Source organism: Rania fehmarnensis (assembly GCF_056494185.1).
Genome location: NZ_CM151398.1, coordinates 3,651,103 through 3,881,788, shown reverse-complemented (window position 1 = coordinate 3,881,788; position 230,686 = coordinate 3,651,103). Strand labels below are relative to the sequence as shown.

General features: G+C 54.1%; 142 protein-coding genes, 2 tRNA genes and 2 pseudogenes (1 of these 146 cut by a window edge). 87 read left to right on the top strand and 59 right to left on the bottom strand.

Features of this window, described 5'->3' with window-relative positions; all coding sequences use genetic code 11:
- Window positions 1-32 precede the first annotated feature (32 nt).
- Window positions 33-1,145, bottom strand: coding sequence for a zinc-binding dehydrogenase (locus tag SH573x_RS12990; protein ID WP_479355655.1), 1,113 nt, complete (start codon window positions 1,143-1,145; stop codon window positions 33-35).
- Between the two features lie 256 nt (window positions 1,146-1,401).
- On the opposite strand from SH573x_RS12990, the gene SH573x_RS12985 reads away from it, so the two are divergent.
- Complete coding sequence (locus tag SH573x_RS12985) at window positions 1,402-2,313, top strand: alpha/beta hydrolase fold domain-containing protein (protein ID WP_479355653.1); 912 nt, start codon at window positions 1,402-1,404, stop codon at window positions 2,311-2,313.
- Entirely contained in the window at window positions 2,310-2,780 is a 471-nt protein-coding gene (locus SH573x_RS12980) for a hypothetical protein (RefSeq protein WP_479355651.1), read from the top strand. The genes SH573x_RS12985 and SH573x_RS12980 overlap by 4 nt, the downstream gene beginning before the upstream one ends.
- On the opposite strand, the gene SH573x_RS12975 is transcribed toward SH573x_RS12980, so the two are convergent.
- Together SH573x_RS12975 and SH573x_RS12970 are read right to left on the bottom strand one after the other, a co-directional pair.
- Window positions 2,777-4,393 carry a calcineurin-like phosphoesterase C-terminal domain-containing protein gene (locus SH573x_RS12975; RefSeq protein ID WP_479355650.1) on the bottom strand — a complete coding sequence of 539 codons (1,617 nt, stop codon included), beginning with the start codon at window positions 4,391-4,393 and terminating at the stop codon, window positions 2,777-2,779. The genes SH573x_RS12980 and SH573x_RS12975 overlap by 4 nt on opposite strands.
- A 255-nt stretch (window positions 4,394-4,648) precedes the next feature.
- Window positions 4,649-6,085, bottom strand: a complete 1,437-nt coding sequence (locus SH573x_RS12970; protein ID WP_479355648.1) for a purple acid phosphatase family protein — start codon at window positions 6,083-6,085, stop codon at window positions 4,649-4,651.
- A 345-nt stretch (window positions 6,086-6,430) separates the two neighbouring features.
- Here SH573x_RS12970 and SH573x_RS12965 point away from each other — a divergent pair, with 345 nt between their 5' ends.
- The 11 genes from SH573x_RS12965 (at window position 6,431) to SH573x_RS12915 (ending at window position 21,089) form a co-directional block, all read left to right on the top strand.
- The gene (locus SH573x_RS12965) at window positions 6,431-7,450 is read left to right on the top strand and encodes a DUF1559 family PulG-like putative transporter (RefSeq protein ID WP_479355646.1); all 1,020 of its coding nucleotides are present in this window, start codon (window positions 6,431-6,433) and stop codon (window positions 7,448-7,450) included.
- A gap of 23 nt (window positions 7,451-7,473) precedes the next feature.
- Window positions 7,474-7,941 carry a hypothetical protein gene (locus SH573x_RS12960; RefSeq protein ID WP_479355644.1) on the top strand — a complete coding sequence of 156 codons (468 nt, stop codon included), beginning with the start codon at window positions 7,474-7,476 and terminating at the stop codon, window positions 7,939-7,941.
- Between the two features lie 78 nt (window positions 7,942-8,019).
- A complete protein-coding gene (locus SH573x_RS12955; protein WP_479355642.1) occupies window positions 8,020-9,513 on the top strand; it encodes an HTTM domain-containing protein in 1,494 nt (497 codons plus the stop codon).
- 174 nt (window positions 9,514-9,687) lie between these two features.
- Complete coding sequence (locus SH573x_RS12950) at window positions 9,688-10,140, top strand: hypothetical protein (protein ID WP_479355641.1); 453 nt, start codon at window positions 9,688-9,690, stop codon at window positions 10,138-10,140.
- 132 nt (window positions 10,141-10,272) lie between these two features.
- On the top strand, window positions 10,273-11,505 hold the full coding sequence (locus SH573x_RS12945; RefSeq protein WP_479355640.1) for an outer membrane protein assembly factor BamB family protein: 1,233 nt from the start codon (window positions 10,273-10,275) through the stop codon (window positions 11,503-11,505).
- A gap of 118 nt (window positions 11,506-11,623) precedes the next feature.
- The gene (locus tag SH573x_RS12940) at window positions 11,624-12,319 is read left to right on the top strand and encodes a DNRLRE domain-containing protein (protein ID WP_479355638.1); all 696 of its coding nucleotides are present in this window, start codon (window positions 11,624-11,626) and stop codon (window positions 12,317-12,319) included.
- Window positions 12,320-12,391: 72 nt separating this feature from the next.
- Complete coding sequence (locus SH573x_RS12935; RefSeq protein ID WP_479355636.1) at window positions 12,392-13,720, top strand: DUF1501 domain-containing protein; 1,329 nt, start codon at window positions 12,392-12,394, stop codon at window positions 13,718-13,720.
- Between the two features lie 122 nt (window positions 13,721-13,842).
- Window positions 13,843-16,296: a PPC domain-containing protein gene (locus SH573x_RS12930; RefSeq protein ID WP_479355634.1), complete on the top strand. Its 2,454-nt coding sequence runs from the start codon at window positions 13,843-13,845 to the stop codon at window positions 16,294-16,296.
- On the top strand, window positions 16,286-18,730 hold the full coding sequence (locus tag SH573x_RS12925; protein ID WP_479355633.1) for a DUF1549 and DUF1553 domain-containing protein: 2,445 nt from the start codon (window positions 16,286-16,288) through the stop codon (window positions 18,728-18,730). The genes SH573x_RS12930 and SH573x_RS12925 overlap by 11 nt, the downstream gene beginning before the upstream one ends.
- Before the next feature lie 133 nt (window positions 18,731-18,863).
- Window positions 18,864-20,426 carry a WD40 repeat domain-containing protein gene (locus tag SH573x_RS12920; protein WP_479355631.1) on the top strand — a complete coding sequence of 521 codons (1,563 nt, stop codon included), beginning with the start codon at window positions 18,864-18,866 and terminating at the stop codon, window positions 20,424-20,426.
- A gap of 321 nt (window positions 20,427-20,747) precedes the next feature.
- Window positions 20,748-21,089: a hypothetical protein gene (locus SH573x_RS12915; RefSeq protein ID WP_479355629.1), complete on the top strand. Its 342-nt coding sequence runs from the start codon at window positions 20,748-20,750 to the stop codon at window positions 21,087-21,089.
- 103 nt (window positions 21,090-21,192) lie between these two features.
- Here SH573x_RS12915 and SH573x_RS12910 read toward each other — a convergent pair whose 3' ends face one another.
- The 3 genes from SH573x_RS12910 to SH573x_RS12900 all read right to left on the bottom strand — a co-directional run bounded on the left by SH573x_RS12910 (window position 21,193) and on the right by SH573x_RS12900 (window position 22,108).
- On the bottom strand, window positions 21,193-21,357 hold the full coding sequence (locus tag SH573x_RS12910) for a lmo0937 family membrane protein (protein ID WP_479355628.1): 165 nt from the start codon (window positions 21,355-21,357) through the stop codon (window positions 21,193-21,195).
- Between the two features lie 257 nt (window positions 21,358-21,614).
- Window positions 21,615-21,815 (bottom strand): hypothetical protein, encoded by a 201-nt coding sequence (locus SH573x_RS12905; protein ID WP_479355626.1) that lies wholly within the window; start codon window positions 21,813-21,815, stop codon window positions 21,615-21,617.
- 26 nt (window positions 21,816-21,841) lie between these two features.
- On the bottom strand, window positions 21,842-22,108 hold the full coding sequence (locus SH573x_RS12900) for a hypothetical protein (protein WP_479355625.1): 267 nt from the start codon (window positions 22,106-22,108) through the stop codon (window positions 21,842-21,844).
- A gap of 951 nt (window positions 22,109-23,059) precedes the next feature.
- Here SH573x_RS12900 and SH573x_RS12895 point away from each other — a divergent pair.
- From SH573x_RS12895 to SH573x_RS12880, 4 genes are all read left to right on the top strand, one after another.
- Window positions 23,060-23,482: a DUF1877 family protein gene (locus SH573x_RS12895; RefSeq protein ID WP_479355623.1), complete on the top strand. Its 423-nt coding sequence runs from the start codon at window positions 23,060-23,062 to the stop codon at window positions 23,480-23,482.
- Between the two features lie 334 nt (window positions 23,483-23,816).
- A complete protein-coding gene (locus SH573x_RS12890; RefSeq protein WP_479355621.1) occupies window positions 23,817-27,689 on the top strand; it encodes a DUF7133 domain-containing protein in 3,873 nt (1,290 codons plus the stop codon).
- A 105-nt stretch (window positions 27,690-27,794) separates the two neighbouring features.
- Complete coding sequence (locus tag SH573x_RS12885) at window positions 27,795-28,358, top strand: RNA polymerase sigma factor (protein WP_479355619.1); 564 nt, start codon at window positions 27,795-27,797, stop codon at window positions 28,356-28,358.
- A gap of 248 nt (window positions 28,359-28,606) precedes the next feature.
- Entirely contained in the window at window positions 28,607-30,058 is a 1,452-nt protein-coding gene (locus SH573x_RS12880) for a hypothetical protein (protein ID WP_479355617.1), read from the top strand.
- Window positions 30,059-30,228: 170 nt separating this feature from the next.
- On the opposite strand, the gene SH573x_RS12875 is transcribed toward SH573x_RS12880, so the two are convergent.
- Window positions 30,229-30,681: a transthyretin-like family protein gene (locus tag SH573x_RS12875; protein ID WP_479355615.1), complete on the bottom strand. Its 453-nt coding sequence runs from the start codon at window positions 30,679-30,681 to the stop codon at window positions 30,229-30,231.
- Between the two features lie 39 nt (window positions 30,682-30,720).
- Window positions 30,721-31,689, bottom strand: a complete 969-nt coding sequence (locus SH573x_RS12870) for a DUF1559 family PulG-like putative transporter (protein WP_479355614.1) — start codon at window positions 31,687-31,689, stop codon at window positions 30,721-30,723.
- Between the two features lie 347 nt (window positions 31,690-32,036).
- Between SH573x_RS12870 and SH573x_RS12865 the strand changes: the two genes are divergently transcribed.
- The 3 genes from SH573x_RS12865 to SH573x_RS12855 all read left to right on the top strand — a co-directional run bounded on the left by SH573x_RS12865 (window position 32,037) and on the right by SH573x_RS12855 (window position 34,892).
- On the top strand, window positions 32,037-33,959 hold the full coding sequence (locus SH573x_RS12865; protein WP_479355612.1) for a metallophosphoesterase: 1,923 nt from the start codon (window positions 32,037-32,039) through the stop codon (window positions 33,957-33,959).
- A gap of 96 nt (window positions 33,960-34,055) precedes the next feature.
- Complete coding sequence (locus SH573x_RS12860; protein ID WP_479355610.1) at window positions 34,056-34,364, top strand: hypothetical protein; 309 nt, start codon at window positions 34,056-34,058, stop codon at window positions 34,362-34,364.
- A gap of 162 nt (window positions 34,365-34,526) precedes the next feature.
- On the top strand, window positions 34,527-34,892 hold the full coding sequence (locus SH573x_RS12855; protein WP_479355608.1) for an ArsR/SmtB family transcription factor: 366 nt from the start codon (window positions 34,527-34,529) through the stop codon (window positions 34,890-34,892).
- A 104-nt stretch (window positions 34,893-34,996) separates the two neighbouring features.
- Here the strand turns inward: SH573x_RS12855 and SH573x_RS12850 are convergent, their stop codons facing one another.
- Window positions 34,997-35,365 (bottom strand): VOC family protein, encoded by a 369-nt coding sequence (locus tag SH573x_RS12850; RefSeq protein WP_479355606.1) that lies wholly within the window; start codon window positions 35,363-35,365, stop codon window positions 34,997-34,999.
- Between the two features lie 11 nt (window positions 35,366-35,376).
- A complete protein-coding gene (locus SH573x_RS12845; protein WP_479355604.1) occupies window positions 35,377-37,680 on the bottom strand; it encodes a hybrid sensor histidine kinase/response regulator in 2,304 nt (767 codons plus the stop codon).
- A 476-nt stretch (window positions 37,681-38,156) separates the two neighbouring features.
- Between SH573x_RS12845 and SH573x_RS12840 the strand changes: the two genes are divergently transcribed.
- Window positions 38,157-39,779, top strand: a complete 1,623-nt coding sequence (locus tag SH573x_RS12840) for a SpoIIE family protein phosphatase (protein WP_479355602.1) — start codon at window positions 38,157-38,159, stop codon at window positions 39,777-39,779.
- A 178-nt stretch (window positions 39,780-39,957) separates the two neighbouring features.
- On the opposite strand, the gene SH573x_RS12835 is transcribed toward SH573x_RS12840, so the two are convergent.
- Window positions 39,958-42,252 (bottom strand): CRTAC1 family protein, encoded by a 2,295-nt coding sequence (locus SH573x_RS12835; RefSeq protein WP_479355600.1) that lies wholly within the window; start codon window positions 42,250-42,252, stop codon window positions 39,958-39,960.
- Window positions 42,253-42,432: 180 nt separating this feature from the next.
- Between SH573x_RS12835 and SH573x_RS12830 the strand changes: the two genes are divergently transcribed.
- Window positions 42,433-44,022 (top strand): phytoene desaturase family protein, encoded by a 1,590-nt coding sequence (locus SH573x_RS12830; RefSeq protein WP_479355598.1) that lies wholly within the window; start codon window positions 42,433-42,435, stop codon window positions 44,020-44,022.
- A gap of 89 nt (window positions 44,023-44,111) precedes the next feature.
- Here the strand turns inward: SH573x_RS12830 and SH573x_RS12825 are convergent, their stop codons facing one another.
- The gene (locus SH573x_RS12825; protein ID WP_479355596.1) at window positions 44,112-44,558 is read right to left on the bottom strand and encodes a hypothetical protein; all 447 of its coding nucleotides are present in this window, start codon (window positions 44,556-44,558) and stop codon (window positions 44,112-44,114) included.
- A 240-nt stretch (window positions 44,559-44,798) separates the two neighbouring features.
- Here SH573x_RS12825 and SH573x_RS12820 point away from each other — a divergent pair, with 240 nt between their 5' ends.
- The 3 genes from SH573x_RS12820 (at window position 44,799) to SH573x_RS12810 (ending at window position 47,599) form a co-directional block, all read left to right on the top strand.
- Window positions 44,799-45,329 (top strand): hypothetical protein, encoded by a 531-nt coding sequence (locus tag SH573x_RS12820; protein ID WP_479355595.1) that lies wholly within the window; start codon window positions 44,799-44,801, stop codon window positions 45,327-45,329.
- Window positions 45,330-45,472: 143 nt separating this feature from the next.
- On the top strand, window positions 45,473-45,865 hold the full coding sequence (locus SH573x_RS12815) for a hypothetical protein (protein WP_479355593.1): 393 nt from the start codon (window positions 45,473-45,475) through the stop codon (window positions 45,863-45,865).
- Between the two features lie 201 nt (window positions 45,866-46,066).
- Window positions 46,067-47,599, top strand: a complete 1,533-nt coding sequence (locus tag SH573x_RS12810; RefSeq protein ID WP_479355592.1) for a serpin family protein — start codon at window positions 46,067-46,069, stop codon at window positions 47,597-47,599.
- Window positions 47,600-47,714: 115 nt separating this feature from the next.
- On the opposite strand, the gene SH573x_RS12805 is transcribed toward SH573x_RS12810, so the two are convergent.
- From SH573x_RS12805 to SH573x_RS12790, 4 genes are all read right to left on the bottom strand, one after another.
- Window positions 47,715-48,611: an EamA family transporter gene (locus SH573x_RS12805; RefSeq protein WP_479355591.1), complete on the bottom strand. Its 897-nt coding sequence runs from the start codon at window positions 48,609-48,611 to the stop codon at window positions 47,715-47,717.
- Between the two features lie 63 nt (window positions 48,612-48,674).
- Window positions 48,675-49,457, bottom strand: coding sequence for an SDR family NAD(P)-dependent oxidoreductase (locus tag SH573x_RS12800; protein ID WP_479355589.1), 783 nt, complete (start codon window positions 49,455-49,457; stop codon window positions 48,675-48,677).
- Window positions 49,458-50,585: 1,128 nt separating this feature from the next.
- Window positions 50,586-51,161, bottom strand: a complete 576-nt coding sequence (locus SH573x_RS12795; protein WP_479355587.1) for a Maf family protein — start codon at window positions 51,159-51,161, stop codon at window positions 50,586-50,588.
- 120 nt (window positions 51,162-51,281) lie between these two features.
- A complete protein-coding gene (locus tag SH573x_RS12790; RefSeq protein ID WP_479355585.1) occupies window positions 51,282-52,067 on the bottom strand; it encodes an RsmE family RNA methyltransferase in 786 nt (261 codons plus the stop codon).
- 154 nt (window positions 52,068-52,221) lie between these two features.
- Here SH573x_RS12790 and SH573x_RS12785 point away from each other — a divergent pair, with 154 nt between their 5' ends.
- From SH573x_RS12785 to SH573x_RS12770, 4 genes are all read left to right on the top strand, one after another.
- Window positions 52,222-53,031: an ExeA family protein gene (locus SH573x_RS12785; RefSeq protein ID WP_479355583.1), complete on the top strand. Its 810-nt coding sequence runs from the start codon at window positions 52,222-52,224 to the stop codon at window positions 53,029-53,031.
- A gap of 221 nt (window positions 53,032-53,252) precedes the next feature.
- Window positions 53,253-53,612 (top strand): hypothetical protein, encoded by a 360-nt coding sequence (locus tag SH573x_RS12780; RefSeq protein ID WP_479355582.1) that lies wholly within the window; start codon window positions 53,253-53,255, stop codon window positions 53,610-53,612.
- Between the two features lie 168 nt (window positions 53,613-53,780).
- Complete coding sequence (locus tag SH573x_RS12775) at window positions 53,781-55,934, top strand: glycoside hydrolase family 32 protein (RefSeq protein ID WP_479355580.1); 2,154 nt, start codon at window positions 53,781-53,783, stop codon at window positions 55,932-55,934.
- A 73-nt stretch (window positions 55,935-56,007) separates the two neighbouring features.
- Window positions 56,008-57,534, top strand: a complete 1,527-nt coding sequence (locus tag SH573x_RS12770; protein WP_479355578.1) for an FAD-dependent oxidoreductase — start codon at window positions 56,008-56,010, stop codon at window positions 57,532-57,534.
- A 20-nt stretch (window positions 57,535-57,554) separates the two neighbouring features.
- Here SH573x_RS12770 and SH573x_RS12765 read toward each other — a convergent pair whose 3' ends face one another.
- Window positions 57,555-58,295: a carboxylesterase family protein gene (locus SH573x_RS12765; protein ID WP_479355576.1), complete on the bottom strand. Its 741-nt coding sequence runs from the start codon at window positions 58,293-58,295 to the stop codon at window positions 57,555-57,557.
- Window positions 58,296-58,504: 209 nt separating this feature from the next.
- Between SH573x_RS12765 and SH573x_RS12760 the strand changes: the two genes are divergently transcribed.
- Window positions 58,505-59,278, top strand: coding sequence for a rhomboid family intramembrane serine protease (locus tag SH573x_RS12760; protein WP_479355575.1), 774 nt, complete (start codon window positions 58,505-58,507; stop codon window positions 59,276-59,278).
- A gap of 173 nt (window positions 59,279-59,451) precedes the next feature.
- Here the strand turns inward: SH573x_RS12760 and SH573x_RS12755 are convergent, their stop codons facing one another.
- Entirely contained in the window at window positions 59,452-61,518 is a 2,067-nt protein-coding gene (locus SH573x_RS12755; protein ID WP_479355573.1) for a glycosyl hydrolase family 65 domain-containing protein, read from the bottom strand.
- 130 nt (window positions 61,519-61,648) lie between these two features.
- Window positions 61,649-62,527, bottom strand: a complete 879-nt coding sequence (locus SH573x_RS12750; RefSeq protein ID WP_479355571.1) for a DMT family transporter — start codon at window positions 62,525-62,527, stop codon at window positions 61,649-61,651.
- Window positions 62,528-62,787: 260 nt separating this feature from the next.
- Here SH573x_RS12750 and SH573x_RS12745 point away from each other — a divergent pair, with 260 nt between their 5' ends.
- On the top strand, window positions 62,788-63,546 hold the full coding sequence (locus tag SH573x_RS12745; protein WP_479355569.1) for an SDR family NAD(P)-dependent oxidoreductase: 759 nt from the start codon (window positions 62,788-62,790) through the stop codon (window positions 63,544-63,546).
- 9 nt (window positions 63,547-63,555) lie between these two features.
- Here the strand turns inward: SH573x_RS12745 and SH573x_RS12740 are convergent, their stop codons facing one another.
- Window positions 63,556-64,320, bottom strand: coding sequence for a hypothetical protein (locus tag SH573x_RS12740; RefSeq protein WP_479355568.1), 765 nt, complete (start codon window positions 64,318-64,320; stop codon window positions 63,556-63,558).
- A 100-nt stretch (window positions 64,321-64,420) separates the two neighbouring features.
- Between SH573x_RS12740 and SH573x_RS12735 the strand changes: the two genes are divergently transcribed.
- Window positions 64,421-64,804 (top strand): DoxX family protein, encoded by a 384-nt coding sequence (locus SH573x_RS12735; RefSeq protein WP_479355566.1) that lies wholly within the window; start codon window positions 64,421-64,423, stop codon window positions 64,802-64,804.
- A 257-nt stretch (window positions 64,805-65,061) separates the two neighbouring features.
- Here the strand turns inward: SH573x_RS12735 and SH573x_RS12730 are convergent, their stop codons facing one another.
- A complete protein-coding gene (locus SH573x_RS12730) occupies window positions 65,062-66,051 on the bottom strand; it encodes a Kelch repeat-containing protein (protein WP_479355564.1) in 990 nt (329 codons plus the stop codon).
- 664 nt (window positions 66,052-66,715) lie between these two features.
- On the opposite strand from SH573x_RS12730, the gene SH573x_RS12725 reads away from it, so the two are divergent.
- A complete protein-coding gene (locus SH573x_RS12725; protein ID WP_479355562.1) occupies window positions 66,716-67,912 on the top strand; it encodes a PepSY domain-containing protein in 1,197 nt (398 codons plus the stop codon).
- Between the two features lie 33 nt (window positions 67,913-67,945).
- Complete coding sequence (gene hemP / locus SH573x_RS12720) at window positions 67,946-68,161, top strand: hemin uptake protein HemP (RefSeq protein ID WP_479355560.1); 216 nt, start codon at window positions 67,946-67,948, stop codon at window positions 68,159-68,161.
- A 57-nt stretch (window positions 68,162-68,218) separates the two neighbouring features.
- Here the strand turns inward: hemP and SH573x_RS12715 are convergent, their stop codons facing one another.
- A complete protein-coding gene (locus SH573x_RS12715; RefSeq protein ID WP_479355559.1) occupies window positions 68,219-68,920 on the bottom strand; it encodes a glycosyltransferase family protein in 702 nt (233 codons plus the stop codon).
- 58 nt (window positions 68,921-68,978) lie between these two features.
- Here SH573x_RS12715 and SH573x_RS12710 point away from each other — a divergent pair, with 58 nt between their 5' ends.
- The 5 genes from SH573x_RS12710 (at window position 68,979) to SH573x_RS12690 (ending at window position 77,768) form a co-directional block, all read left to right on the top strand.
- Complete coding sequence (locus tag SH573x_RS12710) at window positions 68,979-74,396, top strand: protein kinase domain-containing protein (protein WP_479355557.1); 5,418 nt, start codon at window positions 68,979-68,981, stop codon at window positions 74,394-74,396.
- 102 nt (window positions 74,397-74,498) lie between these two features.
- A complete protein-coding gene (locus SH573x_RS12705; RefSeq protein ID WP_479355556.1) occupies window positions 74,499-75,170 on the top strand; it encodes a hypothetical protein in 672 nt (223 codons plus the stop codon).
- Window positions 75,167-76,501, top strand: coding sequence for a glycosyltransferase family 2 protein (locus tag SH573x_RS12700; protein ID WP_479355554.1), 1,335 nt, complete (start codon window positions 75,167-75,169; stop codon window positions 76,499-76,501). Before SH573x_RS12705 ends, SH573x_RS12700 begins: the two co-directional genes overlap by 4 nt.
- A gap of 17 nt (window positions 76,502-76,518) precedes the next feature.
- Entirely contained in the window at window positions 76,519-77,124 is a 606-nt protein-coding gene (locus SH573x_RS12695; protein WP_479355552.1) for a glycosyltransferase family 25 protein, read from the top strand.
- Window positions 77,121-77,768 carry a hypothetical protein gene (locus tag SH573x_RS12690; RefSeq protein ID WP_479355550.1) on the top strand — a complete coding sequence of 216 codons (648 nt, stop codon included), beginning with the start codon at window positions 77,121-77,123 and terminating at the stop codon, window positions 77,766-77,768. The genes SH573x_RS12695 and SH573x_RS12690 overlap by 4 nt, the downstream gene beginning before the upstream one ends.
- Window positions 77,769-77,986: 218 nt before the next feature.
- Here SH573x_RS12690 and SH573x_RS12685 read toward each other — a convergent pair whose 3' ends face one another.
- Both SH573x_RS12685 and SH573x_RS12680 read right to left on the bottom strand, forming a co-directional pair.
- Window positions 77,987-78,157: a hypothetical protein gene (locus tag SH573x_RS12685; protein ID WP_479355548.1), complete on the bottom strand. Its 171-nt coding sequence runs from the start codon at window positions 78,155-78,157 to the stop codon at window positions 77,987-77,989.
- A 39-nt stretch (window positions 78,158-78,196) separates the two neighbouring features.
- The gene (locus SH573x_RS12680; RefSeq protein WP_479355546.1) at window positions 78,197-79,234 is read right to left on the bottom strand and encodes a DUF1559 domain-containing protein; all 1,038 of its coding nucleotides are present in this window, start codon (window positions 79,232-79,234) and stop codon (window positions 78,197-78,199) included.
- 685 nt (window positions 79,235-79,919) lie between these two features.
- On the opposite strand from SH573x_RS12680, the gene SH573x_RS12675 reads away from it, so the two are divergent.
- From SH573x_RS12675 to SH573x_RS12650, 6 genes are all read left to right on the top strand, one after another.
- Window positions 79,920-81,032: a type IV pilus twitching motility protein PilT gene (locus SH573x_RS12675; RefSeq protein ID WP_479355544.1), complete on the top strand. Its 1,113-nt coding sequence runs from the start codon at window positions 79,920-79,922 to the stop codon at window positions 81,030-81,032.
- Between the two features lie 101 nt (window positions 81,033-81,133).
- Window positions 81,134-81,655 carry a hypothetical protein gene (locus SH573x_RS12670; protein ID WP_479355543.1) on the top strand — a complete coding sequence of 174 codons (522 nt, stop codon included), beginning with the start codon at window positions 81,134-81,136 and terminating at the stop codon, window positions 81,653-81,655.
- Window positions 81,656-81,942: 287 nt separating this feature from the next.
- Window positions 81,943-82,977 (top strand): BON domain-containing protein, encoded by a 1,035-nt coding sequence (locus tag SH573x_RS12665; protein ID WP_479355541.1) that lies wholly within the window; start codon window positions 81,943-81,945, stop codon window positions 82,975-82,977.
- A gap of 100 nt (window positions 82,978-83,077) precedes the next feature.
- On the top strand, window positions 83,078-83,755 hold the full coding sequence (locus SH573x_RS12660; RefSeq protein ID WP_479355539.1) for a class I SAM-dependent methyltransferase: 678 nt from the start codon (window positions 83,078-83,080) through the stop codon (window positions 83,753-83,755).
- A gap of 318 nt (window positions 83,756-84,073) precedes the next feature.
- Window positions 84,074-87,901 (top strand): hypothetical protein, encoded by a 3,828-nt coding sequence (locus SH573x_RS12655; protein ID WP_479355538.1) that lies wholly within the window; start codon window positions 84,074-84,076, stop codon window positions 87,899-87,901.
- A gap of 241 nt (window positions 87,902-88,142) precedes the next feature.
- Window positions 88,143-89,456, top strand: a complete 1,314-nt coding sequence (locus SH573x_RS12650) for an SHD1 domain-containing protein (RefSeq protein ID WP_479355536.1) — start codon at window positions 88,143-88,145, stop codon at window positions 89,454-89,456.
- A gap of 165 nt (window positions 89,457-89,621) precedes the next feature.
- Here the strand turns inward: SH573x_RS12650 and SH573x_RS12645 are convergent, their stop codons facing one another.
- From SH573x_RS12645 to SH573x_RS12620, 6 genes are all read right to left on the bottom strand, one after another.
- Complete coding sequence (locus SH573x_RS12645) at window positions 89,622-90,551, bottom strand: SGNH/GDSL hydrolase family protein (RefSeq protein ID WP_479355534.1); 930 nt, start codon at window positions 90,549-90,551, stop codon at window positions 89,622-89,624.
- Between the two features lie 191 nt (window positions 90,552-90,742).
- Window positions 90,743-91,783, bottom strand: coding sequence for a WD40/YVTN/BNR-like repeat-containing protein (locus SH573x_RS12640; RefSeq protein WP_479355532.1), 1,041 nt, complete (start codon window positions 91,781-91,783; stop codon window positions 90,743-90,745).
- A gap of 52 nt (window positions 91,784-91,835) precedes the next feature.
- A complete protein-coding gene (bioA, locus tag SH573x_RS12635; protein ID WP_479355530.1) occupies window positions 91,836-93,248 on the bottom strand; it encodes an adenosylmethionine--8-amino-7-oxononanoate transaminase in 1,413 nt (470 codons plus the stop codon).
- Complete coding sequence (locus SH573x_RS12630) at window positions 93,245-93,535, bottom strand: SAM hydroxide adenosyltransferase (protein ID WP_479355528.1); 291 nt, start codon at window positions 93,533-93,535, stop codon at window positions 93,245-93,247. The genes bioA and SH573x_RS12630 overlap by 4 nt, the downstream gene beginning before the upstream one ends.
- A 342-nt stretch (window positions 93,536-93,877) precedes the next feature.
- Window positions 93,878-95,506, bottom strand: coding sequence for a hypothetical protein (locus SH573x_RS12625; protein WP_479355526.1), 1,629 nt, complete (start codon window positions 95,504-95,506; stop codon window positions 93,878-93,880).
- 5 nt (window positions 95,507-95,511) lie between these two features.
- Entirely contained in the window at window positions 95,512-96,684 is a 1,173-nt protein-coding gene (locus tag SH573x_RS12620; protein ID WP_479355524.1) for an aldose 1-epimerase family protein, read from the bottom strand.
- A 302-nt stretch (window positions 96,685-96,986) separates the two neighbouring features.
- Here SH573x_RS12620 and SH573x_RS12615 point away from each other — a divergent pair, with 302 nt between their 5' ends.
- The 4 genes from SH573x_RS12615 to SH573x_RS12600 all read left to right on the top strand — a co-directional run bounded on the left by SH573x_RS12615 (window position 96,987) and on the right by SH573x_RS12600 (window position 101,672).
- Window positions 96,987-98,249, top strand: a complete 1,263-nt coding sequence (locus tag SH573x_RS12615; RefSeq protein WP_479355522.1) for a hypothetical protein — start codon at window positions 96,987-96,989, stop codon at window positions 98,247-98,249.
- 200 nt (window positions 98,250-98,449) lie between these two features.
- Window positions 98,450-99,481: a sugar phosphate isomerase/epimerase family protein gene (locus tag SH573x_RS12610; RefSeq protein WP_479355521.1), complete on the top strand. Its 1,032-nt coding sequence runs from the start codon at window positions 98,450-98,452 to the stop codon at window positions 99,479-99,481.
- A gap of 215 nt (window positions 99,482-99,696) precedes the next feature.
- Window positions 99,697-100,827 (top strand): Gfo/Idh/MocA family protein, encoded by a 1,131-nt coding sequence (locus SH573x_RS12605; RefSeq protein ID WP_479355519.1) that lies wholly within the window; start codon window positions 99,697-99,699, stop codon window positions 100,825-100,827.
- Between the two features lie 8 nt (window positions 100,828-100,835).
- Window positions 100,836-101,672, top strand: coding sequence for a class I SAM-dependent methyltransferase (locus SH573x_RS12600; RefSeq protein WP_479355517.1), 837 nt, complete (start codon window positions 100,836-100,838; stop codon window positions 101,670-101,672).
- Between the two features lie 464 nt (window positions 101,673-102,136).
- Here SH573x_RS12600 and SH573x_RS12595 read toward each other — a convergent pair whose 3' ends face one another.
- The 4 genes from SH573x_RS12595 to SH573x_RS12580 all read right to left on the bottom strand — a co-directional run bounded on the left by SH573x_RS12595 (window position 102,137) and on the right by SH573x_RS12580 (window position 107,969).
- Window positions 102,137-102,877 (bottom strand): hypothetical protein, encoded by a 741-nt coding sequence (locus SH573x_RS12595; RefSeq protein ID WP_479355516.1) that lies wholly within the window; start codon window positions 102,875-102,877, stop codon window positions 102,137-102,139.
- The gene (locus SH573x_RS12590; protein WP_479355514.1) at window positions 102,861-103,091 is read right to left on the bottom strand and encodes a helix-turn-helix transcriptional regulator; all 231 of its coding nucleotides are present in this window, start codon (window positions 103,089-103,091) and stop codon (window positions 102,861-102,863) included. Before SH573x_RS12590 ends, SH573x_RS12595 begins: the two co-directional genes overlap by 17 nt.
- Before the next feature lie 307 nt (window positions 103,092-103,398).
- Complete coding sequence (locus SH573x_RS12585; protein WP_479355513.1) at window positions 103,399-106,878, bottom strand: WD40 repeat domain-containing serine/threonine protein kinase; 3,480 nt, start codon at window positions 106,876-106,878, stop codon at window positions 103,399-103,401.
- Window positions 106,879-106,904: 26 nt separating this feature from the next.
- The gene (locus tag SH573x_RS12580) at window positions 106,905-107,969 is read right to left on the bottom strand and encodes an alpha/beta hydrolase (RefSeq protein WP_479355511.1); all 1,065 of its coding nucleotides are present in this window, start codon (window positions 107,967-107,969) and stop codon (window positions 106,905-106,907) included.
- A gap of 235 nt (window positions 107,970-108,204) precedes the next feature.
- Here SH573x_RS12580 and SH573x_RS12575 point away from each other — a divergent pair, with 235 nt between their 5' ends.
- A complete protein-coding gene (locus SH573x_RS12575) occupies window positions 108,205-109,746 on the top strand; it encodes an AAA family ATPase (protein WP_479355509.1) in 1,542 nt (513 codons plus the stop codon).
- A 193-nt stretch (window positions 109,747-109,939) separates the two neighbouring features.
- Here SH573x_RS12575 and SH573x_RS12570 read toward each other — a convergent pair whose 3' ends face one another.
- Entirely contained in the window at window positions 109,940-111,577 is a 1,638-nt protein-coding gene (locus tag SH573x_RS12570; protein ID WP_479355507.1) for a serine hydrolase, read from the bottom strand.
- A gap of 197 nt (window positions 111,578-111,774) precedes the next feature.
- Between SH573x_RS12570 and SH573x_RS12565 the strand changes: the two genes are divergently transcribed.
- Together SH573x_RS12565 and SH573x_RS12560 are read left to right on the top strand one after the other, a co-directional pair.
- A complete protein-coding gene (locus SH573x_RS12565) occupies window positions 111,775-112,713 on the top strand; it encodes a sulfurtransferase (RefSeq protein WP_479355506.1) in 939 nt (312 codons plus the stop codon).
- A gap of 2 nt (window positions 112,714-112,715) precedes the next feature.
- Window positions 112,716-113,666, top strand: a complete 951-nt coding sequence (locus tag SH573x_RS12560) for an inorganic phosphate transporter (protein WP_479355504.1) — start codon at window positions 112,716-112,718, stop codon at window positions 113,664-113,666.
- 441 nt (window positions 113,667-114,107) lie between these two features.
- Here SH573x_RS12560 and SH573x_RS12555 read toward each other — a convergent pair whose 3' ends face one another.
- The 3 genes from SH573x_RS12555 to SH573x_RS12545 all read right to left on the bottom strand — a co-directional run bounded on the left by SH573x_RS12555 (window position 114,108) and on the right by SH573x_RS12545 (window position 115,543).
- A complete protein-coding gene (locus SH573x_RS12555) occupies window positions 114,108-114,560 on the bottom strand; it encodes a hypothetical protein (protein WP_479355502.1) in 453 nt (150 codons plus the stop codon).
- A gap of 151 nt (window positions 114,561-114,711) precedes the next feature.
- Window positions 114,712-114,784: transfer RNA gene (locus SH573x_RS12550), tRNA-Lys, on the bottom strand.
- Between the two features lie 201 nt (window positions 114,785-114,985).
- Complete coding sequence (locus tag SH573x_RS12545; RefSeq protein WP_479355500.1) at window positions 114,986-115,543, bottom strand: hypothetical protein; 558 nt, start codon at window positions 115,541-115,543, stop codon at window positions 114,986-114,988.
- Window positions 115,544-116,032: 489 nt separating this feature from the next.
- Here SH573x_RS12545 and SH573x_RS12540 point away from each other — a divergent pair, with 489 nt between their 5' ends.
- Window positions 116,033-116,515, top strand: a complete 483-nt coding sequence (locus SH573x_RS12540) for a hypothetical protein (protein ID WP_479355499.1) — start codon at window positions 116,033-116,035, stop codon at window positions 116,513-116,515.
- 648 nt (window positions 116,516-117,163) lie between these two features.
- Entirely contained in the window at window positions 117,164-118,276 is a 1,113-nt protein-coding gene (locus SH573x_RS12535; protein ID WP_479355497.1) for a GNAT family N-acetyltransferase, read from the top strand.
- On the opposite strand, the gene SH573x_RS12530 is transcribed toward SH573x_RS12535, so the two are convergent.
- From SH573x_RS12530 to SH573x_RS12510, 5 genes are all read right to left on the bottom strand, one after another.
- Complete coding sequence (locus SH573x_RS12530; RefSeq protein WP_479355495.1) at window positions 118,254-119,369, bottom strand: aldose epimerase family protein; 1,116 nt, start codon at window positions 119,367-119,369, stop codon at window positions 118,254-118,256. The genes SH573x_RS12535 and SH573x_RS12530 overlap by 23 nt on opposite strands.
- A gap of 513 nt (window positions 119,370-119,882) precedes the next feature.
- Entirely contained in the window at window positions 119,883-120,191 is a 309-nt protein-coding gene (locus tag SH573x_RS12525; RefSeq protein WP_479355494.1) for a polyhydroxyalkanoic acid system family protein, read from the bottom strand.
- 85 nt (window positions 120,192-120,276) lie between these two features.
- Window positions 120,277-121,152 carry a DUF1571 domain-containing protein gene (locus SH573x_RS12520; protein WP_479355492.1) on the bottom strand — a complete coding sequence of 292 codons (876 nt, stop codon included), beginning with the start codon at window positions 121,150-121,152 and terminating at the stop codon, window positions 120,277-120,279.
- 309 nt (window positions 121,153-121,461) lie between these two features.
- A complete protein-coding gene (locus SH573x_RS12515) occupies window positions 121,462-121,938 on the bottom strand; it encodes a carboxypeptidase-like regulatory domain-containing protein (RefSeq protein ID WP_479355490.1) in 477 nt (158 codons plus the stop codon).
- The gene (locus SH573x_RS12510) at window positions 121,910-122,959 is read right to left on the bottom strand and encodes a DUF1559 domain-containing protein (RefSeq protein WP_479355488.1); all 1,050 of its coding nucleotides are present in this window, start codon (window positions 122,957-122,959) and stop codon (window positions 121,910-121,912) included. Before SH573x_RS12510 ends, SH573x_RS12515 begins: the two co-directional genes overlap by 29 nt.
- A 286-nt stretch (window positions 122,960-123,245) precedes the next feature.
- Between SH573x_RS12510 and SH573x_RS12505 the strand changes: the two genes are divergently transcribed.
- A tRNA-Pro gene (locus SH573x_RS12505) sits at window positions 123,246-123,320 on the top strand.
- A gap of 187 nt (window positions 123,321-123,507) precedes the next feature.
- Window positions 123,508-123,870, top strand: a pseudogene (locus SH573x_RS12500) (four helix bundle protein).
- Between the two features lie 88 nt (window positions 123,871-123,958).
- On the opposite strand, the gene SH573x_RS12495 reads toward SH573x_RS12500, so the two are convergent.
- The 4 genes from SH573x_RS12495 to SH573x_RS12480 all read right to left on the bottom strand — a co-directional run bounded on the left by SH573x_RS12495 (window position 123,959) and on the right by SH573x_RS12480 (window position 128,574).
- Window positions 123,959-125,323 (bottom strand): hypothetical protein, encoded by a 1,365-nt coding sequence (locus SH573x_RS12495; RefSeq protein WP_479355486.1) that lies wholly within the window; start codon window positions 125,321-125,323, stop codon window positions 123,959-123,961.
- Window positions 125,324-125,742: 419 nt separating this feature from the next.
- A complete protein-coding gene (locus SH573x_RS12490) occupies window positions 125,743-125,982 on the bottom strand; it encodes a hypothetical protein (protein ID WP_479355484.1) in 240 nt (79 codons plus the stop codon).
- Window positions 125,983-126,068: 86 nt separating this feature from the next.
- The gene (locus SH573x_RS12485) at window positions 126,069-126,749 is read right to left on the bottom strand and encodes a hypothetical protein (protein WP_479355482.1); all 681 of its coding nucleotides are present in this window, start codon (window positions 126,747-126,749) and stop codon (window positions 126,069-126,071) included.
- A 1,120-nt stretch (window positions 126,750-127,869) separates the two neighbouring features.
- Window positions 127,870-128,574, bottom strand: a complete 705-nt coding sequence (locus tag SH573x_RS12480; protein ID WP_479355480.1) for a PEP-CTERM sorting domain-containing protein — start codon at window positions 128,572-128,574, stop codon at window positions 127,870-127,872.
- Window positions 128,575-128,986: 412 nt separating this feature from the next.
- Between SH573x_RS12480 and SH573x_RS12475 the strand changes: the two genes are divergently transcribed.
- A complete protein-coding gene (locus SH573x_RS12475) occupies window positions 128,987-130,114 on the top strand; it encodes a hypothetical protein (protein WP_479355478.1) in 1,128 nt (375 codons plus the stop codon).
- Between the two features lie 357 nt (window positions 130,115-130,471).
- On the opposite strand, the gene SH573x_RS12470 is transcribed toward SH573x_RS12475, so the two are convergent.
- Together SH573x_RS12470 and SH573x_RS12465 are read right to left on the bottom strand one after the other, a co-directional pair.
- Window positions 130,472-132,727 carry a heavy metal translocating P-type ATPase gene (locus SH573x_RS12470; RefSeq protein WP_479355476.1) on the bottom strand — a complete coding sequence of 752 codons (2,256 nt, stop codon included), beginning with the start codon at window positions 132,725-132,727 and terminating at the stop codon, window positions 130,472-130,474.
- A 46-nt stretch (window positions 132,728-132,773) separates the two neighbouring features.
- Window positions 132,774-132,992, bottom strand: a complete 219-nt coding sequence (locus SH573x_RS12465; RefSeq protein ID WP_479355474.1) for a heavy-metal-associated domain-containing protein — start codon at window positions 132,990-132,992, stop codon at window positions 132,774-132,776.
- Between the two features lie 1,060 nt (window positions 132,993-134,052).
- Between SH573x_RS12465 and SH573x_RS12460 the strand changes: the two genes are divergently transcribed.
- From SH573x_RS12460 to SH573x_RS12435, 6 genes are read left to right on the top strand one after another with little or no spacing between them, the layout of a single operon-like run.
- The gene (locus tag SH573x_RS12460) at window positions 134,053-134,661 is read left to right on the top strand and encodes an RNA polymerase sigma factor (protein ID WP_479355472.1); all 609 of its coding nucleotides are present in this window, start codon (window positions 134,053-134,055) and stop codon (window positions 134,659-134,661) included.
- A gap of 2 nt (window positions 134,662-134,663) precedes the next feature.
- Window positions 134,664-135,503: an anti-sigma factor family protein gene (locus SH573x_RS12455; RefSeq protein WP_479355470.1), complete on the top strand. Its 840-nt coding sequence runs from the start codon at window positions 134,664-134,666 to the stop codon at window positions 135,501-135,503.
- A gap of 60 nt (window positions 135,504-135,563) precedes the next feature.
- On the top strand, window positions 135,564-135,791 hold the full coding sequence (locus tag SH573x_RS12450; RefSeq protein ID WP_479355468.1) for a hypothetical protein: 228 nt from the start codon (window positions 135,564-135,566) through the stop codon (window positions 135,789-135,791).
- Between the two features lie 38 nt (window positions 135,792-135,829).
- The gene (locus SH573x_RS12445; protein WP_479355466.1) at window positions 135,830-136,735 is read left to right on the top strand and encodes a hypothetical protein; all 906 of its coding nucleotides are present in this window, start codon (window positions 135,830-135,832) and stop codon (window positions 136,733-136,735) included.
- Window positions 136,736-136,777: 42 nt separating this feature from the next.
- A complete protein-coding gene (locus SH573x_RS12440; RefSeq protein ID WP_479356721.1) occupies window positions 136,778-138,958 on the top strand; it encodes an efflux RND transporter periplasmic adaptor subunit in 2,181 nt (726 codons plus the stop codon).
- Between the two features lie 5 nt (window positions 138,959-138,963).
- Window positions 138,964-142,398 carry an efflux RND transporter permease subunit gene (locus tag SH573x_RS12435; RefSeq protein ID WP_479355464.1) on the top strand — a complete coding sequence of 1,145 codons (3,435 nt, stop codon included), beginning with the start codon at window positions 138,964-138,966 and terminating at the stop codon, window positions 142,396-142,398.
- 215 nt (window positions 142,399-142,613) lie between these two features.
- Here the strand turns inward: SH573x_RS12435 and SH573x_RS12430 are convergent, their stop codons facing one another.
- Entirely contained in the window at window positions 142,614-146,996 is a 4,383-nt protein-coding gene (locus tag SH573x_RS12430; protein ID WP_479355462.1) for a WD40 domain-containing protein, read from the bottom strand.
- Window positions 146,997-147,205: 209 nt separating this feature from the next.
- On the opposite strand from SH573x_RS12430, the gene SH573x_RS12425 reads away from it, so the two are divergent.
- From SH573x_RS12425 to SH573x_RS12415, 3 genes are all read left to right on the top strand, one after another.
- A complete protein-coding gene (locus tag SH573x_RS12425; protein ID WP_479355460.1) occupies window positions 147,206-147,943 on the top strand; it encodes an RNA polymerase sigma factor in 738 nt (245 codons plus the stop codon).
- 435 nt (window positions 147,944-148,378) lie between these two features.
- Entirely contained in the window at window positions 148,379-155,236 is a 6,858-nt protein-coding gene (locus SH573x_RS12420; RefSeq protein ID WP_479355458.1) for a cadherin domain-containing protein, read from the top strand.
- A 138-nt stretch (window positions 155,237-155,374) separates the two neighbouring features.
- Window positions 155,375-155,980, top strand: a complete 606-nt coding sequence (locus SH573x_RS12415; protein ID WP_479355457.1) for an AAA family ATPase — start codon at window positions 155,375-155,377, stop codon at window positions 155,978-155,980.
- 26 nt (window positions 155,981-156,006) lie between these two features.
- On the opposite strand, the gene SH573x_RS12410 is transcribed toward SH573x_RS12415, so the two are convergent.
- From SH573x_RS12410 to SH573x_RS12390, 5 genes are all read right to left on the bottom strand, one after another.
- Window positions 156,007-156,309 carry a DUF1583 domain-containing protein gene (locus tag SH573x_RS12410; protein ID WP_479356719.1) on the bottom strand — a complete coding sequence of 101 codons (303 nt, stop codon included), beginning with the start codon at window positions 156,307-156,309 and terminating at the stop codon, window positions 156,007-156,009.
- A gap of 496 nt (window positions 156,310-156,805) precedes the next feature.
- Window positions 156,806-159,364: a DUF1583 domain-containing protein gene (locus SH573x_RS12405; RefSeq protein ID WP_479355455.1), complete on the bottom strand. Its 2,559-nt coding sequence runs from the start codon at window positions 159,362-159,364 to the stop codon at window positions 156,806-156,808.
- A 114-nt stretch (window positions 159,365-159,478) separates the two neighbouring features.
- Window positions 159,479-161,533, bottom strand: coding sequence for a DUF1583 domain-containing protein (locus SH573x_RS12400; RefSeq protein ID WP_479355453.1), 2,055 nt, complete (start codon window positions 161,531-161,533; stop codon window positions 159,479-159,481).
- A 306-nt stretch (window positions 161,534-161,839) separates the two neighbouring features.
- On the bottom strand, window positions 161,840-165,442 hold the full coding sequence (locus tag SH573x_RS12395; RefSeq protein WP_479355451.1) for a DUF1583 domain-containing protein: 3,603 nt from the start codon (window positions 165,440-165,442) through the stop codon (window positions 161,840-161,842).
- Between the two features lie 353 nt (window positions 165,443-165,795).
- Window positions 165,796-169,113, bottom strand: coding sequence for a DUF1583 domain-containing protein (locus SH573x_RS12390; RefSeq protein WP_479355450.1), 3,318 nt, complete (start codon window positions 169,111-169,113; stop codon window positions 165,796-165,798).
- A gap of 836 nt (window positions 169,114-169,949) precedes the next feature.
- Between SH573x_RS12390 and SH573x_RS12385 the strand changes: the two genes are divergently transcribed.
- From SH573x_RS12385 to SH573x_RS12330, 12 genes are all read left to right on the top strand, one after another.
- Window positions 169,950-170,591, top strand: coding sequence for an RNA polymerase sigma factor (locus tag SH573x_RS12385; RefSeq protein WP_479355448.1), 642 nt, complete (start codon window positions 169,950-169,952; stop codon window positions 170,589-170,591).
- Window positions 170,592-170,731: 140 nt separating this feature from the next.
- On the top strand, window positions 170,732-173,269 hold the full coding sequence (locus SH573x_RS12380) for a DUF1549 and DUF1553 domain-containing protein (RefSeq protein WP_479355446.1): 2,538 nt from the start codon (window positions 170,732-170,734) through the stop codon (window positions 173,267-173,269).
- A gap of 129 nt (window positions 173,270-173,398) precedes the next feature.
- Window positions 173,399-174,733: a DUF1501 domain-containing protein gene (locus SH573x_RS12375; RefSeq protein WP_479355444.1), complete on the top strand. Its 1,335-nt coding sequence runs from the start codon at window positions 173,399-173,401 to the stop codon at window positions 174,731-174,733.
- 152 nt (window positions 174,734-174,885) lie between these two features.
- Window positions 174,886-176,586 (top strand): EF-hand domain-containing protein, encoded by a 1,701-nt coding sequence (locus SH573x_RS12370; RefSeq protein ID WP_479355442.1) that lies wholly within the window; start codon window positions 174,886-174,888, stop codon window positions 176,584-176,586.
- Window positions 176,587-176,870: 284 nt separating this feature from the next.
- The gene (locus SH573x_RS12365; RefSeq protein WP_479355440.1) at window positions 176,871-177,956 is read left to right on the top strand and encodes an AAA family ATPase; all 1,086 of its coding nucleotides are present in this window, start codon (window positions 176,871-176,873) and stop codon (window positions 177,954-177,956) included.
- 101 nt (window positions 177,957-178,057) lie between these two features.
- Entirely contained in the window at window positions 178,058-178,936 is an 879-nt protein-coding gene (locus SH573x_RS12360; RefSeq protein WP_479355438.1) for a DUF58 domain-containing protein, read from the top strand.
- 15 nt (window positions 178,937-178,951) lie between these two features.
- Window positions 178,952-181,231: a BatA domain-containing protein gene (locus tag SH573x_RS12355; protein WP_479355436.1), complete on the top strand. Its 2,280-nt coding sequence runs from the start codon at window positions 178,952-178,954 to the stop codon at window positions 181,229-181,231.
- A 17-nt stretch (window positions 181,232-181,248) separates the two neighbouring features.
- A complete protein-coding gene (locus tag SH573x_RS12350; protein ID WP_479355434.1) occupies window positions 181,249-184,107 on the top strand; it encodes a hypothetical protein in 2,859 nt (952 codons plus the stop codon).
- Between the two features lie 62 nt (window positions 184,108-184,169).
- Window positions 184,170-188,861: a coiled-coil domain-containing protein gene (locus SH573x_RS12345; protein WP_479355432.1), complete on the top strand. Its 4,692-nt coding sequence runs from the start codon at window positions 184,170-184,172 to the stop codon at window positions 188,859-188,861.
- A 30-nt stretch (window positions 188,862-188,891) separates the two neighbouring features.
- Window positions 188,892-189,272: a hypothetical protein gene (locus SH573x_RS12340; RefSeq protein ID WP_479355430.1), complete on the top strand. Its 381-nt coding sequence runs from the start codon at window positions 188,892-188,894 to the stop codon at window positions 189,270-189,272.
- Between the two features lie 50 nt (window positions 189,273-189,322).
- On the top strand, window positions 189,323-190,402 hold the full coding sequence (locus SH573x_RS12335) for a WD40 repeat domain-containing protein (RefSeq protein ID WP_479355428.1): 1,080 nt from the start codon (window positions 189,323-189,325) through the stop codon (window positions 190,400-190,402).
- Between the two features lie 279 nt (window positions 190,403-190,681).
- The gene (locus SH573x_RS12330; RefSeq protein WP_479355426.1) at window positions 190,682-191,800 is read left to right on the top strand and encodes a prenyltransferase/squalene oxidase repeat-containing protein; all 1,119 of its coding nucleotides are present in this window, start codon (window positions 190,682-190,684) and stop codon (window positions 191,798-191,800) included.
- Between the two features lie 42 nt (window positions 191,801-191,842).
- Here the strand turns inward: SH573x_RS12330 and SH573x_RS12325 are convergent, their stop codons facing one another.
- Entirely contained in the window at window positions 191,843-192,535 is a 693-nt protein-coding gene (locus SH573x_RS12325) for a toxin-antitoxin system YwqK family antitoxin (protein ID WP_479355424.1), read from the bottom strand.
- A gap of 659 nt (window positions 192,536-193,194) precedes the next feature.
- Window positions 193,195-194,556: an outer membrane protein assembly factor BamB family protein gene (locus SH573x_RS12320; RefSeq protein ID WP_479355422.1), complete on the bottom strand. Its 1,362-nt coding sequence runs from the start codon at window positions 194,554-194,556 to the stop codon at window positions 193,195-193,197.
- A 433-nt stretch (window positions 194,557-194,989) separates the two neighbouring features.
- Between SH573x_RS12320 and SH573x_RS12315 the strand changes: the two genes are divergently transcribed.
- From SH573x_RS12315 to SH573x_RS12295, 5 genes are all read left to right on the top strand, one after another.
- The gene (locus SH573x_RS12315; protein WP_479355420.1) at window positions 194,990-196,495 is read left to right on the top strand and encodes an alpha/beta hydrolase family protein; all 1,506 of its coding nucleotides are present in this window, start codon (window positions 194,990-194,992) and stop codon (window positions 196,493-196,495) included.
- A gap of 385 nt (window positions 196,496-196,880) precedes the next feature.
- Window positions 196,881-198,143 carry a metallophosphoesterase family protein gene (locus tag SH573x_RS12310; protein WP_479355418.1) on the top strand — a complete coding sequence of 421 codons (1,263 nt, stop codon included), beginning with the start codon at window positions 196,881-196,883 and terminating at the stop codon, window positions 198,141-198,143.
- A gap of 102 nt (window positions 198,144-198,245) precedes the next feature.
- Window positions 198,246-199,205 carry a hypothetical protein gene (locus tag SH573x_RS12305; protein ID WP_479355417.1) on the top strand — a complete coding sequence of 320 codons (960 nt, stop codon included), beginning with the start codon at window positions 198,246-198,248 and terminating at the stop codon, window positions 199,203-199,205.
- A 272-nt stretch (window positions 199,206-199,477) separates the two neighbouring features.
- Window positions 199,478-200,236 (top strand): leucine-rich repeat domain-containing protein, encoded by a 759-nt coding sequence (locus SH573x_RS12300; RefSeq protein WP_479355415.1) that lies wholly within the window; start codon window positions 199,478-199,480, stop codon window positions 200,234-200,236.
- A gap of 660 nt (window positions 200,237-200,896) precedes the next feature.
- Window positions 200,897-201,736: an alpha/beta hydrolase gene (locus SH573x_RS12295; RefSeq protein ID WP_479355414.1), complete on the top strand. Its 840-nt coding sequence runs from the start codon at window positions 200,897-200,899 to the stop codon at window positions 201,734-201,736.
- Window positions 201,737-201,777: 41 nt separating this feature from the next.
- Here the strand turns inward: SH573x_RS12295 and SH573x_RS12290 are convergent, their stop codons facing one another.
- The gene (locus tag SH573x_RS12290; RefSeq protein WP_479355412.1) at window positions 201,778-202,170 is read right to left on the bottom strand and encodes a VOC family protein; all 393 of its coding nucleotides are present in this window, start codon (window positions 202,168-202,170) and stop codon (window positions 201,778-201,780) included.
- A 495-nt stretch (window positions 202,171-202,665) separates the two neighbouring features.
- Between SH573x_RS12290 and SH573x_RS12285 the strand changes: the two genes are divergently transcribed.
- Both SH573x_RS12285 and SH573x_RS12280 read left to right on the top strand, forming a co-directional pair.
- On the top strand, window positions 202,666-227,223 hold the full coding sequence (locus SH573x_RS12285; RefSeq protein WP_479355410.1) for a fibronectin type III domain-containing protein: 24,558 nt from the start codon (window positions 202,666-202,668) through the stop codon (window positions 227,221-227,223).
- A complete protein-coding gene (locus SH573x_RS12280; RefSeq protein ID WP_479355409.1) occupies window positions 227,223-228,281 on the top strand; it encodes a hypothetical protein in 1,059 nt (352 codons plus the stop codon). Before SH573x_RS12285 ends, SH573x_RS12280 begins: the two co-directional genes overlap by 1 nt.
- A gap of 85 nt (window positions 228,282-228,366) precedes the next feature.
- On the opposite strand, the gene SH573x_RS12275 is transcribed toward SH573x_RS12280, so the two are convergent.
- Entirely contained in the window at window positions 228,367-228,918 is a 552-nt protein-coding gene (locus tag SH573x_RS12275) for a hypothetical protein (RefSeq protein ID WP_479355407.1), read from the bottom strand.
- 678 nt (window positions 228,919-229,596) lie between these two features.
- Between SH573x_RS12275 and SH573x_RS12270 the strand changes: the two are divergent.
- Window positions 229,597-229,989 (top strand): annotated as a pseudogene (locus tag SH573x_RS12270) (zinc-binding dehydrogenase); the annotation flags it as partial.
- Window positions 229,990-230,416: 427 nt separating this feature from the next.
- Window positions 230,417-230,686 carry the beginning of a LamG-like jellyroll fold domain-containing protein gene (locus SH573x_RS12265; RefSeq protein ID WP_479355405.1) on the top strand. Its footprint extends 30,411 nt past the window's final position, so 270 of the gene's 30,681 nt are visible here — the first part of the coding sequence; it begins with the start codon at window positions 230,417-230,419; the stop codon falls past the right edge of the window.

Here is a 230,686-nt window from a genome sequence, read left to right as displayed (position 1 = left end):
CGAGACGAGCTCGGTGGTGTCGTAGATGATTGCTATGGTTCAATCGCAACACGGCCAGCGGGATTGGTCTGGGCAAATAGTAGCGCATCGTTGATTTGGTCGAGTCTGAAGGTGCGCGAGACGAACTGCTCGTAGGGAAACAGATCGAGCGATTGAGAAACAAGCGTCACCGCTTGCCGCAAATGGCGGAAGTCATAGTTATGCACACCACGGATTGTCAGTAAGTTCCATAAGACCAACGACAGGTCGATGTTCACATTGGCCTCGGGGAATGAGCAACCTATTTCGATGTAACGTCCGCCCTTGCGCAGCGCTGCCAGCCCTGAGGGCACTGCGGCCGGTACGCCAGCTAGTTCCAGAGCACAATCGACTCCGAATCCATCGGTCAGTTGCTGGATACGCTGCTGAACTTCACTCGGCGATAACTGCGACAGGTCGAGACAGTCGGTGGCGCCGAAACTGCGTATCATCTCCAGTCGTTGACTTTGCATATCGGTGACGATGATGCGACTAGCTCCGAAGAGTTTGGCAAAGGCCGCCGCATAACAACCTAGTCCGCCCGCGCCTTGGATCAGTACACTCTCGCCGGGTTTCAAATGAGCCGCATCTAGACCTGCGGCCACGGTCGCCGCCGCACAGTTCAGCGGTGCGGCACAGCGATACGTCACGTTATCAGGCAGCTTGAGCACCGCTGTGCCAGCATCAATCAGACAGTACTCCGCAAAACCACCTCGCAGATGCGGAGGCTGCTGACAGCTATCGTGTCCATATTTCCGCAGGCTCAAACACTTCATCGATAAATGATGTTGGCGACAGTAAATGCACCGGCCGCAACAACTGTGCAGTGTCCATGTTACGCGATCGCCTGGCGACAATTTGTGATTGGCAGCATCATGCGTCAAGTCCGACCCCAAGGCAACGACTTCGCCCACAATCTCATGTCCCAGGATGGCAGGCAGCGGTCCCGCGCGCTTACCTTCCCAAGTGTGCAAGTCCGACCGACAAATCGTACAGCAATGCACGCGAACAAGCGTTTCTTGCGCACCAGGGCTCGGCACCGGATATTCGCGCAACTCCAGTTCCTGTCCGGCGTGGGTCATCACCGCAGCCTGGCACGTGGTCGGTAGGTTGAAATTCATTGGCATTTAGTCAATCCGCATCTTTATCACGTAGCCACCGCTGCCAAGCGGTGGATAGTCAAACGTAAACCGTCCACCGTCTGGCGACGGTGGCTACGGCGCGAAAATTTCGACGCCGCACCAAATGATAGCGAGTATGCATGCCCCTGGAAATCGCTCTACAATAACTCCACTTCGGCAAACGGGCACTGTCCAACTACTTTATATATAAACTATTGCTGTCGCGGATAACAAATCACTTTTATTTCAAGCTCGTCAAACTATGAACCTACTCAGAACCCTGGCCATCTGTTTACTCTCAACTGCTGGCGGTGCAGCTCTGGCAGAGGATCCTCCAGCAGATCCTAAGCCGACGCATGCCAATGTCGCGTATGGACCTGACGAGAGAAACGTGCTCGATTTCTGGGTGGCGGACGGTGATCAGCCCCGGCCGCTGCTGATCTACATCCACGGCGGCGGGTGGTTGAATGGGGACAAAAGCAAGAAAGGTCCCGCCATTCAACCGTTTCTCGATCGGGGGATCTCGTTTGCGGCCATCAATTATCGCTTGACGCCACATCATCCTTTGCCGGCGCCGGTCCATGATGCAGCCCGGGCCATCCAGTTTCTGCGCACGCAGTCTAAATCATGGAACATTGATACGTCCCACATGGCTTTGACAGGTGCAAGTGCTGGTGCCTGCACATCGATGTGGTTGCTGCTGCACGATGATCTGGCCGATCCCAACGCGGCGGACCCCGTATTAAGAGAATCCACCAGAGTCTGCGGTGCGTCCGTCTCAGTCGGCCAGACTTCCATCGATCCGCGCGTCATCGAAGAGTGGCTGGGGCCCAACGTTTTGAAACATCCGATGATCGCCAATGCTGTAGGCGAAGCGAGCATCGAGGCTGCCCTGGACAAGTATGACCAACACCACGATCTTTATGTTGAGTTCTCGCCCATCAATCACGTGGATGCCAACGACCCTCCGTTGTTCATGACCTGCAGCGCTGAGATGGACCTGCCCTCGCGAAGCGCTGGTCACGGCATCCATCATCCTGTTTATGGAGTTAAACTCAAAGAGAAATCCGACGCCGCGGGACACGAATGCCATTTGGTAGTCCCTGGCTATTCAAAGTCGGACAAGTACTCGGACGGCAATGAGTTTCTATTTCGAATCCTCTTGGGTAAATGATGCGCACACCGGAAGATGAAAATCCTTACGCGCCTCCGCTGACCGACGGCCCGAGCTCACTTCCTGGTCCACCGCGCGTGTCAAATCGATCGCCGACACTGCTGGTGATCTCTATAATTTTCTTGATTGCTTTTGTCAGCTTCACGATTGTCCTGCTACGGTCTGTGCCTGCGGATCGCAAGGGCGGACTGCTATTCCTGTGTAACATCCCCGTCTTGTTAGGACTGGTTATTGTCTGCACCAGGTCAACGCATCTCGGCATTTATTTCAGCCTGGCCGCGGCCGGCGTTCAGGGAATGATTACGGCTGCCATGCTCTGGATGGATATTGGCGACATCCCTGCAGTACTCACCATCAACGCTGCGATCATCTTGACCCTGCTGAGTCTAGCCCTGGGGGCTTGGCGAATAGAAAAGAGGTCAGGTTTCTTTTCCAAACCCCAAGAAAATAGAGCTGGCCCCTTTTAACGTGGCGGAGCCGGTTTTGGTAGATCGACCACGCGGAGCGTTTCCCGATCGACATACACCTTGCCGTTGACATCGGTCGTTTCGACTTCGAATTGATGGGTACCGATGGTCAAGCCGGCCGGTAACAACGCACGCCACAAGTGATCAGTTTTGGATGGTGAAGGGAGTGGTGTGCCATTGGGTGGTGTTTCGCTCGCTTCGGCCGTCTTCATTTCAGCAAAATACGGATCGATGCCTTCGACGCGTTCCATCGGCATCCACTCGCCCTCTGGCAGTAGGCGAAAGCGGACCTTCGACTTCTGTGAGCCATTGAACACGTTGACCATCATAGCCGTTGAGAGCGCCTCGGATGGGTTTACTTCTTCGGGCATGTATATGTTCATCTGGTATTCAACCGGTCGGCGAGCAGCTCGAAATTCGAGATCGTACTTGCTGCCATCGAACGATATGATCGAGTAACCATTGGGTCCACCGTCGCTCATCGTGGCATGCGGAATTCCAAGTTCATCAGTAGCCCCACGCCACCAACTCCCGCAGACCGTGACGTTGACAAAGTGATGATGAGGCGCTGGACCATTAAAGCCATCTTCCTTGCCAATAAAGTGATGTTTCAAAAAGTGTGTATGCGCAGAAATCGACAACGCAAACGGACGCTGCTCGATCAAGCGATACAGGGCCTGGCGATCTTCGACATTGATCAGCGGAATATGCATCATCAGCACAACCAGTTGATCCTCGGGAATCATACTCAAGTCCTTCTTGATGAACATCATCTGCTCAGGACCCAAACCGCCGGTATAGTGTCCACGCTCGGAACCTGCTGCACCGTGCCAAGTTACATCATCCAGCACCAGGAAATGAACCGCGCCGTAATCAAACGAATAGTAGTTTGGCCCGTAGTAGCTCTCAAAGGTTTCGTCGGACAGCTTGTCATTGGGCGCGTCCAAGTTCATGTCGTGATTACCGATCACGTTGTACCAAGGAATGCCGACCAGCGCAATCGCCTGGTTATGGGGTTCGAACACGCTCAAGTCGTCGAAGACCACGTCACCCAGCGTCACACCCAACGAAGCTCCGTGCGCTTTGTCCGCTACAACCTGGTCGATGATGTCGTGAGTCATATACTCAACTTCGCGCACATTGCGTGGCTGCGTATCGCCAAACAGCAGCGCCTTGAACTGTTCAGGTTCTTCTTGACGAGTCAGCGGAAAATCAACTGACTCGGGCAGCGGTCCGGTAGGAGCGACCCCTGGGAACTTGGAGTCGGGTGAACCCGCGGGTTTGTGGATGTAATAAAACTGCGGTAGCTTGTGAGCATTGACCGGCGTCATCCAACCGCGTGGCTTGATCACAAAGATGACGGAGTCGTCCGAAACCGGCAGTGAATAGCGACCTTGCTCGTCGGTCGCGACAATATCCACTCCGTTGGACACCTTCACATCCTTGAGCCCCTTTTCATCACTGTCGAGTTTCCGATTCCCGTTCAGGTCCTCGAAAACAACTCCCCGCGCCTGCTGACCGGGTGGCGTGGAAGTCTGCGGTGGCTCTTGGGCATCACACAGATCAAGACAACTCAGGGCCATCAGCGACGCGACGCCAAACTTTCGAATCATCGATTCTATCCTTGCTCAAAATTCTCGCAGCCAGAAACTTGCGACACCACCGGGAGTCTATTGTGATTAGATTCAGCCGCGGTTTAAACTCGAACTTGCCAAAACTTCGCTGAAGAGTTGGCGGTCTATCGTAGCGGAACGCGTCAAGCGTTTCGTGCGTTCGATAACACCACCAACCACGAAAGCCTTGACGGCTTCCGCTACGAGTCCACGAAAGCCTTGACGGCTTCCGCTACCATGGATTGAAGGCTTACGTTACGGCTTGGCGCCAGACCCTACTGTACTAGCCTTCTCTTCGGCAATTTCGCTCTTTCGCAATCGAGCAGGTGTGTCCGGGATCCGCTCTTCGATTTTGTTGATGCGACCAGGTTGCTTCTTGAAAGCGAAGGCGTCGTATAGTTCGCCGATGGCGGTGCGAGCTTCGTATCGGAGGGTATCCCCGTCGACGTGAATGATTTGATAGAGCTGAGTATCTTCGGCTAGACGTTGCATGAACGAGTAGCGGGTATTGTTGTACATCTTGGGACCACTGACCGAGACGACATAGATTGTGCCGGTTTCCGGATCAACCGCTTGTACACCGGTGGCCACGTTGCCCACAGTCGCGGATTCTGTAGCAGCTTCCGTCGAGTTTGGATCGGACGGCACGCGCAAGCCAGTACGTCCGTAGGTGTGATCATGACCTTGCAGGACTAAATCTACTCGATACTTGTCAAAGAGTGGTTTCCAAGCTGCGCGCAGTTCTGGGTTGTCGCGATCTTTGCCAGTGGAGAAGATCGGGTGATGGAAGGTGCAAACGACCCACTGAGACTTGTTCTTGGACAGGATACCGTCCAGCCACTTCGTTTGGGCATCGATCTGTTCATTGCTGTTCATACCGATAAAGCGCACGTTTTGGTATTCAAAGGTATAACAAGATTCGTCTAAGCCTTCAGGCCCATGGGAGGGCAGCGCGAATTGGGGACGCCAGTGATGGCTGAGTCGACGTCCACCTTCGGTCAGTTTGGCCATTTCATGATTGCCGGGAACGGGTACGCTGGGCAGCATTGCATTTAGCCAGCTGCCTGCGCCGAACCATTCACCCCACTCGGCATCGGACTCGGCGTTGTTGATTAAATCGCCAGCGTGAATCATGAATTTGGCTTTGGGGGCATCGCTATACGCTTCGCGAATCACCCGCGACCACAGCGAGCGAATATTGTTTTGAGCATCGCCGAAGTAAATGAATGAAAAGGCTTCGGGTTTGTCTGAGGCCGTTGAAAAGTGAAACCATTCACTCCAGTTGGTACCATCGCCCACGCGGTAAGCATATTTGGTGGCCGGCTTCAGATCTTGCCACTCGACAGTATGGAAATGTGCTTCGTTGATATCGGTAGTGAGGGGCTGAGATTTAGCGGTGTACGGCGTTACTTTGCGCTCGAGATAAGGTCCTGCATCGGCTACCGCAAGTTCAGCTAGACCAACTTTCACTTCCGTGCTCGTTCGCCAGGTGACAGCTTGGGTTGTGCGAGGATCGCCAGTCCAGGTCAAGACAATTCGATCGGGCATGGCGGTGGGGCGATACGTATCTGCGGCCTTGACCGCGATCACTTGATGCTGCTCGTCATCGTGGCCAAAAAGCGGAGAACCACCGACGGCCACGCCCCACAACATCACGGACAAATAACGCTTCCATCGCTTGCCTGAAATCATCGAATAACCTCCAACTCTGATCATCCAAAAATTAAACTGATGCCCGATGACCGACAAGGTACCGATTTAGTTGAGTCGCTGGTTAAGAGACCAAGAACTTTTCGAATTTTCAGCGAGTAATTCAGCCGCTCCGCCCGCGCTGTCGCTTTCTCTGCGCAGATGTGAGCACTCTTCGCCTTTCAAACATCCAGGCTTAATACGTTCTTCATGAGAGTGCGATACAGTTCTCGCTCTGGCATTGATCATCACACGAGGAATAGATGGATTTTCTTTCGACTCGCAGTTGTCGTGGGTCGAGTCTTTGTAATTTTCTTATTGAGCCTGCCCTGGGCGGCTGAGGGAAGCATGCGAACAAGTAGTCGATCGACTGGTTTCACGTTGGTGGAACTGTTAGTGGTCATTGCGATCATTGGAATTCTGGTAGGACTGTTGCTACCAGCAGTGCAGGCGGCACGCGAAGCGGCCCGACGCATGCAGTGTTCGAACAATCTGAAACAAATGGGCCTGGCCATTCATAACTATGAAAGCGCCTACAAGGCTTTGCCCATTGGTGCGATGACTTCCAATCCTCGTAAAGGTGAACCGAGTTCGTACGACGATGACGGATACGGTTGGGGCACGGCTCTGCTGCCATTCATGGAGCAAACTGCACTCTACAACCAACTCTCCTCTGGTCCCATGCCGTTGGGTACTCCTGGTGCGCTCGAACTCTACTGGCGTGCCAATGGTGCGCCAGCGACTGGTTTCCCGATTCCGGGCGGAGCGACTCCTCTGCCCGTCTACAAGTGCCCATCGTCAGCTATACCAGCTATCGTCCCGCCAGTTTTCACTATTCCTGGCGCTCGTGCCGCAACGCCGGTTTCCACGACTTGGACGATTGGCTATGCCACCAACGATTACAAGTGTGCGGGAGGTTCTCAGCGCGGTGACTTTGGGATTATGCACAAACTCTGGGAAACACCATCCGGACGAAAATTTGGCGATGTAACTGACGGACTTAGCAACACTCTGGCGATCTGTGAAGCCACCATTGTGCAAGGTAACACTTCGACGAAATGGGGCGGCTCAGCAACTCCAGACAACCCAGGCAACGTTCAAGACTGGGGAATTTGGATCGGTCCACCTGGCAGCGACGAATGTATTCGCGTCAACGGCCGCTACAGCGCCCCGATCAATGCTGCCACCAATCCCAACAACTGGTTTGACGCCATCAATGACGATAGCGCTGCCAGCTACCACACGGGCGGCGCGCAGTTCGTCTTCGCCGACGGCTCCGTGCACTTCATCGCGCAGAGCATTGAAAACACTACCTACAGCAATCTGCACGACATTTCCGATGGCCAAGTCCTGGGCACCTGGCAGTGATCCTCAGCAGTAAGAAAGTCTGGATGGCCATGTTTAAGAACGTGTTTACGCTGAGAATTTATTTATGTACTTTGCCACTGGCAGGCGTGCTGCTTGGCTGTGACGGGGTCGAACAATTCCCAAGGGGCGAGGTCACGGGACTGGTTACCTGCGATGGCAAACCGGTGCCCAAGGCCATTGTTTACTTCGAGCCCATCAAGTCGGACAAGAATGCACTAATTGGCCAACAAGGCTTCGGCCTGACTGATCAAGAAGGGCGATATGTCATTTCGACTTATGGTGAAAAAGATGGTGCAGTACTCGGCAAGCACTTGGTACGCGTTGGCAAATCAGAAACCAGTCCACCATGCGACTGCGCTTTGATCGCCGACGTCGTCTTGAAAGAAGTTTCGGTAGTCGAAGGCAAAAACGACATACCCATTGAACTGAAGAAGGCCAACGCTGCGGATCGCCAACGCGAGAAACAGTTGCAGAAACAGCAAGAAGATTAGGGTTACCTCCCCCCAGCTAAGACAGCCAGCAGTCACTCCCGTTGGCTGCCTTAGCTTTTTTCGTATTCTATGGTGCGCATGCAGTCTTCGTCTCAGCCATCCGCTCGTGATAAACTCTGGAGCTTCAATAGCCCGGTTGACGCCTCCAGTTGCGTCTTCTTCCGCATCGCCTTTGGTGCCATGCTGGCCAGTTGGGCGTGGGACTACCTGAGCACCGATCGCGTGGGACACATGTACGTCGTCCCTCAATTTCACTTTACCTATTATCTGTTGGATTGGGTGCAGCCATGGGAAGGCAATGGCATGTACCTCCATTTCATGGGGCTGTGCGTGCTGGCATGCGCGATCTGCGCGGGGTGCTTCTACCGCATATCCGCCACGCTTTTTGCCATTGGTTTCATCTACGTTTTGCTGCTTGATCGCACCAACTATCAGAATCACTACTACCTCATCGCGCTAGTGAGCGTGTGGCTGCCCGTCATGCCGCTGCATCGCTATTTGTCAGTCGATGCCTGGCGGGCTGGTTGGCAGCAGAACTGGGTCATGCCGCAATGGGTTCTTTATGTGTTGCGCTTCCATATCGCTTTGCCATATTTCTTTGGCGGCATCGCCAAGCTCGACGGTGATTGGCTGCTGGGCGTGCCCATGCAGCAAATGCTCGAATCCAAACAGAGCATGCCAATCCTGGGAACGATCATCTCAGCACCTAACATGGGCATGGCCTTCGCCTGGGCTGGATTGCTGCTTGATTTGTTGGTCGTGCCATTGTTGCTGTGGAAGCCAACCCGCGCGTGGGCCTATGTCGCAGCAGTGGGATTTCATCTCATGAACTCCGCTCTGTTTGACATTCACGTCTTCCCATGGTTCATGATCGTCGCGTCCACCATTTTCTTCGCGCCAGATTGGCCGAGACGCCTGCTATCGCCACCGCACACTTCGAAAATCGAAGAGGTAGCAACAACAGTCGCTAGCACTAAACTCAATCCCACCTCCGCCTACGGCGGGCCGGTTTGGTATCGCCCCCTCTCGCATTTTACGTGCGGTTTAATCGTGACATATTGCCTGTTCCATTGTGTCTGGCCCCTACGGCATCTAGTTTATTCGCCGAATCCTAGTTGGACCGAACAGGGGCATCACTTTGCCTGGCGCATGATGCTGCGTGGCAAGAAGGTGGTTTTGGGCTACGCAATTCGCGATCAGGTCAGTGGCCAAGTTATCAACGGTGATGCCAAGAAGTTTCTCAATGCCGAGCAGGCTGAAAAATTTGGCAAAGACCCGGAGATGATCCTGCACATGGCGCATTACCTGGCGGCAGACTACAAACGCACGACCGGACATGCAGTCTCGGTTTACGCGTTGGTTTTTACATCGCTCAATGGGCGAAAGCCAGAGCTAATGATGGATCCCAACGTCGATCTTGTTCGCGAACCGCGCGGTTGGCATACGCGCACCTGGCTCATGCCCCAGAAAGAGCCGCTTCAAAGTCCAGCTTGGGACGTTCTGCCGGAGCGCTGGCGAGAATACATCGAGATGCCCAAACTTGAGTTCCTCAATCCAGAAGCGACCAAATGACTGCAGGCGAAACGTTTTAGTATCGGAGCGACTTCACACGCTTTTCACGTTCTTCGTAGCCAAAGCTGAAAGGTTTAGGAATACAAACAGTTTGGTCAGTTGGCCATTGCAGGCTTAGAGGATTCACAACCGTCACTGGAATATCGGATCGTGGTTGACTTTGCGAGAGAATTGATGATGGACCTGCTTGCCATGAACCGCGAGACCAGTGAGCCAGTGGAGCGTCCGACAATCACCCAACTCATGGATCTGCTGACAGAAGTCTACGATGGCTCCAACATCCAGCGCTGCATTGAGTGCGTGGTGACCTTGCCGGGCAATATCGAAGGCGAACTGAACTTCATTCGAGTCAACACGCCGCGTCTGGGTGAATTTCGTGGTTGGCTGGTCCAGATGACTACCGCTGACGAATACAACTCGTTCTTACTTGCAATCATGAATGGTGCTGGCCAAGCGCTGCGCATCCCGGTCACTGAAATCGAGCTGTTGGGCTGTTTGGATCACGTGGATTCGCGTTGTTTGTTATCCCATCAAGACCTGCTGAACTGGATACCGCTGGAGTTCTCTGCGGCCGCCTCGCCGACGCGATATCGCTGGATCGACTTCTCCATTGCGCTCAAAGGGTAGCCACCGCCGCCAGGCGGTGGATTTGGCCTCCAACTGATTTCCACCGTCTGGCGACGATGGCTACCGATTCCACCGTCTGGCGACGGTGGCTACCTGAGCCTTATTTTTCGTTAACCGCCTTCGAGTACTTGCATGCAATACAAAACCCCAACCATCCTCTGGCTGGTCGCTTTCTTCTACGTACAGTTCCTGCCCTGGGTCGCAGGCGAGGACTGGCCAATGTGGCGTGGGCCGCGCGGGGATGGAGTTAGTTCCGAAACGGCCGTCCCGTTGAAATGGAGCGACACCGAAAACGTCCGCTGGAAATGTCCGATTCCCGGGCGTGGCTTGTCTTCGCCAATCGTTGCGGGCGAAGCAACTTATGTCACCACGTTTATGTCGGAACATAATTCTCGTCGATTAATAAAGGTAAATCGAGATTCGGGCAAAATCGAATGGGACGTTGAAATTCATCAAGGGCCCATCGAAAAACAGCATCGCTTCAACTCGTGCGCGTCGAGTACTCCAGCGGCCGACTCGCAGTCGGTGTATTGCCTGGCGGTCGATGATGAGAAGATGTGGGTCGTGGCGGTAGGAATCGATGGCCAGGTGCGCTGGAAGGTGTCACCAGGAGGCTTTGGATCCCAACATGGATTCGCAGCTTCGCCGATTCTGGTAGATGACAAGCTGATTGTTAACGGCCAGCAAGATGGCGAAGCATTCATCGTCGCCCTGGACTGTCGAACTGGCGAAACGTGCTGGCAACACAAACCTGCGATTAACCTACGCTCGTTCTCGACTCCCGTACTCACGAGCTTCGAGGGTCACCCGCAGTTGATTGTCACCGGTGCCAACCAAACCATTGGTCTGAGCCCGACGACGGGCAAGTTGATTTGGTTCGTTGAAGGACCCAATCAGAAGGCAGTTTGTACGCCTTCAGTCGCCGACGGAATCGTATTCAGCTTCGCTGGTTCACCTGCGGAGAAAGCCATGGCCATACGCTTGGGTGGTCATGGCGACGTTACCGCTTCACACGTGCTGTGGCGAAATGAAAAGGCCATGCCCTATGTCCCTTCGCCAGTGTTAGCCGGCGGCCTGCTGCATGTGATCAATGATGCAGGTATCTATAACTGCATCGAACCAGCCACTGGGAAAGTCCTAAACACGGTGCGTCGCGGTGGCAACACATATAGCTCACCGGTCGCTGCAGCCGGTCGCGTCTACCTATTTGAAGACAGCGGTCGATGCACAGTCATCGCCAACGATGCAAATTATTCCGTTCAAGCTATCAATGAGTTGGGTGAGGAGACGCAGTGTACCCCTGCGATCTCCGACGGGAATATCTTTGTGCGAACCACCGGACACCTGTGGTGTATCGGTCAGTGAGCGGCCGGTTGTTTTCGTGGTCAAATCCCGAAACTTCAATTGATCCTCATCAGTCCTTAATACAGCTTTGCTAACCTACTGCCTTAAACGGTGCCTTGAACTCGAGGGGTCATTCAGGATGAAATCTTCCGTTGTGCTGTTTTGTGCAAGTTTGTCGATCGCCTTTACTCAGTTGCAGCAGATTGATGCCCAAGAGAAGCCGCAGCCTGACACACTCAGCCAATCATTTCAGCAAGGTGTGGCCGGGTATACAAAAGCGATCGATACAGAAATTTGGGCACTGGCGCCCACTACCATCCTCGAGAGCAATACCAACGCAAGTTCAGACGCCAACAACGACGGGGGTGAGAGCCAAGTCTTGCTGCGATACGATGGGATCTTTGGTACGGCGTCTGACCAAATACCGCCCGGTTCACGAATCGTGGCAGCCAGGCTAGAGGTTAGCGCTTTCGATCAAGGCAGTACGGTCCACTTGCATCGCATGCTGGTGCCCTTTCCCCAATCGGTGACTTGGAATTCACTGGTGGCCGGTGTTTCAGCCGATGGCGTCGAAGCCTCGCGCCACAAGGATAGCCTCACCTTTGGCAAGATTGCGGCCAATACATCGACCGTCTATTTCGATGTTACCGATACCGTGCAACGGTGGAGTGGCGGTAAACCGAATTATGGCTGGGTCTTTATCAACACCGGTGGCAATGGTTGGGACTTTTATACGTCCGATCACGAAGATCCGAAACAACGTCCGAAGTTGGTGATCGAGTTTCGCCCAAAGCCAGCTGAATCGGGCGATGACAAACAAGCACTTTTGCGCTGATCACCTGGCCGAGCCAAAGATCGCCTTTGGACGTTTTCTATTTCTGCACAACACTTTCAATTGGATTCTGAAATGGCACGAGCAGCACATCGACTTAATCGCCGCGAAATGGTCTACGTGGGTTGGTTGGCGGGGGCAGGTTTGACGTTGGGCGATGTCTTGAAGAGCAGTGCAAGGGAACGATCTGCGACACACGATTTGAACTTCGGCAAGGCCAAGTCGGTGATTCATATCTATTTGCAGGGCGGCTTTGCTCAAACCGACAGTTTTGACCCCAAGCCGGATGCGCCTGCCGAGTATCGAGGCATCTTATCGCCCGTTGAGACTGCTATCTCAGGTGTTCAGTTCAGCTCGCATATGGCCTCCACAGCCAAAGTGGCTGACAAACTGACCGTCGTGCGCAGCATGACACACACAGAAGTGGATCATAGCCGTGGCGAACATAGTATGTTCACCGGCTATCGTCCCAGCCCCGCTTTGGTGTATCCCAGCGTTGGTAGCGTCGTAGCGCACGAACTGGGCGCGCAGAAGTCGTTACCACCCTACGTGTGTGTGCCCAATCAAGGCAGTCAGTACCTTGGTAGCGGCTACTTGAGCAATGCTTATGGACCATTTGCCTTGGGGGCCGATCCATCGCGTTCTAATTTCACTGTTCGTGACCTATCGCTACCCCAGGGAATTGATGAAAAGCGATTTGCTCAGCGAAAAGGATTTAAAAAGCTGGTCGATGACCATTTTGGAGCCATCAGTCGCGATGATTCGATCGCCACGATGGACTCGTTCTATCAGCGAGCCTACGATCTGCTCTCTTCCCCACAAGCTCGCGATGCCTTTAGCTTCAAAGGCGAAACGGATGCGACCAAAGAACTTTATGGGATGAAAGCGTGGGGTCCCGTAATTCGTCCTTCAGCGGGCTCGCGTTTGTTGTTGGCTCGACGGTTGGTTGAGGCGGGTGTCCGATTCGTTACAGTCACCTACGGTGCCTGGGATACACACGCGTTTCATTACCGTGGCATTGAGGTTCAAATGCCCGACTTCGATCGCGCGTTTGCTGGCTTGATTCAAGATCTAGACAGTCGCGGGCTTTTGGATGAAACATTGGTGCTTGTGACAAGCGAGTTTGGTCGAACACCCAAGATCAATGCGGGCGGAGGGCGCGATCACTGGCCCCGAGTCTTCAGTATCCTGATGGCTGGTGGCGGAACCAAACGCGGCTACGTTCACGGTGCTTCAGATTCACTGGCTGCTGAACCAGCAGATAGTCCGCTTTCGGTTGAGGACTATGTCTCCACTGTTTATCACCTAGTTGGTATAGACCCTCGCAAAGATTTGATGTCGCCTGGCGCCCGACCCCAACCCATTGTCATGAATGGAAAGGTTGAGCAGCGTCTGCTGGGCTAAGTGAAAAGCGCCAGCGATTTTTCGGTAGCCAACGCTGCCAAGCAGCGGATTTCGTCGCCCGCCTAATCCACCGTCTGGCGACGGTGGCTACCCACCTTATCCCGGGAAAGCGTTTGAACGCCATGCGGTTAGCATTATTGTTTCTTTGCCTCGGCTGTTGTGGTTCCGTCACTACGGCGGCCGATGCGCCCTCGATTGAATCGGTCGATTCTCCAGCCATTCAGCGCGGAACTTCGAGTTCGCTTACCGTGACGGGCGCAAACCTGGCTGGCACGCGAGAAGTATTGTTCTACCAGCCTGGTATCGCGTGTCGATCCATTGAGGCTAAAAGCGACGAAGAGTTACAGCTGCATTTGTTTGTAGACAGTGACTGCCGTGCAGGTATGCAAGCATTTCGATTGAGAACAGATGCGGGTTATTCGGAGCTTTGGACGCTGGCTGTGACTGCTTTACCAGTCGTTCATGATTTGCCAACTGATGCCAAGCTGAGGATCGGTAGCAGTGTTATGGGAGACTTGAGCGATGGCCAGAAGGATCGATTTCAAATAACACTTCAGTCAGGTCAATATCTGTCAATCGACGTGGAAGCGATCCGTTTGGGCATCGACATGGTCGATACTGCCCTCGTAGTTCGCGACCCCAACGGGCAAGCCATCCAGCAGGTGGATGATTCCTATCTCTATCATCAGGATCCGATCTGTTCGTTCATAGCCACGCAAGCGGGTGACCACACGATCGAAGTGAGTGATGCCGGACGTAACGCGGGTGAACGCGCGGTTTACTTGCTGCATATCAGCGATGGTCCTCGCCCACTATCTGTTTTTCCGCTGGGTGGCCAGCCGGGCAGTTCTATCGAACTAACTTTTTTCGGGGACGCTCCAGGCCCATGGGCTTCGCAACATGTGTTGCCCGATCACGAAACAAGCGCCGCACCCTTTCAATTGTGGGCCCAGCGCGATGGCAAGATTTCTGCTACACCACTACCGTTCCGGCTCTCGCAGTTACCCAACGTAGTTGAAACCACTGGCAACGATGACTGGGCTTATGGGACCAATGTACACACGATAGAAGTACCAGCCGCCCTCAATGGCATTATCGAGACGGCACTTGATCGTGACTGTTTTTGGGCTCACGGAATTGCGGGCCAAAAGTTGGATGTCGAGGTGTTTGCATTTCGACTGGGATCAGCGGCCGATACCTTGCTGACGGTTGTCGATGCGCAGATGGAAGTGCTGGCCGCGAGCGATGACGTGGATTCGCTGGACAGTCGGGTCGAATTCGTAGTTCCCAGCGACGGCCGTTTTGGTGTTGCCATCGAAGAGAAACGTGGGAAAGGTGGGCCAGAGTTTACCTACCGCGTTGAAATCAGTTCGGTTAAAAACACAGCCGAAGTATTTTTGCCACGTCGCGATCGTGCCAGTCAGGACTTGCAGACGATTGCCGTCCCACAAGGCAATCGAGTGTTAGCGCTGATGGCTGTTCGCAAAGACGACGCCAGTGGTGAAACCCATGTTCGCTTTCCACAGCTTCCGCCGGGCATGAAGACCTATTACCAGCAGCCTCGCGCCGACCAGGCGATCATCCCGGTTGTCTTCGAAGCAGCCGAAGATGCAGAACTGGCAGGACAACTAGTGCCCGTCGAAGTCAGCGTCCTATCGCCTACTGGTACCGCCACTGGACAGTTTCATCAAGTGACCGACTTGGTTCGCGGCCCGGCCGATGCAATCTACACCGAACACCATGCCGATCGTCTGGCAGTCTGTGCCAAGGAAACTTCCCCGATCGCAATCAAGGTCGCGCAGCCCACAGCTGCACTTGTCCAAGATGGTACGCTTGATCTGACAGTTGATATCCAGCGAGAGCCGGGATTCAACGGTGAAGTGATTCTCTCCCTTCCCTGGTTGCCCGCGTGGATCGATGGCGAGCCTCGTGTAACAGTCCCTGCCGACAAGTCGCAAACAACGATTCGACTGCGGGCGTGGAAACAAGCCGAAGCTGCTACATGGCCCATCGTCTTAGAAGCTGTTGCCGGTGGGGCCGCTGGACGTCGGCGAAGTCGAAACGTTGGAGGCGGTGGCGCAGGTGGAGAACCTCCACCCTCCGGTGCCACAGGTCCGACGGTCGCTTCGTTACCGATCGAGCTGGCAGTGACCAGCCCACCGGCGGCTGGAAATTTTGTCCCGGCCGCCGCAGAGCAGGGCCAAGAGATCGAAGTCGTGTGTTCTTTGAAGGCGAATGAACAACTTCGTTCAGTTACCCAACTTGTAGCCACTCTGGAAGGCCTGCCCAATCGCGTCGATTTCCAACCCGTGCAGCTCGATGCCCCTTCGGCTGAGATTCGATTCAAAGTTCAATTGGAGTCCACCGCTCCCATCGGCCATTACGTCGGCCTGGCATGCAGGCTGACTGGAAAGATCGCTGAGGAGTCCGTTTCCTTCGTAGTGGCGCGCGATGGTGAACTGACCATTGACGAGCCCGGGCGAATCCTGCGTGATGAATCTGGCCGGCCACTAAATCGTATTGAAGCGCTTCGTAAAAGAACAGAGCAAGGAAAAGTCGAAACCAATGCACGCTGAAAAACAACTCTCGATGCGGCATGTCTATACCTGGATACTTGTGCTATTGGGTTGGCCTTGCGCAGCGCTGGCAGCAGAGCCACTTCAGGGAAAACTGCAAGTCTTCCCCGAACGCATATCGATCGCTTCGCCGCGTGATTCGCTGTCTATCGTGGCCATTTGGGTGTCACCTGATGGCAGCACTCGAGACGTCACTTCCGAAGCCCAAGTGAAATGCGATGACAAGATCGTGGCCTATTCCAACGAAGTGTTTGCGCCAATTGGCAATGGGAAGAGCGTCGCCACGCTCAGCTACGCCGATCACACGCTCGAATTGCCTGTCGATGTTCAGAGTCTGGACAAAGAAGACAAGTTGGGTTTCCGCAAACATATTCTGCCGATCTTTACCAAGGCAGGCTGCAACACGGGCAAGTGCCATGGAGCCGCTTCGGGCAAAGACGGATTTCGCCTGAGCCTATTTGGCTACGATCCGGCGGGCGATCATTTTCGCTTGACCAGAGAAATCGTGGGTCGACGTATCAACCTTGCCGATCCAGAAAATTGTTTGTTGATCAATAAAGCACTTGGCGTGGTGCCACACACCGGCGGTGGCTTAATCGACCAGGGCGATGAGAATTACGCCAAACTGATGGAGTGGATGCAAAGCGGCGCACCTGCCGATGATGAGCAGGCAGCAGTGCCAACCTCCATTTCCGTTTATCCACACCAGGCGATTTTTGCCAAACCATCTGAGTTGCAAAAGCTGATAGTAGTTGCAAGCTACAGCGATGGCACAATGCGCGACGTCAGTTCGCAAGCGGTCTACTTCTCCAACAACGAGGGAACCGCTATCGTCAACGATCAAGGCATGATTCAATCCACCGGTCCGGGTTCTGCGTTTGTAATGGCTCGCTTTGATCAGTTCACGGAAGGTGCATCTTTGATCGTGCGACCCGGGAATCCCTTTGAGTTTCCACAAATCGCTGAGCATAACTATATCGATACGCTGGTATACGAACGTCTGAAGAATTTGAACATCGTTCCTTCCGACCTGACCACGGACGAAGAATTTTTACGTCGCGCGTACTTGGATTTGACCGGTAAGCTGCCCGAACTCGATGCGCTCGATCAGTTTTTGAGCGATCCACAGACTGGCAAACGCGAGCGGCTGATCGAACAATTAATCCAGCAGCCTGACTTCCAGAAACTGTGGGTCATGCACTGGGCTGAACTCTTGCAGATTCGTACCAATAATGGCATGAGCCCCAAAGCGCTTAGTTTGTACGATCAATGGCTACGTGATCGGGTGTATTCCGGTTTGACCATCGACAAAATCGTGCGCGAACTCTTGCCCTCCAGCGGCGGCACTTTCTCGAATCCACCCACTAACTATTTTCAAACTGAAACTTCACCGCAGCTAATGGCCGAGAGTGTAGCTCAAGTGTTTTTGGGTACACGTATTCAATGTGCTCAGTGTCACAATCATCCCTTCGATCGCTGGACGATGGATGACTACTATGGGTTTGCAAACTTCTTTAGCCAGGTGGGTTATAAACCGGCAAGTGATCCGCGCGAGCTAACGATCTACAACTTGGGAGAGGGAGAGGTCAAGCACCCAATCGCCGGACGCCAGGTAGTTAGCAAATTCCTGGGTGGCGATTTTCCCCTACTCAATCCCGGCGAGGATTTCCGCCAGCCGTTGGCAACCTGGTTGACCAGCAAACAAAACCCGGCCTTTGCGCGGAACATTGCCAACGTTGTATGGTCGCACTTCTTCGGTATGGGCATTATCGATCCGATCGACGACTTCCGAGTCAGCAATCCGGCCAGCAATCCAGAACTACTGGATGCTCTCGCCAAGCGCTTGGTCGAATACAACTATGATGTGGGCAAGTTAGCGGCGGATATCTGCAAGTCGCGCACCTATCAATTGTCCGTCGCCACCAACCCTACCAACGAACTCGATCAGCGACATTTTTCGCATGGCAAGGTGCGCCGAATGCGTGCCGAAGTTCTGTTGGATTGTATTGTTCAAGTTACTGGTTCGCCCGAGCGATTGCCGGGGCTACCAGCCGACGGACGCGCGATTGAGCTTGCCGACGGCCCTAGCTCCAACTACTTCCTGACAACCTTTGGTCGCTCGACACGCGCGACACCTTGTTCCTGTGAAGTGAAGACAAGTCCCACTCTTTCACAAGCTCTCCATTTGCTAAATGGCGAATCAACCAATGGCAAGATACGCCAAGGAGGTCTGGTTCAGCGAACACTGGAACGCCTGCCTGATACGCAAGGCGTGGCGAAAGAACTTTATCGCGTGTGTTACTCGCGCTGTCCGTCGCCGGAGGAAGAGGTTGCCATCCAGCGGCAATTGGCCGAATATTCTACACCCCAGGAAGGCTTGGAAGATCTCTTCTGGGCCTTGTTGAATTCGAACGAGTTTGTTTTCAATCACTAATTTTTAGCCAATCATCTGAAGTGGATGCATCGACGTGCATTGTATTAAGAAACTTAAGTCAATATGTCCCATTCGGTTCAGGCAGAGCCGCACCTGGCAGCTGTGTCTCGTGGCGTTGGCGGGCTGCACTGGGATGTACTCTGGTCCAATTGCAAACGCTGAAGACAAAGTCCCACTAGCCGAACAAGCGAAAGCTGTGTTCAAGAAACGCTGTGTGAGTTGTCACAGTCAGTCACAAGCCCGTGGTGGCTTGGACATGACGACGCTGGAGGGCATTGGCGCTGGCTCCAATTCAGGAGCCGTCATTGAGCCGGGCAATCCACAAGAGAGTTTGCTGTTCACGTTGGCTGCACATCAAGATTCACCTAAAATGCCCCCCAACGCGCCGCGCATTCCGCAGCGCGAACTCAATTCCATTTCCGCCTGGATATCGAGTCTGGCAGAACAAACTTCAGGTGCGCCGGTTCCCGCGATGATGTCTGCTGACTCTGAATCGGACGCGTCGACAATTAACGCAGCAACTTTGTTAGACGGTCTGGTGGATGTCCAGCCCTTGCCGGGTCCGATGGCCATCACTGCTCTCGCCAGTTCTGGATCGCTAATAGCGATCTCGGGCTATCGTCAAGTATTGCTGTTCGATGCGGCTCAACAACAATGGCGCGGTGCATTGAATTTTCCTGAAGGAGACGTGCTGGCGCTCAAGTTTTCCAAAGACGGTCAGAAACTAGTGGCTGCCGGTGGCGTGGGTGGGCTCTCGGGCAGCATCGTTTGTTGGGATGTACGGTCGCTAAACCGCCTCGCGCATATACAACTCGAAGATGACGTCGTCCTGGCATTGGACATCTCACCAGAGGGCTCGGAGGTCGCTGTGGGTGGCCCCAAACGCGTCATTGAATTGATTGACCTGGCGACCGGCACTCGGCGACACGTCTTGCGAAAGCACGCCGACTGGGTGACGCAGTTGGCCTACAGCCACGATGGCGTTCTGCTGGCCAGCGGCGATCGTTTCGGCAGTGTCTATTTGTGGGAAGCCCAAGCAGGCGTACAGTTTGATACCGTGGGCAGTCATTTAAGCGCCGTAACTGGTTTGCAATGGAGTACCGACTCCAATCAGCTATGGTCATCGAGCAAAGATGGATTCTTGCAACTGTGGGATGTACAAAAAAACAGTATCGCACATCGCTGGCCTGTATCTGACAAAGGTGTGGCTGCGTTGAGCGCGGGGGCTGATCAACTCTATACGATCGACAATGACCAGCGACTGCTGCAGTACAGTTCAAACGGCCAACAGCAGCTGCTGGCTCGCTTCGAACAGCAGCCAACGGCTTTGGCGATAGTTCATTCGTCAACGGCGGAGGTTGCGGTGGGCAATTTCGTGGCTGAGGTTCATCGCGTAAGCCTCGTCTCGCCAGACATTCAGAGTATCGTTACTTTGCCGCAAGAACCTCGGAAGGTTGTGGCTAGTCGATTTCCACCGCGACCGGTCGATCGTCAAATCCAAGCGATGAAAGCTGCCGAAACTCATGATTCGGTTACTTTAAGAGAATCGGACCAAGACAAGCTGCAGCTGACCCGACAAGCCATCGCGACTTCTCGCGCTTTGCTGGAGCAAACACAGAAGAGCCTGGTCGAACTTGAGCTGAAGATTTCGGAGCTACAACACCTAATTGAGCGACTCGAAGAACCGTCGAAATGAGTAGACTCGACTGTGCGCTCGTAGCCACCGCTGCCACGCTGCCACGCGGTGGACGACTAGATACAGCGCATCCACCGTCTGGCGACGGTGGCTACGAGCGGCATATTCACGCATTCTTAAAAACCCTCAGAGGAGCGAGTTCTTCCTACAACAAATTGTGAATCTGAATTGACCCATTCGAGCGGCTAGGTTTTCGGTAGCAATTCGATTCTAATCGGGCCTGACTTGTGACTGCATGCACACTGGTATCCCACCACGTACTCATGGTATCGCCCGATGCCTTTCGACTATCGATTTGATCGTGAGCTTGAGATAATTGTTATGGTATCCTCTTGCACGTCTACGCTGGAGGATTGCGCGGCATGTGTGCATGCTCTGATTCTGGACGTCGAGATGCCGTCGGCAGCGCCGATTCTGATTGATTCGAGCCAGTCCTCGACAAATCTGTCCGTGTCGGACGTCTCCCAGAAAGCGCGCTTGACTCGCGAATTGGCTCAACGTTTCAAATGTCGTATCGCCTACTTCGTTACTGGTGTTGGTCTGGTGACACCCTACGCAATGGTATCATTTATGGCCAATCAGGAAGGTGCCGATGTGCACACCTTCACCAGTCGAGACGATGCAATTGCCTGGCTTAGTGAAGCCAAAACATCGAGAGCATAGATCCTCGGCCATACAAAGCGCACCCGGTGTCCAAGTGCAATTCGCTCGCCGAGCACTCTGCATTACTTTACATGTAAAGTACTTATGCAACCTTCAAACGCGGCTAGACCAACGGCCTGCGCCCCTGCAGGAGTCGCACAACGATTATGACAAGCACGATGACCAGCAGCAGGTGAATTAAACTGCCCGCCACGGGTATCACCAACCAGCCGAGTAACCAGAGAATAATCAAGAAGACAACGAGCGTTTCCAGAGTGTAACGAGACATTTGAATTGCGGCTTTCTTGGTGAGTTCCGAGTCATGGACTCCGAGAAAGCAACGGCCATCGTTTCTCGATCACCCCTTTATACCATGTCCCGCAACTTACGTCATTGCGTAGCTCAGACGTTGTACTGAACATAACTCTGTCCGTGGTCAACGGTTTGCCGTGACCTTCGACGGGCCGTGGTCCTGGAGCGGCACCGGATTCACCAGGACCGCGTGGCCCGCCGAGCCCATTTCGGCCCGGCGTAGGACCGGAACCATCAGGGACGATCTGACCCTCCAGGTCGCGAACTCATTTTCTTGAGCGACTCTAGTTGATCGTTCGTTAAAACGGCTGCCAGTCGCTCTTCGAACATGGCTTGCAGTTTAAGAAGCTCATCGTGTTGCGATTCGCTGAGTTTCAATTCATCTAACATGAACTTGGACAAGACTATGCCTGGTTTGTCCGATGGAAGACCCATCTCGTGGTGTTGGCGACCACCAAATCCTAGTCCATCGTGTCTCGGTCCATCATGTCTTGGTCCATCATGTCTTGGTCCATCATGTCTTGGTCCATCATGTCTTGGTCCATCGTGTCTTGGTCCATCGTGTCTTGGTCCATCGTGTCTTGGTCCATCGTGTCTTGGTCCATCGTGTCTTGGTCCATCGTGCCTTGGTCCATCGTGCCTTGGTCCATCGTGCCTTGGTCCATCGTGCCTTGGTCCATCATGCCTTGGTCCATCATGCCTTGGTCCATCATGCCTTGGACCCTCATGCATTGGACCCTCATGCATTGGACCCTCATGCATTGGTCCATCATGTCTTTGTCCATCGTGTCTCGGTCCAACGTGTCTCGGTCCATCGTGCCGTGGACCAGCGTTTCCCGGTGCAGCGTGATCCGAACCACCTCTGTTGGGGCCATGTCCATGGCGGTTGCGATGTTGAAAACCACCTGGACCGCGTCCTCCGGGCGGTGGTCCCATGCCCGGTCCACGTGGCGGTTGATTGCTGGTCGATTCATCTTCTAGTATCTGGGACAATTCATCTTTCGTGGTGACATTATCAGGTGGCTGGGCGGCCACCGTTGACCCAGTGGTCAGAATCAAAATTGTGAAAGCCAAGTATTTCATCGTGTTACCCCCAAGAGACGCTGACAGAGAGATTGTGTGTGAAGAAACGCGATTGCGAGCCCAACCAATCGCGAACTCGAATCGCTGGGCGACACTTCAGCATCGCCCGCTACTCTGACACCGCAATAACGAAACGCGATTCCACACGCGCCAGAAATTTCTTGTCCGGTTTATTTGGTCAACAATTTGCGATCTCGCATCGACAAGTCGTTGGTCAAAAATTGCAATGCGTGCAAGTTGATCGTCAATAAGGTTTGATACTATGTCTGGAGGGTCTGTTGGGAATTATCGGCAGTCCACAGTCGGTCTGAAATTCCTGGACGGCGCGGAAATGGGTCCACACTGCTTCCAACCAATGTCCATTAACCATAACGCTAGCCATGACCGAAACCAGGAGTTGGCCAGCAGGAAACGCTTGGCGATCATTCGTCAAGTCATGCGCGATAGAACCTATGCGATTGCGTTGCAGATGATGCCTGGTTACCAGGCTCCGCCTGGTAACCCACCGCCTTGCAGGTTCCGTCTGCGAAATAGAATAATGGAGGCAAAGCCACTTGAACACGGAACCGAGGTGAATGAGAGGAGAGTCTGTTTTCATGAGCATGCTGTGCAGCTTTTACCGAATTACCGCATCGCAAACCCAGAATCTACTGGCGTGCCCCGATTTGGTGAACGATCTAATGTCCGGCTGTGAAGCTGAAGGAGAATGGCCCGCGGCTTTCATCATTTCCGGTGGCCAGGACGTTGGGCCAGACTTGGGCTATGGACCGGCACGCTTACTGAGTTCTGCATTAACGCAGGAAGTCGCTGACTTCCTGACAACGCAGTCATACCAGAAGTTCGATGCGGCTTACGTCGAACACGACATTCTGCACCGCAAAATCTACTGGACCGTCTCGTCAGAACCGACTGCAAGGCAGCGCGAGCTCGATGAGTTGTGGAGCAGGGTCCAAGACATGCGAAGCTACTTCGAACAGACCATCCAGGCGCGTGGTTCCATTCTCGTCCAAATCTACTAAACCGCAGTTCTTTTCTGAATACCGTAGTGCGATCTGCCCCTGGCCTTTCTGCCGGGGCTGTCTATCGATTCTCATCGCCAACTTGCGCCCCCGTACGAAAGCTCAAAAAAACTGAAGATTCCGCGAAGGATTTGCCTTGACCACGCAAATAGCTGTGTAGTGTCTGCTTAGGCTGCACCGAATTTAAACATTGGCCCGGCGAAGGAGAGGGATCTTGAGAGTAAGTAGTGTTGAGCAAGTCGTTTGTGTAGCCTGCATTAGCTTGTGCTTAGTTGCCGCGAATCACTCGATTGCAGTGGGCGCCGAGCCGTTCAAATCGCAGAACGTGTGGTCCATGCAACTTGAATTTAGCGACGCGGAGCGAGCAGCGCTCGAGCCCGCCGCTCCTCAAGCTCTAGCACCAGGTGGCCCGGTACCAGCGCAGCCATTGCGATTGCCGAACGAGGCAGCGCCGACCCGCGAATCGGTAACCAATATGTTTGGTACCAAGTTCAACTGGGTTAAAGCCACTTTGCAATTCGCCGAGTCGACGGATCCGGCCGCTGCTACACGAGACATCCCTTGTCGCGTGCGTTACGACGGCGACTTCACCTATATGCTGGCTGGCCCGAGCCCCAAGCGACCGATGTTTATCGAGCTGCTGGAGGGCCAGGAAATACAGGGGGCAACTGCCTTTCGCTTGCACACCATGCAATTCGATACAACTATGTTGCGCGAGAGAGTGGCCGAGCATGTCTTCAGATCGCTGGAATTGCCCGTCACTAGATCCATGCACGCGGAACTCAGTTTCGCCACCGGCCAACAAGCGGCTGAGGCAATTGGGCTTTACACAGCCATAGAAGCAGTCGACAGTGCCTTCAAAAATTCGCATGGCATACCCGAGTCGGCCTGGACAGCCCAGACCAACGGATTCAACACATTACAGTTCATGGGCGATCAGTGGTCGGGTTATGCGATGCTGTTCCGATCTGCGGCTTTGCCAAGTAAAGCGCATCAAGATCGCCTGCTCGCATTTGCCAAGATCTTGACGCCTGAATCTAAAACTGACTTTCCACAGCAACTTGGTCAGTTTATGCAGGTCGACGAACTGCTGCGATACCTGGCGGCCCACTCGCTGACTGCCAACGTGTCCGGATTTTCGGCTATCGGCGTCAATGACCATCTGTGTGTTGATGCACAGACTGGTCAACTGCGAATCGTGGCAAGCGAATTCGAAACGGCCCTGGGAGGAGCCGCACTGTCGGGTTCGCCCGAGCAGTTAGCCAACTTAAGTCTGCTCCATCCGTATGCCGGACAAAGTCCACTGATCGATCCACTGCTGAAAAGTGAAGTCACGCGCGAGCAGTACTTCTCGATTCTTCGCCAGGCTACCAACACCTTCTTTGCATCGGAAGCCATGGCTGAGGTGATTCAGGCCCTCGAGGCGTCGTCAGCCGTCGCGCGAGCTGCCGAAACGACTCGCGCGCAAGAGCGATTGAAACAAATGGCCGGTCCCTTTGGTGGAGCGGGGTTCGGTGGTCAACCTCCCGCGCCACCCACGCTTCGTCCAATGGATTTCATCGATCGACGAATCGCTTCGATCAAACGACAACTTACACCCAACGAGGAAGGCTATATCCCACCTATACCAAACTTCGGTGGAATGGGCGGTGCGCCGGCGGGGCCCAACTTGGGCGGTGGCCGAGGCTTTAACACTTCCAACGAACCGATCACTGCGCAAGGATTTCGCGAGGCTGTGCAAGTTCCCAGCGGCTTTGAAGCCACTCTGTTCGCCAAAGCCCCACAGCTCAATTACCCGGTGGCGATCGCATGTGAACCAACTGGCGCCATCTATGTTGCCAGTGACCAACAAGGTTCATTAGGAACTGACAAAGGCGGTGGCAGAGTGCTGCGCTGTGTCGACGATAACGGCGACGGACAAATGGACAGGGTCACCACGTTCTGCAAAGTCGACCACGTGCGCGGCGTAACTTATCGAGCTGGTTCGGTTTGGGTGTGCCATCCTCCGTACCTATCCGTCTTTCACGATGATGATGGCGATGGAGTAGCAGATCGCCAACAGCAACTCGTCAGCGGACTTACTTCTGACCTGGTCAATACTCGTGGTGGCGATCACACAACCAATGCTGTTCGTTTGGGCATTGATGGTTGGCTATACATTTGCGATGGCGACTACGGTATTCCGGCGGCCGAAGGTGTGGACGGTTCGAAAGTTGTGCTGCGCGGCGGCGGAATCTTGCGCGTGCGTCCCGATGGCACCGAACTCGAACTGTTTGCATCTGGCTTGAGGAACCCTTTCGATATTGCCATCGATTCGCAGTTGAACATGTTCACGCGCGACAACACCAACGATGGTGGCGGTTGGGATACACGCGTGAGCCAGTTGTACTCTTCAGCCGAGTATGGTTACCCGCGATTGTTCGCTAACTTCTCGGATGAAATCATGCCCGCGCTGGGCAGCTATGGCAACGGCGGCGGCACAGGCAGCTTGTTCATCGAAGACGAAGCGTGGCCGCCGGCACTGAACAATTCATTGTTTACGGGCGACTGGGGACGCAGCGGTGTGTTTCATCACGCGATGCGGGCCGTGGACGCTACGTTCGACATCACTCAGGCCGATTGGGCCACGGTATCACGGGCTACCGGCATGGATCTGGATGCAAATGGCCACTTGTACGTGGCGAGTTGGTGGAGCGGCGAAGCTTCGGTTTATGTTGGTCCGCATGTAGGATTCGTTACCCGCATAACTCCGAGCGGACTTAAGGCGCGTAAGCTGCCCGAGCTCTCCAGCGCCACGCTAGCCGAACTAAACGCTCTGTTGCGATCGCCAAACGCGGTGGTCCGCTTTCACGCGCAAGGCGCGCTCATTAGACGTGGTCAAGAGCCTGACACGGCAGAGCTGCTGTCGGCCACTGCCAGTGATAGCACGTGTCCAATTGCTGGTCGCGTGGCGGCAATTTTCGCGCTCAAACAAGTACAAGGAACTGCGTGCCATGACTTGCTGCTGGTGTTGCTGCAGGACTCAGCAGTACGCGAATTCGCTCTCCGCGCCTTGGCGGATCGCAAGTCAGAACTGCAGGGACTGAGTTCAGATATCTTTGCAGCTTATCTGGATGATCCATCGCCGCGCGTCCAAGCCCAGGCGCTAATTGCTCTGGGGAGATTAGGAGCTACTGACGCTTCGACTAAGGTGATTGAACTCGCCGATGCGCCCAGCACAGTACATCCCGATCCCAGTCAACCTCATCCTGAAATGGTGATTCCGCATCTGGCCCTCCGCACGTTGATTCAAACCCAGGCCGTGGAGCCTTGCGTGGCGGCGCTTGACACAGTCCACTGGCGCGGCGCCTTGCGCGCCCTACGATCGATGGTTGACGTTCGCGCGGTAGACGGGTTAATTGCGGCGCTGGCTAAGCAGCGGGATACGGATAGACGCCAAGCGATCCTGGTTACCCTCATTCGTCTGTATCAACACGAGCGCGACTACGATGGTTCATGGTGGGGAATTCGCCCTGATACAACTGGTCCCTATTATGATCCGGTCACTTGGGATCAGAGCTCGCGTATCGAGAGCGTGATACGCACGGCGATCGCTGAAGCGGATGTTGAACTGTCGCAAGTTCTGCGGGCCGAGTTGGCCAGGCATCAAGTTAGTCTGTCCGGATTACCCAACTCGAATAGTCCTATGGCTGAGCCAGCGACGATGACCATCAAGATTGAGCCTGTTGATCCCTCCAATGAAAATCAAATTGGCAACCTGTCATACGAACGCGCACTATCGCGCACGCTAGCGGCCACGGGTAATGCGGCATCGGGAGCGCAATTATTCAAAGCCCATGCCTGTGCTGCGTGCCACACCTCGGCTGCTGGACAGAAACCGGTTGGCCCGCATTTGGTGGACATTGGCAAGCGTTACAAGGCGAACGAACTGGTGGAGTCCATCTTGAAACCGAGCGAGAAAATCGCACAAGGTTTTGAGACCCAGGCCTTTTTACTGAGCGGAGGCAAGATTGTCACGGGCTTTGTTGTCAGCGAGAATGGTCGAGCGATCACGGTCCGCGACAGCCAAGGAAATTCGACGGTCGTGCCACGCGATGAAATTGAGGAACGCTCCCGCAAGTCCACCTCGGCTATGCCTGAGCAACTAGTCGGTAGCCTGGTTCCCGAGCAACTGGCAGATTTGATCGCCTACCTGCAGTCACTGTAAACTGTAGCGGAATGCGTCACGCATTTCGGAATGATCACTTCGAAACCGAAAGCCTTGACGGCTTCCGCTACGAAGCAAAAGCGTGAGCTCTTTTAGAGAATCGGGATGCTGTCCGAGCCAAACCATATTGAACTCTTGCGGTTGCGAGATACCAAGGCCTGGGACGCTTTGTATTCAGCCATGTGTCAGCGAACTTATCGCTTGATCTATTGCGTCACCAAAGCCGATTCGCATGTGGTTGAAGAGCTCAATCAAGATGTTTGGTTGTCAGCTATTGCCAAGGTTGAGCAACTGGATGACCAGCGTGGTAGTCCGATCGATTGGATACTGGGTATTGCACGTTACCAGGCCTTGGGATACCTCCGGCGTGAGTATGCGCGATGCCTCGCGTACGTGGGTGATGCAACCGATTTTCCTGATCCGGTCAGTAGCAGTGACTCGGCGGCTGCCATCCAGGCCGGCGAGCGTTTGGCTTTGCTCCAAGCTGCCATTGCCTCGCTGCCCGATCATTGGCAATTTGTGTTGCGACAGAAGTATGAAGTGGGAATGAGTGTTTCACAACTCGCGCAGTTGACTCACTTGACACCCAAAGCCATCGAATCGACGCTTTCAAGAGCCAGGCAACGGCTAAGGCGACTGATGCGCATTACTAACGATCGTGATTACTAGTGATGAACAAGCCAACTGACTTTACCGACAACGATTTAGCTGACGCATTTCGGTCGTATGACTCGGCCGTAGAGCCCTCTGACGAACATGTAGCTAGTTTGCGGAGTAAACTACTGTCCCGCACATCCCCCGTCGTAGTAGAGAGTGCGCCAACGGCAGCGTCGTCTAAAGTTGACGGTGTTCATTCCGTACAAATTGCAAGAAAGCAACCGAGGCGTATTCGCTCCTGGCTAGGTGTGACAGTGGCCATGGTCGCAGCCACGGTACTCATCGCCTTGGTTCCACCATGGGGCACTGCCACCTCGGGTTTAGCATCCGCGATCGAGGCGACGCGTCACTCGTCCTGGATTCATGGCCGAACAACTGTCGAGCAAGATGGGCAAGTCATCGAGTCTGAATCTTGGTGTTCGCCACTGCAGCGGATCGCGGCTTTCCGGACCAAGGATTCGCGACATTTTACCGACTATGCGGCCGGAATTCAGTCAAGTGTCGCGTTCGTCGGAGCCAATATCTATAAGTGGCGCGTCGATGGTAGATTCGAAAACAGCGGCGGTGCCTTTGTGCGCGCGTTGCTGAGCGACGGCGATCTATCAACGGTACTGCCCACATGCGTGGTAAGTTCGACCACCAAATCTTCAGTCGTACAAGATGGCCAGAATTACATCCAGTACTCTTTTCAGTCGCGCATGAAGAGCAACGCTGACATCCAATGGGACACCACTATTCTGTGCGACCAGCGAAGTCGACGCATTGAGGCATGGGAGGAACGTCATGCTAGTGGACTTCATATCAATACTCGTTTTGACTATCCAGATAGTGGTCCCAAAGACATTTACGATCTGGGAGTGGATCGCTCGATTCCCGTTGTCGATCGAGTAGCTAGTAGTGACCTGGTCGCTCTGTCCGAACGGTTCCAGCGTGACGTGCTGAACTTCGACAACTATGAGGCGTTAGTGATCGATCGCAGCTGGCCGATGGAAGCGGGCTTGAATGCGGCCGCAGGCTTGGCTGAAACTCGGCCAGCGATGCTGATTAGACTTGTGCGCTCAGGTGTCAAATACGAAGTCGATGTGCTCAGAGTCCGCGATGGTGAGTTGGCGATTCCCGATCATCCAGACCTAGCTTGGTGGAGTGCGCACGCACAGCGATTTGATGCCTGGCCGCTGGCTCGTTGCGACGGTGAGGCCTATCAGTTTTATCCAATTGATGAGTCCATGATGGACACTGCCGCAGAGCTATTTCCACCCGTACGTGAAGGACTTTCCGTACCCGCGATCAAGACGACTCAGGGCAGTCAACAGTTTGTCTTGCCGCCCTGGCCACAGCTGTGGCCCGAATGTGCATGCAGACCATTTCTCCTAAGCCATAGCCCTGAGTATCGCTACGAGATTGACCCGGCTGGCCGAGGTGGCCCAGAGAGGACGATGAAGCTGACTGCAATCGCTCCCGATAATCCACTGAATAAGCAGCGGGCACAATACTGGTTGCAACTCGACACTGGCCATTGCTTGGCCAGATCGCTGGTCAAGAAAATTGGACTGGCGCCAGGAGCAGTGCACCCGATCGAGAAAGATATCCAGTCCGACTTCACTGGCTACAATCGTTCGCCGCTTGGCTACTACTTTGCTTCCGAACGCACCACACTCGACTCAGCAACTTCGCACCGACGTCGCACAAGTTATTTGGTCAAGTTCAACTAACCCTGGTTACCAGCACGAGCCCTGGTTACCAGGCTCTGCCTGGTAACCCACTGCCCCGCAGGCTCCGCCTGCGCATCTCCGTTTTTCTAGTCCACAAGGCAAGGCCAGCAGAAACATAATACTCACACAGGCTGGAAGCCTATGCCACACAGAGCCTGGGAACGAGAGACTCAACTACCCTTGAGATCGAAGTCAAATGAGCGGCTGTCGTGGCTGACGTCTGCAGTCAACTCGGACTTCTTGTTGTAGCGTTCGGGTACCAGTTCACCACGGCTGCGTTGATCAGGGTCGGCGCCTTCCTCGCGGCCTGGTTTGCTGTTAAGTCCCAAGATCTTCTTGGTGGTGCTAATACGGACAACTTTCTTGCCAGTCTTCACACCTTTCATCTCGGAGTCGAACTGCAAGGAGTAATTCCCTTGATCGTCTGTCAAGGCATAAGAGAAGGTATCATCGGTTGGATCTTCGAAGGTTACGACGGCGCCTGCCAATGGCTGGTCGTCCAATGTAATTTTGCCAGAGCCTTTAACAAGGTCGACTTTGCTATAGTCGGCCACAGCTCCACCGCATCCGATCGCAAACGCCAGCACACCGAGCAGGCCAACAGCCCATATGTTTCTATTCATGACTCGTAATCTTTTAGAATGAAGTTTTGGTCCGTGGCCTTAGTCGAGACTGTTGACCACTTCACCACCAGCGCGGGTTGCCATGGCTTGATACGTGGCCATATCCATCGACTCTGACATGAAGCGTACCGAACCATCGCAGAGTGAGAACATCGCACCACCGGTGTGGTAACTGCCGAAGCTCATTTCCATCAACACGCCGTGTATGGTTGGATTTTTACGAGCGTTTATTTGCACCACTGCCGATCCTAGCCCCTCGGTATGTTCTGTGCCGGTCAACCGCCCTGGTTTCCAAGTCGACATTTGAGGACTGAAGAAGGCGAAGTAGTCCATGCCTTGATTGTCTTTGACAAAGTCACAGTCCGTATACGATTCGCCGACCAACAGCGTGTTGGTTGTTCCATCGATGATTTCGCGAAAACCAATGCGGCTAGCACCGAACAGCACACCGTCCAGATTGATTTGCTCGAGAGCCGTGAATTCAGCTGTCTTATAACCAGCTGGTCGAGTGCTCGCATCGTCGGATGCTACTTTGGCACCTGCCACGCCTCGATAGCTCACCGGTACGCGCCGACCGATGGTGTTGTAGTCCAGGTGTTCGGCTTGCGCCATGCTGGGGCAGCGAAATACAGGCACGACTGTTTCACAAGCTCTCTTATTTGGCGAATCGTAGTTGGTCCAATCGGTGGCGTAGGCCGAATTAACTAATGCCGAATTGGTCCACACTAAATTCTGGTGCAAGTTCGTCTGCTCAAGCTGCGGCAGAATGAGTGCACTCCAGAACTCCTGGTTCACCCCAAAGCCGTTGGGAAAGACTTTATGTGTATCGTGATAGTTGTGCATGGCCAAACCAATCTGCTTCAGATTGTTGCTGCAGCTCATGCGTCTGGCTGCTTCACGGGCTGCTTGTACCGCGGGCAAGAGTAACCCAACCAATATTCCAATGATCGCTATCACGACCAACAGCTCAACTAGAGTAAATGCTGAACGACGACGAACCAAATTCATGACTGCTCCAAACCGAAAGTTACACCATGGGCGTTTCCACCCATGGTTACCGCAACTCCATTTTTCCGCAATCGTTCTAAACACAATCTTAACACTAGCCCTGGTTACCAGGCTCTGCCTGGTAACCCACTGCTCCGCAGGCTCCGCCTGCGCATCTCATGTACACAAGCCCACGGAGGCGGAGCCTCCAAGGCAGCGCGTGCCCAGGCAGAGCCTGGGCACGAGAGCACGCACACAGGCTGGAAGCCTATGCCACATAGTTTCAGGCTCTGCCTGCTAACGAGAGATCATGGTAAATTTGCGCCCACACTTTCCCGTGGCCACCTTTATCATCGATGTGTAACACAATGCGTCTGACTCACTTGCTACTGCTGATCTCTCTCACGCTATCTTGGACGTTCAATGCAAATCGATCTCTTGAGGCCCATGACGGTCCCGATCCGATGTGCAGCTGGTCATTCGACTCGAAGTCACTAAAGGACAAATCGGTGATCGCGATTCAAGGTCCGGACCTGCGCGTGTCGGGCAAGCCACTCCCCGAAATGATAGGCAGCGAAACGCTGCTGCGTTTGGATGGCCGAGAAGATTACCTATACGCAGCCCAGCCGTGGTCAGAAATTCGTGGCCAGCTACCTCAAACGGCTTTTACCATTTCGCTGTGGGCAGCTGTCGATAAAACACTCTCCAATGGCGGCTTGGTCGGCGCGTTTCAAGATAACGGTGGCTTCGAGAAGGGCTGGGTCGTCGGTTACAACAAGAAGCACTTTTCGTTTGCGCTTTCCACAGCTGGAGCCGACGATGGCGATGGGCTGATGACCTACCTGACAGGCAAGTCGCTCATCGAACCCGGCAAACTCTATCACTTGGTAGCTGCTTACGATGGACAGAAAATGCAACTGTTCGTCAATGGACAACTGGATGCCGAATCCACCGAGCAATCGGGCGCGGTCCTCTATCCGGATGAAGCCAAGTTGGCGCTAGGCGCGTACCTGGACAACAACGAGTCCTTTCCTCATCACGGCCGCATCGGGGCGGTGTCGATTTACGATGTGGCTGCCAAAGAGAAATGGGTCGCACACGATTTCGAACACCAGGCAGCCTGGGCGAGTTTACCCTCGGCCAAAGATCCCTCGCTGGATTTCCAGTTTGTCGTCAAGCCCTATCTGCAATATGGAACCACCGATAGCATGCGGGTCATGTGTGAACTGACCAAGCCCGGGGATGTTCGAGTAGAGTACGGTGAGACGAGCAAATTCGATCTGTCTCGTACATCAACCAGCGATGACCAGCTATTGCACGCTACGTTGCTGGACCAGCTCAAGCCAGAAACCGGTTACTACTACCAGGTGGTCGTCAAACAAACTGATAGTGACCAGGAGTTTCGTAGCGAAGTGTTTTCGTTTCAAACAGCCACTATGCCAGGCAATCCGTACGCGTTCATCGTCATGGGTGACACTCAGGGCAATCCGCAGGTCAATGGAAAACTGGCGCAAATGGCTTGGGCCCTTCGTCCTAACTTCTTGTTATTGCCCGGCGATTTAGTCGACGACGGCACCCAGAAACATCAATGGGTACACGAATTCTTCGCGAGCATGAATCCGCTCATTTCACGAGTACCGCTCTACCCGGTGTTGGGTAACCATGAACGCAACGCTGATCACTACTATCGGTATATGAACGTACCGGATCCTGAGTACTACTATCAGTTCCGATATGGAAATGCCGTGTTCTTCGTATTGGACTCAAACAAAAAAGTTGGCGAAGGCACTGAACAATACACGTGGCTGGAAGGCCAATTGAAGGAAATCAAGCAACGCGAAACCGAGGGCAAGTCAGATATCGAGTGGAAGTTTGTCAGCTTTCATCATCCAGTCTATTCGTCCGACGAGAACGACTATGGGGACTTATGGAATGGCAAGAGCACGTGGGGAGACATGAGATTGCGACCTTTGACCAAGCTGTTTGACGAGCATGGTATCGATATCGTGTGGAACGGCCACATCCACTCTTATGAACGCACCTGGCCCATGCGCGAAGGGCAGACCAAGACGGAAGGTGGTACAACCTACATGGTCACCGGCGGAGGCGGTGGTGGGCTAGAGCAAGCCGGCCCGATTCGTCCATGGTTTCAGAATAACGTCCGACGCGGTCACCATTTCATGTTTGTGGCGATCAACGGCCCTGTGCTCGAGATGAAGGCTTTTGATCTCGAAGGGCGTTTGTTCGATTCTATTGAGATTCGCAAAACCAAGGCACTAAAGGCGTTTTGACACTCCCGTCGCCAAAGGCCAAGGCGCGATCAATGTCGTTCAAAACACCACCTAACCCGCCCGATCAAACTAGAAAACATCGCTGCCAATTGGGTCGTGCTAGAGTTTGACTCGAGTTTCCGTCATGAGAATAGTCAAGTTGGTTTGTTGGAAGTCAGGTTTGACAATGGTGACTTGGAGCAACTGCTAAGACTCGATCCAACCAACACAAGCAACCAGGATCCACTCGAAGCAGTTGTCATCAGTGTAAACGTCAACGAGCATTTAGTGGCGGGTACCAACACTGGTGTCAGCTCCAATGGACCTGGCAGCGCACCGTTTCGCTCGGTGAACAACCCGGCTGGCGCTACTTCCATGCAGTTTCGCTGGAATTTGTCCGGCGACAACACGACTTGGAAGCTCTGAGATCTGACCGTTGCGGCAAAGTCCGATTGAAGAAGCTACTTACAAACATCGCGAGCAATTCCATTACTCTTCATCACATCTTTACAATTCGCAGCTTCGCACTTGGGCGAGAGCGTGGTACAGATACGGTTGTCCAGCTTCGTTCACTATTGACCCGCCTACATGTCCAACCGTCGAGACGATCCGCGTGCTTCCTTGTGTCGTGCATTTTCAGATCCGCTGCGCGTCCGTATTTTGAACTTGTTGCGTCATAAAGGCGAACTGTGCAAGAACGATATCGCCCAGTTCTTTGAGATGCCACGTGGCGAGCTCAGTTGGCAAATGAACCTGCTGGAACGGGCTCACCTGGTCCACTCGCGACTCGACCGGCATTTCCGCTTCTATAAGCTAGCCGAGGCCATCTCACCGTTTCATCTCAAGCTGCTTGAGAGCTTGGATGGTTTCGAAGAGCTGACCGAACTAGAAGAGGATGTCCGTCGTCAATCGGACTGGACACCACATGGTGACTCCCAGGATTCGAGCAACTGATCAACCTTAACTGGTCTCTCCCATTTAGGTCTGGCCAATAATTGCACGTCATGGATGAACATTGAGATACGCTGGCCCGAACGAGGATAGCCTGCGAACGCTAGTTATGCCTGGTCGGACCAGACCCCCAGTTCGTTACCGCTAGGGTCAGTAAAGTGAAATCGTCGTCCACCGGGAAACGAGAAGATAGGCTTGGTTATCTTGCCACCCGCAGCCACCACCCGCTCTGCAGAATCTTCAAGTGAATCTGAGTACAACACTACCAACGGGCCGCCCGTACTAACCTGATCTGCCTGCCAGAAGCCGCCACACTCACCTTCGCCGCTCAGCCTCCGGATACCGGCATAGGCAGGGCCGTAGTCGTTGAATGTCCACCCGAACGCGGCCGCGTAGAAATGCTTGGTCGCCACCAGGTCGAGTGCTGCGATTTCTATATAGTTGATCTCGTGGTGCACTGGATTGTGATTTGACAAAATTGGAACCTTTACTGTTTATTGGGCAGCTTCGACAACAACGAAATCAAGTTTGTATGCTCGATGGGTTTCACCAAGTGGATGTCAAATCCAGCTTCGCTGGACTTCCTCCGATCTTCATCTTGGCCCCAGCCTGTCAAGGCGACCATCTTGATGTCCTTTCCCCAAGGGCGATGGCGGATTTCGCGGCAGACTTCGTAACCGTTCTTCTTGGGCAAACCGATGTCCAGTACGACTATATCGGGACAGAAAGCTTCGGCCTTTTCAAGGGCCTCAACTCCGTCGTGGGCGATCATGGTGTCGTTGCCGGTCAAGCTGAGGAGCAGCGCCAGGGTTTTCGCTGCATCTTTATTATCGTCCACTATCAGAAAGCGGTGTAGCACCAACGACGTCTGCACAGACGACGCTGTCAAGACGGTTTGACCTGCTGACACCGGTTCGTCCAACACGACAGGCAGTCGGATAACAAATTCGCTGCCCCTTTCCAAGCCATCGCTGTGGGCCGAGACCGTGCCGTTGTGCATCTCAACTAGCCGCTTCACCAATGATAAACCGATACCCAGACCGCCTTCGGATCTCTCAAGTGAACGATCGACCTGCGAGAAGAGGTTGAAAACCTTAGTCAACATCTCCGGAGGAATGCCCATACCATTGTCTTTGACGCGAATGACAACCTGTCGCTCCTCACGATGAACAGTTAAAGCGACTTCACCACCAGGTTTGGTATATTTGCACGAGTTATTAAGCAGATTTCCCAAGACTTGGGTCAGGCGCGTAGGATCGGCTTGGAGATAGACTGGTTCAGGCGGCAGAGATATTTTCAGCTGGTGCCCCTCGCGCTGGTACTGAGGATGACAGGCTTCGACAGCATGCTCAACTATGCTCGCCAGATCAACTTGACTCATCTTCAGTTCGAGTTTGTTACTCGTAATTCGACTGACGTCCAACAAGTCGTCGATTAAGCGGACCATCTGGACTACTTGCCGTTCCATGGTGGAGCGTGCTTGTTGGATCAGCTTTGAATTGTTATCGGCTTGCTTCATCAGCTCGATGGAGTTCCGGATCGGAGCAAGTGGATTGCGAAGTTCATGAGCCAGAGTTGCCAAGAATTCGTCTTTGCGACGATCGGAATCGATCAGCTGCTCCTCTGCCTCCTTGCGGGCAGTAATGTCTTGCATCGTGCCGATTACGCGCAACGGCAAGCTCGAGTCGGCTCGTATAGGCTTGCCAGTGAATTCAAGCCAGATCCACTTGCCATCGGTTCGGCGAGCTCTGCCTTCGAAATAAAAAGGCTGCAAGTCATTGACCGTGCGACTCATGGCTTGCTGGAAAGCCGCTAGATCGTCGCGATGCACATACTCGGCCGCAAACCGGGCTGCTGCAATCGGTGCCTCATCGAGCGGCAACTTCATGATCGTGTAAGGACGCTCGTTCTCCCAAGCGACAATATCCTCGTCAGGCTGCCAGGACCAGATCCCCAGCCCTGCAGCTTCCGTAGCTAATCGCAGCCGCTCTTCGCTTTCGCGTAGAGCCGCGCCCCATCGTTGACGCTCGGTTAAGTCGTAGAAGTAACACACCACGCCAAATCGTCCGTCGGGGAGACTAATGCGTTCAATCCGCCAATCGTAAGCTTCGATCATGTCGATATCGGCGCGTCGTTCAACTGTACTTGCAGCAACATACGGCTCACCAGTTGCCAGCGTGCGTCGAAACTTTTCAATCGCTTCTTCGGCAAAAGGCTCGCACCAGATCGCACGCAGCACATCGGCAAAGTCTCGCCCCAGTGCCGGAGGATCAACAGTGGAGAAAACCTTCTGGGCTCCTGCGCTAACTTCAGTTAGCACAAAGTCCGCATTGACTACGTACACACCGAACGGATTGTTTTTAATCAAATGATAAAAGGTATCGTGGTTGCGTCGCAGGTGATCATCGATTGTCTTGCGAGCAGCAATGCCTGCGGCCAACGAAGGAATTTTACGGAGGGTTTCGATAATGGCGATACTAGCTAGACTCAATGCGCAGAACAACAGCAGCCCCGCTTGGTGCTCTCTCCGGGCGACCGCCATACTGAAGCTAGGTTCCAACAAAAAATAGCAGACGCCAATCGCCCCGACGACCAAAGCACAAACGGCGGAAACTCGACCAGCGGTCATGGCAGAAAATAGAACTGCGACAAACACCGCGATAAAGGGCAAGTCGATAACGGGCTGGGTGATGATACTAGCAATCAGCGCTGCCGCCACCGCACCAAGAGCCATGCCGTTGGTTAGCAGCCATCGCACTCTACCGCCGTTATCGGTTGCTTTTTGATCCACTAAACTCAGCTCCACCTAGCCGGAAGAAATTGACTAATGGATTATTCCATGCCGCGTATTTTCGTGGTTTAGCCAGGTCTGGTCAACTTATTAAGTTACCGGCAGGCAATAATATGAACCTGCCATATTCGTAGCAGCGGGCACGCACAGGCCGTGGGGGACTCCCCCTTCAATTCGCTCAATCCCCTCAAGCCGACGCGAGCCGCACAGGATGTTGGTCTAAGGCATCCTCAGTAGACTTTAAAACCAATTGGACGAACACAATATGGCAAACACCATGCCAACGACGCGGTCGCCATTATCTCATATTGACTCACTTTGGCGACAAACGGTCGCAGCGAGCCCGCACACTATTGATTAACTCGGGTGCAAGCGTGTTTTGCCCATTCGCCAAAATCCCATGTTGGAGGTGAGGTTGCGGAGGTATAACTAGTGAGACATGGAAATTGTTGCTCTGGACAGATGAGCTTTGCACTATGCTTCTACGGTCGGCTCAAGTTGGTCACGACATCAGCCTATACAACGGTCGCGTGCTACTAGGCCGTCGTAAAGATTGCGACATTGTCCTGGAATCGAAGATGGCGTCTGTGTCTCGACAGCATGCCGAATTACGGGTCCAAGACAACCTGGTTGAGCTGCGGGATTTGGACAGCCACAACGGAACGCTACTGGCCGGTCAGCGGCTGGAGCCATTTCGTTGGTATCGATTGGAAACGGGCGCTAAATTCCAGATCTGCGACTTTCATTTTCAGCTGATCAATTCAGCCGATCAGAGTAGCATCAACGATTCCAAGCTACTCACCTCAACTCGCGACAAAAACGAATCGCTCAAGCTTTCGGCAACGCGTGCCGTCTCAACGTTTTCGCCCGATAAACTAACGAGCGTCATGGGGCAACTGCGCGGAGTCTTTGAGATCGCTAAATCGCTGCGCAACGTACTGGAGATCGATCACATTCTGGCCAAGACAGCTGAATCGCTGCTACTCATTTTTCCTCACGCCCAACTGGTTGCAATTGGATTGTTGTCTCCCGAAGGCAAGTTCCAACAAGAACAAGTCAGGGGGCGAAGCAAGTCCACATCCGGTGACGTTGTTTTGAGTCACACGATTGTTTCCCACGTGCTCAAGAGTGGCGAAGCTGTATTGTTTGCGGACGCACCCAATGATTTGGACGACCCCAAGAGCGTGCTTCGCGCGAACACTCGCGCAGTGCTGGCAGCACCGTTTGTGAACAGCGAAGGCGCGATCGTGGGGCTGATCTATGTCGACTCGCCACTGCCCAATGATTTTGGCGAAACAGATCTCGAGCTGTTGGTCTCGGTTTCGTCGATGATCACCATGGCCTATAACTTCTCGGTTGTACACAAAGCCGCCATGCGTGATGCAGTCGTGCGTCGCGATGTCGAAAACGCGCGGATTGTCCAGCAGTCGTATTTGCCCGAGTGCACACCGACGATCGACAACTACCAGTTAGCCGCATTCTACCGTGCCGCGCGGCATATCGGCGGCGACTACTACGACTTCATACAACTTCCCGGCGGCAAGCTAGCGATCGTGCTGGGCGACGTAGCCGGCAAGGGAGTCCCAGCAGCTCTCACCATGGTGCGGCTGGCCACGGAAACCCGCGTGTGCTTTGAGACACTTCTTTCTCCAGGCGCTGTTATCCAACGCCTCAATCAACGCTTGGGCAGTGCCTACATCACGATTCTCATCGCGATCCTCGATCCCATCGATCACACAGTAACGATTGCTAATGCGGGACATGAATATCCCATGTTAATTGACCAGTCAGGCCAGTTGAGCGAAATAGGTGATGATTTCAGTGGACTGCCGCTGAGCGTTTCAGATAGTGAAGAATACATCGACGTGACGATCTCTATTTTGCCGGGCACCAGTCTCACCATCTTCAGCGACGGCTTCCCCGATGCCGAGTCAGCCAGTGGCCAGCGATTTGGCAAGCAGCGTATTGGCCCGTTGCTGATCAAATCTTCGCGTCAACCGCAGCCGCTGATCGAGCAAGTGGTTGCCGAAGTCGATCAGTTCATCGGCGACCATCCCCAATTCGACGACATGTGCCTGGTCCACCTCCGCCGCAGCTGACTCTTTGAAGTGCTGTACCTTTGGAGTGCTGTGACGGAGCCACAGCTTTGATGTGATAACCCAACTGTACCGCAGCCTGTCCGAACCACTCGCCATGAACGTCCAACGTGCGTTCAGGCTGCGGTACAGTTAACGCTGACATCAATGCAGAAGCAAAGGCTTCCGCATTCCAAGGAGATCAGGGTTCGGTAATGATCATGGATTGGCGGATAGGCACGTCGTCTAGGACTTGCGTTTGACCGCTAACCGGCCAGTCGATCTCGACGCGCTGGATGGCTGTGGCATGGCCAAGGCCGATTGTTTGTTGCAGTGGGTTGGCACCGAAGCTACTTCCGGAGCTCACCGAGCGATAGATCGTGCGAGGCTGTGGCTCGTCGATAACCACTTTAATGCGAGCACCAATGGCGGCACGATTCGTCTGGGTACCGATCAGCTTCAGCGTTACCCACGCATTATCATGACCAGGGTTTTGAAAAAGTAAGTTGTGATACTTGTCGCCGTTAACAGCGCCACCCATCTGAATAAACAGGTCCACGTTGCCATCACCGTCCCAGTCGCCGCACGCAGTGCCATGCCCCTTTTGCAAGTTTCCGGTACCCGAGGAAGCTGTGATGTCTACGAACTTCTGACCGGCCATATTGCGGAACATGCGATTGGGCACCAACAGCGAATAGTTGGGGTCGCCCGTTCCCAAATACATGTCCAAGAATCCATCGTTATCGAAGTCTCCGAAGTTCGCTCCCATGGTGGCGAAACACAGATCCAAACCAGCTTCTGTAGTTACATTGGTGAACCCTTGCCCCGAATCGTTATGGAATAAGCGATTGGATTTTGAACCATTAGGCAGCCCGGTGAAACTGGCGACCGCATCGGCCAATGTTCGATCGTAGGTGGTAGCGAAGATATCCAACCAACCATCGTTATCGTAATCCCACGACCAACATGTGAAACCTTGTTGAGGTCCATCGATACCCAAATACTCGCCTTCGCGCGAAAATGTACCATCGCGTTTGTTGCGGTACAGTTGGGCAGACTCGAAACCCATGTAGGTCAGAAACAGATCTTGGTAGCCGTCGTTATCGAAATCCAGCCAAGCGACGCCTTTACAGGGACTCGTTCCAGATCCAGCCACGTCGGCTGCATCAGCGACATCCTTAAACGTGCCATCGTGTTGGTTGTGGTACAACCGGTTGTGGCCATACTCACTGGCCACAAAAACGTCTAACCAGCCATCATTGTCAAAGTCTGCCCAGCTCGCGGCGATCGAATTCAGTGGCTCGCCCAACCCCGCATCGCGAGTTACATCGGTAAAGGTTTGGTCTCCGTTATTTCGCAACAGACTGAGCGGCATAGCTTGCTGCGGTAATAGCCACGAACCGCGCACAACCAATACATCCATATCACCGTCGTTATCAAAATCGGTTTGCATGCAGTTAATGCCCCCTTTTTGATCATCCAGCCCAGCTGACTTGGTCAGATCCTCGAACTTGCCTTTGCCTGTGTGGCGGTAGAAGGCCATGCTCGCAGTCGGATCAAACGAGGAGATCATAATGTCCAGTAGGCCATCGTTATCGAAATCCTCCATGATTCCGCCCCCGCCCAAGTTCAAACGATTAACTCCGACTTGATGTCCTATATCTCGAAAGCGACCAATAGAAAACTCCGCATCGTCCTTGAAGTGTTCAAGACTGACGAGATACTGCGGATCGACCTTATGCGGATGTTCGCCCAACGTCATATGAGCCACATTCAGTAGCCAGCGCACTCCCTGATCATCAGGGAATTGGCTCAGGTACTCAGTGAAGTGCTTTATCGCTAGTCGCGATCCAGTTTCATTTTGGTGAATGGCTGCGGGGGAGATCGGCAATATGCAGGAGCTTTCGCCGCGACACATGACGCAATTTTCAGTTTCGCCTTGGCGAAGCCCCACCAGTCCCTGCAAATAAACAATCGTGTACAAGTTGTCTCGGGCTAACTCAGGCTTCGCCTCCAACAGCCGACGACATTCAGTCAGTACTTGGTAGGCGGCATCGGTTTTGCCATCGAAGTTCAACATGACCGCCTTCGAAAACCTGCTCAAGATGGCATCTTGCTCATCGAGCTGGTTGTGCGACAGGTACTGCTCGATGTTTGCAACCATGCGTTCAGCAGCGCCGTCGAAGTACTTGGCTATCTCGCTGGAAGTAGCGTCGGGTGGCCAGGCGGGAATGTTGGGCAGCACCGTGCGAAAGCCGGCTTCGTCAACCGCATCGCGCGGCGCGTAGTCGAACGCTGCTGCAGTTGGTACACCTGTCGGCAAACTATCTGCCGATAAAGAAACCGCCTCATCATCGCGCCACAGCAAGTAGTACAGTGCCACCGCCAGAGCCAGCACTGCAAGTCCGCTGATGATCCAGCGATCACGGCGAGTAATCTGCGAAGCCATCAGCGTGTCAGGCGGCGCTGCACTGGCTCGATCTGTTTTAAAACTCATGCAAACGGGCTGACAAACTGCGAGGATACGGACTCGATTCGCTCGGCAATCTCAGTATATCCGTGTGCAGTTCGCTATCACTCGCGATAAGATTACAATTTCATCAGCCATGAGAGCTGTGTCGAAAGAAGATAGCAAGCAACAAGTAGCAAGCCGCGTGCAAATATCGAGGTTACATGCATGACAAATGGACTTCGCCAATCAGCTTACGATGTAGTAATAGTCGGCAGCGGTCACAATGGATTGATAGCTGCCGCGTACCTCGCTAGTAGTGGTTTGAGCGTCGCAGTCTTGGAACGCAATTTGGAATTGGGCGGCGCTACGGTATCTCAGAGAGTTTTTCCTGAGTTCGATGCCCGACTGTCGCGCTACTCTTATTTGGTTTCGCTACTGCCTCAAGCGATCATTGACGAGTTGCAATTGAACTTTGCGACTCGCCGTCGTCGAGTCGCATCGTGCACACCCTATCAGACTGTGAGCGGCGACCTCGATGCACTTGTTATCTCGAATGTCGACACGGACACTTCGCGCAGGTCCATGCGACAGTTATGCGGCTCGGATGCGGAGTGGCAGGGCTATTGTAACTGGCAAGCTATGCTTCGCGGTCTGGCAGCGCGCATCTGGCCATCGTTGCTAGAGCCACTCCAGAGTCGAGCCACCTTTAAGAGCCAACTGGATCGCGAGCAGTTGCGAGCCTGGCAGGCAGTGGTAGAGCAGCCCCTTGGCGAATCGCTGGAGAGTTTTGTGAGTAGCGATTTGGTGCGCGGACTTCTGCTGACCGATGCCAAGATCGGAGTCTTTACGCACGCACATGATTCTTCGCTACTGCAGAACCGATGTTTTCTATATCACGTTGTAGGCCAGGGAACAGGTGAATGGCAAGTACCGATCGGCGGGATGCAATCGCTGACCGATTCGCTCTTGCAGCGTTGCCGAGCTCTGGGTGTAGAGCTACTCAGTGGGGCTTCAGCCGAACGACTTACTACTGCTCAAGTGCACTCGCTGGAGTTCACTCATGGTGATCGCGTGGAGGCGGTCGATGCCCGATACGTCTTGATCAACGCTGGTGCTTCCACGTTTGCCAAGCTGAGCAATCAATCCTGGTCGCCTACAGCCAACGACGAGGGCTCGGTGGTCAAAGTCAATATGCTGCTGAAGCGACTTCCGCAGCTGAAGGCCGTGAATGTATCAAGCCATGATGCCTTTGCGGGTTCGTTTCATGTGAGCGAGGGTTACCAGCAGATGCAGTGTTCGTACGAGCAAGCAGCAGCTGGTGAGATTCCGACACATCCGCCCTTCGAGATCTACTGCCATACGCTTACGGACCCTTCAATTCTTTCACCCCAACTACAAACACAGGGTTATCACACCCTGACCTTGTTCGGTTTGGATATGCCGTATCGGCTGTTTGTGGAAGATGCTCAGCGCAAACGCGAGATCGTGTTGAATCGTTATCTCGATGCGCTGGACCAGTTGTGCCAAGGCTCGTTCCGCCAGTGCCTGGCCTGCGATTCACGCGGAGAGACGTGTATCGAGATCAAGCTGCCTCAAGATCTTGAGCGTGAGCTCGGGTTGGATCTTGGTAACATCTTTCATACGGCGCCCTCATGGTTCTTTGCAGAAGACTCACGCGTCGAGGGAAGCTGGGGCGTTGAGACGGCTATTGATCGCGTCTACTGCGCCGGTTCGTCAGCCCATCGAGGTGGCGCCGTTAGCGGTATCCCAGGACGCAACGCCGCTATGGCAGTACTCGCCCGCGAGCACCGCTAAACGAATCGCCGCCAACATCAAGACGCGCATTTGAACGGAGCTTGACCCGCATCAACTCGGTCTGGAGCTTAATTATTTGGCGTGGCAGTTCAGTCCACTGAGGTTCCGCGAATATAAAGTCGCTGTACGTCTTTCATGCAGCAGCGACCGTTGGCGGCGAGTTCTGCGCAACGGGCCTGTGGTGTTTTCGACTTCGCTAGCAGATCTCTGAGTGACGATGGATCGCGATCACTAATTGCTTGCTCTAGTTGCTCGGCGGTGAAACCGAAACACGGACAAATAGGTGCATCGAGAGTCTTGGGAAACACGGCAACTTGGAGCTGATCCGTCGAGACCGCGCGCTGATACAAATCGAAATAGGCGATTTTGCAGTCGGCAAACGGACAAAACCAGGCGTCGTTTCCTAACTTCGAGCGAAATTGCGGTTGTATGTGATGGTCCAACGTCACACGTACGACGGAGTCCCCAAGCGATCCGCAGCTGGGACAATACGCGCGACCATCTTGTTCCGGTTCGCGAACAAAGGCTTTATTCATCTGAAAGCAAAACTCGATCTACAAAAATCGGAATTGAAAACCATGCCTATGGTTGAGTTTGAGTACTTTGTGGACGACCATCAAGCTCCGGTAGGTCGCGTTAACAAATGAAGTGCGCAAAATTTGGTTCAGTTCTGTCGAACCGAGTGCACCGCGAACGACCATGAGATAGTTTGCACCTCTCGCATGCCGTTCCGGGAGGTTGCGTTGCGATATCTCTTTCCCTAGAGGAGCTCTGTAATGTTGCGAAAAGTCTTGGCCACTGGGTTGGCCATGGTGGTTCTGTGTGGGTTGGCTGTTGGTGATGACGGCGCGAAGAAGCCGGGTAAGGAGAAGGCGAAGTTCGAGCAGCTCAAGAAGTTGGCTGGGACTTGGGTCGAAGCGGGTGAGGATGGCAAGCCAACCGATAAGGTCATGTCGGTTATCCGCGTTACTGCGGGCGGGTCCGCTGTACATGAAACCCTCTTTCCCGGCGACGATATGGAGATGGTCTCGGTTTATCACCTCGACAAAAACGAACTGCTAATGACCCATTATTGCATGCTAGGCAATCAACCGCGCATGAAAGCCGATCCTGCCTCTCCAGAGAATCAGATCTGCTGGAAGTTTACGGGCGGAACGAATCTCGATCCAGCCAAAGATGCTCATATGCATGCCGCTACGCTCACCTTCGTCGACGCTGATCATATCGAAATCGTCGGCGAATCCTGGGAAGGTGGCAAGCCTGCGCCTGAACACTGCGGCAAAATGAAACTGGTTCGCAAGAAGTAGGAGTAAGGAGTAAGTGAGGTGTGAGAGTTGCTGCGCGCACTCATCCAACCGAGGCCCGGGGCAAATCGTCTCGGGCTTCGGTCCATGGCAGAGATTTGTACGGCTAGCTGTTTTACGACTCTGCAATGCGATAGAATTGCGGCATGATGAGAGTTCAATATCGGCTCACCGTACTCCAACTTTTGGTCGCGACAGCAGTCGTGGCCGTGTTCGTGGCACTCAACCGCTGGGGATCGCCGCAAATTACCTATTCGGGCGAAGTGAAGTACTTGACCGGTTTAGTCCGCCAAGTAGATGTTCTCGAATACAAACTTGGTTGGCCCGAACCATACTACGGAATCCGGCAAATCACCGATTACGGGGCTGGTAAGCAACTGATCACCAGCGGCTGGCCCTTCCACGCCGATGTCACCGGTCAGCTCGACTGGTCGAATCTGAGTTTTAATCTTGGCTTGGTGGCCGTAACGGTCGTCTTTGCAGTTGCCGTGACTTGGGCTTGGCAAACTCGTTATGCTGAAGAGAACTATTTGGCATGAGCAACCGCCCGGTGGTGGGAGCCTCGAAGCGATAAGTTGCACGCGGTTTGAAAGCCGAATCGGGAACGCGGCTGCAAGATCAAGTGTCTATGCTGGTGCACACAGGCTGGAAGCCTATGCCACATTGGGGATGGAAGCCAATGCCACACTTTGTACACAGGCTGGAAGCCTATGCCACATTGGAACTTAGGAGTGACGAGAATGGGTAGTGAACTGGTGATTTCGAGACGTGCCTTTACGTTGGCTGTGGCGGCGACCTTGGCTGCTGGTCCGGGAGTTCTAAATGCGAGCGAAATTGCAATGCTGGAAAATAACCTGGTGGCAGCTAACAACAGTTTTTCGCTTGAGCTGCTGAAACTCTTTAGCCAAGCGGAACCAGGGAAGAATCAGTTCTTTTCACCGTTCTCGATCGAGTCGGCGCTAGCCATTGCGCTCGAAGGTGCTCGCGGTCAAACCGCCCAGGAGATGGGAACAGCGCTCGGCTTTCCGCCAGCCCTCAAGGTTGCTGGAGATGTGCCCTGGAACATGTCCGCTTTCCGAAAAGAGTATCGAGCCAAGGTCGAAGCACTCAAACCACCGGTCGTCAGCGATAAGATGCGTGACGAGCTCAAACAACTCAAGGATCAGCTTGCAGCGTTGAACTCCGATTCGGACAAAGCCATCCAGCAGGGCAATTTCCGCCTCAATCAACAACTGTCGGTCAAAGCCAAGGCGCTGGCAGCTCAAATAAATTCGTTGTCCGCTTCGATCGGCCATCCGGAGTTGGCCAATGCCAATTCACTGTGGCTGGACAACAGTTATCCACTGTCGAAAACTTATCAACAACACGTCGAAGAATTTTATGGCGCGGCCGGCGCGTTCGAGTGTGACTTCCAATCCAACCCCGAACGCGAACGCATGCGCATAAACGACTGGGTCAGCGACCACACGCAAAAGAAAATTGAAAACATCATTCCACCCGATGCGCTTAGTCCGCTGACGCGATTGGTTATCGCCAATGCAATTTACTTCAAGGGCAATTGGTCCACACCGTTCGAGGAGCAACTAACGCAGCCGGCCAAGTTTACAACCAGCCGTGGACAACAAGCCGAAGTGGCCATGATGAATGCCCACGGTCTTTCGGGTACGCGATACGCGGCCTTCAACGAGGACGGTACAGTTTTCGAGACACCGAAAAAAGTCGGCTTCGATGTGGAACCTGCGACGCTCTATCCAGGCGACGATGGATTCCAGGTCGCAGAGTTGCCCTACGGTGGTGACAAGCTGTCGATGATTGCTGTGTTACCTCAAAAGGTCGGCCGGCTGGATGCAATCCTGTCATCACTGACTGCCGAAAAACTAGCCACATTCTTGTCGGCTCTGCAGCCGCGCAAGCTGAATGTGAAACTGCCAAAGTTCACTCTGAGTACCAACTACAACCTGGTGCCCAGTCTGAAAGAACTCGGCATGCAGACCGCGTTTCAAGATCAAGCTGACTTCACTGGCCTAACCGAGAGTGGATCTGCCTCCGATCGATTGAAAATTTCGCTGGTTATTCACAAAGCCTTCGTCGAGGTCAATGAACGAGGTACCGAAGCTGCCGCCGCTACGGTCGTATCGATGGAACTGACAGCCGCGCCGGTTAGCCGACCGTTCACTCCTGACTTCTTTGCTGATCATCCATTCCTGTTTGCCATCATCGAAAAAGAAAGCGGCATGCTACTGTTCGCTGGCAAAGTGGAGACAGTTGCCTAATGAATAGTTAGGTAGCCACCGCTGGAAAACGATGGCTTCGTTGCCCATCGAGTCCACCGTCTGGCGACGGTGGCTACATGTCCCCGTCTGGCGAACCGTGACTACAGTGCATAACTCACAGCGCAACCACCACCGCTGCTGTCAGTAGAATTGCGCCTGCAAATCGATACAGTAGAGTTCTCGTGGAATACTGGTCGTGCGTGTTACGAGCCCAGCGGCTAAGTAGCCAAGCTAAAATAACAGACCAGAAGCCGCGGAGTGAATACACGATGTTAACTCGCGCAGCATCGCCGAACTGAGCTAGCGCGAAAGTAATACTGATGGCTTGCAGAGCCATCAGCACACCGGCCCCCATCAAAGGCTGAGTTGCCCCCATGCGTTTGACACTCGCAGGTGAATCGCTCCAGGGTAATAAGCCCAGCGACAGCACGCCCACCAGGCAGAACATGGTCGACAAAAATCGAATCGCCCCATGCCGCTGGCCCGCGAATTGAACGCCGATGTCAAACAGTGTCAATGATGTCGCTGCCAGAATTGCAAAACCAATTGCCATGGCAGCGCGGCGGCTTGTCAGGGCCGGCGAGTTCGCGCCGCCGGACCCCAACTGTATGACAGCCACGCCCATCGTTGCTAGCGCCGCGGCGATCCAAACTCGAGTTTCGATGCCGCGCTGAGCCATCGCTGACATGATCACCGCCACCATGATGATCTTGATTCCAAACACCGGCGTTGCCAGCGATACATCGCCCAAGCGAAACGCCAAGTAGGTTGAGAGCTGCCCAGTCACGAACAGGCAGGCAATGCCAAGAGCTGACCACCACGCGGATAGTTGTAGCCAGTCTCCATGCACCGTTCCAATGACCAACCAGCACGAGGCTAAGATGCAGTTGGAAAGAGCCGTCGCTGTGAAGGGACTGACCCCACGCACAGTGGCCTGCTTGGCCAGCGTGCCCGCCAAGACAAACAAGAAACTTGAAAGCAACGGAAAAAGCAGATGCAGCGAATCGGACATCCAGTCACTCAGGCTCATGTCACCTCGTCACTCAATGTCCGATTGCCATCCGATGCGTATCGCTTAATCAAACTTGACATGAAAACCACTGATCATCATGCCAGCATCTACTGTTAAAGTTTGGCCGGTGACCAGGGAACTACCGTTGATCAAGCTCAATATTGCATCGGCGATATCCTGAGGCTGGCATACACGTTGCATCGGGAGTGTGCGATCGTAGGCCTCTTTGATGCTTTGAAATTTTTCACCTAGCCCGCCTTGAGTCCAGCGGCCGTCGATGAAGCCTGGCGCGATTCCGTTGACTCGAATTTCGGGTGCAAAGGTTCGTGCGAGCGCGACCGTTAAATTGTCCAGGGCAGCTTTTGTACAGCAATATGGGATCGAACTACCTTGTCCCAATTGCGCAGCGACGCTCGATATGTTGATGATTACTCCGCCACCACTTTCGCGCATCGGTTCGCGAACAGCGCGGGCACAATGAAAGGCGCCCACGACATTCACTTGATACAGCCGCTGCCAAACTTCGTCGGTAACCGATTCCAAATCCTGAAACGGTATGAACTCGGTAATCCCGGCGCAGTTGACCAGCGCGTCGATGCGTTCAAACTTCTTGAGTGTCGTTTCGACCAGGGTGCGGCAAGCTAAATCATCTGCCACATCCGCTTGCACGGCCAACGCCTGACCACCTGACTGTTGAATTTGAGAAACAGTTTGTTCGGCGTCGGACTTAGACCGCGAGTAGTTGACGACCACTGACCAGCCCTGTCGCGCTAGGCTGAACGAAGTGGCTTGCCCAACACCTGTTCCACCACCGGTGACGATCGCGACTTTTGCTATTGAATTCATTGTTGATTCGACAGTTTACGAAACCTGCGATTGAACGTTAGTGGCACTCCACAGCAAAGCAAGCCAGCAAGTTGGCGACAGTTTGATTGAACGGCGCGCCGGGGTCAATTACTCGTCCCGCCACAATTCCACGACTTGTTTTGCGTTGATATCACTCCGCCGCGGGGAAAAACCGCTGCAGAGCACTTTCGCTGCGGTAACGAGCCCTCCCGCATACTTCGGCTCGAGCGCCTCGTCTGCGACCTCCCTCGGCTTCGCAGGTCGTCCGATTTAGAAATCCGCATTGGTCTGTCCCACGCACGCGCATGGGTGACGCTAGCAAAAAGACCAGTGGTGTGTCCCCGCACTCAAGATCGGGGACAGACGTCGGGCTCGAGTGACGTGAGTTAGCGGGGCGGATTGGCCTGGGGACAGACACTTGACGAACACGGGTCTGTCCCTGGGCGCATGGGTGACGCTAGCAAAAAGACCAGTGGTATGTCCCCGCGCTTAAGATCGGGGACAGACGTCAGGCGTGAGAGACTTGCGTTAGCGGGGCAGATCGGCCTGGGGGACAGACACTTGACGAACACGGGTCTGTCCCCCGCGCGCGGGTGACGCTAGCAAAAAAGACCAGTGGTGTGTCCCCGCGCTTAAGATCGGGGACAGACGTCGGTCGCGAGTGACTTGCGTTAGCGTGGCAGATCGGCTGGGGGACAGACACTTGACGAGCACCGCGTCTGTCCCCGCGCGCATGGGTGACGCTAGCAAAAAGACCAGTGGTATGTCCCCACGCTCAAGATCGGGGACAGACGTCGGTCGCGAGTGACTTGCGTTAGCGGGGCAGATCGGCCTGGGGGACAGACACTTGACGAGCACCGCGTCTGTCCCCGCGCGCATGGGTGACGCTAGCAAAAAGACCAGTGGTGTGTCCCCGCGCTCAAGATCGGGGATAGACGTCGGAAGCGAGAGACATGAGTTAGCGGGTCTGGCCTCGAGCAATATGCTCGACGCCCTACTTTTTCACCAAGGTCATCATTTAGCTTGCATTTGCCATCGCGAACTAATTTTAAATCGGACGACCTGTTCGCTGGGAGCGGTGACATACCCTTCACACAACTGATTATAAAGCTGCACGATATCCATAAACTAAGTAGTCCTGGAGGCCTCACTGAGCATCGTTTCTAAAACCTCCATGGGCAGACCGACAATGTTGCTTTCGCTGCCGGAGACCAGGGTGAGCCAAGGCAGGTCGTCTTGGTAACCAAAGGCCCCTGATTTTCCTTGCCAGTTGCCGCTATCGAGATACTCTTCGATCATCGCTGGACTCAGCTGGGCCATTTGCAATTGACTGCACACGGGGCGGACATCGAATTCGCCGGTTTCTGTGTGCCACACACACAGTCCACTCCACACTTCATGCAGTCGTCCGCTCAACATACCCAGCATATGTCGCGCGTGATCGCGATCACGTGGTTTGCCCAGCACCATACCTTCGCAGTCGGCTACGGTATCGCATGCAATGATGATCGCCGGTTGCGTTACTCGCATGGCGACATCAGCCGCTTTCTGCACGGCCAGACGCGTCACGTAGACGCTGGTCGGATCGCCGTCGGGCTGGCCACTTTCCGCTTCCTCGCTCGGCGCTATAACTTCAAAATCGTATCCAGCTGACTGCAGTAACTGGCGACGTCGCGGTGATTGACTAGCCAAGATGAGTCGCATGCGCGCAATCCTTCGGTATTGAAAAAACAAAGTACCTTCGTGGCATTTCAGCTGCCACAGTTTGAATGGAGGTCAAGCCAACATGTTGGGGGAAGTTAACTTCATACGTTGTGCAAATCGTCATATGCTCGAAATAGCGTTTTCGCGTTGAAGACTTAGCCCGTGGTACCAGCCCAAGACTTGCGCGACGGCGGAGATGGCGGCGACTTCGATGCGCAAGATGGTCTCACCCAAGCTTACGACTTGCCAGCCGGCAGTGGCCAGGCTGAGCGTCTCATCATCGGTCAGTCCGCCTTCGGGACCTATCACCAGTGAAACGCTGGTCACTCCGCTGTGCAGGCTGGGCATCAGTGCGCTCAGTTTGTAAGGGCCGGGGTACGGATGAGCCAGCAGTCGCAAGGTCGCGTCGGCTTCAGCGGTTGTCATCCGCAGCGCGGATATCGATTGAGGGGCGGCGATTTCTAATAGTCGATTGCGTCCGCATTGCTTGCAGGCTTCGATGACAGTGCGTTGCAAGCGCTCCAGCGCCGAGTCGGTTGGCTGGGCCACGCCACGCTCAGTTATCAGCGGTACGAGCCGGGCCACTCCTAGCTCGGTTATCGCATCGATTAGCACGCGCTGACGATCCCCCTTAGGTAGAGCGATGGCGAGAGTCAGCTGAATAGCTGGCTCACCCCGCGTCGTCTGCCACTGCTGAAGCTCGCAGTCGATCGCATCTTTGCGTCGAGCTACGATCTTGGCAACCACTGAGTCGCCAAGGCCATTAAACAGTTCAACATCGTCACCCTCGCGCAAACGCAACACGGCGGTCGCATGTTTGGCTTCGGGACCTGTGATTTGACAGTAGCCCAGACTAGCGGCGTTAGCTTTGGCAAGCTGGGGCAAGTAGAAACGTGGTGGAGACATACGCAGGTTTTAGATTTCAGGTCAGGCTTTGAACTTCAAGTTTTCTGATGTGCTTGAGTTTATCGATTGTACTGAATTCGTAATTTCCGTGAGCCGATAGTAGAGGATAACTGAAGTTGGGCAAGCAGATCGACAGTTCGGGGAGGGTGCGAACGTGACCTATTGGAAATATTGGAACCTGAGTGCAGCTCCTTTTGCGCACAACTCCAGCCTCTTTTTTCGCGGAGCGTCGGTCGAGGAAGCGCTGGCCCGCATCGAATTCCTGTGCAGCCAACGACGCAATCTGGCTACACTGGTCGGTCCCAGTGGTGTGGGCAAGTCATGCTTACTGAATTGGTTGGTCCATCAGCCGCCTCGACAAACCGATTTGCCAACTCCTCAAGTCTGCCAGGTATCGATGTTGGGCATGGCCGGAGGCGACCTGGCTTGCGAACTGACCAAGAAAACTTGCGGTCGCGGTGCTGCCAACCTATCAGAGGCTTGGAGCGTGCTGACCGATTGCTTGTACACACGGCAACGCAGCGATGCACACACGCTGTTCTTGATTGACGATGTCGAGAACTGCGGAGCTAGCGCTGAAACAGACCTGGTCCGCCTGGTACGAATGGCGGAAGACAAAAATGTGAGTATCGTGCTGTCGATCGAAGCCAGCCTGACATCCACGGTCAGCCGCTGGTTGCTAGAACGCAGCTATCTGAATATCGAGCTGTCGCCCTGGGACTTGCAACAAACACGCGAGTATGTGCGGTTCGTACTGTCACGCTGCCACGGTTCAACGACGATCTACAGCGATTCAGCCATCGCGCGTATGCACGAGAGCACCAAAGGTATCGCTCGTCGCCTTTCGCAATTAGCCGATTTGGCGTTAATCGCTGGCGCAGTACGCCAGTGTGCTCGCATCGATGAAAGCATCGTCGCACAAGTATTGCAAGAAATACCCAAACAGTTCAACGCGGCTGCGTAAGTGTCTACTTTCGCTCCGCGAAAGTGAGCTTTGTTTAGTTTCGCTTCGCGAAAGAGAGCCATGTTTGCCTTTCGCGGAGCGAAAGGAGACGGACTTGGGCTTGAACCAAGGGCGGCTTTTTGATATTCGACATATCAAGTGTTTCGCGATCGACCAAGGAATTCCAGATGACTACTGATTCGCACGTGTCGCCTAGGTTCGCAGCCTGCATCGCATCTGCCATGTCCAAATTTTTGGCAGCATGCTTGGTCTGCTGTGTCTCCGCTTCCACTGCGAACGCTCAAGTCCCGGACTTTGATGCCAACCAGGCTGAAGTCAATCCGGGCGAAGTCGTCAAACTCGAAGACCAACTGATCAACGGTTTGCGCGTCGTCAACAGCGAACAACGGGCTTATGTCCTGCAAGTTGTTACGCTGGTCAATCAAGGCAAAATACCCAGAGCCATGGTCAACGTCGTGTACTCGTGGGCCATCAAACGCAACCCGCGCGTGCCTCTACCCTATTTTCAGTTTGCGCTTAAGGCATTAGCCGATCGACGCGGCATCGATGTGCCCGCCGGCCAAATCACAATCGCCAACTGATAGCGGAACTACCATTCCGGAACTCTAATTCCGGAAATGTCTTTCATATATCTGAGTGCGTCGATTTTAAAGAGTGAGAATCGATTCTCGCACTGAGACATCATCGGCGAATCGGTGTATCCTAGTGGGCTAACCCGCTTTCGATCCACTCATTGAATCTTGCCAACCATGTCTCAATACAACTTTGCGTGTCTTGTCTGTGGCCTCATTCTGGCTATTACCACTAGAGCCCAAGCGGCCGACGATTTGCTGATTGCCGACTTCGAAGCGGACAGTTATGGGCAGTGGAAAATCGAAGGCCAAGCCTTCGGCATGGGCCCGGCCAAGGGAACGCTGCCGGGACAAATGCCTGTCGAGGGTTTTCGCGGGCAGCGGCTGGTCAACTCGTTTGTCGACGGCGACAAATCGACTGGCACTCTCACTTCGCCCGAGTTCAAGATCCAGCGCAAGTACATCGCCTTCTTGATCGGAGGCGGTCGCAATCCAGAACAGTTGGCATTGCAGCTGATCGTCGATGGCCAGGTGGTACGCAGTTCCACCGGACCCAATGACCGCGCTGGCGGTAGCGAAGCTTTGTCCGCCGAAGCCTGGGACGTTAGTCCATTCGCTGGTCGCAATGCTGCCCTGAAGATTATCGACGCGGCCACTGGTGGCTGGGGACATATCAACGTTGATCATCTAGTCCAGACTGACCAGAAACCAACTGGGTTGTTGAGCGATGTCACACGCGAGTTTCAAGTGGCCGCCAAGTTCTTGCACTTGCCCATCAAGAATGATGCCCCCTTGCGCAAAGTGAGTCTGCTGATTGGGGCTCAAGTTGTCGTCGTCAATGACATTGCTGTTTCGAATGACGCGCCGGACTGGTGGGCGCCGATGGATGTCAGTGCTTACCTGGGCAAAACCGTAACGCTCAAAATCGATCGCATCGCCGAGGACGCTAACCCACTGGCCAAAGTTCAATCGTCCGACGAACTAATCAATGCTGACAAGTTGTATCGCGAATCGCTGCGCGGGCAGTTTCACTTCTCGCCGCGCCGTGGTTGGAATAACGATCCCAATGGCCTGGTGTACTACAACGGCGAGTACCACATGTTCTTTCAGCACAATCCTTATGGCTGGGGCTGGGGGAATATGCACTGGGGGCATGCGGTCAGCAAAGACCTGATCCACTGGGAAGAGCTGGGCGATGTGTTGATGCCCGATAAGTATGGTCCGATGTTCTCTGGCAGTGCTGTCGTTGATTGGAAGAATACCAGCGGCTTGGGCAAAGATGGCCAGCCGCCATTGGTTCTAATTTATACGGCCGCCGGCAACCCGACCGTACAGTGTATTGCTTATAGCCACGATGGCCGCAATTTCACCAAGTATGCGGAGAACCCGGTTATCGATCAGATTACACCCGGTAATCGTGACCCCAAAGTCTTCTGGCACGAACCGACCCAACGCTGGGTCATGGTGTTGTACGTCGAGAAGGACAAGGTACACACGGTCCACTTCTTTACGTCAGAAAATCTGCGCAACTGGCAGCTAGCCAGCGTGTCACCGGGCGATCCCGATGGCAAACGTTACTTGTTCGAATGCCCTGACATGTTTCAGCTTCCGGTGGATGGAGATGCTTCGAACCAGAAGTGGGTGCTTATCGCGGCTGATAGCCAGTACGGCGTCGGGCAATTTGACGGCCGAATATTTACGCCAGAAGTCGAGCGATTGACTGGGCAACAAGGTCGCGGCTTCTATGCGGCACAGTCCTATAGCGATGTACCTGATGGTCGACGCATCTTTGTCGGTTGGTTTCAGACCGAAACCAAAGACATGCCCTTCAATCAATCGATGACCATTCCACTTGAGCTAGGACTGACCAAGACGACCGATGGCCCGCGACTGACTTTTACGCCAGCTCGTGAGCTGGCAAGTTTGCGAAAGAGCAGCCAAAAGATCGATGCACTCACCCTGAAGCTCGATACTCCAAATCCACTAGCCAACGTTCAAGCCGAACTCTCGGAGTTACGCGTTGATATGGAAAGCGACGGAGCAGCTCAAGTCGAGCTGTCGATTCGTGGAGTAAAAGTCGTTTATGATTTCGGCACCCAGGAACTCGAAGTCCATGGTCAACGCGCTAAAGCCCCATTACAACAAGGGCGACAGAGCTTGATCATCTACTGTGACCGCACAGGTTTAGAAGTATTTGCCAGTGGTGGGCTGACCTATGTGCCGATGCCCATCAACGTATCGCCAGAGAATCGACAGTATGCGATCAAGACCAACAGTGGCCCGGCGCAAATCTCTAAGCTTGTGGTTTACCAGCTGCAGAGTGCGTGGTGACAATGGCCCGCGGATTGCTACTGACTAGTTAGGCGTGCAGTTTGATATCGCATGCACTAACTAAACTCAGAGGGTGACCGCTGTGCTTCCGGACCATTCCACGCATCGTTCCCACTGGCTCAAGCGGAGCCCATTGCAACCCAAGTATCCGCAACTTGTCGGTCGAGCTCAGACCGAGATCGTGGTGTTAGGCGGCGGCATCGCCGGGCTGAGCACTGCTCTAGAATTACTGGAGCGTGGTCACCAGGTAACGGTGCTCGAGGCGCTGGTGATCGGCGGCGGGACCACCGGTGGTAGTACCGGGCATCTCGATAGCCATCCCGAAAGTGGCCCGCACAAGTTTATACACGATGTGGGCTTGGACAACGCGCGGGCAGTTGTGGCTGCTCGTCAAACGGCGATCGAGTTGATTGCCGAACGAGCAGATAAGCCGACAGAGTTTGTGCGCATCCCAGCGTATTACTACACCAACCATGCTGGAGCGCCACAGACAGGGCAACCAGCACCTCGCTGCTCCTCGCGCGAAGCGATGCAAGCTGAACTGACAGCAGCGCTGCAACTGGGTCTGGATGCTAGTTGGTTGGATGAAGTACCATTACCACAGGCCGGCTTCGGCTACCGCATTCCATCGATGGCCCGCATGAATAGCTTGGCCTATGTCCAGCACTTAGCTAACCTGGTCACCGAGCGAGGTGGACAAATTTATGAACAGTCCATCGCCAGTGGCCCCTTGGGCAAACATCCAACCGAGATTGAAGTCGGCGAGGCGACCATCGAGTTCGAGCGAGCGGTCTGTGCAGTTCACTCCAACTATACCGAGGTGATGCGCATTTACTTTCAAACACCCGCTTATCAATCGTATGCGGTGTGTGTACGCGTCGCTGACCCACCACCGGATGCCCTGTTTTGGGATAATTCCGATCCGTATTACTACACGCGCCATGTCAGCAGTTCGGATCCTCAACTGCTTATAGTAGGTGGTTGCGATCAACGAACCGGCGCTCACGATTCGAATCAGGCACAACGTGAGTTATTGGACTATGTTAACTCACGTTTTAAAGTTCTCGATGTTGTCGATCAATGGAGCGCTGAGCTCTTCGAACCCGTCGACAAACTACCGATCATCGGGCTAGCCCCCGGAAAAGACAATGTGTGGGTCATCACCGGCTTGAGCGGTGTCGGTTTGACTTGGGGAACCGCTGCCGGACGCATCGTGGCAGAACAAATCGCGGGCGTTGAGACGCCCTTGCACTCGGTCGTTTGTCCTGCACGCTGGGCAGTTCACTCGCTGCCTACGATGATCGGCGAACAAGCCACGGCAGCCGCTGACTATGCCGAGCGTGTCTTGCCGGCCGAACGCATTGACCCACAACAGCTGAACCCAGGTCAAGGTAAGGTCGGCGTATCCGACGGCAAGCACATTGCCGCCTGCCGAGATCGTCAAGGCGCCTTACACGTTCGCAAGCCGCTCTGCACTCACATGGGCGGTGTGGTTCACTGGAACGAAGCCGAACAGACCTGGGATTGCCCAGTCCATGGCGGACGCTTTTGCGCTCACGGTCAGCGATTGTACGGTCCGCCCGAGGACGATTTAGAGTGACGACGCGGCGGGCGTAGTTGTCAGCGTTTCTGCTTTAGCATCCAAGCGGTCAAATCGGGCGAAGCATACGCGGCGGACCACGAGTTGTGGCCGATATGTTCCAGCACTGTCAATCGAGATGACTGGCCGCCAGCTCGCTCAATAGCCGCTTGCATTTTCACGTTGGCTTCGTAAACTCCGTCGCGATCGCCGACCCACGCCCACAGCGGAATGTCTTTCAGCTTAGGCGCATCTTCGATTGTGACGCTGCCACAGATAGGCACAACTGCTGCGAACTTGTCAGGGTTATCGGCTGACATCCGCCACGACCCGGCACCGCCCATACTCAGGCCCGTCAGTATCAGACGCTGAGTATCCACCTTGAAGCCTTTGACGGTCGCATCCAGTAGTTCACTCACGCGTTTCTGTTGCGTCGGACTTCTCCAACTATCGTCGCGTGGACATTGGGGAGAAATCAAAATGTACGGTAGCTTATCGCCGCGAGCAGCCATTTGCGGCGGGCCCCACGCAGCCACGATGCTCAACGGTCCATTGCTTTCGCCGCGACCGTGCAAGAACAACACAAGCGGCAGAGGATCCGCAGCTGATTCGTATGCTTCCGGCAGGTACAACAAATAAGGCACCTCGGCTCCATCGCTGGCCTTGAAACTCATTTCAACTTGTTTGCCTGGCGTCGGTTCAGCACCTAACGCGGAATGAGTTGAGAATGCAACCAGCGACAAAGTACAGGCTGCCCAGTAGTAACACAGTATGCGATTCATGTTTGCTCTCCAAAGTTGAGGTTTCAATAACCGTAGATTAGCCCATCAGCATGTCACAAACCAGCGGACGATAACTTCAACTTCCTGTCCAAAGTCTGGCGACTTCGGCTACCTATCTCGACGGGTATGATGCTTGCTCATAAACTGAGATCCAACGTTGGTCGCACTTCCAACTCGGCACACTACTTTTTACTCACTAAAGATTGCCCATGTTTTTTCCGATCAGCGATGACGATCAAGAAGTCAACTCGCCCGCGCTTATCTCCAACGGCCTGCTGCTGGCCAACGTGCTGCTGTTCGTCGTGCAGATGATTCAGCCCGATTTCACGTACGGCTGGAGCGTCATTCCTCGCGAAATTACCACCGGTGTTGACTTGGTGGAACCAGAGCTGATTGGCTACGCCGGAGGTGAGCCGGTCGCGATTCCGCAAGCACCAGGCCCGCCGATTATTTGGTTAACTCTTTTGAGTTCCATGTTCATGCACGGCGGCTTTGGGCACATCTTCGGCAACATGCTTTACCTGTGGATTTTTGGAAACAACGTCGAGCATCGCTTTGGTCACGTTTGGTTCTTGATCTTCTACTTATCATCAGGTTTGGTAGGTAGTCTGGCCCAAATCATGATGAATCCCGGCAGCGTTATTCCGAGTCTCGGCGCTTCGGGAGCTATTGCCGGCGTCATGGGGGCATATTTAGTTTTGTTTCCATACAACCGCGTGAACGCCATCTTCTTTTACAGCGTGGTGACCGTACCCGCCGTGTTGGTCTTGGGGATGTGGATTGTGATGCAATTAATTAGTGGCGTCGGATCGATCGCGCTCACATCAGCTGACGTCGGAGGCGTAGCCTACATGGCTCACATCGGAGGCTTCGCAACCGGAGCGTTGGCCGCACTATGTTGCCGAATGCAACTCAAACGTGAACCCGATTCCATTCTGCATCGCCAGTACGAACGCGACCCGCAAGCTCACAGGTTGTGGTAGCCTTTGGAGTGCTGTGGCGTCAGCCACAGCTTTGATGTAATAACCAAACTGTACCGCAGCCTGCATGAACCTATAGTCATGAGCGTCAACCGTGCGTACAGGCTGCGGTATCGTCAACACTTACATCAAAGCGGAAGCAGATGCTTCCGCACTCCAAGGAACCACTCTAAGGATTACTCAATCGTTAGCGTCTTGCCTGGCTCTAAGGTGTACTGCTTTTCGCCAACGCGGATGTCGAGCGGACGCTGGCCGGGCTGAGTCTGAATGACTTCGAGGCGACCATTTTGATGCGCGGTGACGTTTAGCGCATAGTCCTGCACATGTATCCCAGTAACAGTTAATGCAGGCCAGGCTTGTGGTAAGCGAGGATTCAATTGCAGCCCGTTAGCCGTCGGCTGGGCTCCCAAGAATCCGTACAGCATGACTTGGGGCACCAGCACGCTCTCCAAGAACTCCTGATCCAGTCCCAAACCACCGGGTGGGCCACCGCCTTGCAGCAATCCTCTCCCAGGTTTAGCGTAATAAGCGCGATAGCCACCTTCGCCTTGCACTTCATCAAACCATGTGATGATCTTCGACAAACGCTCCCATGCATCATCTGGGCCATTGGTCTTGAGGCGGGCCATCAAGTCATGATAACTGAAGCCCAGCACGGCACCGCCATCCTGAACTTGGTTGCCCCATGCAATGGATTCCGGCCCCGACCAGGCCCACACATAGGTCTCGATGTTCCGCTTCGTAGTAGCACGTGGAGCGAATCGCCAGCGATAGATATCTGCTCCGGTCGACGTATCACCTTCGATAACTCGCTGACCACTGACCCAGTCGAGTATCTGGCGAGCTTGCGCGTCCGATGCCACACCATAATAGATGGCTTCTAGGTTGACGAATGTAAAACCATAATCGTATCCCTGACCATCCACGTCGATCCACCCATAGAAACGTCCAGTTTCCGCATTCCAGAATCGCTGCTGAAAATCTTGACGCACTTCATCCGTGAGCGTCTGAAGTTTCTCCGCAGTGAACCTCGGATCCGGGACTGGCAACGACCATTGTTCATGTTGGGCAATGGCCGACTCCAACTTACTCATCGCGCCTAATGCATCGTATGCTAACATCGTGGCCATGGCATCGTGACCACCAAAGGGCAACAAGTCCCAGTAGTTGTTGCCCACACCGACGCCCGGCTTCAGCTGCTTGGACCCATCGGGCTGGCGACCCAGTCCAGTCCGACCTTCATGCCCGACCCAAGGTACCACCATGTGTTTACTGCTGGCCAGCGAAAATTCGTCGACGCCGTAACGCACGGCTGTCCGCATGCGCTGCAGGTTGGCGCGCAAGAAGTCCATGTCACCGGACCAGTTGAAATAGGTGGTGCAAGCTTGCAAATAGTTCCAGTTTGTCGTGGGGTGACGCGTGTCGATGGCAGTGATGATCGACTTCAAATGCAGCTTGGCATTCTGAGCGTTCGTAATAACCAGTCGATAATTGCGCAGTAGTCCCGCATAACCCGGCTGTCGGTAGAGCGGTACGTTGACATACTGCAGGCCACCACGGGGCAGGGTGACGGGAACCACGCGTTCGGCTGGCCAGCCTTGATCGCTATCGAGCAACCACTCGATGGTGGCAGTGGCTGATGGCGGCAAGTCTTCGCCTGACCACTCGAGGCGCGCAAACGGAGCGACGATCGTACCGCAGCGGATCAGTGGCGTAGTGATGCTGATCGTGTCGCTGGTGGCATGCAGGGTCAGACCATGTTGAGGATCGATGCCTGCTACTTCAGCGCCATCGATCTTCCAGCCACGCGTATCTGGCAACGGTTGCGTGCGAAAGTTCTGCACGGACCATTCTTCGCCCAAGATCGAAAAGTGAAACCCCTTGCCGGTACTTTGCTGCCAGGCTGGAAATGGCCAGCCGTCGCTATGTGCCATACCTCGATGCTGCTGCATGGCTACGTAGCCTTCATCGTCAATACGGCGATTCAAGAGCGAATCCCGATAGCGGGCACGCGGCCCGGGACCGGTCCAAACTGTCGACATCGGCAGCCAGGCATCCCACAGTGTGCAAGAAGTAAACGCGTTGTCGTGATGCAGCGCATGCAACAGTTCGAGCGACTGCATCGACTGCTCGTGCCCGGGCACAATGAACTTTGGTAGCTCAGCCGATGACGCCAACGTTGGAAAAGCCGAGGACAACAACACGACCAGTGGTACGACGGCCGCCAAAGTACAGAATTTCATGAGTTGCAAATCAAAATCAATAGGTGGAAAAACTGGTAGCCACCGCTGCCAAGCGGTGGAAGATCAAGCGTAACGCATCCACCGTCTGGCGACGATGGCTACATTCATTTCCACCGTCTGGCGACGGTGGCTACGGCGTGCGCTCGGCTGAGATGGTCCATAGGCCGCCAAGGATCAATGCGCCGCCTGCGAGCATGAGCATCGATATCTGTTCGCCCAGAAACACTACACCCCAAACGACTCCAAACAGTGGAATCAAGTAAGCCACGGAGATAGCCCGCGTGGCGCCGATGACACTGAGCAAGTGAAAATAAATTGCCAAGGCAACACCGGTACATATGACTCCGAGCGCAATGGCTGACAACCAGCTTTGGAGACTGGGCGACTGGGCGGGCCAGTAGTAAAGCGCCAGCGGCAACAACACCAAGCTAGCCGCCACAGTACTCGATGCAGCTACCACAATAGGCGTGATCGAAGTCAGTTGACGTTTGGAGTAGTGAGCCGCAACTCCGTAGGAAAAGGTCGCCAACAAACACACCAATGCGCCCCAGGCCGTACCCTCAATCGTACGATTGCCCGCGACTAACACGCATACGCCGCCAAATCCAATGGCCAATCCCAACCACTTGCGTCTCGATAGTGACTGCCGCAAAAACACCACCGCTATTAAGGCTCCGAAGAACGGCGAGGTGGCATTGAGTACGGAAGCCAGGCCGGCGGATAGTACGGTCGTTCCAAAGGCGAACAAGGTGAACGGCACGGCGGAATTGGTGATGCCCACTATCAACATCTTGACGGGCGACTGGAAAAGCTCACGGCGTTTGCCGTGCAATAGAGCCCAGGCAAGCAGCACCAAGCCACCCACGGCCACGCGAACTTGAATCAGCGGTATCGGTCCAAACTCGCTAACAGCCACCCGCATGAACAAAAACGACGCGCCCCAAATTGCGCCCAACAAGACCATCAACATCTTGTCGGTAATACTAATAGGGGCGTTATCGTTCTTCACTGCGTATCTTTGTTTTTGTCACTTAGATGCCAGGCACATCGAAAGTGCTGGGCTGATATGGCATTCATTCTATCGACCCGGCGGTTAAAAGCGATTGCACTTGAGTGCCGGGGCCGGATGGCCCACACGCGGCGTCTGCCAAGAGCAGCGCGCAGGCTCTAGTGAGAAGGGGCTGGCCTTTCGCGGAGCGAAAGGAGACTATAATCACCGCGAATTGTAGCTTCTTATTCCGTCCTAATTTACCCGAGCACCAGCACACCATGTTCGAGAGAATCGCTCAACAATACACCGGCAAATCAGTCGTCGTCGTGGGCGCGGGCGGGATCGGCGGAGCCATCGCGACGTTGCTCAATGGCCAACAGGCAAAGTTGTGTGTGGCCGACCGCAGCCAGGCGGCACTGGATCAACTCGCTAGCCAACTAAAATCAACCAACCTCCACACACAGACGCTCGACGTAACCGATTCAGTCGCCGTAAATGATTACTTTGGTCAGGTACATGCAATGGCAGGTGGAGTTGATTATCTTTTTTACACTGCCGGGATTCTGAACATCGAATCGCTAACAGATACTACCAGTGAGATTTGGGATCGGGCCATTAGTATCAACTTGTCCGGAGCGTTTTATTGTCTGCATGCAGCGGCCGCCCTCATGCGTCCAGCTCGCCGCGGCAGCATTCTGCTGCTGGGTTCCATTTCCGGTACCAAAGCGCGCTCGGGTTCACGTGTCAATCCTGTATACAACGCGACCAAAGCCGGTGTGGTGGCCCTAGTCAACGGCGCGGCCATGCAACTGCGCAGTTTCGGCATTCGCGTCAACAGCATCTCACCGGGCCCTACATCGACAGCCATGATGGATATTCAACCGCAACAAGTTCATGCCAGCGTCAACGAAATCGCACTCGATGGACGCATGAACAACGCTGTCGAAGTTGCCGAGTTGGCCTTGTTCGTGGCCGCTCACGGTCGCTTCACTGGCGAAGATGTCGCCATGGGCGGAGGAGCTGGGCTGGGCGGCTGATCGCTGCGCTCACGCGCGCACCAAGGCATGCAACACAAACGAGCCGAACAACGACTGCGTCAAAATGAACAGCAGATAAGCATACAAACGTTTCGTGCCACCCCGCGCCAACCAGATGCCTAACAAGATTTGCATCGCTGTCAGGGCTATCGAAAACCACAACGACCTACCTACGCCTTGCTGCGCCCATTGCTCAAAGTACAAAGTGGGAAAGAGGGCTGGCAGTCCCGACCCATTCATCAACAACTCAATACTCATTTGTCCGGATACCACGAGCCAAATGAAGGGCAAGTATTGGCAAGCTAACATATTGACCAGCTTCCAACGGTCTGGGCGATTCCACAGTTCATAGACGGAGTAAATCACTGTACCGATCATCAGCAGGATGGCGAATATCACTTGCCTTTGCATGAAGATGGCTAACAATAGCGCCACCAACAACATGGCAATAAACCAGTGCCGGATGCTGAAAGTCATCGGCGCATGGAATAAACGATCACGCTCAGCGTCGGTCTTATGCAACCAAACCAGCCACAACCAGACGGCGCTGTCGAACGCTAGGATGGCGCCCCCAATTGCCGGCACGATCCAAGGCATGCGGCTTTGATCGCTACCAGTCCAATCATAAAAGGCTGGCATGAACCAACCCCAGATCAATGCGATCGCCGGCAACAAGAGCCACGCCGCTTGCCAACCTAGCGTCGGTGCCCCGTCCACACTACGGGCGACGTCCCGCGGCAGCTCAATGCCAGGTGTCTCACTGCGTGGCTCCATTTCTGCGTCCTCCGCTGGCCGCCTTCATACCTTGGAATGCAACTGAATATGGTCATAATACTGCGAGCCAAGCGTTTCCATACTCTTCAGAGGATTCAATATGTCAAAACCGCGCAAGATTGTTGGCTGGTCGCTGAGCATCTTGTTGGCATTATTTCTAGGCGTTGTCAGCGCGAGCGGAAAGTTCGTTGACTTCCCCGACAAAGAAGCAATGTTCGCCAAGATGGGCTGGACAACCGCAGCCATGATCCCCATCGGAATCGTGGAGATTGCGTGTACCGTGCTATTTCTAATTCCACGCACAGCCTTCATCGGCGCAATCTTGCTGAGTGCCTATCTGGGTGGAGCCATAGCTACTCACGTTCGCATCAACGACAACTTTGTCTTCCCCATTATCATCGGCGTCGTGATGTGGATCGCTCTGGGCTTGCGCGATGGACGCGTCTTCGCCTTAGCCTTCACCAAACCGCACACCGACCAATAGACCTTGGAGTGCGGTGCCCGCGGCACCGCTTTGATGTATGCGTTGACTGTACCGCAGCCTGTACGCACGAGCGTACGCTCATGACTGTTGGTTCGTGCAGGCTGCGGTCACGCTTGATTATCACATCAAAGCTACGGCTAACGCCGCTCATGACTATCGGTCCGCGCAGGCTGCGGTAGCGTTTGGTTATTACATCAAAGCTGTGGCTAGCGCCACAGCACTCCAAAGGCTAGCGTCACAGCACTCCCAAGACCCGCTCACTTGATGGCGATGACTTCGCAGTCCAAGAATTTTCCGCTGCCCATGTTGGCACCACCGATGGCGATAAGACAATTAGCGTCGATGGGCAGGATACGATGGAAGAAGCGGGCGTCGGTGGATTGACCGAGGACAGTCCACGAGTTGTCCTTCTCGTTCCACTGCTCGATGGAACCTTCATGCGAGGTAACGATCAACTTACCATCGACACTCCAACCGGAAACACCAAAACCGGCCATCGCTTTTTCGCCGACCAGCTCAGGACCTTCGGACCACGTTTGACTTGACGGATCATATACGGCCACTTGCCGAGTCGGTCCGCCTTTTTCATTCATGCCACCGACCACAAACAACTTGCCCTTGTGTTCGATCGCAGCCACAGCGCGTCGCTTGAAAGGAGGATTGGCCAGCTCCGTCCATTTGGGTTCAGCGGCACTCAAGTCCATGCTCCAAGCGGTTTCATGCCACTGTGTTTCGCCTTCACCGGCCAACTTCCAGCCACCCACCACATAGACAGTGTTACCAATGATCGCAGCATCGTGACTGGATCGAGCCTCCGGCAGCGCCGGCAAGGGACTCCAACTGTTGGCTGCAAGATCATAAGCGCGGACTTCGGCCGAAGAATGCAGATCTTGCTTTTGCCCTTCTTCGTTCAGCGCGCTGAAACCGCCAATAACGATCAAGCGATTGTTGTGAGCGACCATGGCCAGACCCTGAATGCGTGGGCCACTACTAACTTCTTGCCAATCACTGGCCGGGTTCTTCAAATCCAACCGCAACAATTTTTCCGACTGGCCCTTGTTCCAGTACGTGTGCGCGCTGGCCATGTTGCCACCATAGACATACAGCTGATCGCCACTGCGCGCGGCGCCGAAGCTGGTAATCGCAAAGGGAAGTGGCGCGTACTTGACTGCCGGCGGTTCAGCGGCCTCTACCCACTGCCCCATCGAGGCCAAGGCCAGAATGCAAAAAAGCTTGTTGACGTTCATGAGTGTTTTGGTTCCAAAATTAATGGTTGCCCTGATCAACTGCAGCCCGACCCCGCCAGCGAATTGCCGACAACATCGTTCCTTTGGTGAAGCTTGATCAAGTGAAAATCGAACAGTGGTTGCAGATTTCGAAGTCATTGTAGCCATTTGACTCTGGGCTCAAAGAACCGAGAGAGGCAACGCTATCGAATGGCGAGCTCATAAAATACTTCAGCCCAAGAATTAGCGACTCGTCACTGGCGTGTGGCTGGTGGCTGGCTGGTTTCGACTCATAAGAACTTGAATCGAAGCATGGCTGGCTGCTTGCTGGCGATCTATTGAGATCACGTCTCAACGAAACGCGATTATACAGACAGTCACAGATGTGTCAAACTACCATTCGTAGCTGGACTCGCCGCGCTCTAACGCCCTTCAACACCCAGCCGCGATATCAAGTCTCAACAAGCAGACCTGGTCAGATCCTTCGAAATATGCCCGCCGGTCATGCTCTGGCGTGGCCGGCACGCACTCCGCAACAATATTTTTCTCCATCGACCTTGTGTAAAAACAGAGGTCCGCTAGACTATTGAGACTTAATCTCATTTGGAACCAAGAATTTGCACAGCGAGACAGCTCAGCGAGGGTCGGGCGCAGGGGTAGTCAATCGTGGTGTGAGGGGCAGTGCATGCCCAGAATGCGATATATCCGCGAGATTCAAAACATTATGTCCATTGTCGATGTCGCGTCCGAGCCAACCAGCAATCCGCCAGCGACCGCTGTTGAGCGGTCGATGACTCCCAGGCACTCGCCAACCCTCAAGCGCCACCCCCGCAATCCGATCCTGCGAGCCGCGCTAATGCTCTTGCGACGCAGCCACCTCTATTTCGGATTGTTGCTCGCACCCTGGGCTTTGATGTATGGCGTGACCGCTTACTTATTCAACCATCCCACGCACTTTTCGAACAATGTTATCCGTTCGATAGCCACCAGCGACTTACCTCAAGCCTGGCCGATGAGTTCATGGGATCTTCAGCAGCGCAGCCAGGCCGTCGTTCGTGAGCTGAATGCCAGGTTTGGAGAGGCTGATGCTGGCTCCATTAAACTCCTCGACCCATCCCATACGGACTGGGAAGGCAGTCAGGTCGTCGGCGCGTTTGAGACCGCGGACATGAGCTATTTCCTTTCGATCAACATCGATGGCCAAAGTGGGACATTTCGAGGAGTGCCCAAACGAACCGAACAGCGCCGTGAGACTGCCTTTTTCGAAGTCGTTCCCGGTGGCAACAATGCCGGTAACGAACGGCGCGGCCCGACGGGCCGCGGCGCCAGCCCAATTGGCCACGCGGGCAACGATGATGCAACGTTGCAGAACGCAGAGAAATCCAGGCCACTTTCGCGGCAACCCCTCAAGCTCAATGCCGAACTATCTGAGCAGCTAAAGCAAAGCCTCACAGAGACTTTTAGGCGTGTGCAACCCGAGTTGAAAGTGGACGCACAAGCTGTTCGTCTGACTTCATTCCCAGCGCTGAGCTTTCAGGTTGAAGCCGGCGGCCAGGTGTGGCGATGTCGGCACGATGAAGTAAGCGGATCGGTTCAAGCCAGCGCGCCTACAGCCGGATCCAAGGATGCCTTCTCATGGCGTCGCTTTCTATTGCGACTCCATACGGCTCACGGGTATCCCGCCGAGCTGGGCGTGCGATGGTTGTGGGCAATCATGGTAGATGTCATGGCTTTCGTCATGGTCTTTTGGGGAATCAGTGGGATCGTGATGTGGTGGCAGATCAAAGCCACGCGTCGCTGGGGCACGATCGCTATGGCGCTGAGTGTCGTGGCCGCAGGCGGTTTGGGTTTTGCAATGTTCTTGTTGCTGCGCGGGTCGTAAGATCCTTTATAGACATGGAATCTAGGAGTCGATATGACGACCAGCAATTCAGATTCAAACCGTGAGATTTCTCCACCACCCAAAACGGAATGTAGTCCGAGCAAACAAGAGTGCCCGGACTTAGCCACCGTTCCACAGTACAGTTTTGAGGAGCTGGCTCGAGGTCACGCCACGATTCATATTTCTTATGCTGGTGGACTGTATTGTCTGCGACGCACCAAAGCTGGCAAGCTAGTGCTGAACAAGTGAGCGTTCTCTAAAATGGTTTTCCAACTCGACTAAGCACGTGGACACGTCCAATGCGTATCACGATGGCACGCAGAAGCTCGGCAGCTTGACGTGAAGCTGGGGGCGTTTACCGGCCAATATCGACTGGAATGTCTGCGCGCGCAGGACATTGTCAGCCGCCCAGAGATGCAGAATGAATTCACACACGTCCTCGGAATTGTCATTACAGCGGTTGAACTTTGACGCGGGCACCACCAGGTGCGTGTGCGATTGCAGTTCGAGTTGGTTACTCATAAACATCTGCTGAAGCTGCCCCTGTTCGTGAAAGCACTCATGCCTGGCTTGTGGACGTAGGCAACGATTCCACCATGATTCCAGGAATTCGCAGCTCCAGGTCGAGGAGCGAACGATCATGACCCCTGTGTTGAGGCCACAGGGGATACTGCCTGACTGAAACGCCACATGATTTCCATCGGCATCGAAGCCTTTCTCGTGGCCAGCGATGATGAAATCCTTGTCGGCCGGGCAGAACTCATCCAGAGTTTTTCGGAAGTCAACAACGCATGCGTCGCAGTCAATCCACATAATGTAGGACGCTGACCCGAGATGCTTGTACAGCAAACGCACCTTCTCGTGTTGCGGAGCTAGCGCCACGCCATCATACTGCTCGAAGGCAAATGCGTACCCATGGTATTGGCAATAACGCTGGTTGATTGCAGCCGATAGCTTGGAGTATTGATGAATATGGGAAGTACCGAACATGATTATTTTGAAATCCATGCTCCCACCGACCCCTGAAGTGCGCAATGTATTTGCCTCCCACTAAAGGAAGACGAAATTGTATCCCGACGATGCAGATCCTGAGGAGACAAAGTCCGAGGATTTTACAGAACCTAACAGCAGCCAGGCCAAAGAAACACCGTTCCAATACCCAACGCAAAGCTATGAAACGGAGTACGTAGAGCAAGATGGTTTCAGCCCGGATATCGCGGCAGACGTACCTTCACAAATTCCGGTCTCTGTGGCTGAGTACATCATCCGAGGACAACTCGGACGTGGCGGTTTCGGGACGGTCTACCTGGCCTTTGATCAGCTCTTGGAGCGTGAAGTCGCGTTGAAGATCCCGCATCGGCTGTTGGTCAAGCAAGGCGACTCCGCCGATATGTACCTGCGCGAAGCCCGCGCAATCGCGAGCCTCGATCATCCGCATATCATTCCGGTCTATCGAGCGGCCAGCGCGCCGAATATTCCGTGCTACATCGTTACCAAGCTGATTCGAGGATGCCATCTGGGCCAGTGGTATGCGCGCAATCGACCGAGTTGGTCACAACTGGTCACAGTGCTGATCAAAGTCACCGAAGCCTTAAGCTATGCGCACAAACATGGGGTCGTCCATCGCGACATCAAACCCGGTAATATTCTATTGGATGAAAGCAGTTATCCGTTTGTAGCAGATTTTGGTTTGGCGCTGCGCGATGTCGAAGCCGGCGGAGGTCCAGCTTACGTTGGTACCGCCGCCTACATGAGTCCCGAACAAGCGCGGGGTGAAGGACATCGCGTCGACGGACGCTCCGATATATTTTCCTTTGGCGTCATGCTGTATGAACTGATGACTGGGGAGCGACCATTTTCTGCCAAAGGCCGAGCAGAGCTGTTCGAACAAATCTTGTTTCACGAACCCGACAACCCGTGCAAAGTCAATCGCGAGATACCGACCGAGCTGGCCAACGTTTGCCTCAAAGCCTTGTGCAAGTCAGTAGCCAATCGATACCAAACATTTGATTCGTTGTCGGCTGATCTGCGAGCCATCTTGGCTACCAAGCTTGGGGGCAGTGGAGTAGCGGAGACGTCGGACTTCATCAAGCTCGAATCGGCTGTGCAACGACCGCCTATAACCCCCAAAGGCTTGCGTCCATTTGATACACATGATGCCGATTTTTTTCTGCAGCTGTTGCCAGGGCCACGCGATCGAGAAGGCCTGCCCGAAATCGTCCACTTCTGGCTGTCCAGAATTACGCCCGACAGTTTGAAAGCCAAAGTGCCAGTAGGCTTGATTTATGGTCCCAGCGGTTGCGGGAAATCATCTTTGGTTCGCGCGGGCATCATTCCCCGAATCCCCGAGCAAGTCGTTTCTATTTACATCGCGGCGTCGGCCAATGACACCGAGAAACAACTAGTCAATCAAATCGCAACTGCGTTTCCTCACACTTTGAGCACGGTGATCAACGACGAAACAACCGTGATCGACGCATGTGCGATCGTGCGTCGCGCTCGAGAAAAAAAATTAGTGATCTTCATCGATCAATTTGAGCAGTGGCTGTTCGCACACACCGACTGCGAGCGCGAACCTCTGACGCAGGCCTTGCGACAATGCGATGGAGAATTTCTGCAGTGCATCCTCTTGGTACGCGATGACTTCTGGATGGGTATCTCGCGGTTGCTGCAGGCCTTGGATATCACGATCGCCGAAGATGTGAACATAACGGCCGTTGACTTGTTTGATGTACGCCACGCGCGCAAAGTCTTGCACTTGTTTGGGGCAGCTCACGGTCGGCTGTCCAACTCGATTGACGAGTTGAGCGTGGGTCAAGCCAACTTCCTGGATGCAGCTGTTAATTACCTGGCCAAGGATGGGCGAGTCGTTTGCGTGCAGCTGGCGCTGCTGACGGAAATGCTTAAGAATCGTGCCTGGGACAAACCGGCCAATCTGTTCGATAAAGGCGGGGTCGGAATTGGCGTGCGATTCTTGGAGGAAACGTTCGACTCTGAATCGGCCACGCGGCGCATGTGCATTCACGCCGAAGGTGCGCATCGCGTTCTGCGGACCTTGTTGCCCGAGGCTGGTTCAAAAATTAAAGGCTCGATCCACGCCGAGGAAGACCTCTTCATTGCGTCGGGGTATCGTGACAAAGCCACATTCGCACAATTGCTGAATATTCTCGACCGCGAACTGCACCTGATCACTCCTACCGATCGCATGGATGATGAAAGTTTGAGTGCTGAGAGTTCTTCGGTCGATTCGTGTACGGCTGGCTACCAATTAACGCACGACTTTTTGATCGTACCCATTCGCTATTGGACGGAAATTCGTAACCGAACCAACCGGCACGGCAAAGCCAAGATGCGTTTAGAGGAGTTTGCGGAGCTATACCGCGCTCGACCTCGCAAGCAGTCGCTACCTACGCTAACCGAGTTCCTATCGATGCGTCGCTACGTTCATCCCACCAGTTGGACGCCGTCGCAGCAACAAATGATGGCGGCTGCGCAGAAGCGACACTTGCGTTCGGTGGCTAGCAAGTTGGCCGTCGTCGGTCTGATCCTGTTGCTGCTAGTGGGCATCAATCATTGGATCTCGGCTCGCAATGCGGAGATTGCAGGTCAAAACTCCATCCAACGCTTGCTGGATACTCAAATTCACGAGGCGATTCCATTGGCAGAGTCACTACGGTCGTCGTCGTATGTCCGCGGCCAGTGCCAGCAGTTACTGGATGATTTGCGCACGCAGCCAGACGACCGCGCGCGAGCGGCGCTAGTGCTCAATGATCAACCGCGGGCCATCAATGTCCTGGGTAAGTATGTGCTCACTGGTGATGAAGACGACGTGGTCGAGATAGCTAAAGAATTCAAGTTTCCATTGACGACTCTTAGCGAGATTATGTTGCCGGTCTGGCGATCGGAAACTGAGAACCGCAGGCAACAAATTCGCGCCGCTTGTGTGTTGGCCAATGCGGCATCCACTAGTGAAACGCCGCCGGAACTGGCCAATTGGCTCGATAGCGATAATGATCGCAAGCATTTGTGTCGCCTGCTGCTAGCGGAGAATCCGTTGTGGATCGATCGTTGGCGCGAAGGCTTTGCACCAGTAGCCCCAAAACTGATCCCGCCATTGGTTGAGAGCCTAAAAGACGAATCACGATCCCAAGCTTCGCTAAACGCGGTCAATCTGGTGGTGAAGTTTGCAGCCTATGACCTCACGTTGCTGGTCAGTCTGTTACTGGATGCCAAGCCTGCGGAAATACCGCTGCTAACAGACGCCATTGCCAAGCATCAAGCCGACGGTATCTCGGCTATTGAACGGCTGTATCGAGAAGAGTCTGCCAAGTACGAACACGTTGCCAGTCCGTCAACGCCCTGGGGTTCACCTTGGTGGTGTCTCGGAGATCGTACGCCATTGTCCGTCAGCGCGCCACCGCTTAGCGACGCGCTGTTTAAGGAACTGGCCGCCCTGGAGTCGGTGATTCAACCGGGTGCGATTATCACTCACCGCTTACCCGCTGCGCAGGTGGAGGGCTTGGCCGGGCAGCTTGAATCAAACGGTTTTCGTGTGGCCGCTCTCGCCCCCTATTACATGCAAGATCAACTCTATTGTGGAGTTCTGTGGTTACGCGACGGCATTTGCGCAAAATTCTGCCTCGATCGTACGGCGGAAGAAGTGCGCAGCACTACCACGCAACATCGCTCCACAGGCTTTATCGCTGACTCCCTGGCCTGCTATCGCCGGCCGGATGGCGAGATTCGTTATTGCTGCATCTGGATCGATCCGCCCGACGATTCGATCGTCCAGGATGCGGACCTTTACATCGATGTGCATCAAGGCCAACATGACACCCAGGGTTGGGGGCCACTACTGGAACAGGGATTGAACTTTCCTCGCTCCAATTTGCATGTGCAAAAGTCTGATGGGTATGATTACTTTAGCTCCATTCGCTGGAAGACTGCCAAGCAGTTCGACTATGAAGATGCGTGGAATCTGCATCGCGAAGAGTTTGGTCGACGACAGACCTACAGCAAGTCGCTGAATCTGGTGGAAGGTAGGAGCTCTCTTCGCAACGCGAATGAACCGGCCGGAGTAAATGCCATTTGGTGGCAAGGAGTGCCAGTCACGGCTCAAGCGGCTGACTACCAATCCTTAATAGACCATATGCGCAGCGCCCGTCGGATGTTTGACCAAGGTTACTATCCTGTCTCCATTCACGCGGTCACCAGCCAGTCCAACTCATCTGTGCAGTTTGCAACCAATTGGTGGCGGTCACTTCCCGACATCAGCGATCAGGTTCTGAAAAGCCGACGCTTGACCAGACTGGCGGTCGCGCTGCTGAAGCTGGACGAACCTCAATTGGTGATCAACGCGCTGAGCAATCAAGATGCAGCCGAAATGCGCGGGGCCATGATCGCCGCATTTAGCGAATTTGGCCTGCCAGCTCAGTGGTTGATGGAGCAAGTAACCAACGACCAAACACCGCTCAGTATGCAGCGAAGTTGTGCCTGCGCATTGGCTCTGATCGACCCAAACACAGTCAATAGTGCGGATCGCGACCGTTTCGTGGCCGGATTGCCGCAACTGGTTCGCAGCGCTATCGATTCCGGTTTCCGATCGGCACTTATGGCTGTGGCCAGCGCCTGGCAAGTCGACCTGACAAACAATGATATAACGTCCAACGCCAACGAGTTTCAGTCGCTTGCAGGTGATCGGATGATCGTTGTTCGTACACCTGAAGTGGTTTGGCTAGGCTCTTACGATAACGAGCCTGGACGCGATGGCCACAAAGAACCGCTTTTCCCGGTCACCATTGAACATTCGTATGCTATATCGGCAGAGGAAGTAACCATCGAGCGATTTCAGAAGTTACAACCAGACTATCAGTTTGCCGAAAACTACGCTCACAGTCCAAAGTGCCCCGCGATCGGGGTGACTTGGTTTGACGCCATACGATATTGCCGACGACTAAGTGAAATGGAAGATATTCCTGAAGAGCAGATGTGCTATCCGCCACTCGATGAAATCAAACCAGGCATGCAATTGCCACCGGACATGCTCCGCCGAACCGGATACCGCCTGCCGTCGGAAGCCGAATGGGAATGGGCTTGCCGGGGTGGAGTCAACAAAGGCCGTTGGTTTGGCTTCGACCCACACAGACTAGGCGAACATGCTTGGACCGCAGTGAACTCCGATTTTAAAACGCATCCAGTTGGTCGTCTTTTACCCAACGATTATGGCCTGTTTGACACTCTCGGTAATGCCAAGGAATGGACCTCCTCTACTGAAGCCAAGTACCCACGCCTGTGCAGTCGCCCCATGGATGATCCCAGTATCCAAGGCGCACAAGTTGGCGAAGACCTGCGAATCGTTACCCGAGGCGGCGGCATCTTGTATCAACCTTTAGACGCGCGGGCCGCACAGCGCGACGCACAAACATGTACTGACGTTCGCGTCTATATGTCTTTTAGAATTGTCAGAACACACCTTGAGAATTAGATGGAGTTCTTATTAGTCGATTTGTACAATAGTTAGCTTTACAACTTTCCGGCAGACAAATTCCATATTATGCATTCCTGAGAAAAGCGAAGCGATAACTTTATGAATAGAGAGCAATTGAAACACCTGCTCCTGGCGGGCACTGTAACATTCCCAGCCACCTTTCCCGGCTTGGCCGACTTATCGCTGGAGACCATTGCGGAGGATAAACGCGAATTGTTGTGCGGATCAAACGGAGCAGATCAACTACTGGTGGCCACGGAGCGTTCGAGCCCTCGAGTGACTATCCATCGCAAGGTACTGCTATCTGCGGTCAGCGCGGTCTTTATCCCCCACAGTGCGCAGCAGGTCGACATCAACGAAGGTACCTGGCTGCTGAAACATGAAATCGGTCCAGGATTGGTCAAGTTGCTGAGCGATCAAGCACGCGTGCGTGGCATCGTGTTTGTTACCGAACAAACAGCGACGTTGCTGGCCGTTAGTGCAGGGATGACCGCCGCCGAAAGCAGTCAATATTATCCGCCATTGCCCAGCGATCGCTCAGTCAATCACTATGACCCGTATACAGGGCTTTCGCACACTTTGCCACCCAAATCTTGTCTGCTGGATGAACTCAAACGCTCTTGCTCGCCGTTGGGTTCCTGCGCGATTGAAGATCGCGATAACGACCTGTCGACTGGGGCCCAAGACGACTTTGAAGTTTTGCGTTCCATGTCGATGGTGGCGCACTGTAGCCAATTTGATCTCACCCCCTTCCCGAGAGCACCAGAGTGAACCGCAGCCCGCAGAGTCGGCCGATGGTGGACGTTCTGACTCTTTGCCGACCGCATAGCCGACCGCCTGAACAGGTGGTTCGCGCCATCGAGGCTCAACAGGATGTTCTGTGTCGACATGTCATATCAACAGGCCGGCCCCAAGCCAGCGATAGGAATCGATGGCAAACGATTGCCCGGGCTCGTAACGAAATCAAACGAGCAGTACAGTCCGACTGGGTAATGTTCGTGGATGATGATGTTGTACTGGGTGCGCGTTGCGTGGTGACGCTGGTCAATGCCCTACGCGATATTCCTGAACTAGGCGCAGTGGCCGCCGACTATGATGGCGATCTGGCCAATCCGCTTCGGCGTGGACACATTGGGATGGGTGCGTGCCTGTTCCGCCGCGAGGTGCTGTCACGTATTGAGTTTCGCTCGACCGAGACAATGTGTGAATGTTCGTGCTGCTGCCAAGACGTCCGCGGCTTAGGCTATTGCATCGAATATCATGCGCTCGCCGACGCCAGGCACTTGCGGCGCCGCAGTTCTGGCAGTACCGGCCCAAACTTACCGGCGCGCGTACTGGCGGCGTTCGACCGGCGAGACATCGGGCGCTTTGAAGATCAATTCCTGCGCACTCTGCGAGCTTGGGGCAATCAGGAAACGGTCATTGCCGTGACCTACGGTTTGTATCCATCGGAAGTGCAGCGTCTGAAGCTGATGCCTGGAGTTGAAGTTGTGGCCCTGCCCAACAATGGCGTCATGGTACCTGTGCGTCGCTTAAATGATTTTGCCCACATCACCAGTCGCTTGCCGCCACAAATGCCTGTCGCTTACTGGGATGTTTCCGATGTCATCTTTCAAACGTCACTGCAACCGTTATGGCGTGCCGTGACGAGCGCGCCCGACAAGTTGCTGGCCGTACAGGAACCCAAGGGTTACCCACACAATGGTGTTATCGCGCCCTGGAGTCTGTCGATCCACGATCCCGCTCATCGGCGCCGAGCCCTGGAACTACTCCAACGCAACCCATTTTTGAATAGTGGTTTTGCCGCCGGCACAGCCCAGTGCATGGCCAAATATTTTATGGCTGCCACCCAGTTGCGCTCTGGTCCTGAACTGCGCGGTACGACCGATTGGGGAGACCAAATGTGCCTGAACGTTTATTGCCACAGCCACCCAGATCGCTGGCAGAAAATTGATGAAGGTTGGAACTACTGCGTGCACGATCGCCATCCTGGTGAAGTGCAAGTCTTGCCCAATGGGCTGATCACCAGTCGTCATCTTGGTAAAATTCCAATAGCGCATGGCAACGCCCGCTCACTACGACAATTCTCGATACAGTTTTGAAGTTGGCAATTTTCGCTATGCACATTTTCATGATCTCCATGCCACAGCCCGGACCTCGTCGGCATTCAGCCATACAGAAACTGCAAGCGAGCGGCTTACGATTCGAGATCGTCGATGGCGTGGAGTGTGGCAAGTGGCGTGAGTCTGAGCTGCCGCTGAGTCGGCCACTGTCGGAAGCGTCGCTAAACGTAGGCGAGGTTGGCTGCTACCTGGCACACTTGCGCGCCTTGCAACGAATCATCGACTATCGCTTGCCTTGGGCATGTATCTTAGAGGACGATTTCTGTTTCGAGGCGGATCCCGATTTTGGTCTGCACAATATTGAATCCTGTTTGCCGGCAGATTTTCATTACATACACCTGCAGCGCGATCTCGATTTGAATTCAGAGTATCGCAAGTTAAGCCAGCAAGGTGCCTACTATCGCATTGACGGTACGCCACTCTGCACAACTGGATACATCATCACACAACCGCTGGCCCAGTACATTCTCGAGCATCATCGCTTGTGCGAGATGCCCATCGACCATCTGTACAATCAGCTTTCGCACCGCGGAAATTTCTACGCACTCGTTAACCCCATCGTTGGAATACAACTGGGTTTGGAAGCGGTTATTCAACGATGAGTTTGCAGTTGGCCTTCATCGGTTTGGCACTTTTGGTAGCGTCCCTGGTTGCCATTGCATCCAAATCAGCTCGCGTGGCGGGGATGATCGCTGCCTGGGTGATGCTGTGCGCGATCGTAGGACTCTTCGGCGGAGAACAGAGATTCTCTGGCAAACCGCCGCTGATACCGGCTTTGTTTGTGCTGGGTTTTATACTCTCGAGCAGTTTGGCCCTGTCCACATGGTCCAAAGCGATTGTCGAGCTACCAATAAACTGGTTAGTAGGTTTTCACGCTTTCCGGATTCTGGTCGAGATCCTAATTCATCAAGCGGTCGACGCGGGGATTGCGCCACCACAAATGAGTTGGAGCGGACTGAACTTCGATATCCTCTCAGGTGTTTCGGCGCTCTTACTGGCACCGCTGGCTCATCGTCTGCCTCGTGCCCTACTACATATTTGGAACGCGCTGGCGCTCGCTTTGTTGATTTGGGTAGTCGTAATCGGCTTTGTCAGCTTTCCTACAATCGGACTATTGAAACCCGACAGTCGCTGGGTGGCCACTTTTCCCTTTGTATGGCTTCCCAGCGTCTTAGTCGCAGCCGCGCTAATTGGACATCTGACCATCTTTCGTAAACTTCGCATTCAGCCGACCACGCAGACCTAAGCACATTGAGGGAGAAGGGGGACCCTGCGGTTAGCCGCTTACTTTACATGTAAAGTAACACGACTTAAAAAAATGGGGTCACAATTCCAATCGGATCCCAACGTAGCTAGCGGTCGCTATAGCCATCGCGAGTGAATTGAATGGCCACATTCGTGGTCGGCGCTCCACTAGCGTCCTTCAAACCCAGCCCGCAACCCACCATTGCGGCTTGGACCCAGTTAGCGTGCACCACGAGGTTTCTTCAGGGGTTCCATCTTTATGGCGCCCGGATTCTTCAGCGAAGCTTCATTGAAGTTTGGGTTCTCGCGTGGATCGGGGCCGCCGCAGCCTGCCGATAGTAGCAAGCTGCCGCAAAGTGCCAGAGACAAACATCGATTTATTATGTTCACAACTATCAATCCTCTAATTGTCGTCAGCAGGGAAGGAGGTTATTCGCGCGAATCGTTCGAACGGTTGTTGTCAGCGATCGCATTCAATTTGACGTAGGTACTCCAATCCATCGTAGCGCTCATGAAACTAACGCTGCCGTCAGCGAACCCGGCTTGAATTCCTCCGGTGTGATAGCTGCCCGTACCAGGCCATTCCGAGTTAATGCCCCACGCCGTGATGTAGGTCGGCGTGTAAGTATGTGGTGAAACACGGTACCAACTGTTGGCAGCTTTGGCGGAACTGTCGGGATTGAGCGTTCGAGGAACGCCGCCTTCATTACCAGCCCAACCGGCTTGTGCGGTAGCCACAAACGCGGAACGAAATACCATGTCGGCAATATTGCCTCGATGCAAACCAGTTCCACTGGTGTTGAATGGTCCGCCGTAGAATCCTGCCGAATCGCATTCACCAATGACCATGCTGTTGGATGTGCCATCGACGATGTCGGCCATCTTGCTGTACCTGTTGACCGTAAACAGACCCGACATATCGCCACTGGCCGTAAACGGATCACTCAGCGCGTTCCACGGAGCCCAATTACCGACAGCAGCAGTTTCCCACCAGTGATAGCCTTCACTGCCGCCGTAGCTGGTTGGGGCGATTTCGTGTGCGTCCCGCACGCGCTGATATGATGCATCCGAAGGGCACCGCAACGTTGGAATCAGTGTATTGACGATCGGTTGTCCCCACACCGGCAAAATGCGATCGGTGGCGTTGTACAGACCTTGTTGCTCGATATACGGCAAGATGTCTTCCAGCCAAGTGTGATGATAGGCAGTGGTAAAATTGACTTTCGTGCTGCCCGCCCCGAACTCGGCTTGCGACGGAAAGGATTTAAAAGCCGATTCGTAATTGTGCAGAGCTAGAACGAGTTGCTTGACATTGTTCGAACACTGCATGCGCCGAGCCGCTTCGCGCGCCGCTTGCACTGCTGGCAGAAGTAGCCCTACCAGGATTCCAATGATCGCAATGACTACCAACAGTTCAACGAGGGTGAACGCACTACGAGGAGATCTCGCCCAGATATTCGTTCTCATTTGTTGCTCCCGATAAGAAATAAGATCGCTGAGAAATGTATTTGCGATTCTATACAACTCAGACTATCGGTCAAAAGAACGCGGACGCTTACCCCACTGACGCCTGCTAGCGAGCTTTAATGTTACGTAATGCTTTAAGAAGTCTATAAGCTGTGGGGAATTTCTACTCAAATGCGTGCAAAGGTTCGTCGCGAATTGTCTGTAAATTAGATAGGATCTCGCTTTCATAGCACAAGATCATAACTAATTAATTTTTAGCCTAGATTAAGCGTGTCTTAAGTATTGATCAGCCACCGATGTGATTAAATGGCGAAATCAATCGTACTGAATGCAGATATCACTCGGTCCGTTAAGGGAGCCAATCCTACGCTGTGTCCCTTACTCCACCGACAATAATGACAAAGTTGCAAGTTCTCGCGGGTGGCGCGAAACTTAAGGCAACGCTGCTGTTAGGTTTCGGAAGCCTTTGCGCGACTTATCTACGCGTAGCGGAATGCGTCAAGCATTTCGAGCGGCAGGTCGCTACTTGGACTGCACGAGGTGTCGAAAGCCTTGACGGCTTCCGCTACGACGGCTTCTGCTACGAGGTGGTGCCTGCGGCAATATGGGGCTAGGATATCGTCTTGATTGGGAAGAGAATACGAGTTTGTCGCGCTTCGAATGCCAACTAGAGTGGGAGTAATTCATGCACGGTGAACTGACAATTGAGCGGCTGCTAACGAAAATGCACGAGATTCGTGCTTCGGATTTGCACATCACCGTAGGCTCGCCGCCTGCCTACCGTGTCGCGGCTCATCTACATCACCTGGAGCTACCCCCGCTGAGCGTCGAAGACACCTCGCGCCTGCTGCAACCAATCATTCCCACGCGTTTAGTTTCGCAGATGGAAAACGAAGGTGGCGTGGATTTTTCGAGGACCGATGATCAAGGGAGGTTTCGCTGCAGTGTGTTTCGCGCAGGCGGCGGACTGCATGCTTCGATCCGTCGCGTCAATTCCAACATCCCACACTTCGAAGAGCTCCACTTGCCGCCGGTTTACGAACACGTGGCCACGCATGTCCACGATGGTTTAGTGCTGATCTGTGGAGTAACAGGGAGCGGCAAAAGCTCGACGCTGGCCTCCATGCTCAATCACATGAATCGCACTCATGCCTACAATATCATCACGATAGAAGATCCGGTCGAGTATCTCTTCAAACCACTTAAGAGCGTTATCAGTCAACGCGAAGTCGGCATCGATGTGCTGAACTTCCCAACTGCCCTGCGGGGCGCGGTGCGCCAAGATCCCGATGTGATCGTCATCGGCGAAATGCGTGATAAAGAAACATTGACTGCCGGACTGATGGCAGCCGAAACTGGGCACCTGGTTTTTGTGACTTTACACACGACCGATACAACGCAGTCATTCTCGCGCATGCTGGAGTTCTTTCCAGCTTCCGAGCAGCCCTTTATCCGCTCGACTTTGGCCAACAGCCTACGAGCCGTCATGGCTCAGCGACTCTTACCCAGCTCACAACCCGACGTGCGCGTCGTCCCGGCCACCGAAGTTCTATTGAACTCGCCGATCGTCGCCCAGTGTATTCGCGACTCGCGCGAGCAAGATCTCACCGCAGCTATCGCCGATTCTAAAGATGAAGGCATGCATACCTTCAACGACAGCTTGCTGCGCCTGGTCGAATCCAAAATGGTCGATCTGCGTGTGGCTGAAGAGTTTTCTCCCAATCGCGAACAACTACACTCGCGCGTCCATGGTATTCACGTCAAAAGCGAAGGCTTGGTTTCGAGGGTCAAAAGGTAACCTCCTGCTGGCGTTAATCGATTGTCCAAATTGGCACATCCATTGCATTCCCACTTCCTTGGATTCAAGTAAAGTGACTCAAGATGCCAATGGGTGGAAAAATGAAGTGCAAGAAATTTCTAGCTGGCTACGCTATGGTACTTCTGGGAGCTATCGGCGCCGGGCTCTCTGCCCAAGAAGTTAAACCAGCTAACACTCCCGAAGTTCAGTCCAAGATCATCAAGCAACTGACTGGTGATTACGTGATTCGAGCGGGGAAGTCCGATGGCGAAGACATTCGCCAAGATCACTTGACCGACGTGACCGTTAAAATCACGGAGAAAACGATCACCACTTATGATCGCGACAAGCAGCAGAGGTACAGCGCCAGTTACCAACTGAACATTGACAAACGACCTTGGAATATCCTGATGACAGTGATACCCAAACGGACGAAAGATCCAACTGCTGGCGGTGAACTGGCTGCCGACGAACCTCAACTTAGCCAAGGGCTGATCGAGCTGTCTGAAGACGGCAAGAAACTGAAAATCGTTTACGCTCTCCCCGGTGGCGATGCCCCCAAAGATTTTACCGGAGGTAAACGCGAGAACCTGTTCGAACTCGAACGCATTCCTAAGCCGTAGGCGTTAGCCTCACACGTAGCAGCGTCTCTCCGAGACGCTGTTTAGATCCGAGCCTCGGAGAGACTCGGCTACGTGCAGCACGTAGCAGCGTCTCTCCGAGACGCTGATGAGATCCGAGTCTCGGAGAGACTCGGCTACGTGGAACACGTAGCAGCGTCTCTCCGAGACGTTGGTCAGATCCGAGTCTCGGAGAGACTCGGCTACGTGAGGCACGGATGTTGCAGCACAGACTGTAATAATGCTAGAGTGAGTAACAGATGGATTGAACCAAACCTGTGGAGTGCTGAATGATGTGGCGCGCAAAGTTCGTTGTGGCTGGTGCAGTATCACTGTTAACGCTGTCGCTTTCCCACGCCACGCACGCACAGTTGAATGGCTTTGGGGCCAATGGCTATAACGGAACAGCCTTTGGATCCAACATTGGTGGCTTGGGAAACGCAGGTGGTTTTGGAACCGGCGGTGGTCTGTCTAACTCGACCACCAACTCCAACTACTTTGGTTCGCCCGTCGTGGGTTCGGTTCGTGGATACAGCGGGCTTTCCAATGGGGCGTATGGTGGAGCTGTCATGCAAGCTGCTCCAGCATTCGGTGGTTATGGCTATGGTGGCGTGGGGAATACTTACGCAGCACCTGGCTTGGGCTTTGGGGCACCCTTGCCTTATGGTTTTGGAACCGGCATGTTTCCACCGGGTGTAGCGGCTGAGATATTTAGTGGTGAAGTGGGGATAGCTTCCGCGGGTGCCCTGGGAAATGGGCTGGGATATGGTCCTGGATATGGCGATTTTGGCAGTGCGTTCAACTACGCCGCACTGGCCAACAGCGGTCTGGCAGTTCCGGGTTTGAACTACCCTGGCATGAACTATCCTGGCGTCGCACCCAACGGCATGATGATCCCTGGGGCCAACGGGGAAATGGGAATGGATGCCTCGATGTCCGCGGGGGCCATGCCCACCCGACCCACCGCGCGACCAAGTGTCAAAGCTGCGCCGGATTTAGCTCGCAATGTCAACAACCGGGCGGGCGCTAGCGATGCATCGACCTCTCGCCCTCTGCCAGCCAGACGCCGCCCACTGGTTATGGATGACGGAATTCCCCGGTCGACGGTGACTGCAGTGCGCATTCAGAATCGTTTGAACAACCTCAAGTCGCCGAATCTCGCGGCCGTTAAAGTGTTGATGAATGGTAGAACGGCGACGTTGTCTGGCAAAGTTGACTCGCAATCCGATGCTCAACTAGCGATCCGTTTAGTAGGCCTGGAACCGGGAGTGGTAAACGTCAAAAGCGAACTGCAGTATCCCGAATCTGCCAGCGCGACCGAGTAGCACAGACTAAGTAACATTGACACAGTTTGCCCAAATTTCGTAAGTACAGCTTCTGAGAATTCTTGGTCTAGAATTCGTACCTTCGGGCAGGAGCATCGAAATGGGTTTGGTCACCAGCGGTATACCGCAGCAAATTACTCTCGAGCTTGCCCAACTCTGCGGCGCGAAAACATTCGTTGAAACGGGCACGTTTCATGGTGGGACAACGGAGTGGGCTGCGCAGCATTTTAAAACTGTTCACACCATTGAACGAGCCGCCTCACTGTTTGAAGCACATAGTGCGAGGCTGTCCAAATTGCCGGGTGTAACGCCTCACTTGGGCGACTCTCGAAAAGTGCTACCGCAGGTCATACAGCAGAGTGGACCGACACCCACGGTGTATTGGTTAGACGGACATTACTCGGGTGGCGAGACCGCGGGTCACGACGACGAGTGTCCATTGATGGACGAACTGGCCTGCCTATGTGATCGGCCCAGCGACATAATTTTGATCGACGACGCGCGTTTGTTTCTATGCGCACCTCCCTTGCCTCATGATCCAGCCCACTGGCCTGGCCTGGCCAACATCATTACCGCTCTGTGCACAGCGCGCACACCTCGCATGGTGCAGGTCATCGACGATGTCATCTTCTCCGTGCCTCAAAACACACCGGCTAGCCAGTGCCTGGTCGCGTATGCTCAAGCCCGAGCCAACGTATGCTGGGAGCAATTCGCCAAGCTGCATCGCGCGCCTGCCAGCAAGTTTCGAGCGCTCAGCAAACTGATCTCCGGCCGTTAAGTTCTCGCTTGCGAAACTCCGTGAACTGAGACCTAGCTCTCCTACTCCTACTCCTACTCCTACTCCTACTCGTACTCCTACTCCTACTCCTACTCCTACTCCTACTCCTACTCCTACTCCTACTCGATTGGTGCACTTCCCGACCATTTCGAGTACGAGTAGGAGTATCAGAGGAATTCCAGAATCCGCCGCCTCCGTGTCCTTTTGCTTAGCGTTCAATTAGCCCCAGAGGAGTGGCTAAATGGACCGATGTTAAGCTATAATTAGAGGCAGCGCTTTTCTGTACTATCCGGACTTCGATATGGATTCGATCCGTCCATGAGCACTTCATCTTCGGCCGCCACCGGGACAACCACGCCCTCGACATCGGATCAAATCCAGATCATGCTGCGCCGCCATATCCAGCGGGCGGCCATTCTGCTGCGAATTCAAGATCTCGCCACTCTGATTATTGTGTGGCTCTCTGCGCTCATCGCGACTTGGCTGATTGCCAGTGTGATTGAACATTGGTTGATCCCCATGTCGATGCTCGCGCGCTGGCTGGTCTGGTTCGCTTTATTAGGCAGTTCAGCTTGGGTGATGGTTCGTTTTGTGATGCCTTTGCTGTATCGTCGAATCAATCCAGATTATGTGGCCCAGCGGATCGAGCAGGCCGAGCCGGAACTGAAAACCGGTTTGGTCAGTTGGTTACAACTGGAGTCGCTGCCGGACAATGGTGTGCCGCGCGGCATCATGGCCGGCTTGGCCAGGCACGCTGCGCGTTACATTCACGCGGAAGACCCTTCTAGCTCGTTGGACACACGCAACTTGATCAAGGCTGTGGCCACGATGATGTTGCTGTTAGCTGGACTGGCCGTGTATGGCATGTTTTCGCCGAAAAGCGTGTGGGACACTGGCAAGCGTTTGATCATGCCCTGGTCGTCGCTAGCCGCACCGGCTCGCGTGCAATTGGTGTCCTTGGAACCAGGCGCCGGAGAAGTCACGCAGGGCAAGCCATTGAAACTGGATGTCAAACTGCGCGGCTTGCGGACTGGCGAAGCAGTAACCATTCGTTACAGCACACTGGATGGTCAGCTGGTTGACCAAAGTAAACCACTTGATGCTGCCCAAGAGGGCTTTCATTATGTCGGCACTCTTTCAACCGCTCAGGCCAGTGGTAGTCTTGGACGAGGAGTGCAACACGAACTCGATTATTGGATCGAAGCCGGCGATCTGCGCAGCGGCCCGTACCGTATCACGCTCAGCCGCACGCCGGCCGTCAGCTTAGAGACCATCGTCGTCGAGTTTCCGAAGTACACCAAGCTACCCAAACGCACGTTGACCAATAGCGAGATCGAAGCCGTCGAGGGCTCAACCGCTTTCATTTCGGCCACCAGCAATCAAAAGCTGCAGCGCGGGCAAATTGAAATTGATCCCGAGTTGGATGGTAATGGAGAACTTCTGCGGGCTCGCGCATCGCTGCCCATGCAAGTGTCCAACCAGAAGTTGAGCGGCCAATGGTTATTGCGAGTTAATGAGGCTCGCGACAATCCCACAGTCGCTCGCTATCGCATTCGCGGCTTTAACGATCGCGGTGATGCAAATGAAGATCCCATCGAGTTCCGCGCCAAGATCTTGGCCGATGTGGCTCCCGAAGTTAGCATCCCCGGTCCCGAAGATCGCCGCATGCGCATGCTGGCCAGTGGCCAAATGAATATAGAGGTGCGGGCGATTGATCCCGACTTTGGTCTACAACAGGTTGTCATCCATGTGTCACGCCAAGAAAAAAAGCTGAAGCAAGCCGTTGTGCTGCGCGGTGAGGGAGTGCTCGGACGTCAAGTGAAACTGTGGCGATTTCGCGCGGCTGACTTCCAAGCCGCCGTCGGCGATCGCTTCGTCATCTCGGCAAGTGCGGCCGATAATCGACATGACCCGGTCTCCGGCGAACCAGCTCCTAATGAAACAACCTCCGATCCGCTAACGATCGAGATCGTCGAGCCCAACAAATTGGCGGAAACCGACGCCGCTCATCAACCACCGCCCAATCCTCCTGAAGCCGACCCCGAACTGCCACCAGATCAGTCATCTGATGCCGACGATTCCAGCAGTTCATCCAACGAAGCGAACAACTCGGGCGATAGCTCATCCTCGGACGCTCCCAAGTCACAGAACGCTGAATCAACCAGCGGCGAGTCACAGGACCGTGACTCACAAGATGCAAACTCGCAAGATGCAAACTCGCAGAACGCCAATCAGTCAGACGCAAATCCTCAAGACTCCAGCTCGCAGGACTCCCAGTCGCAAAACGCCCAGTCTCAGGATTCACAATCGCAAAACTCACAATCTCAGCAAGGCAAGTCGCAGCAGGGTAAGTCTCAAAATTCCAAGTCGCAGTCTCAATCAGACCAACAGCAATCCGAGAATTCGGATTCCTCGGCGGCCAGTTCGAGTGCTGGGGGTGAAAGCGGCCAACAGTCACAGAAGAATCAATCGAAAGGTACTTCTGGTCAAGGTAATTCCAGCCAAGAGAGCTCCGGTAAGAATCGCTCCGAACAAGGCAGCGCTGGTCAAAAGCAGTCCAGCTCCAACAAAGGCAGCAACAGTCAATCAAACAACAAAGCTGGACAGAGCAATTCCAGTCAAAACAGTTCGAACAAGGGAGAGTCAGGCGATACGGGCAAGAGTTCATCCAAGAACCAAGACGGCAAGTCCGATGCGCAATCACGCTCCAAGCCCAAACACGATGGCGATGTCATCGAACGTGTTAAAGACTTAATGGACAAACAGCAAAGTAACTCAAAGTCAGATTCCGAAAGTTCAGCTCAACAACCCACCGGCCAAAAGTCCGACGCTGGACAAAAGTCCGACGCTGGACAAAAGTCGGATGCTACAAAGAAGTCTGATGCAGGACAAAAGTCGGATGCTGGACAAAAGTCGGATGCTGGACAAAAGTCGGATGCTGGACAAAAGTCGGATGCTGGACAAAAGTCCGATGCTGGACAAAAGTCCGATGCTGGACAAAAGTCCGATGCTGGACAAAAGTCCGATGCTGGACAGAAGTCCGATGCTGGACAAAAGTCGGATGCTGGACAAAAGTCGGATGCTGGACAAAAGTCTGATGCAGGGCAGAAGTCTGATGCGGGACAAAAGTCCGATGCGGGACAAAAGTCCGATGCGGGACAAAAGTCGGATGCGGGACAGAAGTCTGATGCGGGACAAAAGTCTGATGCTGGACAGAAGTCTGATGCTGGACAGAAGTCTGATGCTGGACAGAAGTCTGATGCGGGACAGAAGTCTGAGGCAGGACAGAAGTCCGATGCAGGACAGAAGTCCGATGCAGGACAAAAGTCTGATGCTGGTCAGAAGTCCGATGCTGGTCAGAAGTCTGATGCAGGACAAAAGTCCGATGCAGGACAAAAGTCTGATGCTGGACAGAAGTCTGATGCTGGACAGAAGTCTGATGCTGGACAGAAGTCTGATGCAGGACAGAAGTCTGATGCAGGACAGAAGTCTGATGCAGGACAGAAGTCTGATGCGGGACAAAAGTCTGATGCGGGACAAAAGTCGGATGCGGGACAGAAGTCTGATGCTGGTCAAGACTCGGATGCGGGACAAGAGTCTGCTGGTGGTCAGAATTCAGACGGCCAGGGCAAGCCTTCGGGGCAATCCGATCCGACCAGTAGCGGCCAGTCTGGTGGAGAGTCGGGGCAGGGTGCGACTAGTGGGGGCAATTCTGGATCGGCGCCGAAACAACCTAGGGAGATCGATCCAAACGCGGTGCCCAGCGGACAAGCTGCAGCCAATGAAGAATACGCCAACAAGGTTACGAACATGGTGTTGGACTATCTGACCGAGCAGAAAGATCAGCCCGATCCCGAATTGTTGCACGAACTGAATTGGACAAAAGAAGATCTGGATGCATTTCTCAAACGTTGGCAAGCGGCTCGTAGCCTGGCTAGCTCGCCCGATCCTGAAAAACAACGGAAATGGAACGACGAATTGCGAGCGTTGGGGCTGGTGCCCCCCAGCCAAAAGGGCCCCACTGCGGCTGGTCGCGATGACAAATTGAAAGGTCTGCGCGACAGTGGATCGCGTATGCGTGCCCCCGAATCGCTCCGGCGACAGTACGATGCCTTCCGCCGAGCTGTACAAGAGTCCGAAAAGTAATCGTCTCCTTTCGCTCCGCGAAAGGCAGCGTTTCCGTTCCCGCCGCAAAAGCCAATCCCGCCGCACTGCAAAATCCAACCGCAATCGATGGCGATGCGAAGGCCCCTGCGCCTTTTGCGGAGCAAAAGGAGACTTAATTCTCCCCTAAGTTGACCGCCAGCGACTTGGCGATCAGACTCGATTGCTGATAAAATTCATTTATTGCCTGCTTTCAGATATTCTCACGCCGGAGCACCTTTCAATGCTCGAGTCACTCAAGTCCATCGGTAACCGCACGCGCCGCCTGCTTTTGGTCGTGCCTGTAGCGGTTTTCAGCATGGCTACGTCTCTTCACGCTCAATCGGGCAACGTGGAAACCTGGCTGGATGAAACGGGACAATTCAAGATCGAAGCCAAGTTTATGGGGCTGACCGACGGCAACGTCAATCTGCAAACTGCTGATGGCAAGACCAAGGCTGTGCCGTATGCCAAGCTGAGCCTGTCGAGTCAGTACAAAGCAAAGAAGATGGCTGATCCCAAGGCGTTTGATGCGCCGCCATTGCCATCGTCTTTCGCTCCTCCGCCTCTGCCGGCTGATCCGTTCCCGGCCGACTCGACGATCGAAGAGTACCTTGACACTCTGTACGCCCAGATGAAGGCAGGTCACCCAGAGGCGGGCTGGTATGCTTTGCCTCCAAAAATGCGCACGGAACTTGAATTGGTTATTTCCAAAGGTGCGGATGTTCTAGGGCCCAATACGTTCCGCCAGTTGCAAGTTGTACTGCCCAATGTATTAACCATCGTGCGCGATAAACGTTCATTCATTGCTGGACATCCTCTGGTGGCAGCCAAACCCGAGGTAGCCAAGGCGGTCACTGCCGGTTTGCCAGCGCTAGAACCCGTAGTCCAATTGATGACTCAGAAGTCGACCTGGAGCAGCGAGAATTTTAAAGAAGGCAACGTTGGCCCGTGGATCATGCTCTTCGGCAACGACATGATGAAAGCGTACAACAAATCGCTGCCGGCTCTTCAAGCCGCCTTTGGCAAAGAAGCGTTCCCTGCATTGCAAGATGAAAAATACAAAGTACTGGAAAAGACGGCTGACTCCGCCAAAGTCGAAGTGACGAGCTCCAACAAGAAAAAGAAGATCGTCACTTACAAGAAGATCGATGGCTACTGGCAACCTGAAGAACTGGAGAAGGCCATGCAACAGCTGGCCGATTTCCGCAGCCAATTAGAGAGCATGGATCAAGCTCAAATCGATACGGTGCGCGGACAAGTAAAGGGAGGCTTGACTGTTGTTAACACCATTCTCGCTTCCCTGGCCAAAGCCAAGACACAACAAGAGTTCAATCAGATCCTCGACCCCATCGTATCCAGCGCCATGCGTGCACAGCCTGGCGGTATGGCCGGTATGTCTTCACCTGGCATGTCGGGTATGACGCCTGGCATGACGCCCGGAATGTCCGGCAGCAGTGGTGGCATGCCCAATAGCGGTGGCATGCCCAACAGCGGCGGCATGCCATCCAATTTCAAACGTGGCAAAGACGCCGCCAGTATGGGTGCAGGTCTGTAAAACCGCTTCCTGGTTACCAGGCTCTGCCTGGTAACCCACTGCCCCGCAGGCTCCGCCTGCGCGTCTCATCGCTGCTATCGCGCTTGAAGCAACGGAGGCAGAGCCTCCGAGTCAGTGCGTGCCCTGGCAGAGCCTGGGTACGAGGACTACGCTTGACGCGTTCCGCTACTTGCGCAGGCTGGTCTTATCAACGATCGTCTGCAGGAACACGCGGCGGATCGCATCGTAGCCACGGTCGTTTGGGTCTTCGACATTGTGGTAGAACCAGTAGTGAGGATCATCGCGGCGATAAGTGCTGCGCCAGAACTGCGCGCAGTGCGAACCATGTCCCAAAAACGTCGCGTGCAGAGGCACTACGTAAACGCCGCTGTGTTTATCCTGGCAGCGGTGCAGGATGGCGTTATATCGAGCATGAATTTCGAGACCATCCGGCCAATCGGAGAGTCCCAGACTGCTGCCATCGCCCACGCCATCGGTCGGGTCATAAATGTCCGCCACATAGATTTCGCACCCGCCTGGGAAGGCTGCCTGAATTGCCACGATCATTTCGCTCAAGCGTTGATCAAATTCAGCGATCCACGGTTCAGCTTGTTCTAGCGTCGCGCCGTACATAGCACACTGGCGGGGTGGAGCCTTTCCGTAGCTGTGAATCAGATCATTGCCACCGGTGGTCATAACCACGATGCCAAACACATTGGGCTCGGCGGTCTTGAGTCTATCGTGGATGACTTCCAGATGCGTATCCGAAGTGGAACCTGAGATCGCGAGATTCTCAGCCGTGATGTTTGGCAAGACATGTGACAGACTGATGCCTTGCATCTCTGCATATTCATCATCCGGATTGCGCAACATGCGATTGAAGTACGAATGAGCCACCGAGCGTGCGCCCAGGCCCGCTGTCACACTGTCGCCCAAGCCAACCAGCCGAACTGGTTGGTCGCTCCAGATCGTGGCAAACGGAGCCTGGTCAAGTTTTGGCCCTGCCGGCCCATGGCCGATCGGTCGCGCTAAGAAGTATCGCTGGTAAAAGAGAACTGCCAGCACCAGACATAGACCAAGTGCCAGCCACCATGTCAAGCGTCGCTTCAACGTCATAGCTCTTTCCCCTTCGTAGCGGAACGCGTCAAGCGTTTCGTTGATTCATCGGTAGCGGAACGCGTCAAGCGTTTCGTTGATTCGTCAGTAAAGCCACAACGCTTGTCGCGTCTTGGGACACGCAGGCGGAGCCTGCAAGGCAGTGGGTTACCAGGCAGAGCCTGGTAACCAGGCGAGGCGTTTAACCACATTTACTGCCCCAGCGCGAATCGACCGCCGGAACCAACGACTACGATGGATTGATCGGGCAGCACAGCCAATGCATGGAATCCGGTCGAGCCTAACTGTTTCCAGACTAATCCATCTTCAGAATAATCGGTCCCGGTTGGACCGGCGGCGTAGAATCCACGCTGGGTTGAAGAATTGCCGAGACTGTACACCACGGCTGATCGATACTCGGCAATTGGAACGCTGGCTGGTGACAAGCCGTGTCCTATCGCGCCCACAGCAGTTGTCGTTGCTGACTGGGCATCGGGTTGATAATCGCCACCAACGGCAACCAGGCGCTGCATCGCAGGCTCGTAAGCCAATGAGAACACACCTGCAGACTTATGACTGACCAGTGCGCAAGTATCAACGTGCCAGGTCACTCCAAAGTCGTGGGAGCGCAAAATACGCGAACTAGCTTGTTCGGCCCCACCGGTTCCAATCAGGATGGTAGCTGGCGCAAGAACGATCATGGCCGAGTTGCTGGCCGCAAAGGCGGCTTCACCTGTTCGCACTTCGGGCAAATTCTGGCTATCGACCGCTTGCCAAGACGCCCCCGCATCTTGCGTCGTAAAGACGCAAAAGCGACCTTCGATGGGATCGCCAAACAACACGCCGCGCTTATCATCCACAAACTTCATCCCATCGAAAAACGCCGCTGGGCGCTCGTCGCGATGTACTGCCTGCCAGTGCTCGCCACCGTCGCTGGTGACCAGCACCAGCGCCGGAGTTCCCGCACTAGCGATGATGGCTTTCTCTTCATCCCAGGCGTGCAGCGACCTAAAGTCCAACTTGGAATGCTCGGCCGGGCCTACCGCTTGCCAGCTCCGACCTAAGTCAAGCGATCGTAACACGGTTCCAGCTGTCCCACTGGCCCAGATAACCGCCGACTTTTGATCCGCTTGCATTGCAGTCGCCACGCCGCGCAAACTAGCGGACGAACCCGTTGGGTACTCGTGCCAGGTGACTTGAGCTGGCGCTGCTGATGCCAGCAGTAACGTACAGAGTACGGCTAAGGTACGCATGGGTCTCAGTCTTTAATGTTCGATGTTCGATGTTTGCGCGCGGCTTCAATCATCAGAGGGCTTTTCGCACGGCGTCCACCAGTTCCCCCAACTGAGAATCGCTGATGCAAAGCGGCGGCATGATGACGATCACATTGCCTAGTGGTCGCAACCAAACACCGTCTTGTAGCGCCTTCTGACAGACAGCATGCCCGCGTCGCTCGGACCAGGGATAAGGTTCTTTTGTACGAGCATCGCGCACCAGTTCGATAGCCGCGATCAGGCCGCATTGACGAACTTCGGACAGCGGTGCCAACAACTGTGTCAATGTATCAGTTCGACGGGCAACTTGCTGGAGCGTATTTTCGATCTCGAACAAATCCAACGTGGCCAGCGCCGCGGCAGCTGCCAGAGGATTACCACCGTATGTGTGACCATGAAAGAACGAACGACTTTCGTCGTATCGACCGAGAAAGGCATTCCACACCCGATCGTTGGTCAGTGTGGCAGCCATCGGCAAGTAGCCACCGGTCAATCCCTTACCTAAGCACAAGAAATCAGGTACGACCTCTTCATGCTGGCAAGCCCACATCTTCCCCGTGCGTCCCATCCCGACGGCTACTTCGTCGGCGATCATCAGGATGCCGTATTCTTGAGATAGCTGGCGCAGAGCCTGCAGAAAGCCGGGTGGATGCATGACCATGCCGGCTGCACCTTGCACCAGTGGCTCGATAATCACAGCCGCGATTCGCTCACCGAAACGCGCAAGCAGTTGTCGATATTCGTTTATGTAGTAGTCGCAGGCATCAGCCAAATTCACACCTGCAGGTAAGCGATACGTATCGGGACATGGTCCGCGAACTACATCAAACAGTAGTGGATCAAACATCGCGTGAAAGCGGCTGACTCCGCCCACGCTGACACCACCGAGCGTATCGCCGTGATACGCATTGCCGACGGCTAAAAACAAATTGCGCTGGGGTTCTGGACTTGCGCATTGACGCCAGTATTGAAAGGCCAGCTTCAAAGCCACTTCGATCGCGCAGGCTCCATCGCTACTGTAGAAGACTCGCGAGAGGGCCTGATCTGGAGATGTTGATGGGCTGCCAAATCCCGGAGCTAGTTCGACCAGACGCCGCGACAGCTGAATGGTCGTTGGGTTGCTCATGCCCAGCGAAGTTACATGCGCGACCTTGCGCAGCTGAGCTTGAATGGCTGCGTCGATGTACGGATGGCGATGACCATGTACGTTACACCATAAACTGCTGACACCATCCAGGTAAGCGCGGCCCACCATGTCGTACAGGTAAACGCCTTCAGCCCGCTCGATTATGAAGGGCACATACTCCGACATCTGCGTGAACGCATGCCAGTAGTGCTCGCGGTCCCACTGTTCCAGCTGTTGACGAGCGGGAGCTGCCTGGGCGTTAATGGCGATTCCCGCAGTTGTAGAGTTATTCGAAGGCATTGAATGGTTGGCGGTCACCAAATTACTTCGACGGGTGCACCGGCGCGTACGCCCAACATGGCACTAGCGCTATCGCTCACCAATTCAATACGCAACGATCCAGCCGACTCAGGAAGAATGGCGATCAGAGTCATCTCCGGCTGACCGTGTTCCAAACCGAAGATGCCAAAGGTTTCATGTTCATCCACGGTGACTCGTACACTGGCATCGCGTGGAGCGTCGACTAGTTGGTCGGCTTGGATGTCGGTTATTAGGCTGCCGCAACTGTCAATTTGCGTGACTTTGCCCTTGATCGAACCTGGCACAATGGCGATCCCTCAGCTGCACTGACCACTAGCCACATCCCTGTACCCAATGCTCGCCGAATCCATCTTTCGATCGCTCTTAAGGCTGAGCGACACAGACGAGCTGACCGTCAATTGGCCAGATTGTCCAGTCTGGAGCGGACCGCGACAAGACGGGCAACAGCGCGAATTTCAAGAAAAGCTAATCTCGTAGCCGATCTCGCCAGAGATTGGATGAACCACCGCTAGTCCCGTAGCCGATCTCGCCAGAGATTGGATGAACCACCGAAACGCTTCCAAAGTCTGGCGACTTCGGCTACGAGAACGCGTCCACCGTCTGGCAACGGTGGCTACGAAATGAGCTTAGAGGGCAAACCTAGGCAGCGTACGGACGCGTAAGAGTGGCCAACAGGCGATCATATAAACGACCGGCATCACCGGAGCTCGGAAGCGCATGTTGCTGAAATAAATGCAATGAATAGCTGTAAGCGTCAACACCAACATCAGTGGAACCAACCACTGCCGGCTGGAGATTACGTCCAGCAAGCGCCACAGGCCCAGCGCAGCCATAAGGAACCACGCGGTGTACCAGACTCCGATCATCCACTGCATCATCGGTTTCTTGTAGACCAATAGGACTTCTTTGTAACTTTTACTAACAGTACTCGCCTCGTCAGTCAGCTTGTCCTGTGGAAAATGCGGATACAACGCCCAGAACCAATTGAGGCGATACAAACAAGATTGTGCAAAGACCGCCGGTCGATCCTTGATCGTGTTGATTGCCGCAGTGGCTGCTCGCTGGTCATCGGCTAGTTCATCGATGGGAGTTTCAAGCTGGATGGGAGCTACGTGCTGGATTTCCTGTTCCATTTCGCTCACAGCCAACTCTTGCTGCTTTTTGCTCCAGAATTCCGGTGTTGTAGCATCTGGTTGGCCACGTTGATCACGCAAGGACCACAAGTAATGAAAGACGTCTTCTGGCCAATCTCGGCCGGGGCCTTTCTTTACAAAATGATCGTACACGACCGGATTGTTGGCTAGCAGCAGCGTGTAACCGCCGTGAGTAGTGGTGAGGATAGGCTGTCCCAATTCGCGTTTGTTCCGCATCATCCAACCGACATTCAAAGCCAGCAGGACCAGCAGCGCGGCGGAGATAATCGATACGCGATTTCCAGCTTCACTGGTACGCAGCCCCAAACTGCCCACCACGATAAATGCCCATGGCAACATGGTCGGCCGAGTCAAGCACGCCAGGCCCAACGCCAAGCCCAAGAACAGCGAAGTCCTTAGCCACAACCGCATACCAAACAGAGTTTGTCCCAGTTCCGCAAGAGTTGGCCTGATCAATACCAAGTAGAGCGCCCAAGCCCACACAGAGAGAAAGGTGACCAGGCCTTCGGTCATCAACTCTGTGCTCTGCTTGAGCAGAATTGGATCAAGCGCCACGGCCAACGCAGGTACCCAGGGATGGACCAGGTACATGCGATATCCAAGATAATAAACGGTCAGCACCGTCAGCAGTCCCAGAGTGACATGGATGGCCGCCACAATCATCTTGTCGATCTTGCCGTCCACACATGCGCCGCACAGCAGAGCAGGATACAACGGCGGCCGATACGCAGTCGGCCGCATCGGAATGCTCTTAGCAGCTTTTAAGCCTTCTTTCGCAGTGGGCCCTGTTGACTTGGATTCAACTGCCGATTTCTGATCGGATGACTTTGACTGCTCGACATTTTCTGAAATATTAATATCGTTCGGCTGCTCAGTATCGTTCGGCTGCTCAGTATCGTTCGGCTGCTCAGTATCCTTTGGCTGCTCGTCTTGCTTTGGAAAGCCAAAGGTGCCAGTGGTTGCCAGATGCACGGCCAGTGCGCCATAGCTATCGGTGTCTTTGGCAAACTCTGGCCACGATAGGGCGATGGCCGCAATGCGGACGCTGAGCGTAAGGATTACCAGTGCGGCTAATCCCCAGGCCGATCTTGTACTGTCCATTTGTATCATTCTCTAGGAACGCACCAATCAGCATCAAAAGGGGCGAGCTCTGATTGGTTGTTTCTAACGCTGGCCAACTGGCTAATTAGCTGGCTAACCTTCGGCCCCGAAGTAACAGCTTCTAGCCTTAGATTAAAGTCACGAGATTGACCGCTGTCCAGCGTTATTACTCGGCCTTGTTTTTCCTCGAAGGAACGCGGATTTGGGAAGCCTGTACCAGGCTCCAGGCCGGTGACGTATCCGTCGCGCGCACCGACCGTATTCTTCCATTGAGTAAAGAAAGGCAACGTACTGGCTTGATAGTGGACGGCAAATCCACTTTTGCTATCGGGCGATGTCAACAGTGACGTAGCCCAACCATCGTTGCCTGGAGCAGCCGCAGAAAAATAAACTTGCTCCGAATAACCTGGGGTTGGCCCAAAATAATCCGACCATTTTTCCAAATCTTGGGCTGCGTGTGCGTTGCGAGCCACGATTCGCGCTGCGCCCAGGTGCATCCGACTGCCCGCGCCCAACAGCGGTTGACCGACGTTGATGTGATACAACAACTGCATGGTCGCCGGGCTGTCGCTGGCGTTGCGCACCGAATCACTGATGGTAATGGTAGGCGTATCGATCGCAAAAGTATATTTGGCGGTCAGCCGCAGATCGTATTGCAAGAAACGCGTCTCACATACTTGCCCACTGACGTGCAGCAGCGAGTGATCGGCATCGAGTTCAATCGTGACGTCTTGCGCAGGCAGGTTGCCAATGCGTCCGTGAAGCGGATAAGCAAGTCGACCGCTGTCTGCGTCAAAATCAGGTGCGCCGAAACTCCGCAGGCCACACCGCACCAGCAACTCATCAAAGCCGTCGAGCCAGCCGAGTCCGCCTGCTTCTTCCACTGCCACCCACTGGGGATGAATGGGACCATCCACCGGCGACCGCCAACCCAAGTCCAGGCCATCAATATGAGCTCTCCACAGGCTCATACCACGCGTCGGCACGATCGCTGCCCTTACCGAGCCTGTATCCACCATTAAGATCTCAACCCCGCCACGCCGCCCGCCCTCCAGCAACAGGCGATCGATGCGAAATTCGCCCCCGGCGCATCGCGCCGTCAGGCTAGTGGCAAGAAACGATTGGGCAAGATTAGGGACTGCGGCGACTGTTCGAGCTGGTGGGAGTTTAATTGGCATAATTTTCACATTTTGAAGTTGGGCCGGGGAAAGTGAATGCCCTTACTTGTAACCGGTAGCCGCTCGGAATAAAACAGGCATGCTGCGTAAAGCCAGTAGCGGAACGCGTCAAGCGTTTCGGACCCCCGTCTTCGTAGCGGAACGCGTCAAGCGTTTCGGCCCCCAGCCGGCGTAGCGGAACGCGTCAAGCGTTTCGAGCCCCCCAAACCGAACCTTTCAAACACTCCAACGTCAGCGTCATCATGCAACCTGCTGAGACGCTGGCCAACACTCACCCCCTTTTCGATCTTAGAACCACAGAAATGTCACAAATTAAACTCGACGAAGGCCACATCAAGGGCGACAGTATTGCCAAGCTTCTCAACAGTGCGCTCGATGCCGGCCAAGGTCTTCTGCGACTAACTCCGACTTGGGTCCCGCGCAGTTTCTTGCACCCCGGCCGCCGCATCAAGCTAAACCCAACCGACCTTTATGCCTTCGGAGCGGATCGCGGTGGTATCGATGAACGCTGGTTCTCTTCCACGACCGAAGCCGCCAATGAAGGTCGAGTGTGGCACGAAGGATTGAGCTTCTGTTTGTTCGAAGGCAAAAAGTTTTTGCTCCGCGATGCAGTCAGCGAAGCGGGCAAGCGTTTGGTCGGCGACAAGATTTTTGGCAAGTACAATCGCTGGCCAGTCTACTCCAAGTTCTTCGACAACATGGGCCCAATTCCGCACCACATGCACCAGTCTCAAAAGGATGCGGCGTTGGTGGGACAAGAGGGTAAGCCGGAAAGCTATTACTTCCCACCTCAATACAACAACGTCGATAACAACTTCTGTTATACGTTTATGGGGTTGGAACCTGGCACGACCAAAGATGACTTGCGTCGCTGCTTGGAAAACTGGAACAAAGGTGACAATGGCATTCTGGACCTTTCGCGCGCCTATCGCTTGAAGCGCGGTACCGGTTGGCTGATTCCGCCAGGCGTCTTGCACGCACCTGGTTCGCTGTGCACCTACGAACCACAGTGGGGCAGCGATGTGTTCGGTATGTTCCAATCGATCGTCGAAGGTCGCTATGTGCCTTGGTCGTTACTAGTGAAAGACATGCCGAAAGAAAAACACCACGACCTCGACTTCATCATCGGCCAGCTCGACTGGGACAAAAACGTCGATACGCATTTCAAGGATAGCAACTACTTGGAACCCATCGTCGACACCAAATCCAGTGGCGATGGCTATACCGACAAGTGGATAGTGTACGGCAGCATCGATGGTCAACAGTTGTTCAGTGCCAAAGAGTTGACGATCGAGCCTGGTGCCAAGTGCACACTGAAAGATCCCGGTGCAAGCGGTTGGATTACGGTTCAAGGCAAAGGTCGCATGGGCAAACTGGCCTTGCAAACACCAGCCATGATCAACTTCGGCGAGAATACCGAAGACGAAGTCTTTATCTCGTACGAAGCGGCTACCGCCGGTGTGGTCATCGAAAACACTGGTGCCGAACCACTAGTCGGCCTGCGCTACTTCGGTCCAGATGTACACGCCGACTTGCCCAAGAACGGTGCCTGGAAGCAGAACTAAACCGTAGGCGTTAGCCTCGGTTGCATTTTAGCCGTTGGCGTTAGCCTCGGTTGAACGACGTTAGACGAGGAACCCGACCTAACGCAACCCTTCCAACTCGATAGGGAGATCCCGGATGACCATCCGGGATTTCTATTGGTTACCCCGCTAAATTCTCACCAACAATCACACCACCACCTCATCCTCTCAGGAGTATTGACATGGGTCAGCATCTGAAACCCAAACTGCACAACGCCATGTGGCCCGGCCTTGTTGGCAAAGGCGATGGCGAAGGCCAAGAGCCACCGATCAGCCTGGAACGGATGCTCGACTTGACAGCTTCAGCCAACGTCAACGGCCAGCGCTTCGAGGGCATTGATTACTTTCTATTCCATCCGCACACCGATCCATACGCCAGCGATGCCGAACTGCGTCGCATCGCCGACTTGATTCAGTCCAAGGGTTTCGTAGTTGGTTCGCTGGTCGCGCCTGTCTGGCCGGGGACCGTTGGCGATTCTTCCATGGGTGATGCCGAAGCGCGTCAAAAGTTTTTGGAAGCCGTGAAGGTCGCTTGCCGCATTGCCAAAGTCTTCAACGAACATGGCGTGCGCAAGTATGGTGTCATCCGCATTGACTCCGCCGAATTCGGTGTCGAGAAGTGGCGGGCCGAAGCTAAGGCCAACACCACCAAGATCGCCGAGACCTTCCGCGAAGCGGCCAAGATCGCCGCCGATAGCGGCGAACGTTTAGCAGCTGAGGGCGAAATCTGCTGGGCAGGCATGCACAGCTGGAAAGACATGCTGAACTTGTTGGAAGAAGTCGGCATGCCGCAGTCGTTGGGCTTCCAAGCCGACCTGGCACACACTTACTTGTACTTGCTAGGCTACAACGCGCCTGAGTGCGCTTTGATCAAGGAAGGTTACAAGGACGAAGAGTTCTACGCAGCGTATGAACAAATGACTGACAAGCTGCGTCCTTGGACCATCGACTTCCACGTCGCCCAGAACGACGGCCAGGTGCACGGCGCAGGCGCTCACGACAAGACGGGCAAGCACTGCCCGGCTGACGATCCCAATGGCAAGCTCGATATCGTCCGCTGCTCGGGCTATTGGCTGAAGGACGCAGCCGCGCGTGGCATCGAGCACATATGTTGGGACGGCTGCATGTTCCCCAATGCTACGCTCGAAAAAACCGAAACCTGGAACACGATCCTTAAGACCATGATCGCCGTCCGCGAAGCCCACGGCTGGTAACCCAAATGTGGCATAGGCTTCCAGCCTGTGGAAAACCAAATGTGGCATAGGCTTCCAGCCTGTGGTAACCCAAATGTGGCATAGGCTTCCAGCCTGTGTGACACTAAAAAAGCCACAGGCTAGAAGCCTATGCCACACCAAAAACACAGACTAGAAGCCTATGCCACACAGGCACCAACTTCCCCAAAATTAAACTCACTCAGAAAGCACTCACCATGAAAGAATTGCGTATTGGAATGATCGGCTATGGCTTCATGGGCAAGGCGCACTCGAACGCCTACTCGCAAGCCAATCACTTCTTCAAGAGCGAGTACAAGCCGGTACTAAAAGTTCTGTGCGCTCGCAATGCGGAGAAGGCCAAGTCCTTTGCTGACACATGGGGCTATGAATCGATTGAAACCGATTGGCGAAAAGTGATCGCCCGCGATGACGTCGATGCGATTGACATTTGTACGCCCAACAACATTCACAAAGAGATCGCCATCGCCGCCGCCAAGGCTGGCAAGATGATCTTGTGCGAGAAACCACTCGCCATGAATGTGGCCGAGGGCGAAGAGATGTGCCAGGCAGTGGAGTCAGCTGGCGTGGCCAACATGGTCTGGTACAACTATCGCCGCGTGCCAGCCGTGACACTAGCCAAGCAGATCCTAGAGTCTGGCAAGCTAGGTCGCATCTTCCATTATCGTGCCAACTTTCTGCAAGACTGGACGATCAATGCCGAAGTGCCTCAAGGTGGCGCGGGCACTTGGCGTTTGGATGCCGAAGCCGCTGGCAGCGGAGTGACCGGTGACTTGTTAGCACACTGTATCGATACCGCGATTTGGCTCAACGGCGGCATCCGCGACGTGACGGCCGTTACCGAGACGTTCGTCAAGGAACGCGTGCATGCCGAGACCGGCAAGAAACAACCAGTCGGTATCGATGATGCTTGTTCGTTCTTGTGCCACTTTAACAATGGTTCGCTGGGCCTCTTTGAATCGACGCGTTACGCCCGCGGACACAAGGCACTTTATACGCTCGAGATCAATGGCGAACATGGCAGCATGTCCTGGGATCTGCATGACCTGCACCGTTTGCGATACTTCGATCATGGTGACGAGTCCATCGTCCGGGGTTGGCGCAGTGTTCACGTCTCCGATGGCGATCAACCTTACATGGGTAATTGGTGGGTCCCAGGTTTGCAAATCGGTTACGAGCATACGTTTATTCACCAAGTCGCTGACTTCCTCAAGAGTCTCGAAACTGGCGAACCAGCGCATCCCACGTTCCGTGATGCCCTGGAAACTCAGCGCGTTTGCGATGCGGTACTGGATAGTGCCAAGAGTGGCCGTTGGGTTAACATCTAGTTCAGCCCATGCCACCCAAGTCCAAATCAAATTCAGCTCGTCGCGCGTGGCAGCTACCTCGCGGGGTGAGCTCTGGGACCTGGGACTATGTGGCTGAACCGACGATTGCAACCGAATACGACGCCTATCATGGCCAGCATCCTCTGATGCAACTTGATGTTCAGCTGGTCGATGACCAGCTGGACAGGATCCTGGTCGGCCGTGAACCGCAGTCGTGCATTCTGGCCGACTTTGGCTGTGGTACAGCCCGCATAGCTCGACATGTGCAGACGCGCGGCCTGCGCACGCTGAATGTTGACTTGAGTCTGCACATGCTACAGGCAGCCACCGCGGGACTGGCGCCCAACCCGAATACATCTCTTAACGCGAGCCAGGTGCATAGCAACCTGGTCGAACTCGATTGGCTCCGCGATCAGACCATCGATCTATCAGTCTGTCTCTTTAGTAGCCTGGGCATGATTCGTGGTCGCGACCATCGCCTGAGTTTCTTGAAGCATGTTCGGCGGACTCTGAAACCTGGTGGCACTTTTCTACTACATGTCCACAATCGCGGCCACAGCTGGTTCGATCCGCAGGGCCCAGGTTGGTTGCTCTCTACCTGGGCCAAAAGCTGGCTCAATAAGGACTGGGAACTGGGCGATCGCGTCTATGTGTATCGAGGCTTGCCGCAAATGTTCCTGCACATTTACAGTCGACGCGAACTCGAGCAAGACCTGCGAACAGCTGGCTTCGATCACTTTCAGATCTTGCCCGTCAACATCACCGGCAGCACTCTGATCGCAACAAGGTCCTTCACCGAATACTTCCGCGCGGGCGGTTATTTTGCGATTGCGGAGAGAGGTTGACTGTCACCTCCCCCGCGCAGCGGGGGAGGTCGCAGACGAGGCGTTCAGCCTTCGTCTGCGGGAGGGGGCACCGCACCAGGCAAGACTCCTGCGGTACTAACCAACTCCACTGCCAAGACCCCTCCCGAATCTCGCAAAGCCTCGATTCGACCTCCCCAAGGCGAAGCCTTGGAGAGGTGACTGTCACCTCTCCCGCGCAGCGGGGGAGGTCGCGGACGAGGCGTTCAGCCTTCGTCTGCGGGAGGGGGCACCGCTCCAGGCAAGCCTCCTGTGGTACTAACAACCTTCACTGCCAAGACCCCTCCCGAATCTCGCAAAGCCTCGATTCGACCTCCCCAAGGCGAAGCCTTGGAGAGGTGACTGTCACCTCTCCCGCGCAGCGGGGGAGGTCGCGGACGAGGCGTTCAGCCTTCGTCTGCGGGAGGGGGCACCGCACCAGGCAAGACTCCTGCGCTAACTGTTTCTTATTCGCCTTCGTCTGAGTTGCCTTGGTGAGCCAGGAGTGCCAAGCCGCTGGCTAGTAACGGACCGATAAATAGCACGAGCACTGGTCCTTGACGCAAAAACGACGCCGTGTCCAAACTCACTGCGCCGAACATCCACGCAAAGAGCGCGGCGGACACAATCAAGACAGCACCTGCTAATTTGGGAACGCGCAGTGCCAAGTAACTCAAGACGAAAAACGGCACCGCCAACAACACATGCAGCGCCAGCGATGCCCATCCGGTCCACTCATTACCGGTATTGGACAACACAGTGAACACCAACCAGACACAGCCAAAACAAACGAGCACGCGCGAGGCAGCTCGCCGCGCCCCCCAAAAAGATACAAGCCAACTGAAGAGCCATGTAAACCAAGCCAAGGCCACTATAAACATGGCAAGATTTTGCGCGCCGCCAATGTCTTGCAGCATATCTCGCTCAGCCGCTGTCGCCCGCAACCAGGCTATCAAAAATAGTCCAACTCCCACCGCTACCAGGTACGCATGATAACCCGCTCGGTGAATCGCTTGCAGTTGAAACTCGTCACGATCATTCAGCCAACCGAGCTCGCGCAGCAAACCCGGTCCGACACTACCCACCATCGTTAGCAGCAGCCACCACCAACTGTGAGTCGTTAAGAACAGTCCCGCAATAACCAGGATGCCGGCGACCATGGATATCGATGGTCGCGTCGTAGCCCAGAACTTAGCAGCTTGATTCATCGGCACCCTCACGTTGTATTTGGAACAGCTCTTCCACCGGCCTGCGCAACTGCTGCGCGATCAGAATCGCCAAAGCCACCGAAGGCGTGTAATTGCCCTTCTCAATCGCCAGAATCGTTTGCCGGGTCACACCCACCCGCTCGGCCAACTCCTCCTGCGTCATCTCCGCCGCCCGGCGAACCTGTCGAACCGTGTTGGTCAGCTTGGTTTCCATGGACAAATTGTAAAGCCAAGCAAACTAAATGTCAAGTTGCCTTTACATTTTCTCCCGTAGCCGAAGTCGCCAGACTTTGGATGCGCAACGTCGAGATCATCCAATCTCTGGCGAGATCGGCTACCGAAATCCCGTAGCCGAAGTCGCCAGACTTTGGATGCGCAACGTTGGATCCATCCAATCTCTGGCGAGATCGGCTACCGAAATCCCGTAGCCGAAGTCGCCAGACTTTGGATGCGCAACGTTGGATCCATCCAATCTCTGGCGAGATCGGCTACGAGAGACGTCCAATCTCTGGCGAGATCGGCTACGGGAGACCTTTGGCCAGATCGGCTGCGATCGCGTGCATGTTCCAGAGCACGACATACTTAACGTGCCTGCCAACCACTGCCAGGTAGCGTCCGTCCTTGGAGAACTTCATTTGCAAGATGGGGCCACAGCGACTGTCGAGTGTCAGCCAGGCATCGACATTGCCAGCTGATTTGTACTTGTACAAGCGAATCATGCCGTCGTCTCCGCCCGTGGCCAACACAGACTCCGAAGGCAGCGCAGTGACGGCGCCTATCGAACCGAATTGATCCGGCAATTCAGTAATCAATACATCGGCGGGCCAACTGCGCACTTCGACTCGACCTGATTGCGCTCCGATCATCAACCACCTTGCGTCTTCTCTGCTACTCGGATGGTTTGGCGGCTCCAGGGCCTGCAGAAACGCCAGTCCATTAAGACTCCCACCAGGTCCTTGTCGTGCTCCGCTGGCCTCTAAACGTTCAGCGCTATGCGTTAGTTGGATCAGCATTCCGTTTTCACCACCGCAGAGAACATTCTCTTGATCAACCGCCAAGCTACTTAGATTGGCCAGGCCCGATGCATATTGGCTCCATTGGTTGGTCCAACAACCCGTACGTTGCAGCGTGCGCGCATCCCAGGCCACCACACGTTTTACATCATCAGCTAACGCATATAGTCTTTGACCATCTGGAGACCAGATGGGGTTGAGGGCGCGATTGTTCATGCCTAACTGTGGCTCGCTGGCCTGCACATCCTGTTCACTTATCGTAAAAGTCCTACGGTTCGATTGACTGGTGGGCTGCACCACTGACAAATCAAGTGCCTCTTCGTAGTTTGGACGAGGAAGAAACTTGACGCGTTCCAGTTGGTCCATTGCCCCGACGGCGAGCCCACATGAGCCAGCGAACCATGCCAAGCGATCACCGAGCGGGTGCCAGGCAACTGAGAACGGAGGCTGCAACGTTTGATGTTGCGGATGTCGAGCCCGAATGACATGCTGCTCCTGCATGGTATCGACCCTCCACAGACTCAAGTCCGTGTGTTGATTGAGCTGCTTTTGTCCATCGAGCGTCGACACGATTGCCAGCTGGCGATTATCTGGCGCAAAATCCACAGCCCGAACCCAGCCGGCTTGCGGAATCGTTTGGCGAATCGACGAATTCTGCAGTCGAAAAAAGTGAATCAAATTTTGGTTATCAAAGTCACCATACGCCAGCGAAGTGCCATCGCGGCTGATGCTCAACTGAAAATTTTCTTGAGCGGAACCTAGCGAAGGAAATAGTGCTTTGCCTGTGGCTGTGTCCCAGAATCGCAAGCGCCGATCGGTATCACGGCCGATGATCGTGTTACCATCGGCCGAGAACCTCAGCTCATGCATGCGGATGTCTTCATTCTCTTCGGCCGGTTGCCATGAATTGTAGAGCTGGCCATCTTCCAAGAATCGCAAGGTGATTCGCCAGTCTTCCATGCCCAATACCAGCCGCTTATCGGGGCTGACCGCATAGATCGATGGCTTGATATCCCTCGGCCAGGTATGCACTTCTGTGTAATCATTGGCAGATAGCACCGAGCACCGCCCTTGGTCTGCACGGTGCGCGACGATCAATTGCATATCAGCGGACAGTGCAAACGATTGGAATCGATCATTGTTACGCGTGAGCTCTTTCCATTGATCGGTGGCGTCCCATTGGCCAGAGTCTTCAGCAAACGAAAACAGTTTGCGGCCATCGCTAGAGAAGGCCAACTCGTCGATCTCCTCGCGATGACCATCCCACGTAATCGCCTTGGCTTGAGCGTCTGATGTATCCCACACGGCGATTCTGCCGAAGCGTGTACCGACGGCCAGCCAGCGACCATCGGGACTCCATGCCAGAGCCCGCGCTCCGTCCTGAAACTTTTCTTGGCCAGCTAACAAGCGACTCAGCGATGTGCCAAGATTTGAAAGTTGATAGGTCGCCAGCCGCTGATAGTCGCCGCTGGTCGAATAGACGATAACCGCAAAGCCTGCCGAGTCTTTGAATTGACCAACGGCCAGTCGCCGTCCGTCCGGCGAATGTTTCATGACGCCGGCACGAATGGGGACCTTTAGCGAATGAATGCGATGCAAGTCCGTACGGCTAGCCAGATCGATTTGCAATGATCGCAATTCGTCACTCACTTGAGTCGCTGGCATCAACTCGATCGCTTTGGCCAACGAGTTCTTGGCCGCGACGGTCGAGCCCGCATGTGGACTCGCAGCGGCCTCTTTCGCTCGGCTCAGGTGATTGTAGTACTCGCTCAACCGGGCCAGTTCCTCGGCGGCGGTCGCTCGATCCTGGGCCGCAGAGTATTGGCTTCGATACCACAGGCCCAGCGGTAGTACACATAGCAGTAGGGCGACAGCGACCATCAGGCAAGTCGCTGCAATATTGCGCTGGCACCACCGAGCAGCGCGCGTAATTGAACCCAGTGGTCGCGCCTTGACTGGTTCATGGGCTAAGAATCTCGATAGGTCGTCAGCCAATTCCGCAGCGGTCGCATATCGCCGCGCGGGATGTTTCTCTAAACACTTCAAGCAGACAGTATCCAGATCCCGCGGTAATGTTAGGTCGAGCGTGCGCGGAGATATCGGGGCTTGCGTTGTCACTTGCAGCAAGGTGTCTACCAGGCTGGCTGCTTGAAAGGGCGGTCTGCCGGTCAACAAACAATACAAGGTGGCACCTAGTGAATAAACATCCGACCGCGGTCCAACTTCGTCTGACTTGCTAGTCGCTTGCTCAGGGGGCATGAAACCGGGCGTACCGAGAATTTGTCCGGAGGTGGTTAGATGGCTATCGTGCGTAACCACCTTGGCCAGGCCGAAGTCGGTGATACGCGCTTGCCCATGGGCATCGATCATGATGTTGGCGGGCTTGATATCGCGATGCACGATGCCTTGCGTATGTGCATAGTGCACGGCGCTGGCTGCGGCCTGCATGATCTGCGCCGCTTGCTTGGGCGGCAACGGTCCATCGCTCAACAGCTCGCGCAGGCTGCGTCCCTCAACAAATCCCATGGTGAAGTACAGCCGACCATCGTGCTGCCCCACTTCGTGAATAGGCACGATGCAAGGATGATCCAGTCGACCTGCAGCTTCTGCCTCGACTCGAAAACGTTGTATTTCATCCGGACTGGATTTGTGAGTGGCCAGCGAGGTCTTGAGAGCCACGATTCGATTGAGACTCAATTGCCGCGCTTTGTATACGATCCCCATGCCACCGCGAGCTATCTCATGCAGTACTTGATAGCCGTCGATCTTCGGCACCGCGTCGGCTTGATCGCTAGTGGGCGATGAGTCAGTTTGCCGTGGCTGTGAATTTTCCAGCACGGGCAAAGGTTGTTGCAGATTCAGCTGGCGCGCAACCGTTGCTAAGGACGGGTCCGCATCGCTCGGCTCAGTCGCGCTACGCTTGGTCTCCTCCGATGTCCGAGGAGTCTCCTCTTGCCATTGGCCCGGCAAGATGCGCTTCTCACTCATATCGAACTTCAGCTTTCATCGAGTGCTCATTTGCCGTAGTCTTGCCACATCCACACCAAGGTGTCGGCCAGGGTCAGTTGGAACACTCTACCATCACAATGCTTGGATTTGCGACTGAATACGTAGCGGTAATCATAGCCTTTGGCTTTTAACGCGGCGGCCGTTCGCACGTTGGCCATGACCCAATTATGATACGTCTCTTCTGGATCGTTGGCCCGATTATCGAATTCGGCCACATGCGTAAAGATGCGCAGTGGCTTCTTTTCACTGTTCTCGATCAACTTTAGACCCGAATGATATTCCCAAGCACCCAGCGGATACTTGGCCTCTTCGGGAGCATCATCATCTTGCTGATCGACAAAGGTCCCCGAGTAGGTGATCAAGCGCCGGAACAAGTCTGGGCGGAACCAACCCATCGAAAGAGCCGCAGCGCCACCGGAGCTGCAGCCCATCACGCCTCGCCCCCAGGGGTCATCCGTTAAAGCGATATTTGGATAAGCAGCCTTGATCTCAGCATTATTGAGCACCGCGGGCAAGACTTCATCATTGATGAATCTGGCCAATCGATCCGACATGGTGTCATATTCCAAACCGCGCTGGCTGCCTTTACCATCGTTACCGCCATTCTGAACCGCAACCACAATAAACGCCGGCAAGCGACGTTGCGGATCGGTGGATATCGTCAGGTTATCCAGAGCATTGCGCACCAACGGCAGTTGACCAGGGCCATCGTGAATGACCAGCAGCGGCGCTTTGTCCCCATCCTTATATGCGGCTGGCACATAGACGTAGATCTTACGCTCCGATCGCACATCCTTGCGTTTATCCAATGTGCTGTCGTCACCACGAAAGATCTGGCTGTCTGCCAACGGCATCGAAAACTCAAAACTCTTACCCTTGGCGTTCCCGCGATCGGTCAAGTCCGGATCGGTCTGGTAATCGGGACCAACTATGTAATCTCCATTGCCATTGGCCTGGCCTTGATCTTTCACCGACGCATCTTGGGCAAGCGTGATTGAACCAGCGAACGTCACTAGTGCCAGCAGGCTTAGGCAACCGATCATTCGTCGCTTATCTATACAAACGTGCATGCTTTTGTTTCTCCGAGGATTGGTCAAGTTGTCGGTGGGATGTTCTCAATCTAGATTCCATGCGCGCTGCAAACCAGACGCAGTACCCGGGAATTTCAGAATGTAAGCCACAATTTGTGAACTTTCTTTAGCAAACTGTGTCAACCATCAGAGACAATTGTCTCCTTTCGCTCCGCGAAAGGCAGCATCCTTTTGCGGAGCAAAAGGAGACAATCTCACAATCCACCAGCAGCCTATGAAAACTCAGCCCATCAAACTCTGCTCGACACAACAATCATGTTTGGATTTCTTACTCGCTTGGCAACAGAGAGCGCCAGTCCTTAACCTGTGTGCATCCAATGGTTTGGGCCGAACAACTGTGCTGCGTGAGTTTCAGCGGCAGACAGGCGGCCACTGGTTGGATGTGGCTGCGTTCATCAAGGAGGTTCAGCCCCTGCATCCGCTGTCGCTGCAAGACGCGCTGTACAACCTGGTGGCTCGTACAATACAAAAACACCGGCTGGTGATCATCGATGACTTCGAACTGTTCTTTGAGTATGCCACAGGTTGCAATAGTGGTCCACGTGGTTCATACCACGACACGATATTCAAAGGGCTGCTGTTACTGGTCAAACAGCGAGGTGCCCAGTTGGTCGTCGCCACGACGGGAGGTGGTTCATACACTTGGCATAATGTCGAGTGGGATACATCGATCCAGTACTACAATGAAGACGACTATCGACAGCTGTATGCCTTCTTTCTGAATCACGATGTATCAGAAATCGACTTTACGGCTGTTTACAGGTTTGCACCGTATTTGGACGCAACCCGCATCGGACGCATTTGCGATTACTTCAACGCTCAATCGAGCATTAATACTGAGACCTTGCTGGAGTTTATTCAGAACCAAGGTATGGGCAGCAACGTCGAAGTCAGCGAAGTTCAGCAGGTCGAACTGAAAGATTTGCTCGGCGTCGACGAAGTCATCACAGCGCTCGAAGACAACATCATCATGCCGCTCGAGAATGTGCAGCTGTCTCAGCAACTCGGTTTGACGCCGAAACGCGGTGTCATGCTGGCCGGACCTCCGGGCACTGGCAAGACCACGATCGGCCGCGCACTGGCCCGACGACTCCGTGGCAAATTCTTCCTGATCGATGGCACGATTATCTCGGGAACGGAGTCGTTCTATCAACAAGTCAATCACATCTTTGCCATGGCTATGGCCAATGCGCCATCGATTGTCTTTATCGATGATAGCGACGTAATCTTCGAAAGCGGTAAAGAACATGGTTTGTATCGCTATCTCTTGACAATGCTCGATGGCCTGGAAAGCAAGAGCGCCAGTAGCGTCTGCGTCATGATGACCGCGATGGACTTGGGTAATATCCCGCCCGCATTAGTGCGATCCGGACGCATTGAGCTGTGGCTCGAAATGAAGTTGCCCGATGCCAAGGATCGACGCGAGTTGCTGCAAAACCTGATGGGTAGCCAGGTAGCGATTTCGCAGGCCGATCGCTGGAGCGAAATCACCGCTGCGACCGATGGATTCTCAGGCGCCGATCTCAAACGTCTGGTCCAGGATGGCAAACTACTGATGGCTGCCGATATTTCGCGAGGTCGCGCGGTGGCTCAATTTGAAGACTATTTACTGCGCGCAGCCAGCAACATTCACAGTGCTCGCCAGCAATACGCTCGCTCCGCCCAACGCGCACTCGAAGCCAACTCGCAACGCCCGCGATGGTTTAACATCCATCCTGAACTATTTGACGGGAAAGCTGATCTCGAACGCACATAGAGGTAACTGTCACCTCCCCCGCGCGGCGGGGGAGGTCGCAGACGCGGCGTTCAGCCGTCGTCTGCGGGAGGGGGCTCGGCGCTACATTTGGCTCTTGCGTTAACTGATTTTCGTTCAGGACTCGCCCCTCCCGAATCTCGCAAAGCCTCGATTCGACCTCCCCATGCTGCGCATGGAGAGGTGACGCATGCCGCTACGGAGTTACGCGTTGCAGATTCAACTCGTAGAACCACAGGTCATCGTTGGGCACATCCAACTCGATCTTGGTAAACTCGCCTTTGGCGTTGGCTACGAAGTGAGCTGTGCCGCCAGCGAACCAGGCAAACTCTTGCCGCCAGCGAATGACGAAGGTGTCGTAATGCAGATGCTCCAGATCTGCGACCAGGGCAGGGTAGGGCAGGAGTTTGAAGACAAGTTTGTTGTCACTGGTCACTTCCACGGTCGCGTCACCATACAAGTGACAACGGAATGTGCCTGCGTACGCAGTCAATGGATGACTCGGGGCGGTGCCTTCGGCCACCTTGGTGATCGCGGTGGTGATGCGATTGTCAAATTCCTCGCGAGACTTCTTGAATTGCTCCAGGTTTTCTTGACTCCAATCCTTTTGCTCGCCGCCCAACATTAGATCGATGGCCCGGTAACCCAGCATGTTCGATAGGCCAGTCATGCTGTTAGTCAGTACGACCACGCCCAGTTTCTGTTCGGGAATCAGGATGACTTGCGAATACATGCCATCGTACCCGCCGCTGTGAGCGACCATCTTGACACCTTTATAATCCGATAACGACCACCCCAGGCCATAGGCGCGGAAGTGTGTTGAAGGAAAACGGCTGGATGGTTTCATGGGCGACTTGAGCACTGTATGAGCTTGCCACATCTCATGGCTGGCCGCCGCGCTGAACAGTCGCTTGTCGCCGGCCAACTCACCGGCTCGTAGTTGCAAGCGCAGCCAATTGGACATATCGTCGGCGCTCGAGATGATGCCGCCGGCCGCTGCCATGCTGTCCCAGTTCATCCACGGTATCGGCTTGGAGGAGTCCTTGAGTGTCTTGTGGGGCGTGGCGTAATTATCGACAGTTACCAAATCACGGACGCTGGTTACCGAGCGATGCATTTCGAGCGGTGCAAAGATTCGCGACTGGATAAATTGCGACCAACTCTGTCCACTAACAGCTTCAATCACTTCGCCTGCAGCCAGGAACATCAAGTTGGAGTAACCGAAATCGGTGCGAAAGGCCGCGGCGGGCTCCAAGTGAACCGCCCGCTGCAGAATTTCTTTAGGTGAGTAGCTGGTACCCCACCACAACAAATCACCGCTGAACGTGCCTAGACCACTGCGGTGACACAAGAGGTCGCGCACGCGAATATCGGCCGAGGCAATCGGATCTTTCAATCGAAACCACGGCAAGTGATCGGACACTCGATCATCCCACTTCAGCTTGCCTTCATCGACCAGTATCGCCAGCGCAGCGGCAGTGAAGGCTTTCGAGTTCGAAGCGATCGCGAACAACGTATCGGCATCGACTTTCTCTGGGCTGCCAAGGCGGCGTACGCCGTAGCCTTTGCTCAATAGCACCTTGTCGTCTTTGACGACCGCAACCGACACACCGGGCACCTGCCAATCGCTGATCGCCTTAGCGATTTCCTGATCGAGCCCATTGATGACCGTGTGGCTACTGTCGAGCGTTTCGCTAGTGGTGGCTAGCGCCTGACTGACGAGATCTTGAGCGATGAGGCGCTCAGCGGTAGATACAGAAAACGCGTAGACCAGCAGCCCCAAAGTCAGACCCAGGCGCGGTAACCAGCGGTAAGCAGTTGGATTGAAAATCACGGAAACCTCGGTGTGAATCGCAGATGCAGGTAAAGCAGACTTGAGTTCGATTTTAGATTTCAGAAATGAAATATCAAACACTAACCGACCGTTTTCACGGGGCGGCCGGACTTTTGTCCTACTTGACATGGGCCAAACATATTCTTACGTTCATTTGAATGTACTGGCGTTAGGGTGCCAAATCCAGGGAAAATACGATGTTGAAGCGCATGATTTGTAGCTGTCTGGCGGTTTGCTGGTGGCTTACGCTACCTTCAATACTGCATGCAGAGATTGGACTGATTTCCCCTGCGGAGGCTCAAAAGCTAATCGAGAGCTCGCCGGAATCGGCCAAGCCGATCGTGCTTGACACGCGCGGTGGATACAAGGACTACTTTCGCGCGCACCTGCCTCGCGCCCACCATATCAACTTCGATACGCTTCGCGGCACGGACCAAGGTGTGCCCGTGCAATATCTACCTGATGAACTGACCGCAGCCCTACTGAAGCGCGCCGGTGTCACGCATGGTCGCACACATTTGATCTATGCCACCGGTGACAAGCTGCCGAATGATGAAATCTTGAGCGCCAGTATGGTGGCTTATGTGCTCGAGAAGTTTGGCATCGATGATATTCGCATCGTCGACGGAGGACTGGCCGGCTGGCAAGCGGCCAAGCTGCCCGTCACGCAAGAATACTTCGGTAATCCGATCGGACAACTGTCCAGCGCCAAACGCAACGAGATCGGCATCGACTTGAGTGAGATTCTAAACAAGAAGTCGCAACCAGGAGTCGTGCTGGTCGACGCGCGACCCCGCAATGAATACCTCGGTCAAGATGACATCTGGATGCGCAAAGGACACATCCCAGGAGCCGTTAGTTTCCATTGGGCACGACTGATGGATGCTGATAACACTCATCAATTCTTAGCCTTGGATCGCAACCAGGCGGAATTAGAAGCATCTGGGATCACGCCTGACAAAGAGATCGTTGTTTACTGTGGCACATCGCGCGAAGGCAGTTTACTACGATTCTATTTGCGACATGTAGCTGGCTATCGGAAAGTGCGGTTGTACGAGGGTTCTTGGAAAGAGTACGCTTCGTTGAAGCAGCATCCGGCTGAGACCCAGGAAAACAAACTCGGCCAAGGTACATAATAGTGCTGGCCGGTTTGTTGCTGATTTCGGTTCTGTTCGTGGCGTTTACCAATGGAGCCAACGCCAACTTCAAAGGCGTGGCTTCGCTCTATGGCAGCGGAACAACTTCGCTGAGAACCGCGCTCCTGTGGGGCACGGCCTTGACCTTCGTCGGTTCGCTGGCGGCCTTGTACCTCTCCGATGGTATGCTGAAGAAGTTCAGCGGCCGCGGCATCGTGCCGGATGAACTGGTTCAATCACCCCAGTTTTGCTGCGCAGTGGCGCTTGGCGCAGCGATCACGAGTTTCTTAGCTACACGTTTAGGCTTTCCAGTCTCGACCACTCATGCGCTATTGGGAGCGCTGGTGGGCGCGGGCTGGATGGGCAGCGGCACACGCGTGAACTTTTCGGCGCTGGGCACGAGTGTTGTATATCCTCTTGTATTAAGCCCGCTAGTCGCCCTGACGCTTGGTGCACTGGCCACAACAATGCTCAAACGCTTGAGGCGACTGCCAACGGAGCGTTCCAGGCGGCTCGACGTTTGTCACTTCCTTAGCGCCGGCGCTGCCAGCTTTGCGCGGGGGTTGAATGATTCACCTAAGATGGTGGCCCTGGTGCTCGTGATGGAGAGCATCAATATTGCATACGGCTTTTTGATAGTGGCGATTATGATCGCCATCGGAGGCTTGATTGATGCGCGCAATGTTGCCGAGACGCTCGGCAAAAAGATCACCGCTATGAACGCCGGCGAAGGCTTCATTGCCAGCCTGGTCACCGCAGGTTTAGTAACCACCGCCAGCCTGCATAGCTTGCCGGTCAGCACCACTCATGTCAGCGTAGGTTCACTCTTGGGAATCGGCGTCGCTACTCGCCAGGCTCATTGGAAGAAAGCTCGCGAGATAGTACTGGCATGGCTATGCACAGTACCCTGCGCCGCGCTGTTGGCCGGCATTTGCTACTGGGCAATAATCTAAGCTCTCGTTGAGCATACCTGGAGACGCTTGGCCTCTGTATTTTCTTTGTGCTCAAAGCGGCAGATCATCTGCCAGCGATACCCAGCATGCCGCCAACGAACTTTCGCGCATGGCTAATCAACTCCAACAACTCGTCGGCCGTTTCAAATACGATACCAGCGTCATCTCCTCTTGTGCATCCTAGCGAGTCACCTCTCCAAGGCTTCGCCTTGGAGAGGTCGAATCGAGGCTCTGCGAGATTCGGGAGGGGTCTGGGCAGTTAAGGTGGTTAGTACCGCAGAAGTCTTGCCTAGCGCTGTGCCCCCTCCCGCCGACGACGGCTGGCGCCGCGTCGGCGACCTCCCCCGCTGCGCGGTGGAGGTGACAGTCACCTCTCCAAGGCTTCGCCTTGGGGAGGTCGAATCGAGCCCAAGCGAGATTCGGGAGGGGTCCGAGCGAAGCCTAATACGACGGATCCCGAATACTAATCAGCCGAATGGCTCGCGCTTCCCCGCCTTCAACGCTCAGGTAGAGATAGCGTTTGCTATGTCCGTCTGTAAACTCGAATAACGCCGACTCTTCCAGTGCTACATCGTTGGAAATTTTCCAGGACTCGTCTTGAATCTTCGCTCGGACCTTCGTTCGGATCGATTCCAACATCTCCTGGGATGTCAGTTCGGAGGACTTTATGCGAAGTCGACCAAGCAAGTGATGCGGGCCAACGATGCCAACGTACCCGCTTGGCTCGAGTTCGATTGAAGGGTCCTCATCGATTAGCCACTGGCGAAACTCACCGTCGGAGATAGCAAAGTGCTTTAGAGGCGGATCTTGATCTGGCCAAACAGCGCGCACATAGGGAATGACCAGCGCGACCACCAACGTGCCCAACACCATTTGCCGCAACGTCCATCGCATGACAGACTCCCCCTTCGACAGGTCCATGGACACTGAATCCACCGGGGGTGCGAATAAGAGTACGCCACCACATCCGAGTTCAGCCAGCCGAATGGTAGACGAGATTGCCAGGCGATGCCACCACAGGTAACTATGCCTGACACGTCAGAAGTGAGGGCGGTGGGACTCGAACCCACGACCAACGGATTAAAAGTCCGTTGCTCTACCGACTGAGCTACGCCCTCGTCACCTGAGTTGTGCCTAAATATAACTTGGATCGGATTTCGGTGAACCCCTGTTCGCCGATTCCCTCCGGGTTCTGTACCGCAAGAAAGATTGGCCATTCACAACTAGTAATGAAATGCCCTGGAAAAACGCGAGCAGAGCTGGGCTGAAAACTGGGGCACAGACAAACTGGGGCCAGGCACCCTAGGCACCCCCTGTCGCTATTGCTCAACGGCGCTGGCGCTGATCAACAGTTCCGTGGGCGATACACGCTTGGAACTGCAATAGAAAATCGCGTTGGAGTTAACGGGCTTGAGCGTCTGCTTGGCCGTCTCGAGATGCAAAGCCGCATGCACGAAGAAGAAACTATCCAGGTTGCGGAAAAAGCCGTTGTTCAAAACGCGTGAAATAGCCACATGAATATCGCGGTCAGCTTTAATACGTGGGTCCCATTTAATGTTGACCGTCAAGGACGTACAGCGTGGATCGAAGTGCCATTGGGCTTGCACCGGATACACCACTCCTGGCGAAAATTCGCATTGAGCACGATCGGTGCCTTTACGTTTATTGCCCCGAGCTTGATAGGCTTCGTAGATCATTAGCTGAGCTTGTTCAGCCGGCGTTCGCTGCTTGAGTGCCAATAATCGCTGGTGCTCAGGTTCGGGTGTAACCAGCGACCCCTTTGGGCCGTGCGTGCCAACGGGCATGCGTGGCACCGGTCGCGGACCGCAACCTACCACCAGCGCCATCAACAATAGAAGTCCAATTCTCTGTGCCATCGTGTCCCAGACGAATTCGTGCGGGCAGAAACTAAGTCCTCAATCGTTTCCTAAAGACCTACCCATCCATCTTATACCAGAATTAGGAAAGGTGAACCCAAAAAGAAAAGAGGCCACCAACCACCGATAACCACTTACGCCCGAGTAAAGCGATCACAAATGATTGGTGACCCAAGTGCGCTCAGGCCGAAACCACACCGTTGCCGACATGGCCCCTCATCGGCTGTCGCGCTGGGAGAATTCTCTATCACCTAGGACCGAATTGCTATAAGTGAATCACGGTTTTTTGCCTTTTTTTAAAAAAATCTCTTTCGGTTTGGCAATCTATTCCGTCTTTCGTCCTCGCGTGCACAAACACGCTAAACTTGGATCCCGCTGCTATGGCTTTCATACTCCAACGCCCGTACTTAACCACCCTCCCAACCGCGTACAAACCCCCACTTAGTCAAGTCCCACCGGCTTGATGCTTGTATTCAGGAAACCGTCAGATTGGATGATTCGACTAAGACATTTGAAATTATTTCGGACCCGGAAATGCTCGGGGATATAAGCGAGGCCGCCTTCGAAGCCCTTCAGTGGCTCGGACTGAGCGACAAGCGACCCTCACCAGGTCAGTGCGTCGCCGCAGTGGACATTTATGTAGCCAACGTCCTCGAGAACCAATTGCCAGGCGAGCCCGACGATGAATTGGAGGAGCAAGCTTTTGTGCTCGGGTGCCTCTGGGGAACGCAACTAGTCAACGCTCTGTCCTGGGCCTGGGTCAAAGTCAAGTTCGATCATTCAACCTTCGTCATCGGCGTCGCCTCACCCCAGCAAAGCTTGATCATCTACCCATTCCTGTATCTCCTAGAATGCCTTGAGGGCGAACGACCACTGACGATCTATCGCTCCTTTCAAGTGCTCTCCGAGCCCAACCGCGTCCCCGATCTACCCGCCGGTAGCCTCGAAAACGTCATGGACCACATCGAGTAACTCTTCGTAGCCGATCTCTTCGTAGCTGATCTCGCCAGAGATTGGATGATTCCAACGTCACGCCTCCAAAGTCTGGCGACTTCGGCTACGGGAACTTCTTCGTAGCCGATCTCGCCAGAGATTGGATGATCTCCACGTCACGCCTCCAAAGCCTGGCGACTTCGGCTACGGGAACTTCTTCGTAGCCGATCTCGCCAGAGATTGGATGATCTCCACGTAACGCATCCAAAGTCTGGCGACTTCGGCTACGGGAACTTCTTCGTAGCCGATCTCGCCAGAGATTGGATGATCTCCACGTAACGCCTCCAAAGTCTGGCGACTTCGGCTACGGGAACTTCTTCGTAGCTGATCTCGCCAGAGATTGGATGATTCCAACGTCACGCATCCAAAGTCTGGCGACTTCGGCTACGGGACTTCTTCGTAGCTGATCTCACCAGAGATTGGATGATTCCAACGTAACGCCTCCAAAGTCTGGCGACTTCGGCTACGGGGAGGGACTCTGAGGGTTGTAACAATTGTGCTAACCCAAGCAAGCGCATCACAGGCAATTCGCCAAGCTGCAAGCGAGCGTCTTGAATAGCTACAAGCTACATCATCATGTCGCGGTGCGCGCCGCCCATTTCTGTGCACCGCCAGCCTTCCTGAACAATGTCGCGACTCATGATGCTGACTGTCGATCTACTCACCCATGCTGAATCGCTCAACTCCATCTTGTGTCAGTGGGATCGACTTCGCTGCCCTTCGCCTATGCAGACACCCTTGTGGATGCTAAACGCCTGGCAAGCGTTTCGCAAGCCAACTGATCAACTCAACGTTCTAACGTTTCGCAATCAAGCCAACCAACTCGTGGGTTTGGCCCCTTGGTATCGCCAGGACGGCTTCGCCTCCGGTACGACCTTGAGATTTCTGGCCGATGGTTCGATATGCAGCGACTTTCAAACAGTCTTGTATCATCCAGAATTTGCTACCGAAGTCCGCTCAAGCTTGATCGAGTGGCTCGTTGGCGGACAACAAAAGTGGGATCAACTGGAACTGGAAGGTTGTTGCGAAGCAGACGCTTGGATGAACGCATTTCACCAAGAGATGGCTGCCCGCGATCACGTGACCCACTGGAAACAAACGCTCAATACCTGGCGCATCGACTTGAGTCGCGGCTGGGATAGTGTCAAAGATAATTTTTCTAGCACACAACGCGCCCAGCTGCGCAACTTCATTAATCGCTTCGAAAAGGGCAGTTATCATTTTCAGCTGGCATCGCAGCATGCGGGCAACATCGATTACTTTATTGATGAACTAATTCGCTTGCATCAATTGCGTTGGCAAACGGCCGGCGAGCCTGGTTGCTTTTCCACTAGCAACTTCAAACAGTTCTTCTGTCATGCGATGCGGGACATGATCATCGATGGCTCGGCGGACATTGCCTTGCTGGAACGCGATGGCCGTGGGTTAGCTGCCAACGCATGGCTGGTTCGCGACAATATCGGCTTTGGATATCAATGCGGACGCGATCCCGCCGAAGACGCTCACAAGGTGGGACGAATCCTGCAAGCGGTCTCGCTGCGGCACCACATCGAACAAGGCTTGTCTGCTTTCGATTACCTGCGCGGCGACGAAAAATACAAAGCCGACTTGCGAGCCCAGCCGACGCCCTGCGGTCGGTTGCGCGTCGTGGCCAAAGCTCGCTTGCCCGAACTGCGACATACCCTGTGGGCAACTTGTCGCGAAGTCAAAACGCTCTTTACTTCTGGACCGAAAACTTAAAGACCGTCGAGCTTACGTACTGCTTACCCGGTTCCAGCAGCGTTGTCGGAAAGCTCGATTGATTTGGGCTATCGGGATAGTGTTGTGTCTCCAAGCAGAATCCGCCTCGCTGCACGTACGACTTGCCAGCCTTGCCCTTGAGCCGTCCGTCTAAGAAGTTGCCACAGTAGAACTGAATGCCCGGCTCGGTTGTCGTGATCTCCATTACGCGGCCCGACTTGGGTTCCACCACCCGCGCCGCTAACTGCAACGACTTGTCACCCGCCCCGCGCTTGATCACAAAGTTATGGTCAAAGCCCGCGCCAAACTTTAATTGCTCGTTGTCTTGATCAATATCGCGACCGATCGTTTTGGCAGTCGTGAAGTCAAATGGTGTGCCTTTGACGGGCGCAATCTCACCGGTAGGAATCGAGCCCGCGTCCACCGGCGTATAGCTTTCCGCGTTCAGCATCAGCTCATGATCCAGGATCGTACCTTCACCTTCTCCTTTAAGATTGAAGTAGGTGTGCTGAGTCAGGTTGACGACCGTCGCTTTGTCTGTTGTGGCCAGATAGTCGACCTTTAGTTCGTTCTTGTTATTAAGCGAATAGGTGACGGTGACATTCAAGTTACCTGGATATCCTTCTTCCATATCTTTGGATAGGTACGTCAGCACTACCGACTGACCATCGTTGCTCGCCTGCGGCTTCATGTTCCAAACGACTTTGTCAAAGCCGATGATACCGCCATGCAAGTGGTTTTCGCCGTTGTTCGTAGCTAGCGTGTAAGACTCGTTACCAATGCTGAACTTACCCTTGGCGATGCGATTTCCGTAGCGACCCACGATCGCACCAAAGTACGGCTTGTTTACCGCGTTGATATAGTCTTCCACCCGGTTGTAACCCAGGGCCACGTCCGCCATTTTCCCTTGCCGGTCCGGAACCACGATAGACGTCACCGTGGCCCCAAAGTTGGTCACCTTGACCACCATCCCTTGCGAATTCTTGAGAGTGGCCAATTGAATCGAGTCAAAGTCTTCAAAGGTCTGTGCACCAGCCGCTTGGCTGAACAGCATCAGACCAATCACTGACCAAAGCAAAGAAAACAATCGCATGCTGAAAGCTCCATGGGGTAATCAAAAACAGGGTAGAAGTTGGAGCCACATTCTACCACCACCGAGCGTGCGTCACCTCTCCAAGGCTTCGCCTTGGGGAGGTCGAATCGAGCCGTAACGAGATTCGGGAGGGGTCTGGGCAGTGGAGGTGGTTAGTATTGTAGGAGTCTTACCTAGCACCGTGCCCCCTCCCGCAGACTTCGGCTGAACGCCTCGTCTGCGACCTCCCCCGCTGCGCGGTGGAGGTGACAGTCACCTCTCCAAGTCTTCGCCTTGGGGAGGTCGAATCGAGGCTCTGCGAGATTCGGGAGGGGTCTGGACAGTGGAGGTGGTTAGTACCGCAGGAGTCTTACCTAGCGCCGTGCCCCCTCCCACAGACTTCGGCTGAACGCCTCGTCTGCGACCTCCCCCGCTTCGCGGTGGAGGTGACAGTCACCTCTCCAAGGCTTCGCCTTGGGGAGGTCGAATCGAGGCTCTGCGAGATTCGGGAGGGGCGACTCCCGCGAGCAAAACCTAGAGTTCTTGAAAAACTTGCTCGACGCGAGCCACAATCGCTTGTTCGATTTTACTGCGGTACGCGCGAGCCGAACTGGGGATGCGGCCGACCAAGGCTATGCGATCGGTCAGCACGGTTGCATGCCAGTTGATGTGGTAACCGTAAGCGGCGAAGCTGATGTCCAGCTCGTTGCCGTTCCAGCTGCTTTCCACGCAGTGAACCTGGTCGCGATATCGGTCTTGCAACGAATCGACCATTTGATGAAGCCGATTGAGCGCGGCGAGGTCTCCCAACTTGTGAGAGACGCTGGTCTCAATTTCAACCATTGCCGTTACCTCCATGTAAGCGGTCAGGTGAGTCTGCAAAACCGATGTCTTCAACTATTAATTCGTATGCCAGTAGCGGCCGGCATTAGAAGTTGTAGTTCTTATTACCGCGATCGAAATCCAAGTCGGTCAAGCCGACATTGATTTGGATCTTCTGGTAGGTGTACTCTTCCAGCAATTCTCGTTCACCACCTGACACTTTAGGCCAGCTGTAAGCGGCGTAGCGTACAGGAACTTGCAACTCGTCGTCGATGAAAATTTCGGCGACATGGAAGTCGAAGTAAGCGCGGGGATTGGGATGCGTCACCGTCAACATGGTGCACTGACGACCACCCACTTTGGCACCGCGGCGGAATTGCACATCACATTCATCTTGATGTCGATCGCGTTCGCCCTTTTCGATCAGCTTCAGCACCAGGTTCTCGATGCCCAGATCGGTGATTGGATAGCGTTGGCCCTTCATAGCCAGCATTCCATTGGGATCCAGTTCCATCGTCGGCAGGAACTTGCCGCGGAATCCGCCTTCATGAGCCACAATATTATTGCTATTGCGATTTTCGACGTAGATGACTTCGCGGCCTTTAACAGCTGCGGGGGCCAGGAAGCCTAGGTAAACACTGAACGGTTGTTTGATTTGGCCGTCGACAATCTTGCGATTGCGCACTTTGGCAGCCATGTATTCGTATTCGCCCAAATCGTTGCCGATGCGCTCGCGCTTGACCATGATCGCCGTGTAGTCCACGATGTTCTCGCGAATGTGTTTCAAGCTATCGCGAGCGATTTGCAGAGCGGGATCCAGCGGATGTGGCTGGCTGGGATCGACGCGGCCCACATCATTCTTGGATATGCGAAAGACAGGTTCGGTCGTGCCTGGTTGTTGAGCCAGAGCTTGTCGGCCGAAGAGAAGGGCGCCACTGGTCAGGGCGGCAGTTGTAACAAAGCGACGGCGATTGAATGTCATCGGAAGGCCCCTCCTTGGGTGCCGCTAGTATTTAGTCCTGCTGAAGTTCGCTAGCACAGATTCACGCACATGCTTCCTGAATCCATCTTAACAGCAGGCGCCCATGTACTTGCGACAGTTAGTAGCATCGACCAAACCCGGCGCGATACCCAATCCTTTTTACTGTACTTATGCCAGCGACCACTCTTGCTAGCGCGTTGGTAGCGGAATTGCCGGCGCGAGCGAGGGTAGCAACATTGCGTGACTCTAGCCAGAGCGTTTGTGACGCCAAAATCGTAAGCGACATTTTGGCGTAGCCCGATGGCTGATTTACTCGCTTGTGAGGCTGATCTCTAGCGGCTTCATTCCCGCTTTTATATCACCGGTAAGGTTCGACGTATTGGGATTGGAATAACGCGGCGGCACGCTACCCACTAGCTGGGCTTTCGCCTTTTGTTTGGCAAGTTCACTGTCGGTCGGCGAAACCATTTGTTCATCCGATTTGGCGGTTGCCCGGGCTGCTCCGAAGTCCAGTTTGCTAACCGATATCTTGGTCTTACCCGGCGTCACGCGGGCGGTGAATCTGCCATCGTTGCCGGAGACCGAGCTGGACAGAGAAGCCCCATTTTCGCTGACGAAACCGATGGTGGCTTGAGCCAGCGGTTGGCCTTCGATCGTGACGATACCCGCTACCGAAACTTTGCCATCACCGGCTCCACAACCCAGCTTCAATGCAATCAGAATGATGAGCCCAAGTGTGGTCAGGGCTGAGGGACGTTTAGGGCCAGTTACTGAGAGGTTGTCCATCCGCTTTGGCTCCTAAACGTTGATACGTTATCATATCGATAGACTGAGTCAGAAAGTGAACGGAGCCGTCGCCCAGGACCACCTGCACTCCGCCTGGATGCAGACTTTTAAAGCCCGCTTCGGAGTTCCAGGTGCAACGGGCAGCGCAGCCATCTTTGCCTTTGGCCATCGCTGTTGCTTGATCGGGTTCGCAGCTATCGAAGTTGATGGGTACCTGTGTAAAGATGCCAATCTTGTTCGAATGGCTCCAACCCAGTCTCACGTGCGCCGAGCAATCGGCTCGAACTTCACCTACAAAGATCGTATTGGACAACCCATCAGTGATATCAGCCAGTCTGCCGATATAGCCGGCCCCATTGGCATTTCCATCGGGTCCTTTTACGTTGCTGGGCATACCCCGTCGCGTGTAGGGGCCAGCGGGATTATTGACACTGGTACCGCTTAACGAAAAAGTGTCAAAGGTCGGCACCAGCGCGCAGGGACAGCTCGGATTGTTACTGATGGTCGCGGTCGGCCCAAAACTGGGATGATAGTTGGCAGGTGAAATTTGCCCCACGCCGGATCCAATGATCTGATTGTTGTCGCTGGGGCATACATAAGTAGTGGTGCGCCAGCCTCGCAAGCGCATACCTTGGTTGACCTCTGGTGGAAAGCGGCAGTCGTCCATAGGCCAGGCCATATCGAACTGGTTGTAGACGGATGAGTGTTCGATGTACGGCAAGATGGTGAACAGTAAAGATTGACGATCGTTGGCTAGACCTGAATAGCGACCACCAGGTCCCACATCATTGAGATGAGTGCCGCCATGAAACGTCCCGCCCGGTCCGATATAGCGGTTGGCCAGCTCATAGTTATGGATGGCCAGGCCGATTTGTTTGAGATTGTTCGAACAGCTCATTCGCCGCGCGGCTTCACGAGCCGCTTGGACAGCTGGTAGGAGCAGCCCGATTAGAATCGCGATGATGGCGATGACCACCAAGAGTTCGACCAAGGTAAAGCCAGACTTGGACTTCATAATCATGAACACGTTTTTTGAAGAAGAAGTAGAAGACGGAGTAACATCCGACTGTAGCGAACAAGCCCACCTCTGCTTCGAACGCATAATCGCTCATCACGGCCGCCGCTTGGGTCATTAGCCCGCCAAGAAACCCACAGCCGCACCTCGAGCCCATTATTCTGGAAGCGTGGCTCTTGGGGAAGAGAGCCAGACCAGATTTCCCTCAACTCTTCCCCGGTCCTTAATACACTCCCGGGCGCCCATTCTTGACTGGCCGCGCGGCCGCGTTAAATTCAAGTTAAGCACAAACCGGGGTGTAGCTCAGCCTGGCTAGAGCGCTACGTTCGGGACGTAGAGGCCGTGGGTTCGAATCCCGCCACCCCGATTTGGTCTTTGGCCCTGTAGGGGCCAAAGACCAAATAGAGAGTAGATGGGAGAAAGTAGAAAGTAGAAAAGACCAGATTGGAGAATTGGCAATTCATAAGCCAACGACCGATCCAGTTCGTAAGCCCACTTTCTCCCATCTACTCGGTCTACTTTCTACTCACTACTCTCTCGTTTTGGAGTAGTCCATGACCTTTGCCTTCGAAAAGCTCCTCGTCTACCAAAAGTCCGTCGATTTTGCAGATGCGGTCTGCATTTCCACGGAACAGTTTCAACGAGGTTACGGATTCCTCGTTGACCAACTCAATCGCGCTGCGCTCTCAATCTCGTCAAACATCGCTTAAGGAAACGGTCGCTTTACCAAAGCCGACCGCAGAAACTTCTTCGGCATCGCACGCGGCTCGGTCCAAGAATGTATACCACAACTCGAACTGGCCAAACGGAGAGGTTTGATTGACGAAGCTAAGCACTCTGAGCTCAAGTCTCAGCTCGAAGAAATCTCTCGCATGCTATCCGGCTTGATCAACGGTCTAGAAAAACGAGAAGCCTAGTTTTTCTGCACTTACCTGTTTACTCAAAGGACTTACACTGGCGTCCGGACCATGGTCTTTGTTCGGCGTCCGTGACACCGCCCATTGGCTACACACTTGTCGCATCGATGTAATCATGGGTTGACTGCGTCGGCTTCTGGCTGGTTATTCTGGCCCAAGTACATACACCCAGGACCGCCACGAGAAAGACTGCATGGAGTGTGTACTTGAAAAATGGGTCCATTCCTTCGGGACTCGATGCCAGGAAGCCCATTAGTGTTTGAGCTGTTAATGCTCCACAGGCAAGACCTGTTGTCTGAGGTAAGCCCCACGTAGGAGAGCGGGCAAACCATATCACACTAGCCGATACCGTCGAGATCACTGCACACATCCAAGCAGTTCCAGCCCAATTCGGCGATGCGAACGCACCAGCGACGAGGCCGAGCAGCCCCACAATAAAGGTTTCCATCCAGCCCGGAGTCCAGCTTCGGAAACGCGGTGTAAGCGGTCGGCCAAATGGACTAAAGGCGATCAGCACCAGCCCCGCTGCGACTCCGGTGACGGAGGCCAATTGGGCGTTAGTAGGGATAAATCCATATCTCTCGCGCCCATCCAGATGTACGAGCCACGCGACAACGCAGAACAGCATGACAAGCAGCAGAATACTCCACCACCGAAGAAGCGGTTGACCGCGCAATTCAGGAGCCAAGCCATCCAGAAGCGCTAGCGGCGTACCGATGCTCATTACAATGTGTCCGAGGACCCAAAGCATCATAGGATATACACTCCATCCGAGAGCGGGTATCAGTGTCGGGAGCCTCAAATCACTCCAGTAGGCAATGTCGCTACGTTGTTCGCCCCACATTGCGAGATCGATAACGCCGGGCATGAGAATGCCGAATGCCCCGGCCAAGAGTAGAATACCAACCCAGCCTCGCCCCGTCCGAACTGCAGCTTCGCGAATGAGCAACGCCGCCCCACCGTAAAGTGGCGCGAAGAAAATCAGTAAAAGCGGAAGCGAAACCGCATCGAACGACATGTAGGCCTGCAAGAATTCGGCACAAATTGGTGAACCGAGCAAGACTCCGGTGATGGAAAGGATTCTTCGCTTTTGCAACGACGCTCCGATTTGCCGCCACACATAAACCGTTCCCAAGATCAGTGCAATCAGCAACCCAATCAGCTGAATCCAACGTCCGACAGCGATTCCATAACCACGGTGACCGGCGAGAACGCTTAGCCCGTCGTTCGTGAGAATCCCGGTAGCGATGTACAACGCGATAACAGCTGCGACCAGAGGTGGCCAATGCCTTCGCACAACGGCCACTACACACGCGACCATCGGTAGTAAAAGGATTCCCGGCGGGATGACTGTGCGAAACTCAAAACCCGACGCCCAGACGATGCCAATGCCAAGCGAAGCGGTGAGGAGACCAGCGACGATGGTCCACTTCGATGGCGTGCATGATCCCATGTCTACGTCCTCTGCTGAATAGCCGCAAGGTTGGCCTCACCACGCCCGCGCAATTCGACAATCAGCCCTCCGACCACTGTGGCTCCCAGCTGCCATAGGGCTAAGATCACGGTAGTCGGTAGCAAATACAATGGGGTATTTGAAACGAAGACAGGCCACTGATGTGTTGGGGGTGCATCAGACATTCATGAATTTCCAGTGCGCACTAAGAAGCTTAACACCTGCTCAGTTAGGGCTCGATGAAAACTGGTCCTAGGCGCGCAGTTGCAACGTAAGTTCCTAGAAGCGTGGTATTGGGTCTGCGGTCAGTGTCAGCGCTGGCGTGGTTGCAGCGTTTTCGAGATAGGGGGCGGACTAGATCGCATTTCTCACGCAAAGGCGCGAAGGCGCAAAGATGCTTGTGTTAACTTCTTTGCGCCTTAGCGCCTTTGCGTGAGGCTGTCTTTTGTCTTTTGAAAGTCGGGGCATCGTTTCGGCAAGCGGAAACAAGCATACAGGTCTGCATAAATGTCCGCATGAAATCGGTAGTCGCCAAAACTTAGTTGCGGCTTCGATTGCATACCGGCTATACTCCAAACTGAATTGCTGGGTGCCAAAAACAGCGGGAACCAAGCAATCGATTCGCCATCTCTGAGTAAAGGCGCTTTGGCAATTTTCATTCGAACTCATTCCACATTTCGATCTCAACGTCCAGCCAACTGCTTTGGCTACTAGTCACTTCGAACCCCAGGCGAGCATGTGTCATTTAAATAAGTTCTCCCAGCAACAGCAGTTTTTGACCAACGTCGTCTAAGGGAAAGTAGACCTCGCGTGGCTTTTTAGCTTCTAGGCCGTCTTCGCGGCGCAGCAACGCCCAGCAGTCTACCAGGTACCGGGTTTTTCCCAGATGTACGCGAAATTCAATCGCTCCAACCAGTTCATCGGTGACAAATCCAAATATGGCTTCCTTCGCCGGAAAAACATTCTTCGCACTATCGAGCACTCGATCTGCCAATCCACGGTCTATTCCTGGCCACGCCGCATGTAAATATGTGTCTCGGAGCCAGGCGATGGATGGCAATGATTCACAACCATTCAACCTCCATTTGAACTCACCGAGAAAATGCAATAGTCGTCTTTTTCCAAGCGAGTACTTCGAGATAAAAAACGGCTCCCCTGTGGTCTTAATGTAATTCGCAGACTTTGCGGCCGTAAAAACGAAGTTGTAATCATAGACCAAGCTCTCACCCAGCTCTTCGTAAGGACAGACAGATGGTAATCCTAAAAGCTGCGTTAGGTCCCAGTGGATTTTCGAGCCGTCGTTGCTACAAAATCCTTCGCCTGGAAGGTCCTCTCTAGTGAACAACGTTTTAAAAACTAAGTCTGAAAGAAACGACCTTTCGCACCTTGCAAACGTCAATCCCTCTAAGCTGTCGATCGTGATCATGTTTTCGGCTTTATCACCTCGCACGTACACGACTGACCCCAACGAAGTTACTGCGAATCCCGAATATGGCCCAGACGAATGCTAGAGGTCCCTCAAAACGATATTACTTCGAGGGTCAGGATACGAGTATGGTGGCCAAGGTTCTCGAACGTGTCAACCAAATCTGCATGAGCAGTGAGAAGCCGTTGTACATGGCAATCCAGCCACGTCCGATTGCGAACTTTTCACCCGACGCAGTTGTGCTTACAAGCCACCGTTTGATGATCGTCAGGCAGAAGGTACTTGGGCGAATGACCTTCGCAGACTTTCCCTAACGCGAAGTCAAAGACGTTCACGTTCAAGAGAACATGACGTCTGCGACAATCTCGTTTGCGTCATTGCAGGGATTCAAGCACTCGGTTGACTGGCTACCCAAGGATCAGGCACGCAAGGTGTATCGGATATAGTTGATTTTATTATCTGAAAAGACCTTCCATCTGGAGAAGTCGATTTTGGTCACCTAACTGGTGCCGTTCCGCCCGAGGACATTCCGAAGATGGCCGTTAGCTTAATTGCTTGCGCACCGATTCAAATCAAGAGTCGCGTATGTTGTGGTTCAATCCACACACGTTATGCCCTACCTGCTCACCGCGATCTCGGCGAAAACCAACTTGTGTTCGATTAGGGCATTCACAGATCCAGAAAACGCGCTATCTTGGCTACTGGGTGAGTTGCAATAGGAACGACGCCGATTACGAAGAAAGCCCACGGCGAGAGCTTATGGGATAATGCTGCGCCGTGGGCTACCTGAGGCTCAATAGTGCGGATTCGATTAAGACCCTTCGCGTTTCGAGCACTATCTTTATCGACAGAAAGCACCGATCAGGTTCTGCAAAAGTTACTATTTTCGCGAGCCGCTTTACGCCTGCTTTTTCGTTTGTATCCAGACTTCTCTACCTGCCAGTTTAACTAGTCTGCGTAGCTGCTCCTCGGTTCGCATAGGTGAATATAAATAGGCGTAATTCACTTCTTAGATGTCTCCATCCAAGCGAAAAAATGCGATCTGTTGACCATCATTGCCATGACTTCGCACGATGCTGGGGCTCTCAGGACGCGAGACGAGGCTGTCTTGGGCTGAGAATTAAGTTGGCCTTTTTTGAAGTTTGAGACGTTTTCGCTGCGAATAAACTGCTGGTATCACAAGGCCAAGAAGTGCCAGCGATGACGGTTCAGGTACTGCGGCAATATTGAAGGATCCTTCAATAAACAAGCCGCTGATAGGATTACCGTTAATTGTGGCTCCGCCAGCGAAGGATATCTGCATTAGACCTGAGGAGAACAAAGAGGATATGGATGTAGGCAGCGCATCTCCTGGCATTGCTAATCCTGTAGGATCTGCGATGCCTATCGTCGCAGTTGAACCACCGGACCAAAGTGCCGGAAGCGAGTTGTTCCCCGACTGAACTGCGAGGAGGTCGGTGTTGTTGGACAACGTCGAAACCGTGTTGTTGAACGTTTGTGAAATCAATCCAGCATTCGACTGGAAGGTCAATCCGTCTATTGTTATCGAAACGGAATTATTTGCTCCAGCGGCAATAATGTAGGTCCCAGTTGCAGGATTGCCCGGAATCAAATCGGCTCCAGCAGAAGCGGTATCGTAGCTAAAGCTTGCAGTAAAAGTGTCGCCCAGATTGATTTGACCAGCGTTTGGAATCGGTGTACCGTTCTGGCCATTCTGATTGACAGTGGTGATAACCCCCTGGGCGTTGAAGACCACAATTGCAGCATTCGCAGACGGCAAACAAGTGATCAGTGTCGTAATTGCGAACAAACTTCGAAAAATCATGGCATGTATGCTCCTTGAAAAGGGGGTTCAAAAGGAGTCTAGTTGGCGTCCTTTTTGAATTCAAGTTTTGGTGCATGCTTTTGTAGGATGCATCCGAGCCGTGTCAAACTCCCGAGATTTCAGATGATTGATCGGCCGAGAGCGAACACATGACAACTTCTAGAACCATCTCGAAAGATAGGTACTGACTGTCTGAAATGTTCGGGCGAGAATCTGGCTCCTTTTTGCCGTGGTGAGAACACCATTCGCGAAAAGTTCTGATTTGAGACGCTTTGACTTTCAGCTGTCTTGTTCAAATCGCATACACAACTTCGTGGCACAAACTTTGCGTTTTAACTTGCAGCCCTTCTAGGCACTGTCCGTCAAATCGGTGGACCTTAGATAGCAGGCAAGTTCAAAAATAGGTGAAAAGATGCGTAAGTTAGTATTGCGAAGGCTTCTCGCGGTCGGGTGTATTGTCCTGTTTTCACAGGAACTTTTAGCTCAAGCGCCCCGTCAACCAGGTCGCCAAGAGCGGCGTGATGAGCGGCAAGAGACCAGGCAAGATGTCCGACGTAACAATCGCACGCCATACTTTAGTGAGCAGACATGGTCCCAACTTGACCCTTGGGTGACTCAAAATCGAGTTCAAGCTGGAGTAAGCCGAGCCGCTAACGCCGCACAGCGAGCGGCAAATGCAGCTACCAATGCAACAAATCGGGCTGCAGTCGCAGCGAACGCATCGGCCAACGCGCGATACGGCTACACAACTGCCCAGCCTAACACCCAACGCAGCTGGTTCTACGACTACTACACTTACAGTCCAACCTACTATTCTCCGCCTACGTCTGGATCAACCTACTACAGTACCGCATCGCGATATTACGATCTTGACGATGACGGTTTTTATGATTCACTGACGGTCTATCGCGATGAAGATCAAAGCGGCGCATATCAGGCTTATGATCAGCTGGATTTCAGCACGCCGGAAAACGTGGCAGCGACCAACGACCAGCTAAGCGATTCGCACCGCCATACGATAAAGGGTAAGGTTGAAGCAACTAAATTGGCGAAGGTAAACGGTTCAGAAAACCTGATTGCAAAGCTTCAAACAACTGACACGGATGCCCCGGAAACGATCGTTGATCTTGGTCCATCCGACCATTGGAAAGGAAAGGTCGAGATAAGCGAAGGCGATGCACTCACCGCAACTGGACCACTCGAAAAGGTAGGCGAGAAACGCATTCTGATCGCTGAGAGCGTTTCTATTGGACAGGAAAAGGAAGTTGTCATTACGCGCAGTGGTCCAAAACTCACTGGCCAAGTTGTGGACATTAGTCAAGCTGAAGTCAAAGGTGTGGAACATGTCCTGGCGATCATTCAAGTCGGCGAGGATCGCAGAATCATCGATCTAGGACCCGCTGACAAACTGAAGGTCAAGATTGAGCCCGAGACGAAGATTGTTGTTAGTGGCGTTCCTGTACGATTTCAAGACTACAACGTAGTTTTGGCTGATCACATCGATATCGACGGAAAGTCGATCGCGATCGAACGCTGGTAATAGATCACTCAATTTTTTTCTGCTCTCGCGAAGCGTCTTTGGGCGAACAACGAGTCCTAACGACGCTTCGCTAATTTTCCCACTCGTTGCATCAGGGACTGCGACGTCCCCTCAGATTTAGAACCCGTGCTCAACAAGCGCAGCTCGACCTTTCGCCAGGCGTCTATTTCCGAATCGTTTGACGCGTAGCAGTTCGTCATCCGTTGCGAACTTGATCGACGATATCGTGTCACAGCCTGCCCGTTGCAGAAGGCCGAGCACGTTCAGAAATGATTGCATAGCAACAACCTGGAAGTGAAATGAAGAGCCAGTTGTTGCGGGCCGCTCTTCAGGTGCGGCTCGAAACCGAACTCATCGTCACGACCTTAATCGCAATGCGTTTGTCACGACAAAAAAGCTAGAAAGACTCATCGCCAGACCTGCCGCTATCGGTGACAGACTCAGACCCGTCACGGGCTTAAGCAGGCCGGTTGCAATGGGGATTAGCAAAATGTTGTAGCCAAATGCCCAGCCCAAATTCTGCTTGATATTCAACATCACGGCCTTCGACAAGCTTATCGCACGCGGAATGTTCTGAATGTCGCCAGACATCGCGATCACGTCGGCGCTCTCGATCGCAAGGTCTGTTCCTGTGCCCATCGCGATGCCGACATCGGCGATCGTTAATGCTGGAGCATCGTTCAAGCCATCGCCCACGAAAGCCACACGTCGTCCGTCTCGCTTGAGCGCGTATACCACGTCTGCCTTGTCATTCGGACGCACTTCCGCATAGACCATCGTTGCTGGTATCCCGCAGCGATCTGCAATGGATAATGCGGTTCGCTCATTGTCACCTGAGATGAGCGCCACTTCATAGCCCGATTGTTTTAGTTGCTCCACTGCACTTGGCGTCGACGGTTTGATGGGATCTGACACGATCATGAGCGCGGCGAGCGAACCGTTGACGGCCGCAAAAAAGTATCCGCTCCCCTCGGACATTGCATCAGCTACTTGTGCATCCAACGACGATGTATCGATGCGGCGTTCTCGCATCATTTTTTCCGAGCCGATGAGTACCGTGTGACCGTTGGATAATTCGGCTTCAACTCCCGCGCCTGCAATGGCCTTGAAGCTGGTAACGGTAAGAGGCGACTTGCGCCCCTTGGCAGCGGCATCCACAATAGCCCTGGCCAAGGGGTGCTCCGATCGCTGCTCTACGAGAGCCAGTTGGGCCAGCAAGTCGTCGCTTGAAAACGGTGGCAACGCGTGAAATAACGAGAGATGCGGTCTTCCAACTGTCAGCGTTCCGGTTTTATCAAAAGCGATCAATGCAACTTGGCTCAAAGACTCGATGGCATCCGTCGAGCGAAACAGAATCCCTTGTTGCGCCGCCTTGCCCGTACCCACCATCACACTCGTCGGAACCGCGAGTCCCATTGCACATGGGCAAGCAATAATGAGTACAGCGACCGCATGGATGAGTGCTTGATCGATTGAACCACCTGGCATCGCGAAAAGCCATGCAAGGGAAGTAAGCAGTGCGATCACCAATACCACGGGCACAAAGTACGCGACGACTCGATCAGCAATGCCTTGAATGCGCGGCTTCGAAGCCTGCGCAGATTCAACGAACGCCACGATCTTCGCTAAAGTCGTGTCGGCTCCGATGGCAGTGGCGCGAAACTGAATACTTCCGCTGCCGTTGATCGTACCTGCCACCACTTCGTCCCCCGCTTCCTTGGCCACTGGTACGCTCTCACCAGTCACCATGCTCTCATCAATATAGGTAGAGCCGCTAACGACCATACCGTCCACCGCGATGGCCGATCCTGGCCGGACTTCAACAATATCATTGAGGACAACAGCCTCCGCAGGAATGGTCACCGCTTCACCATTGCGTATAACCGTGGCCATTTTCGGGACCAGTTTTAGCAGTACCTTCATAGCGTCAGACGCTTGATGTCTGGACTTGGTTTCTAGGAACTTGCCTAACAAGATCAGCGTGATCACCACTGCTGACGCCTCGAAGTAGACATGCCGCGACTGCGGAGGAATCCACTGGGGGAAAACCGTGACGACGGAGCTGTAGAGGAAAGCGGCCATCGTGCCCAGAAGAATCAGCGAATTCATATCGGGAGATGTTGAGAAGAGGCTCTTTGCGCCCAGTCGAAGGAAGCGTCCGCCGAACCAGAATTGAACAGGAATGGCCAAGCCGAACATAACCCAATTCCACTGCTCCATCGACAACCAGGACATCATCAAACTCATTACTCCGCCGGACAACATGGGAGCCATCGCAAGCACGACGATCGGTAATGCAAAGATCGTTGCCCCGACGAACAAATGCCACAAATGCTGAGCTTCTAAATCGTTGCCCTCAATCGACCCCGCGTTTCGTATCGTGGAGAGCTCAACTGCCTCATAGCCCAGCTTTGTAATCGCCACTTGGATCGTTTCGAGTTCGCCAGCTTGTGGTAAATGGTCGAACTCGACCGCCGCACGTTCCGTCGCGAGGTTGACTGAAGCGCTGGTCACGGATGGAATCTTGCGCAGTCCGTTCTCGACGCGTCGGACACACGCAGCGCAGGTCATGCCCTTTACGCCAATCTCGATCGTCTGCTCAGCATTCATCATTTTCTTTCTCCTCGATTGAAAAGCCCCACCACTTGGCTAGAGGTTGCTAATTAGAGGCTACTGCTTCATAGCCGGCTTCTTCGACGGAGGCCACGATTGATTTGTCGACGAATTGCCCCTCGACAACTGCTTTTCCTGCTTTCAAATCAACCTGGGCGGCGGTTACGCCATCGGTGGCTCGGATGGCTGACTCAACCGCTGATTTACAATGTCCGCAAGTCATGCCAGTGATCTGGAAAACCTGTTTACGTGGTTCTTGGTTCATTTTTACCTCCGTTAATGGCATAGAGATGAAGTGGCCGTATCGCTAGGTTGGATGCCGGCACGTCACCGATTCTTCAGGTAGAATGGGCCTGTTCGCGAGGAAATCTGCCCGCACTTCGACTCGCGGAACCAAAATCGGAAAAAATCGGAAATTCCGTGAAGGAACGCGGCTTGCCGTCCATCAAAAGCACGTCAGCCTCGAAATTTGAAGAAGAACCACAAGTCATGTCATCACTAACCCTCCATATCGTTTTGCTGTTCGCGGTTGCGTACAGCCAGATCTTTGGCGGGGTTTCGTGTTGCTGCCTCTCGCGAACGATCATTGCAAGTCTGACGACTGCGCACGTGTCTGCGTCAGTCAGCGTTGATCAGGCGATGCTAAACGTGTCCCTTGCGCCGAAATGCCCCAAATGTGCTGCTTCCCAAGCATCCGTTGCGACAAGTGTGAATTCCAAGGGACTTCGAAGTTCCAGCGTTGCAGGGAGCAACGAATGCCAATGCGCGAAAGCCATTTCTAGCGCTAGTGCTCAACTCGAACCTCGATCTCCGTCCATTGCTGTGCAGTATATCGCGACTACCCAAGCGACTTGGGACATCATCCCTCGTGCACAACGGATTGTGTTTCAAAGACATGAAGTTCCAATTCCCTTCGCGGGTTGTTCCTGGCAGTCGATCACCTGTATTTGGAAGAAATGAAAAGCCCCACAATCCGTTAGCTTCGGACTTGTTGACTGGCTGTGTGCTTAACTTCAGGCACATACCACTGGCTTTTTAGTTTCTTATACAAAATAGGTGAATCATGTTGGCAAAACTCACTCTTCTGGGCGCTCTCGCTCTTTCCGCAGTTTCCTACTCTGTAAATGCAAGTCAGCAAAGCACGAATGCAGCGTCTGAGGCCTTCGTTAGCGAACCTATCCGCTGCATGAAACATGCTGATTGCTGTGCAGTAGTTCAACCTTGCTGCCCTCGCTAGATCGACAAGTACGGTCTGAGACTGAGTCCTGCTCGAAGCTACCGAAAGTTTCGGGCAGTTTTCTCTTTTCGGCGGGAAGGAGTGAAGAATGATACCAACAGAGTCATCCAATGAGATGAATGGAAAAGCGGAGGATCGCGCATCACCGCTGACTACAGAAGAATTGACGCTGTGGATTAGTCGTGCCAGCAACGGACATCGAGAGTCACAAAAGCACATTTATGAGCTATTGGCAGCTAGGTGCTATCGAGTCATTCGAAAAATTGTTGGCGATAGTCATGCTGACGACGTAATGCAGGACTTCGTTATCCACTTGTTTTCAAGGCTTAGTCAGTTTCGTTTCGAATCGACGCTTGAAACATGGGCGCACCGCATGGCTGTTAATCAGAGCTTGCAGTACCTGCGAAAAATGAAACGAGAAGAACTGCGTATTCAAAAAGTCGCGGAGGCTGGAGAAGTGTCTTTAACTGTTAATCAAAAGATCAAAGCAGACGAAGATATTGAGGTTCTTGAGTTAGCTATGCAGCAAATCACGGGTGAACAACGAGCGATTTTGCACATGAAAGAAGTCGAAGGGCTTGGATACTCAGCGATCGCAAGCGTTCTGGGCATTCCCGAAGGTACTGTTGGTTCACGACTGAACAAGGCTAGAAACGAATTGAGGACTTCTCTGACCCACTTGGGTTGGGAGGCATAAATATGAATTGCGATATTGTTGCAGAGCACTTGTCGGTGTACGTCGACCACGAGCTTGACGCAGCGGCTCGTCTCCAACTGGAGGAGCATGTTGAGCGTTGCGAAGCATGCCGTGGGCTGATGTCTGAATACCGCTCGATGGGCGTATTGATGCGACGTTCGGAGCGGGTAGTCGATACGGATGCAGTATGGGAACGAGTTTCTCGCAAACTCGAAACTCCAGTTGTGACACTTGCTTCAACAGAATCCCAGTGGAACGCTTGGGCGAAGCGCTATGGCACTTCAATTTTGGCCGCCGCTGCCGCAGTTTTTCTTGTAGTCGCAGCACTGCGCTATGTTACTCCCGACAAGCACGGTTCGGATTATGCGTTGCACACGCATGCTTCCACAGCCGTAGATTTTGCAGAGGTATTCCGTGCAGCCAGAACGGAACCTCAGCTCGCCTTGGCCAAACTGAGCGAGAAGTACGATGGCCGTGAACTAGGTACCGAAGAAACTACGAAATACCTTGGCTATCAGCCAGCATTATTCAAAGTTGTTCCCGAAGGGTTCACTCGTGTGTCAACACACGTTTTGAACATGCCATGCTGCAAATGTTCGGCAACTATTTGTGAGCGAAGCGACGGCACATCACTGATTGTCTTTGAACACAGAGATGAGCAACCTGTCTGGTTTGGCGACTCCCCGTCAATCGAGACGCAGTGCGTGGGCATGCCTTGCAAGATTATTGAGTCGGCAGGACAACTAGCCGTTAGCTGGAGAAACCAAGATCGGCAAATGACGATCGTCGGCGCAGTTGATCTGACTGAAGTGAATCACTGGGTAGCGTCTCTGAAGTTGTAAGTACCGCTTCGACGAATTCGACATCCCTTTCCAACTCCCTGTTCTATAAAGAACTAAACCATGATCAAGAACAGTATTCTCGCTCTCGTTTTCGCTCTCTCTGCGGCAGCATCAAGTTATGCGCAAACAACAAAAGACGAAACATATGATGCCCAATCCAAGCACGATATTGTCGGCGGGCACATTGTATATGTCTGTTGCCCGCCATGTGTAAAGAAGATGACAGCCGACCAAGCCAAGTTCTTGTCCCCGCTTGATGACCTTTACGAAGCGTCGCGCAAGAAGTAACCGTTCGATTCTACTGTTTAGACTGAAGGTATTTAGAAATGAAAAGATGGAACTTGCGTTGTTTGTTCATTCTTCCCTTAGCGGTGACCACACTGCTCTTCGTTAGTGGGTGTAATCCGTCGCATTCGGACAAGACCGCAGATCAGACTGCGCCACGCGTTGAGAGGGAAAAGGCTGGCGTTTCAAGCGATGAAAGATCTGCAACGAACTCAGGCGCCGGCGACGTTGACAGTGAACATGGTCATATCCCGGGTGCCCACGGCGGCATCATGATTTCACTGGGGAGAGACAGTTATCACGTGGAAGCGGTCATCGATTCAGCAGGTGCCGTTCGGCTTTACACCCTTGGCAAGGATGAAAGTCGAGTTATCGACGTGGAAAGCCAGACGCTGAATGGGTTTGTCAAAGCAGAAGGGGATGCGGATTCCAAATCAATTTCATTTGAGGCATCCCCACAGGACGGCGACAGCCCTGGGAGGACTTCGCTTTTCATGGGGCAACTGCCACAGGAGCTGGTGGGGCGCAAGCTGGATGTAACCATTCCAAACATTCGAATCGATGGCGAGCGATTTCGTCTGGGTTTTGTCTCTGGACAGGAGAGTCATGATCAATCGTCCGACATGCCGGCTAAGGTCGCTAACGAAGCAGAACGAGAATTGTATTTGACACCGGGCGGTCGTTACACCGCTGCGGACATCGAAGCCAATGGCAATATGACGGCTTCGCCAAAGTTCAAAGGGATAAAGTCGGAACATGACATGAAGCCAGAAGTCGGCGACATGCTGTGTCCTATCTCAGGAACAAAGGCGAATTCCAAATTTACGTGGATTATCGATGGTAAGCCTTACGAGTTCTGTTGCCCTCCGTGCGTCGACGAATTTTTGGCTTCCGCTAAAGAGTCAACGGACCCGCTGCCTGATCCAGATAGTTTTATCAAGAAGTAGGTTATGACTCTTCCATCGCAAGCTCGAATCATCGCAGTGTTAATGCTTGCCCTGACTACGTCGGCGGCTCGCGGCCATGAGGGGCATCAACCGCTTCCCACCAAGGGTGTCCAAGTTGATACAGAGAATGGTCAACTGACATTGTCAGCGCAAGCGCGGGATGCCATTGGACTTCAAACGGAAGAACTTGTGGTAGGCACCGTTGCTTCCACAATGACGGTCTATGCGGAGGCTGTTACGCCGTGGCAAGCAAAGGCGTTCGGCTCGGCGCAGATTTCTGGTCGCATAGCCAAACTTCTGTCGCGTCCTGGGGACTTTGTGAAAAAGGACCAGATCATTGCCGAGTTGAGTAGCCGTGAGCTGGAACTGCTCAAACTGGATTATCAGCAAGCAGCTAATGATTTAAGGCTTAACCAGCGTCTTCTTGACATGACAAGACCAACTGCGTTGGCCGGTGCTGTGCCGATGCAACGATTGCTGGAAATCGAAAACGCAGTTGAGCAGAGCCAGAACCGCGTGGAAGTCGCGAGAATTCGCGTCCATACTCTTGGCGTTTCTCCCGATGCCTTTCAAAACAGCGCATCTGGCTCGTTGAACTATCCCATTCGCTCGCCTATTGCTGGCCAGATCCTTCACTCGGACCTTGCAGAGGGCAAGTACGTGGAGGCGTTAGAACACCTATTTGAAATTGTAAATACCGAAGAAGTATGGGTTCGGCTTCAACTCTTGGAAAAGGATTTTCTTAAGGCCAAAGTAGGCAACCGAGTGAAGATTGAGTTCCCTGCGTCGTCGATCTCGGTCGAAGGCGTTCTCGATCGAATGGATGCTGGTTTAGATCCCCAGACTCAAGTCAGTTCAGCTTGGGTGACACTTGCAAACCAAACGATCATTCCTGGACTTGTTGGTCAGGGCACGGTTTATACATCAGAGCAAGACGAGAAACTCACCGTTCCGCAGCGGGCAGTGTACAGCGATGGGCTACAGAATTATGTATTTATTGAAGAGGCATCGACTCGGACGTCCGCAGAGTATCGGAAGAAAACTATCCAATTGGGTAAGCGTACTCTGGAAGCGCATAAGCAAATCGAGCCGATGGTCGAAGTGCTCCAAGGCGACATTTATCCTGGTGACCGAGTGGTGGTAAAGGGAGGTCACGAGCTGTCGAGCTTGTTCTTTCTTGGCGTTCTAAAGCTCTCTAGCAGTGACCAGCAACGTTTAGGGATACGGACCGAGCCAGCGAGTCACCGCGAAGTTGCTTGGACTACGCAGCTAACTGCGTCCGTGACGTTGCCCCCCGAGAACCGAAGCGTACTTTCATCTCAATTAAACGGAACGGTCCAGTCGCACAAACTGAATCCGGGGCGATTCGTTCAGGCCGGTGAAATGTTGATGGAGATTGCTTCGCCTGAATTTCACAAGCTCCAGCTCGACCTGATCAGCACGTCGCTTGACGCCGACCTCTCGCTTCGTCGCGCTGATCGGCTCGATAGCGTCAAAGGCGATGCGGTTTCACTACGCATCGTATTGGAAACACGCTCGGAAGCGGACCAGTTAAAGGCGCGGGCCGAGAGCCTAAGGCGACAGCTTTCTACGTTGGGATTACTTGAAAACGAAATAGAATCAATCGTCAAAGAACGGCGAATCCTCGACTATCTTCCACTTCGCTCCAACATTGCGGGGCGCATTACCTCGTCCGTAGTCACATTAGGCGAAACAGTTTCAGCGAGCCAGCCTCTTGTCGAAATTCACAATCTCGAATCCGTATGGATTGAGGCGCATATACGATCGCACGAGACTCATTCTCTACATGGAGAAGTAAATGGCATCGCCACAATACTTGCCAACCCAGACATTCGTTTTCCAGTCGTCGTTTCACGAATCGGTCCAACAGTAAACGAGTCGACTCGCACACAGAGGATATGGCTTACACCAATTGCGACCTCAAGTGGCCCGCAACTTCGCTCAGGCGCATTGATTACGGTCGTCTTGCCGATAGGAAGTCCGACTTCGACTCTAGCGATCCCTTCTTCCGCGATCCTTCGCGAGGGGATGCACTATTTCAGCTTTGTTCAAAAGGACGATGGATACGTCGATCGACGCCGACTAAAGATTGGTCGCTCTGATGGTGCGTACACGGAAATTGTTGACGGTATCGAAGCGGGTGAGTTGGTCGTCACCGTTGGTGGTCGTGAGTTACAGACGGCCTTTGCATCATTGAGGTAGTATCCTTGCTCGACAGCATCATTCGTTTCTCATTACAAAACCGGGCGATCGTTGCGATTGCATCACTGCTGGTAATGCTGGTCGGAGCATCTTTGCTTCGGACCATGCCTGTCGATGTGTTTCCTGACCTTAATCGTCCCACGGTGACGATTATGACCGAAGCACCGGGCCTGGCTCCGGAAGAAGTCGAAGTGCTTGTGACGCGACCGATCGAATTGCTCTTAAACGGAGCGACCGGAGTCAAACGCGTTCGATCGTCATCGGCCATCGGTCTTTCGATCATTTGGGTTGAGTTTGACTGGGGAACCGACATCTTCATTGATCGACAGATCGTGAATGAGAAGTTGCAACTGGCTCAATCAAGACTGCCGGCGGGTACCACCCCGACGCTCGCACCTATTTCATCCATCATGGGTGAAATCATGTTGCTCGCGCTTCGCAGCGATATTGAACCGGGTTCTGAGTTTGAAGCAGACGCAAAGGCGATGGAGTTGCGCACGCTGGGCGAGTTCACGGTGCGCAATCGACTCCTTGCCGTTGAAGGCGTATCGCAGGTTTCCGTGATGGGCGGAATTCTTAAGCAGTATCAAGTCCTCACCTCCCCTTCGAGGCTGGCGGCTCGCAATGTAACCCTTGCACAGCTAACTGACGCCACCACGAAAGCAAATGTACTTGCAGGTGGCGGTGTAATGAATCGCGGCGAAAAAGAATCGCTACTTCGTATCCAGGGCCAATCGCTGACTCTCGAGGAGGTCGCCGCAACTCCTATCCTCTGGCGTGAGCAAGTACCTATACGAATAGGCGATGTGGCCGATGTCAAACTAGGCGGACCGATTAAGCGCGGCGACGCTTCTGCAGTTGTAAAGATTGAGCCAGACGTCAATTTCGCCGTCGATCGAGCTGCGGAATATGCGCAGATGAAAGATGGCGCACATCTTGCATCTAGCGACCACGTTCTCCCTGGCCAACCACATACCGGGCCGTACCGCGAGCTTAGAGGCGGTATGGCGGTAATGCTTACCGTTCAAAAGCAGCCCGACGCGGACACGATAAAGCTCGACCGAAGAATAAACGATGTGTTGGCTTCGGTTCAGCGAGAGTTGCCAGCGGACGTAAAGCTTGAATCCGAAATTTTCCGCCTAAGCCACTTCATTGAAGCGGCGGTTGACAACGTCAGTGAAGCAGTGCGAGACGGCGCTATCTGGGTAATCGTGATTCTGTTTCTTTTGATGGGCAACTTTCGTACAAGCATCAGCTCATTGTCATCCATGCCGCTGTCAATATTGCTAACCGTCATCGTCTTTTACCTGTTCGGTATCACCATAAACACGATGACACTTGGCGGGATCGCGGTTGCCATCGGCGACTTGGTCGACGATTCGATCGTTGACGTTGAAAACATTTATCGGCGACTTCGCGAAAACAAGCAGTTGCCAACTGAAGCTCAGGAGCCAGCCTTGGATGTTATCTTCTCGGCATCGAGCGAGATTCGCAACTCGATTGTCTACGCAACTCTCATCGTCGTGTTGGTTGTATTGCCGCTGTTCATGATGTCCGGAATCGAGGGGCGGTTGTTCGCACCGCTGGGTATTGCCTACATCGTCGCCTTACTGTGCTCGTTGGTGGTCGCCTTAACCTTCACACCTGTACTGGCGAGTGTTTTACTGCCTCGCAGGCCGTTCTTAGCCGATAGACGCGAACCTCTAATCATGCATTGGCTGAAGCATTGGGACGAGCGACTGCTGCGATGGACGCTTGGTCGTCCAAGGACAGTCCTCGCTGGAGTAAGCGTATTAGTTCTGCTCAGCTGCATGACCCTTCCCTGGATGGGCGGTGAGTTCCTGCCGCCATTCAATGAAGGAACAGCGACAATCAATCTACGACTTGAACCAGGCACTTCCCTGGGCGAGAGCCAGAGAATTGCTGGACGCGTTGAAGATATCTTGCTTGAAGTGCCAGAGGTTCTCTCGGTTGCCCGCCGGACCGGACGCGCCGAATTGGATGAGCATGCAGAAGGTGTAAACAACACGGAATTCGAAGTACGCTTTGCTCAACATAAGATTGAGAAAGTGGGATGGCACAATGCTGTACTGCGAGCGATTCCGATCGCCCATCTTTGGAGCTTTGAATACCAGGGGCGAGCGCAGGAATCGGTGATTGCGGACCTACGCGATCGAATTTCAAGTATTCCGGGTGCGGCCGTCAATATCGGCCAGCCGATCTCCCATCGTTTAGATCACATGATGTCCGGCATTCGGGCTCAGATCGCAGTGAAGGTATTTGGCCCTGATCTGCGTGAACTTCGCTCCGCGGCATACGATATCCAGGCTAGGATGCAAGAGACTGACGGGATCGTCGACCTGCAGATTGAGCCACAGATTGAGATTTCGCAACTCCAGATGCGAGTCAAGCGTGACGAGGCTTCACGATACGGTCTTACACCGGGGGACGTGGCGGAAGTGTTGGAGACGGCCTTCAAGGGCAGAATTGTTTCACAGGTCATCGAAGAGGATAAGTACTTCGGCTTAGTGGTTTGGTATGACGAGAAGGCGCGCCGAGATCCTAATGTCATAGAAGAAACCATTCTCGAGACACCTTCCGGAGCGAAGGTCGCACTGTCACAAGTTGCCGAAATCTTGGATACGACCGGCCCCAATGTGCTCAATCGTGAACACGTTCAACGCCGAGTCGCCGTTTTCTGCAATGTCCAGGGGCGAGACTTGGCGAGTGTCGTACGCGATATCAAACTAGCACTCCAGCCGGTTGAGCAATCTCTTCATGAGCTGCCAGGAGAGTATTATCTCGACTACAGTGGGCAGTTCGAAGCACAGCAGCAGGCCACATACAGATTATGGGGATTTGCACTGCTGAGTATCGTCGGCGTCTACCTGCTGCTGATGAAAGCCCTCGGCTCGCAGCGTTCTGCACTCCAGGTGATTGTGAACGTGCCATTGGCGGCGTTTGGCGCGATCGTTGCGCTCCTGATTGTGAATAGACCTGAAGCTTCTGAGTTCGTGGGCCAAGCTTGGTATCTCTGGCCAGGTATTTGGATTCAGGCGACCCATTTATCTTTGGCGCACTGGGTGGGATTCATCACGCTCATAGGCATTGTTAGTCGCAACGGCATCATGATGATCTCGCATTATCAACACTTGATGGAAGTTGATGGAATGCCATTTGGAAAGGAAATGATCATTCGCGGCAGCCTCGAACGCCTCGCGCCTGTAATGATGACAGCCATGACCAGCTTTGTAGGACTGCTTCCTTTGTTGTTCGGGTACGGCGAACCTGGCAAGGAGATCCTTTATCCGCTTTCCATTGTCTTGTTTGGCGGCATGATTGCATCCACCGTTCTAGACCAAGTCGTTACTCCTGCACTTTTTTACCTTTTTGGCTCTGGGCTACACCTTTCAAACCAAGCGAGTTCACCAAATGTATAAGGCTATTTTGGCAACTGTCTTATGTTGCTTCCAGCTTTGGTCTCCGGTTCCGAACCTTTCACGATCATCTCAGGGAGCGGCGAGTCCGATGGAAGTATTTGCGAGTGTTGCCATCCATCGGTTGTAGCAGACCAGAGTTACCTGCGTAGCAAAGAATTTCGCTGTCTCAGCCCGATTACTTCAATGGTCCATCGCGAGTCCATGCTCTTCGTTCTTTAGGGCGTTGAAATGGATTTGAACATGCTCTCTACTTCGAGCGCGAGTGACATACATTCTTTGTCGTCTTTGAATGCGTCAAGTCTCATGGCGGTGTTGAATTTCTCGCGATGATCCTGGGCTTCTTCGATCTGGCCAAGTCTTGAATAGCTCATCGCCAGGATGGCGTAATCGCCGGGAAAGGACTGAGGCGACAATGCCACCGACTTCAAGGCTGCATCAATGGCTTCCCGGTAGTTGCCCATGCGATATTCGGCCGTGCCGAGCGTGTTGTAGTAGATTTCGCGCGGGTGTTGCCGAACCACCTCACGGAATTGACTGAGTTGCAGATCCGTCAGTGGTGCCTCTTGGAATGCAGCAGGAGTTTTGACTCGTTGCCATGTTGCATTGTTCATTGTTTGAGCTTCCGCCGCACTTATTTCAGGCAATTTGCTGCCACGTGGAAACTGGAGAGATTCCTTAACGATGGTCGCCAGGTGAGAATCAACGTCGCGTTCTTCGTTTGCAAACTGAGAAGCAAGTTTTTCGTAGGATGATTGCAAGCCATCGTAAAGCGACGCCTGATCAGGATCGTTCTGTATCAGCCATGCATAATGGAATGTCGCTGCGTACCAGTTCTTTGCTGTGGTGGCTGCTGTCGCCTGCTCTTGATGCCGGAACGGATCGAAGCTCGCTTTCGTTTTTCGCCTTGCTCTTTCGTCGGGGGCATTCTTGTATTCCAGATCGACCAGCACGACGTTGTTGGTTTCGGTGGTCACAAACCATCGACCGTCGGGAGAAGTGTGGTTGATCACTTCCGTTGGCTCCCACATTGCATTGGGAAGCGTCTCGCGGGTCGCGACATTCCAGACCAGTTTTTCATTTTCGGACTCGGAGTAGATTCGTGAACCATCGAGGCTGAAGGTCACGCTTGTCACGGTATCGGAATGTGCGCTGAGGATCGCGGTTTCATGCTTTTGTGGTGCGTCCCAGATTCGTATGTTGCCTATTCCGGCGACGGCGGCGGCCAGTCGTGTGCCATCAGGGCTAAAGGTGACGGATTCAACACCATCTTTGCCTGGGAAAAAGGTCATGATCTCCTGACCGCTCAGAGTTTCGAATAGATGAACGGAATGGTCTGTTCCACATGCTGCGAACCGTTTGCCATCAAGACTGAAGGCGACCCCAAATACTGCGCCACTGCTGGCATGAGCGGTCGCAATTTGCTTGCCTGAGGCAACATCCCATACCCGGATCTTTGTGTCATAGCCGCCTGACACAAGTCGCTTACCCGCTCGGTCAAACGCCACCGTCCTCACGAGCCCTGTGTGCCCAATGTACGTTCGAATTTCAGTACCGGTCTCTACGTCCCACAGCTTGACAGTATTGTCATAGCCTGCGGACGCAACGCACGAACCATCCGGGTTGAATGCAACATCGTAGACCGTACCCTGATGGCCCGTAAGCGTGGCGGTTTCCTTATGTGCGTGCGCGTCCCAGAGTTTGATCGTTCCGTCCCGACTTGACGACACAAGGTTTTTACCGTCCGGACTATATGCGACTCCGGTAACCGAACCTGTATGCCCTTTCATGACGGCGACTTCTTCACCCGTTTCGGTGTTCCATAAGCGAACCGTGTTATCATCTGTTGCCGTAGCAAGCCGCGACCCGTTCGGGCTAAAGGACAGTTCGTTGACTTTATCTGTATGCCCTTTCAGCCTGAACTTCGCATCGCCCGTTTGCGCGTCCCGCAGGATGACCGATTCTGATCCCGATGCGAGTTGCCTGCCATCCGAACTAAAGGCGACGCAATGCACAAATCCCGCGTGCCCACCCAATGTGAGGTCGTTATCGCTGTGCGCATTCCAGATCCGGACGGTTCCGTCCCTGCTGCCGGAGACCAGTCGCGTCCCGTCGGGACTAAAGGCGATGCCCCATACCGCTTTGGCGTGTCCATTGAGCGTATTGATCAAGTTGCCCGTTCGAGTGTCCCAGAGCTTGATTTCCATAGAATCGCCCGCGGTCGCCAACTGAGTTCCGTCCGGACTGAAGGCAACGCAACGAACAACTCGATTGTGTCGACTCACTCCGCCGACATGTTCCCAGGTCTGCGTATCCCACAGCATGCAAACGCTATACGTGACGGCCGCCAACCGAGTACCATCGGGACTGAACGCTAGGCGTCGCACTTCCGGATATGGATGGTTGACGACTTTGATTTGCTCCCCGGTTTGTGAGTCCCAGATACGAATCGTTGTGTCACCACTACTCGTCGAAGCAAGTTGTTTGCCGTCCGGACTGAAGGCGACACCCGACACGGACTCCGTGTGACCGGTAATCGTGAATATCTCCTCGCCCGACTTCGGGTTCCACACTTTGACGGTTTTATCAACCGATGCCGACGCGATTCGATCTCCGCTGGGACTAAAGGCAAGCCCGTTAATAGCACCTAGATGTCCACTTATTGTATGGATGATGTCACCTGACTTTGCATCCCACAGCCTGACCTTTGCATCACTCCCGGCCGACGCAATTGAGGAGCCATCCGGGCTAACGGCAAGACCGTCGATGCGTCCCTTATGCCCTTTAAGTGAGCCGAGTTGCTCTCCGGTAGTTGCATCCCATAATCGCATCGCCCCGTCTTTGCCTGCCGAAACCACCCGCTTTCCGTCAGGAGTAAAAGCGACTTCGACCACATCGCTTGTGTGTCCGTAACAGGTAATGTTGCTCCCCTGAAAACGCCTGGCGCAATAGTGCCACTCGAAGTTGTCGCGGTTTTCCTTTGGGATCTCATGCAGCAGCGTTCGAGCCTCCACTGCTCGATCAGCATCGTACCTGGCGACCGCAAGCTGAAACTTTCCTTCCGCTTCGGCATCGCGTGCACGTTGAGCATCTACAATAGCTCTTCCTTCTGCATCGACGGCATTGGCGCGTTCTTCCAACGCTTCTTGCGACTTGCGTTCCGCAAGTTGGTTTTTTTGGTTCGCTTGAAGCATGCCGTAAGTCGTTCCGATGATTCCAACAATCAGCGTGACACCAATCGCTAGTAGGGCAACAGCCAGGCCGCGATGTCGGTTCGCAAACTTCCGAACTTGGTACCAGGTCGAAGGAGGGCGGGCCCGAATTGCGTCGCCAGCTAGATAGCTGGAAATGTCGTCTGCAAAATCATCAACCGACTGGTATCGTCGAGTTCGCTCCTTTTCGAGTGCTTTCATGACCACCCAATCGAGGTCACCTTTGAGGATCTTCTGAAGCTTGACCAATGAGATTTTGCGTACTTCGGTTACCTTCGTCGTCGCCTCACCGGACGACGCACCAAGTCGACTACTTGGCTTGAGCGGATCTTTCTCGCGAATGATCTGCAGTGATTTCAATAACGCGTTCTTGCCCAGCGTTTCTTTGTCCAAGGGTGTAGTACCGCTTAGCAGTTCGTACAGCATCACGCCGAGAGAATAGACATCGGTTCTCGTATCGATATCGACGGAGCTCAGTTCAGCTTGCTCGGGCGACATGTACTGCAGCGTTCCGACGATACTGCCGAACTCGGTGTGCATCGTATGATCTGTAAGCTTGAGATCGGGCTGAACCGCTTTCGCCATGCCAAAGTCAATCACTTTGGGAACCGGTACACCATCCATGTCCGCAACCAGAACGTTGGATGGTTTAAGATCGCGGTGCAGGATCCCTTTCTGGTGCGCGTGTTGAATAGCCTTGCAAACAGGCACAAAGAGCTTCAACCTTTCAACGATACTAAGTCGATGGCTGTCGCAATACTTTGTGATCGGAATACCATCAACGAATTCCATCACAAAGTACGGGCGCCCCTCGTCCGTATGTCCCGCGTCAATTACTCTGGCGATGTTAAGATGGGCCATCATCGCCAGTGCTTGTTTTTCAGCATCAAAGCGTGCCAAGACCTCCTTGGTAGGTAATTCAGACCTAATCAACTTGAGTGCCACGCGTCGCTTGACCGGCCTTTCCTGCTCGGCCAGCCACACGGTTCCCATCCCGCCAACGCCAAGTTGCGCAATGAGCTTGTACGGTCCAATTGTTTCGAATGTCAGCAGTGCCGAGTTACCAATACCAGAACTTGCAGGAAATGGAGAGCCGCTGGTCAGAGGATCCCTATTGGCTCCCGGGTTTGTTTTCGAATTGATGAACTGTTCCCGGACTTGATTGGCGTGAGCTACAGCCTCTTCTCCAAACCTCGCATAACTCGCATTGCCAACCTGCCGCCCCTTTCTGATTCCGTGGAAGATTTCAACGGAAATCAGCTCCAGCAAAATCCGCTGTTTTGAATTTTCCGGTAACTGAGCCAAGACGTTCTCAATGTCTGGCAATGCCCCTCTCTTGATGTCATCTTCAAACTGGTCGATCAGTCTATCTTCGGATTCAGGTTTCACAGTTGGCGGGATTTCATCGGCGGAGTGACTTTGGATTGGTTAAGGGAAATGGCGATGGTGGGACGCCCGCGTTAAGATCGACGCCGAAGCACCAATGTTACGGTTCGGGACTCAGTGTGTCGTTATCTTCTTAAAAGTTTATTGCCAATGGGGGTAAGACGATGACATGACAGAGGACTACAATGACGTGTTTCCCTCCCTACTATGGAATGCTCGCAGAAGAACCTTTGGAAAAGAATACGCTTCCTCTGCATTTCATCAAATTTTCTTCCAGCATGTCACATCTCCAACGAGGTAACTCCGGATTTCTCCATCAAATCATTGTGGAGGCGCGTGCGGGTGATGAGATGGCCCTCAACAAAATCGCTGAGTACCTGCTGCCGAAGGCCTTTGAAATGGCCCGATTCAGGATGCAGGCCCTGAGTCCGATGGACGACTACGAAGATGTCGCGATTAGCGCCGTCAAGTCGATCTGCCTGCGGTTTCGCGAGGGAACCTGCGAGTTCCTTGGAGAAATAGAGCTTGGCAGCCTGCTCCAAAAATTTGTGATCGGCAAGATCCGTGACCGAAGGAAATATCACTTCGCAGAAAAACGCCATATCAAACTCAACGATGACCGGGACTGGTCGCAATCTGTTTCATCCGTCCAAGAATATGCAGGGGAAACAGCGGATTCGATTTGGCTTGACGAACAGTCTGCTTTGCTGACGGTCCCGGAACAAGCCTATCTTGAGCAAATGCTGCGGGGACTGGGCTCAGATGTGCAGGGTTTATTTTCTGAACTGGTCAAGCGACTGGACGAAAAACCCCGGCAAGTACTGATGCTGATCACGTCGGAGTCCCTGTCCAATACGGAGTTGTCAGAAGCTCTGGATTGTGCTCCGTCATCCATTGAGCGATATCGCCGAGCCATTCGTGACAAGCTGGAAGAGATCGTCAACGGGTGATGTTTGGTTGATCATGCCAATCTGCACACTAGCCTTTGAGGGAAAGAATTAGCCCTCGTCTCTCTTTAACTCGCACTTCAATTTCATATTGAAAAACGTGGGGGTTGCTTCCTTAGAACTCCGTCCGTTACCTGGGAACGGGGACTTTCATTGCCATTTCTTCTCATCAACGCAGATCCGCGGTTAGGCGCGCAGCGCACTTCCCAAGCGTGATACACAACTTGCTGCGAGGCCGCACATCAGCGGCTTTTGAACAGCTTCTGGTTGATAGTTGCAACTTCTGGAGCCAAAGCTAAAAAATTTTCGAAAAGGTTTGAAGGCTAGCGGAATTGTCTTCCATTAAACACCTGAAGCGATTGTTTTGAACTCAGGACCGCTCGCAAGTTCGGCTTCCCAAGCCGTGTTAATCAAACTCTCACACGAAGACAAAAAACTATGAAGGTCAGCCAATTTGGAACAAAGTTACTTGCGACTCTGGCTCCATCCAGTTGGCGTGCCCGCAAATCAATTCTCCGATCCAAGTCTCGAGCCGCCAAGAGAAAAGCGTTTTTTGAGTCGCTGGAAGATCGACGGTTGCTGGCCACGGTACTCGGAATCGGATCGAGTGCGTTGGTGGGGAATGATCTCACCGATATTGGCAACAATGGTGTGGAAGGGTCATACAACCCCGCGTCCAATCTTGCCGGTTTCGACGGGGTGTTCTTCTCAAATACAAAATCGTATTTCGGTTCCTATCAGGGAGCGTTCAACGTCTTTGACAACCTTGTCGGGACTGGGGCCCATGAAAAGGCTTTGTGGGGCTTTCCGGTTGCACAAGACCAATTACAACCGATGATTGTTGGCGCAGATTTCAGGACGACAATTGGCCCCAGGGTGCTGACGTCATTCACCATTTCGTCGGCCGACGACACTCCCGGACGGGATCCAAGGGTCTGGAAAATCGAAGGATCCAACGATACGACATCCGGATTGAACGGCACCTGGACGACCATCTACAACCACTCCGTCGCTAGCAGCGACTGGGCGTCGCGTCTGCAGGTCAATCGCTATTCTCCGGCTGACGGCGACGCCTTTCTGACCAGCCAACCCTTCACCGCTTTTCGCATGGTTACCACAGCGACTGGGATATGGACGATGGGTACCGTCCAAGGGAACAACGACCTTTTTCAGCTTTCCGAGATCGAGTTCTTTGGCGTCCCGCCTGTCAACGATGCGCCTGCGGGTGCGAACAAGACGCTGACGACCGAGGAAGACTCGACGCTGGAATTCACAGCGGCCGATTTCGGCTTCAGCGATCCGCTCGACACGCCGTCCAATAACTTTAACGGCGTCAAGATCACGACGTTGCCAGCCGCTGGTACCTTGAAACTCAACGGCATGGCACTTTCGGCGGGCGGTTTCGTAACCAAGGCGCAGATTGACGCTGCCCAGTTGACGTTCGATCCGGCTGCTAACGGAAACGGCGCTCCCTACACCAGCTTTACCTTCCAGGTGGAAGACGACGGCGGCACGGCCAATGGTGGAGTCAACCTCGACCAAAGCCCCAACACGATCACGATCAACGTCAATAGCGTCGAAGACGCGCCGGTGCTGACCGGTGGCAGCGTGCCAGCAACCTATGTCGAAGACGCCCTTGCTCAGCCGGTCGATCCGAACTTGACGATCATCGATGTCGATGCCGGCGCAACGTTGAACGGGGCCTCGGCGATCATCACAGGCAATTTCATGCCCGGCGAGGACCTGCTGGAATTTACCAACCAAAATGGGATCAGCGGCAGCTACAACTCGTCCAGTGGTGTGCTCACGCTGACGGGCATTACTTCGGTGGCCAACTACCAGACTGCTCTGCGGTCGGTTGGTTATCGCAATACCAGCCAGGCACCGAACGCCGCGCCGCGGACTGTGAGTTTCACGCTTTCCACCGCCCTAGCCAATCCCGACAACGGGCATTTCTACGAATTTGTCACGGCACCCGCCATACGTTGGGATGTCGCCCAGAACACCGCTAGCAACCTAACGTTCTTCGGATTGCCGGGCTATTTGGCCACTATCACCTCTGCCGTGGAAAACCAGTTTGCCGCTTCGAAGCTGCAAGGCGTGGGCTGGATTGGTGCCAGTGATGCGGCAGTGGAAGGCGTGTGGCGCTGGGTCACCGGGCCGGAAGCTGGCACGCAGTTCTGGCTGGGCACCTCCAGCGGCACCGGTGGGGCTACTGTGGGAGGCCAATACGCCAATTGGAATAGCAGCGAGCCCAACAACCTGGGCGACGAAGATTATGGACACATGATCTTCAATACGGCGATTGGCCCGCGCGGCAGTTGGAACGACTTGGCAGTCGTCGGCGGCGGCGGAGCCTTCGTTCCCGCGGGCTTCGTGGTCGAATACGGCGGCATGCCCGGAGCCCCCGTCCTCTCGCTGACTTCGTCCAACATCGTCAACGTGGTACCGGTCAACGACGTACCGGTGGCCAATGACGATGCGTTCACCACGTCGGAGGATGAAGTGCTTAACTTAAACGCTGCGACGCTGACGAACGTGGCACTAACGGGAATCGCCACCCAGTCGGGCACGGCTTTCGGTGGTTCCGCCAGCCGGGCCATCGATGGCAACACGAACGGGAATTATGGAAGCGGTTCGGTAACGCACACGGATGGATCTTCGAACGCCTACTGGGAAGTCAGCCTGAACAACCAATACGCTTTGCAACGGGTTGTGTTGCACAATCGCGGCGATTGTTGCGGCCTTCGGCTCTCTAATTTCCGAGTCTCTGTCTTCGATGGTGCCACCGAGGTGTTCGGCCAGAACTTCTTTGTGGGTTCCGGGTCGGTGGCGCAGGGCGGCAGTCTTACCATTCCACTTCCAGGCGGTGCGAATGGAGACCGTGTCCGCGTACAACTGTTGGGAAACAACAACGAAGGCAATGGCGTCTTATCGTTAGCAGAGGTTCAGGTGCTCGCTTCGGTGGGAGTACTGGCAAACGACTTTGATGTTGACAGTGACCCGTTGACGGTAACCCAAGTCAATGGGTCAACCTCCAACGTGGGCAACCAGACCACGTTGGGATCCGGTGCGTTGCTGACCGTACAAAGCGACGGCTCGCTAGCTTACGATCCGAACCGCCAGTTCGAATACCTGGCTTTCGGCCAAACTGCTAGCGACACGTTCAGCTATCAGATCGGTGACGGTAATGGCGGCTTCGACACGGCGACCGTGACGGTCATCATTTCGGGTAGAAATGATCAACCGACGTTTGGCCAGGCTCCGTATCTGTTCAATCTGCCGGAGAACACCAACAACGGCACGAGCGTGGGTTCGGTATCGGCCAGCGACGTGGACACGATCGACACCGACCTGACCTTCAGTATCTTGAGCGGCAACACCAGCGGAGCGTTTGCCATCAACCCAACAACGGGCGTCATCACGGTGGCGAACACGGCGGCTTTGGACTTTGAGACCAATCCAACGTTCAATCTGAGCGTGAGCGTGAATGACAACAACGGCCAGGCAAACAGCACCAACACGGCGACTGTCACGATCAACCTGACCACGACCACGGTCAGCCTTTCCGGAACGAACTTGCTGATCGAGGATACCGATGGCGCGGATACCGCCGACAATCTGACCCTCTCAATCGTTGGCAGCAACCTAGTCGTCTCCGATTCGGTGAAACGGATTGCTACCAGCATCCTGGGAGCGAGCGGCAACGGCACCAATACGGTCACGGTGCCGCTATCGGCATTTTCGGGAAACGTGATCTTGAATACCTTTGGTAGCGACGATGTGGTCAACGTCGGGACACTGGGGAGTTCGCTGCCAGCGGGACTGGTTGTCAACGGCGGAGCGGGCTTCGACACGCTGAACTTCAACGGAACCATCAACTTGGTATCTGGCGCAAATCTGACCGGCTCGGCCGACGCGATCAATCTTCCCAATGCCGCTTCGGACGTCTCCACCAGTGGCGCGGGAATGGTTAGTCTGACGGCCGATCGCAATATCGCGATGAGCTCCGGCAGTAGCATTGTCACGGTGAATGGCGGCATCACGCTCATGGCCAATTCGGCGGGAACGACTGCGGGCAACTTTAGTGGCATTTTCATGGCCGGCGCGCTCGTAACGACCTCAGGTATGGGCAACATCGTTTTCACTGGCAAGGGGGGCAACGACACTGCGACAACCTTCCACCGCGGCATCGCCATAACGGCATCGGCAGTTATCTCATCTACCAGTTCCGGCAACATCACGCTGACCGGCACGGGCGGCGTGGGTGGCTCTTCGAATGCTGGGATTCAACTTTTCGACAGTGGCCAGGTGTCGTCTTCTTCGTCGGGAACCATTCAGATCACGGGTACAGGCGGCGCAACCGCAACAGGCAATTTCCAGGATGGTGTGGACTTGCAATTGACGAGCCTGGTGACTTCAACCGGGTCCGGCCCGATCATCATCACGGGATTTGGAGGAGGAGGCACCAGCGGTCATGGCGTGGTCATGTCGAATGGTGCAGATATTACGTCAACCGGCTCGGGCAACGTGGAGATCAATGGCAAAGCGAGTGTCGCCGGTAGCTCAGGAATCATCTTTTTTGATGCTGGTATCAGCAGTGCCACGGGGGATATTCTGCTTGAAGGCAACGGCGGGGCTGGCGTCAGCCAAGGGGTTCTCGTGAGTTCGTCCAGTGTTTCAAGTGCGGGCGGCAATATCGCGGTGACAGGTACCGGCTCGGGTGGCGCAGCGGGCATCCAGGCGACCGGGATCGATGCCGGAACAGGAGTCGTCACGTTAACGGCACCGACGGGATTCATTCGAGAATCGGAAGCTGGAACAAATTTTGCCGGTAGCGATGTCATCGTTAACGGTGAAGTGGCGCCGGCTGGACCGGGCGCAACTGGCCAGTTGATCGTTAAGGGTGACGTGTCCTTCACCAGCGGCGATGCCTATTCGGTCGAACTGAACGGGCTGACCGCAGGGGCCGCTTTGGTTGGTTACGATCAGTTGCAGGTCACAGGCTCGGCAAAGATTGTCGACCTGGGCGACGCGACGCTGAACGTCAACTTGGGTTTCACGCCGGTGGCCGGCGACGAGTTCGTGATTGTTAATAACGTCGACATCAGCTCGAGCGTGACCGGCAACTTCGCTGGGTTGTCCGACGGTGAGGCCTTCACCGTTGGCAGTACCGTGTTCCACATCTTCTATCACGCCGGGACGGATGAAAACGATGTCGTTCTGATCGTCAATCGTAGGCCGACCGATCCGGCAGACGTTGATAATGCTGTCAACGAGGTTGAAGAAGGGGCTGCGAGTGGCACCACGGTAGGCGTGATCGCTTTCTCTAGCGATCTCGATGGGGACACGCCGACCTATTCGCTGATCAACGACGACGGTGGCCGCTTTGCCATCAATTCGTCGACCGGTGTCGTGACCGTAGCCAATGGGGCATTGTTGGACGGCCCTGACACACGCACGATCACCGTTCAGGCCAGCGATGGGCTGGGAGGCACTTCACAACAGAGCTTCGAGATCAAAATCAATAACGTCGCGCCGGTGATCACTGGTTTAAGTGTCGACTCAGCGGTAATCGATGAGAATGGCTCAGTAACCATCAGCGGCAGCTTTACCGATGTGGGCTCACAAGATACGCACACCGTGCTGATCAACTGGGGTGATGGCGAGGTCTCTTCGGCATCTGTGGTCGTTCAAGGCAATGGCAGCGGGACCTTTACGGCCACGCATCAATACTTGGATGATAATCCCACCGGCACGGCCAGCGATGCTTATACGATTACCGCGACGGTCACCGACGATGATGGCGGAGTCTCGGCCAGTTCTACGGTGGGAATCACCGTCAACAATATTAATCCAGTCCTCGCTGGCCTAACAAACAGTTCGCCGGATGCCTGTAATGCGTTTATGGGTATGAATGCAGTCACAATTGCGGCTGCGTTTACCGACATCGGTTTGCTCGATACACATACGGTGTCGATCCATTGGGGCGATGGGATTACCACGGTCGGGGCCGTCGTTCAGGGCAGCGGTAGCGGTTCGGTGAGCGGAAATCACATCTACGCGACCGGTGGTATTTTCACGATTACAGTGACACTCACCGATGATGACGGCGGCACCTCGCAACGGACTTCCACGGCCACAATCGGTGGGGTCGGCCTGCACAATGGCCAGTTACAAATCATCGGGACTGGCGGCCGTGATGTGGTCCATGTTGGTCTTGGAGGTTCTGACGGCGGTAGCGATGGCGGCTCGGACGGCGGGGCCGATAGAACATTGAAAGTTATGGCCAATTTCAACTCGCCCAACGGCGGTTCAGATGGCGGTTCAGATGGTGGCTCAGACGGTGGCTCAGATGGTGGCTCAGACGGTGGCTCAGATGGCGGAGCCGATCAATTTACGTACAACTTGAGCGACGTGACCAGTATTCTGATTATCGGATGTGGCGGTAACGATCATCTGCACGTCAACAAGAAAGTCATGATCCCAGCGACCATAGACGGCGGTGCCGGAGACGATCAGATTTGGAGTGGCGGTGGAGACGACAACATCACCGATTTGATCGGCAACAACGATATCGACGCAGGTAAGGGCAACGACACGATTACCACTGGCAATGGCAACAATGACATCCAGGCCGGCGCAGGTGATGATTCGATCAGCACTGGCAGCGGTAAGGACAAGATTCGCGGCGACGATGGAAATGATACGATCAATGCCGGGGACGGAGATAACGACGTCGATGCTGGAAAAGGCAATGATAGTATCATCACAGGTAGCGGTCGCGATCGAATCGATGCTGGTGATGGCGACGACACGGTCCAAGCCGGTGCCGGAAACGATACCATTAAAGGTGGTAAAGGCAATGATGCCTTGCTAGGCGGCGCGGACAACGACTTGATCGAAGGTGGTGATGGACGTGACTTGCTAATCGGAGGAATGGGCGCCGACCGGATTATTGGCGACAAAGATGAAGACATCTTGATTGCTGGATATACGAACTGGGACAACAACAATGCCGCAATTGCCGCGATCATGAAGGAGTGGACCAGCAGTAATAGCATGGCCACGCGACAAGCGAACATCACCAACGGAACAGGACTCACTGCTGGTTATCGTCTGGATGGTAATGATGGTCCGAACCAGACTGTTTTTAATGACAACGATATCGATACGTTGACCGGAGGCCAGGGAACCGACTGGTTCTTTGCCAACAGCGTTGCCGACAACGGAGGCGTCTTGGATATTGTTACAGATAAAGCCGCTAGTGAGCTTTGGAGCGATACCGACTTTTGATCATGTAACATTCAGTAGGAAGAGTTGATCCGCAACAAAGCAAAACACTCCGGACTGGTTCATTGGTCCGGAGTGTTTGTGATTTTAACTGAGTGTTCATCGAATCGCCTTCCCACGCAAAAGAGAATTGATGACAGCATGAGCACTAGTGCTAAGGGAATTGTTTATCTGATGCGGGGACTACCTGGATGCGGCAAAAGCCATCGTGCGAAACGCTTGGCTGGGGATTCTGGAATCGTACTGGAGACTGACGAGTACTTCTACACTCAAGTTGGCAGCGATAAGACCAGTTACGATTTTGATAAAGACATGCTCCCTGCTGCTCGTCAGTGGAATTTTTCGAGGCTGTGCGATGCGATCGCCGATAACATTTCGCCCATTGTAATCGATCGCGGAAATGGGCTGAACGCTGAGACTCGCGAGTTTGCCGAGTACGCATTGCGGCATGGTTACGAGTTACACTTAGCAGAACCTGATTCGAATTGGTGGCAGGAGTTGCGGGTCCTGCTCAAGTATAAGGATCACGTGTCGGATACTTTGTTTGACAAGTGGGCTGAAAGCCTGTCAGCGAGCACAAAATACACGCATCGCGTTCCAGCTTCGATGATTCGGAATTGGATGAAGCATTGGCGTCATGATTTGACGATTGAAGAAATCCTCAACTTCCAAGACCGAACACAGGACGCTCAGATTGCTCAAATTGGTAATGGCGTCGCACCTGGGGGCGGAGACATCACGCGTTAATGACACACGCCAATCCGCCCATGCGTTTATGGACCTCCTATCGCCACCAACTTCTGCAACAGTTCGAGGGACAACTGCTTCGGCCAGATGCCAGTCAAGAAGACGTTGCGAATCTGAACCGTAGACGCGTTGCGATCGTGGTAAAAGCCGATGTGGCGATTCGAAACATCTTCGACTGGTCGTTGGCAAATTTCTTCATCGTTGAGCGACAGGCTGATCTTGTCCTCCGTCAGTTTCATAGTGACTTTGTTCCAGGCGGCATTTTTGATCGGCAGGGATCGAGGACCTCGGCGATTGAGCGGTTCGACGATGGCGTTATCTGCAGCCAGTCCCGTCCATTCGTTGTCGTTGTCCGGAAATTGGGGTCAGGTCTGGGTCAGGTCTCGATTTGCCCCCTTTATTGAGACCTGACCCCGTTTTTCTGTGTAGTTCGTGCCAGTTGCAGCAGTTTGCAACGAGATGTGCCCACCGCTGGTCATAGCTGGCACAACAGGGCCTTTACGGTTATCGATGAATAGTGAGCCGAACATTGTTCGTTCCTAGAAGCGTGGTATTGGGTCTGCGGTCAGTGTCAGCGCTGGCGTGGTTGCAGCGTTTTCGAGATAGGGGGCGGACTAGATCGCATATCTCACGCAAAGGCGCGAAGGCGCAAAGATGCTTGCGTTAACTTCTTTGCGCCCACGCGCCTTTGCGTGAGGCTGTCTTTTGTCTTTTGAAAGTCGGGGCATCGTTTCGGCAACCGGGAACAAGCATAGGAAAATAGGGTCAGGTCACGACTTGTACGTTTTCGGACTGCAATTCAGACCTGACCCCGATTTTCAGGTGTCATGGTTTTTGTTTCGCGAGGTCAGGCGTCAAAGTGAGACGTTCTGCTCTGACCGTGATCGACTTCCACACAACGCTTGTCTCGCCCTTGCCATCACACATCGTGTGAAAATGAAGACCATCCGCGACTGATGAACTGTCCGAGATCTCCTCGGTTTCCAGCACTCGAAACACGGAGGAGTCGTTTTCGGCGAACAGGTAATAAAGCCTCGTCCCGCGGCGAGCCATTCGCATGCGACCAGCGGTGGCTTCTGTCTTTTTTGGTGGGCGTGCGGAAAACGAACGACCGCCATCTTGATGAATTTCTGAAAGTGACGAGTGCAGTTCCTGTCGCTGGAGTTCGTCACGAATCCGCAGGATGCGGCACTGACGTCGTTTGTCGTCATCCAGTTCGATCACCAGCATGATGCAGCCGAACTCGTCGCCGATCGCATGGAATTCGGTGAAGGCGACCTCCATGTCAAAATCACCGTGGACTAGGAACGGCAAGTTAACAAACGTATCAAACCAGGGGCCGCCGCCGGGACGCTGAATGGTCAGTCCACCTCTGCCGGCATCGACAGTTCCAGCCGGCTGGTTATTCCCCGTCCTAAAGAAACGCTCGGGGAGTCCGTCCTGTGCAAAATCATGAGTAAACACATGCTTCAGCTCCGACAGATCCTCGTCGAGTTGCTTGGGCCGAGGGTCGGCGAGTTCCTGTTGATTCGGCGCGGGAAGTTCCAGCGGCCAGTTTCCACGCATCCTCACATTGCGGACTCTGGCTTCGGTCTGATCAGCGAAATGAAACAGGCCGAACACGCGGTCGTTCCTTGCATCGATATCGGCGCGGCAGATTGGTTGCCCGTTCAGGTGCAGAATCGCATGCTGCGCGTTCACTTCAATCTTCAGTTGATTCCACGCGCCAGGCTTCAACGGTAAAGGCGCCGGCGCATTGGATCGCGGCCGCACGTCTGACATGTTCTCGGGGCTAAGGTCTGTTCGATCAAAGGGTCCGTCGGTCAGCCAGTGGATGCGAACTCCATCAGGTTGCAGATAGAACACCATCCGATCGAGAGCCGGATGAACTTCGGTCTTATCTGGCTCATAGAAAAACTCGTAGTCAATCGATCCCACGGAATCCAAGGGCCGCTGGTACGCCAGCAGACTCTCGCAGAACGACCCAGGAGGCGCGCCGAAATGCCCAACGATCTGGCCGGACGAATCCTCATCCGGCAAATGTTCCCAGACTGCGCCCGGAGTACCAGCAGACACTTCATAGTACGGATACCAACCTCGCAGGTCGCGTACGGCCGACAGTTCGACGACTTCCGGAATAATAGGGTTACCAGAAATCCTGATATCTCGCGCTGCAGCATGCATTCGCCACCAGCACCGAACGGCAAACCACGGATCAAGCGGAGTGGCCGGATGGTCAGTCAATGCGACCAGCCCGTTGAGGCTGGCTGTGCAAATGTCGTGGCGAACAACACTTCGATGATGGATCCATTGATCAAATCCGGAGAACTTGAGATCGCTTTTGACGCGACTGGCGCTGTTTCGAAAAGTTCCCTGCCAAAGATGCGAACGGTCCTCGTCGTTGCCAAGAAACGTCCCAGTGGTCATCGCCTGCATCGAAAACGCAGACACATCGCACTGCGCTTCGAAGTTGCCAGCCAAAGGACTTCGAAAGAAAAGGTAATCGTCATTATGTCCAGTGAACTTCTCGACCTGTGAACCCACGCGAGCCCAGCGAGCGGCCGCAAGGCACTGCCCTCGCGTCTGAGCTCGCCGAAGGCTGATCGGAATCCACTGCGTAAGTTCCCAGGCCGCCTTTGCGGCATCGACTGGCGCACCAGCTTCACGATGACCATTCAGTCCCGCCAGCGCCGCAATCTGACTGTGCCACGCCAGTGAGTTATCGGGAATATCGCGCTGTGTGCGTTGTGCAAACAGGAACCCCAGCAGGTCTTCAATTCCTGGCTCTTTGAGGTTTCGGATCACACAACGATAGACGACGAGCGTCTCCGGCCACATCTCGGATGCCTTGTTCGCATTCGAGTTTCGCACGAGCTGTGAAAGACGATCAATTGATTTGACAGCGTCGTCCGTATTTCCGAGTTCCAAATGCAGCAAAGTCAGCAGCGCCGCCTTCGCGCGCTGCTGTTCTTCCAGTTCAGGCTCCGGAATGGCGTTTACTGTTTTGACGAGGTCATCCAGATGATGCAACCGCTTCGCTACGTCCAACAGGTCGAAGACAGGCGAGACGATTCGTCCCCCTGATGCATGTTCTTCCGACGAATCGACTCTGTTGATCGGCGCCGGGTCTGTCTGCGTAAAGTCGCCTCGCATACGAATCGATGCGAGGGCTTCCGACGACAGCACCCAATTCAACAGCAAGTCGAATCGCTTTGCATCATCCAGCAATGCGGCCCTATTGCGAACCGCAGTGGCGTTGTCCGCGAGAACGGTCTCTTCGAACAAAGCTCCGGCAGCGGGTCTTGCTTCGCCCGCGTTAACATGAAAGCTGCAACACACCGGGAGGCATATCATTGCGAACAAGTGAAGGCTCTGATACTGCATTGTTCCTCCAGCAAACGTTGGGGAGTTACTAACTGCCGTCGAGGATTTCGTCAGAAATCCTCTGCGCACGGAATTCTCACGAATTCCGCTACAAGCTCCAATCCGCCCATGCGTTTATGGACCTCCCAGCGCCACCAACTTCTGCAACTGTTCGACGGACAACTGCTTCGGCCAGCTGCCGGTCAAGACGACGTTGCGAATCTGAACCGTAGACTCGTTGCGATCGTGGTAAAAGCCGATGTGGCGATTCGAAACATCTTCGACTGGTCGTTGGCAAATTTCTTCATCGTTGAGCGACAGGCTGATCTTGTCCTCCGTCAGTTTCATAGTGACTTTGTTCCAGGCGGCATTTTTGATCGGCAGGGATCGAGGACCTCGGCGATTGAGCGGTTCGACGATGGCGTTATCTGCAGCAAGTCCCGTCCATTCGTTGTCGTTGTCCGTGAGCCAGTGCATGCGCACGCCGCCAGATTCAATGAGAAACGTCAGTCGACCTAGAGTTGGATGAACCGTTGTCTTGCCGTCTTCTTGAAAGAATTCGTAGCTCACGGATTCACCTTCAAGCAATGGCCGCATGTAGGTCAAATGACTTTGAGCCACCTTCTTCGCCTCTGGTAGGGCAGCCATTCGACCATGCAGAATGCCGTCGACGACTTTCCAGTCCGTTGCTTCGGGAGCGACCGGGCCGTTCACCGCCGGTCCAGGTAGAAACGGCTGAACGGCTTTTGGAACTGTCTCGCCGTACGCGGCCGTCCAGCCACGCAGGTCGCTGCTGTCGGCAAGGCGGACTTCGCCAGGAATCACGGGCTCGCCAACGATTTCGAGATTGCGGTAGTAAACCCGTCCATCGCCAAACCCATGCAGACCAAGCCACGGGCTGCCCGCGCATGTCGCCGGAGTTCCATTCCAGCCGGGATGCAGATTTGACAGGAAGGTAATCTTCTCTGGTGTGGCGCGAATGTTAACGCGATTGAACATCCGCAACTCCTTCGGTGCCACAAACGGCCATTGTCGTTTTTCAAAGTAGCCGCGTTGAACGTCGCGAACGGTGAAGAGAGTCGGATCCGCATCAAAGCTCAGTCCACCATATGTCATCCCCGCGCCGCCGTGGTCCATGGCGGCGACTTCACCTTTGAACTCAAAGTTTCCAGTGAGCGGATACTTCAGCAGTAGCAGATCGTCGCCGGGCCCAGACAGTCGCTTAATGTGATCTTCATGTGTCAGCCAGATTGCGCGATCGGACCCCGTGGAAGATCCGTCATGCTTTTGATCATCGGCTGCGACCCACAGCTCAGGCGTTTCGTAGAGAACTGTCGCCGGATTTGTTTCCGGGCTGCGAATTTTCATGATCACAATCGCTCGCAACCGCCTCAGGAAAGACACATGCGGCGAAGTCGCCTTGGTGAAATCGAACTGATTCAAACGCTCAGTGATTTGTTCGCATACGGGCCCAAGACCGGCTCGCGTCATCGCGGCGGACACAAGCACTGCGTCATGCAGAGCCGTGAGTTCGCCGTTGTCTCCTTCCGGAGCGACTCGAGTCGTTAGCTTGGCAATCAGCTCTGCGTCGGTTGTACGCGTGTCCCGAATTTTTGCTAGAGTGAGAACGAAATCCGCATGGGCTGTTTTCTTGGCGGCCAGAGCCTCCAGTTCAGTGATCAACTGACGAAGACTACCCGCTTCGTCTGCAGCCACAACCATGGTCCATGCGGAACAGAAGAGTCCCGGGATCTCGCCGATCGTCGCGATCGCAAACGATTCCTTCTTCGGTCGCTGGCCGAGTGCTCGTGCGAATTCCATCGGAGGAGCGATCTCTGGCACGAGCGACATGAGTACTCGCACAGGCTTGGCTGTGTCTTTCGGGATCGACCATTTTCGAAGCCAGTCGTACTGCTGATCAGTACCGAGCTGCGTCAGTGCTCGGTGCATACCACCAGAGGCTGCGGACAATTGAGCAAAGAACGGATCCTCAGTGTTTACGGTCTGGGGATCCAAGGCCTCCAGAGCTTTGAAGGCTTTCGAGAGATCATCTTCTCGCAGAGCATCGAGAATGGCTTTGTTGATCGAAGTCGCTGTTTGCGCCACCGGCGCCGCAGGTACGCGTGTTTGGGCTGCCACCGGAAACTGCAGAACAACCGCGAGAATAAGTGAGTGGAAAGTGATTCGCATTTAGGAAAGGACTTTCAAAGAATGGTTCATCACGGAATCTAATGGGTGCACCAGCTCTCCAAGGGGGCAAGCCCGAATGGCGTGGACTTAAGGATGGTTCATGAGCTGACGCAGGGCTGTTTTGTTTAACCCGTGGCCGCAGAGGCTAGGCAGCCGGAGTTATTTGTATTCAGCTACCTACAAATGCGATTAGGTTGAGGTTTGTCCACAAATACCAGCGGTTAGCTAAAGGCCAGCCTGGTTAGCGGGTTCGCCTAGCCTGCGGCCACGGGTTAAATAAAACAGCCCTGACGTGCTTAGTAAAGTTCACGGCGGTGGTTCTGCCGTGAATACAATTTTGAGTCCATCCGGCGACCAGTCGCAATCGATAATTCGCCATTGGCGTGGCTGGCCGGGAACGGGGAAGATTTTTTCGGGATCATCGCGTTTGACGATGAACATCTGCGGTCTCCCGATGGAAGGATCGAGCCCCGAGAACAATATCTGATTTCCATCCGGATGCCATGACACATCGGAATGCAGCCGAACTCCCTTGTAGAGCACATTCATTTTGTCAGGTTTATCGATATCAAGGGCGACGATCACGACGGCATCCCCTTCATCCTTCATTAACTTGGCTTTGAACGCCAGCGACTTGCTGTCTCGAGACCACCCGAGCCCTTTTTCGATCGAGCGGAATTGTGATGGCTGGTCGTCCGCAGGGATCGTGCGCTGCTGCTCGGTCTTCACATCATGCACGACGATGCGTTTGTTAGAGATCCAGGCAATGAAGCGACCATCCGGGGACCACGTGCCGCTGATGCCGCTCTGATCAAGTTGTCGAACAGCAAGCTGGCCAGCAGCACCATTGACGATGTTCCATGGAACAATGGACAGGCCTCCGCCTTCATTCGTTATTAACAGCTGCGAGCCGTCTGGTGAAAGGCTTGGCAAAGTGCCAATGGCAAATGAACGCACTTGAGAGTCGCTAATCGTCAGCTTTGTGAGCAGCGAATACCTGCCATCGTTCATTTCATAAACGATAAACTTGCCATCCTGAGACCACGTCGGCCACTTCATCTGCATGTACGTTTCGTCAGCTGCAGCAAGTTGCCTGATGGATTCAACTGCCGCTTTCGTTTTCGTTTCGTCCTTCTGTACAGTACCAGCTTTCCTGAGATCGAGCAGGTACAAATTTCTGGCTGTCGACGTCCGAGCGTTCTCAATCGACTCTGCTCGGACGGACATCTTCTTCCAGACGACGCTCACTTCCGAAGATTCAACACCTGAAGAATAACAGCTGATCCGCAGTACGAAATTTCCGGGCAGGATTGGTATATCAGACACCTCCATCGAATGCAGCAGACGAAAGTTGTCCGAATCCAGCGGCGCGACTAAGTAATGGAACATCTTTCCCCGCCGAGCAACACGCAGGCGCCCTGAGCGGCATTCGTCGGCGTAGATGGCGGGGTACTGAAAGCCTCGCCCGTTTTTTCCCGATTTGATGATCTCCACCTGCGTGATTTCTCGAAGTGGTGTATCAGGATGTTGAATCATGCCTCGAAACAGCATGTGCATTTCAAACTGCCCTTGAATCATTCGAGGACCCATGTAAATCGCCGCCGCGCCGTTGTCGGAAGCTTTGAGCTTCAAATCGGCGAACTCGGCGATCACATCAAAGTCGCCCGAAATCCCAATACGGGGCTGCGTGATCGAATCTGCATTTGCTCGGGGCCCAGCGGCACCACTCATTTGCAAGCCGACTGGAAACAGAGCATTGGACGACTGCCCCTCGACGTAGTCTGTAAAGGCCGTCTTGCGCTGGACCTCTGTCGCGCTCGTAAAATCAAACTCAAAGGACTCGGCCAGTGCTTCACGTTCACGATCCAACGCGTCGGTATCAGTCCCACGCAATTCCTGCTGAGCGACGGGAGGAACAGACTTCGGCCAATCGCCCTTGAGCACAATATTTCGAATACGAGCTTCCGTCTGATCGCAGTAGTAGAACAGACCAAAGGAACGATCATTCGTCGCAGCGATCTCTGATTCATGAATCAACACATCATTCAACCGAAGTCGAAGTATGTCGCCGTTGATCTGAACGACCATTCGATTCCACTCGCCGGATTTGAGCGGCAGGGAATCCACTCCGGCAAGGCGGCCCACCGCGGCTTGATGGTGCGGGTCAAGTCCTGAGTTCTCCCAAACGCCGTTGGTTGTATCGTGCAGCCTGACTGCTCCGCCATCGATCAGGAACGCACGGCGTCCGAGTGAAGGATGCACGATTGCTTTGCCAGTCTTGTAATAGAACTCGTAGCTAACTTCGCTGTTCCAGACCAGCGGCCAGATGTACCGCAGCATTCGCTCAGCGCCTGTGCCAGAGAGCTCCGGCCGGTGATTACCAATGATCTGCGTAACTCCGGACGAGTCCTGCTCCAGCTTCCACGATTGCTTGTCCGGAGTCCACGGATCCTCATGCCAGGTGATCCAGCCAGGAAGATCTGAAATTGGTCTTGGCGAAAGCGAGGTCGATTCGTTGGCAAGATCTGCGAGCTTGTCGGTCGTCTCTCTGGCTCTGGACCGCAGTTCCGAAAGTCGCACTTCTTCCGGAACAATCGGGGCACCGGTGATGCGAACATCACGAATGCTGCCAACGCCGCTGCTGGGATTGCGAATGGCGATCCACGGATCATGCTCCTTCGGAAGTACCGTGCGAGAAATCAGGCGACTGTTGAGATAGCGAGAACAAACGCCGTCTCGCAGGTCGACTCGATAGCGCAGCCAGTTGTCGACTCGCGATAGCTTCGGTTGCAATGCGATCTCCGGATCAACTCGGAACAGTTCGCCAGCCTGCACGGATTCGTGATGCCAAACCGGCGTGATCCAACCGCCGTTGATCAGAGGATGAATTTCCTTCCAGCCAAAGCAGGTACACAGGCATTCCAGCGTATAGTTTCCTCTTACGGGGCTGGTGAACAACAGGAGCTCATCATCCATCTTGGCGAGCACATTGACAGTGCGATCACTTCTCTGAACATGTCCCGGTGGCATGCCGACTCCGTTGGACCATGAATGCTTGCGAGTCACCCAGTGCCAGGTCTTCAAATCGGGGCCTGCTGTCCACGGCTGAGCCTGTTGATTCTGCGGCAGCTTGTGATGATGAATCCGACCAATCAGATGAATCATCAGCACATCCCATTCGATGGGACCATGAGATTTGCCAGCTCGTATCTGTGAATCCTGAATGCTGACCAAAAACAGTAGAGCTTCGTCCAGCAAGACACCCCGCTGGGCCGCCATCACAAGCAGCAGTGTTTCAGGCATGCGATCCTGCAGCCGATCAAAACGCTGTTTCACGAATCGCTGATACAGTTCGTCTGTAATGCGAGCCGCCTCATCAGAATCGCTTTTCGCAATCGCAATCATCGCGAGTAGTGAAAGCTGACATCGTTGCTGAATTTCCCCATTCGATTCGACGGCTTGAACAGCAGCTCGAAGTTCATCCAGCTTGCTCGTCTCTTTCGCGGCTTCAATCAAATCAAAAACAGGCGACACAAAAATACCGCCTGTGTGAATTCGTCTTTGATTCCGCTGACTTCCCGCCTGCATTCTGGCAACATCAACCGGATGTTCAGAGATCGCCGAATCCGGCGCGTCTGTCAGCGTTAGTTTTCCGAACAACCGAAATTCACGATGCGACTGCCCCGGTAGAACGTGCGATTTGAGAAGCTCATAGCGATCGACGGCCGGCAGTCGGGCTGCAGCCTCTCTAATGGCAACAACGTTGTCGGCCAGCACTTCGCCTTCAAACAATTCTCCAGTCGCCTCCATGGACGGCCCATCACCCGCCCGCGCGCAGCGTGACGCAATCCCCATGCCCATGACCAGCACCGGCAGTACAAAACAGGTCTGCAGAAGAGCAAATCGCATGGTCCGATTCATTTGTTTTGTTCGGCGATCATCTTGCTTAACCGTCCATCCTTTGAGCCGCCAGTCGCTAGCCGTGGGTTTTGTCTTAACCAGCCGGCACGTGATCGAGAGTGTCCGGTTTTCGCTACAAGAATACAGGAAATTCACCTGGGCAAGCGCCCGGCGGCTAATGAAATGTCTAAATCAGCTCCCCCGCTATCTGCGGCTGGTTTTCCACGTGTTTTCTGAAATTCACCTGCGGCCAGCGCCTCGCGGCCCACAGAATAAGTCGTACCAAACTCCCGTCTCACGCACAGAATTTCACGAGCGCCGGTCGAATTGATTCACGGAAGTCAACGAATCGATCATGCTGTTCAGCCATCGACGATTTGCTCGGCACGAATGCGAATAGCTTTGAACCGGATTACGGACTTTCGATTCTCGCCGCCTGTGTGAATCAGAGCCCGGAGCATTCCCAGCGGGACTGGATCGGTCCCCATCTTCATCGCACCGAGAATTTCCGGTGGTGCGTCTGGCTTGCCGCGGAAAATCTGGTAGATCACATCACCACGACGTGCCAGCCGAAGCAGGCTGGCAGTCTCTGCTGGGCGCGACACGATTTCCTGGTAGTTGAATGTGCCGTCTCCGCGGATTCGGCGCTGTTGAGTCTCTGCTTTCGTATCACCGCCATTGTGAATTGAAAATTTCACTTCACTGTTGGATTTACGCGCGTCGTTGAACTCCGCCTGCAGCAGAACCACCGACTCATCGAACTTCTTGCAGGGTTCCATGTGCAGAACGTCAAGCTCGAGCGAAATGTCAAAATCCCCGGCAATGGACACTCGTGGTACCAGTCCTGCTGCCTGCCAGTTGTCGCTGCCCGGGACAGTGATCGTTAGTCCAAGCTTGTCTCTGGCATAGGTCGCGCTCGTATGGCTCCACACCGTGAACCCTTTGAGATCCCCTGTTCCAGCAACAGGCTTCAGGCTTCCGAAGTTATAGAAACGTTCGTCGACCAACGCGGCACGTTCCTTGTCGAGCTCAACGATGGTCTTAACGGCCACTTCTGTGCCTCCAAACGCCGACTGAGCGCGAACAATGAGGTTCTTCCAGACGACTCTGGCAAATCCCGCCTTGTGCTGGCCGACAACAAGTTTGACCGTTGCATCTGCACCTGAAACCGCCTCCGAATTAATCAGACGAAACTCCGTCGATTCGTTCTCGGCGTACAGACACGACAGCTTGCTTCCGCGTCGGACAAGCCGCATGCGGCCAGAGGTGGATTCTTCTGCCGGGTTGCTGAAAAAGATGAATTGTGTTTCTCCACCTCGCTTCTCGAAGATTGCAGCCTGAACAAGTTGCTCGCGAGCCCCAGGAGGAACGCCAAACACTTTGCGAAACAAGAAGCACTCACGCGATCGGTCATCATCGAGAGTCACGGCAAGCTGGATACTGCTCTCCCCGCCCTTGATCTCCGTTTGAGTAGCAAAGTCTGCGAAGCTGGTGGTGATGTCAAAGTCCCCGCTGAGCAGAACGGGTGAAACGATGGCATAATTCACGTATTCACCGCCTGGCCGATTCAACTGGATTCCATGCTCAACCTGCTTGAGATTTTCTTCCCATTTGTCACCCACGACGGAAAACAATCCCGACGGCACTCCGTTGCGGAAATCATGTTCGAATACCAGCGGCAAAGCCACTGCGTCCCCAACAAGTTCTTCGATGTCATTTGTTGCCAGTTCCTGTTTCAACGGCTCGGGCAGAACCTTCGGCCAGTCGCCGCGCCAGCGAAGATTGCGGACTCGAGCTTCGGTCTGGTCGGCATAGTGAAACAAGCCGAACGTTCGCAGGTTGGTGGGTTCGAGTTCCCGCGAAAACACCAGCGTGCCGTTCAGCGTCACATCGACAGTTTTGCCTCGAACAGTCAGCAACAGCGAGTTCCAGGCGTTAGGCTTGAATGGCAAGGCTCCTGCATGCTTCTGGTGTTGTGGTTCCGCAGAGAGATTATCAGGGCCAAGTGAAGTGCGATCGTGACGACCGTCGGTAATCCAGTGCACATCGACGCTTGCCGGATTTAGCATCAGAGACAATCGATCCAGAGCCGGATGCACCAGCGATTTTCCTGGCTGATAGAAAAATTCGAATTCGATCGTGCCGTCGTCAGTTATCGGGCGATGGTATCGGATCAGGCTCTGACTGAATGTGCCTTCGCGATCTGGGCGATGACGACTGATCAGTTCCATTGAATCGCCAGGAGTTTCCCCGCGAGTTCGAGGCACCGTTTTGGCAAACCAATCTGCGTCCTGCCAGCCGACCGATTCGTCGAAGTACGCTACCCAACCGGCAAGATCTGGCGTAATCAGTTTCACTTCGTCCGGTATGACGGGATCACCCAGCACTCGAAGATTCTTAACAGCCCCGTTTGTGAGCCACCAACTGTGAATCGAAAGCCATGGGTCGTCCTTCACACCGTGTTGACGCTGGTAGATGTTTCGTCCGTTGGTCAATGTTGTCCTCGTTCCCTGATCAACGATCATTCGGACGCGCATCGATTCAAACATGCGTGTCAGAGGTGGATCAATCGGGATTGCGGCACCGTCATAACGGAAGCTTGCGTTAACAACACTGTTCCGTTCTGAGCTGGAGCCTGCCCAATAGCTGCCGAGCCCCAGATGGATGTCTCGGTATTCAAAAGTGGTCAGATCCGCCTCAACGGAAAAATCGCCCACCAGCGGCGATGCCAAGTACAGATAGTCATGGTCATGCCCGGCCACGTGTCGCGCTTCGCCAGGCGTGGCACTCCAGATCGGAACCGGGTACCCAGCTCCTCGAGTTTCCGAAGTCATCCTACTGACTGGAACCCAGGTTTTCAGCGACGGCTGCTCGGCAGCCTCTTTCACGGACTTCTTTCCGTTATGAATCGCTTCATCCAGAAGAAATCTTCGTGCGATAACTTGTCGCTTCCAGCGTTCGCTGCGTAGAAATTTTCCAGACCAGACATCCTGTTGAAGCAGCACCGCCAGTTCGCGAGCCAGCTCACGTGTCGAATCGAAATCGCCACCTGCCCAGACCGCGACAGCTTCCGTATGCCGTTCCCAGGCCGAGCCGGGTACTGATCCTGCCATCGCGAGGATCTGACGCATCTGAAGTTCTGCCTCGCCAGAATCTTCCTGCGCAATCGCGATGAGAAGCCGAAAAACGACGCGAGCCTTCTTATCCTCGAGCGACGTCCCCTGCCACCGATCAACGACTGATTGAATCTCATCCAACTGATTCAAACGTGTCGCGACTTCGACAAGATCCATCGCCGGTGAGACGAGATCTCCACCTGTGAATTGTCCTCGGTTCAAACCAGACTTCTCAGGCTGAGCAGCTCCAGACCGATCAGCTATGGGAGCTGGACAGGTCTGAGTGAACTCACACTGCATCCTCAGCGTTGGATGGTCATGCGATGGCAAGACCCATGCCGACAAGAGTTCAAAGCGTGCCGTTTCATTCAGCTTCAACGCTCGGTCATGAATCTGCAATGCTTCCTGGGCCACGTGTTCATCTGCAAAGATCGCCCCGAGTGCTGATCGCACACCAGCTAGCGGTTTAGTCCCCTCCTCCTGCGGCATCGCTGCCATGACCAAGAACGTTGGGAACTGCATTGCCATGGCAACGAAAAGTAGAGTCCAGTGCTTGCGATTCATGCGTTTTTTTCTTCCGTCCCCATGGCAACGAGTCACCACACACAATCAGCGGCTTGACGTCTTCCGCTCGCCTTTTTGAATCCAGGGCACGGCCTTTGGTTTTGCAATGACCTGGTCGTGTCCCCGGCAGCGATCGTCGTTGTTAACTGCCCCATTACGATGAGGAACATGCTGCAATGAAGTACAGCCAATTGCCGCGCATGCATCACTGTCAGGAGTCCTTTTAGGAATGGCATGTCTTCAACCGTGTCTCACCGACAACCTTCGTTGGAACGCATAACTGGGAAATTCTCAGCTTTCCAGCACGTGCAAATTGAGTGCGACTGATTCATCAGTCGCATGAGCATAGCATTTCACGCAGAATTTCTCTGCAAACTCTAAGTTGGTCGCTGGTTCCCAGGGCGAGACATCGTGACGGTGGACTTAAGCCAAGTGTGAGCATAATGTAGGGCTGTTTTGTTTAACCCGTGGCCGCACAGGCTAGGCGAACCCGCTAACCAGGCTTGCCTTTAGCCGACCGCAGGTATTTGTGGACAAACCTCAGCCTATCCGCACGCATAAGCAGGCCAACATCAACTCCTCCGGCTGCCTAGCCTTCGGCCACGGGTTAAACAAAACGGCCCTGCGTGAGCTCATGAACAATCCTTAACTCCACGCCATTCCGGACAAGTCCCTTGGAGAGCAGGTGCACCCACAAAATTCCGCGATGCACCCTTTTTCGATCGTTACTGCCAATCTGATAAAATTTCTGCGTGAAAGCTGTGGGGCGGGCGACCTAGTTGCAGAACTCGAAGAACACCCGGTGCTAACTCGGGAATTCGGAAAATGAGGCCATTTTGAACGATTCCGCACTGGTCGATGGACTTCGTCGTCACGACCCGGCGGCAGTGAAGCATCTGACGGATTGCTTTCTGCCTTCGGTTTGGCGCTTCGTCTACTTCCGGGTGAACGGCGATCTGCATCTGGCAGAGGATATTGTCAGCGAATCGGTTCTGGCTTTGATTCGAGCTGTTTCGGATACAGAACTGGATATCGGCAACCCGGTCGCGTGGCTCAGGTCCGTGGCGGCTCATAAGGTCGCCGACCATTTCCGAGCGGCGGCTCGAGTGCAGCATTTGATCGATCAGGCTAAGCAATCAGTTCTGGCTAACGATGAAAAGGATGCGGTGCAGGCGCAAGAGCAGCGTGAGCGACGAGAAGAAATTCGGCAAGTGCTGGATCGCATGCCGGAACATTCTCGGTTGGCTCTGGAATGGAAGTACATCGACAAGTTGAGCGTCAAGGAAATTGCCGATCGTTTAGATGTTACAGAGAAGGCGGCCGAGTCGATTCTGTTTCGCGGTCGAAAGGAGTTTCGACAGCGAATATTGATGAAGGAAGATCAAAACAATTCCTCAGCCGACACAAACTGCAAAGGTTGTCGTCCTGGGATTGAAGCGCGTGACCGAGTTGAAGAACGAACAGATGTGATCTCATGACACGCGGTGAGCCGGATGCTAGTTGCAGATGAACTCCTGAACAACAACGAAAATGCCCTCAGCTAGCGCTGTGCGGCTCATGGAACAACAGATTTTTCGGAACGCAGTTTCCTGGTACAGCTTCAATGGTTGATTCCAATATGAACAATTCATCACCTGAGTCTGTGGACGACCGCGAGCTGGAAGAGCTGTTCGCTGACGCCTTCGATGCGCCTCCGGTGCCGCGGTCGGTGCTGAAGCGGCTTGATCAGCGTATCCTTAAGGAATGGGGCGAGTCGCCTCGCCTGGCGAATGTGCGTATCAACAAACAACAACGCACATTTACTCTAAGCTCTCGCTGGGTCCGCGGTCCGATCGCTGCAACTGTGGCTCTAGTCGTCCTCTGCGTGGCCGTGATGAACAGTTCGGGCGCGGAGTATCGCTGGTCGTCGATGCTAAGCGCGCTCGGCCAGCAAGGGATTGTGCAGTTTGAGCAGAATAACGCAACGCGATGGTTGTCGTTGTCTGAAGGGCTGGTAAGTGAATCGACTTCGGAATCCTGCGTTTTGCTCGATGTGAATCAGAAGGTGGTCCTTCGTCGGCAGCATGGCGGAAACGTGATCGAACGTGAGTCGTTGACGTTTGAGAGCAGTGAGGCTCAGAATCGCCTGATGTTCGCGTTCATCGCGGGCGATTCAGGCGGTGGCTTTTCGAGTAAGTCGACTACAATCGTCGACCGCGGCTGGGAAGAAGTCACCATCGAAGGGCAGGAGCGAATTCAACTGAATGTCTCCTGTGAATCCGGCGGCTCGCATTCAGTGTTGCATATTCTCTTGGATCCAAAGACTCAGCTTCCGCTGGCTTGTGACTTGGCAGACGTGACAGATGCCGATGTCACAGGTAAACGTACGTTGCCGGTTGTGAACAAAGCTCGCTATCGCCCACTGACCTATTCCCACGATGTCCCTGCAGCCCGAGTCGCTGCAGTATTTCCCGACGACCTACCGATTGCTGAGGTGATTGCCGCCGAAGAAGTGCAGTTGACTGCGAACGAATCACCGAAACTTACTGAACCAACCTTAGCAGCGGTCACTAACCCTAAAGTTGCTGCCCCTAAAGTCGATGACAGCGCTTCAACAGATCCGCATGCAAGTGCTCCGCTGCCGGGTGATGCTACCAAATGGCGAGCCGTTCAAATTCGGCCAAGCGTCACCGGGAACGCGGTTCAGGACCTTGATCTTCTGATGGCAAAGCTGTGGGAAGAGAACAATGTGAAGCCTGTGAGCCCGGCGTCCGACGAAGAACTGCTTCGTCGGGTTTATCTGGATCTTGCAGGGCGCACGCCGAGCGTCAATGAGGTTCGCGACTATCTGAAAAACACTTCGCCGGACAGATACGAATCTCTGGTCAACCGACTGCTGAACAGCCCGGACCATGCGAGCCATCTCGCGGCCAAGTTTCGATCGTTCCTGCTTCCAGAAGGAGTCGACCTGACAAACTTCGGCGGGGTCGAAGCCTTCGAGAAGTGGCTGGCGGCTCGCTTTCAGAAGAACGAACCGTACGACAAAACCGTTCAGAGTCTTTTGCTGGCAGAAGGCCGTCTGGCTCAATCCGGTCCGCTGTTGTTTTACTCAGCGACCAAGCTTGAAGCTGATCAGCTGGCGGGCCGAACGGCTCGAGTGTTCCTCGGAATGCGGCTGGAATGTGCTCAGTGTCATGATCATCCGTTCGAACCGTGGACTCAGGAAGACTTTTGGGGCTACGCGGCTTTCTTCGCTAGGATCTCTCGACCTCGTGGCAAGCTGGAAACTGTCTCAACAGTTATGCAGGTTCGCGACGTGGATCGTGGCGAAGTGATGATGCCGGAGTCCACGACTCCTGTGTCGCCTAAGTTTCTGAATGCAGACGAAGTATTGACCGACGAGAAATCGAATGCTCGCCGGAAGAAGCTGACAGCTTGGCTAACTGGCAGTGACAATCCCTACTTTGCTCGGGCAACCGCCAATCGGGTTTGGTCGATGATGTTTGGAAAGGGGATCGTGAATCCCGTGGATGATTTCGGTGTGGGCAATCCCCCGTTGTCGCCAGAACTGCTTGACCTGCTTGCGGGAAATTTCATCCAGTCGAAGTTCGACCTGAAGGATCTGTTCCGAGTCGTCGCGTTGTCAAAAGCCTACCGTCTATCCAGCGGTGCCGAAGACGCCAATGTAGAGCGCCAGGCTTGGTTTGCTCAGATGAATGTGAAGATGCTGACGGCTGAACAGGTGTATGACTGCATCACCGTCGCCACGATGCCCAGTTCGACTCAGACGACTGACATGACGGGCCTGGTGACTCGATTCGGTAACGTATCGCGAGACGAATTCCTGCGTGACTTCAGAACGCCCTCTGGTCGTGCAACCGAGTATCAGGGTGGAATTCCTCAGGCGTTGACGTTGATGAATGGAACGCTGATCGACAGCGCAACAGGGCTCGCATCCAGCGGCTTGTTGAAGTCCCTGCAGGCTCCCTTCTTCACGCAAGATCAGCGAATTGAGATCCTGTACTTCGCAACATTGTCTCGTCAGCCGAAGCCTTCTGAAAGGGAACTATTGAACCAGTACGTCACGGAGGACCTGTCTGGCAATGAACTCCGTGAGGCCTTGTCGGATGTGCTCTGGGCACTGTTGAACAGTGCTGAATTTACAATGAATCATTGACCTCATTACACTCCTTGCGGCCATTCGGTCGGTAGGGAATGGCTTGGCTGCCCTCGAGCTGCTGAGGACAGCAGCTTTACATTAGGGCCCACGAGATCATACGGAACGAACTTTAGTAGAGGAACTCACATGAATCCAATCCTGTCCCGTAGAAGATGGATCTCCTCACTTGCAGCCAGCGTTGCCGGCGTCAGTGCCAGTGGGTGGTTTCCGCTGTTCGCTCAGCAGCAACTAGCCGAGGCCAAGAAGAAATCTCGCCATGTTATCCTGCTTTGGATGAGCGGCGGACCGTCTCAAATGGATACTTGGGACTTGAAGCCGGGCCATGCCAACGGCGGTGAGTTCAAAGAAATCCAGACGGCATCGCCCGGACTCAGGTTCAGTGAACATTTGCCGAAACTGGCCGCAATGTCCGACCATCTGGCCGTGCTGCGAGGTCTGTCGACGCGTGAAGGCGACCACGGACGAGGCACCTATTACATGAGAACTGGCTATGCACCCATGGGGCCGGTTCGATATCCGAGTATCGGTAGCTCCATCGCCAATCAACTGGGATCGTCCGAGTTTGGCCTGCCGGGATGTGTCAGCATCGGAGCATTTCGAACGTTCAACGAGGACGCATTCGGTGCTGGTTTTCTAGGACCGAAAATGCAGCCTCTGATTGTTGGTGCGTCGGACGTGGCCAGCGCGATGACGACTGGCGGAGACGGATTTCCTCAACTTCGAGTCCAGGGAATGAGTCGTCCCCAGAGCATAACGGATGTGCGAATGGAGAAGCGACTCGACATGTGGAAGAACCTGCAGTCGGGATTTCTCGCCGAACATCAGGCCGGGGCTGCGAAGACGCATAATACAATTTACGAAAGCGCCGTAAGGCTGATGAACAGCAAGGATGCCGAGGCCTTTGATCTGTCAAAAGAACCGACACAGCTGCGTGAAGCCTACGGTCGAAATGTCTTCGGTCAGGGCTGTTTGCTGGCTCGCCGATTGATCGAACAAGGCGTCTCGTTTGTAGAAGTTTCGCTGGGCACCAGCAGCGGTGGGGCGGGCTGGGATACTCATACAGACAACTTCAACGCAGTCAAAGCTCTGTCCACGGATCTCGATAATGGCTGGGCGACATTGATGAAAGATCTTTCCGATCGCGGCCTGCTTGAGTCCACCACGATTCTCTGGATGGGCGAGTTTGGCCGGACGCCGCAAATCAATAACACCATCGGACGTGATCATTTCCCGGCGGCTTGGTCTGCCGTACTTGCTGGAGCGGGCATCGCGGGTGGTCAAGCCTACGGTCGAACCAGCGACAGCGGCTTGGCCGTGGAAGACGGACTAATTAGCGCCGAAGATCTGCTGGCAACATTGTGCGCAGCCGTAGGTCTGGAAGAGAAAGCCACTCAGATCGATGACAACGGCCGACCAATTCGCATCACAGAAGGCGTGGCCGCAAAAGCTGTATTGGCGTAATTTTCTCAACGGCTCTGAGCCGCAAGAGTGCCATGCGGTTCACATGAAACGATCTCGCAGATCCATCAGACATACCTATGCAAAGTTCCCGCTCCAGATCGACCTTCCTGCAACGATGCGCCTCGGCTTTCCGGCCATTGACGCATCTGGCGATGACAGGCCTGCTTTCAATCACGACATTTGCAGCGGGTCATGCGGACGAAAACGGTCTGACCGTTCCCGTGCGAATTCTCAGCGCCCCTGCCCCAGCCTCAGCCATGGCTCCCGGAATGGTTGCTCGTGAAGAGGCACCTCCGGCGACTCCAGCCGCACGAATGCCGCAATATCAATTGCATCACAAAGACCTCGGCGACCCAGGTGGTCCTGCTTCGCCACATGTGCGATTTGTGCTTGCGTTGCCGGAGAAACCGCTGTTGATAGAAGCAGCCATTTTCATTGATGGCAAGCCGTTTCGACAGGCTCGCGAAGAACGTGTGCAGAAGATCATGCGGTACCTCGCCGATCCCGCGGCGTTCAACGCCCAAGCTGCAAAGCAGGCGGCGGAAGTGCAGGCCGCAGCAACTGCGAAGAACAAACCTGGACTTCTTGATTCGGTGCTCAACTTGATAAAAGGCGACGACACAACGCCGGCTCCCGAGAAAGCGACTCAGGAAGAGAAAGCTGAAGACCCAACACCAGAGTCAAAGTCAGAAGAAGCGGTCGAGCCTGCCGTTCCTGCGACTTCCGAACGGGCGACTCCCAAATACGCGGCTCCGGCCACGATTTACGAACGCATCGAGCGCTACACTTCAGCTACGAACGCAGCGCCCACTGCGGATGAAGTTCGGTGGTTGTTGACCAACTGGGTGGATGGTCCGTTACTGTTGTTCGTGAACGAAAACTTTCAGCGTTTCCGAGCAGGTCAACAGCCTGTCTTTAGGGTTCTTGATCGAGATCGCGATGGCCTCGTCTCTGCAAATGAATTGACAAAGGCCGTCGCGGCATTTCGGGAATGTGATCTCAATCGCGACGACATGGTTGATGCAACAGAGTTGGCTCAGGTCGCCAACGATGCTCGTGACCAGCCCACTGCATCTACTGGCAAGCTCGTCTTCCGGCTCCCCAACGATGCTAACGCGACAGCGTTTCTGCGACGACTGGCGACTCACTATGCGGCTCCTGATGCGAAGTCGCCAATGTTGCCGCAGTTCGATCCGAACAATGATGGTGTATTGATTCCGGAGGAACTCAAGCAGCTACTGGAACGTCCGGCTGACATTCGATTGAAACTTGAGCTCATGACGAGCCAGCCGGAAGCATCTCGACTGACCATCGAGGGTTTCAGCGATGAACTTGCGGGGCTGAAAGATGGTGTGAAGAAGAACCCGTCCAGCCTGACACTCACCTTTCCGTCATTCAATCTTGAGTTTCTAGCTGCACAAGGCACGAGCAGCGATCAGATCTCGATTGGTGCAGTTAATGACGGTTACGCAATGCTTCAGGAAATCGATCCGAATGCCGACGGTCGATTTTCAATCCGCGAACTGCGGCAGTTGAACGAACGCCTGGCAGCCTTCGATCAAAATTCTGACGGACAGATTGGATCAAACGAGACTCGTCCGACATTCCGAGTTTGCATCGGCCTGGGACCAACCGCCCATCAACCGCTGGCATTGCTGCGAGAAGTCAACTTGCAAAACTCGGCAGCTCAGGAACCCGGGCCGGATTGGTTCACTGAAATGGACAAGAACAAGGACAGCGACTTAACTCGCCAGGAGTTCCCTGGCACGGACGAACAGTTTAAAGAGCTCGACAGTGATAATGATGAATTGATTAGTTCCAGTGAAGCCAACAAAAGACCTAATGGGCGCTAGCCGAATGGCGTGGACTTAAGGATTGTTCATAAACTCGCGCAGGGCTGTTTTGTTTAACCCGTGGCCGCAGGCTAGGAAGCCGGAGGTGTTTGTATCCAGTTACCTATAAATGCAATTGCGCTAAGACTTTTCCACGAATACCGACGTTCAGCTAAAGGCGAACCTAGTTAGCGGGTTCGCCTAGCCTGCGGCCAAGGGTTAAACAAAACAGCCCTGAGTTATGCTGACACAAAAGAATAACCCGCGGCTGGTGCCTTGCGGCTCACATTATGGGAGAAATGAATATGAACCGAATCGACTCTCACCTGGCAACCGACCGAATTCGCACAAACAGTGACAACGGGCACGCGAAGACTCCGATCATGGAAACATCCAAAGATATTGCGGAAGCGGTCGACGCTATGCACGAGCAGTTTCTTGAACTGCGACGACAGTTGGCCGGCGTGATTGTCGGCCAGGATGAAGTCGCCGAGCAACTGCTGATCGCGATGCTGTGCAAAGGTCACTGTATTCTTCAGGGGATGCCGGGACTTGCGAAGACGATGCTCGTGTCGGCCATGGCCTCGCTGATCGATTTGTCGTTTCGGCGAGTCCAGTTTACTCCTGACCTGATGCCAGGCGACATCACGGGTACCGAGGTTTTGCAGGAAGATCACACAACCGGCAAGCGAGTGTTCCAGTTCATCGAAGGCCCGCTGTTCGGCAACGTAATTCTGGCTGATGAAATCAACCGCACGCCTCCAAAGACTCAAAGCGCTCTGCTGGAAGCGATGCAGGAACGTCAGTTAACGGTTTGTGGAAAGACGTACAAGCTGCCGGATCCATTCTTTGTTCTGGCGACGCAGAATCCTGTGGAGACCGAAGGAACGTATCCACTGCCGGAAGCTCAGCTCGATAGATTCCTGCTGAAGATCCACGTGCAGTATCCTTCTCGCGCAGAGGAACTAGAGATCGCTCGTCGCCAGACAACCGACTACAGCTTCAAGACGAAGACCGTCATCGATATCGACCACATGCACTCCATGCAGTCACTGGTTCGCAATGTGGTTGTCGCAGATCACGTCTACGAAGCAGCCCTGGATTTGGTGCGAGGGACTCGGCCCGACGAAGGTTCCATGGCGACTGATCTTCAGAGTCTCGTCCAATGGGGAGCGGGCCCGCGTGCCACGATCGCCCTGCTGCTGGCCGCGAAGGCTCGCGCTTTATTGAATCGTCGCTGTCATGCAACTACGGCTGACCTGACTGCGGTCGCATTGCCCGTGTTGAGGCATCGAGTGATTCTGACGTTTAACGCTGAAGCCGCCGGGATCGATGCGGATTCAGTGTTGAACAGAATTCTGGAGAATACAAAGTCGTTGCAGACAGCCTGAGCCGCAAAGTGTAAGAGGTCAATCTAATGTTCCGCTTCTTTCGATCAAAACCGAATCCTCCGACGCCCGCTCCGGGCGCTGCGGTAGGTTACGCTTCGGAATTGATCGATCCGAAAGTGATGGAACAAATCGGATATCTGGAAATGCTGTCGCGAACGGTTGTTGATGGTCTGCTGGCAGGCAAGCATCGATCGACGACAAAGGGCGGATGCTGTGAGTTTTCTCAGCATCGCCAGTATGCTCCAGGTGACGAGATTCGCCAGATTGATTGGCAGGTGTTCGCTCGCAACGATAGGTACTTCATCAAGCAGTTTGAAGAAGAAACAAATCTCCACGCGGTGATGGCGCTCGATACCAGTGGGTCGATGAAGTTCGGTTTATCGACGGTCAGCAAACTTGATTACGCTTGCCGGGCGGCAGCGTGCATTTCGCGGATGTTGCTGCGACAGCGAGATGCCGTCGGCACGGCGATTCTGAACGAGCAAACTCCGATGTTTCTGCCACCAAAACAGAACGCTGCCCATTTGCAGGCGATCCTCTCGACTCTCTCCGCAGCGAAGCCGTCCAGTGGCGGTTCTCTGGCGACTCAGATCCGAGCGATGGTGCCGCGAATGCGTCGACGAGGCCTGTTCGTGCTTTTCTCGGACTGCTTCGGCGACCTTGATGAACTTTCGACGTCGCTCCGCATCGTCCGGGCTCGAGGTCATGACGTGGTGGTGATGCATGTGCTCGCGCCGGAGGAAATCCATTTCGACTTCCGACACTGGTCGTCGTTTCAGTCGCTGGAAGTGGCTGGACATCGAATGAATCTTGACCCAGCAGCCATTCGAGATGAATACCTAAAGCGCGTGCGAGCCTTCGTGGAGAAACTGGAGAACATCGTCACAGGCCTCGGCGGCGATTATGTGAGGATGACTACGAACAAGGATCTGGCGGAAACGTTGGGTTGGTTTTTGAGACAACGTGCGGCAAGAACTTAAGGACCAAGCAAGAACGTGGGTTTTCTGAGTATCACATTTCTGATCGCTTTGCCATTGGCGTTGGCACCGATTCTGTTGCATCTGTTTGATCGGCGACGTAATGTCACGATCGAATGGGGAGCGATGGAGTTTCTGCTCGATGCCGCCACGCGCCGGACGAGTGCTCGAAAGCTCAAACAGTGGCTGCTGCTAGCTCTGCGATTTCTGGCGATCGCCGCGCTGGTGCTGGCTCTCGCGAGACCAAAACTGCCGGGAAATTGGTTTGGAAACAGTGCACGAGGCGAAACGGTATTCGTCATCGACAATTCGATGTCCACGCTGCGCGAATCGGAAAACTCGACTCTCTTTGTAAAGCTGATTGAACGTGCGAAGAGCGAGTTGAACGCAGTGCCTTCCGGCGACACCGTCCGCATCCTGCTCGCTTCACCGTATCCGGTGTGGGCGACCGCTGGAGAACTGCGAGTCGACTCGGGCTCGCGAGGGATGATTGCCGAGCAACTCGATGAGGTTCGTCCGACCAACGGTAGTAGCGATCTGCTGGCGGCGATGTTTACCGCCGTGCAGGTGGACTCCGAACAAAAGACCGAGAAGCGTCGAATCGTGCTTCTCACCGATGGCCAGGCTGCGGATTGGAAAACAGCGGATATCAGCGGCTGGCAACGGTTTCAGGAAGTGCTCAAGTCGGCAGCCATTCCGACTCAACTGGAAGTGATTGAGCTGGATGCGAAAACATTGAAGTCGACGAACATCGCCGTGAACACTTTGCGATCGAATCGGCTGGTAACGGGTATCGATCAGACGTTTACGGTCACAGCGCAGATTCAGAATCATTCGGCCGTTGATTCTCCGGGATGCACGGTCTCATGGCAGGTGGGAACTCATGAACAGCAGACGGCGGAAGTTCCCTCATTGACCGGCGGCAACACTCATGAAGCCGTTTGGCGACATTCGTTTTCCAAGCCAGGTGTTTATTCGTTGTCATGTCAGCTCAAGTCGGATGACAACCTTGCCCCGGACAACCGCGCGACGGTGGTGATTGAAGTCATCGAAGAAGTTCCGGTGCTTGTGGTCGAAGGGGCGGCCGGACAAGCGGAGCTTCAGCAGGATGCTTTCTTCCTTCAGGCGGCGATGGGATGGATTAACGGCGAGGCGATGGAAGCTCACACCGTCTATCGACCGGTCACCGTCAGCCCCGATGAACTAGAGGGCATGAGTCTTGCCGGATATCGAGCTGTTATTATTCCGAATTTCACTGCGATCTCTGAGCGGTCGGTTGCCGAGCTGAAAGCGTTCGCATCCAACGGCGGCGGTGTTTGGATCGCTCTTGGACCGCGAGCTGACATCGAGATGTTCAATCAATATGTGTTCGCTCATGGGGACGGGTTGTCACCACTTGCCATTGACGGAATCGTTGCCGAACAAAATTCCGACTCTGCCCCGAAGATCAGTGCAGCGTTGCGAGAGCATCCAGCGACAATTGGATTGGCGGACCACGAAAAACTGGATACGAACGACATTCGAGTTCGTCGACGATTTCGTTTTGTGCCGCCTCCACGCGATGAAGACGTTTCGGCTTTGCTGAGTTTGACCAACGGTGAATCGCTGGCGGTGGAAAAGTACGTTGGTCAGGGTCGTGTGATCGTGCTGGGCATTCCGTTGACGATGCGCGACTGGAGCGAGCTGGCGAAGGCTCAGGCGTTCGTTGTGATGGTTCAGGACTGGGTCGCCTATCTGACTCAGCCTCAGGCGACCCGGCATAATCTTTCACCCGGTGATCCCATTTCCGTGCATCTTGCGGAGACAGATAACCGCGACGCGTTTCTCAAAACACCTCACGGTGACCAGATCGAACTCACGGCCGACACGGTTCCGGATGGCGTGGTCTTTCGTTCGAGCCGCACAATTTTGCCCGGGGATTACACGCTGCAATTGGGACTGTCTGGCGATTCAATCCCGTTTCATGTACAGCGAAATCCGAAGGAATCGAATCTTGCAGGTCTCTCGGAAGAAGATCACAAGCTTCTCGCCGATACGGCTGGACTGAGCAGCAGGTTGTTGAATTCCAATCTGAGCAGCACTAGTCAGAGCGATCCGGTCTGGCCGATGCTGTTGATGATGTTAATCGCGTTCATGAGTATCGAATTAATTCTCTCTGGAATGATTTCCCGCGAACGCTTCGGCACGGCCGCGATCTCGGAGACATCGGAACGAATTGGCGATCCCGGTTTGGCGATGCCGGTGGTGTTTGAAAAGAAGATCGCAACTCGCGAGCCGCAAGGGGCTAGTCGCGTGTAGTGCGACAGAACACAACTATGCCAACCACAACCAACAATCTGGAACACGTTGCCCTCGATGGCCCGGTGGGATTACCCGTGGCGATTGGGATTGCGCTGGTGTTGCTGGGGTTGTTTACATGGTCGCTGACTCGTGAACGACTGATCCTGGGAACTCGATTCACAGTGCTGTTCTGGGTTCTTCGCGCGACGGCACTGGGTGTTGCGATCTGGATGTTAATGGATCCGACTCGTGTGCTGGTTGAAGTTTCAACGACGCGTAAATCGGTCGCTTTTCTAATGGATGTCAGCGGCAGTATGCAAACCGTGGATCCTGAAGGCACGGCCGATGACCTGCGCTGGGCGATCTCACAGGGACAGAATGAGTTATTCAGCTCTACGCGAGCAGCCGATCAGGCACACGCGGCCGCCGGTATTGCGGAGAAGCATCTGCAAAAGGCTTCCCAGGCGCTTGTACAGCATCAGCGTGAAAGTCTGGTGGTCGAATCAACAGCGGCGGCCAGGGAAGCCATTCGCAGTGTTTTGACTCATCTGAAACTGTTATCTGAAGCGCTGAAAACAGCGGGAGCTGACAAGACAGGTGTATCCGCGAAAGTCATTGCAAGAAATCTAGTCAAGGAACTGGAAGGTTCAGAATTCATCGCTTTCAGTGAACTGTGCGATGCATTAAAGAAGGGACGCACGCCGCCGGAAAAAGGCTGGCGTGAGAGTCTCCCTGATTTACAGAATCGACTCGTCGGAATTCGCCAGCAGTTAAGTGAACTCGCTCGCGATGTGGCTTTGCTGGAAACACCTTCAATTCAGAACAATCAAGCGTCGCTGATGACCGCCATCCAGGGTTCTGCCCGGATGACGCGCGCAGCCGGGTTTTTGGATGCGCTCAGCACAACGGCGTTGCCAACTGTGCGGGAGCAGGCCGACGTTCGAGTCAGTACATTCGATCAATCATCGTCAGTACTCAGCGCTCAGACAACGGTCACCAGTGCTATCCAGAACTTGCTGCCTGCGGCCGACAAAGATACCGACCAGCAGCGGGAGATGGCAGCCAAATTCGGGACAAACATTTCGTCTGTGCTCGAACAACTCAGTCGCGATCGTCGCGATCAACCGCTGGCGGCCGCATTCATCTTGACCGACGTTTCCCATAACAAATCAGGCGTTGCCAATCCCCGTGACGTTGCGGCAGATCTGGGCGGAACTCCTGTATACGTGATTCCGATCGGTAATACGCAGTACGTGCGAGACATCCTGGTGCAATCGGTTTTTTGCCCCGCGGTGGCCATGCGTAACGACGACATCGTGATTGAAGCCGTCATTCAGGCCTACGAATGCGAAGGTGAAACCTGCGTCGTTCAGTTGCTGCAAGATGGAAATGTGATCGACAGCACAGCGGTGCGTTTGGATTCCGGATTTGCGACTCGCCGAGTTCGTTTCGACCAGAAAATGTCGGACGTCGGAGTTCAGCGATTTCAAATTTCTGTCAGCGGCATTGCCAAAGAGTTGACCGAACAGAACAACGTCGACGACTTCGAAGTCAACGTAACGCGCAGTGAAATCAAGCTGCTGCTCGCCGACGAGATGCCTCGCTGGGAGTATCGCTACTTGGCTCAATTGTTCCGCCGTGATCCAAAAGTTGAACTGGACGAAATGCTGTTTCATCCTCGAGCGATTGCAACCGGCAAGCGAAGTACTTCGGGCACATTCCCGGTCACTGTGGATGGATGGGACGAATACGACGTGGTGATCCTTGGCGATTTGACGGCTGAACATCTCCCGCTGGCGGCTCAGGAATCCATGGTCGAATACATGCAGGAACGCGGCGGCACGGTGATTCTGATCGCAGGTAAAGAATCGATGCCAGCCGCTTTCGCTCAGTCGCCGCTCGCCAGTGTGCTGCCGGTAACTCATCTGGAAGCCGGAGCCGCAGCGAGCGATGGAAGCGGGTATTCGTTCCATGTCACGGATGCCGGTCAGTCGCACAATGCGTTAATGATCGGAGAAACGGAAGAAGCGACCAACGTCGCGTGGGATTTCATTAATCAGTTCGCACCGCTGCACGAAGTGTCGCCCTGGCGGCTACCTCGTCCATCGGCAACGACGCTGATTTCGGCCGTTCCGAAAGGGACATTGGACAAAGATCACGCTGCGAAGACCAGTGCGTTTCTCTGTTGGCAGCCAGTAGGTCGTGGTCGAGTCGTCTATCTGGCGGGGCCAGAAACGTTTCGCTTGCGGTTCCTTCGAGGCGACCGATTGCACTATCGATTTTGGGGCCAGATGCTTCGCTGGGCTTTGGCATCGGATCTGTCGTCGGGAACAGAAATGGTCAGAATTCGGGCTGACAAGGCTCAGTACAACTCGAACGAATCGATTCAGGTCCTCGTACGACTCACGGACAGTTCGGGCAAGCCCGTTGTGTCGTCGGACGAAATGCAGGCGATCGCTCGTCAAGGCGATCAGGAGCATTCCGCGCCGTTGGTGGCCGATGATTTGATTCCCGGACAATACAACGGTGAGTTCAAGTCGTTGCCTCCGGGGGACTATCAGGTCGAGCCCACCGGACAATTGCTGAGTCAACTGCTGCAGACGACCGAACAGCAAACTGTCACGGCACACTTCAGCGTGCAGGCCGATCTACCCGTCGAATTTCTGGACACTCGCTGCAATCGTGCGCTGGCTCAGCAGATTGCTGATATCACCGGCGGTCAGGTGATTCCGCCAACGGCCGTGGAAGAAATTTTAAGGCTGACAAATCTGGAACCTGAGGTGGCTCAGAAGTTGGAGTCTAAGCCTCTGTGGTTGCAGTGGAAGTACTTGTGGATTGTGTTCGGATGCTTGCAGGCGGAATGGATTTTTCGAAAAGTAAAAGGTTTGTCGTAGTGTAGTCCGACGCTCCGCTGGCGTAGCAACAGGTGTACGGTAGAGAACTGGAATCATCAATCATGTCACAACTGACTCACGACAGCGTCTTTCCATCCGTCATGCGGGAAAAACTGCGCAGCGTTCGCTGGCGGCAGGCGGGGTTATCGGCGGCGCGGGCTATCGCGATCGGCGCTGCGGTGCTGTTGGCGGGGATGATCGTGTCGATGATCATCGACTGGGCTATCACGCTGTTTGATACTCGAATGAGAATCCTGCTGACGACATCCACGATACTGCTTGGCATGGCGACATTGTTGATCACTGGAATGCGGCCAATCATTGCCGCCTTCGGATGGACTCGGGCTGCCGGGTGCGTTGACGCACGCATTCCTGTCCTGCAGGAACGCTGGCGAACCGTCGCGAGCTTTGCAGAATCGCGACATCAGCCGACCAGCGCTATCGCGAAAGCCATGCTGCAGCTGGTTACCAGCGAAGCTGTTGCGATGAACACGCTTGTGAAACCCGGTCAGGTGGTTCAAAGCGTCAATCTGCGACGGCCAGCCATCGGTTTGGTGATCGCGTCTACGGCATTGATCGGATTTATGCTCATCAACTTGCCGCAGACGTCGATGTTGTTGCAGCGATTCTGGTTTCCGACTCTCAACATTTCTGCAACTCAGCTGGAATCTGTGACAGGAGATATCGTCGTACCTCGCGGTCAGAGCATTGAGATCGTAACTCGCATGAGCGGATTACAGAGGTCATCAGCGATGATGGCCATGACCATGGAGAAGCAGATCACTGATTCCGACGAGATTGAACTCAAGCCAGTCGCCGATCAACCCGGATTGCTCAGTGTGGCCGTCGACGTTGACGAATCTTTCAAGTATCGCGTTCAGGCCGGCGACGGTCGAACGGAATGGCATTCTGTCACAGCAATCGATTTTCCAACACTGTCCGACATTCGGCTCACGGTCACTCCACCCGAGTATGTCGATGAGCCTGCAACTGAGAAGACACTCATCCCCGGCCGCGTCCGCGCAGTTCAGGGTAGTCAGTTTGAATTGGCGATGAAACCCGCCCAGCAGCTGAAGACCCTGACCTTGCTGCTCACTTTGCCCGCGCCAGTCGTTGAAGGCGATTCTACAGTTGCCGATACGAAGGCCACTGGCAACACGGAGACAGACACCACTGCAGATCTCAAAACCGTTCAGCGGTCAATGCTTCTAACTTGTGGCGACGACGGCTGGTATCATTTCGAAACCGAGCTGACGGAAAACTTCAGCCTGTCGCCGATGCTGGTGAGTACTCATGGATTGACCAATGAGAATCCTCGTGTGTGTCGCATTGAAGTGATCGAAGACAAGGCTCCGGTGGCAAGAATCATCAGTCCGAACGAAGAGTCGGCCGCCAGCCCGGATGAGACCATCGAGATCAAATTCGAAGCGCACGACGATCACGGAATCACTTCGGCGGAATTGGTGGTATACGACACCGAAACGAAACAAGGTGAGGAGCCGAAGATCCTGGCCGTTAAGCAGATCTCGCTCGGTGATCAGCAGTTTCAGAAGCACGTCCTGGGCAAGACAGAGCTGAATCTGAAAGAGCTTGGCCTGGAAGAAGGCAAGAGCATCAGCTACGCCGTTCGAGTCACTGATAACCGCATCCTGGAAATGGATCCAGAGAGCGCTCGCAATCGACTGATGGCCTCATCGGAAGCTCAGGCAAACGAACAACCACAAGGCCACGAAAAGTCCACAGAGGGGACTGCTGCGGAAATTGGCGACGACAAATCGAAGAACGGCGACGCCAGTGACATCGTCGAGAAAGCCACCGATGCCAAAGCCACCGATGCCAAAGCTCCGATCGCCAACGCCGGTGATCAACAACCATCTGCCGATCAATACGCACAAATGCTCAACGATAGCCGAGTCCGTCAGAGCGGCAATGCGCCAGCGGCCCGTGAATTTCCTGACGAAAGTAATGGCGTCCCTAGAAACGCCGCCAGTTCCGACGCCGACGGCGATCCTCAGAATAAAGATTCGGGTAACGATTCGGCACATCCAAAAAATCTTGCTGACCACGAGAAAGCTGTCAGTTCCAGAGAACCAGAGGAGGCATCTGCGAAAGAACCCACATCGAAACCATCGGCTAGCGACATGCCGCTCGCAGACGCCGCTGCAAATGCAGAATCTAAAACTTCAAACTTGAAATCCGACGCACCAGCCAATGCGAATAACAACCCCAATAGCAACGCAAACAACAATGCCAACAACAACGCAAAGAATGCCAACACCAACGGCGGCGGTTCAGACAATGCCATCAAGCCGGAGCCTGGAAAACCCAACGATGACAAGCCAAACAACAACCAGCCGAATGAGAAAAAGCCAAACACGGAAATCGTCAACTCAATCGTGATGCCTTCGTCTAAAGTCCAAATGCGAGCACAGCGATCCGATGCTGGCCAGCAGCAGGAAACGGATCGTCGCAAGCTGAAAATCACAGGACGCCTCGATGCACTGGTGATACGACCTGACGATCAGAAGCAACTCGAAAACCCCGTCCGTGCCAAGGTCGTCCAGATCGACAAGATGCTGGAAGTGATCGAAGGCAAACTGAACGCCCTCTACCGGCATCAGGTCGATGAAAGCCTGCGAGGCGACGGCTTCAAGGAACTGGATGTCAATCTTGGCGACGTCGAAGCGTTCGTCACAGAGCTCAGTGTCGAAACGCAGGACAGCGCATTCGAATTTGTCGGCCTGCAGATGGTCGACATCAGTGCCAATCATGTCACGCCGGCGAGAGATGCCGTCTTCGTGGCGATTCGCAAACCGGACTCCGGAGCCGACGTGCATGCTGAGGAAGCTCTGCACCACGTGGTCAGCGCGCGGGAGCTTCTGCTGGCGCTGCTGCGAAAGTATGACAGGGTCAAACAGGAGCAGGAACTCGCCAAGAAGATCGACGAAGCTATCAAGATGTACACCGTGTACGTTGAAGGCTCGCAGCGGTTGATGCGCGAAGCGGCTCAGAATTTCGACCCATTGAAACTGCAGCGTGAGATGGAGGTTGTCGAAGTCGATCAGGCGTACCTGGATCGACTGGCAGAAGTCACTCGCATGCGTCGCGACATGATGTCGGAACTGGCAAAAATCCTTGGCGATGATCCACGACTTCGCTCTCGTTATCTTGATCTCATCAAACGCCGCCGCGCTTCGCTGCGAAGTCAACTGGCGGAACTGGCCGCCCGACAGGATCAGTCGGCGCAGGAAGTTTTGGGCTGGTTGAGTGTGTCTGAGAATCAACGCGAGAACTATTGGCTGCAGGTCTCTGATCTGCGACTCGATCTGCCAAAAGAACTTGCCAAGGAGGCTCAACAGTTTGCCGATCGCATTGAAAAGCAAATGCCGCTGGTGCTGGAGGCAACACAGGGCACGGCTGCGCGAACAATTGCATTGGCGAAGCAGATTGCATTGGACGTGCGCCGCTGCGACTTCGAAGTTCGCGAGCTTCGCAAAGCGGGTGGAGAAGTCACGCCGACCAGTCGGTTGAGTCTCGCCGCGAGCGATCTGGTATATCGAATCGGGGAACTCGCTGCATCGCTGGATCAATTGAATTTCGAATCAGGCACACAGGCAGGCGTCGAGGACTACATTGGTTTGCGAACGGCCGAAAATCGATCTCTGGCGGATCAAGCCGATGCATGGACCGAAACAGCGGCTGCCATTGAAAAGAAGAGTTACTCTGGGCTGGCGAACATGGATCAGGAACAGATCTCGATCGCCACGGAACTGCTCAGAATGGAGATGCTGAACATCGAAGCGGACCTGGCAGGAGAATTCAATGATGAGAATCCGATGCCTCAGGAAATCGCGAATCTCACTCAGGATCTGCTGCGAGTGATGGAGTCCGTTACGTTCAATCAAGCGTCCGCTACCTTCGCCTTCGCAAGGGATCGTATTGAACCGGGTGCCGCCCAGCAGGAACTGGCTCTGAAGGGATTTGAAGAAGCTGGAAAGATCCTCGATCAGCTTCGCCGCAAGACGATCGAGTCGCTTGATAAGGAAGAAGTGCAGGATCCCAACATCGCCGATCTGCGAGATCCAACACTGGATGAATTCCTGGCACGTTTGGAGCGAGAACCCGACATCGAAGCGCGGTTGGGTATTCCTAATCGACCTCGTAACATTCGCGTTCTTCAGGAAACGATGCAGTGGTCTCAAAACGGAAACATGATGCTGGGGACGTCAGGCGAGGCCGCGAGAATGCGGGCTCAGCAGATGATGAAGGAGCAGTTGGACGCCGACGGCGGCAAAGAACAAAAGCCTGATGACAAGCCTCAGGATGTTCGCGAGATGACTGAAGAGGAAAAGAAGCAACTCGCAGAATCTAAAGATATGCAACAGATGTTGAAGGACCAGATGCAGAAATCCATGGAGCAATTGGAAGAACGGATGAAGGATCCGGCCACGACGGACCACCAGCGTCGCCAAATGCAGGAGATGGCTCAGCGCCTGGCACAGGCACAGGAAGAAATGAAGAATGAGCTGTCCCCAGAACAACTCTGGCGACGCATGGTTGAGGCCGATCAGACGAAAGCCGCGATGAAAGCCCTTGCGAAGGGTGAGACTCTTCCCGACGATCAATGGAACAAGCTGATGTCGACATTGGATGATGGCCTCGGACAAGTCGGCGGCAAGACTCCTCCTGAGGACTATCGAAAGGCGATTGAACAGTACCAGGACCGAATCCGTTTGCTCAAAGGCGGCAGCTGATACAAAGCATTAGTCGCAGATGGGTTTAGTATGGCGATCCAAATTAAGGGAGCAGGTATGTTCGATGAATCAAGTAAGCGGCATGCGTTTGCGGCCCGTGGACGCCATCGACTTTTGTGGTTTCTTGGCCTCCAGATTTTCGTCATCGTTGTCTCAGTTCACGATGCTGGCCTGCTGGTGCTGAATCAAGAGTTGATAGTCGAATTCGAGCGCAATCCCATCGGAGCTTGGCTAATCGCCTCTAACGCAGGCTCTGTGTGGCTGTTTGTATATCTCAAGTTGATTGGCACAGGTTTGGTCAGCGCGATTTTAGCGGGGCTGTACGAACAACTTCAATCCACAGCCTGTACGATTGTTGGTGTTTTGGCACTAGTTCAGGGAACTCTACTTATTTACCTCTATGCGGCATAACAAGCAGCTCACTAAGTATCTGATCGCGCATGAACGTTGAGAAATGAACCATGTCGTATCGCAATTTGCCAACATTTAACACTGCAAAATTTGCTCGACGCGTACTGCTCTATTTCGCAATTCTTATGCCGCTCATTATCGCAATGGCTGGTATTCAGTATTTGCATCTCAACCGCATGCCGGGCTGGCCAAAACTTAAATCGCTACCACCGGGACTGATCAACTTTGACGTACTACCTCGTAACTCAATGGTCGTAGCATCGCGAAACTACCGTCATGAAGGGCCTTCACGCCATGTGGAGAAAGAGTTACTCTTTTTTCGCGACGACAACTTACAGTTGATTGGACATCTCCGGCCCGAGGACTCCCTCGTCACTAAACTGTCGACCTGCGGAACGTATCTCGCGTCCTATTGTCATGATGGAACGCTTTGGGTCAGCGAAATTGCACTTCCCAATCGACTGCAGAGGCAAACTATTATTCCGTTGGACGAGTATCGCGTGCGTGACCTCGGTTGGTCGCCAGATAGTACGATAGTGCTGATTTCTACAGAACGTAAGATCCGGCTTTGGAATCGACTGGGACGTCTATTTGTCTGCGAACATGATTTCGACAGAAGGTCAGAGCTGATTGTACCGACAGGCGGCACCTGCTTTGGTTTTTCGCAGAACGGTCAGTACCGACTCGCATTGTGGCAGACGGGTGAGATCGTAGGCAGCCTGCCAATCGGATTCGAGGCGAACCTCATACAGATGGCCAATGACAACAAGCGAATTGCTTATACATCGGGGAGTGACCTGCACGTTATCGACGTCAACACACATCGCTCACCTTTGACTCAGTCTTATACTGTTCCTGGGTTCGCTCCAGGTGGATTTGCACTCTCAGGGGACGGTGAACAGTTGGCAATCATTGAGAATGAGGTCGCCAGTAATAAAAACACTATAAAAGTATTGGACGTTTCCACGGAAAGAGTTCTAATCGCCATTCCGGTTGAGTATGCGTATTGTGGGGTTCAAATTGTTGATAACAATCTTTGGGCCTGGACCTTAGACGGCGTGATATGCAAGTGGGACATAGACGCTCCATCCGAGTGCGTTATGCGCTTTCTCTTTCGCGATTCTATTTAAGCGACTTAGCAAATTCGGGACTACACCGTGAGAGAATGGAGAAGACACATGAGAAAGCCGACCGCCTTTAACTTCCACAGGAACAAGGGGACTGTTGATTTAGTGCCCCCATTGCTAATTGCCCCTAAGTCGCAGGGCGCTAGCCCCGGTTTTCGAAGAGCTATAGTCCGCATCTTCATTCATTTGACAAAGAAAACCCAGTGTGCATCAGTCGCTTCGGCAACCGGGGCTAGCGCCTGGCGGCTCATGATGGCGGCCGGCCTGATAACAATGGGGTTCATGCAGCAACTTTATGGCCAGGAGATTGCGGCCTCAGTTATCTCTGAATCATCCAACCTCTACTCTGCGCTGCCGCCGGCGGAGTGGTCGAACGTCGAATCGGCTGTTGATCGAGGCCTCGCACATCTAGCCAGCATTCAGGAAGACGACGGTCGCTTCCCGAGTGAAGAGTCGGCTCAACCCGCAGTGACTTCGCTCGCGGTCATGGCGTTTCTTTCACGTGGCCACATGCCTGACGAAGGCAAGTACGGAGCCCAGATCTCAAAGGCTATCGACTTTGTCCTATCGACCCAGAAGCGGCGCGGCTACTTTTCGCTATTGCCAGTCGCGCCACCGGCCAGTCACGGAAGTCCAGCGCAAACGGTGACGTACAACCATTCGATCGCCGGACTCATGTTAGGCGAAGTTTACGGCATGACCAGTGGTGAACGGTCGAAGAAGATCGAAGCCGCCATCACGAGCGCGCTGATCTATCACCGCGAAGTACAGACGCGGCAGAAGGGCAAGCCGAGTGACGTTGGTGGCTTTCGCTACGGTTATCCGGAAGGACCCAACGCGGATTCCGACATGTCCGTCACAGGCTGGGCTCTGATGTTTCTGCGATCGGCACGTAATGCCGAGTTCAATGTTCCGAAACAGTATTTTGACGAAGGCTTGGACTTCGTCCAGCGCTGCTATGAAGAAGATACTTCGCTGCATGAGAAGGGTGTCTTTCGATACCGTCCGTTGGAATCCGACTTAGGGGCCAATCCACAAATCACATTGGCGAACACCGCCTCCGCGATGCTGACACTGATCCTGGGTGGACGTCACACGCACCAAGGTATCGCCACCGGCGCAGAATGGTTCCGAAGTCGTGATTATCCTCGACCATGGCAGGAAGGCTACTACTATCTGTCGTCCTACTACAGCAGCCAGGCCATGGCTCAGATAGGCGGCGACACTTGGAACCAGGTCTTCCCCCAAATCGCCCGCAATCTTCTGGCAGAGCAAACCAAAGAAGGCAACTGGCCCATCGCTGGCGGCGCCGAACGCAACTTCGGCACGGCATTCAGCACCTCACTCGCCATCCTCGCCCTGACACCAGCCTATCAACTGCTGCCAATCTATCAGCGATAATACCATTTGAATGTCGCGCCCGTTATCGGCTGGTTCTACGATCTAGTACATTCCAATTGGCGCAAGTGGATCTGCACTGGCTGACTCATTTCCATGAAGGTCGAAGTACTGAACGTTCATGCAGGTGTTATTGTCGTAAGTTCCAATACATCGAAGTGCGCCGTTGAAGTAAAAGTCCTTACTGTCACCGTGCAACCTCCCGTTTTTGAATTCCTTGTCAGCCTGTAAAGTGCCATTATTCCACCACACTTTGTGGCGTATGATCACCCCATCGACGAGGAAAAACTCTTGGGCAGGTGCCACGTTAGGTCGACACAGCTTGATGTTTCCATTCCCATTCACCACACGTCCGACTTCAGTGCCGTTAGGCGCAAAATAAATTCCGTTACGAACTTTGGTTCGAACGATGTTACATCCATCTCGATGTCCCTCGACCCATGTTTCCGACTCCTCACGGATGGAGCCGTCAGGATACATTCCAGTCAAAGTAGCGAATTGTGGCAGTTCGGTGACCGAAGCTCGACACATGCAACTAAAGTCGTCTACTTTTGTAACCAAATAATAGGAGCGGCCCCAGTATGCGCCGTGGTACCACGCAACCACTCCATCCGATGAAGTGGGCGTCGCACGCGGCCACCAGTTGGCAACTGCAATGCCGACGGCTGCCACTGCGGTAAGGCGAAACAGGGAGCCTACAGTCAACTTCATCATGATTGGTGAAACGCGCCGGATCATTCTCGCAGTTTCAAGTTTGGTTGAGTTGAGCTGAGTTCACAAGGTTCAGAAGTGTGGGCAGGACCTCGATCTCGAATGGGCTTCGTCGAATTCTATCCAATTGTATCGCAATTCGCCAATGCAGGGCAGGTCCATTGTGCTAAGCACTCTTCCGCTATGTTTCAAACTGTTTGCGTTTAAAATCTTGATTCGCACCAGAAACACTCTCGGATCCAGTATACCCCACGTTCGCTCATGAACTTAACGTTAATCGGTCGTCGGCAATACTGTTGCCCGTCAGTGTCGGTAAAATGGTGTTCCGTATTTATGGGCGTGTGCTCTTCAATGAGGCAGACGCGAAAGGACGCTAGCCCACCAGTCGTGCTTCCACCGACGCAAGGTCGGTGGAGAGCAGTTGGCGCATAGTTTATGCGTAAAGTATTGTGGCGGTCGGGACTTGGATTTGCATGATACTTCCTTTGAGTTTCGAACGATTGGTTGAGCTGAATGTTGCGGACGTCATCATGTTGCACTTCCGACGTCTCGCGAGCGCACGCTATCACCAGAAGCGTGATATCGCACAACCACGTTAATAGCGAAGCCGGTCCCAGCGACATCGTTTCGCCGAGCGAATATCCCGCCAGTGACATTCCTGCGAGTGACATGATCATCAGGCCATGTCACTTAACGCCAGGTGGAGATGTACTGCCAATGCAAAACAAGTGGTCATCGCCACGGAGAAATATTTCGTCTCCATCGATGGCTGCCGAGGCACTAATGGACTCATTGAGTCGATTTACGGCGACCAGTTTGGGAGTCGTTTCGTGGCTTAGCACCATGGTGGTACCGTCTAAGTCTGTCACGTAGACATGGCCACCAGCGGCGACGGGCGAGGAATAGATGTTCCCCAGTTCGCCGAGCCGAAGTACGCCCGGTTGGTCCTTTCCGCTCGGGCCGTCCACACGCGTCATAACATTCTGGTAGTGCTTCAGGAAATAGAGAGCGTCGTCGTACAGCAACATGGAGGGAACATAGGGCGTGCCTTTAGTGCGAGTCCACGCCATGTGCTTGGTATTGGTGAGATCGCCCTGGGCGCCCTGGAGGTTGATGGCCATCAGGATCTTCTTTTCGTAGCTGCTGCCGACGTACAGCATGTCGTTCCCGTAGACAGGTGTTGCCACAACGTTGGAAGACATGCCCGCGCACTGCCACAGGACATCGCCCGATTTCAGATCGTATCCGTAAACGCGGTTGGTACCGCAAACGACAATTTGAGGCTGGTCAACTCCCTGGCTGTCCTTGCGGACAATGACGATTGGCGAACTCCAGGAAGTATCTTCCTGGCGGTCCTGGCGCCACAGGTTCTTGCCAGTTCGTTTGTCCAAAACCACCAAAAAAGACCCGTCCTCGTGATCCCAGTTCACCACCAGCGAATCACCGTACAAAGCGGGTGAAGCTCCTTGGCCATGGCCGTGCTTCGTGTGCATGGGACCAAAATCTCGCTCCCAAACAAGATTCCCTCGCAAGTCGAGGCAATAGACTCCCTGAGCTCCGAAATACGCGTAGACAAAATTACCGTCGGTCACCGGCGAGGCCGTGGCCAAACTTCCGGTCGTGTGGCCAGCTTCCAGCGGCACCGCTTCACGAACTACTGTTTTCCACAGAATGGTTCCCTGATGACGATCGATCGCCATGACCACGAATTGATACTTGCTGTCAATCGGCAAATTGTCGTGCTCTCCAGGCCGTCCGCTCATGCGTGGAGGCAATTTGGGACCGACCGGAATTGCCGTCGTCACGAACACGTGATCAGCCCCTAGAACGGGAGAACTATGCCCTCTTCCTGGAAGTGAAGTTTTCCAGCGAATGTTTTTGTCGCTGGACCACTCGATCGGTGGTTGCGCATCCGGGGCCACTCCCGTTCCTAACGGCCCGCGCCATTGGTTCCAATGTGAGACCGAATGGGCCTGGCCGTCTTGGCTGAGGCCACAAAGAGGAAACACACCGATCGTCAGCGCCATCCACAACAAGCTGCGGACCATGGTTCAAACTCCCTGTTCAAATGGTACGTATAACAAGTCTTACGACATACGCGGTGTTTCGGTTCGAATTCGAACTCATGGGCCGCGATCCGCTGAGCCTGCTCCAACGCCCCGCCGTTCTGTAGGCAGGCAGTGATGCTAGTGGCTCAAAACGTGTACCAGCAAATGTCGGGGAAGAGCTTTGCCTGGCGGGCTCGACGATTGAATATGAATACACTTCGTCAAATTGCAGGTGTTGACGAAGCTCTCTGCACTGGCAGAATCAGTTTGATGGTGCCACTTTCGCGGAAATCAACGGTGCCGGACGTTTCGTCCGGAGCGAAGCGACCCTTGCGAGGAGTCTTCCGTAATTTGCCTGTGAGGCTTTAAAAACCCATAGATCAATTATGAGCTTTCTGTCCAATATCGCTGCAGCCCTGTCGAACTTCTAATTATGTCACACGTCAATCGCATACCGATCTTGCCTGTTGCGGTATGTTCTATCGCGATGATGATAGGCATGGCCGGACCGGCGACCTGTGCTGATCAAACTGGTGCGCATTCCGTCTTTGAGGAGCATCGAGTCGAGTTCCACAACCACCATGTGAAATTGGCTGGAAGTCTATTACTGCCAAAGAGCGAGAGACCGCGTCCAGCTGTTGTCTTTGTTCATGGTGCTGGCCCACAGACTCGCGAGCAGTATCGCAAGCAGGGAGAATTTTTTGCAAGCCAAGGTATCGCCGCATTGATTTACGACAAACGTGGAACGGGCGAATCCGGCGGGGCCTATGAGAGTCGTAGCCCCTACGAAAATCTGGTTAACGACGCGCTTGCGGCCGTCGAACTTCTGAAACAACGCCCCGAGATCGAACCATTGGAGATTGGTATTTGGGGACTCAGTCAAGGCGGCTCCATCAGCGCCGCAGCGGCATCTCGATCCAAAGACATTCAATTTGTTGTCGCCGTGGGGTCTGGGGTGGCTGACGGCATGCTGTTCTACTATCGTGACAACCTGTTCCGCAGATATGGTCTGTCGACCACATTGCGTGACGTGGCTGAGAAAGCCCAGCTCGGCGCAGATACTCTGTTCTTCAATTTGCGAGACGAGTCCCTTCTCTCGACATTTGCCCCGAGAACCTATCCTCCGCCGGAACGATATCTGCAACCCGCGTGGAGTCGGGTTAGCCAGCCGGTGTTGGTGATGTGGGGACAATTGGATCAGCATCAACCAGTCGGCGAGAGCATTCTGGGTCTGAAGCATTCTCTGGCTCAGGCAAACAATCAGAAATGGACCATGATGATTCTGCCTAAGGCAAATCACGATCTGAAAGTTTCCGAAACGGGCGAGCTTCACCGCCCGTCGCCCGGCTATGCGCCCGGGGCCTTGAAAACGATGACGGACTGGGTACACGGAGTGATTGACGACCCAGCGAACATCCCCGCCATGAAACAAGTGGGTTCCGCCCAACCAACAGGCGTGCTTTCAAAACTCATACGCTACGAAAAACTGCGATGGTTCGGCAACGGCACCGTTCAGGTCGCGCTCCTGCTTCTCTTCCTGTTCAGCTTTCTTGGCAACACGCTTGCCGGTCTCCGGTGCGGTTTTTCGCGACTGTTCCACCGTCAAGCAAGCGGGGCTTTGCCGAAATCCAACAAGGTTCTAAACTTCAAGCAAACGACCTGTGCCCTCAATCTTTTCATCCTGACCGCGATGCAGTGCGTCGTGCTGTTGGTGTTCGACCAGATTCACCCGAGTTGCCCTACAGTCCTGTTGTTCCTTCCGCTGCTCGGAACTGTCTCTACGCTTGTGACCTTTGCACTGCTGGTTGTGCTTGCCAGTGCTCGCCGCGAACAAAGCAGGACCATGGCCCAGAATATCCGTGGCTCATTGGATGTTCTAAGCTTGATACTTTTTGTCCCGTACATGTTCTACTGGAACCTGATCGGCTTTCGCTTTTGATTGGTGTATCTCCAACCAAGGTGAACATCGTTCATGACTGCCTCAGGTGGGCGTGACCTTACGCTTGGCAACTCAAGCGAAAGGACGGTTCGTCCTGTGCGCTGAAAATCTCGATCGTTTAGAAGCAGTGGTGTACCAAACGAATGTCGCTTAGTATTATCGTAAGGACGTTTCCCAGAGATGTGAACGCGGAGACCAGCGATGTTCGATGCTGAAGTACCTCACTATTGGAGTTGATGTCCGCTGCAATGGCTGGCCTCGGCCTGCCGCCAGAAACATTCGCCCACGAACAATGCGGACTCACGATTCCAATCAGTCATGGACGAGTGCATGAAGGTCTGACATAAGTCACCAGCATTAACCTACTAAAAGGAGCAGTCCGCTCATGGATCGTCGCAGATTTCTTTCAGCTTCGGCAGCGGTAGGAGGATCACTATCGGCTTCACTCGTTGTGGCTCAGGATTACTCCGACTACTCGAAAGATCCTCGACCTGATGTGGCTGACGGTGCTTGGACTGCAGGTGGGCCGGATGGACCGGTGTTTGCCGGAAGCCCGGTCGTCAGTGGTCCGGCAGCCGACGAGATCTGCATTTTGCAGCCAGTGCAGAGGCTCGCCACTGGCTATCTGGAATACTCCGTCGAAGGCGGCGAATGGCAACGAGTCGATGCGGATGACGATGGACTGGCTCCGCTCGCCCAGCATGTTCTGAAATTTCGGCTGCCCCCGCTTCCGCCTGGACGGGTCATTCGTCATCGATGCGTTGCGCGGGCCGCAGGCTGGATCAAGGTTCGGCAGTTCTACCATGGCGAGTTCAAGGTCGGTGAGCCGCAGGTCAGTCCTGAGTACAGTTTTCGAACGCTAAATCCGTCCGCTGGCACAACGACGTTTGCGGTCTGGAATGACACTCATGAGAACTCGGAAACGCTGAAGGTTCTGGACGCGCTGACGAACGCAATTAGGCCTGACTTCATGCTGTGGAATGGCGACCAGTCCAACGACGTGCATTTTGAAGATCAGATGGCAGGGCAGTTTCTTTCACCGGAAGGCCTGGCGATTGCGGACAAATGGCCACTGGCTTATGTTCGCGGAAATCACGATTGTCGTGGGCCGGCCGCACGATCCGTCGCAGACTTCACAGGAACACCGGGCGACAGATTTTACTACGCATTCCGAAGCGGTCCACTGGCCGCCATTGTGTTGGATACGGGTGAAGATAAATCGGACGACAGCCCGTATCTGAGCGGCATGGGTGCATTCCAAAAAATGGCTAGAGAACAAGCCGCGTGGCTCAAAGAGTTCGTGAAGACTCCGTGGTTCGTCGAAGCGCCACATAAGGTTCTCTTCTGTCACATCCCATTGTGGTTTGACCATCCCAAGATTCCCGGCAGCACCAGCAACGTGGCGGCCAACATTCGATCGCTCTGTCTGGATACTTTGGTGGACGCCGGAGTAAAGCTCGTCATCTCAGGGCACACGCACGATTACCTCTGGATGCCAGCAAAAGAAGGGCAACCGATTGCCCAACTCATTGGCGGAGCGCCGAGCGTTTCTCACGCGACGTGGATCTGCGGTGAAGCGGCTCAGGACACATTGCGTTTGAAAATGACCAGTTTGGACGGTACGGTCCTGACAGATGTCGAGCTATGACCGATAGAGCCATGCGTCGCCTGCCCGGGGAGATTAAGAAAAATGTGTGACATGACCATCATTCGCAGGGCGACGTCCGCGGCGACATTATTCCTATTCGCCATGGCACAATTGTCAGCTGACGAGAGAGTCGCCGGAATCGCCGCAGCCTATCCTGGTGACAAAGACATTGACTGTCATCCGAGTGTGGTGTTTTGTGAAAACTTTGAACACGAGGGCCTGGAAACTCTGTCACGTCGATGGGAAACCGTGCGCGACGCAGACGTGATGTCCTTGAGCAGCGAAGTGCCACGCGCCAGTTCCGGGCGGCGATCGCTGCTGATGTCACAGGTCGCCGAAAAAGGAACAGGCGGAGATCTTTACCGCCGTCTAGGCAATGGGCACGAACGAATTCACGCACGAATGTACGTGAGGTTTGCAGACGACTGCGAACCAATTCATCATTTCGGAACTTGTATCGGTGGCAACAATCCGTCGACCGCCTGGCCGAGTGTGAAGGCTGGGCAACCCACTCTCGGTGACAAGTCATTCTGGGTTGGCATCGAACCATTTGGTGACCAATGGCAATGGGACTATTACGCCTATTGGTGCGAAATGCGAGGAAGCCCGCCCCGCGGTCAAACGTGGGGAAACTCTTTCATCCACAATCGATCACTCGTCGTTCGCCGCAATGAATGGATTTGCATTGAGGTCATGACAAAGATGAATGACGTCGGCGACACCAATGGGGAACTGGCACTCTGGATCGACGGCAAGCAGGTCAGTCACCTTGGCAAGGGGTTCCCTCACGGTAAATGGACATTCGACAAGTTCGTACCACATGCGGAAGGTGATGGAGTTCGCTGGAATCAGGCGAAGGGTGACCGCGAATACTTCACAACGGCACCTGGCGGAGATCCCTTTGACGGAATTCGATTTCGGACAGCGGAGGAGTTGAACGTCAATTTCATCTGGCTCTACACGTACATCACCAAGGGGACGCCCGGTCACGTCAATCGTGTTTGGTATGATGATCTGGTTGTTGCCACAGAATATATTGGCCCAATCACTCCAACTGACTGACCAACGATGTCGGCACTATTCGTACTCACTCTTGAAAAGGATCGACCGTGATGCGAGTTGCCGGGTGTACTGTTTGGTTAGCCTTGGTCTGACGGCCACAGGTCTCGTTCGTGTCGACGAGACTCCGCGCCCACATTTGTTTCTGAGAGCTGGCGTAGAGCCACTGGAGAAGGCAGGACGCGTTGGAGTTCAGCGAACAGTTTTTCGCAGGGCGATTGAAGAACATCCGTCACTCAGGTTGCGATGGAGAGTCTTGTTGGAGCAGGCGAACCATGATTTGTCAGCAGAAGTTGTTTTGCCCGGTACCTACATGGGCGGCGGACGGTCTGAAGAACAGCGAAAGTTGGCCAAAGGAATTGCCGAAGCTGCAGCGCGTCTCGCTGGGCAAGAATTTCACGCGAGGAGCATTTGACATTCTGAGTCGACTCGAGGGCCTGACCAATCTAGATGCTTCCGCGATGTCGCCTGAACTGAGTGACCTTGCAAAGTTTCCGAATCTCAAGACGCTCAGCTTGTCGGGAAAACAATACGACGACGAAGCTGCGCGAACTATCGCTGAAACGTTCACTTCCTTAGAGTCGGCTTATCTACGGGACACATCAATCACCAATGTCGGTGTCGAACAGCTGTCTCGACTAAAGCAGCTCACGATTCTCACCCTCGACGATTCGTTGGTGGACGACGGAATGGCAGATTCGATCCGTAAGATGAAGCAATTGACTTGGCTGTCGCTGGAGCATTGCAGCATTGGCGATGGCACGGTTGCGGCGCTCAGCGAGTGCCCTGAAATGTGGTATGTGTTCCTGGTCCAAACACGAGTGACGGACAAAGGGTTGGCTGATTTGCGCAACTTGAAAAAGCCGTTGTCCCTATATTTGGCCCATTGCAAGGCAATCACCGATGAAGGCATCAAGTCGCTGGCCCAATTGTCAGATTCTCCGAACCTGCACATTGCGTTGTGGGGCTCAAGTGTCACGGAGAAAGGCCTTGCCGAATTGAAGGCCGCATTGCCCAAGGCGCAAATCAGATAGGGCAAAGTTGGTATCTACAATTTGTGCTGCACTTTGGTGCTACCACTGCACCAACTCGCACATGAGGGCGTGACCTTACACACGTGTAGTACCCGAACTGTTCAAACTTGAATGCTGATTGCGTGTAAGTGCCGACCGCTAGCGGATGCTCATTGAATTCGTGGGATCAATGACAAAAACAAAAAATCTTGCCCGTCTCTGTCGCCTCGCATCCCAAGCTCCTTCCGTGATGCAACAATCTAAATAGAAATCCGAGTTTTTCATCACCCTGCTAGACTGATCGACGCGTCATGGACTCCGTGATCTAATTGTGCGTTCGGATTGCAGGCCCGGCTAGATCGTTGGCTTATACGTGGCCAGTGGGTCATGCCGCACCAATGCCTTGCGCCCTGGCACGAAGAGCGCCCTAATCCCGAATTGGACGTGTCCACGTGCTTAGATCCGACGTTGGCCTTCGCTCGAATAACCCATTAAGTATTGGAGTCATCGGTGAAAAATAGAAATACATGCAAAGTAGTCTCTCGTTTGTTTGGAGAGGTCAAGACAACGTTGTATTGTGTGTCGTTATCGTCAGCGTGCATTCTATCGCTGCTTGCTCCAGCAATTGCTCAGGAAGCGTCAAGCCCAAACGCACCGATCCAGAGCGCTCCCAGAGACGCCATGACGGCGATCGAAACCCCCGCACAGCCCAACGCCATAGAGCTGGGAACCGGTCCACTGCCCGACGCCAAGACGCCCGAGTCTTGGCACAGTCAGTACGGGAGCAAATTCGCTCGCAACGTTACTGTGGCCACGTTGACGCCATTTCTACCTGATCCATCACATGCGACCGGAACGGCTGTGATTGTTGCGCCAGGGGGAGGTTTCAGAACGTTGTCCATGGAAAATGAGGGTTGGCAAGTCGCCGAGGCGCTGGCCGCCAAAGGTGTGGCGGCTTTTGTTCTCAAGTATCGTCTTAATCAGACTGCAGCCGATCTCACTGAGTTCGCAAATCCGACTGGACCGCGGCCAGGGAGCGGGCCGCGTTCGGGGCGTCCTACCCCTGCTGAGATGAGCGCTCGTATCGCACCGCAAGTTGCCGACGCGACTGCCGCTTTCGCTCTCATTCGCGCCAATGCCGAGAAATGGCACGTGGATGCAGACCGCATCGGCATGATCGGCTTTTCCGCTGGCGCGATGCTCACCATGACTACAACGCTGAGCGGAGGCGAAGCCAAACCCGCGTTCATCGCCAGCATCTATGGCGGCTTAAATGCGGTCGAAGTTCCCGCCGACGCACCACCGCTTTTCGTAGCTATTGCAGCCGACGACCCACTTTTTCCTGTTGGCTTTGGTCTGATTGAGAGCTGGCGTAAAGCAAATCGTCCTGTTGAACTGCATTACTACGAACAAGGTGGGCACGGCTTTGGCATGTACCAGAAAACCACTACCAGCACCGGCTGGTTCGATGCCTATGTGCGTTGGCTCGGAATGCATGGTTATCTGAAGCCCGCGAGCTAGGACATAGGCGTTTTCTGCCAAACCTGTCGTTCAAAAAATGGTCAGTTGCCAATTCGTTTTTGTATTTGCCAAAGGTGCCCAAACGGATCCCGGAACATTCCTTGTCTGTAGCCGTAGTCGTAGTCAGTAACAGGATTGATTGCGGTTGCACCTGCTGAGATAGCGCGATTAAAAACCTCCTGAACATCTTCCACAAAGAGGCCAACAACTGAGGTTACCCCTTTGGCGCTGGCTGGCTCCAAAGCATCACGCATTGTTTCATGCAGATGAAATATCGCGCCATCAATTTCCAGTTCGACAACGTGTATGCTCCCGTCGTCATTGCGAAAACAAAAATGCTCCTTTGCGCCGAAATTGAAGTAAAAATCAATGTTGGTTGTGCCGTTTGGAATATGAAGTTCAGGCGCGAAAGCAGTTCTAGTGTTTTGTGTCATGTGATATGGACAACTTTTGGTTAGATTTACAGCTGCTCTAATTCTTATCGATGGCGGAACGTAGCGATCTGCGCTCGACGGCAAAGCGAGCGAAGTATTTCGTCTGTTGATTGTACCTCGTTACCTTTGGCAACAAAGAAGTACTTGCCCTACGGGACTGTCAGGCAGACACCAGTTGGTGTCAGTACTTGAATGCAACATTTAGCTGCGGGCTTGGGCTACTCCGCGGGGACGCTGACCGGTTTGATCGGCAGCAGCGATGGAATAGGAGACGCCGATGGTTCAGCCTCTCGCTCCAACTTTGTGCGCCACTGAGAGAACGACTCGGTGATGCAGGTTTGTCAAATCGTATGCAGCTGTCTCGTGGGGGGCAGGCGGACCCCTCACGAGGCCAAAATCTTTCGTAAATGGTTGACTTTACACTCTGAGGGGTTCTATCATCTGGCCCTAATTCTCTAGCTGCACTACTTGTCTTGAACACAAAGGGCCGGTGCGATGACGATTTTTGGAATTCGTCTGAGGAATCTTCGCAAGCAAAAAATTCGCAAGCTTTTGTTGGAACAGTTCGAGCCACGAGTGGTCTTGGCACACGGAGTTCTCTCCGAAGACGGCAACAACTTCAGGACGGCGCTGGTGGCAGAGGGTGATGGACCTCTATTGCCCAGCGCGAACTTTCCGCCGTTGGGAACGACTAGCGTCAAGCAGAATGTCACTGAGAACATGGCTAACACGCTGGCGGTTTCTGACTTTGGATTCAGTGATCCCAACGAAGTGCCCTCTCCAAACAGTTTCGTCTCGATCATCATTCAATCGTTGCCTGCCTATCAAGGATACGAAGGCGGCTCGATCCTCTTCAACAATGCGCCGGTAATCGTGGGGCAAGAAATCACGGTTACCGACATTCAGTTGGGCAAGCTGAAGTTCCAACCCACGGCCACGGCGTTTGACACAACCAAGCCCCATCGCAACTACTTGAATTTTCTCGATGTCGACCACAACGGGATTATCGACTCCAACGATGCATCCGCTCTGTCATCGCGAATCAGTTCAGGGATGGGGCTGCCAACCACACCGCCTCCACCGAATCCTACGACCACGGTGGATGCAAATCGCTATTTCGATGTCAATGGAGATAATGCGTTGACGTCGGCTGACTTGACAGTCGTCAACGCATATCTGTCGAGCGTGGGTAGCGGCTATGCCAAACGCCCGTTTGCCTTCAAGGTAAAAGATTCGGGAGCAAGCAACAACGTTGCGACGCAGCAGAACTTTCTGTCCTTCCGCCTGGTAGTAGCTACCACCAATAGCGCACCAGCTTTGGCCGATACTAATCTGTCGCTGACTGTACCTGAAGATGCGGCAGTCCCAGGCGGCGCGGTCGGTTCCTTAATCAGCACTTTTGCCGGCGGTATCACCGATGCCAATGCGGGCGCGCTCAAAGGACTGGCATTGGTCGGCAGTGTTCAAACGAACGGGCAGTGGTACTACACCACCAATGCTGGTTCGACTTGGACACTCCTGGGAACAGTATCGACCACTTCTGCCCGGCTGTTGGAGGATAACTCGTCCACGCGGTTGTACTTCAAGCCTAATGCAAACTACAACGGTACGATCTCCAATGCACTGACTGTACGGGCTTGGGATCGTACCAGCGGCACTGGCGGCGGACTGGGTAACACGACGGTCAATGGCGGCACCAGTGCGTACAGTTCCGCAACCGATGTCATCAGCGTTGTGGTCACGCCGGTCAACGACGCGCCTGTACTAGGTGATACACCGCTCACGTTGACGACCAGTGAGGATGCTCCGGTTCCTACCGGTGCCGTCGGTAGTTTAATCAGTTCCTTTACCGGAGGCATTAGCGACGTCGACGCTGGCGCTCTGAAAGGTATCGCAGTCACTGGAACCAGCGGTTATGGCAGTTGGTATTATTCGCTCAACGGTGGCAGTTCATGGACCCTGCTCAGCGCAGCCTACGCGGGTACTGGATTGCTGCTGGCCAGTAACACGCAGACCCGGCTATATTACAAACCAGTCTCAAACTACAACGGTACGCTTGCCAATGCGCTGACATTCGTGGCTTGGGACCAAACCGTGGGTACTGCAGGCATGCTCGCCAGCATCAGTCCCCAGGGCGGCTCTTCAGCCTACAGCCTGGCATCGGATCGTATCGATGTGATTGTCAACAATCAAAACGATGCGCCTTTGCTGACCTCCGCCTACCCCGTCACGTATACCTTCACCGAAGATGATCCGGTTCCGACTGGCACAGTGGGTATACCCATCAGCCTACTGACCACCGGAATATCTGATCCGGATGTGGGCGCGGTTAAAGGCGTCGCCATTCAGGCGACCGATGAAACCAAGGGGCAGTGGTATTACACGCTCAACAGTGGTGCCCAGTGGAACCCGGTCGGAGCGGTCAGCAATACTTCATCCTTGCTCCTACAGGACAACACACAGACCAGAATCTACTTCAAACCCAATACGAACGTCGACATCTCCGTCAATAGTGCTCTGACCTATCGAGCTTGGGATCAGACCAGCGGCGTCAGCGGTTCTAAGGTGTCGACTGCGGTCAATGGCGGTACCACGGCATTCAGCACAGGCACCAACTTGGTTCACTTGAATGCTAACGCAATCAATGATGCGCCCGTGGTAGTCGCAACGACTCAGACGTTGCAATTCAGCGAAGACAACGACATTCCATATGGTGACGATGGCTATCTGGTCAGTCAGCTGGTCAGTGGAGTCACTGACGTCGACGCCGGTGCACAGTTGGGAATCGCGATTACCTGGTTGGGCACAAGTCATGGTACTTGGTACTACCAGAATGGCAGCTACTGGCAGACCCTTTCGAACGTCTCGGAGACCTCTGCGCTGCTGCTGCCTTCGACGGCGCGCTTGTACTTCCGTCCCAATCCATTCACGAATTCCACACCCTTCCCGGGAATGAAGTTTCGTGCCTGGGATCGGACCTGGGGTTACCCCGGTGGTTTGGCCAATCCTGGAGCCGGTGGAGGAACTTCGGCATTCAGTAGCCAGGTTGCCACCATTGAAATTGAGATCGTACCGGTTAACGATGCACCAGAGCTAAATAGTTATGGAGCGACCAGCATTCCTTTAAGCGTCGATGAAGATGCACCGGAGCCGACCGGCGCGGTCGGTTATCCGATCTCAGTGTTTGTGACCTCAGTAACCGATCTTGATCCCAATCCACTCAAGGGCATCGCAATCTATACGACCAACGAAAGTTATGGCCAGTGGTACTTCACGCTCAATGGAGGGCAGACATGGACTCTGGTCAACACCGTCTCCGAAACCCAATCGTTGCTACTGGCAGATGATGGGCAATCGCGAATCTACTTTCGTCCCACCGCTAACTACAGCGGCGACATGGGAATTGGTTTTGCATTTCGAGCCTGGGATCGTACCAGCGGGACCAACGGGACCAAAGCCTCGTCTTTGATCAATGGAGGTACAACCGCTTTTAGTGTCGATACTGCGGCAGTACGAGTCCAAGTAATGCCCGTTAACGATGCTCCGACTCTCACCGACACAGCGCTGACCATTACGATCACGACCGATGCCAACCCACCAGTCGGGAAAATGGGGGTCCCTGTGACCCTGTTGACTGGCGGTGCGCAGGACATCGATGCAGCGGCACTGAAGGGCATAGCGATCGTTGGCAGTCAGGAGACCAATGGAGTGTGGTACTTCAGCCTCAATGGCGGAACTAATTGGACGCCAGTGGGAACTGTCAGCGATCAGTCGGCATTACTGATCGGTCATAGCGCGAACCATCGCCTGTACTTTGCTCGGAGTGGAACCTTCAGCGGAACATCCATTGCTGCTCTGACACTGCGTGCTTGGGATCAAACATCTGGCAAGAGCGGTAACCGTGTTAGCGTGATTCCCAACGGCGGTTCGACACCGTTCAGCACGGATACCGACAGCGTCGACGTCATCGTCAACATCCAACCTCCCACTTTCAGTGCTCAACCCGAAAACATTGATGTCATCGACGACATCAGTTGGACTGGAGTGGTGGCGACCTTTATCGATCCCAATCCGCTGCCACTGGGTAGCTACCAGGCAACGATACAATGGAATGGTGCAGTTGATTACTATGGACAAGGAACAACATCTGGAACCATTCAGGCGTTGGGTGGTGGCAATTTTGTCGTTAAAGGAACTCACACCTACAACCTGGAAGAGAATACGTCGGCCACTGTCACAATCACGCGAACTGGTGGTACAAGCATCCAGACGATCAGTCCTGTCAAGGTTTTCGCAGCCAAAACGATTTACGCCAGCGCTAATACTGAGATTCGCCAAGGTGAACTGACCACGGTCGTCCTCAATTCGTCTTGGGGGAACTACGAATACAATTCGCCCAGCGATTACACGGTCACTGTCGATTGGGGTGATGGAAGTGGGTCGACCACGCAAGGTATTTCATGGCAATGGACTTCTTCGGACAATTATTGGTACGGTGGTAACTCGCAGCGCTATAGCGTCGTAGGTTCGCACACTTATCTGACCCCGGGCGAGTATGAAGTCACCACCACCATCACGCCAATTGGAAACCTGACCGACGATGCCACTTACCTTCCGTATCGCGGCAACAGCTACACACAGGTCAAGATTGTCCCTCAAACGCTTTCAATGACCGCTGGTACAGTTGATGCTGTAGATGATGTGCAGTGGTCGGGAATCGTTGCGACTTTTACGGATTCTGAATCGGGCGTAGCCAGCGATTACACGGCCACGATTGACTGGGGCGATGGAACCAGTGGCTACGGCAACGTCGGTACGATTGAATCCCTTGGCAACGGAACCTATGCGGTACGCGGTACGCATACTTACCAGCGTGAAATCAACCCAACTTTCTCAGTTCTTGTGAGCCGAAAGGAAGGGGCTTCCAGAAGCGTGCAGGGCCTGGCCAAGGTCCATGGGGCTGAGCAAATTTTTGCTACGGCCAATCTGACTACCTCGCAAGTTGTGTTGACGACTGTAGAGTTGGCCAGCAACTATTACTATGGAAACGAATTCACTTTGCCTGAAGACTACACGGTGACGGTGGATTGGGGCGACGGTACGCCGCCTACGACGGACGTGGTCTGGCAAGCCGACAACGACGGCTACTATTACTACTATGGAAACAGCCGCTACAAGATTCTCGCCGAGCATTCGTACACGACTCCCGGTGATTACGAAGTTCGTACGACGTTCACGCCTGTCAATTCCAGTCTTTTGGATGAACCATACAGCGGGCAACACCGCGGTTACAGCTTGACCAAGGTCAAGGTAGTCAACCAAACGCTGACTGCAACTCCAGCGACGATTGAAGCCATCGACGACCTTGCCTGGTCGGGCACTGTTGCAACTTTCTTCGACTCGGCTCCTGGGGATCTATCCGACTACACCGCAACAATTAAATGGGGTGATCAGGCCTACAACTACACGACTACCGGCATCATCGTTTCGCTAGGTAACAGCAATTATGCGGTCCGGGGCAACATCACCTATTATCGCGAGGCTGACCTGAATGCTTCGGTGACGATTCGCAAAAAGCAAGGCTCTTCTATCCAAACGACCTCTCCAGTGAAGGTCTATGGAGCGGCGACGATCTATGCTAGCGCGGGCTACGAACTGCTCGGCCCAGAACTGACGACCGTAGAGTTGGTCAACGACTATTACTACTACGGCGATAATATGGGCACTCCGCAGGCTTACACGGTCACCGTTGATTGGGGCGATGGTACGCCTCAGTCAACTACGACTAACGTTACTTGGGATGCAATAGGTGGTGGTGGATACGGCTACTATGGTGGCTCGATTCGTTATCGCTTGAAGGCCAATCATATTTACCAAGAACCAGGTGATTACGTCGTTCGCACGACCATCACGCCTGCTAACAATCAGTTACAAGATGAACAGGCATATACACAGCATCGTGGCTACAGTTTGACCAAGGTGAAGGTAGTTCCTCAAACGTTGTCGGTAACTCCTGCCATGGTCGAAGCGGTAGACGAAAAATCCTGGAGTGGGATCGTGGCTTCGTTCTCCGACACTCTGGCGGGCAATCCTAGCGATTACATTGCGACAATCGACTGGGATGATTGGTCCAACGGATACTACTCCAACTCGACAACTGGCTCGGTAGAGTCGCTCGGCAATGGCAATTTCAACGTTCGAGCCTCGCGAGTCTTTTACCGTGAAACCGATCTGAATGCTAAAGTCACGATCCGCCGCATTGAAGGCGCGACTATCCAAACGCTCACGCCAACCAAAGTTTACGGTGCCGAACGAATCTTTGCAGCTGTTGGTACCGAGCTGCACCGGGCGGATTTGACGACCATCGAGCTTCAATCCGACTATTACTACTATTACGGCAACAACTCCAGCCCTGGTGATTACACAGTGACCGTGGATTGGGGTGATGGTTCTCCAGTGACTACGGATGTCGAGTGGGAACCGGTTTCAGGCGGTTACTACAGTTACACCTATGGCAACTATTCGAACTTCTATCGCATTCGAGCCAACCATACTTATCAGGCTGCTGGCGAGTACACGATTCGAACAACGTTTGCTCCGGTCAACTCTTCGCTGATGGATGAAACCGTCTCGATGGCCCACCGCGGTTACAGCTTGACCAAAGTCAAGGTCGTACCGCAAACGTTGTCCTTCTCTCCCGCCACGATCGAAGCGGTCGATGATGAAGCATGGACCGGAGTCGTGGCCCGCTTCTCTGATTCACAAGCTGCCGTCGCCAGCGAGTATGTTGCGACGATCAATTGGATGGGTAGCGATAACGTCGCATACAATCGGACCGGTCAAGTCATTGCTTTGGGGGGCGGGAATTTCGAGGTGCGCGGGTCTTATACCTACAATTTTGAGGACGACCCCGGCGTCAGCGTGCTGATCGCAAAAAAGAACGGCCCTTCCATTTATGGCACCTCTAACGCCAAGGTCTACGGTGCGAGAAAGCAATTCGGCAGCACCAACACGGAGATGATCCGCGCCGAGCTGACCACTATCGTGTTGCAGAACGATTATTGGTCTTATCCATCTAATCCCCTGGGCTTGCCAAGCGGATACAACGTAACGGTCGACTGGGGGGACAACTCGCCACTGACCACTGACGTCGAGTGGGAGATCATTCCGGACAACTATGGCTACTGGCAATACGGCAACACACGGTATCGTTTGCGAGCCAATCACACGTACGCGCTAGCCGGCGAGTATGAAGTTCGAACGACAATTACTCCCGTCAATAGCCTACTAGTCGAGGATTCTGCCTGGCAATCGCACCGAGGCTTCAGCAAAACGAAGATCAAGGTCGTTCCTCAAACCCTGACGGCCTCGGCCATGCCCATTAGCGCGGTGGATGACGAGGCCTGGTCAGGCATCGTGGCAAACTTTACGGACTCGGATCCGCAGCCCCTCACCCAGTATCGTGCCACAATCGAATGGGGTGATAGTACTTACATCACTTCCGGGACCATCGAATCGTTGGGTAATGGAGCCTTCTCCGTCCGCGCTAACCACTTGTTCAATCGCGAAACCAGCCCGCAGGTCGTCGTGACGATCAATCGTCTTGAGGGTCCGACTATTCAGACTTCGACGATCGCCAAGATCTATGGGGCTCGCCAGATCTTTGTGGGTGTGGGCAGCGAATTGTCACGCGCCGAACTGACCTCGGTCGAGTTGCTGTATGGAGGATACTACTACGGAGATTGGGGCAGCGGAAACAATCCGGCCGACTACCAGGTAACGGTGAACTGGGGTGACGGCTCTGCCCTGACAACGACGCCAGACGTGGAATGGGAAAGCACCTATAGCTACATTAATTACAACTCGGCTCGGTACAAAATTCGCGCCAGTCACACTTATACAACTGTCGGAGATTACGAGGTTCGAACGACCTTCTCGCCTGTCAACGCATCGCTGATCGATGATGGCACTTATACCGAGCATCGTGGTTTCAGTTTGACTCGCGTTAAAGTAGTACCTCAAACCCTGGCCATTACGACTCAACCCATTCATGTCATCGATGACATCACGTGGTCGGGTACCGTCGCAACGTTCACCGATTCCGCGCCCAGCCCATTGACCGATTATCGCGCGACGATCACTTGGGGCGACTCTTCCTATGCTTCTGAATCCTGGGGCGTTGTGGAGTCGCTGGGCAATGGCAAGTTCGCGGTGCGTGGTTCGCATGCTTATCAAACTGAATCCGACTTGACTGCCCGAGTCTTAGTCAGCAAGGTCGAGGGACCAGCGATTTCTGCGACAGCGCCAGTAAAAGTGTACGGGGCTAATCGGATCGTAGCCACTTCAGGCACTCCCTTATCTTCGGTTGAACTGACCAGCGTCGTCTTGAGCGACAATTATTCGTGGTACGGAAACAACGTTTCTCCCGCCTCCTACTCAGTTAAAGTTGACTGGGGAGATGGTTCACCCGTCGAAACCGATACCGTCACCTGGGAGTGGGTCAGTTATGGGAGCGGTTACAACCAGAATCGATATCGGATTCGCGGAAACCACACTTACACGATCGCAGGCGAGTACCAGGTTCGCGTGACTTTTACTCCCGTCGATACGGAACTGATCGACACACAACTGATCGACGATACTTCAAATGTTCAACATCGCGGCTACAGCTTGACCCAGGTCAAGGTTGTCGACCAGACCCTGGCGATCACTCCGGGAGTCATCCTGGCAGTGGACGATGAGTATTGGAGCGGGGTCGTCGCTACGTTCACCGATTCACTGCCAGGCACCGCCACGGATTACGTGGCGACCGTCGACTGGGGTGGTAATTCCTCGGGTAGTGGTCTGCTTGGCGGAGGTGTCTCGATCCAGGCTCTAGGCAACAATCAGTTTGGGGTCCGCGCCACCAACACGTTTAATCGTGAGTTCGACCCTACGGTCAAGGTGACGGTGTCCAGAATTGAAGGGGCCACCGTTCAGACGGCCATTCAAGCCAAGATTTTCGGGGCACCACAGATCACCGCCAGCGCGACGACCGAAACCGATATGGTCGCGTTGACAAGCATTGAATTGCAGGGGACGCTGCCGTCGGACTACTCGGTAACTGTGGATTGGGGTGACGGCACCTCCAGTACCAACAACGTGCAGTGGGAATGGGTTAGCGGCGGCTGGTCTTTTGGTACGAACACCGGTCGTTATCGAATCAAATCACAACACATTTATGCAGTCGCTGGCGATTACGAAGTTCGAACCACCTTTACTCCCAATCACTCCAACCTTCGCGATGAAATCGCCGGTGTGCCCCATCGTGGTTTTAGTTTGACACGTGCCAAAGTCATTGAGCAGACACTGATCGCTCAACCCAAACCGATCGATACAGTCGACGACATCAATTGGTCGGGCTTGGTCGCCACCTTTAGCGATCGCCTATCCGGCAACCCGAACAACTACCAGGCCATCATTGACTGGGGTGATGGCACGCCCAACTCCAATGGAACGATAGAGGTCGTAAACGCCAACACCTTCGGCGTGCGCGGCTACCATACCTTCTTCAAGGAAGCCAATCCTAATGTCAAGGTAACGATCACGCGCTTGCAAGGCTCGACCGTCAAGACCACTCAGGTTGCCAACGTCTACGGTGCCAAACCGATCTTTGGGACTTCAGGACATCCGATTTCGCGAGCGGAGTTGACAACAATTGAATTGTTCGAGCCAGTTGGTACGCCTCCGTGGTCCGGTGTGAACTCAGGTTCCTACACAGTTACGGTCAATTGGGGTGACGGCTCTCCGCTGCAGACAACTGGGATCGAGTGGGAAAACATGTCCACTCGCTACACGGCTGCTGGAACCTACACGCGGTATCGCTTAAGAGCCAGCCATACTTATGCGACGAACGCGGATTTTGAAGTTCGTACCAGTTTCTCGCCAGTGAACAGCCAGCTGATTGATGACAACGCTACCGGTACGCTTAATCATCGCGGCTTTAGCATCACGCGCTCTTCGACAATCGCGTTGTTGGGAGTCGACGACAATATCCAACTGCTTGATAGCTTGCCATATACCACGGCGGTATCGATACTGGCGAACGACGTTGATAGGACAGGTATGTCAACACCTGACCAGTTCACGGCGACTCTGCACAGTTCGCCCTCGCATGGAACGCTGCGTCTGGCAAGCAACGGTCACTTCACGTACACACCCGATGCCACGTTCCAGGGTAGTGATGAGTTCCAGTACTTGGCCCACAGCCCACTATTTGCCAGCGAACCGGTGACCGTGCGATTTGCGGCCACGCCGCGCGGCGTCCCTCAAGTGCGTACCATTCTGGAAGACGGAAGCTATACCTTCAGCACGGCTGATTTTCCCAACGTCTACGCTTCGCCGCGATTCCCCACTGAGGGTATTGTGATTCGCACGCCGCCAACGATGACGGATGGGTCGTTGTTTATCAACGAGCGAGTCGTACAACCGGGCGCATTCATTCCACTGGCAGATCTTACAGAACTGAGGTTCGTCGCAGCCAAGAATCGAGCGGGCGATGGCCTAGGGACATTTTCTTACCAGCTGCGAGATATCGGTGGCACAACTGATGGTCGGCTGGACACAGATCCCCAGCCCCGGGATTTTGCATTCAATGTGACCGCTATCAATGATGCGCCAGGTGGTTTGAATGCCGCGCGTACAATTCGCAAAGATCAGTCGTATCAGTTCGCTGCAGGTGATTTCGCTTTGGTCGACTTGTTGGACAGTCCTGCTCATTCGCTGACAGAAGTCATCATCGACACACTTCCCGCGGTCGCCGACGGTACCTTGAAACTTGGCGTTACCAATGTCACCGCAGGGCAAGTTGTCTCGGCGGCTCAGGTCAGCCAATTAACCTTCGTACCAGCAACGGGACGTACTGGCTCAAATATCGGGTCGTTTACGTTCCGTGTCCGAGACAACGGCGGTACTGCCAACGGCGGTCTGGATATCAGCCAGTCGCCGAGCCAATTCACTTTCCACATTCACCAACCTGGACAGCAACTGTACCTTGCAGAAGATCAATCGCTTAGTTTTCATGACGGATTGTTCGACTTCCAAGCCGTTGCCAATAACCCGACCCGTTTACTTAAGTCGGTATTGATCAAGACCATTCCCGATCCCAAGGTAGCTCAGTTACTGTTGAACGGACAATCGGTCGCGCCCGCACAGGAAATCCTGGTTGCCGATCTGCCGTCACTAATCGTCAAGCCCGCCCGGGATTTGAATGGTGTCAACCTGTCTACCGTGGATGTCCAGTTCCGCGATGATGGTGGCACGCTTGATAACCGTAGCGACTTGTATCAGGTGGTCCAAAAGTTGACCATCAACATCGCGCCGGTGAATGACGCACCGACATCCAGCAATCAGATTCGCGATCTAGCGCTCGGCAAGCCGTTTAGCTTTACTGCGGATGATTTTCCAGTGATTGATGTACGCGATAATCCTGGCAACCAGCTGAAGTCGATTACCCTGAAGACGGTTCCCGATCCCAGGGATGGAATGTTAGCCCTAGCGGGGACTCCCGTTGTTGCTGGGACCACTATTACCAAAAATCAATTGACTGCCTTGCGCTTTGTACCCTCATCGACTTTGACCGCTGGCGGGATCCGAGGTCTATTCAGCTATCTCGTTTCCGACGATGGTGGCAGCAGCAACGGTGCCTTGGACACCGCTAGCGAACCTGCGGAGTTCGGTTTCGATGTTTACGATGTTCCAGCAACTCCAAGAAATGTTCGCGTGGTTGATTTGCAATCCGAGAGTCTGGAAATCGCTTGGGATGTAACTCGGTTTGCGAACGGTTACGAACTGCATTACCGCCAAGTGGCGACACCGGCTAATAACTGGACCGTGATCGCAATCACCAATCCCAGTTTACAGTCGGCGGTTATCTCGCAACTAACGGAAGGTAAGCAATACGAGTTTCGCCTGTCGGCCAAGAACGAGTTGGGCGAGTCTGCTCCAAGCAGTACTCAGACCGTCTATACACGACCCTGGGCTCCCACAAACTTTGCTCTATCGAACGTCACCAGCACTGCGATTGACCTGACATGGCGAGATCAATCCCAGAGCGAAACAGGCTATGTGATCGAGCGGTCGACATCGCTGCAAGGTCCTTGGTCGTTAGTTGCCAATGTCGCAAGCGGTGTGCAAACGTATAAGGTTTCCAGCCAATTCCTGCCCAGTACCAACCATTACTTCCGTGTGGCCGCGACTGCTGCTAGCACGCGCTCCGAGCCGGTCGTTAGCGGTGTTTTGATGCCCGCTTATCCGCAGATGCCGGGCTCGCTGATGGTCACCACGACGACCGACTCCTCCATGACCTTCACGTGGCAGGATGTGGCAACGGAACTCGGATACAAGATCCTCCGTAGCCCCAATGGTACTGATTGGACGCAGATTGCGGTTACTTTGGCTGACGTGGATACCTACACCGATACAGGATTGCAGGAGGGCACCAGCTATTCCTATCGAGTTGTCGCGCACAATGACCATGGCGAGTCATTGCCCAGTAACACGCTGTCAACTGTGACTTCGTTGAAAGCTCCGACACAGCTGACGGCGACGTTTGTCAACAGTTCAGAGCTCACCTTGAACTGGGTAGATCAGTCAAGTTTGGAGACTCATTACAACATCGAATACAAAGCGGGCAACTCAAATTGGAGTTGGGCACAGTCCACGCCGGCCAGTCCTTACTCATTAAAGGTTTCACTGCTTCCCAGTACCACCTATACGATTCGTGTCAAAGCGGTCAAGTCCTACTCAAGCGAGTCGCACTATGCGACCACGACTCTTCTGACGCCTGCATTTCCAGAGGTGCCTTCCAATCTCAATTCGGCGGCCACTCCCACCAGCGTGACACTGACTTGGAATGCGGTAAGTGGAGTAACCAGCTATCGTGTGCTGCGCGCCCTGAGCAGTTCATCGACATGGGACGTCGTAGGTACGACAACCAGCACCAGCATGACCGACACAGGTCTTACCGAGGCGACTGCATACCAGTATCGATTGATTGCAATCAACGCTTCTGGTGACTCGCCAACTGCGACTACCACTGCGCGGACAACTCTTCATAAACCAACTGGAGTGACTGCGACGTTCCTCAGCAACACATCGATTCGCATCGATTGGGTCGATCAATCCAACGCTGAGAATGGCTATGTGGTAGAACGCTCAACCAGCGCCGATGGACCTTGGGGTTATAGCTACGGATCGGCTAATCTCAACACGCTGACGATTACTGACAACTACTTGCCCGGAAAGACCTACCATTTCCGCGTTCGAGCCAATGGCTTTGGTGCCTACTCTGATTACGTGTCGACGACGCTGACGACCGGCAGTTACCCGTCGGCTCCTACTGCCCTGAACAGCCCTGAGTATCGAGATACCTCGGTCAAGTTGGTATGGACGGGTGTGGCCAATGCAGGCGGCTACCGAGTGCAGCGATCCGAGAACAGTGGGCAATCGTGGGGAACCATCGGCACAACTTCCGGCACTACCACCACGTACGATGATACTGCGAGACTGGAGGGTACGACGGTAATGTATCGAGTCGTGGCCTTCAATGCATCCGGTGAGTCGCTGCCGAGTAACTTACTGTCTTCGACGACCAAGCCCAAAGCCCCAGTTAATCTGGCGGCTGGGGCCATCTCCAGTACTTCCGTTAGTTTGACTTGGACGGATGTGTCAACGCGTGAAACAAACTACGAAGTAGGTTATGCGACCAGCAGCAATGGTCCGTGGACCTATCGATCCGCGGCGTCCAATGCGATTGGCTACACCCTCCAAGCTTCATTCCTGCCCTCGACTCAGTACTTCTTCCGCGTACGCGCGGTAGTGTGGTCGGTCAGTTCGGATCCCGCCTCGCTGACGTTGACCACGCCGGCATTTCCACTGGCACCGAGCAACCTCGCGGCATCGGTCATCACACCCACGTCGGTCACCCTGACCTGGACGACCGTGGCCAATGCCGCGAACTATCTGGTGCAGCGATCAAACAATGGTGGAGCGACCTGGGATAACGCAGGCCAGGTGGCGGGTAATGTCAGCAGCTTTACCGACGCAGGACGAAGCGAGGGCACCAGCTACAACTATCGCTTATTGGCCAGCAATGCGCAAGGATCCTCCAGTCCCAGCAACACGCTGGTTGTGACGACGCGTCTGAAGGCACCGACGCAGTTGCAGTTGACCTTTGTCAACAGTACCCAGCTAACTGCTACCTGGGTCGACCAATCAGCCGCCGAGACAGGTTATCGAGTGGAGTATTCCACATCGGCCAGCGGTCCTTGGACTGCGACTACGGCCCAAGGTACCTCGCATACCATCCAGGCATCTTTCCTGCCATCGACCACTTACTTTGTGCGCGTCAGTGCTTATCGAGCCTATGGGAGCGGTGACTCGACCTACGCAACGGCCAACCTCACCACACCAGCTTACCCGTCCGCACCTCAAGGCTTAGCCGTTGCCAGCGTCGGTGATGGAACGGTCGTCCTGACCTGGAATGCAGTTGCCAACGCAACCGGTTACAAGCTTCAGCGGCGGCTGGGTAGCGGAAATTGGGAAAGTGCCGGCGCGGTTTCCGCCGGAACGCTGACCTTCAGCGATACGCCAATTCTCGAAGGTCAAACGATTGCTTACCGCGTCATAGCTTCCAATGGATTGGGCGAGTCTGTGCCCAGCGACCTCGTAACGGCACAGACCAAATTGAAATCACCGAAAGTCTTGCTTGCTACCTTCCGCAGCGCAACGGCAATCGATTTCAGTTGGCTTGATAACTCGGCTCGTGAAACTAGCTATCGGCTCGAACAGGCGACCAACGCCAGCGGCCCCTGGACTTACTATACAGTACCCGCTAATGCCACTAGCTATACAGCGACGGGCCCATTTGCATCGGCAACGACCTACTACTTCCGAGTCACTGCGGTCAGTTATTCGGCAGCTTCGGAACCCGTAATGACTCAGCTGATGACACCAGCGTTTCCCGATGCGCCCAAGGGTTTAGTCGTTCATCAGACGACTGAGCACAGTGTCAAATTGCGTTGGGATGCATCCAACGGGGAATCGGTTTATCAGATTCAACGCACGCTCCACGGCGAAAGTAGTTGGGAGACCGTCGGCTTTGCTGGCGAGAACACCAACTTGTATGCAGACTATGGTCTGTTGGAAGGGACGCAATATCAGTATCGACTGTTCGCTACCAATGCCCATGGCCAATCCCAACCTGGTAACATCGTAACAGCCATGACCAGCCTGGCCGCGCCGACCGATCTTCAGGTCACCCAATTGCTGAGTGATACCTTGCGACTGACTTGGATTGACAACTCCAGTCGTGAAGCCGGGTTCAAGCTCGAGTACTCAGCAGACATTGAAGGCCCTTGGAGAACGGCCACCGTTGGACCGGATGTTCAGGCCTATGATTGGGTTGCCAGCTACCTGCCCAATACCGAATACTTCTTCCGCGTGCGGGCCACGTCGCAGTCGACGGCAGTTTCCGAAATGGCAACCGCTACGATTCGCACATCCAGCTATCCAGCGATACCCACGGGGCTCAAGAGTACGCAGGTTACGACTTCCTCCATCGGTCTGGCCTGGAACGATCAGGCTGGCGAAACCGGTTACCGTTTGCAGAAGAGTATCGACCGGGGTGACTCCTGGACAACACTGGTCGATCTTGCCGCCAACGTGACGCAATACACCGATTCGGGACTTGTCGAGGGGACCAACTACCAATATCGACTGATCGCCATCAACGGTGTGGGCCAATCGATACCGAGCAGCGTCTTTAGCACAATCACGCGGTTGAAGGCACCAACCAACCTGACTGCTTCCTTCAAGAACACTACAGAACTTGAGTTGAGCTGGCTGGATAACTCATCGCGTGAACAGAACTATCAGGTATTCGTGCTGCTCAATGGCAATCAAACGGCTTACGCTTCCGCGGCTGCGAATACGACTTCGTTGACGATCAGCGGAACTTTTATTCCTGACGCCACCTACACGATACGACTCTCGGCAAACACGTCGGCTGGCGCCGTATCCGACAATCTTGAAACCACTGCCCGCGTTCCGGCATATCCGCCCAAGCCAACAGGTGTCAGTGTGACTGGTACCACCGAATCGAGCGTCACGCTCGGATGGTTGGGAAATACACCGCCAACTGAGTATGTGATCGAACGCCTGGAAGGCAATGCCTGGGTCACTGCCGGCTCGGTTGCCGCTGGAGTCATCAGCTTTGTCGATGCTGCGCGCAACGAAGGGACCGACTATTCTTATCGCGTGGTGGCCATCAACGCGGTGGGCAGGTCCATTCCGTCGTCGACGGTATCCGGCAGCACGCGTCCCAAAGCTCCCAGCAATTTTGAAGCAGTTTATGTCCCCCGAGCTTCTATCAAGCTGAATTGGCAAGACAACTCTTCCATGGAGTCTTACTTCAGAATTCAGTACGCAACCAGCGCTGAAGGGCCTTGGACGTCGCTCAGTTCATGGGCCGACACTACAACCACTACCATCGAGCAGGGAATTCTCCCCAATACCCAGTACTTCTTCCGACTGCATGCCTATCGATTCAATGAATCGACACAGGTGACTGCCACAGTAACTACGCCTGCCTTCTTAACAGTTCCTGCAGAGTTAAAGGTTGACACAGCCGAAACGAACTCCCTTTCGCTCTCCTGGAAGTCGGTTCTCAATGCAACTCAGTATGTGGTGCAAAACAGGAATGCTCAAGGCGATTGGAACACGGTAGGAACTGTCAATGCCCCGACGCTAACCTTTGTGCACACTGGCCTGGAAGAGTCCACTTCGTACAGTTACCGCGTTCAAGCGGTCAATGCCACTGACGCATCGGGCTATAGCAACATCGCTACCCGCTCGACTAAGTTACTGGCCCCAACGCAGCTCACTGCGACCGCAGAAAGCAACACGGCGATTCGCCTGGACTGGGTGGACAACTCTACGCGCGAAGTATCTTACCAGGTTGAGTACTCCACACAATTGAACGGTAGCTACCAGACAATTGGGGCGACCGCCAACGCCAACTCATGGACCATCAACGCCAATTTCTTGCCAGATACGCTCTACTATTTCCGCGTCTCGGCCGTATCGAGCAATTCGGAAACTTCAACTGCGGCAACCACCACGCTACGAACGGTCGCTTTCCCTGCGAAACCGACGGGACTGGCGGCCGCAGTCACGACGGAAACCGACATCCCCCTGACCTGGGAAGCTGTTGCTAATGCTCAATCTTATCGCGTGGAACGCTCGACCACGGGGACAGACAACTGGTCGACCTTGGCGACCGTCAACGCGCCAAACACCACCTATCTCGATAGCGGGCATAGCGAAGGCGAACGATTCTGGTACCGAGTGGTGGCCATCAATCAATTGGGTTCTTCACTACCAAGCGATACCAAGAGCTTTACAACCAAGCCCGCAGCTCCTAGTGAGATCGAGGTGGTTGTGAACAGCTCGGCTACCTTGACTGCGACCTGGCTGGATAACTCAGCCCGCGAAACGGGCTTCGAAGTCGAAGTCGCAACCAACGCAGCGGGCCCTTGGACCAAGTACCGTACGAACAAGGATACGACCACGTACAAGGCAGGTGTCAGTCTTGCTCCCGATACCGAGTACTTCCTGCGCGTGCGCAGCGTCGGAACTGACTCGATTTCATCGGCTTTCGTTTCGACCAGTGTGACAACGGAGTCGGCACCCGCTGCGCCCACGGAACTGCGCTCAACTCCAGTGTCTTCGCGCTCAGCTTTGCTGACTTGGGTCGATAACGCCGACAATGAGCTCGAGTACCAGGTCTTCATGTCGATCGATGGTGGCCGCAACTTCAAGACGGTGGCTTCGCTGCAAGCCAACAGCGATCAATTCCTGATCGAAGATATGGACCTCGGAATCAATTACCAGTTCTATGTGCAAGCGAAAAATCTGTTTTGGTCGCCTAAGTCGAACATTATCGAATCCAAATCCGAAGTCATTCTTCCGGTAGGCATGCAGACGACAGCCGTTTCGTCGAGCAAGATCGAAGTCAGTTGGAGTCGGCTCAACGGAGATCGCAGCAGGATCCAGGTGCAGATGCTGGAATCCTCTGATACTGGTCCAGTCGTCACCGACTATGGCGTGCCCACGACTGGCAACAGCGTTGTGGTCAATGAACTTCAACCGGGAACTATCTACTTCTTCCGCTTGAAGGTACTAGTCGAAGGAGCCGAGCCGGAATTTACGCAGGTCTTTGGGGGCAAGACTCTCGAACTGTTGGTTCCGACGGACCTGACCGTGAGCCGATTGAGCAATACGACGGCCAGTTTGAGCTGGACCGAAAACGCCGTTGGAGAGAATGGCTATGTCGTCCAGGTTTCCCATGATGCTGGAGCAACTTTCCAAAATGCACTGTGGTTACCCGCCGGCACCTCCTCTGCTGCGTTGCCGAACCTAGTGCCTGGCTCGACGACTCAGGTGCGAGTTGTGGCTACAGAGTACTCCGATCGTTTATCCGTCGGCGACTCCGCAGCGTCCAATACGGTGATTCATACGACTAGCATGAATGCGCCCACCAACGTGCAATTGACCATCACCAACAACATGATCGATTTGAGTTGGGAGATGCCTGAGAGCGATGCCAGTTTGATTGTGTTGGAAGGATCGATGATGGGGTCGGTCTTTGTTGCCATCGGCCAGCCGGAAGTGGCGAGATCAGCTGCGATACCCACGATCCTTGGATACAACTATTTCCGCTTGCGAGTCTGGACGCCAGGAGGCAATGCCCCCTATTCGCCCGTGATCGCGGTTTCGCCCTCTGGATTGCTGGCACCGACGGACCTGGCAGCTACACTGATCTCGAATACGCAAGTGCGCTTGGATTGGCAAGACAACTCCAGCAACGAGACAGCCTTCAAGGTCCAGATTTCGCTCGATGCGGGAGTAACCTTCACCGATCGCGAAAGCGTGGCGATTAATGCGACCAGCTTGATCGTGAAGGAATTATCACCGGATAAGGACTATAGCTTCAGGATTGTAGCCGTCAGCAATACTTCCGAATCCGGCCCGACCAATAAAGTCTCGGTGACCACCTCAGCGACGGCACCAGCAGTTACGGCGGCTGGTTCGTCCATACGTAGTATCAAAGTCAGTTGGACATTCCCAGCGAACGATACCAGTACGGTGGATGTCGAACGGTCGGATGATGGCGGCGCAACCTACGTGTCTGTGGTCACCGATCAAGAAGGCGATGAGTACATCGACAGGGAGCTTGTTCCAGATACGAATTACAAGTACCGCGTGCGCGTCCATACGGCCGCTGGCAATGCGATATTCAGTGCACCGGTGGAAGCAACAACCGACATCATTCCCGCTCCCACTGGGTTGACGGCGACTTTCGTCCAGAACACGGCCGTCGGCTTGACTTGGAATGACAATGCCGATGTCGAGACTCGCCAATTGCTGGAAGTCTCACTCGATGGCGGAGCGACATTTGAGCCTGCTTACATTCTGCAGCCCAATGAACAGTCGGCTTTGATTATTGGATTGGAACCGGGTGCCGCTTACATGTTCCGCGTGTTAGCGCTCGAAAACCAGGACCGCTCCGATCCATCCAATGTCGTCACGGTAGCAACCACCCTCATACCGCCCATTCTCACCAACGCGGTTACGCTGTCGGAGACCGAGATCGTAGTCACTTGGCAACGCGTGACCAACGACTCCACCCCGGTAATGCTGCAGATCACCGAGCCTGATGGCAACACTTATATCTATGGTGGCGCCAGTCGTTACGATGAGATGATGCGGGTTACGGGACTTGAACCTGCGACGGTTTATACGTTTACCTTGATGGTGGCCTCCACGAGCGCGTACTCCAATTCGCTATCGAATCGGACCTTCAACGTCGCTCCGTACCGTCCGATGGGCTTCACGGCCGAGCTGGACTCCGACACCAGCGCAGTTCTCTCGTGGTCCGATACTGAACATGCCGTGTTGTACACGGTTGAGCAGATGGAAGAGGGTACCGATAACTGGGTCATGTTGGGATCGACCGGTGGACTGACTTGGAACGCCTCAGGGCTGAGCGTCGGTGGTTATACCTACGCGTACCGAGTAAAGGCGTACAACTCCGATGGCATGGGCTCACCTTCGTCGGAAGTTCAGAGTGTTGAAACTCCCAATCAGGCACCTGAGATAACCGATGTCACCGCCAGTCCTGAAGAAGTCGAATCGACCACCGCGCAGTTGAGTGTGACAGCACAGGATGATGGACGGCCTGACGATCTGATTTATTGGTGGACGCTGGACGAAGGACCCGAAGAGGCCAATCCGCTCTTTTCGGAGAATGGCACTAATCTCGCGGACAACACCACTGTGACTTTCGACATGGCAGGCGATTACAAGTTTTCGGTCGAAGTCAGCGATCGCAAAGGCGAGACGGCCGAATACAGCGTCAATGTAAAAGTCAAAGCCAAGATTACGGATTTTCATATCAATCAAGAGGGTCTGACTGTCTTCCCCAAGAAGACGAGAAAGTTCACCGTCAGCGCGTTGGATCAGTTTGATCAAGCCGTGGAGGTCAAGAACGTCGTATGGTCTGTGGTCAGTGGACCGGGCCAGATCAATAGCAGCGGCACTTACACCGCGCCAGAGGAGATATCTTCAACCACGCCATTTACGGTTAAGGCAACCTTTGAGACTAATTCTGCGACTTCAGCCAACACTCTTAAGAAGACCGAATCGGATGAAGAGACGCTCGGCTACCGCATTCCGCTGATGTATCCCGACAACGTGGATCTGGTTTCGGATAGTCTGACAGCCGACAACAAATACACCAAGGATTTCTTGCAGCACTTCCAGTGGAACGACGTAACCTCGACAATTCCCATGGGGGATGACTATACGGTCAAGTATACTTTCCGGCCTGGCGACCTGGTAAACGCCACTGGAGTTGACTTTGTAATCAGCATGGACGCATTTTGGAAAGTCGACGGCAGCTACTACGGTAGCGGCTACGGTTGGGGTTGGGGCTGGGGTTGGGGTGGTTGGGGCGGCTGGGGTTGGGGCAGCTACGGATGGTGGGGTGGTTGGGGCTGGGGCGGCTGGGGTTGGGGTTGGGGTTGGGGATACGAAAACGGCTATTCAACTACGAAAATTGAACTGTCGACCGGCCAATCCAAATACATGCACGAACTTCCATGGAATTGGTGGAATGACAGTCGACTTGCCAACGACGATCCGCGGAACTACGGAGGCGTTGCTAGTATCGACCTCAGTGCATTTGGGGTTCCGGAAGGTCAGACCGTCGAGTCGATCACGCTTGTTCAAGAATCGACCTATTGTGACACCTACACATGCCAGTTCTGGTTGCCAGCTGATAATCCGCACACGTACACCTGGGACTGGGGAGTTGGAGTTGCGGCGATTAGTCGTCCCATCTCGGTGGATTTGGACATCATTGACGATGGCACGGATATCCCCGAAGAAGAGGAAACGGGAATCGAAAGCGGTGAAAATGCGCGCGACTACGGGATACAGATCAGCGCGAACCTGGATGATGACAACAATAACAACCAGCCAGACTACTCCGATACTCCCAAGGACATCAACGACGATGAACTGGTGAAACTGCGTCTAAAGACCGAGGGAGTCGTTTCTTCTTCGACATCAGCCTTTGCCGAAAAAGTAAAGGTGCGAAAGGTCGGAGCCAATATCCGACTGTGGTGGGACAATGGAGGCACACTCTCTGAAGTTCTCGAATCCACAGAATTCGATCTGAACAGGGAGTACACGCTCTATGCAGAAGCGTCAGACACTTTAGACGAGACGATTTCCATCATTGCCGAATCGACTCGCTATGGTGGCACGCAATCCGGTGACGACGACTCCGTGCCTGGTGTTGATCGAGTCACTTTGGGTGCCGTGAATAACTTTACGCTCACGGTCTCACCACTGGTTGATGCCAACGATGGTATTGCTACCGCCATGGTTGTAGTGTCTGGCGATGAAGAGGAGTTAGCCGAGATCGAAGGTCAGAATGTTGAATTCATTCTGTACTACTCCAACGGAACCGACACGCAGGTCACAGCGCAAACTGCAGCTGACGCAAATCTGGAAGATGGTGTGGCGATGGCCGAGTTCAAGCTGCCTTCGCTGCAAATCGGTCGCCAGAACACCAACTACTACATCCAAGCCAGGTGGCGCGGCGAAAAGCTGAAGTCGAACAAGATCGAGGTCGTCCCTGGTGACGCCGAACGTGTAACGCTCAACGGCTACGTCCAACGTGGTACTCAGCGAATTCCACTCTCACAAATCAGCGATCTGGGCCTTTACCGCACTGGTTACTTTGGCGAACGCAGCCAGCTGTACGTCACGGCAGAAGTAACCGATCTCGCTGGTAACCCCGCTCCCGATGGCACAGAAGTCGCGTGGTCGTCTTACGAAGCATTCCCGAGCAACAAGTTCTACACAGGGCAAAAGGCAAACACTGAAACTGTCGGTGGCAAGGCGTGGACGTATGTTGAAGTTGACGACATTCCGCCGACAACCGTAATTCAAGCAGATGTGGGCGGTGTGATTGCCGACCTGCAGACCGACCAGGCCGTATACGCGATCCAGCTTACGGCGGCCTATGAAGGATTCTTCTCGAATACTCCTACTGCGGCTCCACGTATCGATATCCAGAGTCCCGAAAAGGTTATTCTGACCGCCAGAGTGTACAACACTCGCACGCTTCAGCCCGCGCCCGACGGTACACCGGTACATTGGCGCGATGCACGCGGCATGATCATGACCTCCGATGACAAAACCTACGGGGGACTCGCGCATGCCAAGATCTCGTTTGTCGGACGAGGGCTGATGGCTGGCGTCTCTGCGCTTGGAAACAACTTGGTGACGGTGGCCTCTGGCAAGGCGGGGGGCTCCGTGAATGTGCCGGTTTATGACTCCAAGCCGATCAACATGCGGCTGACCAACCCCAACATCGGTAGTTTGCCTGCCAATGCCACTCCCTATACGAACGCGGATGGCTTTGACGCAGCGTTGGTAAAACTGCGATCGCCCAAACTGGATGACAACTTCCAGTACATCGAGAGGACAGTCGAAGTCGCAGAAGGCGCATACTTGAGGATCGATGGACTTGATGACGGCGCGACATACCGAATTCGTTTGGAAAACAACGAACTGGGTTGGGTTTCGCTGGCGAGAAATGCAACACTGGCTGGTGTGGCACCTTCCACCAACACCTTCGAGTTTGTTGCACCGTCCACCGGCAAGAAGGATGTTCGAATCGACTCTACATTCTTGCAACGTCCTCAGAGTGCTGCCAACGTAAAGTTCATTCTTGAACGTTCAGGATTGACCAGTTGGTATAAGGTTTCCGATGTCAGCGGTGAAGGGACCATCACGGTTGGAACTGATATCAGCGCCAATACCCGAATGCTCCAGAGCACCCTGCTAATGTACGACGCGGTCGTTGGTGCGATCGCGGGCAGCAACGATCTGGATATTGGGCTGGCGGCAGATATCGGCGTAAGTCTGATTCCCGTGGTCGGGGTGTACTCGGATATTCGCGACTTGGGCAAGCAACTCTTTATCGGTGCTGCAAACCTGGCGGGCGTCAAAACGTTTGGCCAGTTTAGTTCCACCGATGCGCTGATCGCGGCTGCAGGCATTATCTCGGAAGCGTTCCCGCCAGTTGACTACTTGCTCGACGCTATGCGCGTCTCAAGAAAGCTCGTTAAGGTCTCAGCGAAGTTTGCCCCCTTGGCAATCTTGCTCGAACCTATCTTCGTGAGCGTCCTAGAGCAACTCTGGGATTCACTGACGGCGCCCAACCCAGCGGCCCCAGCGGCCCCAGCGGCATCGGGCCTAAAAGGACTAGGTGGCAAGGGCGCAGACTCCTTCGCACTTCGACCGGGACTAGCTGGTGCTGGCGGCGGCGCTGCAGGGGACTTTGCGTCGTTCCTGACGAGTGCCATTAAAGGCTTTAAAGCCGAAACCGCCAAGCACATTGGAAACTGGGTCCAGTTGCTTAAGTCTTGCATCACTAATCCTGAAAATCTCGATGTTTTGAAGAAAGTCTTTAACACGCCTGGTGGCTCCAGTGTCGCGCAGGCCCTTGATCGTCTAGTTGCTAAATTCCCGGACGAAAAGAAGCTAATGAAGGTCCTAGTGGAGGCCAGCGGCAAAGCAGCAAACGACCAAGACTTTATTCGTGGCCTTGTAGTTCTGGGCGATGCGCTCAAGGGCAACGACAGAGCGATGAAGGACTTTGCCGAGCGATTAGCTAACGATCCCGATGCGGCCGCAAAAGCCATCGCCAAGCTTGGGTCATTTGTGAGTCAGGCGGTTAGCAAACGAGGCAATCCACTTGCAGTCACTTTTCCAGATCTCAATAAGGCCCTCCAGAATGCGATCCAGTCTGGTGCATTGTCCAATCCGAAGTCATTGGCTGCATTTGCAACCGACTTGGAAGCTCTTGGGAAAGCTGCAACTGACGCTTCACAGATCAAACAAATAGTCAATAACTTGAGGAAAATGGCCAACCCTGGCACTTCAGCGGATAAAGCAGCGTCTCACGTAAAGGCACAAGTCTTAGAACTTCGGGGGATGGCCAAGCTGATTAAAGATAACCCCGGACGTGTCTTCGAACTGAATAAGAAAATGCCCCACAACATCAAGGGGAAACAAGCGTCAGATGCCGACGTATTCTCCCAGGTGATCACCAAAGATGGTGTGAACAAAATTGGTGCGGAAGCGAAGATTTCAAAGGCCGCTCTGAAGTCGACTAATCAGTTTGCCGATAAAATTCTGGCTTATAAAAAGAAGATTGGGCCCAATGGAACCTTTTACATGATCGTTCCAAAGCCTGGGACCTTAATGGACGACGCCAAGAAGTTTTTGGGTGATAAGATCAACGCTCTCCAAAAAACTGTGGACGAAGGTTCCCCAGCGGAAGCTGCCAAGGCCCGCAAGCAGATGAACAAGTTGAAGAGTGCCAAGAAGTACTTGGACAACGCTCAAGTCGTTATAGTTGACACACTGGATTGATGATGTTTGTACGAATCGAACTAGATGACCAAGACAATCTGGACAAGTCGATAAAGCAAGTTCAGTCTTGCTTTCAAAAAGTACCACAAGTGTATTTTCCACCCAAAGAGGTAAAGGGTGCGAAGTCCTTTGGTTTCAACTTCTTCAAGCTGGATACATTGCTTGATTGGGCTTCGATTTCCACTTGGTGCGATCTGGATACCGAACTGGGGGATGATCCAAATACATGTACGCTGATGGAGTCCCCGAAGTTGATCTCTGACTTAACAGATCACATAGACTTGATCGCCAAGTCGATTGCCCGGGAACTCGAGTTTCTCAATACCATCATGTACGAATTGCCCCAAGATGGAGGTGCGCTGGAACTGACGTTGAATAATGAGGGCGATCAGTTAGCGTGGACAATCGATCTCTCGTCAATCGATGAAAGTGAGCCTAAGGCTCTGAAGACGATGAAGAAGATTTGGGGACTTGCATTAAAGAAGTTCCCAGTGCTGAAGAAGGCCAAAGTCTCGTTCGAGGACGAGGTTGCTTTCGAGGTGAATGATCAATCCGAGGAGATTAGCGAGACCCACGGTGGAATTCAGCTGAATTTCGCGGGCAATACCGCGATCAAGTCAGCACTTGCGAAGTGCTATGAGTTGTCAGGTGAAATCAACGAATTAATCGAGCTGCAAAGTATTTTCATTTCACTTTGTGTCCCCGCAGAGGATGCACCTAAAGCTTCACAGAAGTTCCGCAAAAAGGATGGCTCAGGCGGAGTACATTTTGATGGTCGTTATCTGAAAACGTTTCACCCAGATCAGGTGCGAAAGGCGTTCCCGCAAGAAGGTTTCTGGCACTTGCCGATGTTTAGCGTTCAGCTAGGGACAAGAGACCAGGTCACGCCTGTCTTTCTGGTGCAAACGCCCAAAGAGCGATTTCTCGAACTGGACGTTTTCAACGATGCAATGTACAAGCAACTGATCAAGCAACTCAAGTCAAAAAGCGAGCTGAACACTTGGGATGGCCCCACCGAAGAACGCTGGGGACTGCACAAACTGAAGAAGAAAAAGTAGCGCTGGTTCGGCTCGACCCCAACTCGCCTCGAAATGCCCGAGGCCGATGGGCCAATCGGGTAGGACATGTTAGCTTGGTGGAAACCTAATCTTCTAGTGCGACCTGGAGCACGCATAGCGACTTGGCTCGGGCTTCGCTCAGGGCGTCGATCCAGGCCTGAACGAAGCTCTCAAAGTCGTCCGCTTCTTGAAAAATGTCGCCGTCGTCAAATTGGGGAAAGAACTTGCGCGCCAACTCAAAAATGCGCTCGGTTGCTAGCTGCTCCCAAATATCAAGAAGACTTTCTACTTGCTCGGTCGAGAAGACCCGCACGACGTCTCCCTCGTACCAGGTTTTTGGAAATGCGCTCTTGTCGGCTTGCATCTGGCTAGCGGGGATTGGCGGATTGGCGAAGAAGCGGTAATTTTCTGGATCCGATAAGTGCTTGTACATGAACAGCGGACCAAACAATGAGTCCGCTATTTCCATCTGCGCCCCGGTTAGCTTCGGGCGCACGGCGAGATAGATCAGCGTCGCATCCCATTCGCAGGTATAGTCGTAGTAATGGGGAAAATCGCCGGCGGCATTCACGGCCAGTCCCGGGTTATCTTCGTCACCAATCGCAACTTGAAAGAAAGTAGCTTCTTGCTTCTGCATGGCCGCTTCGCATTCCTGCATATCAAACAAGTAGATCGGGTAATACACATCCATTGAACTTTTCTTTCACAAAGCTGGCGGGAAGCAACAAGAACACATTAGCGACTTTAGCCACCAAAGCACAAGTGCCAGCCGCACCACGTTACGCGAGGTTTCCTGGAAACCACAATCGACGACTTGCATACTAGTATAGCCCAGCCCCTCACTGCAGAGGGCCTTTGCCACGGCCTGTAATTTCTGAGAGCATCAAATGAATGTGCTCTACTTCCTGCCCGTCTTGTCTTGGTTCCTGTCATCCTTGGATCTGATCGTGATGGTACTACCTGAGTCACCAACCAGTCACTGATCGCTGATGGCCACGCCGGCGACATAGCGAGCCAGATCGGAGATGGCGAGCTTCGGGCCCTCAGGCCTTTGTATCTCGGTAGTTAAAAGCTGTACGATCTCAGTCCATTAGGAGAGAATGGGAGCCCCTTCGATTAGACCGTGGCGTCATTGAGCAGCGACGGTAGAATAAACTACTGGATGGGCCGCCGGTGAATAGTTAAGCGGGAAGCTGCGCTGGCTAGGAGTGTGCTTGATGACGCGGTCTGTCCAACTATCGACGTCGCTTACCCCTGATGATCGGCTGCGACACATTCCGTACGCGTTCCGACACTCGAGCACGAAAAGGAAGACTATGTCGATGCCATCATGCGAGAAACGGGCGGCCGCGGAGTCGATGTCGTGTTCGACACCATAGGCGGCAACACCTTGTCGCGCTGCCCCGCCACGCTCGCACAACTTGGTCGCATCGTCACCATCGTCGACACTGCTCAGCCGCAAAACCTCGTTCAGGCTTGGGGCAAGAACGCGAGTTATCATTTCGTTTTCACAAGACAAAACCGCGGCAAGCTTGATGAGTTGAGCGCCTTGATAGAGCGCGGTTACCTGCGGCCACACGTTGGTGCCGTCTATTCGCTAGCCGACATTCCGCTCGCCCATGCCCGGCTGGAGAGTCGCAACAACGGTGTTCAAGGAAAGATCGCAATTGAAGTTCAAAGGCCTTTGGGTGGCACTGGCTATGCGTAGCATTGCCAGTGCCACCCAGAGCTCTTAACGCCATGCTATTGCACCACCTAAAAGCTGCTCGATCTCAGTACATTGGGGGAGAAGGGGGAGAACTGGGGCTCGTTGCATTAGTTTACACATGAAGCAATCGTTGCAGCGAAACAATTTGTGTGGTGCATTCTGCTGCAAACACTTCCACTTCGGTAACGAACCCCCTCCCGGAGCCTAGCTTAACGCTGGCTCCGACCTCCCCCAAGCAAAGCTTGGGAGAGGTTACATAAAGCCCTCCGTAAAACTGACTTAAAAGCTGTACGATCTCAGTTGCTACATTGGGGGAGAAGCGAGAATCGGGCGGCGATGGCTTTAACATTTTCTGGAAGATACTAGACGATCGTGCGTACTTATAGGGTTCCCACTGCACGCGTTCCCCCTCCTAGAAGCCATCTTCATGAGTCGCCGCTCTTCCTCGCAGCACGCATCCAATCGAGCCAAGCTTCGCAAACTGCTCCACAAAGTCGCCAGGCCGATGACGCTCGAGTCGCTCGAACCTCGGCAGATGTTAACGGCCGGCACCGATCCGTTGATCTACATCCCGGGCTTCGGGGGCACCTTTGCTCGCGATGAAACCACCAGCGGGCTGACCGAATGGTACTCCAACCGAGGGCTCGCTCCAGCCAAACTCGCGCTCGAACCGTTCTCGGGTGTCAATCAAAACATC

Coding starts and splice junctions, on each gene's coding strand:
- SH573x_RS12290 (WP_479355412.1), bottom strand. CDS start 202,170: ATGACACAAAACACTAGAACTGCTTTCGCGCCTGAACTTCATATTCCA.
- SH573x_RS12925 (WP_479355633.1), top strand. CDS start 16,286: ATGCACGCTGAAAAACAACTCTCGATGCGGCATGTCTATACCTGGATA.
- SH573x_RS12625 (WP_479355526.1), bottom strand. CDS start 95,506: ATGGACAGTACAAGATCGGCCTGGGGATTAGCCGCACTGGTAATCCTT.
- hemP (WP_479355560.1), top strand. CDS start 67,946: ATGACGACCAGCAATTCAGATTCAAACCGTGAGATTTCTCCACCACCC.
- SH573x_RS12555 (WP_479355502.1), bottom strand. CDS start 114,560: ATGCGATGGACGTTGCGGCAAATGGTGTTGGGCACGTTGGTGGTCGCG.
- SH573x_RS12765 (WP_479355576.1), bottom strand. CDS start 58,295: ATGAATCGCATACTGTGTTACTACTGGGCAGCCTGTACTTTGTCGCTG.
- SH573x_RS12535 (WP_479355497.1), top strand. CDS start 117,164: ATGTCGCGACTCATGATGCTGACTGTCGATCTACTCACCCATGCTGAA.
- SH573x_RS12420 (WP_479355458.1), top strand. CDS start 148,379: ATGAAGGTCAGCCAATTTGGAACAAAGTTACTTGCGACTCTGGCTCCA.
- SH573x_RS12660 (WP_479355539.1), top strand. CDS start 83,078: ATGGGTTTGGTCACCAGCGGTATACCGCAGCAAATTACTCTCGAGCTT.
- SH573x_RS12960 (WP_479355644.1), top strand. CDS start 7,474: ATGGCCATGTTTAAGAACGTGTTTACGCTGAGAATTTATTTATGTACT.
- SH573x_RS12485 (WP_479355482.1), bottom strand. CDS start 126,749: ATGATCACGATCGACAGCTTAGAGGGATTGACGTTTGCAAGGTGCGAA.
- SH573x_RS12525 (WP_479355494.1), bottom strand. CDS start 120,191: ATGGTTGAAATTGAGACCAGCGTCTCTCACAAGTTGGGAGACCTCGCC.
- SH573x_RS12325 (WP_479355424.1), bottom strand. CDS start 192,535: ATGATCCGGCGCGTTTCACCAATCATGATGAAGTTGACTGTAGGCTCC.
- SH573x_RS12305 (WP_479355417.1), top strand. CDS start 198,246: ATGGCACAATTGTCAGCTGACGAGAGAGTCGCCGGAATCGCCGCAGCC.
- SH573x_RS12680 (WP_479355546.1), bottom strand. CDS start 79,234: ATGAGAACGAATATCTGGGCGAGATCTCCTCGTAGTGCGTTCACCCTC.
- SH573x_RS12815 (WP_479355593.1), top strand. CDS start 45,473: ATGATGAGAGTTCAATATCGGCTCACCGTACTCCAACTTTTGGTCGCG.
- SH573x_RS12810 (WP_479355592.1), top strand. CDS start 46,067: ATGGGTAGTGAACTGGTGATTTCGAGACGTGCCTTTACGTTGGCTGTG.
- SH573x_RS12585 (WP_479355513.1), bottom strand. CDS start 106,878: ATGAGTGAGAAGCGCATCTTGCCGGGCCAATGGCAAGAGGAGACTCCT.
- SH573x_RS12275 (WP_479355407.1), bottom strand. CDS start 228,918: ATGCAGAAGCAAGAAGCTACTTTCTTTCAAGTTGCGATTGGTGACGAA.
- SH573x_RS12790 (WP_479355585.1), bottom strand. CDS start 52,067: ATGTCTCCACCACGTTTCTACTTGCCCCAGCTTGCCAAAGCTAACGCC.
- SH573x_RS12735 (WP_479355566.1), top strand. CDS start 64,421: ATGTCAAAACCGCGCAAGATTGTTGGCTGGTCGCTGAGCATCTTGTTG.
- SH573x_RS12775 (WP_479355580.1), top strand. CDS start 53,781: ATGTCTCAATACAACTTTGCGTGTCTTGTCTGTGGCCTCATTCTGGCT.
- SH573x_RS12440 (WP_479356721.1), top strand. CDS start 136,778: ATGCTTGCCCTGACTACGTCGGCGGCTCGCGGCCATGAGGGGCATCAA.
- SH573x_RS12350 (WP_479355434.1), top strand. CDS start 181,249: ATGCCAACCACAACCAACAATCTGGAACACGTTGCCCTCGATGGCCCG.
- SH573x_RS12805 (WP_479355591.1), bottom strand. CDS start 48,611: ATGTCCGATTCGCTGCATCTGCTTTTTCCGTTGCTTTCAAGTTTCTTG.
- SH573x_RS12320 (WP_479355422.1), bottom strand. CDS start 194,556: ATGGTCCGCAGCTTGTTGTGGATGGCGCTGACGATCGGTGTGTTTCCT.
- SH573x_RS12620 (WP_479355524.1), bottom strand. CDS start 96,684: ATGCCAATTAAACTCCCACCAGCTCGAACAGTCGCCGCAGTCCCTAAT.
- SH573x_RS12690 (WP_479355550.1), top strand. CDS start 77,121: ATGAGTTTGCAGTTGGCCTTCATCGGTTTGGCACTTTTGGTAGCGTCC.
- SH573x_RS12745 (WP_479355569.1), top strand. CDS start 62,788: ATGTTCGAGAGAATCGCTCAACAATACACCGGCAAATCAGTCGTCGTC.
- SH573x_RS12315 (WP_479355420.1), top strand. CDS start 194,990: ATGTCACACGTCAATCGCATACCGATCTTGCCTGTTGCGGTATGTTCT.
- SH573x_RS12865 (WP_479355612.1), top strand. CDS start 32,037: ATGCGTCTGACTCACTTGCTACTGCTGATCTCTCTCACGCTATCTTGG.
- SH573x_RS12955 (WP_479355642.1), top strand. CDS start 8,020: ATGCAGTCTTCGTCTCAGCCATCCGCTCGTGATAAACTCTGGAGCTTC.
- SH573x_RS12390 (WP_479355450.1), bottom strand. CDS start 169,113: ATGAATCGCAAGCACTGGACTCTACTTTTCGTTGCCATGGCAATGCAG.
- SH573x_RS12615 (WP_479355522.1), top strand. CDS start 96,987: ATGTCACAAATTAAACTCGACGAAGGCCACATCAAGGGCGACAGTATT.
- SH573x_RS12475 (WP_479355478.1), top strand. CDS start 128,987: ATGCGTAAGTTAGTATTGCGAAGGCTTCTCGCGGTCGGGTGTATTGTC.
- SH573x_RS12825 (WP_479355596.1), bottom strand. CDS start 44,558: ATGAATAAAGCCTTTGTTCGCGAACCGGAACAAGATGGTCGCGCGTAT.
- SH573x_RS12530 (WP_479355495.1), bottom strand. CDS start 119,369: ATGCGATTGTTTTCTTTGCTTTGGTCAGTGATTGGTCTGATGCTGTTC.
- SH573x_RS12400 (WP_479355453.1), bottom strand. CDS start 161,533: ATGCGAATCACTTTCCACTCACTTATTCTCGCGGTTGTTCTGCAGTTT.
- SH573x_RS12795 (WP_479355587.1), bottom strand. CDS start 51,161: ATGCGACTCATCTTGGCTAGTCAATCACCGCGACGTCGCCAGTTACTG.
- SH573x_RS12345 (WP_479355432.1), top strand. CDS start 184,170: ATGTCACAACTGACTCACGACAGCGTCTTTCCATCCGTCATGCGGGAA.
- SH573x_RS12990 (WP_479355655.1), bottom strand. CDS start 1,145: ATGCCAATGAATTTCAACCTACCGACCACGTGCCAGGCTGCGGTGATG.
- SH573x_RS12645 (WP_479355534.1), bottom strand. CDS start 90,551: ATGACGTTGAAGCGACGCTTGACATGGTGGCTGGCACTTGGTCTATGT.
- SH573x_RS12610 (WP_479355521.1), top strand. CDS start 98,450: ATGGGTCAGCATCTGAAACCCAAACTGCACAACGCCATGTGGCCCGGC.
- SH573x_RS12655 (WP_479355538.1), top strand. CDS start 84,074: ATGAGCACTTCATCTTCGGCCGCCACCGGGACAACCACGCCCTCGACA.
- SH573x_RS12920 (WP_479355631.1), top strand. CDS start 18,864: ATGTACTCTGGTCCAATTGCAAACGCTGAAGACAAAGTCCCACTAGCC.
- SH573x_RS12675 (WP_479355544.1), top strand. CDS start 79,920: ATGCACGGTGAACTGACAATTGAGCGGCTGCTAACGAAAATGCACGAG.
- SH573x_RS12935 (WP_479355636.1), top strand. CDS start 12,392: ATGGCACGAGCAGCACATCGACTTAATCGCCGCGAAATGGTCTACGTG.
- SH573x_RS12365 (WP_479355440.1), top strand. CDS start 176,871: ATGAACCGAATCGACTCTCACCTGGCAACCGACCGAATTCGCACAAAC.
- SH573x_RS12590 (WP_479355514.1), bottom strand. CDS start 103,091: ATGGAAACCAAGCTGACCAACACGGTTCGACAGGTTCGCCGGGCGGCG.
- SH573x_RS12905 (WP_479355626.1), bottom strand. CDS start 21,815: ATGGGTCTTCCATCGGACAAACCAGGCATAGTCTTGTCCAAGTTCATG.
- SH573x_RS12650 (WP_479355536.1), top strand. CDS start 88,143: ATGCTCGAGTCACTCAAGTCCATCGGTAACCGCACGCGCCGCCTGCTT.
- SH573x_RS12695 (WP_479355552.1), top strand. CDS start 76,519: ATGCACATTTTCATGATCTCCATGCCACAGCCCGGACCTCGTCGGCAT.
- SH573x_RS12455 (WP_479355470.1), top strand. CDS start 134,664: ATGAATTGCGATATTGTTGCAGAGCACTTGTCGGTGTACGTCGACCAC.
- SH573x_RS12285 (WP_479355410.1), top strand. CDS start 202,666: ATGACGATTTTTGGAATTCGTCTGAGGAATCTTCGCAAGCAAAAAATT.
- SH573x_RS12280 (WP_479355409.1), top strand. CDS start 227,223: ATGATGTTTGTACGAATCGAACTAGATGACCAAGACAATCTGGACAAG.
- SH573x_RS12740 (WP_479355568.1), bottom strand. CDS start 64,320: ATGGAGCCACGCAGTGAGACACCTGGCATTGAGCTGCCGCGGGACGTC.
- SH573x_RS12340 (WP_479355430.1), top strand. CDS start 188,892: ATGGCGATCCAAATTAAGGGAGCAGGTATGTTCGATGAATCAAGTAAG.
- SH573x_RS12445 (WP_479355466.1), top strand. CDS start 135,830: ATGAAAAGATGGAACTTGCGTTGTTTGTTCATTCTTCCCTTAGCGGTG.
- SH573x_RS12515 (WP_479355490.1), bottom strand. CDS start 121,938: ATGGACAACCTCTCAGTAACTGGCCCTAAACGTCCCTCAGCCCTGACC.
- SH573x_RS12930 (WP_479355634.1), top strand. CDS start 13,843: ATGCGGTTAGCATTATTGTTTCTTTGCCTCGGCTGTTGTGGTTCCGTC.
- SH573x_RS12470 (WP_479355476.1), bottom strand. CDS start 132,727: ATGATGAATGCTGAGCAGACGATCGAGATTGGCGTAAAGGGCATGACC.
- SH573x_RS12760 (WP_479355575.1), top strand. CDS start 58,505: ATGTTTTTTCCGATCAGCGATGACGATCAAGAAGTCAACTCGCCCGCG.
- SH573x_RS12855 (WP_479355608.1), top strand. CDS start 34,527: ATGTCCAACCGTCGAGACGATCCGCGTGCTTCCTTGTGTCGTGCATTT.
- SH573x_RS12425 (WP_479355460.1), top strand. CDS start 147,206: ATGCTCGCAGAAGAACCTTTGGAAAAGAATACGCTTCCTCTGCATTTC.
- SH573x_RS12840 (WP_479355602.1), top strand. CDS start 38,157: ATGCTTCTACGGTCGGCTCAAGTTGGTCACGACATCAGCCTATACAAC.
- SH573x_RS12580 (WP_479355511.1), bottom strand. CDS start 107,969: ATGCACGTTTGTATAGATAAGCGACGAATGATCGGTTGCCTAAGCCTG.
- SH573x_RS12330 (WP_479355426.1), top strand. CDS start 190,682: ATGCAGCAACTTTATGGCCAGGAGATTGCGGCCTCAGTTATCTCTGAA.
- SH573x_RS12605 (WP_479355519.1), top strand. CDS start 99,697: ATGAAAGAATTGCGTATTGGAATGATCGGCTATGGCTTCATGGGCAAG.
- SH573x_RS12545 (WP_479355500.1), bottom strand. CDS start 115,543: ATGGCACAGAGAATTGGACTTCTATTGTTGATGGCGCTGGTGGTAGGT.
- SH573x_RS12465 (WP_479355474.1), bottom strand. CDS start 132,992: ATGAACCAAGAACCACGTAAACAGGTTTTCCAGATCACTGGCATGACT.
- SH573x_RS12830 (WP_479355598.1), top strand. CDS start 42,433: ATGACAAATGGACTTCGCCAATCAGCTTACGATGTAGTAATAGTCGGC.
- SH573x_RS12885 (WP_479355619.1), top strand. CDS start 27,795: ATGCTGTCCGAGCCAAACCATATTGAACTCTTGCGGTTGCGAGATACC.
- SH573x_RS12335 (WP_479355428.1), top strand. CDS start 189,323: ATGTCGTATCGCAATTTGCCAACATTTAACACTGCAAAATTTGCTCGA.
- SH573x_RS12820 (WP_479355595.1), top strand. CDS start 44,799: ATGTTGCGAAAAGTCTTGGCCACTGGGTTGGCCATGGTGGTTCTGTGT.
- SH573x_RS12950 (WP_479355641.1), top strand. CDS start 9,688: ATGATGGACCTGCTTGCCATGAACCGCGAGACCAGTGAGCCAGTGGAG.
- SH573x_RS12370 (WP_479355442.1), top strand. CDS start 174,886: ATGACAGGCCTGCTTTCAATCACGACATTTGCAGCGGGTCATGCGGAC.
- SH573x_RS12640 (WP_479355532.1), bottom strand. CDS start 91,783: ATGCGTACCTTAGCCGTACTCTGTACGTTACTGCTGGCATCAGCAGCG.
- SH573x_RS12895 (WP_479355623.1), top strand. CDS start 23,060: ATGAGCATGCTGTGCAGCTTTTACCGAATTACCGCATCGCAAACCCAG.
- SH573x_RS12595 (WP_479355516.1), bottom strand. CDS start 102,877: ATGAATCAAGCTGCTAAGTTCTGGGCTACGACGCGACCATCGATATCC.
- SH573x_RS12665 (WP_479355541.1), top strand. CDS start 81,943: ATGATGTGGCGCGCAAAGTTCGTTGTGGCTGGTGCAGTATCACTGTTA.
- SH573x_RS12460 (WP_479355472.1), top strand. CDS start 134,053: ATGATACCAACAGAGTCATCCAATGAGATGAATGGAAAAGCGGAGGAT.
- SH573x_RS12415 (WP_479355457.1), top strand. CDS start 155,375: ATGAGCACTAGTGCTAAGGGAATTGTTTATCTGATGCGGGGACTACCT.
- SH573x_RS12875 (WP_479355615.1), bottom strand. CDS start 30,681: ATGAATAGAAACATATGGGCTGTTGGCCTGCTCGGTGTGCTGGCGTTT.
- SH573x_RS12310 (WP_479355418.1), top strand. CDS start 196,881: ATGGATCGTCGCAGATTTCTTTCAGCTTCGGCAGCGGTAGGAGGATCA.
- SH573x_RS12835 (WP_479355600.1), bottom strand. CDS start 42,252: ATGAGTTTTAAAACAGATCGAGCCAGTGCAGCGCCGCCTGACACGCTG.
- SH573x_RS12565 (WP_479355506.1), top strand. CDS start 111,775: ATGTTGAAGCGCATGATTTGTAGCTGTCTGGCGGTTTGCTGGTGGCTT.
- SH573x_RS12300 (WP_479355415.1), top strand. CDS start 199,478: ATGATTTGTCAGCAGAAGTTGTTTTGCCCGGTACCTACATGGGCGGCG.
- SH573x_RS12480 (WP_479355480.1), bottom strand. CDS start 128,574: ATGATTTTTCGAAGTTTGTTCGCAATTACGACACTGATCACTTGTTTG.
- SH573x_RS12600 (WP_479355517.1), top strand. CDS start 100,836: ATGCCACCCAAGTCCAAATCAAATTCAGCTCGTCGCGCGTGGCAGCTA.
- SH573x_RS12380 (WP_479355446.1), top strand. CDS start 170,732: ATGAACAATTCATCACCTGAGTCTGTGGACGACCGCGAGCTGGAAGAG.
- SH573x_RS12295 (WP_479355414.1), top strand. CDS start 200,897: ATGACGGCGATCGAAACCCCCGCACAGCCCAACGCCATAGAGCTGGGA.
- SH573x_RS12975 (WP_479355650.1), bottom strand. CDS start 4,393: ATGATTCGAAAGTTTGGCGTCGCGTCGCTGATGGCCCTGAGTTGTCTT.
- SH573x_RS12915 (WP_479355629.1), top strand. CDS start 20,748: ATGGTATCCTCTTGCACGTCTACGCTGGAGGATTGCGCGGCATGTGTG.
- SH573x_RS12780 (WP_479355582.1), top strand. CDS start 53,253: ATGTCCAAATTTTTGGCAGCATGCTTGGTCTGCTGTGTCTCCGCTTCC.
- SH573x_RS12725 (WP_479355562.1), top strand. CDS start 66,716: ATGCCCAGAATGCGATATATCCGCGAGATTCAAAACATTATGTCCATT.
- SH573x_RS12450 (WP_479355468.1), top strand. CDS start 135,564: ATGATCAAGAACAGTATTCTCGCTCTCGTTTTCGCTCTCTCTGCGGCA.
- SH573x_RS12395 (WP_479355451.1), bottom strand. CDS start 165,442: ATGCGATTTGCTCTTCTGCAGACCTGTTTTGTACTGCCGGTGCTGGTC.
- SH573x_RS12490 (WP_479355484.1), bottom strand. CDS start 125,982: ATGAAAATTGCCAAAGCGCCTTTACTCAGAGATGGCGAATCGATTGCT.
- SH573x_RS12940 (WP_479355638.1), top strand. CDS start 11,624: ATGAAATCTTCCGTTGTGCTGTTTTGTGCAAGTTTGTCGATCGCCTTT.
- SH573x_RS12575 (WP_479355509.1), top strand. CDS start 108,205: ATGAAAACTCAGCCCATCAAACTCTGCTCGACACAACAATCATGTTTG.
- SH573x_RS12670 (WP_479355543.1), top strand. CDS start 81,134: ATGAAGTGCAAGAAATTTCTAGCTGGCTACGCTATGGTACTTCTGGGA.
- SH573x_RS12880 (WP_479355617.1), top strand. CDS start 28,607: ATGGTCGCAGCCACGGTACTCATCGCCTTGGTTCCACCATGGGGCACT.
- SH573x_RS12870 (WP_479355614.1), bottom strand. CDS start 31,689: ATGAATTTGGTTCGTCGTCGTTCAGCATTTACTCTAGTTGAGCTGTTG.
- SH573x_RS12945 (WP_479355640.1), top strand. CDS start 10,273: ATGCAATACAAAACCCCAACCATCCTCTGGCTGGTCGCTTTCTTCTAC.
- SH573x_RS12755 (WP_479355573.1), bottom strand. CDS start 61,518: ATGAAATTCTGTACTTTGGCGGCCGTCGTACCACTGGTCGTGTTGTTG.
- SH573x_RS12800 (WP_479355589.1), bottom strand. CDS start 49,457: ATGAATTCAATAGCAAAAGTCGCGATCGTCACCGGTGGTGGAACAGGT.
- SH573x_RS12730 (WP_479355564.1), bottom strand. CDS start 66,051: ATGAACGTCAACAAGCTTTTTTGCATTCTGGCCTTGGCCTCGATGGGG.
- SH573x_RS12900 (WP_479355625.1), bottom strand. CDS start 22,108: ATGAGGGTCCAAGGCATGATGGACCAAGGCATGATGGACCAAGGCATG.
- SH573x_RS12495 (WP_479355486.1), bottom strand. CDS start 125,323: ATGGGATCATGCACGCCATCGAAGTGGACCATCGTCGCTGGTCTCCTC.
- SH573x_RS12715 (WP_479355559.1), bottom strand. CDS start 68,920: ATGGATTTCAAAATAATCATGTTCGGTACTTCCCATATTCATCAATAC.
- SH573x_RS12970 (WP_479355648.1), bottom strand. CDS start 6,085: ATGATTTCAGGCAAGCGATGGAAGCGTTATTTGTCCGTGATGTTGTGG.
- SH573x_RS12910 (WP_479355628.1), bottom strand. CDS start 21,357: ATGTCTCGTTACACTCTGGAAACGCTCGTTGTCTTCTTGATTATTCTC.
- SH573x_RS12985 (WP_479355653.1), top strand. CDS start 1,402: ATGAACCTACTCAGAACCCTGGCCATCTGTTTACTCTCAACTGCTGGC.
- SH573x_RS12520 (WP_479355492.1), bottom strand. CDS start 121,152: ATGACATTCAATCGCCGTCGCTTTGTTACAACTGCCGCCCTGACCAGT.
- SH573x_RS12405 (WP_479355455.1), bottom strand. CDS start 159,364: ATGCAGTATCAGAGCCTTCACTTGTTCGCAATGATATGCCTCCCGGTG.
- SH573x_RS12375 (WP_479355444.1), top strand. CDS start 173,399: ATGAATCCAATCCTGTCCCGTAGAAGATGGATCTCCTCACTTGCAGCC.
- SH573x_RS12890 (WP_479355621.1), top strand. CDS start 23,817: ATGCAACTTGAATTTAGCGACGCGGAGCGAGCAGCGCTCGAGCCCGCC.
- SH573x_RS12965 (WP_479355646.1), top strand. CDS start 6,431: ATGCGAACAAGTAGTCGATCGACTGGTTTCACGTTGGTGGAACTGTTA.
- SH573x_RS12510 (WP_479355488.1), bottom strand. CDS start 122,959: ATGATTATGAAGTCCAAGTCTGGCTTTACCTTGGTCGAACTCTTGGTG.
- SH573x_RS12980 (WP_479355651.1), top strand. CDS start 2,310: ATGATGCGCACACCGGAAGATGAAAATCCTTACGCGCCTCCGCTGACC.
- SH573x_RS12705 (WP_479355556.1), top strand. CDS start 74,499: ATGAATAGAGAGCAATTGAAACACCTGCTCCTGGCGGGCACTGTAACA.